The following is a 230,686-nucleotide window of genomic DNA, read 5'->3' on the forward strand; positions in this document are numbered from 1 at the left end:
GGCCGATTATCGCCGTCTGCCCGATATCGATGCCCCGGCCACGCCGGAGCGGGTCCTGGCGGCCGTGGATGCGCTGCTGGCCCCGACATTAGGTGACAATGTCACTAAAAGTGCTATTAACCCCGCCCCGGCAGCATCGGCCCAAACGATGCTGGCCGGCGGTCAAACGCCTGCGCGCCAGGGAAAGGAATCTCCCTATGACTGATAATTGGATCTCAGCGCTGGCGCAACTGCAGGCGGAAGGCACCCCGGCCGTATTGGTCACGATTATTGATGAACAGGGCTCGACGCCGCGCGACAGCGGCACCAAAATGGTGGTGACCAGCAGCCGGCAATTTTGCACGGTCGGCGGCGGTCATTTGGAATTTCAATGCACGCGGATAGCCAGGGAACTGCTGGGCGAGCCTCGCCCGGCCTGCCGCACGGAGCGTTTTTCCCTTGGCGCGCGCCTGGGGCAATGCTGCGGCGGCATGACATCAGTGCTATTCGAACCGGTGATTATGGCGCGGCCTCATATCGCGGTATTCGGCGCCGGGCACGTAGGCAAGGCGCTGGTCAGGATCCTGGCGGAGCTGCCCTGTGATATCAGTTGGGTGGACAGCCGTGCCGACCAGTTTCCACCGGCATGCGATCAACGCGTCAAGGTGATTATCGACGATCCGCTCGATGCCCTGGACGCCATGCCGGCCGACAGCTATTTTATCGTGATGACCCACGATCATCAGCTTGATTTTATGCTGGTTGAGCAGGTACTTAAACGCGGCGGCCATCGGTATTGCGGGCTTATTGGGTCTATCACCAAACGCCGGCGCTTTCTTTATCGCCTTGGCGAGCGCGGCATGGGTGCCGAGGCATTGGCGCAACTGCGCTGTCCCATCGGTTTGGAGACGGTGAAAGGAAAAATGCCGGCGGAAATCGCGGTGTCGATAGCGGGCGAGGTGATTGGTTGCTATAACCGGCAGGCAAATAGCAGCGGCGAAATATCATGATATATAAGGCGGCGGGATGGCACCCGCCGTCCTCTCACGCCAGCGTACGCACGGCTCCAAAACAGGGCCGGCCGAGCCGGCCCTGAGCTGACGGCGCGCCGCGCCGCTTAGAAATTCACTTTCACGCCTAACGTACCGGTGGTGTCGTGGTATCCCTTGCCGCCGACTTGCTGGCCGATGCTGCCCCATAGCGCCAGATGCTCATTAATTTGTCCCTCATTACCCATTTTAATCTCGCCGATATCCCTGGCGCCCTCCTGGGAGTAGGCATCCTTACCCAGGCAAACGCCGAAGTCGTGGGTATTATGGATCCAGTTTGTTTCGACATAGGGCTGGAACATGCGCTGCCTGCCTTCATCCATGCTGGCATAACCGCGCATATACAGCCGTGCGCCCAGGCGGGTCTGGATATTATCATGGCCCAGCATGGTGATGCGTTCGCCGTTCGGGTCTTTCTGATCCCGTGCGCCGACGCCCATCCAGGCGACCTGTATTTGCGGTTGTAAATAGGTGTCAAAGGCGGCAGCGGAGAACAGTCGCCAGCTATGACCGGCTTCTACTGTGCCGACAAATCCAGCGGAACGGTAGGTTGCCGTATCGGCGGATTTATTTGCCGACGATCCGTTTTTAACATGATTGCCGAACCAGTTATAGTTTAGCGAGCCATCAAGATAGGGGCCTTCGTGATTGCCGTCGTTGCGATACCAGGTACCGTATATACCGGCGCCATATCCCTCAAGTCCGCCTTGGGCGCCTTTACCGTTAATGGCATGGCTATGGCTGCGGCTTTTACCCGCGCCGAGCATCACGCCGAAATGCAGTCCGTCGATACCGTCGCGGCTGCCGCTAACGATTTCCCCGCCCAATTGCACCTTTTGGGTATTGGTGCTGGCAGATAACGCGCCGTCGCGCATACGCGCCCCGGTTTGACCGCCGGCGATACGCAGCCAGAAAGAAGATTGACCTGCGCCATCGGCGCCGTTAAAGGCGGACGGGAATTCCGTGGCGCCGACCCGATCGTGCATGCGGGTCGCAAACAGGGTATTGGCGGTTGCCATATTGGCGGCATAGATACCCGCCGCCGGCTGCAAACTGCTGCGGGCCAGCAAGCCATTGCCCGCATCAACCCCCTGATTGTCCTGATTACTATTGAACAAGGCTAAGAGTCCATCATCAACCAAATCATCATCGGGCGGCGCGGAAGCATCAAGGTTTTCATCGAGCGACTCTGGAGAGTCCATTTCTTCAGTGAATAAGAGAACGAGGCCGTAATCCTCCTCCTCATCATCGTCACGGACACCGGAGTCCGCATTTTTATCAATCGGCTTGGACGCGTCCGTTTGTTCATTGAACAAGGCCACGAGGCCGAAATCCTCCTCCTCATCGTCGCCGCCGGCAGCGGAGTCCGCGTTTTTATCAAGCGGCTTAGACACGTCCGTTTGTTCATTGAACAAGGCCGCGAGGCCGAAATCCTCCTCCTCATCATCACCACGGACTGCGGAGTCCGCATTTTTATCAAGCGGCTTGGACGCGTCCGTTTGTTCATTGAACAAGACAGCGAGGCCGAAATCCTCCTCCTCATCGTCGCCGCCGGCAACGGCGTGCGCATTTTGCACAGGCGGCCGAGAAGCGTCGCTTTGTTCGTTGAACAAGGCAGCGAGGCCGAAATCCTCCTCCTCCTTATCGCCGCGGGTAGAGTCTGCATTTGTATCAAGCGGCTGGGACGCAGCTCTTTGTTCATCAAACCGAGCAGCGGAACCGTTATCCATCCCATCATCATCGCCGCAGCCATGGGCGGGATAATCCCGCTCGTAGTCATTCTCTTCAAAGCCCTCGCCATGTAAATATTTATCGAACCTGCCAAGTTGGCTGTAGGGGGCTATGTTTGCATCTTGCGGCACGGTATTGGCAGTATTGTTAATCAGACCTTTGAAATTTTTACCCTCGCTCAGGTCTGCTTTTATGTGTGTGAGCGTATAAACGAGCGCATTAGCGTTATTCCCATCCCTTTCAGGCACGGGTCCCAAGTCACCGTAAATTTTATCAATCGCGTCATTTATAGAGGCATTGCTTTGAGTCCAGTCGTGATCATAACTGCCAACAAGGTCACTCGTACTGCTTATTATATTAAACTGGACCTTGGGGTATGGTGGTTTTTCTATTCGGTCTGGGAGAACAGTCCGATCCGTTGGTTTCGGCTGAATGGTCATGTTATTATTTTTATGCTGGAAAGTACGCGGCGGCTTAGCAGGCCCGCTTCTGTAATGGTTCGCCGTGTTATCCTGCGCATCTGCGGCAGGTATCTTTTTTTGCAGATGGATTTGATCAGAAGATGGTTTATTTACCCCATCCTTTTTTTCGGCAATGAATGCCACAAGCCGGTTATTTTCTCTTCTTACTTTGGCTTCATTTTCGCTTGAGGCGGGTGTATTTAGAAACATGAAGGCATCTTCAGAAACATTGCCATTTAACTTAATAGAGGCTATATTTTCTGGATTACTATTCAAAATATTACCTTTTACAAAAATATTGCTTTTATTTGGAGCGTTGCCTCTAATCTCCAATTGATTATTATCAGGATTATCATTTTTTTTATTTACCCTCAGAACAATGATCCCGTTATCTCTTGAGATATAATCGCCATCAATGGTAAGCGTGGTGTGCGGAAGGCTTTGACCAGGGGTAATTCCCTTCTCTGCATGTAAAGGTTTTTTGCTGAAGAAATCACCAATACTATTGAACTTGCTCGGCTTTTTAGTTTCAGGATCAACTGAAAGGGTACCTTCGTTGATGACATTTGATTGTATTATGCCATTGCCCTGGATTGTGGCGTTTTTGGAAGCACAGATCTCTTTTGCGAAAATTTGCGGAGAATTTTGCAGCAGCAGCGTTGAGTTGTCTACCATAATCGCTTCAATGTTGAGATTTTCCGGTATGCCTTCTTTAATGACAAACTCCCCCCCGCCTCTAAAAAACACGACGGTTTTTAAATCATTGGGTCTGCCTTTAGTCAACATTTTTTTATCGACTTTCTTGGTTCCCCCCTTTTTGCTATACAAATCCACAATATGGTACGTACTGTCGTTTCCCGAGTAGTACTCGAGTGATCTTTTATCAAAACTATGGATTTTCGATGAATCTAAATTTGGATTTTCAAATGTACTTTTAGAAGGTTTTATTTTTATGATATTCGAAAATGGCTTTATATTAGTACTGGCAGTGGGTGGAGAACCGTGTAAATCACTTTCATTGACTTTGCTCTCACTATCACTGGCACTATAAGCCTGCGTTATGCCACCGACTACCGTCAGGATGCCGATAAAGGTCTTTCTTGTTTTTTTCATGATCGCCTATTTATTTAGATTTTATTTAAAAATTACTCAAAAATACTATCGATAAGTTTATTGATTGTTACCCATAGCGAGGTGAGATAACGGGAAGCTATTCTAGCCAGACAAAAAACAAATACAGCTTAAAATAAACTATTGTTTAGGGAAGGTTTTACCTTCATTACGGCGGCCGTTGTTTTTTAACCTTTTTGATTAACAATTGACATATTAACCAAAGCAATAATAATCCAAACAGTAATTATTTTGTGCGCGTTTACTTTTCAATGCGATTTATGGCCCTGATTGCAGGATCAGGCAATAACGCAAGAATAATCGTCTACCTTATCCGGGATGATTGCTGGCAGAATAGGGCAACAGTGGATGCATGGCGAACCTGCGCCATCTCCTTTATCAAGCAACCCGGAGTTTGTCATATGTCTAAAGCTAAAGGTTATGCCGCGCTCAGCGCCAAGGCGCCTCTTACGCCTTACTCTTTTGAGCGACGCGCCCCCGGCCCCGATGATGTCGTGATCAAAATCGCCTACTGCGGCGTTTGCCATTCGGATATTCACCAGGCCAGGGACGAGTGGGGCGGGGCTATATTCCCCATGGTGCCCGGCCATGAAATTGTGGGTGAGGTGGTCGCCGCAGGCGACGGCGTGACAAAGTTTAACGTAGGCGATCGGGTCGGCGTCGGTTGCTTTGTGGATTCCTGCACCCATTGCGCCGAGCGCGATGTGGATTTAGAGCAATACAAGGAAGGGTTGGTATTAACCTATAACAGCGTGGAGCGCGACGGCAAAACGCCAACCATGGGCGGCTATTCCGACCATATCGTGGTCAAGCAGGGTTATGTGCTGTCGGTTCCCGATAATTTACCCTTGGACGCGGCGGCTCCCTTGCTCTGCGCCGGCATTACCCTCTACTCGCCATTGCGTCACTGGCAGGCCGGGCCGGGTAAAAAAGTGGCTATTATCGGTCTTGGCGGCTTAGGCCATATGGGTGTGAAGCTGGGCAAAGCCATGGGCGCGGAAATGACCGTGCTCAGCCAGACCCTGTCTAAGAAAGAGGACGGTCTGCGTCTGGGCGCCCAACATTATTACGCCACGCAGGATCCGGCCACCTTCGAGAAGTTAAAAAGCACCTTTGATCTGATAATCTGCACCGTCGGAACGGAAATCGACTGGGGCGCCTATCTGTCGCTGTTAAAAATCGACGGCACCATGGTCCTGGTCGGCCTGCCGGAAAAGAAGGTGCCGCTGCACGCCGCGGCCCTGATCGGCGGGCGCCGCAGTCTCGCGGGTTCCGGCATCGGTTCGATTAAGGAAACCCAGGAGATGCTTGATTTTTGCGGCGAGCACAATATCGTTTCCGATATTGAAAAGATTAATATCCAGCAAATCAATGATGCTTATGAGCGGGTGGTAAAAAGCGATGTGCGTTATCGTTTCGTCATCGATATGGCCTCCCTGTAACGGCTGTTGATGCCCACATGTATAAATGCGCTTCGGCGCATTTTTTTTTTGCCCATATTCTTCAGGACGGGGGCAAGACTGTCTTTTCACCTGGGGCGTGCTAGCATGGGATCAGGGTTTACCGACCGATTCGGCAGGAGCAGAACATGCGCGACAATCACCTTCAGCAGCAAAATCCGTTTTACCAGCCCAGCCAGCTGCCTTTCCAGGCGCCCCCCTTCGACCTGATCCGGGAAAGCGACTATACACCGGCAATCGAGGAGGGCATGCGCGCCTATCTCGCGGAGATTGATGATATTGCCGCACGGCGCGACGAGCCGACCTTCGATAATACCTATGCCGCGCTGGAGCGCTCCGGCGCGTTATTAAAGCGGGTCATGAGCGTATTCGGCGCCATGACCTCCGCGAATACCAGCGATTCGCTACAGCGCATTGATGAGGAACAATCGCCGAAACTGGCCGCGATGAACGATGCGATAAAATTCAACGCCAGGCTGTTCAGCCGCCTGAAAACTGTGTACGACCAGCGGGATTCCCTGGCGATTTCCGCCGAATCGCGCCGGCTTATCGACGTCACTTATCAGCGCTTTGTCCTGGCCGGGGCGCAATTATCCGCGGCGCAAAAACAACAGCTTTCCACACTCAATCAGGAAGCGGCGACCTTAAGCACGCAGTTTTCCCATCGGCTGCTGGATGCCACCAAACAGGGCGCATTGCTGGTTGACGATATCAGCCAACTCGACGGGCTGTCGGCGCAGGAGATTGCGGCGGCGCGGCAGGCGGCGAATGAGCGCAATCTTGGCGAACGCTGGCTCCTGGCGCTGCAAAACACCACCCAGCAACCGCAGTTGCAAACCCTGGAACGGCGCGCCACCCGCCAGGCGCTGTTCAGCGCCTCCATTTCACGGGCGGAAAAGAGCGACGGCAACGACACGCGGGCCATTCTTCTCCGGCTGGCGCAGGTGCGCGCCGAGCAGGCCGGCCTGCTGGGTTTTCCCGACTATGCCACCTGGGCGCTGCAGGATCAGATGGCGAAGACGCCGGCCGCGGCGCTGGAGTTTATGACGCGCATAGTGCCCGCCGCCACGGCGCGGGCCGGGCGGGAAGCCGCCGATATCCAGGCGCTGATCGACAGCGGCCAGGATAAATTTACCCTGGCGGCCTGGGATTGGCAGTTTTACGCCGATCGCGTGCGCAAAATGAAATATGACCTTAACGACGCGCAGATCAGACCTTATTTTGAGCTGAACCGGGTGCTGGAACAGGGCGTATTTTACGCCGCCCGTCTGCTGTACGGTATTGAACTCAAGGCGCGCACCGATCTTCCGGTTTACCATCCCGATGTCCGGGTATATGAAGTCTTCGACCAGGACGGGGCGTCCATGGCGCTGTTTTATACGGATTATTTTCAGCGCGACAATAAGGGCGGCGGGGCGTGGATGGGCAATTTTGTCGACCAATCCCTGCTTCTGGGTACCCGGCCGGTTATCTATAATGTGGCCAATTTCGCCAAGCCCGCCGAGGGGCAACCCGCCCTGTTATCCTGGGATGACGTCGTCACCTTGTTTCACGAATTTGGCCATACCCTGCACGGCCTGTTTGCCAGCCAGGAATATCCGGGTCTTTCCGGTACGTCGACGCCGCGGGACTTTGTCGAATTCCCCTCCCAATTCAATGAACACTGGGCCGATGAACCCCGGGTCTTCGCTAATTATGCCAGGCATTATCAGACCGGCGCGCCAATGCCCGACGAGTTGCTGGCAAAAATTGAAAAGGCGTCGCGTTTCAATAAAGGGTATGAAATGACCGAACTGCTGGCGGCCGCGCTCCTGGACATGCGCTGGCATACGTTGAGCGCCGGCTTGCCGGAGCAACAGGTAGCCGAGTTTGAAGCCGCCGCCCTGGCTGAGTTCAACGTCAACCTGCCTTATGTCCCGCCGCGTTATCGCTCCAGTTATTTCCAGCATATCTGGGGCGGCGGTTATGCGGCCGGCTATTATGCTTATTTGTGGACGCAAATGTTGGCGGATGACGCTTTTGCGGGCTTTACGGAGCAGGGGGGTTTAACGGCGCGCAACGGGCAGCGTTTTCGTGATGAGGTGCTGTCAAAAGGCAATAGCCAGGACCTGGCCAAGGTGTATAAGGATTGGCGTGGCAAGGAACCCGATATAACGCCCATGCTGGTTAATCGTGGTTTACAGGAGTAAAGCAGTGCCAGGGGCGGGGAAGGTCCTCGCCCTGAGTGATTGATTTAGACCTTAAACACGACGTTAACGTTTACCACGCGAATGCATATTGGCAGTCCATTCATAAGTGGCTGAAATGTCAGGCTTTAGCTTCTTCTGACGTTTCACTACCCGAACCTGTTTGGCAATGATCTCACGTTCAGCCATCAGCTGGGCGATGTAATCATCCTTGACATGGTTGGTTTCTGAGTTGGAGAGAGGAAGTCCTTTGGCTTTTTTAGCCTGGTCGAGCAGGGTCTTAAGTTGGCGTTGTTCGCTTTCCGTCATGTCTTGCTGCGTCAGCTTGGGAATGAGCATAAATGTCGGCCTGAAAAGGGAAAGGACTACCATTGTAAAGGAAAGTTGGCTCCGTCTCAGTAAAAACCTCATTTAATGTGCAAACTGCCTGGCGGTAAAGCGACAAACGCGATCAGACCTCAACATTATGTTAAATGATGGCCATTGATATGGCCATGGCCGCCCAAGTTCCGGGCTGCGGGGCCGTCGATTTGTCCGGCCTGAGATACAGGGAATAAAAGCGTGCGTGAACTGCTGTTGCGGCGTCCTGGGTCATTTGTCGAACCCTGTCGCTGCGCTATATTTGCTGTATAACCGTAGCCAGGGTTTCTCAGATTTCACGTAGCGCGATCAAAATTACGGCTTTTATGAGCACGGCATGCAGGAGAAAAGATGACATCACGGCCAGCATCCAGATTGCTGATTATCGATCCTTGCGGACGCATTTTACTGTTTAGGTTTATGCACCGCACGGATGCGCTGGCAGGAACCTCATACTGGGCAACGCCAGGCGGTGGCGTTGAACAAGGTGAGACATATGAGCAAGCAGCCGTCAGGGAATTATGGGAAGAAACCGGTATCATACGCAGCGACGTTGGCCGGTGTGTGGCAGAAAGAAATTTTGTAATGAAGTTACCGAGCGGTGAAATGGTTGCAGCCCAGGAAAAGTTTTACCTGGTGCGAGTGACTGACCATGACATAAGCATTGTGAATTGGAGCAGTAATGAAAAGAGTGCTATCAGCGGGCGCTACTGGTGGCATGCCGAAGAATTGAGCGCAATGAACGAAGCCGTTTACCCGCAGAATATTGCTGAGATGGTGAAATCGATTGGAGTGGATATTGAGAGCGGACATCCATAGTAAGACTGGATGCCGGCAAACACGCCTTAGCCTGATGAGGCAAGGCGAAATCCAGCATCCACATGAAGTCATCTTGGTGCGCATAATGTATATTATGTTAAATAAGAAGGATGAGTCTCAACGATATACGCGCGCTACGTTCGTAACCAGCCCTTTCACATCACTACGCCTATAATACCCCTACGCGTTTACCCATGAAAACATGTACATCACGGCAGGTGCGCCATTCACCGGTTGCCCGGCATAGGGCGCCACCTTATACCCGAGCCCCCCGCAGTGATAGCCGAAGGCTTGGCGTGCCACGATGTTATATCTATAAAATCAAATTTTTAACAATATCACCGCCGAACGGCAGTCAACGGATTCCAAGTCTATCCTATCGGTCAGGAAGATCTCTTTTCCGCTGAGAATATCGCGGTAGCGGCTATTGGCGAGCCGCCCGGGCAAAGCGATTTCCGCCTGGGTCAAGCGTTGCTGATGCAGTTGAGCCGGATTGTCGTACAGCATACCGAAGACAAGGCGAGGCGCGATAACGATCAGCGCATCGTCGCTTTCCGCCCGGGCGAAGGCAATGACGTTTTCTGCCTGTTTGCCGGTGGCGGTGAGCGGCAAATAGTCGCCGCGGCGAAACAGCGCCGTCTTCTGCCGGCGCAAAGGCAGGATCCTGGCGATGATATGCTGCTTCAATTGGCCGCTAAGCCAGCCCTCCTCCGTGGCGACGACAGGTTTTTCGCTCCCGGCAAGCAGACGTTCAAGGGCGGTAAAATCCGGTTCTCGCCGGTTGTCGGGATCGACGAGGCTGAAATTCAGCGCTTCGCTACCCTGGTAGATATCCGGCACGCCCGGCGCCGTCAGCTTGATGACCGTCTGGGTAAGGCTATTGACCAGGCCGGCGCGGATAAAGGGCTGCAGCGCGCCGGTGAAATCCTGTAAAAATGTTTGGTTGGCCGGCGAGAGCAGATGGCGGACATAGTCGAGCACGGCTTTTTCATAGGCGTCGTTGCTGTCATTCCAGTCAGTGCGCAGTTTTGCTTCCCGCAGCGCCTTCTCCACAAAGGCCAGAAACCGCTCTTCGAGCGCCTGCAGGCCCTTCCCGTCTTGCGGGTCGAGCGTCACCGGCCAGACACCGGCCAGCGCCTGGAAGATCATCCATTCGACCGCCGGTTTTGGCGCCGCGCCGTCGTCAAGCACGGCGACGCTGGCCTGGTTCATCCGGCGCCAGCGGGCAACGCATTCCGCCCAGCGCTCCGGCGCTTCGGTGAGCGTATATAGCCGTGCGCGGGCGTCCTCGCCACGTTTGGTATCATGGGTCGAGGTGCCTGACAGCGCATCCGGCTGCCGTTCGAGCCGCGTTTGCATTTCCGCGTGGAAGCGGTCGAGCGAGAAGGCGCGCGGCATCGGTTCGGCGCCCACTTCGTTCAGGGCCAGCTCCATGTTCTGCCGGAAGAATAGCGTGTCCTCCACCGATTTCGCCATCAGTGGGCCCGTCAACTGTTGGAAGCGGGTGCGGAAAGTGGCGGCTTCGCCGGAAGCGATATCCGAGACCTCGCCCGCGAGCAGGCGGGTCAGGAAATCGAGCGCCCCGGGGTCGGGAGCGTTCACGCTGGCTTTCACCTTTCCAGTCACCTTGCGCAGCATCTCATCGCCCGCCGGTGGCAGCCCTTGCGCCGTGCCATAGGTGCGGTAGACCGGGAAGGCGACCAACAGCTCGCGCAGAGCCGATCGGGCGGCGTTTTCATCCAGCGCCACCCTTTCCATCCCGGCGATCGCCATCACCAGCTTGAGGAGCGTGGTAAATTCACCCGCGAAATTCCTGTCCACCATCAGCAGCTTGGCCGCCCGCAGTTCGGCTTTCATATCCACAGGCCTGCCCACGACATCGTCATAGGCCTGCCGCAGCAGGTCTATCTTCTCATCGTCCACCAACACATCGGAGAGCGCGGCGATGAATTCGTAACCAGTGGTGCCGGAAATCGGCCAGTCCGGCGGGATCTGCTCGCCCTTGCCGAGAATTTTTTCCACCGTTATATAGCAGTCCGGCCCGGCTTCCTGCCGCAGGCGCTCAAGATAGGCTTTCGGATCGGCAAGCCCGTCCACATGATCCACCCGCAGCCCGTCGACCGCGCCGGTTTGGACCAGCTCGAGGATGAGCCGGTGCGTATCGTCAAACACGGCCTTGTCCTCAACCCGCACGCCCACGAGGCCGGTTATCTCGAAAAAACGCCGGTAGGACAGGTCGCGCGGCGCATCGCGCCAGGACATCAGCCGATAGGGCTGGCGCCCGTGGAGCCGGGCAATCGCCCCTTTGTCGGTGAGATTCAGCACCTCGGCCTCGCGGCCCTGCCAGGTTTCGGCGGCAAGCGGGTAGAAGGTGTCGTAATAGGCGAAAGCGGGCCTGCCGGTTTTCGGATCGGGCTTCACGGCAATCTCGTCGTTTTCCAGGGCGCGTTCGAACGTATCGCCGAGGAAAGGCAAGGTCAGGCGCTCGGACCAGTCGATGTCGAAATGCCGGGCGTAGCGGCTGTTTTTGCCCTTCTCTACCACATCGCGCCACCACGGATTTTCCAGCGAAGCGGCCATGTGGTTCGGCACGATATCAAGGATCAGGCCAAGCCCCGCGCCCTGCAATGTCTTTACCATGCGATCGAAACCTGCCCGGCCGCCGATCGAAGGATCGATCTCGTTGGCGTCGGTGACGTCATAGCCGTGGGTCGAGCCGGACGTGGCGGTAAAGACCGGCGAGGCATAGAGATGACTGATGCCGAGCCGCTTAAGATAAGGCACCAGGCCGGCGGCGCGGTCGAAGGTCATGCCGTTGCGGAACTGAATACGGTAGGTAGCGGTTGGAATCTTCACTTTGCGTCTCCCGGGGCAACACGGACAATAATGGCGTTTTGCGGCAGGTCATTTGCCGCTTTCGGCCAGGCGAATATCGTCTCGCCCGGCTGGTTGGGAAGCGGCTGGGGTGTTTTGCCGATATTGAGCGCGATGGACAGCCTGCCTTTCGGGTAGGTCCAGGTGACGGCAAGGAAACCCGGCGCGGTCTGCACCACGTGGCCGGCATCGCCGCGGGCGGTGCTGAGCAACGGCACCACCTTTTTCTGGCGCAGCGCCAATAATTCTTTGGTCAGCGCCAGCCAGCTTTTGCCCGCCCCGCTATCGCGCTTTTTCCAGTCAAGTTTCGACATCTCGAAGGTGGTCTGCGCGTTCGGATCGGGCACGCTTTCGCCCTCGTGGCCGGCATGGCCCGCGAACTCACGCGCGCGGCCCTCGCGCACGGCCCTGGCGAGGGAGCCATGAAAATCGGTGAAGAACAAAAAGGGATTCGTCTCGCCATATTCCTCGCCCATAAAAAGCAGCGGGATATGCGGCGAGAAAAGCAGCGCGGCGAGCAGAACCCGGGTACGGTCGGCGCCGGCCAGCGCAATCAGTCTTTCGCCCTGGGCGCGGTTGCCCACCTGGTCGTGGTTCTGGATGAAATCGACGAAGGCCGCCGGCGGCTGTCCCGTGCTTTTCACGCCGCGCGGCCTGCCGGTCTGCGCAGAGACCTCGCCCTGATAAGCGAAACCTTCCGCCAAAACGCGGGCGACCAGCTTTTCCGGCTCCCTGGCAAAGTCCTGGTAGTACGCATGCGTCTCGCCGGTGGCGAAGACGTGGACGGCATTGTGGAAGTCGTCGTTCCACTCGCCGGTGAAGAGCGGTACGGAGCCGTCCTCCCCGCGCGGATGCAGGAAAATGACGTTGCGGCTGTCCTCGGTCGTCAAATGGATCGGCCGGTCGGTAATGCCGGCGCGGATACGCTCGGCTATCTCGATCAGCACGTGCTTGGCGGAACTGTCCTCGATCTGGTCTATCGCGTCGAAGCGAAGGCCGTCAAGGTGAAATTCCTCCAGCCAGTAGAGCGGCGCTTCCACGATATAACGGCGGGCCGCGGCAACGTCATAGGCGATGCCGGCGCCCCAGGGCGTCTTGCGCTCCTTGTGGAAAAAATCCGGCGCCAACAGCGGCAGATAATTGCCCTGCGGCCCGAAATGATTAAGGACGATATCCAGCACCACCGAGAGACCATGGCCATGGGCGGCATCGATAAAGGCCTTGAAATCCTCCGGCGCGCCATAGACGGAATGCGGCGCGTAGAGCAGCACGCCGTCATAGCCCCAGCCGCGGCTGCCGCCGAATTGCGCGACGGGCATGACCTCGATCATGGTGATGCCGGTTTCGACCAGGTAAGGCAGCTTATCGATCGCGGCCTGGAACGTCCCTTCCGGCGTGAACGTGCCGATATGCATCTCGTAGACGACCGATTCTTCCCACGGGCGGCCGCGCCATTGCGTATTCCGCCAGCGGTAACGCGCCGGGTCGATGACGAGGGAAGGACCGTCGACATCCGCCTTCTGGGCGCGGGAGGCGGGGTCCGGCACGGCCGTGCCGTCGGCAAGGATATAATGATACTCCGCGCCGGGGGAAACGCCGGTGACCACCAGCTCAAACCAGCCGTCGCCGCTCGGGTTCATCGCCCTGTCTTCGCCGGAAAGCCTGAGCGTCACCTTGTCCTGTCCGGTCGCCCAGAGACGAAAGCGAACGACGCCGGCGGCGACGTATTCGGCGCCCCAGCTTTTAGTAAATGATTTGGATTTCATTCAATTGCCTCGTTTAACCCGGAAGTAAGCAATGGACGATACCGCCCCGTCTTATGCCGGTGATGCGAGTTTCACGTAGAACAATCATAGACGATTATGCAGGAAGTGATGTGCCGCTGCGACAGGCAGCGGTTATGGCGCGACGCCGGCTGTGGGCGCGTTAAGGGTAAGGCGCCCTTAGACCTGGGGCGCCAGCCATCGGTTTATCAGGCGGGAACCGAAAACATTGATCAACAGGCCCAGCATAATAACGGCAACGCCGATGATTTGCAGGATATTGAGCAACTCCCCCAATATCAGGGCGGCGCTGGTTAATCCCACCACCGGCACCAGCAGCGCGAAAGGGGTGACGCGCCAGGTTTCATAGCGGGAGAGCAGCGCGCCCCACAATCCATAGCCGATAATAGTGGAAATAAAGGCCAGATAAATCAGTGAAAATACCGTGGGCGCCTTAATATCCACGAGACTGTCGACGATGGTCTGCCGGCCTTCGAAGATCCACGAGCATACTAAAAAAGGAATAACGGGAATCAAGGCGCTCCAGACAACCAGCGACAGAATCGGCGTGTTGGGCGCGGCGGTCATGATGTTTTTATTGGTGATATTGCCCAGCGCCCAGCACAGGCCGGCGGTCAGCGTCAATAACATACCGAGCGGAGGAATGGCGGACAACGCGTTGCTCATGCCGCCTTCCACCAGCACCGCCATGCCCGCCGCGGCAATGAGCGTACCCAGGATTTGCATGGCCTTGATTTTTTCCCCCAGGAAAATCGTCCCCAGGATGATGGTGAAAAATACCTGTGACTGAAGGATAAGCGAAGCAATGCCGGTGGGCATGCCGATATTAATGGCGCAAAACAGGAAGGCGAACTGCAGGAAACTGATGGTCAACGCATAAAGCGCCAGCCATTTCAGGGGGATTTTAGGCACGGGGATAAAAAAAATAGCCGGAATGGCCACCAGCAGAAACCGCAGGCCGCCCAACAGGAAAGGCGGCATTCCGTGCAGGCCGACTTTGATAATGACAAAATTAACGCCCCAGATTATGACCACCAACAGTGCCAACAGCGTATCTTTTACAGACATCCCCGGTTCCTTCAATATTAATGATATTTAAGCTTATTATGCAATTTGCACCATTTACCCATTAAATTAAAGTACCTGCAAAACAACTTCATTTATACATACAGATGGCATTGAAATAAAACAGTACAGTCGGTTAGGAAAACGCGGGCGCCAAGGGTTTGGGGTTACGGCGGCCATGCCAAGTAGGGTTACCCACCGTAAAGGGATTGATTGCCGTGCCGCGCGGTGTCACTCCGGCAACTGCTGGCGACAGACCCTCAGCACCATTTGCCTTAGCCAGCGATGGGCCGGATCGACCTCTGAACGCGGATGCCACATCTGCGATACCGTAATGCCCGGGGTTTTTACAGGAAGCTCAAAAAGACAGAGCGAGCCCTGCTCGCCCATGATAGTGATAACCGGTTGATTGATGAGAAATGACGCGGGTAGCAGCGCCACGAGGTCGGACGCCTGAGCCACGGCCAGCGCGGCGGGAAAGCTCGGCACCGCGGCGGCGATCTTGCGCGTTAGGCCTAATTCGGCCAGCGCTTCGTCTACCGGTCCGGCAATCCGCCCCCGGCGGGAGGCGACCACGTGCCCGAAAGACGCATACAGGCTGGCGGTGATGTTAGGCTCCAGCGCCAGCGGGTGGTTTTTTCTCACCACGCCCACGAACCGGTCCCTGAATAACGTCTGTAACCGTATTTCCGGGCCCATGGCCTCGGCTACGCCTATCTCAAGATCGGCCAGTCCTTCTCGCAAATAGCGTGGACTCTTTTCCGGCTTGGGCGCAAAACGCAGCCGCACGTAGGGCGCCGTCGCCGCCGCGGCGATAAGCAATGCGCCAAACGCCTCGACAAAACCATCGTTGGCACGCAGGGTAAAGGTGCGGTCAAGCGTGGCTAAATTCAGTTCCGACGCCGCAGGCCGCAGTACGGCGCGCGCCTCCGCTACCGTCCGTTGCGTACGCGCCCGTATTTCCCCGGCATAGGGCGTCAATACCATGCCGCGCCCTGCCCTGACCAGTAAAGGATCGCCGGTGACCGCGCGCAGGCGGCCAAGCGTGCGGCTCATGGCCGAGGCGCTTAATCCAAGCCGGCGCGCGGCGCCGGCCACACTGGTCTCGGCCAGCAGCGCATCCAGCGCAATAAGTAAATTGAGGTCGGGTTCAGTCATGAAGCATTGTATCCCGGCCGGAAAAATGAGGGAAGGCGTTGGATGCATGTTATCAGTGCAAATGCTGCGTCTTCCGCCCTGTATTGCGCAGGGATATAGTGACTGCATCCAACGTCAATAGCTGCATTGATGGATAGCTTATCACCAGGCAGCGCACACGCAGAGGAAATAAAGCATGCCAACACCACCTTCCCAAAAGACGGTCCTTCTTATCGGCGCCTCCCGCGGCCTGGGCTTTGCGATGGCGGAAGAGTCGCTGAAACGCGGTTGTAGAGTAATAGCCACCGGGCGAGCCTCGTCTGCTGACCGTCTTTTCCATCTTGCTGAACGCTTTCCTGATTCACTTGAAGTAGAGACCGTGGATATTACGCTGCCCCAGCAGATCGATGCGTTACATGAGCGGCTCAGCGATCGGCGCATTGACCTGCTTTTTGTCAATGCCGGCGTCAAAAATAGCGATCGGGAAACGATAGCGGACGTGTCGACCGATGAGTTTATTCGCGTGATGGTAACGAACGCGCTGAGCCCGATGCGGGTTATCGAGGCGTTTGAGGACCTTGTTCCGCCGACGGGCACCCTCGGCGTCATGTCTTCCGGCCAGGGTAGCCTCGCCAATAACACCAATGGTCATTACGATGTGTACCGGGGCAGCAAAGCGGCGCTGAATATGTTTATGCGCAGCTTTGCTGCGCGCCACGAGGGCGATCCCAGAACGTTTCTACTGATGGCGCCGGGATGGGTGCGCACGGAGATGGGGGGGCCGGAAGCGCGGCTGACTATCGAAGAAAGCATCCCGGCCCTGCTTAACACCATTGAGGCCTGTGCCGGGCGCACGGGATTACATTATCTGGACTATCTGGGAAGAACCGTCCCCTGGTGAGTCAACGCCATCGCTATCACGCCGCCTTCTCCAGCGCCGGCCCTCGTTTATCGTAACCTGAATTGAGGCGATAACCCGGGGCCGGTGCCGCCGGCATTGCGTTATTGCTGTGATGTCTCGGACGTCTGCGGCGTCGCGGCAGCCTGCGATGTTTCCGTTGCCTGCGGCGTTGCTGTCGTCTGCGGCGTCGCGGTTGCCTGCGATGTTTCCGTTGCCTGCGGCGTTGCTGTCGTCTGCGGCGTCGCGGTTGCCTGCGATGTTTCCGCTGCCTGCGGCGTTGCTGTCGTCTGCGGCGTCGCGGTTGCCTGCGATGTTTCCGTTGTTTGCGGCGTTGCTGTCGTCTGCGGTGTTGCGCTAGCCTGCGATGTTTCCGTTGTTTGCGGCGTTGCTGTCGTCTGTGGCGTCGCGGTAGCCTGCGATGTTTCCGTTGCCTGCGGTGTCGCTGTTGTCTGTGGCGTCGCGGTTGCCTGCGATGTTTCCGTTGTTTGCGGTGTCGCTGTCGTCTGCGGCGTCGCGGTAGCCTGCGGTGCCGCCGCCGTCTGCGGCGTTGCGCTAGTCTGCGCCGCCGTCGTCTGCGGGACCGGATCGTCTTTCAGTTCGGTAAACACCGGTTTGCTCTTCACTACGGTATAAGCGATGTGTTTCGCGCTGGTGGTCGTGGTGGTGATCTGCACCGGCGGAATGGTGACATGGCCAACCAGCGACCGGGCGTAACCGCCGATCTGATGCTTGCCCGGCGGTACATGCAGGGCTACGCTTTCGCCAGTGGCCAGAGCGCCGGCGTCGCTGCCGTCGACGGTAACATAGATGGTCGCGCCATCCGCGGTGCGGGCGGGCACATGCGTCACGGTGACAAGCGTCGGGCCAGTGGTAAAGTCTGCCGCAGGTTTGTCAGCCGCGGGTTCGTCAAATGAGTGTTTTACGCAGCCGGTCAGCGCAAAAGCAGCCGCAATGGCGGCGAGGGTGAAACGGTTGATCATAGCGCGGTATCATCCTTTAGTGCTTTTTGTGATCTAGATCGCCAATATAACAGAAATCGATATTGAGATGAATGCGCCGGCCTGTGAACTAGGAGAAATCTGCTTATGGTTTTATGCCCGCGATGACGGGTAATTGCCCGGCCGAATGGGGATGGCGTACCGCACATGCAGTAACACCCTGCTCATCATTTAGGGTTTAGAATGAAACCAATAAATGACTGATATAGCGACAGGAAAACCTATGCCAACCTTGTATGACCCCATTAATATCGGCGCCATTGAACTGAGCAATCGTATCGTCATGGCCCCGCTTACCCGCATGCGCGCCGTCGACGAGCGCAGCCCCGGCGCCATCACCAAAGAGTACTATGTCCAGCGCGCCAGTGCCGGTCTTATCCTGACTGAAGCCACGTCGGTATCGCCCCAGGGCGTGGGTTATCCCAATACGCCGGGAATCTGGTCGGAAAAACAGGTGGCCGCCTGGCGCGAGGTGACCGACGCGGTGCACCAGGCCGGGGGCAAAATTGTCATTCAGTTATGGCATGTGGGACGGATATCCGATCCGGTGTATCTGAACGGAGAATTGCCGGTGGCGCCAAGCGCCATCGCGCCGGAAGGCCATGTTTCCGTGCTGCGGCCGCAAAAACCCTACGAGGTCCCCCGCGCACTGGAAACCGCAGAAATAGCCGGCATCGTGGCGGATTTCCGCCGTGGGGCCGAAAATGCCCGGCGCGCCGGCTTTGACGGCATTGAAATCCATGCGGCAAACGGTTATCTGTTTGATCAGTTCCTGCATGACGGTTCGAATAAACGCACCGATCAATACGGCGGCACCATCGCCAACCGGGCGCGTTTTCTGTTGGAAACCGTCGATGCCTTATTGTCGGTCTGGCCGGCGGAACGGTTTGGCGTGCATCTTAATTTAATGTCCAGCTCTTACTCAATGCATGATTCCAATCCCAAAGCCATGTTCAGCTATGTGGTCGAGGAACTGAATAAACGGCGGCTGGCGTTTATCTTCGCCCGTGAGTCATTGACTTTTCCGGACCGTTTCGGACCGGACTTAAGGAAAACTTTTTCCGGTGCCTGGATTGCCAATGAAGGCTTAACCAAAGCGTCCGCCGAAGCGTTGATAAGCCAGGGCGAGGCCGACGCGGCGGCGTTTGGCGGCCTGTATATCGCCAATCCCGACTTGGTGCGGCGCTTTAAGCAAAACGCCGCCCTTAACCCGCTTAACCCGCAGACGATCTATGCCGAAGGCGGCACCGGATATACCGATTACCCCGCCCTGGCCTGAAGGCAACGGGGATGCCGTCTCAAGCAGCCGCCACAGCATAAACCCGCCGTCCGGCGACCGGCGGCGGGCCGTGCGCAGGATCCGCAGCGCCGCCGGATAACGGCCTGGCTTTCAGAATTTATCCATCTTGACTCCACAGGAGGCAGGTGCCAGTTTTGATCTTTTGCTAGATAGCCGACATATTTATATGAGGATTATGAGATGAAAAAGATTGGTATTAATGGTTTTGGCCGTATAGGACGTTTGGTGTTGCGGCGCATCCTGGAAACCCGCAGCGAAGTAGAGATCGTCGCCATCAACGATCTTACCTCGCCTAAGGTCCTGGCCTATCTGTTAAAGCATGATTCCAGCTATCGCCATTTTGACGGTACGGTGGATTATACCGACGACGCGATTATCGTTAACGATAAAAAAATCATCGTGTATGCCGAAAAAGACGCCAAGAATATCCCTTGGGGCACCCTTGGCGTGGAAATCGTGGTGGAATCCACCGGGTTTTATGCCTCCGCCGAAAAGTCGCAGGCCCACCTGGACGCGGGAGCGAAAAAAGTACTGATTTCCGCGCCGGCCGGAGATATGAAAACCATTGTTTTTAATGTCAACTGCGACACCATCACGGCGGAAGACCGGATTCTTTCCGTCGCGTCCTGCACCACCAACTGCCTGGCGCCGATGGCTAAAGTCCTGAGCGACAGTTTCGGCATCAAAGTGGGCACCATGACCACCATCCACGCGTATACCGGCACCCAGTCGTTGGTCGACGGCCCGCGCGGTAAAGACCTGCGCGCCTCGCGCGCGGCGGCGCAAAATATTATCCCGCATACCACCGGGGCGGCGAAGGCGATTGGCCTGGTGATCCCGGAATTAAAGGGCAAACTCAAAGGCCATGCCCAGCGGGTGCCGACCATTACCGGCTCGGTTACGGAACTGGTTTCGGTGCTGGAGAAAAAAGTCACCGTCGAGCAAGTCAATGACGCCATGAAAAAAGCGGCCGAGGGGAATGAATCTTTCGGTTATACCGACGAGGAGATTGTGTCTTCCGATATCGTCGGCACCCACTTCGGCTCGGTATTCGACGCGACCCAAACGGAAATCAGCGAGGCGGGCGATGTGCAGTTGGTGAAAACCGTCGCCTGGTACGATAATGAGTACGGCTTCGTCACCCAGTTGGTGCGGGTGCTGGATAAAGTGGCGGCGTACTGATTTTCGCCCTCTCCCCGCCGTCCCCCGCAGGAGAAGGTCAAGGAGAGGGTGAATCAAGCCAGACCGTCGGTTAGCGATTGAGGCTCGCCCCGCCGCCTTTTTTCATTACCGCGCGGATTTCAGATTCGTGCACCAGATTTAAATCGCCGCTGACGGTCAGTTTTAAGACGCTGGCGGCAATCGCAAAATCAATCCATTCCTGGGCGGCGAAGTTATGCAGCAGGCTATGCATTAAGCCGGCGCCAAACGCATCGCCCGCCGCGACGCCTTCCATGACATGCATCTTATAGGCGGTGGACTCGTAAAACGCGCCGTCTTTCAGCAACAGGCCCATCCATTGACTGTCTTCCACGGAATGAATGTTGCGCAAGACGCTGGCCACGATTTTACAGTCCGGGTATTTTTGCGTTACCGCCAGCATGCCCTCTTTGAAGGACTCTTTTTGATCGATGCCACGCGACATATCGCCGTCAAAAGCATCAATCCCGAGCGTTGCGGCGAAATCTTCATCATTGGCGATGCAAATCGCGACATAGGGCATCAGCGTCGACATGACGCGCTGGGCTTTTTCAGGCGACCACATTTTACCGCGGTAATTCATATCGCAAATAACCGGGATATCATGGGCCTGGCAATACTCACAGGCGGCGGTGACAATCCGCTCTAATTCGGCTGAAATGGCCGGGGTGATGCCGGAAAAATAAAAATAATCGATATCGCTGAAAATCGCGTCCCAGTCGAATTCCGCCTGTGTGACCTCGGCGAAAGCACTGCCCGCCCGGTCATAGACCACATTGGTGGACCGCACGCTGGCGCCTTTTTCCAGGAAATAAATGCCTAAACGATTGCCGCCGCGCAGGACTTTCGTGGTATCAACGCCGTATTTGCGCAATGTCGACAGCGCGGTTTCCCCCAGCAAATTAGCCGGTAATTTGGTTAAGTAGGCCACCTCGTCGCCTAACAAGGCTAAGGACACGGCCACGTTGGCCTCGGCGCCGCCATAGGTTGCTTCCAGAACATCTGATTGCATAATGCGATTGTTGCCGACCGGCTTCAATCGCAACATCATTTCTCCCAACGTTAATACTTTCATGCTTTATTCCGTATCCTTAAATGATTTTTACAGACGACACTATGCAGATAAAAAGCGGGCGCAAGCTTGATTAAAGGTAAAAAAACGCTGTATTTGGCGAAAAATTAACCACGCCAGGGCGCCGTTCCCCTGGCCGCGGCGGCCTGAACGCCAGGGCGGGACGGCGTTGGGTGGGTAAAATGAATAAAAGCGCCGCCTGAGGTGTTAACTCCCCAGTTGCCCTCGTTGAGGATTTACCCATGCCGCGCTTTCTATCGCTATTACCGTTATTGTTAGTCTGCGCCGCCGCCGCGGCGGCCCCGCTGCACTACGACATCAATACCGTACCCACCGCCGTGGTCTTATCGTGGAAAGTCCTGGGCGCGGGCAATTCCCATGCGGATATTACCGGCATAACCGGACGGCTGGACCTTAATCCCCGGCAGGACGGCAATGCCCGGGTGGAAGTGACTATCCCCGTGGGCAATATTGATGCCCATAACGGGATACTGTCCGCTGAGCTTAAAAGTCCGCTATTTTTCGATCAGGCCCGCTACCCCAACGCGACGTTTACCAGCAGCCGCGTGGTGGCGGATGGCAAAGACCAGTATAAGGTGTTCGGCACCTTGCACATCAAGACCATTAGCCACCCGGTTATCCTGGCGGCAAAATTGGTCTCCCTTAACGACCCCCGGTCCGGCGAACGCCATTTGACCTTTTATGCCGACACCGCCATTGCGCGGTCGGCCTTTGCCATGACGCGCTTTATTCCCATGGTCAGCGATCGGATCGCCATTCATATCATGGTCACCCTGCCCGACCCCTCGGTGCCATCCGGCACGCCCGCATCGGCCCTTGCCGTTGTCAGCTGTCATCCTTTTCCTGTTTGCCCAGGCCAAGCCGGCCGATAAACGGCAGCCGCAGCGCCGGCGTCAGAATATCCACCCCCAGGTTTAATCCCAGGATATTGACTTCGACGCCCTCTTCCACGCCCAGGGTAAAGCCCAGCACGCCCAGCAACGATACCTGCAGGCCTTTGCCGGAAGGAGGCAACCCGACAGGATGAGTCAAGGAACGGAAATCCTTGCCGATGGCATTGGCCGGCAGGTCCAGCTTGAGCTCCGGCACTTCCCGGCCGATATGGGCCAGGAAGGTGTTGCTGTTTGGGCCGGGCCAGCTGCGGTAGGTGCGGCCATAGGGATAGCGTTTGATCGCCGCTTCAATACGCGGGATCATGGCCTCGGCATGGGCGCCGCGATGATCCACCAGCAGCGTCGGACGCGCGCCGAACCAGTATCCGTCGGGAAGGGTGTAATTACGGCGCACCGCGTCAATGCCGCCCCAGCCGATGACCTCGTAGCGGCTGTATTGACTGGCTCCCGCCGGCTTAAAAATAATCCAGGGATGGACGGCCACGAGTCCACGCCAGCCAAAAGTGGGCGCGGCATAGATTTGCACGATGGCGGTGTCGCGCAGCTGTACCGGATCCGGCGCCATCCCGGTGGAATCGCGCCGTGCCGTCCGCCAATCGCCGCCGGAAAAAACGTCGCCCGCCAGCGCTGCCTTGGCCAGACTCTGCCCGAAAGACAGTAATAACACGCAGAGAAACCCAATACTGAGTAGTTTTAGAGAGCCCATATATCCTTTGTCAGCCGGCCGACCCCCGGTTAGGGGTAATAAGGGGCATGTCAGGAATAATATAAGCGCTTATGCGCGCGTGTACAAAATATACGCATCAGCGGGGCGGACAGGATGGCCCCGGCAGCGAGGTGTTTTCGGCAACCGGGGCGAGAGGATAATTACGGTGGGTGTTTTCCCGGCGGCAAGGCGCCTCAGAAATGATTAAAAATCCAGTACAGCCCGGCCGAAAGCAGGATTGACGCCGGCAGGGTCAATACCCAGGCCATCAGCAGGTTGCGCAGGGTGCCCATCTGCAGGCCGGATTTGTTGGCCGCCATGGTCCCGGCGACCCCGGATGACAGAACATGCGTGGTGGACACTGGCAGCCCGAAGGCATCCGCCGCGCCGATGGTGGTCATGGCCACCAGTTCGGCGCTGGCGCCCTGGGCGTAAGTAAGGTGCGTCTTGCCGATTTTTTCTCCCACCGTGACGACGATACGCCGCCATCCCACCAGGGTGCCCAGACCCAGGGCAATGGCCACCACCACCTTGACCCAGAACGGGATATAACGCGTTGCGCCGTCCAGCTCGTGTTTTAAGGCGTCCAGGTTTTGTCGGGAGCCAGGGGATAGATTGAGCTGTTTTTCCGATTTCAGGCGCTTAATGGTTTCCGAAGCCAGGTACATATCGTTACGGGTATTGGATACCGACCGGGCCGGTATCTCGTTTACCGAACCATATTGTTTCAGTTCGGCGCCAATGGCCCCGGCCAGGCCGGCGAGCGCGGGAATGACGGCCGGCGTCAGGGTGTTGGTGCGGGCATAGCCGGTCAGGACGGCGCGGGCCGCCGGTTGGGGGCCGCCGGCGGGGAATTGGCGCAGCAGTTCGTGCTGCGTGGCCGTCGCCAGCGCGGCTACGCGCGGTATTTGTTCCGGCGGCATCGAGCGGTTTAACGCGTAGGCAATCGGCACGGTGCCGACCAGGATCAGCATAATCAGCCCCATCCCTTTCTGGCCGTCGTTGGAGCCGTGGGCAAACGACACCCCGGTGCAGGTTAAAATCAGCAGGCCGCGTATCCATAACGGCGGCGGCGAATTCCCCTGCGGCGCGGTATACAGCGCGCGATTTTTAACCAGCACTTTCATTACCAGCAGCAGCAGCGCGGCAAAGACAAAACCGATGACCGGCGATAAGAGCAGGGAATAGCCGATATTTATGGCCTGCGACCAATCCACGCCGCTGGTCCCGGTACGGCCGTGGATCAGCGCATTGGCGACCCCCACCCCGATAATGGAGCCAATCAGCGTATGGGACGAGGACGCCGGCAGGCCCAGCCACCAGGTGCCGAGATTCCAGATAATGGCCGAGAACAACAGGGCATAGACCATGGCGAAGCCGCTGCCGGTTCCCGCCTGCAGGATTAATTCCACCGGCAGCAAGGAAATGATGCCGAAGGCGACCACGCCGCTGGACAGCAACACTCCGAGGAAGTTGAAACACCCGGACCAGATCACGGCGACCATGGGCGAGAGCGAATGGGTATAAATCACGGTTGCCACGGCGTTGGCCGTGTCATGGAAGCCATTGACGAACTCGAAGCCCAGGGCGATTAACAGCGCCAGCCCCAGCAATAAGAACGGCACATAGCTGGTATAAGTGGCGCCGGCATCGGAAACATCGTTAAACAGATTGACGCCGGCAAAGGCGATGCCCAGCACCAGCAGCAAGACGAATAACACCACGGACGATCGGCTGTTTTTCTGGTAAATTTTGGGTTTGCCGCTGTCAAAGGAAAGGCTGGATCGGGCAGCGCTATTATCACTCATAATAATCCCCTGTCTCGCATTCTCGTGCTGGATGCCTGTCAACGACATGTTGAGCGTGTCGGGTCATTATTCAGGGTTAAGATGAATTTTTGATGACGGCCGATTTACCGGGCGGCCATTAAGCGCCGCGCCGCCGGCGCAACAGGCTGAACAGCCGGCGCCGGCCCCGCCTACACCAGGGTATTGGCTTTCAGGATGGGTTGTAATTCGGGTAACCGGCCTACGTGTTCGGCCATGGCGAACAGCCGCGGCGTATGCTGTTTAAACCAGGGTTTTCTCGGCCCCCAATGGACAAGCACCGGCCAGTAAGCGTCAATTAATGTTACAACGTCACCGAATAAATACGGCCCCGCCCCCAGCTGCGTTTCCAGCCACAGGTAAAGACGTTCGCGGTAGCGGTCGGTGCTGGCGACCAGTTCGCCGGGCTGCCCTGGCGCCCAGCGTTCCGGATAATCGCCATAGGTAAAGGTGGGATAGACATTCGCCACCAGCCAAACAAGCAACCGGTAGAATTGCCGGCGATCCGCGGTGCCGGCCGCCGGCGCCAGACGGGGGTGGCTATCGAGCAGCAGCAGCGCGATGGCGGCGCTTTCGGTCATGATGCCGCCGTCGTCCAGCACCAGCGTCGGCACCTGGCATAAAGGATTGAGCGCGGCCAGGGTATCCCGGGCCGCGCCCGGCCGATCATAGCCGTCGACATTTACCCATTGATAAGGCTCGCCCGCCAGGGCGAACATGATTTCAACAATTGCCGATCCCGCGCCCGGCGCGCCATACAGTGTGAACATGATCACCTCATGCCTGCTATAACGTGGTTGATGGTGATAACTGTAGCGCGAAATAAGCAAAATGGCCCGGCGCCGCGTACCCGATGGTCATCAGGCGGTGGGCACCGTCCCGCCGTCGATAACATACTCCGCGCCGGTAATCGACGCCGCCCGCGCGGAAGCCAGGAACGCAATCAGATCGGCCACTTCCCCGGGCTGCGCCGGGCGGCCCAACGGGATGCCGCCGAGCGACTTCATGATAATCTGCTTACCGCCGTCATAATCGGTTCCCGCCTGTGCGGCGAGCCTTTGCGCCATCGCCACCGCGGCCTCGGTTTCGACCCAGCCGGGGGAAACCCGCAGCACGCGTACGCCATGGGGGCTGACTTCCTTCGAGAGACTCTTGCTGTAGGTGGACAGCGCCGCCTTCGCCGCCGCGTAGGCGGTGGTGGACTCGGGCAGCGGCAGCTGGCGCTGGATAGACGTGACGTGGATAATCACCCCGCGGCCCTGGGCCAGCATACCGGGCAGCAGGGCGCGATCGAGCCGTACCGCCGGGAAAAGATTGAGATCAAGCGCCTGATGCCATTCATCATCTCCCAGTGCGGCAAAGCCGCCGCCCGGGGCCGTCGAGCCCCCCAGGACATGAACGATAATATCCACCCCGCCCAGCCTGTCGTTAACGGCGGCGGCGACGGCGCCGCAGCCCGCGGGCGTCGTCACGTCGGCGGCGACGAACATCCCGTCGGGCAGCGACGGCGGGCGGGTACGCGCCGTGGTTATCACGTTAGCGCCGCTTTGGCGGAACAGCGCGACCACGGCGGCGCCGATACCCTTGGTGCCGCCGGTAACCAGCACGCGCTGGTCTTTCAGTTCTAAATCCATAAGATGCTCTCCGGTGTATTAAGCGTGCCTCAGCGACGAAACAAATGCGCCGTTTTCATCGTGACCGCACATCACGTTGCCATAGCGCGAGTATCGCCATATACTTTCCTTACCGCAAGAACGCACGAAAAAGTAAGTGACTAACCAAATGGTAAAGCACACCTATACGCCCGTGACCGCCGCCGTCGGCGTGGAAAACGTACTGCGGCTGCTGGAAGGCCGCTGGAAGCTGGTGATCCTGTTTCATTTGTTCGGCGGACAGGTGCGACGCTATTCCGATCTGGAGAAACTGATCCCGACCATATCGCAGAAAATGCTGGCCCAGCAGTTGCGTCAGCTGGAAGGCGACGGCATCGTGCTGCGCCACGTCTATCCCCAGGTACCCCCGAAGGTGGAATACCGCCTGTCGGCATGGGGGCAGGCGCTGTGTCCCGCCCTTGACGCGCTGCTGACCTGGGCGGAGCAGCGCGAGCATTTATCAGCGCCGGCGCAGGATGCGGCGGATGTCGGTTAAGGCGGGATCCGCGGCGTTGCACGCTTATCCCGCATTGTCGCGCGCCGTTGCACCCTTATCGCGCACCGCCCGCCCGCCTGCCTCATTTTAGTACACCCCCCTTTCCCTTAATGCCACTCCGGGCCGCTTGCGCGGCGGCGGCGCCCTGCGCGCGGCGAACATAACTGGCCTCGATCTTGCTTTGCAGTTGTACATGTATAGATAAGTTCATTCACTGCCGTTTAAGGATCGCTGTCATGCCGTTGCGCACTATCAATGAAGAGAAAGGGACCGTCGACAACGCGTTGTTGCATCAGATCTGGTCGTTAATTGATGAGAAAAAGACGATATTTTGCGATCTCAGCGATCGGATATGGGCCACGCCCGAGGTGAACTACACCGAAATAAAATCCTCTCGGGCGCATCTGGAGATCCTGAAAGCGCAGGGATTTCGCGTGACCGAGGGGGTCGCCGGCCTGCCGACCGCCATGATGGGCGAAGCGGGCGCGGGCGGCCCGGTCATTGCCATTCTCGGCGAATACGATGCCCTGCCCGGCCTGAGCCAGCAGGCGGATGCCACCCAGCCGCTGCCGCTGGAAGAAGGCGGCAACGGCCACGGCTGCGGTCATAATATGCTGGGCTCCGCCGCGCTGCTGGCGGCGACGGCGGTCAAGGATTACCTGGCCGCCGAGGGCATCGCCGGCCGGGTGCGCTTTTACGGATGTCCGGCGGAGGAAGGCGGCGCGGGCAAGGGTTTTATGGTGCGCGCTGGCCTGTTTGATGACGTGGATATCGCCATCTGCTGGCATCCCGGCGCGTTTAACTGCGTCAAGGAGCCCAATTCCCTGGCCTGCAATGAAATCAACTACCATTTTCACGGCCGCGCCTCCCACGCCTCGGCCACGCCCCACCTGGGCCGCAGCGCCCTGGACGCGGTTGAGCTGATGAACGTAGGCGTCAACTACCTGCGCGAACATATGCCGAACAGCGCGCGCATCCATTATGCCATTACCGATTCAGGCGGCTTTTCGCCGAACGTGGTGCAGGCGAAGGCGACCGTGCGTTATCTGGTGCGTACCCGTACCCTGCCCGAACTGCTGGAACTCCTGGCGCGGGTCGACAAAGTGGCCGCGGGCGCGGCGCTGATGACCGAAACCACCATGAAACGCAATATCCTCAGCGGCGATGCCAATCTGGTGGCGAACCCGGTGCTGGAAGAACTGATGCAGTCGCACCTTGAACTGCTCGGCGGACCGGGCTTTGATGAGGCCGATTACGCCTATGCGGCCCGGTTTCAGCAAACCATGTCCGCCGAGGAAATCCACAGCGCGTTTCACCGCGCGGGCAAGGCCATGGCGCCTGGGGAAACGCTGTGCGATTATGTGCTGCCCCTGGATCGGCCGGCCAGCACCATGATCGGCTCCACCGACGTGGGTTCGGTCAGCTGGGTGGTCCCGACCGTGCAGGCGCAAAGCGCCACCTATACCATCGGCACCCCCGGGCACTCGTGGCAGTTGGTGGCGCAGGGCAAATCCACGCTGGCCCACAAAGGCCTGACCCATGCGGCCAAAATCATGGCCAGCACGGCCATCAGCCTCATAAAGCAGCCGGCGCTTATCGCGGCGGCGAAACAAGAGCATCTGCGCCAGTTGAACGGTACGCCGTTTATCAATCCGATCCCCGACGATGTCATGCCTCCCTTTCCCGGCAGCCACTGATGAGCGCCATTGTGGCCGGCTGCCGATTAAACGCTAAGGAGATAGCATGGCGGAGCTAGGTTTTTTCCAGACCCTGAGTTTTGGCCCTGAGGGATGGGGGCCGATGCTGTTGTCCGGCGCGCTGATGACGGTAGCCCTGGCGGTGTCGGGTTTTTTGCTGGCGGGCATTATCGGCGCGCTGTTCGCCTGGGCAAAGATTAGCGGCAACCGGCCGGTGCGCTGTGTCGCCGATATCTACACCACCGTTATCCGCGGCATCCCGGACCTGCTGATTATCTATCTGCTGTATTTTGGCGGCAGCCAGGCGCTGACATCGCTGGGCAGGCTGTTCGGCGATGGGCAGTTTATCAGTTTCCCCGGCTTTCTGGCGGGCATGCTGGCGGTAGGCATCGCCGCCGGCGCACAGCAGACCGAGGTCTTTCGCGGCGCGTTCCTGACCATTGCGCCTGGCGAGCTGGAGGCGGCCACGTCATTGGGCATGACCGCGTCCGTGCGCATGCGCCGCATTATTATCCCGCTGCTGCTGCGCCACGCCCTGCCGGGCATGGGCAACGTCTGGCAACTGGTGCTCAAGGCCGCGGCGCTGGTGTCGGTGACCGGCCTGGCCGAACTGATGAACAAAGCGCAAACCGGCGCCGGCTCCACCGGCAAGCCCTTTGATTTCTACTGTGCCGCGGCGCTGCTGTATCTGGTGATTTCCGCCTGTTCGGGCTGGTCACTAGGTAAAGCTGAAACCTACTACTCGCGCGGGGTAAGACGCTGATGGACGTGGCATTTCTTTGGGAGACCTTTTTGCAGCTGATCCCCGGCATCCCGCTGACGCTGAAATTGGCTTTTTACTCGGTGGCCATGGGCTTTTGCCTGGCTTTCCCGCTGGCGCTGGCCCGGCTCTCGCCCTTTATCTGGCTCAGCGCGCCGGCGCGGTTTTATGTTTTTTGCCTGCGGGGAACGCCGCTGCTGGTGCAGCTGTTTTTAATTTATTACGGCATGAGCCAGTTTGAGGCGGTGCGCAATAGCGTGCTGTGGCCCGTCCTGCGCGAACCTTATGGCTGCGCGCTGCTGTCGCTGTCGCTGTGTACCGCCGCCTACGGCAGCGAGATCCTGCGCGGCGGCCTGCTTTCGGTGCCCCATGGCGCGTTGGAGGCCGCGCGCGCCTGCGGCATGAGCCGCCTGCTGGTGGTACGGCGCATTCTGTTTCCAATGGCGATCCGCCAGGCGCTGCCGGCCTACGGCAACGAACTGATTTCGATGGTGCAATCCACCTCCCTCGCCTCGATCATCACCCTGATGGACATTACCGGCATCGCCGCGCAAATCATTTCCAACACCTACCGGGCGCTGGAGGTCTTCCTGGTGGCGGGGCTGATTTACCTGCTGATCAATCTGATCATTACCCGGCTGGTGATGTGGCTGGAATACCGACTGACCCCGCATCTGCGCGCGCGCGTCGCCACGGTCGATAAAAAGCCGCTGGAGAATGCGCATTGATTCATCCCGAACCTTTTTTGCGCCGCAAGGCGAATTTTTCCCCATTGATACAGGAGTTAAACAATGAAATTGGTAAACCTGGTACGCGCGTTGTGCATTACCACCACTCTGGCGACCAGCTTCGGCGGTCATGCCGAAGAGGGGAAAAAATGGACGGTGGTGAAAATCGCCACCGAAGGGGCGTTCCGGCCATATAACTTTACCAAACCCGACGGTACCCTGGATGGATTTGAAATCGATCTCTACAAAGTGCTGTGCGCAAAAATGAAAGTGGAATGCCAGATTATCGTACAGCCCTTTGCCGGCGTCATCCCGGCGCTGAACGCCGGAAAATTCGATGCCATCATGGACGGTTTGTCCGCCACCGAGGCGCGTAAAAAAATCATTGATTTCTCTGCCTCCTACAGTAATGCGGGACAAACCTTCGCGGTGCTGAAAAACAGTCCGCTGGCCGCCTTGCCGGACCTGGGAACCCGGTTTTCGCTTACCAGCGATGAAGCGGGCGCAAAAGCCGAACTGGACAAACTGACCCCGCTGCTTAAAGGCAAAATCATCGGCGTGCAAGGCTCCTCCATCGGCCAGCAGTTCCTGGAAAAATATTTAAAAGGCGTGGTGACGGTGCGCGAATATAAAACCACCGAAGAGCACGATCTTGATCTTAAATCCGGCCGGGTGGATATGGTCTTCGCCTCGGTCACCTATCTGAACGGCGCCAAGACCAAGCCCGGCAACCAGGATATCGTCCTGGCCGGCCCGCAGTTTATCGGCGGTATCCTGGGCAGCGGATCGGCGGTGGGCATCCGCAAAACCGATCCGGAACTGAAAAAGATGTTTGACGAGGCCATTGCCAGCGCCAAGCAGGACGGCACGCTGAAAACGCTGACCATGAAATGGTTCGGTATGGATACTACCCCGCAATAAAGCCCTTTCCCGGCCGCCGGGCCGGGACTCTCTTCTTTCGATACCCCGAATATTTGTCTTTTTTGCCGCCTATTCGGGCGTTTGATTTGCCTGCGTTCGATTTACAGTATCAGCTGATAGAAAAAATTTTTATTCCCCGTCGGGTGTTACTTTTCATAGGTCCCTTTTGCGTGGCAAAAACATTTTTACGTAGCGGCGGTTTGCTTGATATTTATGCGTTGGGCGAACAGGGCCGGCCGGTGTATGCATCGGCGTTGGAAATAAGGGAAACGTTGCGTCTGCGGCAACGGCCGCGGATCGCCGACTGTCTGGCGATCCCCCAGCCCAACGAGGATGGCGATCGGATCGACTGGTATTCGCCGCGCGCGGGCAAGGTGTCCTCCTGGGCCGGCGCCAGCGATGCCGAACGCGCGTCCGCCCTTGCGGAATTGGAAGGCTGCCAGGCCGCCGCAGCGGGCCTTTGCCAGCGCGCCGCCGCGGCGGAAAAACCCTCACTCAGGCTGTTTGGCGCGCTGCTGTCGAAAGCCATGCGTTTTCCCGATCAGCATTATGTCTATCTGGTGGGCGGCAAACCGGTATTGACGTTCTGGGGTTTTGTCGGCACGGATAAAAAAACCGACGCCGATGCTTTTGCCAGCCTGCGTCCGCCCGTCGATAACACCGTCCTGGACCCGGCATTGGTTACCGACCTGGCGCGGGATGTTGACCGCGCTTCGCCACGCATCGCGGCCACCGCCCCCGTGGAAAACGCGCCGGTTGCGGCTGCGGCGGCACCGGCGCTATCGTGGCGGCGCATGTGGTGGATCCCGCCGGCGCTTGCCCTGCTGGCCATATTGGCGCTGCAAATCCGCGGCTGCGTCTCCCGCCCGCCGCCTGTCCTGTCCGCCTCGGCGCTGACCGCCCTTGAGGCGGAAAAACGCGCCCTGCCCGCCGCCAGTCCCCTGACCGACGCCCCCCGGCCGCCGCTGGAAAAACAGCTTTCCAGCGCCACGAACGGCGGGCTGAGGGCGTCAGACGCGGCCAATCCCGCCGATAAGGCGCTATCCTTAGATGCCGCCGCGGCGCAGCCAAAGCCCGCCGACGGCGCGGCGGCGCAGCCGACGGCGCTGGCAATTGGCCCTGCCGACGCGGGCGATGGCCGGAACAGGGCGTCCGCCCCCGCCATAGCGCCATTGCCGGATGTGCAAGCCGCGCCGCTCCCCGCCGCCGCGGCGCCGGAGGCGCTGGTCCCGGCCGTCGCGCCGGCCGCCATCAGCAAGAACGCGCTGGTTCTGCCGCCCGAGACGGTAAAAATAGGCTCGACGGATTTTCTTAACGGCGGCTGGCGCGCCACGGTGGATATCAAGGAACCCCTGACCGGTAAGCCGCCGAGCCTTAAATACCAGCTTAACCATGGCAAAGGCACGGTGAAAATCACCCATGGCGACGGGGTGACCTGCCGCACGGCGGTTGACGCCGGGCTGATGAAATCGGGCAATCTGATCATCAACAGCCGGGCCAAGGCCCGCTGCAGCGACGGCACCCGCTATCAAATGCCGGAAATCGTCTGCAGACAAGGCGCGAAGGGCGTCGCCGAGTGCAAAGGCCGTTATGACGCCAATACGGCTTTTCCGATAACGATGAAGCGCGAGAGTGAATAATAAATGCTGGCGACGATTACGGATTACCCAAAAAACATCACGCTGATTCGCGACAGCGGTATCCAGTTTCTGGATTTCGCCCTGACGCCCGGCTATAACGCCGAACTGCCCGGCAAGTTTGTCCGCCAGACCGCCAACGGACCCTTGCTGCGCCTGGATTACCACGCGCAGACCGGCAAATATTCCGTTCCGGTACCGGCGGGCGCGCCGCCGGAGGTGGTAAAGCCCGAGTTCAGTTTCAGCCTTGAGCAATCCCTGGCATTGCTGGACAAGCTCTGGCTGCCGCTGCCCGTGTTCCGCTTTATGCCCCCGCGCACCCTGCTGGGAGGACCGGATAATTGGGCGCGGGTGCGCATTTGCGCCCTGGATGCGCCGGACCGGCACGGCTTTACCCACCGGGTCAGCGTCGCCTTTGACACCCGGGTGTATCCGGCCGGCCATGCCGACGCCCCGGTAGCCCCCAACGAAAACGATATCCATAACGGCATCGGCTTTACTCTGGCGCACCGCAGCGACGAGCTGGGCGAATTTCTCGATCTTACCTGGGTCGACGGCTGGCTGCGCGAGGTGTTTACCCAGCAGGCATCGCGCCAGGACGATCGCAGCGCCCGGGAGATGGAGGTGGCGTTCCGTTCCTTTGAATATCAGGCCCATTATCTCAATTTGCTGGCGCTGCTGGGTGAACAGCTGCCTATGCCGGAAATAAAAATCAGCGCCGGCACGCTTCAGGAGCCGGTGGTAAAAGTGGATTTGATCCTGGATGTCGGCAATTCGCATACTTGCGGCGTCCTGGTGGAAGAACATGCCGATGAGCCCAACGGCCTCAAGCTTGCCTATGAATTGCTGATCCGCGATCTGGGCGAGCCGCAGTTTTTATATAACGAACTGTTTGAAAGCCGCGTCGAGTTTGCCCAGGCGCCTTTCGGCAAACCCGGTTTCTCGCTCGAAAGCGGGCGCGACGACGCCTTTCTCTGGCCCGCTATTACCCGCGTCGGCCGGGAGGCGGCGCGCCTGGCGCTGCAGCGCCGGGGCGTCGACGGATCCACCGGTCTTTCCAGTCCGCGGCGCTATTTGTGGGATGAGGAAAGCTATGCTCCCGGCTGGCGGTTCAGCCAGGGTGCTGGCGGACCGGCGCTTGAACCGCCGGCGGTGCAAGCGCCGTTTACCCACCTGATCAATGATGAGGGCCAGCCGCTGTACCTGCTGGCGCTGGACGACCGCCTGCCGGTCTTTTCGCCGCATTACAGCCGCAGCTCGCTGATGACGCTGATGCTGTCGGAACTGCTGGCGCAGGCGATAATGCAAATCAACAGCGTGGCGCAGCGGCTGAAGATGGGCCACGACGTGGCGCCGCGTCAACTGCGCACCATCGTCCTGACCCTGCCCTCGGCGATGCCGAAACCGGAGCGGGAAATCTTCCTCAGGCGGATGAACGAAGCGATTGGCCTGGTATGGAAAACCATGGGCTGGCATCGCGCGGACGAACCCTTCTCCTCCCCCAGCGACCGGGCCGGCAGCCGGGTACCGGCGCCCGAAGTGCGGATGGACTGGGACGAGGCCACCTGCGGCCAGATGGTCTATCTGTATAACGAAACCCAGGTTAACTTCGCCGGTCATACCAACGCATTTTTTGGCGCCATGGCGCGGCCGGATAAGGCATCCGCCGCCGGCAGCGCCGGCAAGACCCTACGCATCGCCTCCATTGATATCGGCGGAGGCACCACCGATTTAGCCATCACCCAGTACAGCCTGGACGACGGCAGCGGCAAAGATGTCAAAATCACCCCGCGGCTGCTGTTCCGCGAAGGTTTTAAAGTCGCGGGCGACGATATCCTGCTGGAGGTGATCCAGCTGTTTGTCTTGCCCGCCCTGGAGGCGGCGCTGCTCAGCGCCGGCCTGGACAACCCCGGCATGCTGCTCGCCCGGCTGTTTGGCGGCGACGGGCGCATGGACGGGCACAGCACGCTGCGCCAGCAGACGACGCTGCAGCTGTTTATGCCCGTCGGCCGCGCGATCCTGGCGGCCTATGAACGATTCGATCCCCTGGAAAACCGCACGGAAATCGATGCCGTCTTCGGCGAGTTGCTGACCCAGCAGCCCACGCCTGGCGTGTTGGCGTATATCCATGGCGAGGTGCAGCGCGGCCTGCCGGCGGATGCCTCTCCGTTCGATATTCTACGCGTCCCCCTCCAGATAAGGCTGGGCAAACTGCATGATGAGTTCCTGGCCAACCGCATGACGATTACCCAACACCTGCGCTCGTTGTCTGAAGTCGTCTCGCTCCACGATTGCGACGTGCTGCTGCTTACCGGGCGGCCGGCGCGTTTCCCGGGCATCCAGGCCTTGTTCCGCCACCTGCAGCCGCTGCCCAATAACCGGATTCTGTCGCTGGACGGCTACCATACCAGCGCGTGGTATCCCTTTAACCAGCGGGGACGCATCGATAATCCCAAATCCACCGCGGCGGTTGGCGCGATGCTGTGCCTGCTGGCGCTTAGCCTGCGTTTGCCGGGGTTCTATTTCAAAGCCGGTGACTTCCAGCCCTACTCCACCCTGCGCTATCTGGGCATGCTGGACGGCAACCACACCCTGGCCGACGAGAATGTTTTTTACCGCGATATCGATCTTGACGCGCCGGATTGCGCGCTGGACGCCACCGTCAGCTTTCGCATGCGCGGCGCGTTATGCCTGGGCTTTCGCCAGCTGGATAATGAACGCTGGCCGGCCTCCGCGCTGTATACGCTGTCGATAGCCGATCCTGCGCTCGCCCGGCGCGTGGCCGGGGAAAGCGAACTGCGCATCAGGCTGGCGGTGGCGCAGGACACTTCCCGGGCGGGACCTGAGCGTTTCGAGATAGCGGAGGCGGTGCTGGAAGACGGTACGCCCGTGCCGCGGCACCATGTGCGCCTGACGTTAAATACCCTGGCCGACAGTGGTTCAGGCGCGACCGAATATTGGATCGATAGCGGGAGCATAGTGAAAAAATGAGTCAATTAATCTCTTCCCCGATACCGGCGCGGCGTAAATTGAACCCGGTTGCCAACCCGCTGGCTCCCCAATTGCAAAACCAGTTGCATAACCAGCTGCGCCAGGTACTGCAAGGCATCGACCAGGCGATCGACTGGATTGCGGCCACGCGCCGGCATGCGCCGCGCCTGGATATGGAAGCCGGCCGGCTGGGCATAAAACTGCGCCGCTGCCGCCTGCAGGCCAGCCATTTGTACAACGCGTCGCACACCGCCGGCGCCATTGGTTTTTTTGGGCAATCGGCGCGGGGAAAACTGCATCTGATCACGGCGCTGACCGTGGGGCAGGACGACCGGCTGTCCACCACGCTTGGCGGCAAACGGCTGGATGTACTGTCCCTTATCGAGCCGCAGAGCCGGGCGTCAGGCCTGGTGCTGCGTTTCGCCCAGCGCGTACAGGCGGAAAACGCCGCCTATCCGGTCCAGCTGTCGCTGCTCAGTGAAGCGGATATCGCCATGCTGCTGTTTACCCTCTCCCTGCGTGAAGCCGGGGGCGAAAACACCGCCCGGGACCTGGACGATCGCGCGCTGGACGACCGCCTGGACCGGCTGCTCGCGCGGCGGCAGGGGGAACCGGTCGCCGGCATGAGCGGGGATGCCGTGGTGGCGATTTGGGATTATGTTTCCCGCCACGATCGGCGGCGGCAGAAACAGCTGGAGACGCGGTTCTGGCCGGCGGCGGTCGAGCTGGCGCCCTGCCTGAGCGTCGAGGATCGCGCCGAGCTGTTCTCGGTGCTGTGGCGAGGGCGCGCGGATTTGAGCGACGCCTACCGCCATTTTGCCGCTATCGCGCAGCATCTGGGCGGCGCGCAGCACGTGCTGGCGCCGCTTGGCGCGCTGGTGGACGATACGATGCGCCAGGCGGACGGCATCCTGGATATCGCGTCGCTGTCGCGCCTGCATAGCGCCGCCGACCCGCTGCTGCAGGTGATCCCCATGCTGAACGGCCGCGCGGGAAAGCCGGTTGAACTGACGATGGCCGAGCTGGCGATGCTGGCCGTTGAACTGTTGATGCCGCTGGATGCCGGCGTGAGCGCAAGCGGCGGCGCGCAGGTGGATTTTATCGATTTCGCCGGTATCGACGGCAGCCTTGAAACCACGGCGGCCACCGGCGCGGGCGGCGAGCCCGCCTACCCGCTGGCGCCGGCCCTGCTGCGCGCCCGCTGTGCTTATCTGCCCGAACGTTATACCGATGCCCAGACGGTGAATGTGCTGATGGTCTGTACCGCGGCGCAGGACCGCGCGGCGGTCGCCGAAGTCGGCAGGCTGCTGGATTATTGGGTCAGGCGCAGCCAGGGAGAAAACGCCGGGGTGCGCGGCCGGCGCAAACCCGCCCTGATCTGGGCGCTGACCCGCTTCGATCAACGTGTGGTCCACGGCACTAATTACGATGCCGCCGTGCAGCGCTATGTTGGCAATCCGGGCGATACCTGGGGCACGTTGCTGGCGATGGATTCGCGGGGCGTCAACGCCCTGGCGGCCTACCTCGCCCCTGCGGCGCAGCGCGAGGCGGGCCTGGAGCGCCTGGGCGAACAGACGAAGGCGCTGCAGGCGGAACTGGCCGAAAACCTGCTCGGCGAATGGCAGCAGGCCGCGGCGGAGGACGCGGAGACATTACCCAAACAACACGTCGCGCACACACTGCTTAAAGCGCTGCAGGCGCGCGCCGGCATGCACGGAGAACTGCTCGAGCACCTGCTGCCCACGCGTGACGAAATGCGCCGCCTCTACCTGCAGCTACCACCGGACGCCGCCGGCCATACCGAACCGGCCGCGGACGGCGCCGGCCCCTTTGGCGTCGGCATCGCCTTCGATCTGCTCAGCGCGCCCGAGGCGCCGACCGGCCAGGTCATCAACACCGCAGACTTCACCGGCGCGACGGACGACAAAATGTTTGCCCGCAATGTGCAACGCTATTGGATAAATCATTTGCGCAACCTGCCGGAAAACGCGCCGCTGCTGGCCTTGCTCGGTATCGCCAGGCCGACCATGGCCATGTTGATGGCGGAATTGATTACCGCCGCCATCCGGCTCGATATCCTGGGGTCGCTTGAGCACATGCTGATGGATATGGCGCCGGCGGGCCTGCCGCCTGAGAGCAAGGCCGATCGGCAGGTGGCGCGGGCCTTGGCCGTATTGGGTGATTTCGTCGCCTGGCTGGGGTTTACGCGGCTAAGCGACGCGCAACGGCCCGACAGCCGCATCAATCCCGGCCATAAAATTTTTGCGCGCCCGGCGGCGCCCGCGCACGACATCGACGCGTCCCACCGTTTGACCCGGCTGAATGCCGCCCCGGTGAACAATACCGCCTTCTATGTCTACGACTGGCTGGTGGGCCTGAATATACTGATACGGCAAAATGCGGGATATGCGGGTGGAGCGGAAATCAGCCTTGAACAGCGCCAGCGCCTGGGCGCCATCATCAACCTGATCACAGCGGCCGAAGCCTAGAGCCGCTACCGGCTTGCCGGAGGCAATATCGGCCGCCGGCGGCCGGGTTGGTATTTCCGGGCGGCTAGCCGCGTCGTCGCCGGATTGTCAAATCTGCTTACTTAAAATACCGGCTGCGACGCATGAGCCGCGCGCTTAGCCGGGATATACTTATCCTCCATGGACTCTTCCGGATGGTAAGGATAAGCCATCCGCGAACGATAGGCCCCGGGCGTCTGGCTGAACTGGCGCTTGAACGCCCGGCTGAAGGACTGTTGCGAATCGAAGCCGCTTTGCAGGGCGATATCAAGGATGCTTTGGTCCTTAAGACACAGTTCCGACGCGGCGCGTGACAGCCGGCGGGTGCGAATATAGGTGCCCAGCGCATCGCCGGTCACATTGCGGAACATCCGCTGTAAATGCCATTTTGAATACCCGGATTTGGCGGCTACGTGATCCAGAGACAATGACTTATCCAGATTGTTTTCCAACCATTCCATCAAATCCTGAATAATGACCTTCTGATTCATATAGACATTCCCCGTAATTGATAACCTTGCACTTACAATATGACCGGTCGTATTTTTAGTCAACCTCTTTTTATTAACGAACGATAATTTTATCATAAGCCGTTTGCCGGCGGCACGTCAATGACAGGCGGGCGCGGGAGAAAGTGCCGATAGGACGGGGTTTGCCGCCTGCCAGCGCGGCAGGCGTGTTAACAGCCGGGGATGGATTATTGTGACGTTGTCACTGATTTTTTTCCACGCACCGTACCGCGAGGTGGGCGGCTTTCGGTACGGTCATAAAGACGGCAATCACGCCGGTGATAAGACACAGCGAGGCAATCACCACCGCGCCCTGGTCGATGGCGAAGCCCAGCCCCCAACGACTGGCGCTGGCGCCCAGCAGCAGCGCAAACGCCCCCTGGATCAGGTAGGCCACCAAATACAGCGCGGACAGCGTGCCGCCGCGAAGACGGGCGGGCGCATACATATTGATAAGCCCCAGCCCGCCCATAAACAACAGGCTATAACCGCACCCGGCGGCGATTAAAAAGGCCAGGAACAGCAGCAGCGAATGCCAGGATACCGACATCACCAGGCATGCCATGCCCGCCACCGTGCACAGACCGCCCAGGGCAATCGCGGTACGCGACGGCATACTTTTGCAGGCCAGTCCCACCACGCCAAGCACGATGGCGAACACCGACATGGTGGCGCCGTTAAGCAGCACGTTGGCGGAACCGATCAGATCCCGCGCTATCTTGGCGCCCAGCGATAACCCCACGGTGCCGATAGAATAGGCGCATACCACCGCCGCCACCGCCGTCAGCACCACGCCGCCCAGGCCCGAGGGAACCGACGGCGTACGCGGACGCCAGCGTCCCTGCCCCGGCACCGCGCTATGGCGCGGCAAAAACCAGGCGGCGGCAAAAATAGCCAGGATGATAACCAGCAGCAGCCAGAAGTTCAGCCGCGTGGGAAAAGGCGCGTACTCTATCAGCGCGCCGCCCACCAACGTCGCCAGCGCCAGGCCCACCGCCTGCGACACCGTGGTAATGGCGCTGGCTTTTTTGGCCTGGCCCTCGGCGCTAAACTCAATCATGGCGGCGGTGGACGGCCCCGCCGACAACCCCACCCCGATGCCCATGAAGACCCGCCCGAGATAAATCCACCACAAACCCGGCGCGACCGCGAACAGCAATACCCCGATAAGCGACGCCGCCAATCCCAACAACATGGTGGTGCGCCGCCCGATATAATCGGAAATATCGCCGAAACACACCAGGATGGCCACCACCACGATGGGATAGATGGCAAAGATAGTCGACGTTTGGGTGGTGGTCAGGCCCCATTCCGAGGCATACAGCGGATAGGTCATGGCGGGCGCGGCGCTGGTCCAGATAGTATGGCCGACAACGGCGGCGGCCACCCAAAAACTGGCCCGGCGTCCGAGGGTCAAGGTCCTTCCGGTCATGATAGGCTCGCAGTCAGGAAAAGAAACGGGCGTCAGGCAAATAGCTGTGGCGATTATTCCGGCGTCGGACGGTTTAATAACGGAAAGGCCACGGCGAAAAAATCATCCAGCGGCTGCCGACAACGGGCTATTTTCATGCGCACAACCGCGCCTTCCCAGCTATTGATAACAAAACGGGCCACTTTTTCCGCATCCAGGCTGGCGATAATGGTGCCGTCCTTTTGCCCTTCGCGCAGGGTCGCGGTCACGGCGGCGGTCCATTTTTCCAGCGACTGGCAAATGGCCTGACGCAGCAGCGGCGTGTTATCCGTCATCTCGGCGGCCAGGTTGCCGATCAGGCACCCTTTTTCATAACCGAAGTCGGCGTAATAGGCGGCCATGTACTCGAAATGCGCGCGCAGACGCTCAATGGGCGGCAGGCTGGCGTCTTCAAGGATTTCACGGTTCGAGTCCTGGCCGTAAATGGAGAGCACTTCCAGCGCCAGTAATTCTTTAGCTTTGAAATAGTTATAAAAAGACCCTTTCGGCACGCCGGCGGTATCCACAATATCCTGCACGCTGCACGCGCTAAAACCGAGCGTATGAAAACGTTCCAGCGCGGCGTCGACAATTTTATCGCGTACGCTTGGTTTTGCCATAAAAAACAGAGCCTCCAGATAACGAATACCGCATGATTATATAGACGACCGGTCGTATTTTGCAAGCAAAGCGTCCCGGCGCCCCGCCCTTTACCGCCAGGGCGGCCCACGGCGCGGCGCGCTTTTCAGCCGCTGAAAAGCGCTCCTGTCATCATAGCCTATCCTGTCAGCCATCTTTGCCCGTTGGTGCGGCGGCCGCGTCCGTCCCTGGCGCGTCCTGTCCGCCCTTGAGCGTGCCGCCGGTGATGCGGCGAATCGTCCAGTAGAAGACCGGGGTAAGGATAAAACCGAACAACGTCACGCCCAGCATGCCGGCGAATACCGCGATGCCGATGGCATTGCGCATCTCCGCCCCCGCGCCCACCGACACCGCCAGCGGGGCCACCCCCATGATAAACGCCAGCGACGTCATCAGGATCGGCCGCAGCCGCAGCCGGCAGGCGCTCAGCACCGCCTGCAGCAGGCTGTCGTTTTCCAGCTCGCGGTCGCGGGCGAATTCGACGATTAAGATGGCGTTCTTGCATGCCAGCCCCACCAGCACCACCAGGCCAATCTGGGTAAAGACGTTGTTGTCGCCATGGGTCAACTGCACGCCGATCAGCGCGCACAGCAGGCACATGGGCACGGTCAGGATCACCACCAGCGGCAGCGTCCAGCTTTCGTATTGGGCCACCAGCACCAGAAACGCCAGCAGCACGCAGATGGGAAAGACATAAATGGCGGTATTGCCGGCCAGAATTTGCTGATAGGTCAGTTCCGTCCATTCAAAACTCATCCCATTAGGTAATTCCTGTTGCGCCAGGGCCTCAAGCCTGGCCTGGGCCTGGTCCGAACTGAAGCCCGGCGCCGGCGCGCCGTTGATTTCCGCCGTCAGGCTGCCGTTATAGTGGCTGATGCGATCCGGACCCGTGGTGTCGTAGGTGGTGACAAACGCGCCGATGGGAATCATCTGCCCGGCGGCGTTACGGGTCTGCAAATGGCCAATATCCTCGGCATGCATGCGAAAACGCTGGTCCGCCTGCACATTCACCTGGTAAGTGCGGCCGAAGCGGTTGAAATCATTGACATAGACCGAGCCGAGATACACCTGCATGGTCTCAAACAGATCGGTAAGCGAGACCCCTTGCGCCTTGGCCTTTTCCCGATCGACGTCGGCATGGATTTTCGGCACGCCAATCTGATAGGACGTGAACAATCCGGTCAGCGCGGGATCTTTGGCGGCGGCGGCGATGAGCCGTTGCGTTGCCTGGAACAAGGCGTCCGGCCCCCGATCGGCCTGATCCTCGATTTGCAGGCGAAAACCGCCGAGCGAGCCCAGCCCCAGGATCGGCGGCGGCGGGAACACCGCCACATTGGCTTCGGTTATGCCGGAAAGCTTTTGGTTAAGCGTCATGGCGATGGCCCCGGCCGAAAGCGACGGGTCGCGGCGGGCGCTAAAATCATCCAGCGGCAAAAAGACCACCGCCGAATTGGTGCTGCGCACAAATCCGTTAATCGACAGACCGGGAAACGCGACCGCGTGGCTGACGCCCGGCGTATGCAGCGCAATATCGCTGACCTGGCGCACCACCGCCTCGGTACGATCGAGCGTGGCGGCGTCCGGCAATTGGATCACCGACACCAGGTAAAGCTTGTCCTGCTGGGGCACAAATCCGCCAGGCGTGCGCATAAACAGCAGGACGGTCAGCGCCAGCAGCCCGCCGTAGATCAGCAGCGCCACCGACGACCGGTGCAGTACGCGCGACACCACCCCGACATAGCCATGGGACAAGCGCACAAACCCCAGGTTGAACGGCCGGAACAGCCAGCCGAACACCCGGTCGATAAAGCGCTGGAAGTTATCCCGGGCGGCGTGATGCGGGCGCAGCAGCAGCGCCGCCAGCGCCGGCGACAGCGTCAGGGAATTGAAGGCGGAGATCACCGTGGAAATGGCAATGGTCAGGGCAAACTGGCGATAAAATTCGCCGGTCAGACCGCTGAGGAAGGCGGTGGGGATAAAGACCGAACACAGCACCAGCGCGGTGGAGATAATGGGGCCGCTGACCTCGCTCATCGCCTTATGGGTGGCCTGCACCGGCGCTAATCCCAGGGCGATATTGCGCTCGACGTTCTCCACCACCACGATGGCGTCGTCGACCACGATGCCGATGGCCAGCACCAGGCCGAACATGGTCAGGGCATTCAGGCCAAAGCCCATCAGCAGCATGACCGCAAACGTGCCCACCAGGCTTACCGGCACGGCGACCAGCGGAATAATCGAGGCGCGCCAGCTTTGCAGGAATAAAATCACCACCAGCACCACCAGGATGACGGCCTCGAACAGGGTATGCACGACTTCATTGATGGACTGATGCACAAAGCCGGTGGTGTTGTAGACGATATGGTATTTAACGCCCTGGGGGAAATCCTTCGCCAGCCGGTCCATGGTGGACTGGACGTTATCCGCCATCTGCAGGGCGTTGGTGCCGGGACGCTGGAAAACGCCCAGCGCCACCGCGGGCTGGTTGTCGAGCAGGGTACGCAACGAATAGTTGTCCGAGCCCAGTTCCAGGCGCGCCACATCGCGCAAGTGGATAATCTTGCCCTGCCCGTCGGCGCGCAGGATGATATCGCCGAACTGCTCTTCGGTTTCCAGCCGTCCCTGGGTCACCACGGAAATCTGGAACTGCGCCTGGCTGGCGGCGGGCGACCCGCCTACCTGCCCCGCCGCCACCTGGATATTTTGCTCGCGCAGCGCCGCCACCACGTCGCCGGCGGTAAGGGAGCGCGCCGCCAGCTGTTCCGGATCGAGCCAGACGCGCATGGAATAGGGCCCGAGGCCGAAGACGCTGACATCACCCACGCCATACGCGCGCACCAGCGCATCCTTGACATGCAGTTGCGCATAGCTTGCCAGGTAAAGCATGTCATAACGGTTATCGTCCGAGGTCAGGTGCACCACTTCAATCAGCGTGGGCGAGGATTTATTGGTGGTCACGCCGACCCGCTGCACTTCGGGCGGCAACCTCGACAGCACCTGCGCCACGCGGTTTTGCACCAGCACCTGGGCCTTGTCGCCGTCGGTGCCCAGCGCAAAGGTGACCGTCACGGTCAGGGCGCCGTCGCTGGTGGCCTGCGAGGATTGATACAGCATGCCCTCGACGCCGTTAATCGCCTGTTCGATAGGCGAGGCCACCGTTTCGGCGATAACGGACGGATCCGCCCCGGCAAAGGTGGTATTGACCACAATGGTGGTCGGCACCACTTCCGGATATTCGGCAATGGGCAACAGCGGCAGCGCCACTAAGCCGGCGGCGAAAATCACCAGCGACAGCACCACCGCGAACCGGGGCCGGCTGACAAAAAACCGTGAAATATTCATAATAATCTCATAGATAGGTAACAGGCCATGGCGCCGCTGCCGCGGACGCCTTTAATCAGGTCACCGCTAATCATGGGGAAGCAAGGCGGCCAGCGCGGCCGGCGACGTATCCGCAGTGGCGGCGTGCGGCGCCACCACGTCTCCCGGCCGCACTTTTTGCAGCCCGTCCACCACCACCTGTTCGCCCTCGTTCAGCCCGCTTTTCACGATGCGCCACTCGCCCACCGCCTGTCCCAGGGTAATGGCCCGATATTGCACCCGCCGGTCCTTATCCAGCACCAGCACATAACGTTTGCCCAGATCGGTGCCCAGCGCCTGTTCCGGCAGCAGGGCGACCCGCTGCACCTCGGAGGACACCAGGCGCACCCGGCTGAACAGGCCCGGCGTCAGGCTGCCGTCGGCATTATCCAAGACCGCCCTGGCCGCCAGGGTGCCGCTGCGGGGATCCACCACGTTATCCAGGAAACGCAGGCGCGCGCGGTGGGGAAAACCGTTTTCGCCCATCAGGCCGATAAAGACCGCGTTATCCTTGCCGCGCTGGGCGGCGGCATATTTCAGGTAGGCCTGCTCGTCCACATTGAACGCCGCGTATATCGGGCTATCGGAGACAATGGTGGTCAGCAGGCTGTCGGTGGTCACCAGATTGCCCCGGGTGATCAGCGCCTTGGAAATGCGCCCGTCGATGGGCGCGCTCACCTGGGTAAACGACAGGTTAAGCCGCGCCGTGGCCAGCGCCGCCTGCGCGGCGGCCACATTGGCCACCGTGACTTTGGCGTTGGCCTCCTGGGCATCCAGCTCGCTGCTGGAAATCGCGTTCACCACGATCAGCCGCCGGCTGCGCTCGCGGTTGGTCCTGGCGAGCGCCGCGTTAGCCACCGCCTGCTGGAGCCCGGCCTCCAGCCGGTCCACCTCCGCCTGATAGGGCCTGGGATCAATTTGGTACAGCACCTGGCCCTTATGGACACGCGCGCCGTCGTCAAACGCGATAGCATCGATAAAACCCCCGACCCGCGGCCTGACGTCCACGCTTTGGATGGCTTCCAGCCGGCCGGTAAAATCGTCCCATTGGCGTACCGGCTGGAACATCACGGTGGTCACCGCCACCGGGATCGCCTGCTGTGTTTGCTGCGCCGGGGCGGCGGGCTTACAGCCGGCGGCCATCAGGGCAGCCAGCGCCGGCAGCAATAATAGCGGCGCAAGGCGCGCGCCGTACTTGGGTGTGCTCATGGAACATCCTCTGCCTGAAAAGATAAAAGACGATAAAAGAGAAAAAATAATACGACCGGTCGTATTGCAGAGCATGCAGGGTAAGCGCGGGAGGGTCAATAGAGGGCGGCGGCAAAAGGCACGATATTGCCGCTGGCGCGGGTCAGCGCGGGTTAATGGCCGCCGGGGCGGGCGGCAACCGCCGGATAGGCACGTTGCCGCCCGCGGTGGCGTTTAATGGGCGGGCAGGACGATAGCGCTGTCCGCCAGCGTGCCCATGTCGTTATAAACGGCGCAGGCGGCGTCCACCAGATTCATGGCAAGCGCGGCGCCGCTGCCCTCGCCCAGGCGCATCTCCAGATCAAAATAAGGCCGCAGATCCAGATGGGCCAGGGCGATCTTCGCCCCTTTTTCCGCGGAAAGGTGCGAGGGGATGAAATAAGGCCGCGCCTGCGGGGCGATGCGGCAGGCGACCAGGGCGGCGGCGTAGGACAGAAAACCGTCCAGTATCACCGGGACCCCCTCGGCGGCGGCGCCCAGCAAGACGCCGGCCATGCCGCCGAGATCATAACCGCCCACTTTCGCCAGCACGTCGAGGCCATCCCGCGCATCCGGGCGGTTTACGGCGATGGCGCGCTCCACCACCTCGATTTTATGCGCCAGCATGGACTGCGGCAGGTTGGCGCCGCGGCCGACGACGTCCTGCGCCGGCGCGCCGGTTAACACGCTCACCAGCGCGGCGGCGGGCGTGGTGTTCGCCATGCCCAGCTCGCCGACGCCGAATAAGGTGATGCCCCGGCCAACCGCGTCGGCGACCAGCGCCGCGCCGGTTTCAAGTACGGTGCGCGCCTGGCCGGCGGTCATCGCCGGACCGGTGGCGATATTGCCGCAGCCGCGGCCCATGCGCCGGTCCAGCAGTCCGGGCAAAGGCTGCTCGCAGTCAATGCCCAGATCCACCACGGTGACGGCCGCGCCGGCGTTGGCCGCCAGCACGCAGATCCCGGTGGTGCCCTTGACCATATTCGCCGCCTGGATGGCGGTAACGATGCGCGGCGATACCGCCACCCCTTCTTCGTATACCCCGTGATCGGCCACCATCACCATCATCTCTTTACCCGCAAACGCCAGCGGCCGGTCGCCCATAATGCCCGACAGCTGGACGGCAAGCGTCTCCAGGCGGCCAAGACTTCCCGGCGGCTTAAGCAAGCCGTCGAGACGCTGTTCCGCCCGCGCCATGGCCTTCTCGTCCAAAGGCCGGATGGCGTCGATGACCTGTTGCAGTGTTTTCATTACCTTCTCCTGGAAAATGGGTTACGGTTTCAGCGTGCGGGCATCATGGCCCGGCCGCTGTCGTTTAACTGGTTGAGTACACAAAATCCGTCGTTAAGCGTGACCTGGGTAAAGGCGTCCTGGCGGAAGGGAAAATGCCACATGGCGGCGGGCGGCATTCCCAGCAGCGTGGCCAGCAGTACGCCGAGCACGCCCTGATGGGCCACCAGCAAGATGGCGTCCGCGCCGTCCTGTTCGCGCAGGCGCGCGGCCGCAAGCCCCACCCGCTGCGCAAACGCCTGGAACCCTTCGCCGCCGGGCGGGGCCACATGCTGCCAATCGTCGCACCAGGCCGCATAGCGCTGCGGATCCTGCGTAGCGAGATCGCGATGATGGCGTAGCTCCCAGGCGCCGAAATTCATTTCGTCCCATTCCTGCCAGGCCTCAGGCGGCATGCCGGGACGGATGATATCGGCCGTCTCCCGGCTGCGCCTGAGCCGGGAGGTCAGGACCCGCCCGAAGGGAATCTCCGCCAGTTGCCAGGCCACCCGGTGCGCCTGGAAGCGTCCCTTCGGCGTCAGGACCACATCGCTGACGCCGCAGTAAACGCCGTCGCGGTTGGCCTGGGTTTCGCCGTGACGCACTAAATAGAGTCTCATAGCGGAACGGCCAGGGCCGCGAGCAAAAACAGCCATTCGAATACCTCCACGCCGCAGCCCAGGGTATCGCCGGTCTGGCCGCCCAGCACCGCGTTAATCCTGGCGCGGTAGCCGTAGGCCAGCGCCAGGACGATAAGCGCCGCAGCAAGGCCGCGCAGGCCGGCAATCGCCAGGGTCAGCAGCATGCCGGCGAGCAGCGTCACGGCAAAATGATGGCCGCTGATTTTGCCGATATAGACGTTGCCGAGCCCCGTTTCGCGGGCATAGCGCTGGTGATACATCAGAATGCTTATCAGGGCGCGGCTGACCACCGGAGCGGCGATGATATAGGGCAGCGCGCCGCCGGGATGCAGGCTTAGCGCCGCCATGGCCGCCAGCCGCAGGCCGATGGCGAATACCATGGCCAGCGCGCCGTTGGTGCCGATGCGGCTGTCGCGCATGATCTCCAGCATCTGCTCGCGCTTGCGCGCCGAGAAAATACCGTCGCAGGTATCCGCCAACCCGTCGAGATGAAAGGCCCCGGTGACCATGGCATTGGCCAGCACCGCCAGCAGGGCGGCCAGCGGCGTGCCGAACGCCGGCTGCGCCAGGGCGAAGACCAGCGCGCAGCACCCGCCCACCACCAATCCCACCACCGGCATCCAGATCACGCCGCGCGCATAGGCGTCCAGCGGCAAATCTTGCGTCCAGCGCGCGGGCACAGGCAGGCGGGTCATAAATTGCAGGGTGGCCAGAAAAGACGTCATTGTGTTGCTCCGCCGTGGCGATGGTGAGTATTTGCGCAGGGATTGCCGGCAGGCTGGTCCCTCTGGTCGGCGGCGGCGCCGGGACGGTCGCCGCCTTTGATCGGCACCGGAATGCCGGATACCACCAGCCAGACGTCGGTAGCGGCGGCGGCCAGCCGCTGGTTGACCCTGCCCGCGATATCGCGAAACCGCCGGGCCAGCAGATTTTCCGGTACGATGCCCATGCCAAGTTCGTTGGTGACCAGCACCACCCGGCAGCGCGCGTCGGCGCAGGCGTCGATCAGCGCGTCGATATGCCCGGCGATATGGCGCTCGATGGCGTCGAAATCCATCGCATCGGGCGGCGTGGCGCCCGCCTGGTCAAACAGCAGGTTGGTGATAAGCGTGGTGACGCACTCCAGCAGTACCGCCTCGACCCGGCCGGCATGGGCGCGGATCACCCGGTCAAGATCGCGATGGCCCTCCCAGGTCAGCCAGTGCGCGGGACGATCGCGGCGATGTTTTTCCACCCGCTGCGCCATTTCTTCGTCGGTCACCACCGAGGTGGCGATATACAGCACCGCGCCGCCGTCGCGGGCGGCAAGGCTTTCGGCCAGGCGGCTTTTGCCGCTGCGCGCGCCGCCGGTCACCAGTATCATGCCGGTTCTCCCGTCGCCGCCTGCTCACGCATAATACGGTACAGCAGCGGGATATCGATATGGGCGCGCATCTGGCCTGCCAGCGCATCAAACGACAGCTCCTTGCGCTCGCGCCAGCCGGTCACCGGCGTATCCAGCGCATCAAGGCCGCGCCGCGCGCGCAGCGCGTCAAGCAGCGCCCGGGTAAACAACGGGCTGTCGAACAGCCCGTGAATATAGCTGCCGGCCACGTCGCCCGCGGCGTTAACCGCGCCGTCGTCCTGCCGGCAGGGGCGGCCGTTTTGCCGTAATAACGTGGCGAAGGGACGCGCGCCGGCGCCAAGAGTGGTCTGGCCCATATGGATTTCATAGCCGCTCAGCGCCAGGCCGCCCGCGGCGGCGAAGATGCCCGCCGGCAAGGCCTGTACGCCGGCCTCCACCTGGGTGGTGATTTTACGCGGCTCGAAGCGGGTGTCGCAATCAAGCAGCCCCAGGCCGTCGGTTTCGGCGATGCCCGACTCGATGCCGTCGGTGACCCGCCTGCCCAGCATCTGGAAACCGCCGCAGATGCCCAGAACCGGCACGCTCTGTCCATGGGCGCGATGGATAGCGGCATCGATGCCGTTTTCCCGCAGGTAGGCAAGATCGCCCAAGGTGTTTTTACTGCCGGGAATAATCAGCAGGTCCGGCACGCCCAGCGCTTCGCCGCGCTTTACATAACGCAGCCGTACATCCGGCTGCACCGCCAGCGCGTTAAAATCGGAAAAGTTGGCGATATGCGGCAACTGCACCACGGCGATATCCAGTTCACGGGCGCCGCCCAGGCGGTATTTATCCCCTTGCAGGGCGACGCCGTCCTCATCTTCCAGCGGCTCGTCGAACCACGGCATCACGCCCACCACCGGCACGCCGGTCAGCGCCTCGATTTGCGCGATCCCGGGCTTGAGCAGCGCCAGGTCGCCGCGGAATTTATTGATAATCACCCCCTTGACCCGCGCTTTTTCATCCGGGCGCAGCAGCGCCAGGGTGCCGTAAATGGCGGCGAACACCCCGCCCTTGTCGATATCGGCCACCAGCAGCACCGGCGCGTTCGCCTGTTGCGCCATGCCCATATTGACGATATCGCGATCGCGCAGGTTGATCTCCGCCGGACTGCCGGCGCCCTCGAGCACGATAATGTCGAAATCCGCCGCCAGGCTGCGGAACACTTCGCCGACCCGCGCGCGCAGCTGCGGCTTGTAGCGATGGTAATCCATGGCGTCCATGTGGCATAGCGCCTCGCCCATGACGATCACCTGCGATTTCCGATCGCTGGTCGGCTTGAGCAAGACCGGGTTCATGCGCACGTCCGGCTCGATGCCCGCCGCCTCGGCCTGGAACACCTGCGCCCGGCCCATTTCAGCGCCATCGCGGGTGATCCAGGAATTCAGCGCCATATTCTGCGCCTTAAACGGCGCCGCGCGGTGGCCGTCCTGGGCAAAAATACGGCACAGCCCGGCCACCAGGACGCTTTTACCCACGTCGGACGCGGTGCCCTGTACCATGATTGACATCGTCATACTTTTGCCTCCCGGGATTGTTCGTAAAAAGCGAACAGTTCATCTTCCGTCTTCACCAGCGGCATGCCGAGCCGGGTATGCGCCTTGATGAGCCAAGGCTGGCTCAGCCCCGCGCGCGCCAGCATCGCCGCTTGCTGGAACACCTCCCGCTCGCTGCCCTCGGCCAGCAGGCGTCCCTGCGCCATGACATAGATGTAATCGCAGATATGATAAATCAGGTCGATATCATGGCTGGCGATGATGACGTGCCGGCCCTGGGCCGCGATGCGCTGGATAATGCCGATCATCGCCTCGCGGCCCTGCGGATCCAGCCCGGCGGTGGGTTCGTCCAGCAACAGGTAATCCGATTGCATCACCAGCGCCCCGGCGATGGCCACGCGTTTTTTCTGGCCATGGCTGAGGTACTGGATCGGCCGGTGGCGAAAGCCGTTGGCCCCCACCAGCGTCAACGCCTGCGCCAGGCGCGCCTGGATGACCGCTTCATCCACGCCGAGGTTGCGCAGGGCAAACGCGATATCGCTGTCGATATCGGTATAGAACAGTTGGTGATCCGGTTCCTGGAACACCATGACCACCTGCTGGCGCAGCGCCAGCAGGCTGCGTTTATCATAGTCCAGCGGCTTGCCCCGCCACAGCACCCTGCCGCTTTGCGGCTTTTGCAAACCCAGCAGGTTCATGAACAGCGTGGACTTGCCGCAGCCGTTGGCGCCAATCAAGCCGGTGACCCGGCCGCGGCTGAAATCCAGCGTTAAATCGCACAGCGCCGGCTGATCCTGCTGCCAGGAAAAACTGAGTGCTTCGGTCGCTAACATCGTCGATCCTTATAAATGGAATTCGCCCTGGTACAATTTCACCTCCAGCGCGACGGACATTTCCCGGTAGCGGGTGATGACCCGCAGCATCAGCATGCCCACCAGCATCGCCAGCGAATGATAGCCGGTACGCAGCGAACAGTAACCGAAGCGCAGCGACTGCGCCTGGCGGATGGCGTTGGCCTCGTCAAGAAAGATAAAAATAAAGCGATAGCTTAGCAGGGTATGCTCGATCAAGAGCCGCGGCAGGCGGCAGCGTTTGAGGATCTGGATAATCTGGGTAAAAGGCGTGGTCAGCACGAATAAATAGGTGGCCGCCAGGGCGGTCATGCTGCGCCACATGGCCAGATTGGCCAACGCCAGGCCCTGTTTATCCAGCCCCAGGTACAGGCTTCCCAACCGCACGCTGTAGATCATACTACCGCCGGACCAGGCAAAAGATACCGCGATGCTCAGCAGGCTGACCGCCAGAAATCCCAGCGGCACGCTGAGCCAGCGCAGATAGCGCGCCAGGTTCACACGCGCCACATAGCAGGTCAAGGGGATCAGCAGCAGCAGGGTGGCGCATTGATACAGCGGCGATGTCAGCAGCGCAATGCCCAGCAAGGCCGCATAGAGAACGAACTTGCGCATCGGATCCCGCGCCTGCCAGCGGTTTTGCCAGGACAGGCGATCGATTTCAAGCATGACGTCCGTCCCGGCCGGCGTCGTCTTCATCTTCGGGCTGGCGGCCGTCGCCGCGGCCTTCCCCACCGCGCTTGTTTTTGCCGCGGCTCTCCCTGCCGCGATAAAAACCGAGAATATAAAATACCACCCCGGTGCCGATCGAGCCTTGCAGGGTAAACAGCAGGCTTTCGATTTCACTGCTGGCGGGTTCATAGAGCGACGAAAACCAGGGTTTATAATTGGGCGCCAGGGTGCCTATCAGACCTTCCGCCTCGTTGTCCGATCCGCCGTAGCTGCCGCCATGGTTGATAAAAAACGGCATCACCATCAGCGCCACCACCAGGGAAAGCAATATCAGCATTTTTTTCATTTTAATGACTCCCGACGGTTAACAACTGCCGTTTGGTCAGTTGGTCGTAAATCATAACGGTTAACAGTCCTTCCGCGATGGCGATGGGGATTTGCGTCAGGCAGAACACGCCCATAAATTTCAGCGCCGAGCCGGTAAACCCAAACACCGGGTCGGGGAACGCCAGTCCCAGTTGCAGCGACGTCACCATATAGGTGGACAGATCGGCGAGCATGGCGCACAGGAACACCGCCACATCGCGCCGCAGGCCTAAGCGCAGCGACAGCCGCCAGACCACATACCCCACCATCGGGCCGACCACCGCCATGGAAATGGCATTGGCGCCCAGGGTGGTCAGGCCGCCGTGGGCCAGCAGCAGCGCCTGGAACAGCAGCACCACCGCCCCCAGCACCGACAGCACCCACGGCCCGAACATAATCACCGCCAGGCCCACCCCGGTGGGATGGGAACAGCTGCCGGTCACCGACGGGATTTTCAGCGCCGACAGCACAAAGATAAACGCGCCGCACAGCGCCAGCAGCACCTTGCGGTTGCTGTCCTCGGCCACAATCCGCCGCATGCGCGTCAGTCCGATCGCCAGACAGGGTAAAAACAGCAGCCACCAGGCCAGCGCCCACATCGGCGGCAGGAAACCCTCCATGATATGCATGGCGTACGCATCCTGCGGCACCACCAGCAATAACAGCGTCATGCCGGCGCCGAACGCGGACATCCCCTTGCCAATCTGTAGGTTCATCGGTTAACTCCTCGGTTATCCATTAAAATGCGCTGTTGCGGCGGCGGGCCAGCCTTTATTGACCACCACCGTGGAAAAATAAGGTAACGCCTGATCCGGCGGCAGGTCGCCCAGCGCGCGGAAGCACCTCTCCTGCGGCAACGATGCGTCCGCCATCAGCAGGGCGTGTTCCAGCAGGCCAAGGCGGCCCAGCAGCGCCTGGATGCGGGCAAAACGGCCATACACCTTCATCAGCACCACGCAGTCATGGGACAGCAGCGCCTGTTCCAGCGCGCTTTCATCATCGGTGCAGGCCATCACCGCCAGCGACTGGCTTTCCATCGCCAGCGGCATTTGCGCCCGGGCGGCGATGCAGGCGAACGAGGTGACGCCGGGAATAATGTCGATGGGTATGCGCCCCTGCAGCCGCGCCAGTAAAAATACCCAGGTGCTGTACAGCATGGCGTCTCCCAGGGTAATAAAACCCACCTGCAGCCCCTGCTCCACATCAGCGGCCATTTCGCGGGCCACCGCGTCCCACACGGCATCCTTTTCCCCGGCGTCCAGGCTCATGGGAAAATGGCGCGTCCTGATATCGACCCGCGCGGCGAGATATTCGCGCACAATACTCAGCGACAGGCTGTCGCCGCCCTTGCGTCCCGCCGGCGCGTACAGCACATCCAGTTGGCCGAGCACGCGGGCGCCGCGCACCGTAATCAAATCGGCGGCGCCCGGCCCGGTGCCGATGGCATACAGCCGGCCGGTCATGGCATCACCTCTTCGGTGACGCGATCCAGGAGATGATCGACAAACAGCTGCTGGACCAGCGGGTTTTCCCCCAACCCCTGTACCCAGCACCGGCATGCGTAGCCGGCACGCTGTAGTTGGCTTTTCCAGGAATCGGGCTCCCCGGACGCCATATCGTTGATGGCGTGATCGCCCGCCACCAGCATCAGCGGCATTAAATGCACCTTGCGTACCTTCTGGGCGTTCAGCCGCGCGATGACCAGTTGCAGATCGGGATAACTTTCCACCGCGCCGATAAGCGCGGGGATACCGCGCGCGGCCAGCATATGATCCAGGCATGCGTAGGCGGCGAACGCATGATGGCGGGTGCCGTGCCCCATAAACACCACCCGCTCGTCGTCGGCCAGCGCGGGCATTTGCGCCTGTAGCGCCGCCATCAGCCGCCCGTAATCGCGCTCGTCGTTAAGCAATGGCGCGCCGATATGCAGCCGGTCGAAACGTCCGCGCCAGGCCGCGGCGTGATGCAGGATTTTTTCGTACTCATCGCCGTTGATGATATGCAGCGACTGGATCGCCACATCCCGATAGCCCTGTTGCCAGAGTTTTTCCAGCGCCTGCTGCGGCGAATCGATAAACAGGCCGTCCCGCTGCGCCAGCTTGCGCATGACCATGCCGGAGGTGAAGGCGCGAAACGGGACGCGATCGGCGAATGCGGCGGCCAGCCGCCGTTCGCAGGCGTCGATATTGCGCTCGCGCGCCTCGGTGTAGGTGGTGCCGAAACTGATGGTCAACAGCGCTTTTTTCATGATGATTCCTTATTCGCCGTGCCGGCGGCGTTCAGCCACTGGTCCAGCCGGTGTGCAAACGCGTCCGGCGTGCTTATCACGTCATCCCACCGCATCGGCGGCCGGCGGATGACCACGCAGGGGATATTCAGCGCCAGGCAAGGCAAGACCTTTTCGGCGTAGCCTCCTTCCCGGCCGGATTCCTTGGTGATCATGACCTCTGGCCGGTACTGGCGGTACAGGGCCAGGTTCAGCTCGCGGCTGAAGGGACCGGTCATGGCGATCACCTGGCTGACGCCCAGGCCCAGCTCCGCGCACTGGGCCAGGATCGCGGCGGTGGGCAGCACGCGGGCTATCAGGGTTTTGCCCGGCAGCAGCCTGACGTAATCAGCCAGCTGTTTGCTGCCGGTGGTCAGCAGGATGCGCTGTCCCAGCGCCGCCGCCGTCCGGCACGCCTGCTCTATCGAATCCACCGGTAATAAACGGGGATGCGTGATGGCGTCGATATCGCTGGGACGTTCATAACGCGTCAACGGCAGCGCCAGCGCCCGGCACGCCGCCGCCAGATGTTGCGACGCCAGCTCGGCATAGGGATGGGACGCGTCGATAACCCAGCGCGCCCCCGAAAGCCACCCGGCCATGCCGGCGGCGTCCATGCGGCCCACCTGCCTGGCGCCGCCCACGCCCGCCGCCAGCGCCTCGCCGGTGGCGGTGGCCACCGACAGGCTATAGGACACCCCGCGCCGGGCCATCACCCGGCATAACGCCAGCGCGTCGGACGTGCCGCCGAGGATATGCACCTGGGGCGCCGGCGCGCGGACGGCATCCTGCGCGCAGCCCCTCCCGCCGCCGCCGTCAACCGGCTCCCGGGCTGCTGCAGGTGGGCATATCCGGCCCGCCGTCACTGCGCGTCCGCCTGGATTTGATAGCCGCGCGGCGTGATCATCAGGCCGTCACGGCAATAGGTCGCCTGGTTGCCGACAATCACCAGACAGGTCATGTCCACCGGCGCGAAGTCCATATCCCCGAGCGTCGTCAGCCATTTTTCCTGTTTTTTACGCCCGGCGGCGCGTACCACGCCCACCGGCGTGTGCGCCGATTTATAACGGCCCATCAGGGCAAAGGCGTTGGCCAGGTGATCCGGCCGGCCGTGGCTGCGCGGATTGTAAAAGCAGATCACGAAATCCGCCTGCGCCGCGCACAGGATGCGCCGTTCAATCACCGGCCAGGGGGTCATCAGATCGCTCAGGCTGATATGGCAAAAATCATGCATCAGCGGCGCGCCCAGCAGCGAGGCGGCGGCGGTGCTGGACGTGACGCCGGGGATAAGCTTCAGCGGCACGTCCAGCCCCTGCGCCGTCACCAGTTCCAGGATCAAGCCCGCCATGCCGTAGATGCCGGCGTCCCCGCTGCTGATCAGCGCCACCTTTTGGCCGGTGACCGCCAGATCGATCGCGGCCTGGCAGCGTTCGATTTCCTTGCACATGCCGGTCTTGATCACCTGTTTGTCGCCGGTCAGGTGCTTGACCAAGTGGGTATAGGTTTTGTAGCCGACGATAATGTCGGCGTCGCGGATGGCGTCAAGCGCCTCCAGGGTCATCGCGGCCTGGCTGCCCGGGCCGATACCAATCACATACAGCATCAGCAGGAAACTCCTAAGGTTATGGTCACGCCCTGGGTACGCAGCGTATCGCCCACCAGCCGGCCGTTGCTCATCAGCCAGGCGACGGGTTGGGAGACGCTGCCGATGCCCACCACGCGCTTCACGAAGTCCGAGCCGGGAAATCGGGCGGCGGCCGGTTTCAGGGCATCGACGGAAAAAATCTCGAACGGCACGCAGCATTGATTGGCCAGATGGCGCAGCGCGGGTTCGTCGCGTTTAATCGCCACGCTGCCGATGGCGCGCAGCGCCAGCGGGTCGATATGCAGTCCCGCCAGTTGCCGCGCCAGCAGGTTCGCCACGGTGGACGGCGGCGTGTCGCGCCGGCAGCCGATACCCGCCACCACACAGCGCGGCACCAGTTTGTACACCGGCACCGGCACCTCCGGCACGCTGTCGTGCAAACTGACGTACAGCAGCGCGTCCAGTTCGGGCAAATCGTCCAGATCGGTGACCAGCACCAGGCCGCGGGTATCGCAATACTCTTCCGGCCAGCGCATTTTTATCGTCGCCAGCGACGTCTGGTCCCAATACAGCCCGACGCGCCCGCCGCACACCAGCAACTGGTTAAGCTTTTTCACCGTCTGGCGAAAATCCGTCATGGTGGCGTTCAACTGCTGCGCCAGGATATCCACCGCGGCCAGCTGGTTGACATCGGTCGCGGTGGTGACCACCGGCGTGGCGCCGATTAGTCCGGCGATATAGCCGGTCAGCGCGTTGGCGCCCCCCATATGACCGGACAGCAGGCTGATGGCATGGTGGCCGCGATCGTCGATCACCACCACCGCCGGATCGCTGAACTTATCTTTAATCAGCGGCGCGATAACCCGCACCGTGAGACCGGTGGCGCAGATAAATATCAGCGCCGAATACGTATTGAACACTTCCGCCACCGTATGGGACAGCGTGCCGTGAAACGCATCAAATCCCGGCTCCAGCAAACTCTGGCTGGTAAAACAGGTCATCGGGATCAGCGCCGACAGCCGTTTGGCCAACTGAACGCCGCCGGGGGTCAGGCAAAACAGGGCGACCGACTCAGGCTTGACGATATTCATGGGTGAATTCCGCGTGATACAGTTTGGAGTAGTGGTATTCGTCGCCCAGGAAGGCGCCCACCAGGATAAGCGCCGTCTTGCCGATGCCTGCCGCGCGGACCTTGCCGGCGATATCCGCCAGCGTGCCGCGTACGGTTTTTTCCTCCGGCCAGGTGGCCTTGAAAATCACCGCCGCCGGCGTGTCGCTGGGATAACCGCCGTCCACCAGCCGCTGCGCCACGCGCTCTATAGCCTGTACCGACAGGAAAATGGCCATCGACGTGCGGTGCGCGGCAAACGCTTCCAGCGCTTCCAGCGCCGGCGTCGGCGTGCGCCCCTCCATACGGGTGATAATCAGGCTTTGCGCCACTTCCGGCACGGTATACTCCACGCCAAGCTGCGCCGCGGCGCCGAGAAACGCGCTGACGCCGGGCACGGTGCTAAAACCGATATTCAGCAACGCCAGTTCTTCAATCTGTTCGCGGATCGAGCCGTACAGGGATAAATCGCCGGTTTGCAGGCGCACCACCAGCTTGCCGGCGGCGATACCCTCGCTCATATGGCCGATAATCTGCCGCAGGTTGAGACCGGCGCTGTCATAGCAGGCCGCGCCCGGCTTGCAATAGTCCAGCAGCGCGGGATTAATCAGCGATCCGGCGTAGATCACCACGTCCGCCGCGCATAACAGCCGGTAGCCTTTCAGGGTGATCAGTTCCCGGTCGCCCGGTCCTGCGCCGACAAACCAGATCAGCCGGCGGTCAAAGGGCTCTGTCATGAGTGTTCTCCTTGAGACAGGAAATAATAAAAGCGGGATTGTTCGGTTTAAAAAAGTGTCCGCTGCCCAGCGGGGCCAGGCTGGCAACCTGCATCTGGACGCAGTCCGCGCGAACGAAGGGCGCCTGGCGCAGCGCGCCCAGCGCCTCGCCGAGGTTCTCCTGCAAAATCAGGTTAATCACCAGGCGTCCGCCCGGCACCAGCAGTTCACCGGCCCAGCCGAAAATCGCCGCCAGGTTGCCGCCGCTGCCGCCGATAAAAACAGCATCGGCGCTTACCGCCAGTGGCAGCGGCGCGTCGCCGGCCACGATGTCCATACGCTCGTCCAGGGCGAATTTGGCGCTGTTGGCGCGAATCAGCGCCAGCGCGTCGGGATTGCGCTCCACCGCCATCACCCGCAGCTGGGGGTAGCGGCTGGCCGCCTCGATGCCGACGCTGCCGGTACCGGCGCCGACGTCAATCAGCAGCCGGGCCTGCGCCAGCTCCAGCCGGTCCACCGACGCCAGCCGGATTTCGCGTTTGGTCATCGGCACCGGGCCGCGGATAAATTCTTCATCTCTCATCGAGGATCACCACCACGTTCATTGCATAATGCCGCGCCACCTGCGCGGGCGGCAGCCGGTGGATACGTTCATCGGGGTAGGACAGGTTTTCGCCGATAATCATGACCCGCGGCCGCTCGCGCGCCAGGATCTCGCGGGCGATTTCATAAGGACCGATGCGTTCGTCGGTGACCATCGCCACCCTGGGGTGCAGCAGCAAAAAATCAAAATCAGGCGCGCGGCCATGGCTGCTGGTGAGATAGACATCGTTCATCGCCATGCGCAGGCGTGAAAACAGGTATTGCACCGCGCTGATCCCCGGCTCGATATGCAGGTTTTCCGCCCCCATGCGCCGGCTCAGGTAATCGCCGATGCCGTACAATAGCGGGTCGCCGGAAGCCAGCACCACCGTGTCCACGTCGGGATGGGCGTCCAGCCAGGCCGCAAGCGCCGCCAGGGACGGGCCGAACGACCGCTTTTCGCCCTGGAATCCAGGAAAACACGCCAGCTGGCGCGGGCTGCCGATCAGCACCGAACACTGATCGATCAGCCGCCGGGCGCCGGGCGTCAGGTAGCGGCCATCCCCCGGCCCCAGCCCGACCACGCTTAACCGGGGCGCGTGCCGGTGGCCGTTATCGTCAACCCTCCTGTTCATCGGAAGGCCTCTCTCAATTCCGCCGTCGGCCGGCTGCTGCCGAGGATCTGCTGATCGAAGGAGAACAGCAGCGCATCGCAGCGGGGCGGCGCAGAGGAAAAACGCAACAGCTCGGCCATGCGGGCGGCGACGCGCGCGGCAATGGCCGGGTATACCCGCTGCCAGCCGGCGGCGTCGATTAACGCCATCGCCTCCTCGGTGGTCACGCACGCCGCCACCTGATGCATCAGCGCGTGGGGGGCGTCGCACAAGGCCAGCCAGGCAATCAGCGTTTCCATGCGTCCGTCGGCGATATGGCTATGGGTATGGAAGATCCCCGCCGCCACCTTCACCAGTTTGCCGAAATGGCCGACCATCAGGATCTGGCGAAACCCCAGGCGCTCCGCCTCCTTAAGCATATAGCCGACAAAATTGCTCATAGTGACAACGTAACGTTTATCGATACCCAGCCGTTCGCCGACGAAACGCTCGCCGTGGTTGCCCGGCACCAGGATCACCCGGTCCATGCCGTCGGCGCGCTTCATGCCCAGCTCAAGCGACAGGGATTTCTTCCAGCTTTCCTCCGACATCGGCGTCACGATGCCGCTGGTGCCGATAATGGAAATACCTCCCAAGATGCCCAGGCGCGCGTTATAGGTTTTCCGCGCCCGCGCTTCCCCTTCCGGGGCGAAAATCTCCACATCCGCGCCGCGATCCGGCCCGATGACCTCGCGCACCGCCGTCTCGATGGTATGACGGGGAGTGTTGTTAATCGCCGCCTGGCCGATAGCCAGGCCGATGCCGTTGCGGGTTACCCGGCCCACGCCGGCGCCGCCCTCAATGATAATGGCGGCATCGGCGCGCAGTCTTAAGCGGGCAAAAATCAGCATGCCGTCGGTGGCGTCCACGTCATCGCCGCCGTCCTTGCGAATGGCGGCGGTGGCCTCGCCGGGGCTTATCAACGGCAGCTCGACGTTCAGGCACAGCGTGACGCCGGACGGCGTCACGATGGAAACGGTATCTATCACCTGCTGGCGCAAGAGCATCTCGGCGGCGACTTTAGCCGCCGCGGTGGCGCAGGATCCGGTGGTATACCCCTTGCGCAGCGCCCGGCCGTTGTGCCAGACCACGTCGTCCATCATGCCTCCCGCAGTTGATAAAGGAGGGCGTTGACGATGGCCGCGGCGATATTGCTGCCGCCTTTGCGGCCCAGCGCGGCGATGCAGGTCAACGGACTGTCGGCCAGCGCCTGCTTGGATTCGCTGGCGCCGACAAACCCCACCGGCACGCCTATCACTCCCTGCGGCCGGTAATCCGACCGACCGACATGCTCCAGCAGGCGAAACAGCGCGGTGGGCGCGTTGCCGAACACAAACAGGCTGTTGTCCGGCTCCCGGCCGGCGCGCGCCACCACATAGTCCACCGCCGCCATTGAGCGCGTCATGCCCTGCGCCCGCGCCTGCTCGGCGATACCGGCATCGCCGATATAACAAGCCGCTTTACCGCCCAGCTGCGCCAGCGCGGTCTTATTGATGCCGGACAGCGCCATGGTGGTATCGGTATATATCGTGCAGCCCCGGCTCAGGGCGTCGGCCATGCGTTCAGCCGCGCCGGCCGAGAAATGCAGAATATCCAGCCAGTCGAAGTCGGCGCTGGTGTGGATGGCGCGCAGGATGATTTTTTCCTGCCAGATATCCTGGAAATGGAAATCGGGACGCTCGCGGGCAATGATCTCCCGGATAATGGCAAAACTGGTGCGCTCGATTTGTTGCGGTTGTTTGATATAACTCATTCGCGTTACAGCTCCGGGCCTGCGCCCTGTTATACAGCCCTGTTAAGTCTCACCACCACCCTAATCCCGCGCCGCCGGCGCGGAGCAGGCACATCGTCGCCAGCATCAGCGCGGAGGCGACATACATCAAGCGGATGCTGTGGATGATGTCGCCAAGGGCAATCTCGCGCCGCGCCTCGCCAATCCAGGGTTTTTCCACCCGGATGCTGAAATAATCATTGGGTCCGCCCAGCCGCACCCCCAGCGCGCCCGCCACCGTCGCCTCCGACCAGGCGCAGTTCGGGCTTTTATGCTGATAGCGATCGCGCCAGCCAATGCGCCAGGCGCCGCGCCCGTCCAGACGCAACAGGCCGGCGGCCAGCGCCAGCAGCAGCCAGCCCAATCGCGCCGGCAGCCAGTTGGCCGCGTCGTCCATTCGCGCCGATACGCAGCCGATGGCTTCGTACTGCGGCGTGCGGTACCCCACCATGGAATCCAGGGTATTGACCGCCTTATAGGCCATCGCCAGCGGCACGCCGCCGATAAACAGCCAGAACAGCGGCGCTATTACGCCGTCAACGCTGTTTTCCGCCACCGTTTCCACCACCGCGCGCATCATTTGCGGCCGCGTCAGGTGCTGGGTATCGCGGCCGACAATGTAGGACAGCTGCCGGCGCGACGCCGCCAGGTCGTCCGCGCGCAGCACGTAATAAACCGCCATGGCGGCATCGCGCAGGCAGCGGGTCGCCAGCAGGGTGTAGGTGAGCCAGGCGGTGGCCAGCCACTCCAGCGCGGGCGAAAAGGACAGCAGGCGCAGCAAGGCCCAGGTCAATCCCCCACTGCCGCCCACCACCAGCAGCCACAGCGCGCCGCCGCCGATATACAGCGCCCGGCGGCTACGGCAGCAACGGCGGATAACGCGTTGCAGGCCCGTGACGGCATGGCCTATCCAGCGCACCGGATGCGGCCAGTGCGGCGGATCCCCAAGCCACAGATCCAGCAGGTAGCCGGCGAGGTAGGCGCTCAAGGTCATAGCAGCTCGCATCCTTTATCCAGCCAGCGCCGCAGCAAGGCCGGGCGCTGGTAAAAATGCACATGCAGGTAGCTGGCGAGAAGCGTGGCGTCGCCATAACCGCCCGGCCACTGTTTTACCTCGCCGCCGGCGGCGCGTTTGGTGAGGGTAAACAGCGGCGGCTCATCGGTGATAAATTCGGAATGGTGAAATTCGTGACCGCGTAACGTTTCTCCCCTGGCGGTCAGCAGATTATCGGCCAGCGCCCGCCCCTCGCAATAGCCGAAACGCTTGAGTCCCTCGCTCATGCGGCTGACGCCGCGCAACAGGCCGACCATGGGGAAGACGCGGCCCTGCTGATCCTCCAGGGAAGTCCCCAGGTACATCAGCCCCCCGCATTCGGCGTAGATGGCCGTGCCCTGCAGACCGGCCCGCAGCAGCGCTGCCCGCATCGCGCCGTTGGCCGTCAGCCGGTCGGCGAAGAGTTCCGGAAAACCGCCGCCGAGGTAAATCATCTGGCACGCCGGCAGTTCCCGATCGTTTAGCGGGCTGAACAGCACGATACGCACGCCGATATCGCGCAGGAGCTGCAGATTATCCGGATAATAGAAATGAAACGCCTCGTCCTCGGCCAGCGCCAGCGTCAGCTGCGCATAACGCGGCGCGGCGGGCGGCGTGGGCAGGCGGCCCGGCGCGGACTGGCAGTCGGCAAGACGCAGAAGACAATCGATATCGATATGCTGTTCCACCGCGTCCGCCAGTTGGTCCCATTGCGCCTCCAGGCGCCGGTTTTCCTGCGCCGGCACCAGGCCCAGATGCCGGGAGGGCAATGCCCAGTCGCTGAGCGGCGGCAGATACCCCAGCACCGGCAGATCGCAGTAGCGGGTAATGGCGGTTTTAATCAGGTTGAAATGATTGGCGGAGGATACCCGGTTTACGATAATGCCGGCGATGTTGACGGCGGGATCAAACAGTTGAAAGCCCAGTACGGTGGCGGCGGCCGAGGTGGATACCGCCTTGCCGTCGATAATAAGCACCACCGGCACGCCCAGCTGCTTGGCCAGCGCGGCGCTGCTGCAGTCGCCGCCGTCGCTGCCCAGGCCGTCGTAGAGTCCCATGACGCCTTCGATAACGCCCACGTCGGCAGTTTGCATATGCCGGTTAAACAGGCCGTTAAGCGTGTCAGCCCCCAGCATATAGGCGTCCAAGTTATGCGAGGCGATGCCGCTGACCGCTTCATGCCAGCCGGTATCGATATAATCCGGCCCGCACTTGAACGGCTGCGCTCTGAGGCCGCGCCTGGCCAGCACCCGCAGCAGGCCGAGCGTCAGCAATGTTTTCCCGGTCCCGCTTTGCGCGCCGCCAATCAGTATCGCTTTCATCCGTATCCCGTAATGCCAGGGCGGGCCGAACGGGATTGTCGTAAGCAACGGCGGCGGAAAGGCGCTATCCCGACGCAGTCGTTAGGACAACCCGCTTCCCACCGAAGGAGTTGTTACCGAGCCGGTACGGCTCTTGTTATCAGGCAGGTCTTCTGGCTTTGCGTCATCCTCCTCCGGCCCTTCCCAATCATTTTCGATCAGTGGTGACGCCGGATTCGTCGGCATTACAGCAGCGGGGGCTGCGGAGGATTCACACCTCCTTCCCTGACGGCCTTGCGGCGCGTGCAACCTGGTAACATTGGCATTGGCGCCGCGCGGAAATGGCAAATCGTTGCCGGCGGCGCCCCTGTCATCGTTAATCTAAAGTATCTGGGGAAAATATACCCCGGATTGGATCAAAAAAAATGTTCGCCGGCGGTGATTTGATTAAAATTTATTGTCTGGGGATAACACTTTTTAGCTATCGGCAATTAGCCATGCCACGGCATGGCGCGATGAGCGGCCATTTTCAGCGGCGAAAGCCATAGCATTAAATAGCGTTGGTTAAATTTAAAAAATGAGATCACGATCGGCTGGAAATAATAACGTCACAATAATTAAAGCGACAAAAGGGAAAAAGGATTAATTACGCGGCATGGCGATATTTTTTGCCGGGCTGTTATTCAGCGCGGATAAACGCTGCTCACGATACGCCTGGGGGGTAATGCGATAGGCCTGGCGAAACACTTTGCAAAAATAGCTGGCCTGGGAAAAACCGAGGTTGCGCGCAATGACGGCGATGGACCAGTCGCTTTGCTCCAGCATCTGGCGCGCGCTTTCCATACGCTGCTGGTTCACGTAGGCGTTAAAACCCACGCCTTGGTATTTTTTGAATAATTTGCTGAAATAATAAGGGCTGAGATAGACCATCGCCGCCACGTCCTCAAGACGCAGGTCCTCTGAGTAATGACTGTCGATATAACGCAGCACCTTTTTCATTTTGCCGTCATGCGCGCTTGGGATCGCCGCCCGGTGCCCGGCGCTCGCCGGCGCGTGTTCTTTAATCACCACGAAATCAAGCTGTTGCTTAAGGTAATTATCAACGATGATTTTCAGCAGATCGGCGGAAGACAGCAGCCGGTCGTAATCGATAACCGGAATGTTCTCGAAATGCTCGGCCAGCACGCCGTTCTGGCGCCAGGTGAAGGAACTGCTCTCCTGCACTTCGGGCAGCTTGACGGTATCATTGATGCGCACCTGGCCGCACAGCACAAATCCCACCAAATGGCCGCCGATGACCAGGGGAATGGAAAAATCGGTCAACCCGGCGTGACAGCGGTAGATACAGGGCTGATTGGATTTAGAGGCTTCAAGTCCGCCGCAGCGGTCGCTCATGCGGCAGCGGCGGCCCATTTCCGGATCCTGGCGCAATGATTGGCAAAACGGGGTGAAATGATATAAATCCGAAACTTCCTCGCCGTGGATATTGACTACCACTACAGCCAAATTGGTGGCATTAGCGAAATCATGCGCGATTTTATTTATCAGTTCTGAATCCATAAAACTACCGGAATTCATATTATGCCCTCTCGCGCTTTACTTATTTTTAATAAACCAGTAACAAAAAAGATATATTTCGCCTGATTGTTACGTTTTAATGAAAGATGCAGCGATTACGACGCAATATCTTAAAGCCGTTTGGGATTTAATCATTTTTTCCTTATTCAAAACCGTGCTCTATCACACAATTATAGGATTGCGCCGGCACCCGGTCCTGAAGCCGGGTGCCGGCCGGGTTGCCCGGGGTTTAAGATTGCAGCGGCGGTTGTCCCGCCGCGTCCTGTTTAATATTGCCGGGCAAATGGGGCGCTATCAGGAAGCGGTATACCGCGGCGCCCAGGATCGCCCCGACGATGGGGGCGGCGATGGGCACGATAAAGTAGGGAATCTCGCGGCCTCCGGTCATCGCCACCTCGCCCCAGCCGGCAAAAAAGGTGAACAGCTTGGGGCCGAAGTCACGCGCCGGATTCATGGCGAAACCGGTCAACGGCGCGGTGGACGCGCCGATCACCGCCACCAGGATACCGATCAGCAACGGCGCCAGCGGACCTTTGGGCACGCCGTTGCCGTCATCGGTCAGCGCCATGATAAGCCCCATCAGGATGGAGGTGATGACGGTTTCCACCAGCGCGGCCAGCCCGACGCTGATGGCGCTTGCCGGATAAGTGGAAAAGATGCTGGCCAGGAACAGGCTCTCCTGGCTGCCGCGCACCATCTGGTGGGCCTGCTCGTAGAGGCCGAACATATTATGGTACAGCAGATAGGTCAGCGCCGCGCCAAAGAAGGCCCCCGCCACCTGGGCCAGGATATAGGGCAGCACTTTCCTGCCCTCGAAATTAGCCAGCAGCCACAGGGCAATGGTTATCGCCGGATTCAGATGGGCGCCGGAAATACCCGCGGTCAGATACACCGCCAGCGCAATGCCCAGCCCCCACACCACGCAAATCTCCCACAGGCCGAAGCTGGCGCCGGCAAGCTTGGCCGCGCACAGCACGCTGGTGCCGAAAAACATAAACAGCCCGGTACCGAGCAATTCGGCAACACATTGCCCTTTTACCGTTCGTAGAGTGTCGCTCATCGTAATTTTCCTGTATGAGGTCGAAATGAAATAATTATTAGCGTGAAATCGCATTGCTTCCGACTGACATTTTGTCTATTTTTAAAAAATCTTTTTAATGAACATAAGACCTTCAAGGCACTACGCTATATGCCCACATGGCGTTTAGCAAAGTTATTTATCAATCAAATGAGATCTCGCCTGCAATTATCTTTTTACGTAACAAAAACAAGACATAAAATTTCGTTTTTTAAAATATAAAATAATCGCCACAGTCGATAATTTTTATGGGCCATAGGCGCTGCAATCCTTGCCGCGCAAGGCATTGCCGTTTTTTCGCCATACTACATTATTGCTATGAGATTATTTTTTACCGTTAACGGGTCGCCGGTAAAATCACAGCCAGACCTGAATTTCAAGATCTATTATTGAATTATGGAAGGTAAAAAATTAATTGGTGTTATTGCACAAGTCGATAAAATCCAGCCAGGGCGCCGCATTTTCAAGTTGAAATGACAATTTTTTGCTATGCCATCGCCAATCATTTCTTCTATTTTCACCGTAATCAAGCCACTATTTTTTATCGCTTATGCGTATATTTTACCTCGGACATCCTCAGAATTTTAATGATTGGTCGAGGTAATAAAAATGCAACAAGAAGCCCTGGGCATGGTGGAAACCAAAGGTCTGACCGCCGCGATTGAGGCGGCCGATACCATGGTGAAATCGGCCAATGTGTTATTGGTCGGTTATGAAAAAATCGGTTCCGGTCTGGTGACGGTTATCGTGCGCGGCGACGTCGGCGCGGTGAAAGCCGCCACCGATGCCGGCGCCATGGCGGCGGCCAACGTCGGTGAAGTGATCGCCACCCATGTCATCCCACGTCCCCACGCGGATGTGGAGAAATTTTTGCCTAAAGGTACCCGCGAATGAACACCGATAAGGTCATCGAGGCGATCCTGGCCCAGGTGATGGCGAAAATCGGTGACGACGCCCCCGCGGCGCCCCCTTCTCTCTCCCCATTGGAACGAGGTCCGGATATGTCGGAAAACACCTGTAACCTGACGGAATTCGTCGGCACGGCCATGGGCGACACCATCGGTTTGGTGATCGCCAATGTCGACAGCGCAGTGCTGACGGCGATGAAACTGGAAAAACGCTACCGCTCGATCGGTATTCTCGGCACGCGCATCGGCGCGGGTCCGCACATTATGGCGGCGGACGAGGCGGTCAAGGCGACCAATACCGAAGTGGTCAGCATCGAATTACCCCGCGACACCAAAGGCGGCGCGGGACACGGCTCGCTGATCATTTTCGGCGGCGAGGACGTGTCCGATGTGAAACGGGCGGTGGAAGTGGCGCTCAAGGAACTGGACCGGACGTTCGGCGACGTCTACAGCAATGAGGCGGGCCATATCGAGCTGCAGTATAGCGCCCGCGCCAGCTACGCGCTGGAGAAAGCCTTCGGCGCGCCGATCGGCAAAGCCTGCGGCGTGATAGTCGGCGCCCCCGCCGCCATCGGCGTGGTGATGGCCGATACGGCGGTGAAATCCGCCAACGTCGATGTGGTTTCCTACAGCTCCCCGTCCAACGGCACCAGCTTTAGCAACGAAGTGATCCTGGTGGTCTCCGGCGATTCCGGCGCGGTGCGCCAGGCGGTGACCTCCGCCCGTGAAATCGGCAAGACCCTGCTCGGCACGCTCGGCGCGGTGCCGCATAACGATCGTCCGTCTTATATTTAACTCCTTGTGGGGGATGGCATGAAATCCAAGCGATTTGAAGCGCTGGCGAAACGGCCGGTTAACCAGGACGGTTTCGTCAAAGAGTGGGTCGAGGAAGGCTTTATAGCCATGGAAAGTCCCAACGACCCCAAGCCGTCGATCAAAATTGTCGACGGCAAGGTTACCGAACTCGACGGCAAGGCCCGCGCCGACTTCGATCTGATCGATCACTTTATCGCCAACTACGGCATTAACCTGGCGCGGTCGGAAGAAGTCATGGCGATGGATTCGGTACAACTGGCAAAAATGCTGTGCGACCCCAACGTGTCGCGCGCCGATATCATCCCGCTGACCACCGCCATGACGCCGGCGAAAATCGTCGAAGTGATGTCGCAGATGAACGTGGTGGAAATGATGATGTCGATGCAGAAGATGCGCGCCCGGCGCACTCCCTCGCAGCAGGCGCACGTCACCAATATCCAGGACAATCCGGTGCAGATTGCCGCCGACGCCGCCGAAGGCGCCTTCCGCGGCTTTGACGAACAGGAAACCACCGTGGCGGTGGCGCGCTACGCGCCGTTTAACGCCATCGCGTTGCTTATCGGCTCGCAGGTCGGCCGGCCGGGCGTGCTGACGCAATGTTCGCTGGAGGAAGCCACCGAACTGAAACTCGGCATGCTGGGCCATACCTGCTATGCCGAAACCATTTCGGTTTACGGCACGGAACCGGTGTTTACCGACGGCGACGATACGCCCTGGTCGAAAGGATTTCTCGCCTCCTCCTACGCCTCGCGCGGCCTGAAGATGCGCTTTACCTCCGGTTCCGGCTCGGAAGTGCAGATGGGCTACGCCGAAGGCAAATCCATGCTGTACCTGGAAGCCCGCTGTATTTTTATTACCCGCGCCGCCGGGGTGCAGGGGCTGCAAAACGGGTCGGTAAGCTGTATCGGCATCCCGTCGGCGGTTCCCTCGGGCATCCGCGCGGTGCTGGCGGAAAACCTGATCTGCTCGTCACTGGATCTGGAGTGCGCCTCCAGCAACGACCAGACCTTCACCCATTCAGATATGCGCCGTACCGCGCGTTTGCTGATGCAGTTCCTGCCCGGCACCGACTTTATCTCCTCCGGTTATTCGGCGGTGCCGAACTACGACAATATGTTCGCCGGCTCCAATGAAGACGCCGAGGACTTCGACGACTACAACATCCTGCAACGGGATTTAAAAGTGGACGGCGGGCTGCGTCCGGTGCGCGAGGAACAGGTGGTGGCCATTCGCAATAAAGCGGCGCGCGCGCTGCAGGCCACGTTCGCCGGCATGGGCCTGCCGCCCATTAGCGACGAGGAGGTCACCGCCGCCACCTATGCCCACGGTTCGAAGGATATGCCGGCGCGCAATAAGGTGGAGGACATGAAGTTCGCCCAGGAGATTATCGAGAAGAACCGTACCGGACTGGAAGTGGTCAAGGCATTGGCCGAAGGCGGTTTCACGGACGTGGCGCAAAGCGTGCTGGATATCCAGAAAGCCAAGATTGCCGGCGATTACCTGCATACCTCGGCCATTATCGTTGGCAACGGCCAGGTCCTGTCGGCGGTGAACGACGTGAATGATTACGCGGGTCCGGCCACCGGATACCGTTTGCAGGGCGCACGCTGGGAAGAAATCAAAAACATTCCCAACGCGCTCGATCCCAGTGAGTTGGGTTAACCAAGGCGGCCATGATGGAAATTAACGAAACACTATTACGGCAAATCATCGGCGACGTGCTCAGCCAGATGCAGCCGCTGGATAACCAGGTCTCCTTCGCCCCCGCGCAGGCGGCCAAACCCGCCGCCGCGGCGCCCACCGGCGACGGCAAGACCTGCGATTTTCTCAAGGTGGTGGGCGACGCCCGGCCCGGCACCCATAAAGACGAGGTGATTATCGCGGTCGGCCCCGCGTTCGGCCTGTCGCAGACCGTCAATATCATCGGCCTGCCCCATAAGCAGATCCTGCGCGAACTGATTGCCGGCATCGAGGAGGAAGGCGTGCGCGCCCGGGTGATCCGCTGCTTTAAATCCTCCGACGTGGCGTTTGTGGCGGTGGAAGGCAACCGGCTGAGCGGGTCGGGCATTTCCATCGGCATCCAGTCCAAAGGAACGACGGTTATCCACCAGCGCGGCCTGCCGCCGCTGTCCAACCTGGAGCTGTTCCCCCAGGCGCCGCTGCTGACGCTGGAGACCTACCGGCATATTGGTAAAAACGCCGCGCGCTACGCCAAGGGCGAATCGCCGGATCCTGTGCCGACGCTCAACGATCAGATGGCCCGGCCGAAATACCAGGCCAAATCCGCGGTGCTGCATATCAAGGAAACCAAGTATGTGGTGACCGGCAAGCAGCCGCAGGAACTGAGCGTCGCCCTCTGAACGCCACGACTTTAACCTCTACGCGCCCGCCGCGGGCGATGCGCGAATTAAGGTAACGACGATGAATGCTGAAGCAATTGAAACCATGGTGCGTGACGTGCTGGCACGCATGAACAATCCGGACGCGGTGCAAACGCCGGCCCCGGCGTCCAGCGCGCCCAAGGCCTTCACGGCCGGCGTGGCGGATTATCCGCTGACCAATAAGCACCCGGACTGGGTCAAGACCGCCACCGGCAAAACCCTGGACGACCTGACGCTGGCCAACGTGCTTAACGGCCGCGTCACCGCCCAGGACGTGCGGATCACTCCGGAAATCCTGCGCATCCAGGCGGATATCGCCCGCTCCGCCGGACGATCCCTGCTGGCGATGAACTTCGAGCGCGCCGCCGAGCTGACGGCGGTGCCGGATGAGCGGGTCCTGGAAATCTATAACGCCCTGCGTCCGTTCCGCTCAAGCCAGGAAGAATTACTGGCGATAGCCGGTGAGCTTGAGTCGCGCTACAAAGCGACGATTTGCGCCGGTTTTGTCCGCGAGGCCGCGGGGTATTACCTGCAGCGTAAAAAGCTCAAGGGCGATGATTAACACCGGGGAACCGGCGGGCGGGAGCAACAGATGGGTTATATCGTAGGGGTGGATATCGGTAATGCCTCCACCGAGGCGGCGCTGGCGCAGGCCTCCGCCAGCGGGGCATTGACATTTATCGCCAGTTCGCTGGCGGAAACCACCGGTATCAAAGGCACCAAACGCAACGTGTTCGGGATTATGCAGGCCCTGAACGCGGTGGTGGCGCGGGCCGGCATCAGCATTGCCGACCTGACGCTGATACGGCTCAACGAAGCAACGCCGGTCATCGGCGACGTGGCGATGGAAACCATCACCGAAACCGTGATTACCGAGTCCACCATGATCGGCCATAACCCCAAAACGCCGGGCGGTCTGGGGCTGGGAGCCGGTATTACCATCGGCTTCGACGAACTGCTGACGCGCTCGGTGGAGGAACCCTATATCGTCATTGCCCCCGCCGCGCTCGATTTTGCCGATATCGCCGCGATGATCAACGCGGCGGTCAAGGCCGGTTTTCGTATTACGGCGGCTATTTTGCAGCGCGACGACGGCGTGCTGGTCAGCAACCGGCTGGACCAGCCCATCCCCATCGTCGACGAGGTGCGTCATATCGAGCGCATCCCGCTCGGCATGCCCGCGGCGGTGGAAGTGGCCGCCCCCGGCAAGGTGATTACCCAGTTGGCCAATCCTTACGGCATCGCCACCGTGTTCAAGCTGAACGCCGACGAAACCCGCGCCATCGTGCCGGTGGCCCGTTCGCTTATCGGCACCCGCTCCGCGGTGGTGGTGAAAACGCCCAAAGGCGACGTCAAGGCGCGCACCATCCCGGCCGGACATCTGGAGCTGTATGCCGGTAACCGGGTAACGCGCATCGATGTGCACCAGGGAGCGGAAAAAATCATGGCGGCGGTGTCCGCCCTCGGCCGGCTCGACAACGCCGGCGGCGAATCCGGCACCCATATCGGCGGCATGCTGGAGCAGGTGCGCCAGACCATGGCGGAACTGACCAATAAGGATCCGTCCGCCATCGCCATCCAGGATCTGCTGGCGGTGGATACCTTCGTGCCGGTAAACGTTAAAGGCGGCCTGGCCGGGGAATTCTTTATGGAACAGGCGGTGGGCATCGCCGCGATGGTGAAATCCGATCGGCTGCAGATGATGGACATCGCCGACGCGCTGCAACAGCAGACCGGGGTCAGGGTCGCCATCGGCGGCGCCGAGGCGGAGGCCGCCATCCTCGGCGCGCTGACCACGCCGGGCACGCAGCGGCCGCTGGCGATCCTCGATCTGGGCGCCGGCTCCACCGACGCCTCGATCATCGACGGCAACGGCCGCATCGTCGCCACGCACCTGGCGGGCGCCGGCGATATGGTGACGCTGCTGATCAATTCCGAACTGGGGCTTGAACAGCGCCAACTGGCGGAGGACATCAAAAAGTATCCCCTGGCCAAGGTGGAGAGCCTGTTCCATATCCGCCATGAGGACGGCAGCGTGCAGTTTTTCGACCACCCCCTGCCGGCCGACGTGTTTGCCCGGGTGGTGGTGGTCAAGGAGGACGGCATGGTGCCCCTGCCGGCCGATCTGGCGCTGGAAAAAGTGCGCGTGGTGCGGCGCAGCGCCAAGCAACGGGTGTTTGTCGCCAATGCCCTGCGCGCGCTGACCCAGGTCAGCCCGACCGGCAGCATTCGCGATATTCCCTTCGTCGTGCTGGTGGGCGGCTCCGCGCTGGACTTTGAAATACCGCAGCTGGTGACGGACGCGCTGGCCCATTTCCACCTGGTGGCCGGCCAGGGCAACGTGCGCGGCTGCGAAGGCCCGCGCAACGCCGTCGCCACGGGACTGGTGCTGTCATGGATCGGGGAGGCGGCGCATGAGCCTGCCTGATATCAGCCATCCGGCCATCATCGTCATCCTGTGCGGCGGCGGGCGTCCCGGCTGGCAACAGCTGCTGCTGGGCATGGAAGAGGAAGGCATCCCGTATGCGCTGCATGACGCCGGCGATGACGCCACCCCGCTGGCCCTCCTGGCGCACCAGGCCTCGAACGCATCGCCGCTGGCGGTGGGCGTGGCGGTCGGCGCGCAGGATATCGCGGTGCACGATCCGCATTTACCCGCCGACCGCCCGCTGTTTGTCCTCAGGGACTATACGCGGCTGCCGGCGCAAGAAATCCGCCGGCTGGGCTGCAACGCGGCACGGCTGGTGAAAGGGTTACCGTTTAAATAATGCCGGGCAATAAACCACATCACGTCGCCCACAACAGGAGAGAAAGCATGAACAACGCATTGGGATTAATTGAAACTAAAGGGCTGGTCGGCGCCATTATCGCCGCGGACGCCATGGTCAAATCGGCCAACGTCCAACTGGTGGGCTATGAAAAAATAGGCTCGGGTCTGGTAACGGTCATGGTGCGCGGCGACGTCGGGGCGGTCAAGGCGGCGGTGGATGCCGGCGCGGCGGCGGCCCAGGGCATCGGCAACGTGGTCTCCACGCACGTTATTCCCCGTCCGCATTCGGATGTCGAGGGCTTTTTGCCCACCGCCACCCCGGTACTGGGTGAATAACCTGAAGGTGACCGCGTGAAAACCTCACTGGGTTTGCTTGAAGTCGCCGGTCTGGCGCTGGCCGTCAAGGCGGCCGACACCATGGCCAAGGCGGCGAACGTTGCCCTGACCGGCATCAAAAGGACCAACGGCTCGGGCTGGATGCTGATCACCATTACCGGTGACGTGGCGGCGGTCAATTCGGCCATTGCCAACGGCGCGGCGCTGGCGCGCCGGGAAAACGGCTGGGTGGCGCAACGGGTTATCGCCCGTCCCGCGGACGGTCTGGACTGCTGGCTGGACGGCGCGATAAAAACCCGGCCCGCCGACGGCGGCAACAATGCCCTGGACCGGCATGACGATATCGCGTCCGGCGCGCCGGCGGAATCAGGCGCGGTTGCGCTCGCAAGCCGCGCGGCGCCACCCGCGGCCAGTATCCCGGCAGCGGCGGATATCGCCCCGGCCGGCGCGATCGCGGCGGGAGAGGAACCCGCCGCACCGCCGGCGGCGATCCTCACCGCACCGCCGGTAAAACCGGCGGCGGAAGTACGCGGCGAACCGGCAATGTTGCCGGACCTGCCTGGGCGGGTGCCGGGCGAATGTAATTTATGTCACGACCCGGCATGTCCGCGCCGCAAAGGCGACCCCCGCGCGACATGTATTCATGACGGAGAAAGAGGCTAAGTCAGATGGAAACATTGGAGTTGCAGTCCCTGGTGGAAAACGTACTGCTCGATATGCGGCGGCGCCCCGTGCCGCTTGGCGTATCGAACCGGCATTTGCATCTGTCCCTTGAGGATTATGAACATCTGTTTCCCGGCCGGCCGCTGATCTTCAAAAAGGATTTGTATCAGCCCGGACAGTTCGCCTCCGAGCAGGTGGTCAACCTCGTCGGTCCGAAAGGCACGCTGAAAAACGTGCGCATCCTCGGCCCGCTGCGCGGCCGGTCCCAGGTGGAAATTTCCAGGACCGACGCCCGGCTGCTGGGCATTGCCGCGCCGCTGCGCCTGTCGGGCAACCTGGACGCCACGCCGGGCATCCGGCTGGTCAGCGCCAGCGGCGAGCTGGAATTACCCCATGGCGTGATCGTGGCGCAACGGCATATCCATATGTCGCCCCTTGATGCGTTGCTGTTCGGCGTTAAGCCGGGCGATGTGGTGCGCGTAGCCCTGAACGGCACCGGCCGCCGGCTGATCTTTGACGATGTGGTGATCCGGGTGGGCGAGCATATGCGCCTGGAAATGCATATTGATACCGACGAGGCCAACGCGGCCGACGCCGGTGACAAAGGCGCCACCGCGGTTTTGCTGGGGCGCTGAGGATGGTTTGGGAAGGCGGGCGCGAACAATGGCTGGCGGAATGCGTCGTCCGGGTACTGCAGCGACTACAACAGCGCCAGCGGGCTGAGCTGGTGCTGCCGCTGCCGCGCTTAATCCGCGACTGGCCCGCGAACGCCGCGCTGAACCATGCGCGTCTGCGGGTGACGCACACCACGCCGGCTTTTTGGCAACGGCTGGCCAGCGGCGGGGACGAAGATGCGGCGTTTGACGCGCTGAGGCGGGCCTGGCGCGACGGCATGCAGGTATGGCTTGAAATCGATAACGCCTGCTTCGGCCTGCTGCCGGTCGCCGGGCTGCTACGGCTGCCGCTGCGTTTTTGCGCGCCGGACGGCAGGCCGGTTCACCTGCTGGCGCGCCGGGTGGCGGGCTACGCCGATGTGCGACCGCTGCCGCCGGGATATCTCGTCGTGGCGCGCCATGTCCTGCTGACCGCATTGGCCAGGGATGAAATTGTTAAACGTCGACTTCAACTTTACAGGCAGGACTAGAACATGCAACTGGCTCGCGTAATCGGTTCGGTGGTGTCGACGCAGAAAGCGCCTTCGCTGCTGGGTAAAAAATTGATGGTGGTGGAACCGGTCAATGTCGACGGTTCGGCCCCCAGCGGCTTCACGCAGCAGGAGGTGGCGGTGGATTCCGTCGGCGCGGGCGAAGGCGAAATCGTGCTGCTGGCGCGGGGGGCGTCGGCGCGCTGGGTATTCGCCGAGCCCAACCAGGCCATCGACCTGGCGATTGTCGGCATCGTCGACACCATTGTTCCTTAACAGAGGCCGGATCGGGAGCGGGTTATGAGCATCTATACCAAAACCGGCGATAAAGGCACCACCTCGCTTATCGGCGGCCAACGCATTAAAAAATACCACCCGCGCGTCGACGCCTACGGCACGGTGGATGAACTGAACGCCTGCCTGGCGGTGGCCGCCCATCAGGTGCGCGACGCGCAAAACCGACGTCTGCTGCGCGCCATCCAACAGCAGTTGTTCTGGCTGGGCGCGGAATTGGCCGACGAACGGCCCGGCCTGCGATCCGATAGCGTCCAGCGCCTGGGCGCCGAACAGATAACGCAGCTGGAGCAGGCCATCGATCGCTGCATGGCGGCGCTGCCGCCGGTCACGGGCTTTGTACTGCCCGGCGACAGCCCGGCCGGCAGTCAACTGCATTTGGCGCGCACCGTGGCCAGGCGCGCCGAGCGGCTGCTGGTGCATTTGGCGGACGAGACGCCGGTGCGCGGCGAGGTGCTCGGTTTTATCAACCGGTTATCGGACTGCCTGTATGCGCTGGCCCGCTTTGAGGATCGCTGTGCCGAAACCGACGCCGTGGTCGGCGAGGTGCTACGGCGCTATCAGGCAAGCGCGGGGTCCACCGCCGGCCAGGCCGGGGCGGACCCCGCCCCGCCTGACGGCGAAACGTCCGGCGCGCCGGAGGACCTTGACTTTCTGCTGGTCCATGGCCTGTTGCGCGCGGCGATGGCGGCGGCCGGCGAACTGGCGGTGGCGGTGGTGATGGCCGTTGTGGATCGGCACGGCAATCCGGTCATCACCTATCGCATGAGCGGCGCGCTGCTGGCCGCCATCGATCTGGCGCCGAAAAAGGCCTGGTCCGCCGTGGCGCTGAAAACCGCCACCCATGAACTTGGCCCGGACATCCAGCCCGGCGCCGCACTGTATCAATTAGAAGCCTCATCGGGCGGCAGGATTGTCACCTTTGGCGGCGGATATCCGCTTTACCGCGCGGGCCTTCTTATCGGCGGGCTGGGCATCAGCGGCGGCACCGTCGACCAGGACCGGCACATCGCCCAATGGGCTATCACTCAATGTCATGTGGGGAAAGAGTCATGAATACAAATGAACTGGAAACGCTGATCCGCACCATAGTGCGCGAAAAACTCGAGCCGGCGCGGCGGGAAAAAACCACCTCGGCCCTGTTCGACCACGTCGATCAGGCGATCGATGCGGCACACGCGGCGTTCCTGGCCTATCAACAGTGCCCGCTGAAAACGCGCAACGCCGTGATCGCCGCCATTCGCCATGACCTGGTGCCGCATCTGCAGGTGCTGGCCGAACGCGGCGCCGAGGAAACCGGCATGGGGCGCGTAGAGGATAAGCTGCTGAAAAACCGCGTGGCGCTGGAAAAAACGCCCGGCGTGGAAGACCTGGTCACCGAGGCCATCACCGGCGACGAAGGCATGGTCTTGTTCGAGTACTCGCCGTTCGGCGTGATCGGATCGGTGGCGCCCAGCACCAATCCCACCGAGACCATTATCAATAACTGTATCAGCATGCTGGCCGCCGGCAACGCCATCTTCTTCAGCCCGCATCCCGGGGCCAAAAATGTGTCGCTGTGGCTTATCGAGCAGATCGAAGCCATTATTTTCACCGCCTGCGGCATCCATAACCTGGTGACCTGCCTGCGCGAGCCAAGCTTCGAGTCCACGCAACAGATGATGAAACACCCCCTGATTGCCCTGCTGGCCATCACCGGCGGTCCCGGTATTGTCAACATGGCGCTGAAAAGCGGCAAAAAAACCATCGGCGCCGGCGCCGGCAACCCGCCGAGCCTGGTGGATGAAACCGCCGTGCTGGATAAAGCGGCGCAGGATATCGTCAGCGGCGCCTCCTTTGACTACAACCTGCCCTGCACCGCCGAAAAAAGCCTGATCGTGGTGGAAAGCGTGGCCGACGCCCTGCTGTCCGAAATGCAAAAATGCGGCGCGCTGATGGTCGCCGGCGGCGATATCGACAAGCTGCGCAACGTCGCCATTATCGACGGCCACGCCAATAAGGCGCTGGTGGGCAAAAGCCCGCTGGCGCTGCTGCAGGCCGCCGGCCTGCCGCGGCCCGATAAGGCGCCGCGCCTGCTGCTGGTCGAGGTCGGCGCCGGCGACCTGTTTGTCTCGGTGGAACAGCTGATGCCAATCCTCCCGGTGGTGCGCGTACGTGATTTCGACAGCGGCCTGCAGCTGGCGCTCAAGGTCGAAGGCGGCCTGCACCACACCGCCACCATGCATTCGCAAAATGTCTCGCGGCTCAATAAGGCGGCCAGGCTGCTGCAAACCTCCATTTTTGTCAAAAACGGCCCGTCCTATGCCGGGATCGGCGTGGGTGCCGAAGGGTTTGCCACCTTCACCATCGCCACCCCCACCGGCGAAGGCACAACGTCGGCGCGCACCTTCGCCCGCCACCGCCGCTGTGTGTTGACGAATGCGTTCTCCATCCGTTAAACAAATTGCGTTGAGGTAAAGGAAAGACGATGAAACGTTTTGTCATCCCGACCCGCGTCTACAGCGGCATCGACAGCCTGGAGCGCCTGGAGCGCTACCGCGGCAAGAAAATCTGGGTGGTCTGCGACGGCTTCCTGGCCAAGGGCGGTGCCATCGCGCGCCTGCTGGCGCATCTGGACGCCGACCGGGTCAGCCTGTTCAGCGAGATCATGCCGGATCCGCCCATCGCCACCGTGGTGGCCGGTATCGCACAGCTGCAATCGGTCAGGCCGGACGTGGTAATAGGGTTCGGCGGCGGGTCCGCCATCGACGCCGCCAAGGCCATGGTGTTTTTCGGCCGCCGGGTGGGCATCGCCATCGACACCTTTATCGCCATTCCCACCACCAGCGGCACCGGCTCGGAAGTGACCAGCGCCAGCGTGATAAGCGATCCGGCGCAGGGCATCAAATATCCCCTGTTCGACGATGCCATTTATCCCGATATCGCCCTGCTCGATCCGCAGCTGGTGGTATCGGTGCCGCCGGCGGTCACGGCCAATACCGGGATGGACGTATTGACCCATGCCATTGAGGCGTATGTGTCCACCGGCGCCAGCGATTTCAGCGACGCGCTGGCGGAGAAGGCCGCGCAGCTGGTGTTCCGCTACCTGCCGGCCGCGTATGCCACGGGAGACTGCCTGCGCACGCGGGAAAAAATGCACAACGCCGCGACCCTGGCCGGCATGGCCTTCAGCCAGGCCGGGCTGGGTTTAAACCACGCCATCGCCCATCAGTTCGGCGGGCAGCTGCATGTGGCGCACGGACTGGCCAACGCGCTGCTGCTCACCGAAGTGATCCGCTTTAACAGCGCGGACGCGCGGGCGACGAAAAAATATGCCCGCCTGGCAAGGCTCTGTGGCCTGGCCGCCCGGCAAAACGACGATCGGGCCGGGCTAAATCAGTTGCTCAACCATATCAGCCAGTTAAAACGCACCGTCGGCATCCCCGCCGGCCTGGGCGCGCTTGGCCTTGGCGCGGAAAAAATACGCCTCGCCACGCCCCCTATGATCCGGGCGGCGTTAAGCGACGCCACGTTAACCACCAATCCGCGCCCGGCGTCGGATAACGATATCGGGGCGATTATCGGCGCCGTGATATAGCGAAAAACAGGACATTATGAATAGCGAGATAAAAACCGAGCGGGTCATTCAGGAATATGTTCCCGGCAAACAAATTACGCTGGCGCATTTAATTGCCAATCCCAATAAGGATATTTATAAAAAACTGGGGCTGAATGAGGATGACAATGCCATCGGCATTCTCACCATCACGCCCAGCGAAGCCTCGATTATCGCCAGCGATATCGCCACGAAATCCGGCGCGATAAAGATTGGCTTTATCGACCGTTTTACCGGCGCGGTAATTATTTGCGGCGATGTGTCCTCGGTGGAATATGCCCTGAAACAGGTACTGTATACCCTGGGTGAGATGATGAAATTCACCCCCTGCGCGCTGACCCGGACCTGAGCCATGAAACGGTTGATGCTGCTCGGCCCCAGTCAGTCGGGGAAAACCACGCTGTTGCAATGCCTGCGGGGCGATCCCCTGGTCTACCGCAAAACGCAGTCCATGGTTTACCTGGCCGACGCCATTGACAGCCCGGGGGAATATATCGAGAACCGCCATTTTTACAGCGCGCTGCTCTCAAGTTCCTATGAAGCGGATATCGTTGCTTTGGTACAAAGCCTCGACAGTGAAAACAGCTATTTTTCACCCATGTTCGCCACCCTGTTTAATAAACCGGTTATCGGCATTATCACCAAGGGCGACATTGCGGTCGATGAAAGACAAAAAGCCTTCGTTATTCATCAATTAAAGCAGGCCGGCGCGGATCCGCTGTTTCTGGTATCGGCCACCCGGCGGGAAGGTATTGCGCCACTGCTGACGTATCTGGAATAACAGTTTCGGAGTAACAGATGACACACCTTATTATGGCGGTGAATGCCGGCAGCTCGTCCCTTAAGTTCGAATTATTTGCCATGCCGGAGGAAATCACCCTGGCCAAGGGGCTGTTTGAAAGGCTGGGCAGCGGCAGCGCGCGCTTTACCCTGCGCGCGGACGGGGGCAAACATCAGGCCGACGTAGCGCTTAACGATCACCAGCAGGCGGCGGAGTATTTACTGGATACCCTGCTGCAACGCGGCATCGTCGACTCCCTGGCGCATATCGACGGCGTCGGCCACCGGGTGGCCCACGGCGGCGAATATTTCAAGGATTCCGCGCCTATCGACGCCGCCGCGCTGGAGGAAATCGACGCACTCGGCGCCCTGGCGCCTATCCATAACCCGGTTAACGCCAAGGGTATCCGCGCGTTCCAGCGGCGTCTGCCGCACGCGGTCTGCGTGGGGGTGTTCGATACTTCTTTTCACCAGACCATCAGCGAGGCCGGCTATCTTTATCCGCTGCCCTACCGTTATTACCATGATTACGGCATCCGCCGCTACGGTTTTCACGGCACCAGCCATAAATACATCGCCGAAACCTGCGCCGGTTTGCTGGGGCGGAGGGACCTGCGCATCATTTCCTGCCATCTGGGCAACGGGGCCAGCATCTGCGCCATTAACGGCGGCCGGTCGGTCGCCACCTCCATGGGATTTACGCCGCTGGCCGGACTGATGATGGGCACGCGCTGCGGCGATATCGATCCGTCGATAGTGCCGTTTATCGCCTTACGCGAAAATAAATCTGCACAACAATTGCTTGAGATCATGAATAACGCGTCCGGGCTGCTGGGCGTCTCTGGGATCTCCAATGACTGTCGTGATATCGTAAGCGCCGCCGAGTCGGGCAATCATCGCGCGACGCTGGCGCTGGCCATGTTCACCGATCGCATCCGCAGCGCTATCGGCGCGTACGCAACCGAAATGGACGGCGTGGATGTGGTGATTTTTACCGCCGGCATCGGCGAGAACGCCGCCGGTATCCGCCGGCAAATCTGCCGTAATCTCGCATTTCTGGGCATCCGCGTGGACGAAAACAAAAACGAGCGTCACGCCACGTTTATCCAGCAGGACGGCGCGCCGGTTATCGTCGCGGTGATCCCCACCAATGAAGAATTGATGATCGCCCGCGATGTCATGCGTGTCGGTCTGGCGCAACCAAAAGAGGTGCAACATGTCGGGTAAGGTATGGCTGGTGGGCGCCGGTCCGGGCGATCCCGGGCTGATAACCGTGATGGGGCTGGACTGCCTGAAGCGCGCCGACGCGGTGGTCTACGATCGCCTGGTCAATCCCCTGCTGCTGAAAGAAGCCGCCGCGCACTGCGTGCTGATCGACGTGGGCAAACGCGCCGATCACCACCCGATCCCGCAGGATCGGATTAACGCCATTCTGATCGAACAGGCGAATATGGGCCGCGAGGTGGTGCGGCTGAAAGGCGGCGATCCTTTTGTCTTCGGCCGAGGCGGCGAAGAGGCCGAGGCGCTGGTGCGCGCCGGCGTTACCTGCGAGGTGGTGCCGGGTATTACCTCGGCCATCGGCGGGCTGGCGCGCGCCGGCATCCCGGTGACCCATCGTGACTTCGCCTCCTCGTTTCATGTTATCACCGGGCACCTGCGCGACGGCAAGGATCCGCATAACTGGCGGGTGCTGGCGCAGCTGGACGGCACGCTGATTATCCTGATGGGTATGTCGCGGCTGGCGGATATCTGCCGGCAGCTTATCCTCCATGGCCGGGACGCGGATACGCCGGCGGCGGTGGTAATGAACGCCAGCCATCCGGAACAGCGCACCGTGCTGGCCACCCTCGGCACGCTTGCGCAAGAAAGCGCGCGGGCGGGAATGGCGGCGCCGTCGCTGATTGTCATCGGCGACGTGGCCGCGCTGACCTTGCTGCAATCGTTATGATGACGGCGGCGCGGCCGCCTGTTATATAATATTGGCGATATCATTGGCTGCGCGGCGTCCATGGCCTTGCCGCCAACCCGATAGATCTGCAGGGAGTTATTTATGGCGCAAGCCAATCAGCACGGCGGCAACGTACTGGACATGGCGTTAGCCTCGGGGGTGGATGAAGCCTCGATCGTGGATTTCAGCGCCAATATCAATCCGCTCGGCATGCCGCCTAGCCTCAGGCGGGCGCTGGCCGAAACGTGGGCGCTGGCGGAGCGCTATCCCGATCCGCTTTATCGCCGGCTGCACGCCAGGCTTGCCGCGCACCATGGCTGCCCGGCATCCTGGATCCTGGCGGGCAACGGCGCCACCGAGCTGATTTATGATCTTGCGTTCCTGCTGCGCGGCAAAACCGTGCTGCTGTTAAGCCCGGGTTTCGCCGAATATCGGCTCGCCCTGGAGGGCATGGACTGCCGCATCAGGGAATATCGGCTGGCGGAGCACGATGATTTTCTCCCCGACCCGCGCCTGTTGGCGGCGCTCGGCCCCGGCATCGACTGCCTGTTTCTCTGCACGCCCAATAATCCCACCGGCCAGCTGATTGAACCTGATCTTATGCAGGCCATCACCCTGCGCTGCCGCGAACTGGCGATTACGCTGGTGGTGGATGAGGCTTTTATGGATTTCATCCCCGGCGGCGTCAGTATGATTGATAGCCTGTCCGGTTTGCCTGCGGTATTTGTTCTGCGTTCGCTGACCAAATTTTACGCCATCCCCGGCCTGAGGCTGGGCTATATGGTCAGCAGCGACGGGCAGGCGGTGGCGCGGTTGCGCGAACGCCGCCCTCCCTGGACCATAAACGCCTTCGCCGCGCTGGCCGGTGAAGTGGTACTGGACGATGCGGATTATCAGCGTGATTCAAGGCAATGGCTGCAAGAGCAGCAGGCATACCTGTTTACAGGACTTCACGCCCTGCCCGCGCTCAAGGTCTGGCGGCCGGCGGCCAATTTTATCTTTTTTCGCTGCCTGCGCCCCGGCCTTGATTTACAGGGTCTGCTGCTGCGAAAGGGCTTGCTTATCCGCAGTTGCGCCAACTATGCCGGCCTGTCCGGCGAGTATTATCGTGTGGCTATCAAGGATAAGGCGGATAATCGCCGCCTGCTCGACGCCTTGCGCAAGGTGTTTGCCCATGATTAAACAATGCTGTCATTCCAGCGGCCCGTGGTATACCCATGGCTGAGGCACGCTGCCCCGCTTCCTGCGGCGAGCTGCTGCAGGGCTGGATTAACGGCGGCGAAAAGCTGGTGTCCTGCCCTATCGACTGGTTTAGCGAGGTGGAAGTGCGCGCGGGGCCGCCTATGGCGGATGAACGCCCGCTCAGCCGGCGCATGCTCGATCAGGTTATCAAGCATTTTGGTGTCAATCCCGGTGACGTGCCGCCGCTGCGCATCGAGCGCCGGTCCACCATTCCCATCGCCAAGGGGCTGGCGAGCAGCACCGCCGATATTGCCGCCACGGCAGTGGCCACCGCGCGCTGGCTTGGGCGGGAGCTTGATGAAATGACCCTGGCGCGGCTTTGCCTGCGGCTGGAGCCCACCGACAGCACGGTATTTAAAGCGCTGACGCTGTTTGACCACCGCCGGGGCACCTGCCATATTTCCCATCACTGGTTGCCCCAGCTCGATATCCTTATCCTGGAAAGCCCGCATACGCTTACCACCGCCGCGTCACATCAGCAAATTCACGATGATCAGCTTCGCGCGCAGGCGCAGCCGCTGCAAAATGCCTGGCTATTGTTCCAGCAAAGCTGCGTCGCGCACTCTCCCGGCCAGCTGGGCGCCGCCGCCACCCTCAGCGCCCGGGCGCGTAATGCGCTGTTGCCGAAACCCGGGTTCGAGACGCTGCTGCGCTTTGTGGAACAGCAGGATCTCTACGGCCTGAACGTCGCCCACAGCGGCACCGTGGTGGGCCTGCTGCTCAATGCGAGGACACATGACACCGACAGGCTTATGGCCGCCCTGGCGGAAACCGGCCTCCTGCGCCACTACACCCGCCAGCATATTACGCGCCTGGTAGCGGGCGGCGTGCGTTAGCCCTATCAAAAAACAACATGCCCTATTAGGCAATTGACTACTTCATACCAGGCAATATACTTAGTATTACTTCCTATGTGATTATATTTTACTGGCTTTGATAAAATGTTTATTAATTTTATTTTTCAACCTATAACGAAGGGCTGACCTGCCGATATTTCTTGAAAGATATAAGTTCATCGCCCTCATTTATAAGATTCAAATATAATTTGAGATAGCAATATAAGGAAGTGATTATTCCCGTTGCAGTTAATAAGCCAGAATATGACAGGGACACCGGGCAGCATCCCTGGAGGCGACGCCAGTGAAATAAATTTTTTTCAGGTTTTTTTACTATCGCAATTTTTATATTGATAAATTGATTATCCCATCCATTTCAACAACGACGAGATATTAATTGAAAAATACTCATATTTTATGAAATCGCACATATTATAACGAGGAATTATACATGAAAAATTCATTTGTAAGTAATTGCAATCAACCCACTCTAGCCCCCCCATCAACAGCGGTAAATATACATTTAGAAAACGTTACGTCAACTACCGTCACGATACTCTGGGATATTAGCGAAGGCGCGCCAGTTCAATATTGGCAGATTTTCGACAGTGAGAGAAATGTGGTCATAAAATACATTCCGGGATTTCCCCATAGACTTTTTCTTACCGATTTATACCCCTATACCTTCTATACTATATTTATTGTTGGCATAGGCTACGACGGCACACCGAGCAGGCTCAACCGGCCTTTTCACTTTTTCACGAATGCGTTACCGGGTTCGTCGCGCCCGGGATGCGACCCGCACCGACATTGCCAGCCGCCGCGCCCGCCCTATAATCCGCCGCATCAGCACTGCGAGCCGCCGCGTCCGCCCTATTATCCGCCGCATCAGCATTGCCAGCCGCCGCGTCCGCCTTATTATCCGCCGCATCAGCATTGCGAGCCGCCGCGCCCGCCCTATTATCCGCCGCATCAGCATTGCGAGCCGCCGCGCCCGCCCTATTATCCGCCGCATCAGCATTGCGAGCCGCCGCGCCCGCCCTATTATCCACAGTATCAGCCTTGCAAGCCGCCGCGCCCGCCCTATTATCCGCCGCATCAGCATTGCGAGCCGCCGCGCCCGCCCTATTATCCACAGTATCAGCCTTGCAAGCCGCCGCGCCCGCCCTATTATCCGCCGCATCAGCCTTGCAAGCCGCCACGCCCGCCTTATTATCCGCCGCATCAGCATTGCGAGCCGCCGCGTCCGCCTTATTATCCGCCGCATCAGCATTGCGAGCCGCCGCGTCCGCCTTATTATCCGCCGCATCAGCATTGCGAGCCGCCGCGCCCGCCTTATTATCCGCCGCATCAGCCTTGCGAGCCGCCGCGCCCGCCCTATTATCCGCCGCATCAGCCCTGCGAGCCGCCGCGCCCGCCTTATTATCCGCCGCATCAGCCTTGCGAGCCGCCGCGCCCGCCTTATTATCCGCCGCGTCCCTCTGGTGAACATCAACGATATTAATTTACTACTAAATAACACCCTCCCAGCTGCCCGTTTAACGGGCAGCAAAAACAGGCAAACCAATAATGGGTTTGTTTTATTAATTTTATACTTTATCAATAAATAAAGATCATTAATTGAAATTGATGACAGGGGGAAAAACTCAATCCAGCATTTTAGCTATAATCATAATGATAAGCCAACATTTAAATAGTGAACATTGAGGGTATTATAATGCAAAATCAATTTTCCCTAGACCGCAATGCCCCTGTATTTTTGCGCCCGGCGGTTCCCGTAAACCTGAATCTCGCCATACTTACCGCGACCACCGCTATTTTAACCTGGGACGCTGGCCAGGGCGGCGCGCCCACCGCCTATTACCGCGCATTGCACGCGGGGTTTCCCGGGGGTTGGATAGCACAAACCCGCGGCGATGAGACATCCGTGTCAATTTGTTATCTTTCCCCGAACACACGCCATGATTTTTATATTTTTGCCGTGGGCTTTGACAATATATTAAGCGTAGCATCGGAACCGCTTAACTGTTTTACGCCGGAACAGGTTTATTCGTGGCCATCTGACGCCTGCGGCGCGGATTAATGTTACCCGCCAACGATGCCTTTACACCCACGCCGTTACCTCAGCGCCTGGGTGGACACAATGCGATCTATTTTAGCGATCCGTTTACCGTCCCAGATAAACTCATAATGCGCGCTTTGCTGGACGCTTTTCACTCCTTTCGGGGTAAACAGTCCCCAGCAGACCGCTCCCGGCCGGCGGACCGAACGATAGCGCAGCGCAGCACATCCATTGGCTTTCAAAGAGCGCCCCAGCTCCCTGGCGGCGGTATAGCTAAGCGGATCATAGACCACGTTGGCAAGCGGCAGCACCAGCGCGTCGTAAGCCGGCGCCGGATCGAAAATAAACACCAGGCCGCGCATCACCAGGCGATCATATTTCAGTCCATCGATAAACTGCCAGTAGCGCTCCTGGTGATAGGCCACCTCCGCCAGGGCGGTGGCCATCTCATCGGCAAGATACAACATGCCGAACGTGCCGTCGGAAAAACGGCTGCCCAGCGGATTAACATGGGTAAACGGCGCTACCGCGTAGGAACAGCCCGCAATGCCGAACGGAATTTCCCCGGCGGCCAAAAACGCCAGGTCGCCGGTTTCATTTTGCAGCCTGGGGTTGGTCAATGCCTGTAGCGCATAAAGGATGTCGAACTCTGCCTCGTCGGCCACATCCTCAAATAACGCGATCGGCGGATATTTAGAAGTAATCAGCCGGTAGCCGCGCTGTTGCGCGATCTCCAGGGCGGGCAGTCTGGGTGGGGCCGTGACTACCATTGCCCCCCCCGCAGCGCGTCCAGCTGTTTATGGACTTCGTATAACGTGCCGAAATGGCCGGTGCTGAGCATATCCAGCGGCCTGCGCCCGCTAAAATAAGGATTATGGTTGTTCAGCGCCATAAAACCATACACGTTTTCGGGGTTTTCAAATAACGTGCGCAGCGAGGCGTGGATATTGAGCAGGTAGCTCAAACGCTCCAATTGATCGTTGGTCAGCTGGGCTGCGGCCGGATCTTTCCTGAATTTATAAAAGGACGCTTTTGAGATCTGCAAAATGGCCTGCGCCTGTTCAGGGGTGCACCCCCATTTATCAAGGATAGCCATCACCGTTTTAAGCCCAACGGCGGCGACATGACGTTTCTCGTCGTTAAACGGTAATTTGTGCGGCAATACCATTACTGAGCCCTCCGCTGTCGTCTTGGTATTATTATGGACCAATTATCAATATTAGTCTACCTAAAGACTATGACGGGCGCTGAAACCACAGATCGGGCAGGATATCCAGCGATAGGGTTAAGCTATGAGGAAATACCTCTTTATCGCGGTACATAAACCTGATGGTGCCAAGCGAGGCGGTATAGGTTAATTCATTTCTGGCGGCCACATTCAGTAAGGTACAAGGCACGGTGCCGACACGCGATGCCAGCGTATTCTGCCTGACCAATTGGATATCATTAAGCTGGAAGAGCGGATTGGTCCCCGCGTTCTGCAGGCTGCAGCTATCGGCAAGATGCTCCAGCCGCTTGAGGGCCGGATCGTAGCTTTTATCGGCCGCCAGCGCCGACATCATCTGATTGAGCGCAATGATAAATTCATCATAAATCTGCCGGAGCACCTTCTTTTGGATTGTATAAGTCGCGATTGCCCTCACCGCGGAACGTTTATCTAAACTGTCGATGTTGCTTCGGGCGGCATAGTCCTCGACGGCGTGAATAATATCGTATAGATGGAGTTGTTGTCCCTGCCCTTGGCCCGCATTGCAGCCCGGGTCTTTCTTTTTAACGAGCAAATATTCGCCAAGCGTGGTATTCATGGTCCAAGGTCGCAAGGACTTTTTCAGCCGCAGGTAAAAGGGCTTTTGCGCAGGGGGATAGATAATAACTTCCGCGGTTTTTTGCTGATTAAATAACCGCAGATTCTGTTTATAGTCCCCCGGGGATACAATAAACGTACTGATCTCCTCCCCCGCTTTTATCCTTTGATAACCGTGGAAGCGATCGACGGCATTCTTGAGGATTTTGCTTAGCGATTCCACTTGGTCGCCGACGTGTTTCGGCAATCGTTTCAAAAAGCCGGCAATCACGTAGTTAAGCTCGTTGGCTATCAGGTTAAACGCCGGCTCCGCTTCCTGCTCCCGCCCTGTTTCAGCGTTGCCTGCGGGCAATGTAATCAGGGGGGACGACTCAATTTTCAACGTCGCCCCGTCCAGGCGATAATGTCTGGCCGCGGCATTGCGGGTGACGGGCAGCGTCTGCTTGAGCTCCTCGGTTAACGGCAAGGGAAAACACAGCAGGGTATTACCCGGTGCCGGTGTCATGGCAATGGGCATAATTTTGCTCTCCTGATAAGAAAATAAGGAGAAGCCGAGGTATTTTTGCTGCAGGTTAACCTGCCTGTCGTTGACGGGTTGCCCGGAAAAATACGTGGTGACCTCATCCGTTTGCTTATTGATATCAAAAATATTTACCGCGCCGCCTGCCCCCAAGGCGGTGCGCGGCAGCACCATAAAGGTGTTTGGATCGGCCATAAAACCCACCTGTGCCCGCAGCTCGCTTTTGGCTTCCAGCAGCAGGGTTGCCCCCTGGCCGCGGCAGGTTTTGGTTATCGCTTGCCGGATCAATTTCGCGAAATAAGGTGCGAGATGCTCTTCGCGATGCAGGGCTGCGCTTTGCGGAATAAAAATAGCGTCAAGCAGCAGGCCGATTTCCTGTTCGCAGACATCGATACTAAAATTAAATTGCGCGTTTTTGTTAGCCACCAGTATGGCATTCGCTTCTAAGGGCAATACCGTAGAGAAATCAATATTATTATAATTTAATAATTTACCATTCTCTTCTAAACCTTGGCCGGTTCCTAGAATAGCAATTAATGTCTTATAATTAATTTTGTTATAATTTAATTTGATACTTCCGTTGTCATTTTTGGTCAACGTTAACGATTGCCCCCGGCTATACCGGACCATGGCGCCGGTAAACCAGCCGGGCATAAAAGGCAGTCCGGCCGCGGCGATACCGAGAAAAAAAGAAGCATCGAACAATTTGTTCAGGGAAATCGATTCATTTTTTCCCAGCAAGGATAAGGTGTATCTTATTTTGTCGGTGATATCCTCCTTAGCGCTGAGATAAGAGGAAGCAGAAGCAAATAATTTGTTCATTCCTTTATTATTTACGAACTTATTTATTTCGCCGAACTCACGGGTGAAGGCATGAGTCCCGGTTTGTGGCGCGGCGACGCGTGGGGGCTGGGCGATTTTTCTGGTCAGGGTTTGCGCCAGGCATCGTACCCCGGGGTCCACCGCTTGCGCCAGTGCGATACCGGCACGTCTGCGATCGCCACGGTAGTTCAATGCTCTGGCGCGCTTTAGTCTCACCCTGAAATTATCAATGGTTTTAGCCAATAACGGGATCCGCCGGCTGCTGAATTTTCCCCAGCGGTAGTTGGTAAAAGGCTGGCCTGAAAATACCTTATCATAGGGGTTGTTTCCGGAGCCTGACGAAAAATTCTGCGGCGGTTTTTGGCTTAAATGCCTGATAGTGGCCTTCACGGCATCCACATGGTCGGCATCCAGGTAAAAAACGTTTAATTTCCCGTTGTGATTCACCGTTAGCTTAACCCTATTGAGTATTTGGCAAGCGGATAAAATGTTAACTGCCCCGGATAGGGGTAACCGGAGTTTTATCTCCCGGCGGCCCCGGGTGTGATCGTAACCCTGTGCCGGGATCGCCAGAAAAAGGCTGCCCTCTTTAAAGACCAATTCAACCGTCTTCCGATCATGGCTGTGTAAGCATAGATCATCCGGCATCCGTCCCGCTTGCGGCAATTTTTTCAGTAAAATGCTGATATTGAAACAGGCATCGAATCCGGCATTGACGTCGAGGGTAGTCGTGGTGCTGTCAGTACTCAGCGTTAATTTATAATAATCGGCCGCGCCTTTTTTTTTCCCTATCAGGCTGCCCTTATCATTGACGATTAATCGATCAAAGCGCAGGTCGTCATGGTCTTTAAAATCAACCGTGGCAATATAAAATTTTTTCGTCCCCTTGACCTTCTGCCAGGCGCCTTTGAAAAAATCCTTTTGCTTGCCTTTTACCAGTACTATCCTCCCTTCCTGGTCAAGGGTTATGCCTTGCTGCAAAAAGAAACCATCGCGCAGGGAACCGCTATAAACATACTGGGCGGCATCAAGCGCATAATCCGCGCCGGCGAGATCATAACGCAACGTGCTTTTTATAAGCACAAGATCAGACTCACTGTTTATATCAGGTAACGCTTTCGTACGACGTAGCATAAATGTCGCTAAGGGGGGATCGTTCTCCTTTGTTCCGCTTACGGCATTTAAAGCATCAGGAATCGATGCATATTGCAATGATAATTTTTCACCGTCATTTCTCGCGGTTTGAAAATTACGCCGCAACGTAGAATTTTTAGACAGGCAGAATTTTATGGCAAATGATTCAGATATATCATCCACATTATCCTTATAACAAGGATATGTATTATCTACATATTTCATAACCCTCCCTATGTTAGAGATTATTATTAACCGACTCTATTATTAGCGCAAGGAAACTGCATATTGACTGCGCCAGAATTCGCGCCGGTAATTATCAGCGTTAGCATTGGCAAGTGCTAATGAAATAATTTGATCAATATCTCAATTTTTTGCTAATTTCTGTATTTATCGGTCTCGATGCGCATATAACAGACAATAAATAGGCGCTGCGGAATAGGAGGAAGAGACGGATACCAGGAGCGGGAATGCCGCCGGCAACGGCAACGGCCATGTTGCGGCGCGGGAAGGGCCGCCGCACGTCCGGTTTGCAGGGGCTTAAACCCGCTTCATGGCGACGATAAACAGGCGCGGGAACGCCAGCAATACCTTGCCGTCGGCGCGCGCCGGATAAGCGTTAACCAGCGCCTGTTGATAGCGTGCGATAAACGACGCCTGCAGCGCATCGTCCAGCCGCTCCAAGAACGGGCGCAGGCCGGTGGCGCGCAGCCATTCCACGATCGCCCCCGCCGACGGCATGACATGGAAATAGGTGGTGCGCCAGATATCCACCGATAGCGCATCGGGCGCCAGCAGATCATAATAATCCCGCGCGCTTACTATCTTTACCCGGATACCCGCCGCATCGCCGATATGCTGCCGCCAGGGCGCTTCCTGAGCGATACGCCGCATTTCGCTGTGACTGGGCTCCTCACGGTTATCCGGCATTTGCACCGCCAGGCAGCCGCCCGGTGCCGTCAGGGAAAACAGCCGGGGAAACAGGGTCTCATGGTCCGGCACCCATTGCAGCGAAGCGTTGGCGTAAATAATGTCCTGAGCGGCGTCCGGCCGCCAGGCGGTGATATCCTCCTGGCTGAACCGGCACTGCGGCAGGCGCGCGCGCGCGTTGCCCAGCATGGCGGCCGAACTGTCGATACCGGTTATCACCGCCTGCGGAAAGCGCTCATGCAGCCCCTGGGTGGAGTTGCCGGGGCCGCAGCCGAGATCCGTTATCCGCGCAGGCGACGTCAGCGGAATGCGCGACAGCAGTTCAAGCGCCGGGCGGGTTCTCTCCGCCTCGAATTGTCGGTAAAGGGTGGGATTCCAATCTGTCATGGCGCGGTCCTCATCAATTAACGCCCCCGGCGGGCAAAACGCTCACGGTTCTCGCTACGGGCAATGTCGGATTTTTTCAGCGCTACGTAGCAGGCGCCGGCGCCGCCGTGGCAGGCCTGCGCGCTGCAAAACGCCTGTACTTGGTCAAACTGCGCCAGCCAGCGCGCCACGAAGCTGCGCACAATATTGGCATGACTGTCGTGATTACGCCCTTTCCCGTGAATAATCAATACCGTGCGCACGCCCGCGCGTTGCAGGCGCAGCATAAAGGCAAACAGATTCAGCCGGCAGGTCTCCACGGGCGCGCGGGTCAGGTTCAGGGTGGCCTCGATGGGATAGCGGCCGCCGCGCAGCTTATCAAGCACACCTTGCTGAATGCCGTCCCGCTTATAACTCAGGGGAAGATCGAGCGGGATGACGTCATGCAGGGCGGTGACAAGGAAATTATCGACAGCGTCGTCTGGCCGGCGCCTCGCCACCGGGGGTTTATGCCGCAGGAAAACCACGTTGGCCGGATCCTTTAGCGGTTTGACATCGTCCATGGCCTCTTTAAACAGATCTTCATCATTACAGGTCATTGTTGTCACTCGCGCTTACCGGGGCGACCGGTTTCGCCCTGGTGTTAATCAGTCACACATCACTTGCAGTACCGGTTTACTATAGACCGGCGGCGGCGTAATTTCACGGCCGGTCTATTTTCCTCCCCGACGGCGGCGGCCGCTCAGAGAGACGCGAAGGCGCGGCCGATCACCCTGGCCGACGCGGTGTAGGCCCGCTGTTCCTCAGGCGCCAGCGTCACCGGCAGCGTGCGCTCAATGCCCCCGGCCCCGACGATGGCCGGTTGGCCGATATACACCCCTTCCCGCTCATCCCACGCCGACACCGGGAATACGGTCTGCCCGTCGGACAGCACCGCGTCCACCAGCCGCGCCGTGGCGGTGCCGATGCCGAAACTGGTCCAGCCCTTGCCCTGCAGAATTTCCCAGCCACCCGCGCGCACCTGATCTTTCATTGCCGCCAGATCGGGCTGTTTATCGCCGGCCCATTCGCTGACCGGCAGCCCGCCGATGCGCACGGTGCTCCAGGCGACAAATTGGGATTCGCCGTGTTCGCCCATCACGTAGCCGCTGACGCTTTTGGGATCCACCGCGAAAAACTCGCCGACCACCCTTTTCATACGCGCGGTATCCAGCGACGTGCCGGTGCCGAACACCCGTGATGCCGGCAGGCCGCTTTCCCGCTGGATGACGGCGGCAATCACGTCGCAGGGATTGGTGATGCTGATAATGACGCCGCTAAAACCGCTCGCCATGATGCGCGGCACCACCTGCGAGACCGTGGCGCTGGTTTCCACCAGCTCTTCCATCCGGTCTTCACGCAAAAGGGTCGTCGGCCCGATCGCCATGACCACCACCCGCGCCCGCTGCAGAGCGGCATAATCATTAACGACGATATGCACCCTGGACGCGACCAGGGACGCCATATCGCGCAGTTCCAGCCCCTGGCTGCGCGCCTTGGCCTCATTAATGTCGATTAAGACGATTTCATCGCACAGTCCCTGGGTCACCAGGGAAAATGCCGTATCGGCCCCCACATGGCCCGCGCCGATAATGCCCACTGTCCGCCCCATAGCTGTTATCCCCTGATGTTAAAGGTGTTTCATCCCCGTGTTTTTTTTACCTTACACCTTTTAAAACGCAAAACCCACCGGCAAAATGTCCCCCGCGCCCGGGATATTTTAGCTAAATGTGCACCAGGGTCGCTGGACACTTTATCATCGACACCAAATGATGGTAAAATTGACCCAAATCAAGTAATGCATGAGCGGCGAGATATGATCATCCAGGAAAAGCGTATTATCAGACGAATCCAGTCTGGCGGTTGTGCGATCCACTGTCAGGATTGTAGTATCAGCCAATTATGTATTCCTTTTACCCTCAATGAGCACGAGCTGGACCAGCTCGACAATATCATCGAGCGCAAAAAACCCATTCAGAAGGGCCAGGCGCTGTTCAAGGCCGGCGACGAGCTTAAATCGCTCTACGCCATCCGTTCCGGCACCATCAAAAGCTACACCATCACCGAGCAGGGCGACGAGCAGATTACCGGCTTTCATCTGGCGGGCGATCTGGTGGGCTTCGACGCCATCGGCGCCGGCCAGCATCCCAGCTTCGCCCAGGCGCTGGAAACCTCGATGGTATGCGAGATCCCCTTTGAAACCCTCGACGACCTGTCCGGCAAGATGCCCAACCTGCGCCAGCAGATGATGCGGCTCATGAGCGGCGAAATTAAGGGCGATCAGGATATGATCCTGCTGCTGTCTAAAAAGAACGCCGAGGAACGGCTGGCGGCTTTTGTCTATAATCTGTCGCGGCGTTTTGCCCAGCGCGGCTTCTCACCCCGTGAATTTCGCCTGACCATGACCCGGGGCGATATCGGCAACTATCTCGGCCTGACCGTCGAGACCATCAGCCGCCTGCTGGGCCGGTTCCAGAAAAGCGGCATGCTGGCGGTGAAAGGTAAATACATCACCATTGAAGACGGCGAAGCGTTGTCGGAGCTGGCCGGCACGCCGCAAAAGGTAAGTTGATAACAAGCATTTAGCCTCCGGCCGGGGACATAATTTTCTATTTTATTGATCCGGCTTCACTTCTCTTCTGTCCGTGATTGTTCCAATGAGTTACTCTTATTTTAACATTCTGTGGCATTACAGAAATGAAGGAGTCTCTTAATGGCCAAGTATCGCAATTTATTAGTCGCAATCGATCCTAACCAGGATGATCAGCCCGCCCTGCGCCGGGCCGTGTATCTGGTGCATCAATTGGGCGGTTCCATCAAAGCCTTCCTGCCCATCTATGATTTTTCCTACGAAATGACCACGCTGCTCTCCCCCGACGAACGCACCGCGATGCGCCAGGGCGTCATCAGCCAGCGTACCGCCTGGATAGAGGAGCAGTGCCAGCACTACTTGAGCAGCGGCGTGCCCATCGAAATCAAGGTGGTGTGGCATAACCGTCCGTTCGAAGCCATTATCCAGGAAGTCATCGCCCATAAACACGACCTGGTGCTGAAAATGGCCCATCAGCACGACAGGTTTGAATCAGTGATATTTACCCCGACAGACTGGCATTTGCTGCGCAAATGCCCCTGCCCGGTCTGGATGGTGAAGGATCAGCCGTGGCCGGAAGGCGGCAAGGCGCTGGTGGCGGTCAATCTCTCCGGCGAGGAGCCGTATCACGATCCCCTGAACATCAAGCTGGTCACCGAAACCCTGGCCCTGGCGAAACAGGTGAACCAGACCGAGGTTCATTTGGTGGGCGCCTACCCGGTCACGCCCATTAATATCGCCATTGAACTGCCGGATTTTGATCCCAGCGTCTATAACGACGCCATTCGCGGCCAGCATTTGATCGCGATGAAAAGCCTGCGCCAGAAATTCCAGCTGGATGAAAAATTCACCCATGTGGAAAAAGGCCTGCCGGAGGAAGTCATTCCCGATCTGGCCGAGCATCTGGATGCCGGTGTGGTGGTGCTGGGCAGCATCGGCCGCACCGGGTTTTCCGCCGCGTTCATCGGCAATACCACCGAATTGGTGATCGATCATCTGAAATGCGATTTGCTGGCTATCAAGCCGGACGACTATGTCTCGCCGGTGACGCTGGAAGGCGGCGATAAGTACGAATAAAGATCGGCGTGGGTTATTGGCTTATGCCGCCAATGCTCCCGTTATGCACCGGCCCGGTTATGCGCTCCAGGCGCAACCGGGCCTCGATCCGCTCCCGGCGGCTCGTGCCGGGGTCATTGGCGCCGTCAGCGCGCTTTATGCCGGGTTAAATGTCGCTTTACGCATTGCATTTATGCAGAAATTGCGTTGCTGTTGCCTTGGTGGACGGGACGTTGCATCAAGATACCGACAGTCGATAGTTTCCCCGAAACATGCCTGCTTCCATAAATAAAAAACACCATGTCATGCAGACTATGGTGTTGACGTTGATCCGGCATAGAGTGCGCTGGCTTTGCAAATCACGGCTGGATGAGCCGCCGGGAGCGGCGAAAGGACGGGCTGCGCCTGGAGCGCATCCCGTACGGTCCAAAGCTGTGATGCAGTGAAGCCAGGGACCGCGCAGCGGCGCGCGATCTGCCGGACGCACGGAGGTTAAGGAGGGCCAGGCGTATGGCCCTCCTTATCGCTTGCCTGCGCCCGGCTAAGCATATAGTCACCCAACGGATGGCAAGCGAAACCTTCACTGGCGCACCATAAAACACCGAGCAAGCGAAACCTTCGCGGCACTATCCCATCACATCATAACGCGCGCAAGATCGCCTCGACGCTGGCCTTGGCATCGCCAAACAGCATCTGGGTGTTTTCCTTGAAGAACAGCGGATTCTGCACCCCGGCGTAGCCGGTGTTCATGGAGCGCTTAAACACGATCACATTCTGCGCTTTCCACACTTCCAGTACCGGCATCCCCGCAATCGGGCTGCGCGGATCTTCCTGCGCCGCCGGGTTAACGGTATCGTTGGCGCCGATCACCAGCACGGTGTCGGTGCTGCTGAAATCCTCGTTGATCTCATCCATTTCCAGCACCACATCGTAAGGCACCTTGGCTTCCGCCAGCAGCACATTCATATGTCCGGGCAAACGCCCCGCCACCGGATGGATGCCGAAGCGGACCTTGATGCCGCGGGCAATCAGCTTGGCGGTGATATCATGCACCGGATACTGGGCCTGCGCTACCGCCATGCCGTAGCCGGGGGTGATAATGACGGTACTCGAGCCTTTTAACAACTCGGCCACTTCTTCCGCCGTGGTTTCGCGATATTCGCCCATCTCGGTTTCTTCGCCGCCGCCGGAGCCGTCGGTGCCGAACCCGCCGGCAATCACGCTCAGGAACGAGCGGTTCATGGCTTTACACATGATATAGGACAGTATCGCCCCCGATGACCCTACCAGGGCGCCGGTCACGATCAGCAAGTCGTTGCTGAGCATAAAACCCGCCGCCGCCGCCGCCCACCCCGAATAGGAGTTCAGCATCGACACGACCACCGGCATATCGGCCCCGCCGATGGAAGCCACCAGGTGCCAGCCGAACACCAGCGCGATAATGGTCATCAGCAGCAGCGCGATGGATTGCAGGGCGACGCTTTCGGTCCTGACAAACAGCACCAGCAGCAGGAACGACACGACCAATGCCGCCAGGTTCATATGATGGCGGTACGGCAACATCAGCGGGCGCGAGGAAATTTTACCGCGCAGTTTGCCAAACGCCACAATCGAACCGGTAAAGGTGACCGCACCGATAAAGATGCCTAAAAACACTTCGGTCAGATGGATATTTTCCATCACCGCATTGATGATATCGCCATGATCGAGATAGCTGTTAAAGCCCACCAGGACGGCGGCCAGGCCGACAAAGCTGTGGAGGATGGCCACCAGTTCGGGCATTTCGGTCATTTCGACCTTACGCGCCAGGTAAACCCCGATGCTGCCGCCTATCACCATGGCGACGATGATCCAGCCGACATTGCCGGCGTGGGGGCCAAAAATGGTGGCGATAAGCGCAATCGCCATCCCGCTGACACCAAACAGATTGCCCTGCCGTGAGCTTTCGTGTTTGGACAACCCCGCCAGGCTGAAAATAAATAAAATAGCGGCAACTATATACGCCGCCGTCACTAATCCTTCAGACATGGGTTTACCCCTTAATTTTTACGGAACATTTTCAGCATGCGCTGAGTCACGGTGAAGCCACCGAAAATATTGATACTGGCAATCAGCACGGCGATAAAGGAAAGGAAAGACACCCATCCGCCATGGCCGATTTGCAGCAGCGCACCAACAACAATTATCCCGGAAATAGCGTTGGTTACCGACATCAGCGGCGTGTGCAACGCGTGACTCACGTTCCAAACAACGTAATAACCCACGATACAGGCCAGGGCAAACACGGTGAAATGCGACAGGAAATCACGCGGCGCCACGTTGGCCAGCCAGCCGAATAAAATAATCGCCAGCGCAATCAGGCCATATTTCAGGGCCGGCGAACTGGGTTTGGCAACCGGTTTCGGCAGCGGAGCGGCGGTCGGCTTCTGCGGCTGGGCGGAAACCTGGATCGGTGGAGCCGGCCAGGTCAGTTCGCCGTCTTTGACTACCGTGACGCCGCGAATGACCGTATCGTCGAAGTCCACCAGGATCTCGCCGTTTTTTTCTTTGCACAGCAGTTTCAGCAGGTTGACCAGGTTGGTGCCGTAGAGCTGGGAGGACTGGGTCGGCAAACGGCTCGGCAGATCGGTATAACCGATAATCCGCACGCCGTTATCGGTAAAGGTAATGGTATCGGCCACGGTCAGCTCGCAGTTGCCGCCGGTTTGCGCGGCCAGGTCGACAATCACGCTGCCCGGTTTCATCGAGGCGACCATCTCTTTGGTGATAAGCTTCGGCGCCGGCCGGCCGGGGATTAGCGCGGTGGTGACAATGATATCCACATCCTGCGCCTGGGCGGCGAACAACGCCATTTCGGCCTTGATAAACGCCTCAGACATCACTTTGGCATAACCGTCGCCGCTGCCCGCCTCTTCTTCAAAATCCAGCTCAAGGAATTCCGCACCCATGCTCTGGACCTGCTCCTTGACTTCGGGACGGGTATCGAAGGCGCGCACTATGGCGCCCATGCTGCCCGCCGCGCCGATGGCGGCAAGCCCGGCGACGCCCGCGCCGATAATCATCACTTTGGCCGGCGGTACTTTACCCGCCGCCGTAATCTGGCCGGTGAAGAAACGGCCGAATTCATGGGCGGCTTCCACTATGGCGCGGTAACCGGCGATATTGGCCATGGAGCTCAGGGCGTCCAGGGACTGCGCGCGGGAAATGCGCGGCACCGAATCCATCGCCATTGCGGTGATCTTGCTGGCGCTGAGTTTTTCCAGCAGCGCAGGATTCTGCGCCGGCCAGATAAAACTGACCAGTGTGCTGCCCGGTTTGATGAGCGGGATTTCATCATCCAGCGGCGCATTGACCTTGAGGATGATATCGGATTGCCAGACATCGGCGGTATCTGTAACAGAGGCGCCGGCCGCCAGAAAGGCCGCGTCTTCAAAACTGGCCAGTTTGCCTGCGCCGCTTTCAATCGCCACGGTAAAGCCGAGTTTGAGCAACTGCTCTACCGTTTTGGGCGTTGCGGCAACGCGGGCCTCATTGGCCAGGCGTTCTTTTGGTACACCAATACGCATAGCTTTCCCTTTTTTAACCGTTTTTTTTGAAGATAACCGTCATCCTGACCCAAAAGTCAAATGTGTCATACGGTAGACCCTGGGATCACCCTACAAGAGCCACACAATAACCTACTGAAAATAGTTTCAGCGGTCTATATTTTGTGCGGACAAACAGCATTTTCCCCTAAAATTGGCGTACTGTTTGCCCCTGCTCAAGCAATTGTTATTCACAGTGACATAAATTGCTGAGACACTCACCATTATTACATGCCATAATCGCCAGCTAATCTGTTATACATCAACAGTTCAGCATGTTTAGCCTGAAAGCGTTTGTCGAAAGGATTTTTTATGAAGCTGAAGAACACATTTTTGGTCTCTGCGTTACTCACTTTGACGGCGTTATCCGCGCAGGCAGCCCAAGAGCTGACGCCGGAAAAAGCCGCCAGTCTGCAGCCGTTTGACCGGATTACGATTACCGGGCGGTTTAACGCCATTGGCGACGCCAACGATGAGATTTCGCGCCGCGCCGATGCCAAAGGCGCCTACGCCTATTATATCCAGGGCATTAACGACGCCAACAACAGCGGCAACTGGCGCGTCACCGCGGACCTGTATCATAAGGACGCCCCCGCCGCCTCGCAGGAAACCCAATACCGCTATTTTAACGGCGTAAAAGAACTGCCGCGCCAGGAAGCCAACCTGCTGGAACCGTATGACACCGTCAGCGTAAAAGGCTTTTTCCATAGCCAGCCTGATATCAACGACGCCATTTCCAAAGCCGCCCAGGCCAAGGGCGCGGCCTCATTCTTTATCGTGCGCCAAATTGACGCCAACGAAGGCGGCAATCAGTTTGTTACCGCCTACGTGTACAAAGCCGACGCCGCCAAGCGCGTAGTGCAAAGCCCGGACGCCATCCCCGCCGATTCGCAGGCGGGTAAAGCCGCGCTGGCCGCCGGCGGCGCCGCCGCCGCCAAGGTCGAAATTCCCGGGGTGGCTTCCTCCGAGTCACCGAGTCGTACCGTCGGCCGGTTCTATGAAACGCAATCCACCACCGGCGGTCGTTACACTGTAACGCTACCCGACGGCACCAAAGTGCAGGAAGTCAATAAAATCACCGCGGCGCAGATGGTGCCTTTCGATTCCGTGACCTTCACCGGCCATTACAACAGTTCAACCGACGTGGCGCATGAAGTCGCCCGGCTCGGCGCGAAAAAAGGCGCCAAATATTATCATATTACCCGGCAATGGGAACAAAACCAGAGCGGCGGCAACCTGACCGTCAGCGCCGATTTGTTTAAATAGCGAATCTGCTTGCGGCATGTCGTTGGCAGGCCGTAATGCAGGACAATAAGAATGACGCGCAGCGCGATGGGCAAGGAAACTTGCCCATTTTTTTTGGCCGCCCTCAGGCGGCGGGATTTTCGCTTAACAGCGGCAGCACCACGGACAAACGCTCGTCATGCTGGTTAAGCAACAGCTGCTCGCCAAATTCCTGCTGGATTGCGCCGAGCTGCGCGCTATCCAAGGAATACGGCAGCTTGATATCAAAGCGACCGATACCCTGCTGCTGCGCCAGGGCAATCAGCCTGATGACATTGGTTTCATCATTGACCTGGGTGGACAGGACTTGCAGCGCCAGGGCCTTCAACTGCTCCTGCCGGGTTTGGACATGTTTCTGCGGGGTTTTAGTGACAATGCCGAAGATGGGCATTACGCCATAAATCGCGTCGATGAAACTCCAGCGTTTTTTGCAACTAGCCGAAAGATAATTCGTATAATCAAAGCAGAGTTTTTCGCCTTGACCGGCCGTCGCACGCAGATGATTAGCCATCTAGCCCGTTCCTCTCGTGACCAACCGAAGTTGAATGCCCGTGTTCGAAAAAGTGGCGATTATTATAGCATATCGCGATCAATAATAGGCGAATCAGCGCCAGATGCGCCCATCACTTAATGGTAAAATTTTGTGCCGCCGGTCCTCCCTTATCGCCGCCGCGGTTCGGCCGCCGGTAAATCGCACCGGTAAAAACCATTAACGCTTATCCGATGGCGCAACATCAATACAGGCGGTATGCTCATGGCGGCTACCGATAACCTTCACCTATTTTAAGCAGATTACTGGCGTTATGAACACGATCGTTTTTGTTGAAGATGATACCGAGGTCGGCAACCTGATTGCCGCGTGGCTAGGCAAACATGACTTCGAGGTAACCATAGAACCCCGCGGCGACCGGGCGCAGGAGGTGATAACCCGGCTTAACCCCGACCTGGTGCTACTGGATATCCTGTTGCCGGGCAAGGACGGCATGACCATCTGCCGCGATCTACGCCCGGTATACGAAGGTCCGATCGTGCTGCTGACCTCCCTGGACAGCGATATGAATCATATTCTGGCGCTGGAGATGGGCGCCAACGATTATATCCTTAAAACGACGCCGCCGGCGGTACTGCTGGCGCGCCTGCGCCTGCACCTGCGGCAGAATACGCTTATCCCGCGCCCCGCCGCGCAGACGCCGGCCACGACCGGCAGCGTGCTGCACTTCGGCCAGTTGAGCATCGATCTGATTAATCGCGAGGTGATTTTAGGGACCGAAACCATCCTGCTCTCGACCTCGGATTTCGAGTTGCTATGGGAGTTGGCCACCCACGCCGGCCATATTATGGACCGCGAGGCTTTGCTCAAAAACCTGCGCGGCGTCAGCTATGACGGTTTGGACCGCAGCATCGACGTGGCTATTTCCCGATTGCGGAAAAAACTTCATGACAACGCGCTGGAGCCGTTCCGGATTAAAACCGTGCGTAATAAAGGCTACCTGTTCGCACCGAATGCGTGGGAGAACGCCGGGTCATGAGGAAACTGTTCATTCAATTTTATCTGCTGCTGTTCGTCTGTTTTCTGGTCATGACCTTACTGGTCGGGCTGGTGTATAAGGTGACGGCCGAACGCGCCGGCAGGAAATCAATGGACGACCTGATGAAAAGCTCGATTTATCTGCTGCGCAACGAGCTGCGCGCCACGCCGCCGCGCGATTGGAATAAAACCATCAATAAGCTGGATCTTAACCTGTCGTTTCAATTGCATATTGAACCGCTGAAAAAGTACCAGTTGAATCCCCATGACGATCTGCGCCTTAGACGTGGCGAAATCGTCGCCCTGGACGATGAATACACTTTTATCCAGCGCATACCGCGCAGTAATTATGTGCTGGCGGTCGGCCCCATACCCTATCTGTTTTTTATTCATGAAATGCGGTTACTGGATTTGGCGCTGCTGGTCTTTATCGGACTCTCCCTGGCGTTTCCGGTATTTATCTGGATGCGGCCGCACTGGCAGGACATGCTGCGGTTGGAAACGGCGGCGCAGCGCCTGGGCGCAGGGTTCCTGGAAGAACGCATCCATTTCGACAGCGCATCAAGCCTGCTGCGTCTCGGCGTAGCCTTCAACCAGATGGCGGATAATGTTAATACCCTGATCGCCAGTAAAAAACAGCTTATCGATAATATCGCCCACGAGTTGCGCACTCCGCTGGTGCGGCTACGCTATCGATTGGCCATGAGCGAAGGGCTGTCCACCGCGGAACAGGAACGGCTGAATCATGATGTCAGCCAGCTGGAAGGCTTGATTGATGAGCTGTTAACCTTCGCCCGGCTCGACCGGCCCCAGGTCACGCTTAACCTGGCTCCCATGAACCTGCCCGCCTGGCTTACGGAAAAACTCAAGGACATCAGGTTATTGCATCCGGAACGTATTATCGGCCAGGAAATCACCGCCTCCGGCGATTTCGGCCAGGTCGATGCGCGGCTAATGGAACGGGTGTTGGATAATCTGGTGAATAATGCGCTGCGCTACAGCCGGGAAGCCGTTATGGTCCGGCTCGGCATCGAGCGAGGTTACGGCTTCCTGCAGGTTGACGACGACGGGCCGGGCATTCCCCAGGATGAGCGCCTGCGCGTGTTCGAGCCTTTCGTCCGTCTCGACCCCAGCCGCGACCGCAGCACCGGCGGCTGCGGGCTGGGTCTGGCGATCGTACGCTCCATCGCCCTGGCGCATGAAGGCCAGGTGGCGGTGAACGAGAGCCCGCTCGGCGGGGCCAGCTTTTTATACCGCTGGCCGGTAAACCAGGGCGCGCGCGACCCGCTGGCGCTGAAAAGCCCGCTGTAACCTGCGTGGCCGCGGGATGTCAGAAGATATCCGTGGCTGAGTTGGTGGATGGATACACGTAATTGTATGTTGTAACTAAAATACAGCGGCGAGAGTGGTACCTCTTTGTTTCTCCGCCTGTACATTCGGTTACACGCCGAAACCAAACACTCACGGACAACGCGGCGTTAAATCCTTATTGTGTCTTCACCGGCCCCGAATCGGGGTTGTAAATAGAAACCGCAATTCTGAGGATTTGACAATGAAGAAAGTACTTGCACTGGTTATTGCTGCCGCCATGGGATTGTCCACCGCTGCGTTTGCCGCCGATACCACTACGACTACCGCTCCTGCCGCGACGACCACCACCACGACTACCGCTGCACCGGCTAAAACCACCACGACTACTCACAAGAAACACGTGAAGAAAGTGAAAAAAGCAGCCCCTGCGCAAACTGCCCAGGCCGCTAAAAAACACGTGAAGAAAGTGAAGAAAGCCGCTCCGGCGCAGACTGCCCAGGCCGCTAAAAAACACGTGAAAAAAGTGCAGCATAAGAAAGCCGCTCCGGCCGCTGCCGCTGCCACCACGACCCCTGCATCATAAGATGCGCCGCGCCTGAACCTGGTTTAACGCCGTTCAGGCCGGAGTCGGAATATCATGGCTGTCAGAGCTGATGAAATAGTCATTTTAGCGCATTATTATTGACTCACCGACACCCGGTTCGCCGGGTGTCGGTTTCTTAAGGCTTCGTCTATGCTGCGCCGATATAGGTATGAAATCATCCTGGGTTGCCTGATTATTTGCGCCGTTGTCAGCACCTTCTTTTTTATTTAAGTCCCTTCCCTTGCCCAGCGCCTGCGTATTTTCCGCCTTAACGGCGATCTGTTTTAGCGTGCTGAAACACAACGATTTTTCTCTGTATTCCCCTATTTATAAGCTATATTGAGATAATATTTTTTCATGGATGATATCAGCACTTATCATAAGGCAAGCTTGTATATGCGTATTGTTCCGCTGTTGCTGTGGTGTTTGTTGCCTCTCGCTACCTTTAACGCCGCATCGGCCGGACTGAGTAAAGAACAGAAGGCGCTGTTTTTCGGCCATGACCACCGCCAGGCCATCACCCAGCCGGATGAATGGCCGTGGCAGGCCATCGGACAGGTGGAAACCGCCAGCGGCAATCTCTGCACCGCCACTCTGATTTCGCCGCACCTGGCGCTGACAGCCGGTCATTGCGTGCTGACCGCGGGCGGCGTTATTGATAAAGCGGTGATGTTGCGTTTCGTGGCGGAAAACCAGCTCTGGCGTTATCAGACCAGCGCCATTGATACATTGGTCGACAAACAGCTGGGTCAACGCCTGAAACCCTCCGGCGACGGCTGGATCGTGCCGCCCGATGCGGCCGCATTGGATTTCGCCCTTATCCGCCTGACCAAAACATTTAAAAAAATCAAACCACTGCCGCTGTGGCAGGGCGACCATCAGGAACTGACCCTGCAGCTAAAGCAGGCCAATCACCAGGTCACCCAGGCCGGATATCCCGAGGATCACCTGGATACGCTCTATCGTCATCAGGATTGCCTGGTGACCGGCTGGGCGCAGTCGGAGGTGTTATCCCATCGCTGCAACACCCTGCCGGGCGACAGCGGTTCGCCGTTAATGCTGTATACCCTTACCGGCTGGCGTTTAATCGCAATCCAGAGTTCCGCCCCGCTGGGCAAGGACCGTTATCGGGCGGATAACCGCGCGCTGGCGGTGACCGCCATTCAGGATGGCCTGTCGGCATTGGCCGACAAACCGGGGAAAGCCTTGGCGAAGTGAAGGATTTTCAGCGTAGCCCGTTACATTTCCCGATTAACCCGCTATCTGTTCCATCGCCTGCAAGATGCGTTTTTCCGAGACGGGATAAGGCGTGCCGAGCTGCTGGGCAAAATAGCTGACCCGCAGTTCCTCAATCATCCAGCGGATTTCCCTGACATCCTCATCTTCGCGCCGCAGCGGCGGCAGCTTGTCCAGCCACTGGCGCCAGGCTTGCTGCACCTGCTCGACTTTCAACATCTGGGCGCGATCGCGATGCACATCGTTGGGCAGTTTTTCCAGGCGGCGTTCCAGGGCCTGCAGATAACGCAGCGTATCGGGCAGCCGTCGCCAGCCGTTGCCGGTGACAAAACCGCGATAAACCAGGCCGCCCAGCTGCGCCTTGATGTCCGACAGCGCCAGGGCCAGACTGATATCCACCCGTCCTTTCAGGCGTTTATTGATGGCGAACACCGCCGTCAGGATTTGCTCCACCTGCCCGGCAATCTCCACCACCGTCGGGTTCAGGTTGGCGCGCACGTATTCCTGCAGTTCGGCAAACTGCTCCTCGCGCCAGACCAGGCCGCCGCGCTGCTCGATAAGCTTGTCGACGCCGCAGGTAATGCAGTCGTCAATCAGCTCCATCACCTTGCCGAATGGATTGAAATACAGCCCCAGCTTGGCTTTGTTAGGCAATTTTTCATGCAGGTATTTTATCGGCGAGGGGATATTAATCAGCAACAGGCGCCGGATGCCCTGCCACATCGCGCGGCGCTGATCGTGCTCGGTTTCAAACAGGCGGATAGCCACGCTGTCTTTTTCATCCACCAGCGCCGGATAAGCCTTGAGCGAATAGCCGCCTCTTTTTTGCTCATAGCGCTCGGGTAAATCGCCAAAGCTCCACAGATGTAAATCACGCTGCTCCAGGCCGTCGTCGGCCACGGCGGAAAGGGTTTGCTGCACATTGTCTTTTAGCTGCAGCTTCAGCGCGTCGAGATCCCGGCTTTCTGCCAGCGTCTTATGTTTATCATCCACCACCCGGAACGAGATTTTCAGATGATCCGGCACCTGATCCCACTGCCAGGCGTCGCGATCGATGCCCACCCCGGTCATGCGCTTGAGCTCGCGCTCCAGCGTATCGAGCAGCGGCCCGTCGGCGGGCGTGGCCCTGCCGAGAAAGGCTTCGGCGTAATTGGGCGCCGGCACAAAGTTACGCCGTAACGGCTTAGGCAGCGATTTAATCAGCGCAATGATAAGCTCCCGCCGCACGCCCGGGATCTGCCAGTCAAAACCGGCGGCGGTGACCTGGTTAAGTACCGGCAGCGGGATATGCACAGTGACGCCGTCCGCGTCCGCGCCGGGTTCGAACTGATAGCTGAGTTTTAATTTAAGATTGCCCTGGTGCCAAACGTTGGGGTAATCCAGGGCGCTTATCGCATCCGCGCCCGGATTGATCAGCATGCTTTTTTCAAAGTTAAGCAGATCGGGGTCCTGTTTGGCCGCGTCTCGCCACCAGCTGTCAAAATGCCGCGCCGAGACCACCTCCGCGCCGATGCGCCGATCGTAAAAGGCAAACAGCGTCTCGTCATCCACCAGGATATCGCGGCGGCGTGATTTATGCTCCAGCTCCTCCACCTCCGTTAACAGCTTGCGGTTGGCATGGAAAAACGCGTGCCGGGTCTGCCACTCGCCGGCCACCAGCGCGAAACGGATAAACAGTTCACGGCACAGCGCCGGATCGATAGCGCTGTAATTGACCTTGCGGCCGGCCACGATGGGCAGCCCCAGCAAGGTGACTTTCTCCACCGCCATCACCGACCCGGCCGCCTTTTCCCAATGCGGCTCGCTGTAGCTGCTTTTAACCAGATGCGGGGCCAGCGGCTCTATCCATTCCGGATCGATGCGCGCGGCAATGCGCCCCCACAGCCGGGTGGTCTCCACCAGTTCGGCCACCATGGTCCATTTAGGCGGTTTTTTAAACAGCCCCGAACCGGGGTAAATGGCAAAACGGGCGTTGCGCGCGCCGGTGTATTCTTGTTTTTCAGCGTCCTTTTGCCCGATATGGGACAGCAGGCCCGACAACAGGGCGCAGTGCAGGCCGCGATAATCCGCGGGCTGGGTATTCACCGGCAGCCCGAGGGTTTTTACCGTCTGTCGCAGCTGGGTATAGACATCCTGCCATTCGCGTACCCGCAGGTAGCTGAGGAAATCGACCCGGCACTGACGGCGGAACTGGCTGGAGGACAGCATCTTCTGCTGTTCCTGCACATAATCCCACAATTTGACGAAGGCGATAAAATCCGATTCTTTATCGGCGAAACGGCGGTGTTTTTCGTCGGCGGCCTGTTTTTTATCCATCGGCCGCTCGCGCGGATCCTGGATGGACAACGCGGCGGCGATCACCATCACCTCGCGCACGCAGGCATTATTACGCGCTTCAAGCACCATCCTGGCCAGCCTGGGGTCGAGCGGCAGCTGCGCCAGCTGGCGGCCCAGCGGGCTAAGCCGGTAGCCGCGCGCGGATTCTGCCTCCAGCGCCCCCAGCTCCTCCAATAACCGCACGCCGTCCTGGATTTGCCGCTTGTCCGGCGCTTCCACAAACGGGAAGGCGGCGATATCGCCAAGGCCGAGCGCGGTCATCTGCAGGATGACCGAGGCCAGATGGGTGCGCAGGATTTCAGGATCGGTAAATTCCGGCCGGGAGAGAAAATCCTGTTCTGAATACAACCGGATGCAGATACCGTCGGATATGCGGCCGCAGCGCCCTTTGCGCTGGTTGGCGGAGGCCTGCGACACCGCCTCGATGGGCAGCCGTTGCACCTTGGTGCGGAAACTGTAGCGGCTGATGCGCGCGGTGCCGGGGTCAATAACATATTTAATGCCGGGCACGGTCAACGAGGTTTCCGCCACATTGGTCGCCAGCACGATACGCCGGCCGCTGTGGGACTGGAATACCCGGTTCTGTTCGCTATTGGACAGGCGGGCGTACAGCGGCAGCACCTCGGTATGGGGCAGGTTGAGCTTGTTCAGGCCATCGGCGGTGTCGCGGATTTCACGCTCGCCGCTCATAAAGATCAGAATATCCCCCGGCGCCTCGTGGCTAAGTTCATCCACCGCGTCGAAAATGGCCTGGGACACATCACGGTCGCCGTCCTCCTCGCTCTCCACCACCGGACGATAGCGCACCTCCACCGGATAAGTGCGTCCGGAAACCTCGATAATCGGCGCGTTGTTAAAATGGCGCGAAAAGCGCTGCGGGTCGATGGTCGCGGATGTGATAATCACCTTTAAGTCCGGACGTTTCGGCAATAGCTGATGCAGATACCCGAGGATAAAATCGATATTCAGGCTGCGTTCATGCGCTTCGTCGATAATCAGGGTGTCGTACTGCAGCAGTTGCCGATCCTGCTGTATTTCCGCCAGCAGGATACCGTCGGTCATCAGCTTGACCAGCGTGTTGTCGCTTATCTGATCGTTAAAACGCACCTTATACCCCACCGCCCCGCCCAACGGCACCGCCAGCTCCTGGGCGATGCGATCGGCCACGCTGCGCGCCGCCAGGCGCCGGGGCTGGGTGTGGCCGATAAGACCGGTGATGCCGCGCCCCAGCTCCAGGCAGATCTTGGGGATCTGGGTGGTCTTGCCGGAGCCGGTTTCACCGGCGACAATCACCACCTGGTTATCGCGGATGGCCTGGAGAATATCCTGGCGTTTCTGGCTGACCGGCAGATTTTCCGGATAGGTTATGGCCGGGCGGGCGGCCTGGCGGTTTGCCGCGCGTTGCGCGGACGCCTGGATATCGGCGGCGATTTGCTCGGCGATAGCGGTCTGCGCCTCGGGCCGGGTGACTTTTTGCGCCCCCTGCAGACGGCGACGTAAAACTGTTTTATCGCGGAGCATAACCGACTCCAGCGAAGCGGACAGTGCCGCCAGCGATGACTTCACGATACCTTTCCTTATACTGCGACCGGATACAGGCGCTGTTCCGGCCCGAATAGAATGTGCTTATGCCGTTAGTTTACCATATCCCCGGCGCCGGCTTTAGCCGCCTTTCCCATCGTTCAGGAAATTCGAACAAACAGCTCGAAATATTGCGCTATCACTGCGGGAGGATAATCAATAGAGTGTTTCTCAACGCCTAAGGGTTAATGACCTATTGAATTATAAGGAACATCTGATGAGCAAAGTATTAATTCTTAAATCGAGTATTCTTGCCACGTTTTCCCAGTCCAACCAGCTGGCTGACTTCTTTATCGAACAATGGCAAAAAAACCACAGCGGCGACGAGATTACGGTACGCGACCTGGCCGCGCAGCCGGTACCCGTACTGGACGGCGAGCTGGTCGGCGCCCTGCGCCCGGCCGACGCAACCCTGACGCCCCGCCAGCAGGAAGCGTTGGATTTATCCGATGAATTGATCAATGAGCTGCAGGCCAACGACGTGATCGTCATTGCCGCGCCGATGTACAACTTCAACATCCCTACCCAGTTAAAGAATTATATTGACCTGATTGCGCGCGCCGGCGTGACCTTTCGCTACAGCGAACAAGGCCCTGAAGGCCTGGTAAAAAACAAAAAAGCGGTGGTGCTGACCACCCGCGGCGGTATCCATAAAGACACCCCCAGCGATCTGGTGACGTCCTATCTGCGCCTGATGCTGGGCTTCCTCGGCATCACCGACGTGGAATTCGTGTTTGCCGAAGGCGTGGCCTACGGTCCGGAAGTGGCGGGCAAAGCCCAGGAAGACGCTAAAGCCGCCATCAGCCAGTTTATCGCCGCCTGATGCCGTGACGGCGGCCATGATGGGTAAGGTCTTCAAGACACCCTGCATCCCGACGTCCCTGGAATACAATCCGCGCGCGGCGCCCTGGCCATCAGTGCCGCTGCACGCTTACAGATTGCAAAAGCGCATCCCGGATGCGCTTTTTTATTTGGCCGGCACGCAAGGCTGCGTCTGCGAGTCCTGGCACAGCGTCGGCTGCAGCAGCGCCACGCTCTGTTTGTCCGCCTTGATGGTAATGTCGTGTTCGATTTTCACGTTCATGTTAATGGTAATCGGTTCGCTGGGCATCGCCAGCTCAATGCGCGGCACGCAGGCGGCGGCGCCCAGCGTCAACAGCAGGCCGGCCAGCTTATATCCTGTGTTCATCTCTCTCTCCTTGCTGCCCCGGCGGGGACGGTGCCGGCCTGTTTTTCCAGGGCCTGCTCCACGTTGGTGCCAAAGCGCAGGCTGCGCCACAGCATGAAAATATTTTCCTGATGATGGTAATTCAACCTGACCTCGCGCTGGGCATTGATTTGCGGATTGGTGCCGATAAAATGCGCCAGTAAATCCAGCTCGCCGTCGCGGTTCACGTTGACATCCGCCCGCAGACGGCTGATTTCCATATAACGCAGCCAGTTGATGGCCGCGCCTGTGGCCAGGTTGCGGCTGCCGATGGCGTCGGCGAATTGTTTATCCAGTCGCAAAGCCATCCGGTTGTCGCCGGCGACCCAGCCGCCGCGGATATACCCCGCCCGATCGCTAAAATGCAGCGGCAGCTCGCCGCTGACACGGCCGGAGAGGGCAAACTGCTTAGGTTTAAGCGCGGTAATCAGTTCGCTCATCTCAATGGATTTGACGCTGAGCACCGCGGCGTCGCGCTGAGGCAGGCTTAGCGGCGTAAGGTGGATCTTGCCGCCCAGCGCGTCCACATCCACGCCGGTGAGCGTCAGCGGACGACGTTCATCATAAGGGTAATACCCCTGTAGTCCTATCGCCAGGTTATTCAGCGTCACCGGGGTGATAATCGTCGCGACACGCAGGCTGACCGGCTGTTTTACGCCCAGTTGCCAGCGCTGGTCCTGCAAACGATAAGAAAGCCCGAGCGCAACGCCCGACAGATGATTTTCGCCCACCCACACCTCTCCCTGGCCGACGGTGGCATGTCCGCCGGCCAGGAAGCCTTGGCCGATAGCGGCGGAAAACGCGCTTTGCGCGTTGAATTGCCCGTCGCGCAGGGTAATGCGCAAATCCGGCGCCAGTAAGGTCTGAAAGACCTTCAGCGGCTGTTTCGGCCACCAGGCCTGCCCGCGCAGTCGGTTGCCGTCCCAGCGGCCGTTCAGGCGCACCGGCCCGGTAACGCCGGCCTGAAGCTGGCCTTGCCACAGAAAATCCTGCGGCGTGGTGCCGGTGAAACGCAGCGTCATCACCGGCCGGGGCAAATAGCCGCCGCGGGCAATATCGATCCGGCGGGCATTGACCCGCAGCGCGCCGCTGAAGGCCGGATTATGCTCCCCACGGCGCCAGCGCAGCGGCGCCGTAAGCGCCAGGCGCGGGACGGCAACGCTGACCAGACCGTAGTGGATTTGATCGAGGCCGCTGGACAACTCCGTCAGTTCAATCTGGTCCGCCAGCCAGGATCCGCGTCCCGCGATATCCCACCGCGCCTCGAACGGCGTCAGGTTGCCCCCGCCCCAATAACGCCAGCGCCACTCGCCCTTATCGGGCAGGAAATCCAGCGCGCGGCCGTCCATATGCAGGGTGAAGTGCCCGTAATCCGGCACGTTAGCCTGTAAGATGGCCTGCAATCGCCCGCTGAGGCCCCGGGATGACACCTGCACGCCGGCCAGGGGCAGACGCGCGCTGTTAATGCTCAGCGCCTCGGAAATCAGTCCGGTGACGCGCAATAACGCCCCGGGCAGCAGCGCCAGGGTCGGATCGGTCAGCAATCCGCGCAACTGGCCGGGAATCGACGCGCTTAACGAAAGGCCCCCCTGGTTGGCCGTGCCGGTAAAACGGAAATCCAGCGCATTGTCACTCAGGCGCAGCGGGCCGGGGCCGACGGTCAATACGGCATTGGCCCTGCCGCGCAGGCCCTGGGTCAGCATATTCATGCGCGCCGTTAATCCCAGCGCGTCGGGACCGTCCAGCCAATGCGCCAGAGTCAGGGCGATATTGCCCGACAGGGGCTGGGTGGCATAGGGCCAGCGCCACTCGCCGTCGGTAATCTGCAGGTCATCGCCGGCGATGCGCCAGGGCAAGCGCGCCAGCCTGATATCGGTTTGACCGTCGGTCACCAATAACGCCCCCTGCCGCTGCCGCCAGATGATATCGGCGTTCACCGGCCTGCCGTCGGGCAAAACCAGGCCGGCGGTCAGTTCGCCCTGTTCCGGCGGCATCATCACCTGGGGCGACAACGTCATATCCCCGGTTAACCCGATGCGCAGCGCCCCGGATAATACCGCCGGTCGCGCGGGAAATAGCGGCGCCGGCTGGGGCGGCGCGGCTAACGACGCCGGCGCGGGGTTCTGTAAGCCGAAGGGCGCGTTAAAGACCGGCAGCGCCGGTAAGGCCCGCGGGGGCTGCGGCTGCGCGCCGGTAAACGTCAAGTCGCTTATCGACAGTTGACGGTCGCGCAACGACAAGGCCAGGCGCAGATGATCATTGTGGTAATATGCCCGGGTGCCGGCGGCAAGATGCTCCAGTTCCAGTCCGCCGGCATAGGCCTGCCAGGGCGCCACCGTCAGGCGGCCGATGCCGAGCGTAAAGCGCGGCAGAACCTGCTCGACGGCCGCCCAGGTCAGCGGCTCGCCGCTTTCTTCACGCGCGCGGGGCGCATTACAGGTGCTGTCCACCGTTACCTGGCCGGCGAGGATGCGCCATGCGCCGTCCTGGCGCCGGGCGCTGATATTCTGGCCGGTTATCCAGACGCAGGACGGACGGTTTAACGCAAAGCCGGGCAGGATCACCGTCCCCTGATGCCAGCGCGGCCGGCCGGTCAGGGTAATATCGACATCGGCGGGCAGCACCAACCGCGCCGCCACCGGCAGCCAGAGCGGTAACAAAAACCACCCCACTGCCACCGACAGCCCAAGAAGCGCCAGCAGCAACAGGGCAACCGCTCCGGAACGGCGTAGAAAAAGGCCTGCGCGCCTGTATGCGCCTGATGCGTCGGTCATGACATTCCTTATTGTCCCTAAGCCTGCAAGATACCATAATTATATTCCACGCAACATTTTAGGTGATACGGCACAAACGCGTACTTTTATCCGTCTGAGAAGGATACATTGAATGATACCGCGCCACCTGCCGGCCGATCTTATGGAGTAGGACTGATGAAACTAGCCGTCTACAGCACTAAAAATTACGATCATAAATTTTTGTCACAGGTAAATGAACATGTTGGCTTTGAAATAGAATTTTTTGAATTTCAATTAACGCCGCGTACGGCCAAGACCGCTGAAGGTTGCGATGCGGTGTGTATTTTTGTCAATGACGACGGCGGGCGCGACGTACTGGAGGCCTTGGCCGAAATGGGCGTAAAGCTGCTGGCGCTGCGCTGCGCCGGCTTCGACAATGTCGATCTGGCGGCGGCCAAAGAGCTTGGCATTCAGGTGGTGCGGGTACCCGCCTATTCGCCCGAAGCGGTGGCGGAACATGCCATCGGCCTGATGATGTGCCTGAACCGGCGCATTCACCGCGCCTACCAGCGCACCCGCGACGCCAATTTTTCCCTTGAGGGCTTAATCGGCTTTAATATGCACAACCGCACCGCCGGGGTGATCGGCACCGGTAAAATCGGTGTCGCCACCATGCGCATCCTGAAAGGCTTCGGCATGCGCCTGCTGGCGTTTGATCCCTACCCCAGCGCCCAGGCCCTGGCGCTGGGCGCCGAATATGTGGATTTAAAGACCCTGTTCGCGCAATCGGATGTGATCACCCTGCACTGCCCGCTGACGCCGGAAAACCACCATCTGCTTGACCGGGAAGCCTTCGCGCAAATGAAGGACGGCGTGATGATTATCAACACCAGCCGCGGCGGCCTGATCGATTCGCAGGCGGCCATAGAAGCGCTGAAGCTGCAGAAAATCGGCGCGTTGGGCATGGACGTTTATGAAAATGAGCGCGATCTGTTTTTTGAGGATAACTCCAACGACGTAATCCAGGATGATGTGTTCCGCCGCCTCTCCGCCTGTCACAACGTGCTGTTCACCGGCCACCAGGCGTTCCTGACCGAAGAAGCGCTGACCAGCATCGGCGAGGTTACGCTGGAAAACCTGCGCCAGCTAAGCCAGGGCGAGCACTGCCCGAACCTGGTTACCGCCTGATACCCGGCCGGCCCCGCCTGATGATACGCGGGGCCGGCCTAAACGCGGCTGGGGGTTACCTGGCGTCAGTGATTAAGCCCATTCTCTCGATTAGCAGGCTCATTTTATCGATATAAGGACCCAGCCGGGTCAAATTCTCCTGTACCTCGGCTCTTATTGCCTCCAGCGGATAAGCGTCATTATTCAGTTCCCGCAGCCATTGCACATATCGGTCCATTACGTCCATCAGACGGTCGAACTGCCTCGGGCAGTTGATCTGTGTCGCGCCCCCATCCTCCCTCGCGCCGGCATTGATATCCTGTAGCAGGGCCTGCACATCCCGGCATAGCGCCTCGATACTTTCGCCAAACGCGCCGCATGCGGCAAGAAAATGGCTGGCAGACCATGAGCTCCCGGCAGCCAAGGCGGCGCCCGGTTCGCAGCACCTGATTTTTACCGGCACGACAGCGCCGGCGTCTTGCCCGGCGACAGCGGCGTCGCGCTTGCGCTGCCGGCCGATGCCGGCAGGCGCGAGGCTGATGTCGGCGGGCGCGTGGCTGACGGCCCGCGGCCAAGGCGCCCGCTGCCGGGCAGCATCATCTCCCGCCGGGGATAAACCGGCGGCATCAGGCATGGCGGGAGGGGAGAGTTTATTCAGAAATGGGTTCATAATAGCGTTTTATCCTTGATGGACGGGTAGCGATCCTGGCCCCTGTCAACGGCAGTTGCCAGCAGGACCACGATGTTATGCCATCAGGGGGCTCCCCGTAACGTTATCGGACCGGCGTTGCCCGAGGGTTCAGGCAAGAACGTATTGCCTGGCTGGGGATGGGAGCGGGATGCTTAAAAACGCTTGCCGTTGGCCAGTTGGCACATGCCCACCGTGGTGCCGTCAAGCTGGCGCGCCAGGGTCATTGTGCCGCCCGCGTTCATGCAGCGGGGGGTATTGGGCACGTCCACGCGCTGCGGCAGGCTGGCGGTGGTAGCCTGCTGGCCCATCTGCTCGGGCTCGTCATTATTGGAACTGCTGCAGGCGACTAATAATAGCGCGGATGTTGCCATCAACCACCGTGAAAACGTCATTAATCAGCTCCGTAATAATTGTACTAGGAATAGTCTGAAGCTTGCATTCTAGTCGCACAGCGTCTTGACGTCGAGTCTTGCGGGGCCGGTTTTACAATTATCCGCGCGCTTCATCGCACAAAAGCAAAAATCCCCTAGGGTTGCTACTGGTATACTGGCGCCCATAAGGGGTAACCCAATGATTTATGGGTTATCAACCGTGAACAGAAAAGGTACAGCATGATCACCACAGACGGGAATAACGCAGTCGCTTCGGTGGCCTATCGCATTAATGAAGTTATCGCCATTTATCCGATTACGCCCAGTTCCACCATGGCGGAGCAAGCCGACGCCTGGTCCGAGGCGGGCACCGCCAATATCTGGGGCGATGTTCCCCGCGTCGTGGAGATGCAGTCCGAAGGCGGCGCCATCGCCACGGTGCACGGCGCGCTGCAGACCGGCGCATTATCCACGTCCTTTACCTCGTCGCAGGGTTTGCTGCTGATGATCCCGACGCTGTATAAACTGGCGGGTCAGTTGACGCCGTTTGTCCTGCATGTGGCGGCCCGTACCGTGGCCACCCACGCGCTGTCGATTTTCGGCGACCATTCGGACGTGATGGCGGTACGCCAGACCGGCTGCGCGATGCTGTGCGCCGCCAGCGTACAGGAAGCGCAGGATTTCGCCCTGATATCACAGATCGCCAGTCTCAATAGCCGGCTGCCGTTTATCCATTTCTTCGACGGTTTCCGCACCTCGCATGAAATCAATAAAATCGCGCCGCTGGCGGACGCGACGCTGAAAAGCCTGCTGCCGCAGGAGGCCATCGACGCCCATCGCGCCCGCGCGCTGACGCCGGATCGCCCGGTGATTCGCGGCACTTCGGCCAATCCGGATACCTATTTCCAGTCGCGCGAAGCCACCAACCCCTGGTACCACCAGGCTTACGACCATGTGCGCCAGGCCATGGACGCCTTCGCCGGCGCCACCGGCCGCCAGTATCGTCCTTTTGAATATTACGGCCATCCCGAGGCCGAGCGCGTGATTATCCTGATGGGGTCGGCCATCGGCACCTGTGAAGAAGTTATTGATACCCTGCTCGCCCGGGGTGAAAAGGTCGGCATCGTCAAGGTGCGGCTCTATCGCCCGTTTCGCGCCGATGCGTTGCTGGCCGAGATCCCGCCGGGCGTCAAGGCCGTCGCGGTACTCGACCGCACCAAGGAACCGGGGGCGCTGGCCGAACCGCTTTACCTGGACGTGATGACCGCGCTGGCGGAAGCCTACAGCCAGGGACAGCGGGATAGCCTGCCGCGTACCATAGGCGGTCGCTACGGCCTGTCGTCGAAAGAGTTCGATCCGGCCTGCGTGCTGGCGATTTTCAACGAGCTGTCCCTGCCGCGGCCCAAGCCGCGCTTTACCGTGGGCATCTATGACGACGTCACCAACCTGTCCCTCCCCCTGCCGCAAGCGGATTTGCCGCGCCTGGCAAAGCTGGAGGCGCTGTTCTACGGACTCGGCAGCGACGGCACGGTGTCCGCCACCAAAAATAATATTAAAATTATCGGCAACAGCACCCCGCTGTTCGCCCAGGGCTATTTTGTGTATGACTCGAAAAAAGCGGGCGGCCTGACGGTTTCCCACCTGCGGGTCAGCGAAAAACCGATTAACTCCGCCTACCTTATCAGCCACGCCGACTTTATCGGCTGCCACCAGTCGCAGTTTATCGATAAATACCAGATGGTGGAGCGGCTGCGCCCCGGCGGTATCTTCCTGCTGAATACCCCCTATGGCGCCGATGAGATCTGGGCGCGCCTGCCGCAAGAAGTGCAGGCGCTGCTGAAGGCGCGCCAGGCGCGGTTTTATATCATCAACGCGGCGCAGATTGCCCGCGAATGCCAACTGGGCGCGCGCATCAATACCGTAATGCAAATGGCGTTCTTCCAGCTGGCCGCGATTCTACCTGCGGACAGCGCGCTGGCGGAGCTGCAGTCGGCCATTGCCCGCAGCTACCGCAGCAAAGGCCAGGAACTGGTGGAGCGTAACTGGCAGGCGCTGGCCGCCACGCGCGAAGCCCTGTTCGCCGTGCCGCTGGAAGACGTTAACGATCGCAGCCCCATGCGTCCGCCGGTGGTCTCCGACGCCGCGCCGGACTTTGTCAAAACCGTGACCGCCGCCATGCTGGCGGGCCTGGGGGACGCCTTGCCGGTCTCCGCGCTGCCTCCCGACGGCACCTGGCCGGTCGGCACCACCCGCTGGGAGAAACGCAATATCGCCGAACAAATCCCGCTCTGGAAGCCGGATTTGTGTACCCAGTGCAACCATTGCGTCGCCGCCTGTCCCCATGCCGCCATCCGCGCCAAGGTCGTGGCGCCGCAGGCCATGGCCGCCGCCCCCGCCGGCCTGGCTTCGCTGGACGTGAAATCCCGTGATATGCGCGGCCAGAAATATGTGCTGCAGGTGGCGCCCGAGGACTGTACCGGCTGTAACCTGTGCGTCGAGGTGTGCCCGGCCAAGGATCGGCAGGATCCCGCCATCAAGGCCATTAACATGGCCTCGCGGCTGGAGCATGTGGAGGAGGAAAAAATCCATTATGACTTTTTCCTGGATCTGCCCGAGATGGCCGTGTCCCAGCTGGAACGCATCGATATCCGCACCTCGCAGCTGATTACACCGCTGTTCGAATACTCCGGCGCCTGTTCCGGATGCGGCGAAACCCCCTATATCAAGCTGCTGACCCAACTGTACGGCGACCGGCTGTTAATCGCCAACGCCACCGGCTGTTCCTCCATTTACGGCGGCAACCTGCCGTCCACCCCCTACACCACCAATGCGGAAGGCCGCGGTCCGGCGTGGGCTAATTCGTTATTCGAGGATAACGCCGAGTTCGGCCTGGGCTTTCGCCTGACGGTGGATCACCATCGCCGGCGCGTGCTGCGTTTGCTTGAAGAGCACGCGTCGCTGTTGCCGGCGGATCTGGTCGGCGAACTGCGGGCGGACGGCGTGGCGGTGGAAACGCGGCGCGGGCAGATAACGCGGCTTCGCGCCGAACTGCGCCCGCTGCTGCAAACGCAGAGCGTCGACGCCGGCCTGCGCCAGTTGGCGCAAGACGCCGATTACCTGGTGGATAAATCCATCTGGCTTATCGGCGGCGACGGCTGGGCCTATGATATTGGTTTCGGCGGGCTGGATCACGTTATGAGCCTGACGGAAAACGTCAATATACTGGTGCTGGATACCCAATGTTATTCCAATACCGGCGGCCAGCAGTCAAAGGCCACGCCGCTGGGCGCGGTGACCAAATTCGCTGAACAGGGCAAACGCAAAACCCGCAAGGATCTGGGCGTCAGCATGATGATGTACGGCCATATCTACGTGGCGCAGATTTCACTCGGCGCCCAGCTTAACCAGACGGTGAAAGCCATCCAGGAAGCGGAAGCCTATCCGGGCCCGTCGCTGATCATCGCCTATAGCCCGTGCGAGGAGCATGGGTATGATCTGGCGCTAAGCCACGATCAGATGCGCCAGCTCACCGCCACCGGCTTTTGGCCGCTGTACCGGTTCGACCCCCGCCGCGGCGACGAAGGCAAATTGCCGCTGGCGCTGGACTCGCGCCCGCCCAGCAGCGATTTGAGCGCCACACTGCTTAACGAGCAGCGCTTCCGGCGGCTGAATACCCAGCAGCCGGAGGTGGCCGCGGCCCTCTACCAGGCGGCGGAAAAAGACCTGAAGGCGAAATATGACTTCCTGGCCCGCATGGCGGGTAAAACCGACGCGGCGGAATAACCCGCCCGCCGGCGCTACGTTATCAACGCTGCGGGCCGGCAGGCGGCGAATACGACGCCATGAGGCGGCATGGACTTTCCAGTCGCCGCCCCAGGGGTTATTATTAAGCATAATTTAGCGATTATTCAGGTACGCAATGGATCAGGGCGACGTGACCTTCGCGGTGCAACAGCCGGCGCAGGACGTTTTTTATCTCTCATGGGTGGCCTATATTCGCCCCGTGGTGCTGTTTCTGGTAATGGGCGCCATCGGCCTTATCGTGTCGCAGTCTGCGCGCGACGCCAATTTCATCCTGGTGGGCTACGGCATCCTGTTTGTGGCTATTATCAAGGTAATCTACGATTTTACCTGGCGCAGGCGTTTCGTATTTTATTATGATGATGACGGCGTCTGGGTGTTCCGCGGCCTATTGCCGTGGAAAAAAGGCGTCGGCGGCGTCAAATGGCGCGATATTGACGAGGCCACGTTTGACACCGGGTTTTTTAGCTGGCTGACCAAGTCGTACCGGGTCCGCGTCGGCCACCGCTTTACCCAATCGAACGAAATCCTGGTAACCCACATCAAGCGCGGCAACCAGGCGGCGGCGGTCATCAACCAAAAGCTGATGCAGGATTTCCCCAACTGAAAGTGTTCAACGTCGCCGCCATAATCGCGTACAATCCCCGACAAGAGTCCTCACATCGCGGCCCCGCGGGCTTGGCGGCGCGCCGGTAACAGTCAAAGGCATAACCACCGTGGTCGACCAAAAAGAGCAGTACAACCTGAACAAATTACAAAAACGCCTGCGCCGCAACGTCGGGCAGGCCATTGCCGATTTTAATATGATCGAAGACGGCGATCGCATCATGGTATGCCTCTCCGGCGGCAAGGACAGCTACACCATGCTGGAAATCCTGCGCAATCTACAGCAAAGCGCGCCGGTCAGCTTCTCGCTGGTGGCGGTCAACCTGGATCAAAAGCAGCCGGGCTTTCCCGCCGATATCCTGCCCGCCTATCTCGATGCCTTGGGCGCCGAGTATAAAATCGTCGAGGAAAATACCTACGGTATCGTCAAAGATAAGATCCCCGAGGGTAAAACCACCTGCTCACTGTGCTCGCGCCTGCGGCGCGGCATTTTATATCGTACCGCCACCGAGCTTGGCGCCAATAAAATTGCCCTGGGGCATCATCGCGACGATATCCTGCAGACACTCTTCCTGAATATGTTCTACGGCGGCAAGTTAAAAGGCATGCCGCCGAAATTGATGAGCGACGACGGTAAACATATCGTCATCCGCCCGCTGGCCTATTGCCGCGAAAAGGATATCGAGCGCTTTGCCGAGGCGCGCGCCTTTCCCATTATCCCCTGCAACCTGTGCGGTTCGCAGCCAAACCTGCAGCGGCAGGTGATAGGCAATATGCTCAGGGACTGGGATAAACACTACCCGGGGCGCCTGGAGACCATGTTCCGCGCGATGCAAAACGTGGTGCCGTCCCATCTCGCCGACGGCGGGTTGTTTGATTTCAGGCAATTGCATGCCGGCGGCGACATCATCGACGGCGGCGATATGGCGTTTGACCCGCTGGAACTGCCGGCGCAGCCCGCGGGCTGGCTGGCGGATGATGACGTTGATGCCCTGCCGCCTGCCGGCGCGCGCCTCGACGTCGTGGAAATAAAATAGCGCGGCTACCACATATGCGGCGGCGGGTCCTGTATCGGCTTGGGGTCGGGATTATAGGGCGGCTCCAGGGGCGGATCCGGCAGTGGGTTCGGGATCGGCGGCGGATCGGTCGGGATGGGTTCTTCCGGTATCGGATCGCCTGGAATGCTCATTCGATACGGAACCGGTGCCTGGCGCACCCGGGGTGTCATAGTCATAGGCATACTGTCCACCTCTTTAAAGGGTCTTATCAAAGCAGCGCGTTTGCTGCGGACTCACTTTAAGGATAGTGGGCAATTGGGGTAAGGACAAATCCCCGCCCTGCCGCCCGGTTAATATGCCCGCCGGGGAAAAACCAAAAAAAAAATGCCAGGTTAATAAACCCGGCATCGTATGAATTAAATATGCTATGCAATAATTCAAAAAAGGAAGTAAGACAATATGGAGCGCAACGCCCATCGCTTGACGTTGCATTCACCTGCGGGATCGATAGTGCCCCATCCCGCGCCCCTGCTTTTTGATATTGCTCAATATTAGCCGGCTTTTTTGCGTTTTTTGCGTAAATTTTGCCGCGCATCGCCGCCACGCTATGCATATGGCTATAACCATTTACGCCGTTTTAACCATAGCGCCACACAAAGCACCAAGATAATTAACGCCAGGCAGAAGATACTGAAACCATAACGCATATTGCCGCCGGGGATGCCGCCCAGGTTGACGCCAAACAAACCGGTAAGAAAGGTGGTCGGCAGGAAAACCATGGCCATCAGCGACATGGTATAACCGCGGCGGTTTATCGACTCGGCGGTAATCCAGTTAATTTCATCGGCAATCACCGCCGTGCGGGCAATGCCGCCGTCGATATCGTCGATGCCGCGCCCCAGGCGATCGGCGATATCCTGCATGCGCCTGCGGTCGTCATCCCCCATCCAGGGCAAATGCTCGCTGGCCAGGCGGGCGAAGACATCGCGCTGCGGCGCCATATAGCGCCGCAGGACAATCAGCTGCTTGCGCAGTTTCGACAGCTGGCCGCGCGGCGGGATCTGCTGGTCCAGCAGATCGTTTTCCAATACGATGATGCGGTCATGCATATCTTCAATAAACTCGCTGGTGTGATCGGTCAGGGTATCGCACATATCCACCAGCCAGTTGCCGCTGTCCACCGGCCCCTGTTTTTTCTGCAATTCGTCAAGCATCTCCTCCACCGCCTGGATCGGCTGGTTACGGGTGGTGACGATCAGTTTTTCCGTGATATAGATACGCAGGACAATCAGCTCTTCCGGGTATTCCTCGGTATTGAAGTTAATGCTGCGCAAAATTATCAGCGCGCCTTCGGGAATGCGGTTAACCCGCGGCCGCGTGCTGTTGCCGGCCAGCGATTCGCGCACCGGATCGGGTATCAGCGGCGATGTGGCCAGCCATTCCATGCTGGCCTGATGTTCCGTATCCAGGTGCAGCCAACAGGGATGGAGGCAATGCGCAATGTCCGAGGCCTCGATAGGCGTAATGCCGCCCTGGCCGTCTAATTGTCCGGCGTAGACCACGCCGTTGATATGCAAGGCTTCACGATCGAGTACTTCCAACTTTTTTTCCTTATTCGGCACGATTCGGCACGGATTGATGTCAAGTCTAGCGCCAAACGGGAAGATATAAAGAATTATAAAACCTCGAGGTTACAGCACGTGATGCCGGCACCCCCGCTATGCGCGCGGACGGACGTCGCATACGCGGTTTTTGCCCCGGCTTTTGGCCGCGTACAGCGCGGCATCGGCGCTGCGGATAAATGCGGCGGGCGTATCTTCCGGTCTCACCGGCATGGCGGCGTGGGCGCCGGCGCTGATTGTCACCACGCCAAAGGGGCTGGCGTCATGGGGGATTTGCAATTCATGCACCGCCCTGACCACCGTCTCGGCAAACGTACGCGCGCCGGCGAGATCCGTGCCGGGCAGAATAACGGCGAACTCTTCCCCGCCGTAACGCGCCACCAGATCGTTCACCCGGCGCGGCAGCGCCAGCAGCGTTTGTCCTACCCGCTGCAAACATTCATCCCCCGAGACATGGCCGTAGATATCGTTATATTTTTTAAATAAGTCGATATCGAGCAGGATCAGCCCCAACGGCGTCAGGTCGCGACAGGCGCGCTGCATCTCATTTTGCAGCACGATATCAAACTGGCGCCTATTGGCGAGGCCGGTAAGACCGTCATGCAGGGCCTGGACAGCCAGCTTTTGATTTAATTCCGTCAATAAGTCCCGGGCGATAAGCAGGTCTTTTTCCGAGCGCAGGCTGAAGTTAATTTGCCGCAGCAGCGCCCATGCCAGCAGGGTTAAAATGATCAGGATCCCCGCCCCGCCCGCCGCAAAAATAATACTGTCGGTACGCCAGCCGCGCAAAACTTCCTTTTTAGACAAACCCGCCGCGATGACCAGCGGATACTGATCCAGCTTGGAATAGCCGAAGATGCGTTCCACCTTATCGTAATAAGAAATAATCGTTGCATTGCCGGATTTGGCCCGCGGCAACACATCGGTAAACAGCGTGCTTTTGGCCATGCTCCGGCCGATGGCGCTTTCCTCATAAGGCCGGCGATATAAAATGGTGCCATCGGCCAGCATTAATACCAGGGCGGTGTCATTGTCGATGGCGAAATGATTGTAATACTCCTGGAAATAGCTGACATAGACCGTCGCCAGCGCCACGCCGCCGAAGCTTCCGTCCTGGTTATTTATCCGGTGCGACACCGGAATGACCAGATCGCCGGTGGATCGGCTGCGGATCACCTTGCCTATATATAAGCGATTGTCATTATGGGCTTGGTGATATTTGAAATATTCGCGATCCGCATTATTGGCATGAGGCGGAATAATACCCGAAGCCGTCACCAGCCAGTGCCCCTGTGAGTCATAAATAAACCCGCCGTGCAGCTGCGGCAGGTGTTTAAGCTGCTCACTCATGACTTTTTGCAGGCGCGGCAGCCGCGCCTGCGACAGGCCGTCCGTGTCCAGGCGTTCCATCAAATCCTGCAGCGTAATATCCACCTGCAAAAAGGTGTCTTCCGCATGCTGGGAAAGGGCGCGCGACAGATTGGCGGAATCTTGTTCGGCATTCACCAGATCGCGCCCATGCGCATTCCAGATTTGCCAGGTATCAAGGAAGATAATGGCGCAGGCCACCACCACAATAAAAATAGCGGCGTGGATCAGCAGCGAAGCATGGTTGACGACCTTATGCAGCAGGCGTAAGGCACCATTCGGCGAATAATCCATCTATTCCTTGATTTTACAGGTTTTACATCAGCTGCGACGGCGTGCTGCTATGCGCAGGAGGCAGGGAATTTCAGTTAAGTATTAAACTAATTAATGTAATTTGCAATTAATAACCCCACCCGGACAAGCCGCAGGGATAGACCGCGGAATTTCCAGGCCATGCACGGCAAGCGGAGTCCGCAAAACCCGTCAGAAACGCCGCTCGCGTCTTTGCCCTCAGAAAGGCGTTGACGGCGACGGCAGATGCCGTCCAGCAAAATAATATAGCGCGACGAAGAGCAATAACCCGCAGAACTTCAGCGGGTTAACAGGGTTATGCGCCAAGCGGCGGACAGTGATAAAGCAACGGCGCGGACTTAGTGCCTGAGGATATACATCGTCTGGCTATAAGCCACATCTTCCGGATTGGTTATCGGATACCCCTGCACCCAGGGTTTGATCAAACGGCCGTTGGTATATTGGTAAATAGGCGCAATCGGCGCTTGCTCGGCTATCATATCTTCCGCTTTATTGTAATCCGCGCTGAGGCGCTGCGGATTGGTTTGCCGGCTGGCCTCGGCGAGCAGGCGATCATAGGCGGGATCATTAAACTTGGCGATATTGCCGCTATGGGTGGCGGTCAATAATGACAGGAAGGTGGAAGGCTCGTTGTAATCCCCTACCCAGGAAGCGCGCACCACGTCAAAGTTACCGGTATTGCGGCTGTCGATATAGGTTTTCCATTCCTGGTTCTCCAGCTTGACGTTTACCCCCAGCTTTTTCTTCCACATCGAGGCCACGGCGATAGCGATTTTTTCGTGACTTTCCGACGTGTTATACAGCAGGCTCAGGGTCAGCGGTTTCTCAGGGCCGTAGCCCGCCGCTTTCATCAGCACTTTTGCCTCGGCGTCCAGCTCTTCCTGGGAATGCCGCTGCAGGAAATTCTGCTGCGGCGTGAAACCCGCGGTGACATCCGGGGTAAAATGCCAGGCGGGTTTTTCGCCGGTGCCGACCACTTTTTCGGCGATAATTTTACGATCAATGGCATAGGACAGCGCCTTGCGCACCCGCACATCGTCGGTGGGCGCGCGCCGGGTGTTGAACGCGTAATAGTAGGTGCCCAACTGGTCCGGGGTATAAACCTGGCCGGGAATATCCTTTAGCAACTGCTGGTAGCGGTTTTTGGGGAAGGATTCGGTGATATCAATATCGTTGGCCAGGTAGCGATTCAGGGCGGACGATTCCTGATTGAGCGGAATAAAGGTTACCTGGGTCAATACCGTATGCTGATGATCCCAGTAATGTTCATTGGGCGTGAGGACGATTTTTTCATTTACGACCCTCTCGTGCAGGGCGAAGGCGCCGTTGCCCACCAGGTTGCCGACCTTGGTCCAGTCGTTGCCGTATTTTTCCACCGTGGCGCGATGCACCGGGAACAGGCTGAAATTGGCAGTCAGGCTGGCAAAATACGGCACCGGTTTGCTGAGTTGCACCTTCAGGGTGTAATCATCCGGCGCGCTGACCCCAAGCCGTTCTGCGGGAAGTTTCCCGGCGGTGATGTCTGCTGCGTTTTCCAGGCCGGCCAGTTCGGCGAACCAGGCGAAGGAGGACAGGTTTTTCGGGTCGGCGAGACGCCGCCAGCTGTAGACAAAATCATTTGCCGTGACAGGGTCACCGTTTGACCAGCGCGCGTCGTGGCGCAGCTGGAAAATAAAGGTGCGGTTATCGTTGGTTTCCCAGCGGGTCGCCACCCCCGGGATAAGATTGCCCTTGGCGTCCTCATTGACCAGTCCTTCAAACAGATCGCGCACCACTTGGGCTTCGGGCAGGCCGACCACTTTGATCGGATCGAGGGAAGCCGGTTCATCTTTGATATGGCGCACGATGTGCTGCTGTTCGGCCAGCTGCGTGCCTTCGGGTACCGTGGCGGCCCAGAGATTGCCGCTCAGGGCGATAATAAACGACGCACATAAGGTAGGGTTGAAACGCGGCATGGCATTATCCTTGTTATCGTAACCGGTGCAGAGCGGCCCGGCGCTTTCCCGGTGTTTTTCCTGCCAGGGATAATAACGCCGGACGTTTTGCGCTAAAGTAGATGAATCAATGTAACGTATTATTTTCGGTCAGGAAACAGTATGGAGTTATTTCAACCACGCGCGCGGCGGGGAAAGCTGCCTTCCCTGGGCGAGCCCTACGGCCGGTCGGTGCTGGGCGCGCCGTTGCTTTTTTTCCCGGCCGCCGCCCCGGCCCCGGATACCGGGTTGATTATCGCCGGTACCCATGGCGACGAAACCGCAAGCGTGGTGGCGCTGTCGTGCGCGCTGCGCACGCTTGGCCATCCTGCGCGTCATCATGTGATCCTGGCGGTAAATCCGGACGGCTGCCAATTGGGATTGCGGGCTAATGCTAACGGCGTGGACCTGAACCGCAATTTTCCCGCCGCCAACTGGCGGCCGGAGGAGACGGTGTACCGTTGGACCAGCAGCGCGGCGGAGCGGGATGTCTTGCTGTCCACCGGCGCCGGACCGGGCTCGGAGCCGGAAACGGCGGCGTTATGCCGGTTGGTGGCGCGACTCGCCCCCGCCTGGGTGGCGTCTTTTCATGAGCCGCTGGCCTGCGTGGAAGAGGCCGTGCCATCGCCTTTGGGCGCCTGGCTGGCGGCGCGGCTGGCGCTGCCCTTGGTGACAAGCGTGGGCTACGAGACGCCGGGTTCGTTCGGGAGTTGGTGCTCAGATCGTGGTCTGCCCTGTATTACCGCCGAGCTTCCCGCCGTGTCGGCCGACGCCGCCACCGATCGTTACCTGGCGGCGCTGGTTGAGCTGCTGATCTACGATGGGAATGCCGGGTGAGAGACGCTCATACTTTAACCAGCCGGTTTTAAGTCCGGTATCGGCGGCCATACCCTGCCATGGGTGTTCGGGCGGACGGGAAAACCACGCCCGATTCGACCCCATCGGCACGGTGTCCCTTTAACACGTCTTGTGTAGGTTTGGCGATCGCCGTCCTGGTAATATTGGGCTTACGTGAAGATGAATGTCGCCATGGTGATGTCGCTGCGGCGGGGGTTTCGCTTGCCGTGCGTGAGGGTGCGCTAGGGCATATGTCGCTTTGGCGAAGGTTTCGCTTGCCGTGCGTGAGGGTGCCAGCGTCAGGGCGCGCCAGGGCATATGTCGCCTTGGCGAAGGTTTCGCTTGCCGTGCGTGAGGGTGCCAGCGTTAGGGCGCGCCAGGGCATATGTCGCCTTGGCGAAGGTTTCGCTTGCCGTGCGTGAGGGTGCCAGCGTCAGGGCGCGCCAGGGCATATGTCGCCTTGGCGAAGGTTTCGCTTGCCGTGCGTGAGGGTGCCAGCGTTAGGGCGCGCCAGGGCATATGTCGCTTTGGCGAAAGTTTCGCTTGCCGTGCGTGAGGGTGCCAGCGTTAGGTCGCGCCAGGGCATATGTCGCCTTGGCGAAGGTTTCGCTTGCTGTGCGTGAGGTGTTCATATGTATTGCCGGGCGCCTGCAAGCGACAAAGAGGCCGTACCGCGACGGCCTCCTTGACCTCCGCGCGCCCGGCAGGTCGCGCGTCGCTGCGCGATGCCTTCCGCCGCCCATGTCCCCGTTATGCACCGGCCCGGTTAGCGCTCCCGGCGCAACCGGACCTTTCGCCGCTCCCGGCGGCTCATGCCGGGGTCACAGGCGCCGTCAGCGCGCTTTATGCCGGTCCCCATGTCGCGGTTCGCACGGCATATTATGAAGCGATTGCGGCGCTGTTGTTTTGGATGGGGGCTGGCGTCAGCATAGGATTGACTGTTATGGAATGCAACACGTATGGAAAACCGTTGGCACAGCGAACATCAGGCATGCAGTAAGGCATTCATCATTCAGTTTTGAGTTTTGAGTTTTGAGTTTTGAGTTTTGAGTTTTGAGTTTTGAGTTTTAACATTAAGCATTAGCTATTAGCCACCAGAGTGTAAACATTAGCGCAAAATGAATACTGAGACCTTTCCCGGTAAGCACATACCGCTAAGAACCCCAAAAAGCGGTTTTACTCACAGGCGATGGTGTTGACGTGGTGCCGGCATAGAGTGCGCCGGCAGCGCGCATCACGGCTGGATGAGCCGCCGGGAGCGGCGAAAGTCCGGTTTGCGCCGGGAGCGCATACCGGGCGGTCCACAAGCCGGGATGGGTGATGCCGGGCACCGCGCAGCGGCGCACGATCTGCCGGACGCGCGGAGGTCAAGGAGGCCGTCGCGGTACGGCCTCTTTGTCGCTTGCCGGCGCCCGGCACTACATATGAACACCTCACGCACGGCAAGCGAAACCCCCACTGGTGCAACATAAGCCATTTTGCCATCCGCAAATGCGCCCCCGCCGCGACAAAATAAGCCTCCCCGCCAGCCGCCAGCGCCCCCGCCACGATTGGCGAGGTCACTTACAAATTATGGCGAAAAGAGCGGCGGACGGCAGACGAAGCCATTTTAGTCCAGGGTGATGGAGCCGCAGCCGAAATTGAGGTGCGGTTCGGCATCCAGCGCCAGCCAGGTCGGACCGTCGAGATCGATAAACCGCGCCCCGGGCGTCAGCGGCAGCGCGGCGGCGATAGCGCGCGAGGTACACAGCATGCAGCCGAGCATAATGCCGAAACCCTGTTCCCGCGCCTGTTGCGCCAACAGCAGGGCTTCGGTAAGGCCGCCGGTTTTATCCAGCTTGATATTGATCATCTCGTAATTATCCCGTAATGCGGGCAACTGCTGGCGGGTGTGGCAGCTTTCGTCGGCGCAGATGGGCAGCGGATGGATAAAATGCTGCAGCGCGGCATCCTGCTCTGCGGGCAGCGGCTGTTCAAGCATGGCCACGCCCAAATCCGCCAGCAGTTGGCATCGGGACGCCAGCCCTTCCGGTTGCCAGGCCTCGTTGGCGTCGACAATCAGCGTGGCGTCCGGCACAGCGGCGCGGATGGCCACCATGCGCTCGGTGATAAGCCGGTCATCAAGTTTGATTTTCAGCAGCCGCGCCCCCGCCTGCCAGTAACCCAGCGCCGCCTCGGCCATGCGCTCCGGATCGTTGATGCTCAGCGTTTGCGCCATGGCGATGGTTGCCGGCAGCGCCACGCCCGCCCTTTGCGCCAGGGTTTGGCCGGCCAGCTGGCGTTCCAGGTCCCAGAGCGCGCAATCGACGGCGTTGCGCGCCGCGCCGGCCGGTAACAGCTGCTGTAATACGTCGCGGGTGATATCCTGTTCCACCGGATGAACCACGGCGGCGAGCTGTTCCATGACCGACTGCTCAGTTTCGCCATAGCGGGGATAAGGCGTGCATTCGCCAATGCCCCGGACGCCGTCCTGTTCTATCTCCACCACCACTACCCGGGCTTCGGTACGGCTGCCGCGCGCAATAACAAACGGCGTATGCAGCGGCCATGCCTCCGGATAGAAACGCATTACTCTCATTGTGACCCCTTAGATAAGCAATAATAAATCAAAACTAAACAACCCTGCCGGCAAACACAAGGTCATGAAGATATTTACGCGGCGCGGCGCGGGCGTCAGCTTTCGCCCTCTTCGCCGGATTTTTTGGCGCTAAGGCCGTATTCGCGCAGCTTATTGGCAATGGCGGTATGGGAAACGCCCAGGCGTTTGGCCAGTTTGCGCGTGCTGGGATAGGTTCGGTAAAGGCGGGTCAGCACGGAACGTTCGAAGCGTTTGCTGATCTCATCCAGGGACCCGTCGAGGATTTCCTCCGCCATGGGCTGCGTCAGGTCGAAATCCGGCAGATCAATATCGGCGACGCGCAGTTCGTCCCCGTCCAGCTGGGCCATGGCGCGGGTTAAAACATTTTTCAGCTGGCGTACATTGCCCGGCCAGGCGTAGCGGTTAAGCATAGCGGCCAGGTCGGGCGCGACCCGCGGGCGGGGGATGCCCTGCTCATCGCAGAACTGGGCGATAAACAGCGCGGCCAGCGGCATGATATCGTCCGGCCGGTCGCGCAGCGGCGGCAGGCTGAGCGTCAGCACGTTCAGGCGATAATAAAGATCTTCGCGAAACTGTCCTTTATGGACCAGTTCCAGCAGGTTTTTCTGGGTGGCGCAGTAGACGCGCACATCCACGTGCATTTCACGATCCTCGCCCACGCGGCGGAACGTGCCGTCATTAAGAAAGCGCAGCAGTTTGTTTTGCATGCTCGGCGACATCTCGCCAATTTCGTCGAGCAAGACCGAGCCGCCGCCGGCCTGTTCAAAAAAGCCTTTTTTGCCCTCAAGGGCGTTGGGATAGGCGCCGGCGGCGTGGCCGAACAATTCGCTCTCCGCCACATCATCCGGCAACGCGGCGCAGTTCAGCGCCAGGAACGGGTGTTTGCCGCGCCGGCTGCGCAGGTGGCAGGCATGGGCCAGCAAATCCTTGCCGGTGCCGGTCTCGCCGGTAATCAACAGCGGCGCATCCAGCATCGCCAGCCGTCTGGCGCGATCGAGGGTTTGGCGCATGGCCTGGCTGACGGCGATGATATGGCTGAATTCGCTATCATCGTTCGGCGCGTGTTCCTGCAGCTGACGTCCCATGCGCACGGCGGATTTCAGCAATATCACCCCGCCCACCGTGGCGGGCTGTCCGTCTTCGCCGGTCAGCTGAACGGGGGTGATTTCCAGCAGATAGTCCTGGCCCTGGATCACCACCCGCAGGCTTTCGGCGGCCTGCCGGCCGCTCTCAAGCCAGCGCACGACGTTAAAACCGCCGATCAGCTGGTTTACCGGCTGTTGGTGCAGTTGATCGGCGCGTTGGCCGAACAGGGCCAGCGTGGCCGGGTTAGCCAGTTCCACCCGGCCTTTGAGGTCGATGGACAACACCGGCTCCGGCATGGCGGCCAGGATGGCTTCCAGCGCGCGGTGCTCGCGCTCGGAGGGCATAAACGCGACGGTATGCACGTCGCAGACGCCGGGGATGCGGCGGATTTCCGCCATCAGCGCCCGAAAGGTGTCGATTTCAAGCGTAGTCAGATTAAGATGGATCCGCCCGCTGGGGTCGATTTCAATACCGCGCAAATCGATACCGCGCGCTACCAGTAAATCCAGCAATTCCCTGGCCAGACCGAGGCGGTCCTGACAAATAACTTCCAAACGCATGTACGCCTCTTACCCGTGATGACAATATTGGCTACATAATACGTGGCGACGCGTCCGGGATGAAGTCATCTGTCACAAAAAGTTGCCAGGATGGGAAATTTTCCGCCCGGCGCGGGCCACGGCGCAGCGGACGGGAGCATCAGGGGGCGGGTTTACGCTCCATCAGGCTTTTCAACTGGCCGATAATTTCCCGCCTATAGTCCCCCAGGCGCGGTTTGTCGCCCTCTATCCAGGGCAGCGGACGACACAGTTCCATGGCCTTGATGCCCAGGCGCGCGGTCAGCAGGCCCGCGCCCATGCCCTGGGCAACACGGGCTGAGAGGCGCGCGGTCAGGTCCTGCGACATCCAGTCCAGTCCCACTTCGCGCACCCATTCGCTGACGCCGGCAAAGGCGATGTTCAGCAATACCAGCCGGAATAACCGGATGCGGCTGAAATACCCCACTTCAATGCCATACAGCGCCGCCACCCGGTTGATAAGCCGCAGATTGCGCCAGGCGATAAACCCCATGTCTACGATGGCCAGCGGACTGACCGCGATCATCAGCGCGGACTCGGCCGCGGAACGGCTGATTTCCGCCCGCACCCGGCCATCGATGACCGGCTGCACTATTTTGGCGTACAGCATAACCACTTCACGATCGCTGTGGGTATCGTGCAGCATCGCCTGCCAGCGCCGCAATGCAGGATGGGCATCGTCAATTCCGGCCTGGCTGGCCAGGCGCAGACAGAACGCGCGACCCTGGCCCAGCGCGTGGCTGCGCAGCAGCTCCCCAGCCCGGTCGCGTTCCCCGGCCCGTTGGCGCAGGCGATATAACCGCCGCCATTCGGTGGCCAGCGACCCGGCGCCCGCCAGGACAAACAGGGCGCCGGCGCCCAGCCCGCCCAGCGCCAGCCAGTCGTGCTGCTGCCAGGCGCGCGCGGCCCACAGCGCCCCCTGCGCCCCCGCGCTGACGACCAGCAGCCCGGTGCCGGCAATGACCATGCGGCGCCAGATACTGCGTTTCGGCCGCAGGGCGTTGACAAGCAATTGCTCCGCCCGCCCTTCCTCATCCTGCTCCTGCTCCGGCGGCGTCAGCGGATGAAACTGCGCATCCTGTAACTGCTCAAAGGTGAGCTTCGCGCGCAGCGCGGCCTCCGCCGGCGGCGCCAGCGGCTTGTCCGGCTGTGGTGGAAAATCGATACGGGGCTTTACGGGATCGTTCATCGTAGTTTATCTCCCAATAAAAACTCCATCACCGCATCCAGGCGGATGTGCGGCAGCGGCCGGTCGGGGTCCATGGCGCGCGGACGGAAATTTTCGAAGGCGAATCCCTGTTCGCGCCAGAAGGCGGCGCCCGGCAAACGGGCCGGCACGTCGCCCGGATAAAAGGTCAGCGGCTGGTTGTCTTCCAGACGATGTCCGTTCAGGGCGGGAATGGCGCCGCCCTGATGATCGACCAGGCCGTTTTGCGTGGCCTGCACCGAGGCCAGGCCCGCACAGTCCATGGTGATGCCTTCGAACGCGGCATTTTGCCAGGCGTCCTGTACCAGTTGCTGCAATAGCGACACCAGGTTGGCCTGCTGATCGGTGGTGACGTGATCGGCCTTGCTGGCGGCAAACATCAGCCTGTCGATACAAGGCGAAAACAGACGGCGGTACAGGCTGCGCTTGCCGTAATGAAAGCTTCTCATCAATTGGGTCAGGGCCAGGCGCATATCGTTAAAGGCATGGGGGCCGCTGTTTAGCGGCTGCAGGCAGTCGACCAGCACGATTTGCCGATCGAACCCGGTAAAGTGCTGCTTATAAAAGCCCTTGACCACTTCCTGGCAGTAATAGTGATATCGCGCGCGCAGCATGCCGAGATTGGACGTTTTTGCCGCCTGTGCCAGCCGTGCCTCGCCGTCGTCCGTCACATCGGGCCAGGGGAAAAACTGCAGCGCCGGCGCGCCGGCCATATCGCCCGGCAGGACAAAACGCCCGGGCTGGATAAAGTGCAGGCCCTGGCGCTTGCAGTGCAGCAGGTAATCGGTATAGGCGCCGGCGATATCCGCCAGCGCGCGCTCATCGGCCGGCGCCAGTGGGTCAAGCGCGGCGCACTTCGCCAGCCACGGCGCCGCCCATTGCGCCCTATCGCCCTGCAGCAGGCCGTGCATCTGCCGCGACCAGGACAGGAAGTCCTGCTCCAGCATCGGCAAATCCAGCAGCCATTCGCCGGGGTAATCGACAATTTCCAGATACAGCGTGCCGGTATCCTTGATATGGCGCCAGAGGGAATCGCGTGAACGATAGCGCAGCGCCAGGCGCATTTCGCTTACGCCGCGCGTCGGCACCGGCCAGGCGGGCGGCGTGCCGTACAACGCGGCGATGCCCTCGTCATAGGCAAAGCGCGAAATGCCCAAATGGCGCTGGGGCACCCGCTTGGCCCCGAGCAAACGGCCGTCGCGCACGGCCGAAAACATCGGCAGGCGCGCGCCGTTATTGACCATCAGCAATTGATTGACAAAGGAGGTGATAAACGCGGTTTTGCCGCTGCGGCTCAGTCCGGTAACCGCCAGGCGCAAATGGCGGTCCATGCCGCGGTTCAGCAACGCGCCGAGATCGTTTTGCAGCCGGCTCATAACGCTTTCAATGGGTAAGGGGCATAAAAAAAGCAAAAAAACCGCACCGTGGCCTGAGCGAACATATATTCCTCCTGGTTGAAAGAAGTCTATTATGTCGCCCAATGGCCTAACAAACAAATTTCCGCCGCCGATGCCGGACGGGCGAGCTCACCCCCGGGCCGGCGCCGCGCCAACCGAGTAGTCCATGTGCTGCAAATCCGCCATAAGCGACGGGCCGGTCGGCTCCCACCCGAGCTGCCGGCGCGTCCAAACGCCTGAAGCCCGCAGATCCATGCCGGCGAACATGGCGAACCAGCCGAAATGCGGTGCCGCGTCCCCGCCCGACAGCGAAACCACCGGCACGCCAAGCCCCGCGCCGACGCATTGCGCGATGTCGCGCGCCGGTATCCCTTCCTCGGCCACGGCATGATAACGCGCGCCCCTGCTGCCCTTGTCCAGGACGAGCACATAGAGCTTCGCCACATCAAGCACATGGGCCGCCGGCCAGCAGTTGGCGCCGTCGCCGACATAGGCCGCCACGCCCTTTTCACGCGAGATGGCGATAAAGGGCGTAATCAGCCCCTGTTTAACGGTGTCGTGGACCTGAGGAAGCCGCACCACGCGCACGTCTATCCCATCCTCGAGCAGCGCATGGCCCGCCAGCTCGGACGCCACGCGCGGATTGGGATGGTTGGCGTTAAAGACATCCTCCGTCGCGGGCTGGCCGTGGCCGGCATCGCCCATGCCGGTACCGGAGGTAATGATAAGGGGGCGATCGGTGCCTTTAAGCGCGGAGCCCAAGGCGGCGATGGCACGCCGGTCCTTTTCGCAGTTCGCCGCGAAGTGGGCGAAATCATGATCGAATGCGGTATGGATAACGGCGTCGGCCGCGGCTGCCCCGGCGCGCAGGCTGTCGAGATCTTCCAGGGCGCCGCGATGGGCCTGCGCGCCGGCCGCCTCCAGGGCTTGGGCGCCGGCGTCGGATCTTGTCAAGCCGAGGACATGATGTCCGGCCGCCAGCAGTTCGGGTACAATGCGCGCGCCGATAAAGCCGGTCGCGCCAGTGAGAAATACGCGCATGAAATACCTCCTGTGTGGTCGTGCAGCAAGTATTCTCCTAAAACCGGGGCGATAAAAGTAGTGGCTTTATCCTAGTATAAAGAGTAACAGGATCGCGGTATCCCCCGGCACGCCATCCCTTACGCGCCTTGGCATGACATACAGTGCCGGCAAGGCGTTACAGCTGGCGAAAGCGATTGCGCACGCCGAAGGTGTCGGAGGTGACGTAACGCTCTACCTCGCGCAGTTGCTGCTCGCTGTCCTGCAACTGCAATTCCAGCAGTTCGATCTGCTGGGCCGGCGGCATGCGCGAGCGGCCGGCCGGCGCTTCGTCAGCCGGCGCCGGCTCGAGCCAGTAGGCCAGGATGGCATAGGCGGCGAGGGTCAGCAAAAACAGGCCGAAGAACATCGACAGCACCACGATAATACGCACCAGTTTCACCGGTACGTCCAGATAATGCGCCACCCCGGCGCAGACGCCTTTGAACATGCCTTCTTCCGGCCTGAGGTAAAGCGGCTGTTTAAAAGGTTGAGCCATATCATTGCCTCCAGTTGGGGTGTTCGGCATCCAGTATATCTTCCAGCGCCCGGATGCGCGCCTGCATGCGCGCCGCCTGTGCGTTGAGTTCGGCCAGGCGGCGGCTGTCCTGCGCCTGCAATGCCGAACCCTGCCTGCGGCGGCTGTTGTAATGCAGCCACAGCCATATCGGCGCCACGAACAGGATGAAAATGGTCAGCGGAATGGCAAGCACAATCGACACGGCTTCCATGATGGCTCCTTTAAGTGGCTTTTATTATTCGCTTTGGTTCATTTTGGCCTTCAGCGCCGCCAGCTGGGCGCTGATTTCATCATCCGCCCGCAATTCGGCGAACTGTTGGTCCAGCGATTTCTGCTTGCCGAAACCGACGCTTTCCGCTTCCGCTTCCATATGATCGATGCGCCGCTCAAACTGCTCGAAGCGGGCCATGGCCTCATCAATCTTGCCGCTGTCCAGCTGGCGGCGGATATCGCGCGACGAGGCCGCGGCCTGGTGGCGCAGGGTCAGGGTTTTCTGGCGGGCGCGGGTTTCCGCGAGCTTATTTTCCAGCTCGCCGATTTCGCGTTTCATGCGATCGAGGGTTTCCTCGATAACCGCAACATCCTGGCGCAGGGTGGCGATAATGGTCGTCAGGCGCTGTTTTTCCATCAGCGCGGCGCGCGCCAGATCTTCTTTGTCTTTGGCCAGCGCAAGCTCGGCTTTGCCCTGCCAGTCGGCCTGCTGGGTTTCAGCCTGGTCGATGCGCCGCAGCAATTGTTTCTTTTCCGCCAGCGCCTGAGCGGAAGTGGTGCGTACCTCGACCAGGGTGTCTTCCATTTCCTGGATCATCAGGCGCACCAGTTTTTCCGGATCTTCCGCTTTATCCAACAGTGCGTTGATGTTGGCATTCACAATATCGGTAAAACGAGAAAAAATACCCATAGCTTGATCCTCTATAAACAGTCATGGCCGAAAGATGTCGTCATCCTTCACCACCCTATCATTACAATTACCGTGCCAAGAGCGCTGATAATTTAATTTATTGATTTAAAATAACTTTTAAAATTGACGGCGCCGATGCGTCAGTTATAGTGAATATTATTACCAATTATTGGCGAAATTAACCATGACCGAGACCCATGATAATCTGCTGGGGCAATCCAATAATTTCCTCGAGGTGCTGGAGCAGGTGTCCCGCTTGGCGCGCCTGACCAAGCCGGTGCTGGTGATAGGCGAACGGGGCACCGGCAAAGAGCTGATTGCCCGGCGGCTGCACTACCTGTCGCCGCGCTGGCAAGGCCCGTTTATCTCCCTGAACTGCGCCGCGCTCAATGAAAACCTGCTGGATTCGGAATTATTCGGCCATGAAGCCGGGGCGTTTACCGGCGCGCAAAAACGTCACCAGGGGCGTTTTGAACGCGCCGACGGCGGTACCCTGTTTCTTGATGAACTGGCCACCGCGCCCATGATGGTGCAGGAAAAATTGCTGCGGGTGATTGAATACGGCGAGCTGGAACGCGTCGGCGGCAGCCGGCCGCTGCAGGTGGATGTGCGGCTGGTCTGCGCCACCAACGCCGACCTGCCCCGCCTGGCGAAAACGGGCGGCTTTCGCGCCGATCTGCTGGACAGGCTGGCGTTCGACGTGGTGGCGCTGCCCCCGCTGCGCGAACGGCCGCAGGATATCATGGTGATGGCCGAGCATTTCGCCATCCAGATGTGCCGGGAAATAGGGCTGCCCCTGTTCCCCGGCTTTACCGCCCGTGCGCGCCGCACCCTGCTGGATTATGGCTGGCCGGGCAATGTGCGCGAACTGAAAAACGTCGTCGAGCGATCTATTTACCGCCATGACACCACCGAACGGCCGCTGGACGCCATCCTGCTGGATCCGTTTGCGTCGGTAACGCCGCCGGCGGAGACGGCCGTCCCGGCGGCGGACGAACCGGCGTCCCTGCCGCTGGATTTGAAGCGCACCCTGGATCAGCAGGAGCGACTATGGGTGGAGCGCGCCCTGGCGCAAGCCCGTTATAACCAGCGCCAGGCGGCGGACCTGCTGGCGCTGACCTATCACCAGCTGCGCGGCATGATGAAAAAACACAGTATCAGGGTGGGCGGCGGGGAGTAACGATCAGGCAAAAAAAAAGCCAGCACCCAAGCTGGCTAAAATAATACTGGAAGCAATGTGAGCAATGTCGTGCTGACAACCGGCAAACGAGGCCTGTCGGTTGACAGCAAAACGATGATAATAGTTATCACTATCGTCTGTAAAGCATTTTGTTGATAATTATTCTCATTACCATACTATTATTGGGGTTCTTTTCGCCGCCTTGGCGCTTTTTAACCCGTTGCGTCAGCTATATTCGCGCCATGAATTGGGTGTCAAGGCAGAGTAAGGTAAACTGGGATCATTGCCCCATGAGATGTAAGTCGTATATGCGAATTAAATGGTTTTCCTGGCAGGCGTGTTTTGTGCCGGCATGGCGGCGCGCGTGGCGCCGGCATAGGGTGTCCCTGCGGTTGCTGCCGTGGGCGCTCTTATTGACGCTGGGCGGCCAGTTCGCCGCGGCGGCGCCGCCGGATATACGTCAGAGCGGTTTTGTTTATTGCGTCAACGGACTGCTGAACACCTTTAATCCCCAGATGGCCAGCAGCGGATTAACGGTGGATACCCTTTCCGCCCAGCTCTACGATCGCCTGCTGGCCGTGGACCCCTACACCTACCGGCTGATACCGGAGCTGGCGCAAAGCTGGGAAGTGCTGGATAACGGCGCCACCTATCGCTTCCACCTGCGCAAAAACGTGCCCTTCCAGCATACCGCCTGGTTTACCCCGACCCGCGTGCTGAACGCCGACGACGTGGTATTCAGCTTTGCGCGCATGTTCGACCAGCGCCATCCTTATCATGACATCAACGGCGGCGCTTATCCCTACTTCGACAGCCTGCAGTTCCCCGACTCGGTGCACAGCGTGGTGAAGCTGGATAACGATACGGTGGAGTTCCGCCTGAACGCGCCGGACGCCTCGTTCCTGTGGCATATCGCCACCCACTACGCCCCGGTGCTGTCACAGGAGTACGCCGAACAGCTGAGCAAAGCCGGCCGCCAGGAGCAAATCGACCGCCAGCCGGTGGGCACCGGTCCTTTTATGCTGAACGAATACCGGGCGGGCCAGTATATTCGCCTGGTACGCAACGACCATTACTGGAAAGGGCTGCCGCGCATGGCGCAGGTGGTCATCGACCTGGGGGCCGGCGGCATCGGCCGGTTGTCTAAACTGTTAACCGGCGAATGCGACGTGCTGGCGTATCCGGCCGCCAGCCAGCTGACCATCCTGCGCGACGATCCGCGCCTGCGCCTGACGCTGCGCCCGGGGATGAATATCGCCTACCTGGCGTTCAACACCGCCAAACCGCCGCTGGACGATGCGCGGGTGCGCCATGCCATCGCGCTGTCCATCAACAACCAGCGCCTGATGCAATCGATTTATTACGGCACCGCGGAGACCGCGGCCTCGATTTTGCCCCGCGCCTCCTGGGCTTACGACAACGATGCCAAGGTGACTGAATATGACCCGGATAAGGCGCGCGCGATCCTGCGCTCCCTGGGCAAAGAGCGCCTGGAGATGAGTTTATGGGTGCCGACCGCCTCGCAGTCCTATAACCCCAGTCCGCTGAAAACCGCCGAGCTGATCCAGGCCGATTTGGCGCAGGTAGGCATTACGCTTACCATCGTGCCGGTGGAGGGCCGGTTCCAGGAAGCGCGGCTGATGGCCAACAATCATGACCTGACCCTGGCCGGCTGGTCTACCGACAGTAACGATCCGGACAGTTTCTTCCGGCCGCTGCTCAGTTGCGCCGCCATTCGCTCCCAAACCAACTACGCGCACTGGTGCCAGCCGCAGTTTGATAATTTGCTGCGCGCGGCGCTGCTGTCGCAGCAACTGTCGGGACGGATGGACACCTATCGCAACGTGCAGAAAATGCTGGAGCAGGAGCTGCCGGTGCTGCCGCTGGCGTCTTCACTGCGCCTGCAGGCTTATCGCTATGATATCAAGGGACTGGTGCTCAGCCCCTTCGGCAACGCTTCCTTTGCCGGGGTATACCGGGAAGATAACGAGGAAAAGAAACCATGATTATCTTTACCCTGCGCCGGCTGGTGCTGCTGCTGATCACCCTGATCCTGCTGACGCTGGTCGCCTTCAGCCTGAGCTATTTTACCCCGCACGCGCCGCTTGGCGGCGCGGCGCTGACCGACGCCTATCTCTATTATTTCAACAGCCTGCTGCACGGGAATTTCGGCGTGTCGAGCATTAACGGCCAGCCCATCGGCGAACAGCTGCGCGACGTGTTCCCGGCGACGCTTGAGCTGTGCATCCTGGCGTTTATCCTGGCGCTGATGGTGGGTATTCCGCTCGGCATTATCGCCGGCGTAACGCGTAATAAATGGCAGGATGCGGGCATCAGCGTTTTCGCGCTCCTGGGTCTGTCGATGCCGGTGTTCTGGCTGGCCCTGCTGCTGACGCTGTTTTTTGCCCTGCACCTTGGCTGGCTGCCGGTTTCCGGGCGTTACGACCTGCTTTACCAGGTCAGGCCGGTCACCGGTTTCGCCCTGCTCGACGCGTGGCTGTCCGATTCCCCCTACCGCCATGAAATGCTGACCAGCGCCCTGCGGCACATGGTCTTGCCTATCACCGCCCTGGCGGTGGCGCCCACCACCGAGGTCATCCGGCTGATGCGGGTCAGCACCGCCGACGTGTTCGGCAGCAATTATGTCAAAGCGGCGGCGACCCGCGGGCTGACCCTGTTCACCATTATTCGCCGCCACGTCCTGCATAACGCGCTGCCGCCGATTATTCCCAAGCTGGGCCTGCAGTTTTCCACCATGCTGACCCTGGCGATGATAACCGAGGTGGTATTCAGCTGGCCGGGTCTTGGGCGCTGGCTGGTCAACGCCATCCGCCAGCAGGATTACGCCGCCATCTCGGCCGGGGTGATGGTGGTGGGGACGCTGGTTATCTGCGTCAATGTGCTGGCCGACGTGGTAGGCGCGCTGGCGAACCCGCTGCGCCATAAGGAATGGTATGCTCTCAGATAATATTTACCGCGAAAAACGCATGCCCAGCCCGCTGCGCCATATCTGGCGCATATTTTATCATGACGCCCTGTCGATGATCGGCTTCTATGGGTTTCTCGCCCTGCTGTTATTATGCCTGTTTGGTACGGTGGCGGCGCCCTACGCGCTCGATCAGCAGTTTCTCGGCTACCAACTGCTGCCGCCGTCCTGGTCGCGTTATGGCGATGTGTCGTTTTTCCTCGGCACCGATGACCTGGGGCGCGACGTGTTAAGCCGTCTGCTGACCGGCACCGCGCCCACCTTCGGCTCGGCGCTGGTGGTGACCATCGCCGCCTCGGTATTTGGCGTCACGCTCGGCGTGCTGGCGGGCATCACCCGCGGCCTGCGCTCGGCGGTGCTCAATCATGTGCTGGACACCTTGCTGTCGATTCCTTCGCTGCTGCTGGCCATCGTGGTGGTGGCGTTTCTCGGCCCCAGGCTGGAGCATGCGATGCTGGCGGTATGGCTGGCCCTGTTGCCGCGCGTCGTGCGCACGGTCTATGACGCGGTGCATGACGAACTGGACAAGGAGTACGTGCTGGCGGTGCGCATCGACGGCGCGTCGATGATGCATATCCTGCGCTACGCGGTGCTGCCGAATATCGCCAGCGTCCTGGTATCTGAATTTACCCGCTGCCTGTCGATGGCGATACTCGATATCGCCGCGCTGGGATTTCTCGACCTCGGCGCCCAACTGCCCTCCCCGGAATGGGGCGCGATGATGGGCGATACCCTGGAACTGGTCTATGTCGCCCCCTGGACGGTGATGCTGCCGGGCGGCGCCATCATGGCCAGCGTGCTGATCGTCAATATCGTGGGCGACGGTCTGCGCCGCGCCATGATCTCGGGGGTGGAATAATGCCGTTACTGGATATCCGTAATTTAACCATTGAATTCATGACCGCCGAAGGGCCTGTCAAAGCCGTCGACCGGGTGAGTTTTACCCTGACGGAGGGCGAGGTGCGCGGCCTGGTGGGCGAGTCCGGCTCCGGCAAGAGCCTGATTGCCAAAGCCATCTGCGGCGTCACCAAGGATAACTGGCGCGTCACGGCGGACCGGTTCCGTTTTGACGATATCGACCTGTTGCAGTTGACGCCGCGCCAGCGCCGGCGGCTGGTCGGACATAACGTCTCGATGATTTTCCAGGAGCCGCAGTCCTGCCTCGACCCCTCGGAAACCATTGGCCGCCAGCTGAGCCAGGCCGTACCGGGCTGGACCTATAAAGGCACCTGGTGGCGACGGCCCGGCTGGCGCAAACGCCGCGCCATCGAGCTGCTGCACCGGGTCGGCATCAAGGATCACAAGGATATCATGGGCAGCTACCCCTACGAGCTGACGGAGGGGGAATGCCAGAAGGTCATGATCGCCATCGCCCTGGCCAACCAGCCCAGGCTGCTGATTGCCGACGAGCCGACCAACGCCATGGAGCCCACCACCCAGGCGCAGATATTCCGCCTGCTGGCGGGGCTGAACCAGAATAACAACACCACCATCCTGCTGATAAGCCATGATATTCAGATGATGAGCAAATGGGCCAACCGGATCAACGTGCTGTACTGCGGCCAGACGGTGGAAAGCGCCACCTGCGAGGAGCTGATCGCCGCGCCGCATCATCCCTATACCCAGGCGCTGATGCGCGCCATCCCCGATTTCGGCCGCTCCATGCCGCCTAAAAGCCGGCTGAACACCCTGCCCGGCGGCATACCGTCCCTGGAAAACCTGCCCATCGGCTGCCGCCTGGGGCCGCGCTGTCCCTACGCCCAGAAAACCTGTATCCAAATGCCGCCCCTGGTGCCGGTGAAAAACCATTGGTTCGCCTGCCATTTTCCGCTCAACATGGAGGGGCAATAAGCATGGAAACCCTGCTGGAAGCGCGCAACCTGACTAAAACCTTCCGCTATCGCACCGGACTCTTTACCCGCCATCAGGTCGAGGCGGTTAAACCCATCAGCTTTATCCTGCGCGAGGGCCAGACGCTGGCGATTATCGGCGAAAACGGCTCCGGAAAATCGACGCTTGCCAAAATGCTGGCCGGCACGCTGGCGCCCACCGCCGGCGAGCTGTTTATCGACGATCACCCCCTGACCTTCGGCGATTACCGCTACCGCAGCCAACGCATCCGTATGATTTTCCAGGACGCCAGCAACGCCCTCAACCCCCGGCAGCGTATCGGGCAACTGCTTGACGTGCCGCTGCGGCTGAATACCGATCTTCCCGCGTCCGAGCGCGAGCGCGCCATAGACAAAACCCTGCGCCAGGTTGGTCTGCGTCCCGATCACGCGTTTTATTACCCGCATATGCTGGCGCCGGGGCAAAAACAGCGCGTTGGCCTGGCGCGGGCGCTGATCCTGCAGCCTAAGGTTATCGTGGCGGACGAGGCCCTGGCTTCGCTTGATATGTCGATGCGCTCGCAAATCATCAACCTGATGCTGGAACTGCAGGCCAAACACGGCATCGCCTATATTTATGTTACCCAGCATCTGGGTATGATGAAGCATATCAGCGACCAGATTATGGTGATGCAAAACGGCGAGGTGGTGGAACGCGGCAATACCGCCGATGTTTTGGCCGCGCCGCTCCATGACCTGACCAAACGCCTGATAACCAGCCATTTCGGCGAAGCGCTGACCGCCGACGCCTGGCGGCGCGACGGGGTTATCGCCTGATCGCGCACCTGGCCTGCGCACGCCGGGGCGCGTCACGTCACGCAGGCACCGGCGGGGTCTACACCTCCCCCGGCGATATATGGTACACTTCGCCGGTTTATCAACGTCGAAACGCAGCGTCGCCGGCGTCATGCCATACAGACGCGGCGCGCGCATGTAATAATGATCACAAGGATTAATGCTATGGGTTTTCTTACCGGTAAGCGCATTCTGGTCACTGGCGTGGCCAGCACCCGTTCTATCGCATTCGGTATCGCTCAAGCGATGCACCGTGAAGGCGCCGAACTGGCGTTCACTTACCAGAACGACAAACTGAAGTCACGGGTGGAAGGTTTTGCCGCCGAACTCGGCTCCAGCATCGTACTGCCCTGCGACGTGGCCGAAGACGCCAGCATCGAGGCGCTGTTTGCCGAGCTGGCCAACGTATGGCCAAATTTTGACGGTTTTGTGCACGCCATCGCCTTTGCCCCCGGCGACCAGCTGGACGGCGACTATGTCAACGCCGTCACCCGCGAAGGCTTCGCCATTGCCCACGATATCAGTTCCTACAGCTTTGTCGCCATGGCGAAAGCCTGCCGCCCTATGCTGAACCCGAATTCCGCGCTGGTGACCCTCACCTACCTGGGTGCCGAACGCGCCATTCCTAACTATAACGTCATGGGACTGGCCAAGGCATCCCTGGAAGCCAACACCCGCTATATGGCCAATGCCATGGGCCCGCAGGGCATCCGCGTCAATGCCATATCCGCCGGCCCCATCCGCACCCTCGCGGCATCCGGCATTAAAAACTTCAAGAAAATGCTGGCCCACTGCGAATCGGTCACGCCGATCCGCCGCGTGGTCACCATTGAGGACGTGGGCAATACCGCCGCGTTCCTGTGCTCCGATCTCTCCTCAGGCATTACCGGTGAAGTGATCCACGTGGACGGCGGTTTCAGCATCGCCGCCATGGGCGAACTCGACGCCGAATAAAACCAGGCCCATTCTATGGCATGGCATGCCGTAAGGTTTGTGTCGCCTCGTGCGAGGGGTCGCTGGCGGCGTGCTTGTAAGGTTTATGTCGCCCCGGCGAGGGTTTCGCGGGCGGCGTGCTTGTAAGGTTTATGTCGCCCCGGCGAGGGTTTCGCTTGCCATGCGTTGAGCTGTATATGTAACGCCGGGTGCCGGCAAGCGACAAGGCGGCCGTTTCGCGACGGCCTCCTTGACCTCCGCGCGCCCGGCAGGTCGCGCGTCGCTGCGCGATGCCTTCCGTCACCCATGCCCCCGTTATGCACCGGCCCGGTTTGCGCTCCCAGCGCAACCGGGCCTTTCGCCGCTCCCGGCGGCTCATGCCGGGGTCACAGGCAACGTCAGCGCGCTTTATGCCGGGACCTGCGTCGCTGTTGGCAATGCACATTAAGAAGCGATAGCAGCGCTGTTGCTTAGGATCGGATCGGGCGTCAAGATACGGTTAACTATTATGAAAGGCCATTGGCATAGCGAAATATCAGGCCCACAAGTGAGACATAAATATTCACCTCATAGCACTCAGCACCCACCTCTTAGTTCTTAGTTCTTAGTCCTTAGTTCTTAGTTCTTAGTTCTTAGCTATTGGATATTGGCATTTAGCCGTTGGGAATTAATATCCTGCCCATGGCGATTGGGTAAAATCAGAACTGTTTTTTCCCGGTAGGTGCATAACCCATATAACCTCAAAGCGCTATTTTGCCAACAGGCGATGGTGTTGACGTTGTGCCGGCATAGAGTGCGCCGGCAGCGCACATCTCGGCTGGATAAGCCGCCGGGAGCGGCGAAAGCCCGGTTGCGCCGGGAGCGCTACCGGGCGGTCCAATAGCCGGGATACGGCGCTGCCGGGGACCGCGCAGCGGCGCACGATCTGCCGGACGCGGGGAAATCAAAAAGGGTGGCGCGCACCACCCTTTTTGTCGCTTGCCGGCACCCGGCGATATATAGATCAACCGAACGCATGGCAAGCGAAATCCTCACCTGACTACCATAAAGCCCGGCCGCAAGCCGCCAGCGACACCCCCACCACCGTGCCCTAATTGCGTTGCGCCAGCCACTCCCGCGCAAATTCAAACAACGTCCTCGCCAGCGGCGTCGCCCGCCCGGCCTCCGTAATCACAATCGCGCTCTGGCGCTTCATCGCCGGCAGGCTTATCAGGGCCGAACGCAACTCAGGCGTCATCCCCGGCAACAAATGCCCGCGCGGCATCATCCCGCAGCCCAAGCCGGCGAACACCCCCTGCAACAACTGGAAAATCGACGCGCTCTCCAGCCGGATATGCGGACGCAGCCCGCCGGCGCGAAAATGCTCGTCAAGATAACGCCGGAAATAACGACTCGGCTCGGCCAAACACAATGGCAACGCCGCCACCTCCGCAAGGGTCAGGGTATGCCCCGCGGCCAACTGCGGAAAATGCCGTGGATGGAATACCAGCTCAACGCCGCGATCGGCAATGGCGGCCACCTGATAATGCAGCTCGGCCAGCAGCCCCAGTTCAAAAAAACCGATCCCAATATCCACGCTATGATTGGTCAGCGCCTCCAGCAACGGATCGGCGCTCAGCACCGTTACCTGGAACTCCAGCGCGGGATACTTCAGACGCGCATCATACAGCAGCTGCGCCAGCGGAATACCGCACTGCGGCACGATACCGATACGCAACGTCCCCTCCAGCCCCTGCTTAAGAGACTCCACGTCCAGCTTCAGCCCCTGGTAAACCGACACGATTTCCCGCGCCCATGTCAGCACCCGCTCCCCCTCGGCGGTAAAGCCCTGAAAACTGTTGCCGCGGTGGATCAGGGCCACGCCCAATTCACGCTCCAGATTTTTCAGACGGGCGGACAGCGTGGGCTGGCTGACAAAACTGGCCTCGGCGGCGCGGCCGAAATGGCGTTCACGCTCAAGGTTACATAAATAGATAAGCTGTTTAATATCCATAGATTCTGACTGGCGGGGGCGCAGGAAAACAGTATAACATCATCGCGCCCGATGCCATGCCGGAACAGGCCGCGCCGGCGGCCCGCCTCCGGCAATAGCACCGGACGGCCCTCAGGTATTCACGCCCAGCGAGGTCTTGACGTCCTGGGCGATTTTTTCCACCTGCGGCCCATAAATAACCTGGACATCGTTAGCGCTGACGCGCTTCACGCCGCTGGCGCCGGTCAGCATCAGCGTGCGGTCGATCACCAGGCGCATATCCTTCACCCGCACCCGCAGACGGGTAAAACAACAATCGACGTCAGCGATGTTCGGCTGGCCGCCCAAGCCGGTGATAATATTCCCGGCGCGCTCATCGGCGCTCACCGCCTTACGCGCCGGTTCCTCCACTTCCTCGGCCTCGCGTCCCGGCGTTTCCACCCGCATGCGGATGATGACCAGCCGGAAAATATAATAATAAAGAGGAAAGTAGATTACCCCCAGCATCACCGGATACCACCAGTGGGTTTTCGCCCCGCCCAGAATGCCGAAAACCACCAGATCGATGGCGCCGCCCTGCACGTTGCCGATCATCACCTGCAGTATATCCATCAGCATAAACGACAGGCCGCTCAGCGCGGCGTGCAGCAAGTACAGCACCGGCGACACGAAGATAAAGCAAAACTCCAGCGGTTCGGTAATGCCGGTGGTGAACGACGCCAGCATGCCCGCCATCATCAGCGCCTTGACGCGTTTTTTATGTTCGGGACGTGCGCAGTGATACATCGCCAGGGCCGCGCCGGGCAGGCCGAACATCATTACCGGGATCTTGCCCTGCGCCAGGAAACGGGTGGCGTCGCGCACCACCTGATCGCTCAGCAGCCCGGGATGGGTCAGCGCGGTATTAAAGATATTCAGCGCGCCGACGATGGTCTGGTTATCCACCGTCGTCATGCCGCCGATGGGGGTAAAACGTACGGTCTCGTTAAGAATATGATGCAGGCCGGTCGGGATCAGCAGGCGTTCGCCGAAGCCATATAAAAACATACCGTACTGGCCGCTTTTGCCAATCAGCTGGCCGACCCAGGCAATGCCCGCGCCTACGGTGGGCCAGATAAACGACAGGCCGAGCCCCACCAGCGGCAACACCACCACCGTCACGATAGGTACAAACCGTCGGCCGCCGAAAAAACCGATCGCCGTCGGCAATACCTGGGTATAAAAACGATTATGCAGCGCCACGGTGATAAGCCCGGCGATCACCCCGCCCAACACGCTCATGTTATAGGTAAAAATACCCAGCATCGGAATAAATTCGGCGGAATAGACCAACGCCGCATTCTGGGCCATGCCGTGCGCGGTCAAGGCCGGCACCGTTGTGGTGGCGGCGGTCAGGCCCTGCGCCGCCAGGCTGGCGCTGACGCCGACATGCATGGCGATAAACCCGATCACGGCGGCGAACGCCGCGGTGGGTTTTTCCGCCTTGGCAAGGCCAATGGCGCTGGCCACGGCGAAAAACAGCGGCAGATTGGCGAACACGGCGCCCGCCACCTGGCGGATAAACCCGATAACCAGTTGCGGATAATGCAGATTGGCGAACGCCTCGCCGGTAACCGCCGGATTCTGCATCGCCGCCGCCAGCCCGAGGAAAATACCGGCGGCGGCGATAACCGAAATCGGCATCATTAACGCTTTGCCAAATCCGTGGATTTGGCTGGCTAGGTCTTTCATACGGGGTAATCTCGTTGTGTCATCAAGAGGTTAATTATGCGTCAACCTGCGCCGCCGTCAGCCCGCAACGCGGCCCGATGAGCGGAATTTAGAGCGGGATCACAAATAACCACCCCCTGACCGCCCCCGCGATCGCCATAGTTCCGCTCTATGCTGCGATAACCGCATTCGATTAGACGCACCATACCGAACCGCTTAAACTTAACTTCATAAGAGCAAGGCGTTAAAGATTATTTAACATTCAGCCCGTATCATTCACCTGCGAATACCCATAATGAAATTTAAACCTGCGATAAAACCCTATACCGGCGCCGCGGGCGGCTGGGGCTCCCTGGAAGCCACCACCCGTTATGTCTTCGACAGTAAACAAGCCTTTAAAAATATCCGTAACCTGTTGCGGGTCAATAAATCCAAAGGGTTCGACTGTCCCGGCTGCGCCTGGGGCGACGACAATACCAGTACCTTCAGTTTTTGTGAAAACGGCGCCAAGGCGGTCAGTTGGGAAGCCACGCGCAAAGGGCTGGACGCGGCTTTTTTTGCCCAACACAGTGTCAGCGCCCTGTATCGGCAAAGCGATTATTTCCTCGAATACCAGGGCCGGCTGACCCAGCCGCTGCGTTACGATGCCCAGACCGATCGTTACGCGCCGGTAAGCTGGGAAGACGCGTTTGCCCTGATAGCGCAGCATCTGCGCGCACTGGACCATCCCAATCAGCTGGAGCTTTACACCTCCGGGCGCGCCAGTAATGAAGCCTCCTATCTTTACCAGCTGTTCGGCCGCATGTTCGGCACCAACAATTTTCCCGACTGCTCCAATATGTGCCACGAGGCCAGCGGCACCGGCCTGAAACACAGTATCGGCGTCGGCAAGGGCACCATCCACCTCAATGACTTCGAGCAGGCGGACGCCATTTTTGTCTTTGGCCAGAATCCGGGCACCAACCATCCGCGCATGCTGCACAGCCTGCGCCACGCCGCCGACCGCGGCGCCAGTATCGTCACGTTCAATACCCTGCGCGAACGCGGCCTGGAACGCTTTGCCGACCCGCAAAACCCGTTGGAACTGCTGACGCCCAAATCAGGACGCATCAGCTCGCGCTATTTCCAGCCCAACCTGGGCGGTGATATGGCGGCGGTGCGCGGCATGGTCAAGGCATTGCTGGAAACCCATCGCCGGCGCCTGGCGGACAACCAGCCGGGGCTGTTTGCCGCTGACTTTATCCAGGCGCATACCCAGGGTGTAGAAGCCTACCTGGCGGCGGTGGACGCCACCACGTGGGAGCACATTACCCGCCAGTCCGGCCTGAGTGAACAGCAGTTGCGGGAAGCGGCGGACATCTACCGCCGGGCCGAACGTGTGATCTGCACCTGGGCGATGGGCGTGACCCAGCATAAACATTCGGTGGCCACCGTACGGGAAATCGTCAACCTGCAGCTGTTGTTCGGCCAGTTGGGCAAGCCGGGCGCCGGCCTGTGCCCGGTACGCGGCCACAGCAATGTGCAGGGCAACCGCACCATGGGCATTGATGAAAAGCCCTCCGCCGCCATGCTCGACAGCCTGGCGGCGCATTTTGACTTCACGCCGCCGCGCGCGCCCGGCCACAGCACCGTCGAGGCGCTGGAAGCCATGCTGCGCGGCGAAATTAGGGTGCTGATTGCGCTCGGCGGCAACCTGGCGGCGGCGGCGCCCGATACCGCGCGCACCGAGCAGGCGATCCGGCGCTGCGCCCTGACGGTGCATATCGCCACCAAACTCAACCGCAGCCATCTGATTACCGGCGCCGACGCGCTGATCCTGCCGACCCTGGGCCGTACCGAACGGGATATGCAGGCCACCGGCAGCCAGTACGTCACGGTGGAAGATTCCTTTAGCATGGTGCATGCCTCGGAAGGGGTAAACCCGCCGATCTCCGGGCTGCAGCGCTCGGAAACCGCCATTGTCGCCGGCATCGCCCACGCGGTGCTCGGCGGCGAAAAACTCGACTGGCCGCGGCTGGCGGGCGATTATAATCTGATCCGCGATCATATCGAGGCCACCCTGCCCGGGTTTGCCGATTTTAACCGCCGCTGCGAACAACCGGGGGGCTTTTACCTGGGCAACGCCGCCGCCGAACTGCGTTTCAACACTCCCGACGGCAAGGCGCATTTCAGCGCCGCCGCACTGCCGGACACGCTGTTCCCGCACATCGGCGCACGGACGGCGCCTTTTACCTTACAGACCCTGCGTTCGCACGACCAGTACAACACCACCATTTACGGTATGGACGATCGTTATCGCGGCGTTTACGGCCAGCGGGACGTGGTGTTTGTCAATCCGGAGGATCTGGCGACGCTGGGACTGGCCGACGGCGACCGGGTGGATATCGAAACGCTATGGCACGACGGCGTCGACCGTAAAGTCTGCGGATTCAAGGCGATAAGCTACGATATCCCGCGCGGCAACCTCGCCGCCTATTATCCCGAAACCAATCCGCTGGTGCCGCTGTCGAGTTTTGGCGACGGCACCCATACCCCGACCTCCAAATCGGTGCCGGTGCGTTTGGTACGCAGCCCGGTGGCCGCCGACGCGCGCATTATTTAATCCCGTTTTCGCCGCTCAACCCGCCCGCCGTCCGCGCGGGCGGCTTTTTTCATCGGCAAGCGGGTGGTTATACTTGCCGCCGCCGGCCGATTCGCGTAAAACTGTCTGCCGTTATTGAAGCCTTTTTACCTTCTTATTTCTGGACATTATGTTTCAAGATAACCCGCTGCTCGCACAGCTAAAACAGCAACTTCACTCTCAGACGCCGCGTGTCGAAGGCGTGGTCAAAGGCACTGAGAAAGGGTTTGGCTTCCTTGAAGTCGATGCTCAAAAAAGCTATTTCATTCCGCCGCCGTTCATGAAAAAAGTCATGCACGGCGATCGGATCACCGCCACTGTGCGCTCTGAAAAAGACCGGGAAATTGTCGAGCCGGAAGAACTGGTGGAGCCGTTCCTGTCGCGCTTTGTCGGCCGCGTCCAGCTCAAGGACGACCGCCTGTCCATCGTGCCGAACCATCCGCTGATCCGTGAAGTCATCCCCTGCCGACCGGTGCGCGGCGTGGAGCATGCGTTCCAGACCGGCGATTGGGCGGTGGCGGAAATGCGCCGCCACCCGCTTAAGGGCGACCGGCAATTTTATGCCGAGATCACCCAACTGGTGACCGTCGGCGACGACCATTTCGCCCCCTGGTGGGTCACCCTCGCCCGGCATAACCTGGAGCGCGAGGCGCCGCCGATGCCCGCAGGGCTGGTGCTGGACGACGACAACCTGCCGCGCGAAGATTTAACCGCGCTGGATTTTATCACCATCGACAGCGCCAGCACCGAAGATATGGATGACGCGCTGTACGTCGAGGCGGGCGAAGGCGACGCGCTGGTGATGACTATCGCCATCGCCGATCCGACGGCCTATGTCAAGGCCGATAGCAAGCTTGACCTGATTGCCCGGGAACGCGCGTTCACCAATTATCTGCCGGGATTCAATATCCCGATGCTGCCGCGCGATCTGTCCGATAATGTCTGTTCGCTGCGTCCCAACGAACGCCGTCCCGTGCTGGCCTGCCGCGTGGTCATTAACGGCGATGGCTCGCTTGGCGACGAACCGCGCTTTTTTGCCGCCTGGATCGAATCCAAGGGCAAGCTGGCCTATGACGATGTCTCCGACTGGCTGGAAGCGGAAGGCAACAGCGCATGGCAGCCCGGCAATCCGGCCATCGCCGGACAGCTCCGGTTGCTGCAGCGCGCCTGTCTGGCCCGCGCCGCCTGGCGCCAGGCCCATGCGCTGGTCTTCAAGGATCGTCCCGATTATCGTTTTATCCTTGATGGTAAAGGCGACGTATTGTCCATACAGATTGAACCGCGGCGCATCGCCAACCGCATGGTCGAGGAAGCGATGATCGCGGCCAACGTCTGCGCCGCGCGCGTGCTGCGCGACGGCCTGGGTTATGGCGTGTACAACGTGCATAACGGCTTTGACGAGACCCTGGTGGAGCAGGCGGTGGCGATCCTCGCCGCCAATGATGTCGAGGCCGACGCCGCCACCCTGCTGACGCTGCCGGGCTTTTGCGCCCTGCGCCGCCGGCTGGACGCCATGCCGACCTCCTACCTTGACAGCCGCGTGCGCCGTTTCCAGACCTACGCGGAAATCAGCACCGAACCCGGCCCGCATTTCGGCCTGGGGCTGGACGCCTATGCCACCTGGACATCGCCTATCCGTAAATACGGCGATATGATCAACCACCGCCTGCTAAAGGCGTTGATAAGCCAGGGCAGCGCCGTGCGGCCGTCGGAAGAGATTACCGTGCAGATGTCCGAACGCCGCCGCCTAAACCGCATGGCGGAACGTGATGTGGGCGACTGGCTCTATGCCCGTTACCTGGCGGGTAAAGCCGGCAGCGATACCCGCTACAGCGCTGAAATCATCGATGTCTCGCGCGGCGGCATGCGCGTGCGGCTTATTGAGAACGGCGCGGTGGCGTTTATCCCGGCGCCCTTTATCCACAGCGTGCGCGATGAACTGGTGTGCAGCCAGGAAACCGGCACCGTGCAGGTGAAGGGCGAGGAGCGCTACCGCCAGGGAGACACCATTGAGGTGACCGTGGCGGAAGTGCGCCAGGAAACCCGTTCGGTGATAGCCCGCCCGGTTTGATGGCGTAATAATTCAGGGAGGCTTACGCCTCCCCGGTTGGTTTGATAAACAGATGGGACGGGCAGTATTTGCCGTTAGATGTCAGTGATCCAGCCATGCATGGCGGGAGCGATCCAGTCACCCGTGTCGTTATTTTTTTGCGTCCATCTACCCATAGGATGTTCCACGCGGCCACCCTTACCATTTTCATCTGCAATCCATTTACCAAACGGGTCCTCTATTTTCCCAAAAATATCAGTCTTAATGAATTTCCTAACACTGTGAAAACCATTTTTGGGGTCTTGCTGTAAATTAGCAGGTATAAGATCACCCGGTTTTTCATTGTTCAGATATAAGAAAAGTAATAGGGGTCCCGTAAAAATTAAAGTACCTGTATATCTCACCAGCGCTCGTTCCCGCTTAAGGCCCCATGTGATATTCGCAAAATCGGCATCATCGCTGAATAAATTTCTATTATAATTACTCAATGCTTCCAGTCGTTTATTTTTCTCTGTTTCATCTAACAGATTTAATGCTTCTAACTTGGCTGATCCATTCAATTTTTCTTGCGTACGTAAAATTTCCCTAACTTTTATTTGTGCGGTTAGACTGTTGTCGCCAGAATAACCACTCCAAAAATGCTTAAAAAAATCCATGAATTTTGTTTTATTAGGTCCCAATGTAAACTCTTTGCCTGTGTAAACAGCTTTTATTGCTTCCAAGAGAAAATTGATATCCTTGGCGTCTTTAAGGGCAGCAATAACACCGTTGATTACACCCACCTTAAAATCGTCATCAGACGTAGTCACACTATCATATTTGAAGAGTGAATCTACCGCAGGTTGCCCAAACTGATTATCAATTAATATGTCGCCCAAAGATTCGCTCAAAGCAATGTCAACATCCATATAGATACCGCCAAAATCCCTGAGTACGGACAAGCGCAAAACATCAGACGCCGCTGCGTAATTCTTATAGGGGGTATCCGCGCATTCTCTTAAAATTATAGCTTCAAGTTCATAGGGTGCCGAGTACCTCAAAATCTCAACACGAGCAAAGATCGCTGATGTTAATCCGACGGTCATCAGTTCCGAGTGCGTGCGCTTAGGATTATCAACCCATAGCTTAATGACATAATCAGGATTTAAGTCTACATTTCGTACAAGATTTATCATCGCTTCATAAGGAAAAGGTGCGTCACCCAACCAAATATGATGGATAATTTTTGGGATAACAAAACAGAGTGGATTGTTGCTAAGGTCAAGATGTTGCAGCGAACCTGCGGATTGTGGTTTTATTTTAATGAAGTTATCCGCTAAATATAACTCTTCCAATGATGATCCCGACGCAGTTGCGGGAAACGTCATAAGCCTGTTATGGCTGGCTTTAAGTATCTTCAATGTATCTGGAAAAGAAGGCAATGTTTTCAGTACATTATTACCGACATTGAGCTCTTCGATATGCAGTGGTAAAACCGGCAGACTGGTTAAGTTAAGACCGCTTAAATTCAACGTCACGCTGCCCGTCTCGATGCAGTTTTTTATTATGTCAGCCGCTATATCGCGACGTTCCCCAAAGCCGTTCCGGGCTTCACTTTTCCACAGGTTCAGTGCCTGATAATAATCGCCCTTCTCGCCAAAATCAGTGCTTTCATGCCGTAATGGAAATAATTCATTGGAGATATATGATAAGGTAATCAACTTTTTTATCCATAAAAAAATAAAAAGAAAAAAGTCCATTAAAAATCGGCTTTCTGTTTATGATAAAAGAATGCAGGTAATAAATAATGTTACTCTTACTATACTTGCGCAGTAGATTTAAAATCCGGCAGATAATAACAAAATCCATCACGAATATTTCAATATAATATAAACAAGGTGGATTTAAGTACCTGGGTTTTATTCTCAAACCGACACTCGCACCACCCGGCTAAACGGAATGTGGGCGACTCGCCTGCGCCTGTATACGGCTAACACCGGAAAAAACGTTGTCGTATCTCCGGCATTTTATTTTGCCCCATAAGCAAAAACCCCTACTCGTTGGGTGTCCAACTTTCGGGGTTCACTTCACCTGCGGGGATTTTTATTTGCTACTGCTCATCGTCAGCGTTATCTTTCGGCGGCATTGGATTTCAGCGCGGCCTGCGCGGCCAGTTCTTCATCCATCAGGCTGACATGGCCTTTTCTCACGCGTTTGGAATACAGCGCGGTGATAATCGGCACGAGTATTGAGGTAACAATCACCGAGGTGGCCACCAGCGCGGTTGCCGCCGGCGCCATCGGCTTAAAGGCCGGCACCATTTCGGCAATCAGCACCGGCGTGGCCACCGCGGCCCCGGCGGAACTGGAGGCGGCAATACCCGCGGTACCGTCGCCGCCGCCGATAAACTTATCGGCCAGGATCAGCGGAATACCGGTGATGATGATAACCGAAACGCCCAGCAGCACGCCCAGCAGGCCGGTTTGCGCGATGACGTTCAGGTTAATGGTATTGCCGAGTGCGAAGGCGAAGAACGGGATCAGCGTCTGCACCGCTTTGCTGAAGAAATCCCGCAGCTCCGGGTCCAGGTTGCCCAGGGCAAACCCAATCAGGAACGGCAGCACCGCGCCGACGAACACATGCGGCTCGAAAGAAGCGATACCGGCGGTGCCCAAAATAATCATGGTCATCAACGGGCCGGATTCCAGCGACATCAGGACAAATGCCCCCGACTCTTCCTTAGTGCCGTATTGCTGCATTATGGAGGCGTACAGCCCGCCATTGGTCATATCCATGGAGGCGACCAGCGCCAGGGTGGATAAGCCGGCAAAGAAGCCGATTTCCACGCCGTTGGCCGGCAGTAAACGTGACGCTACCGCGGCGACCACCCAGGCAACGGCGATTTTGGTTACCACCAGCGTACCGGATTTACGCAACACGGTGCCGGTGGCGCTGAGTTTAATTGACGCTCCCATGCAGAAAAACCACACCGCCAGAATAGGCACGGTGCCGGAGATCAGGCCGTTGGTAAATGATCCGAAATATTTACCCGCGTCCGGGGCAAAAGTATGACATAACGCGCCGATAAATAACGGCACGAGCATCATACCACCAGGGATTTTGTCAATTGCACGTTTGATTTGCATCGTGATTCCACCTAAGTTCGAAGTATTCCCATGAGTCGTAGGGCGCCGTTCCGTGGCCATGCCCCATTCATTGACGGGGTCAGTTGAGCGTTAAAGTAACCGGTTACATCCTGTAATACAGTGATCTGGAGCATAAAATGAAACAATGTTTCTTTTTTAAAAGAAGATCATTTTAATTGAATGGATATAAGGTTTCAAAATGAGATGAAGATCACGTTTCCGCCATCGTTCTGGTAAAGATAACTATCTGCCAGCCGGCGCGGCAAGGCGTCGCGCCGGCTGGCGCGGGTTTTCCGGGCTAAGTGTAGACAACGGCGCGGCGCATCAATAACACCAGGGAGGGGAAAGCATGGCGCTTGACAAAAAGCCTGAGGAGAGCATTTAGCCGAAGTGAAAAATAATGCGGATTATATACGTATATAAAACAATAATTATTATATTAATTAATTTAAATACAATAATGATAACACCCACTCCGCCAATGGTTAATTAATCACCAGGGACCAAGCGGGTGTCGTAAAGCAGGGCTATTGACCGTAATAGGCATTCTTGCCATGTTTACGCAGATAATGCTTATCCAGTAATTCCGGCTGCATGGCCGGCAGTTGCGGCGTCAACTGACGCGAGAAAATACCCATATAGGCCACCTCCTCCAACACCACGGCGTTATGCACCGCCGTATCAGCATCTTTGCCCCAGGCGAACGGACCGTGGGAGTTGACCAGCACGGCCGGGATGGCGGTGGGTTCGATGGCGCGCGTTTTAAACGTTTCGACAATCACGCGGCCGGTTTCCCATTCATAACGTCCCTGGATTTCCGCCTCCGTCATCAAACGGGTGCAGGGGATGGCGCCATAAAAATAATCCGCATGGGTGGTGCCCCAGGCGGGGATATCCAGGCCGGACTGGGCCCAGATGGTGGCATGGCGGGAGTGGGTATGGACAATGCCGCCGATGCCGGCGAACTCAAGATAAAGCACCCGGTGGGTATCGGTGTCCGATGACGGCTTTTTGCCGCCTTCGACCACGCGCCCGGTCTCCAGCTCCACCACCACCATATCGTCGCGGGTCATGGCTTCATAACCGACGCCGGAGGGTTTGATCACCATTAGCCCCTGCCCGCGATCGACCGCGCTGACATTGCCCCAGGTGAAGGTCACCAGATGATGGCGCGGCAAAGCCAGATTGGCCGCCAGAACCTGTTCTTTTAATTCGTTAAGCATTGTGTTGTCCTCAGAAACGCCATGAGGACATTGTCCCGGCAGCCGGACGCCACCGGTATGGTCAAAACGGCTGAAGATCCGGTTGTCTTCTGCTATTGCCCCGTTTTAGCGTGCCCTGACCGGTCCGCTTTCGGCCCCGTCATAGCGAATGACTTTATTTATAGCAATACAAGCTAAACAACCGAGTCGGTACTATAATAAATACTTATTATTGACACCTATGGAGAAGTTGACGATGACGAATAATTCAACAAAACGTATTGCCGCCGCAGTGTTAGCGGTCACCCTCGCCTTGTCGCTAAGTTCCTGCTCAAACTGGTCAAAACGTGACCGTAACACCGCCATCGGCGCGGGCGCCGGCGCCCTGGGCGGCGCGGTGCTCACCAATGGCAGCGGACTGGGCACGGTAGGCGGCGCCGCGGTCGGCGGTATTATCGGCCATCAGGTTCATTAATACCCTCACGGACGGGTAAAGCTTCATCCCCCATTGAGGGACGCGTTCCCGGCGCCGTCGGCGCCGGTATGACCGCCGTAGTCAGGCGCGCGTTTTTGGCGTAATCCTCGCCAGCCGCCGGCATAGCCTGCCGCCGCGCATCACCGTCATCCGCCGATGCTAGCCTCCGGCCAGTTTTACCTTCAGTCCCTTCGCTTCCAGCAATTGTTTTAATAACTCCCGTTTATCGCCCTGGATTTCGATAACCCCTTGTTTAACCGCGCCGCCGCAGCCGCATTTTTTCTTCAGCTCGGCGGCAAGCAGGGCCAGGGCGTTATCGTCCCCCGCAAGCCCGGTGATCAGGCATACCCCCTTGCCTTTCCTGCCGCTGGTCTGGCGCTGGATACGTACGATACCGTCCCCGGCGGGGCGCGGAGCGGTCTGTGGCGGGTCGTCGATGCGCCCGCGGTCGGTGGAATAAACCAACCGGCTGTTGTCGTCCATCAGGCTTCTCCCGTTTGCAATTGGCGTAAAATGGCCTGCAGCGCGGCGGCCGGATCGGCGGCTTGGGTTATGGGGCGGCCGATGACCATATAATCCACCCCGGCGCGCCGGGCCTGCAGTGGCGTCATGATGCGCCGCTGATCGGAGGCGTCGCTGCCCTGCGGGCGTATGCCCGGCGTCACCAGGCGAAAATCGCGGCCGAAACGGGCTTTAAACGCCGCCGCCTCCATGGCCGAACAGACCACGCCGTCCAGATGGCAGCGTTGCGTCAGCTCGGCCAGGCGCCCGGCATAGTCGGCGGCGGTATAAGGAATGCCCAGGCCGGCCAGATCCGCATCGGCCATGCTGGTCAGCACGGTGACGGCGATAAGCAGCGGCGCCTGGTCGCCATAGGGCGCAAGCGCCTCTTTGGCCGCGCTCATCATACGCTCGCCGCCGCAGGCATGGACATTTACCATCCACACGCCGAGCTCCGCCGCCGCCGCCACTGCCTTGGCCACGGTATTGGGGATGTCATGGAATTTCAGGTCGAGAAAAACATCAAATCCCCGGCGCCGCAGTTCGCGCACCAGCTCGGGGCCAAACCGGGTAAACATTTCCTTGCCGATTTTCAGGCGGCACTCGCGGGGGGAAACCTGGTCGGCAAAGGAGAGCGCCTGCCCGCGGTCGGCATAATCCAGGGCGACGATCACCGGCGAGGGGGTTGATATAAGATCGCTTGTCATGACGAGAACCTTTAATAATGTAATGCCTTAGCGGGGCAGCCTTGATTTATGGCGATATGTTACCTGCCGCCGGGGCAAATGCCTAGCCGTCAAGGCCGGCTTATTGCTCGTCGAGGCCGCGAATCGGCTTGATGGAGGCCCAGGATTTACAGGAAGGGCAATGCCAGTAAAGGCTGTGGGAGGTAAAACCGCATTTTATGCAGCGATAGCGGGGTTTGGTGCGGATTTGCTCGCCGACCATATCGCGCAGCACCTGCAGGCTCTCCTTGGCCCGGCCGTCTTCCGCCTCGTTAAGATGGAAAACCATCAAGCGGTGGAACATGCGCATGGTGGGATGCTGGCGCAGCTGTTGGTTGATATAGATCTGGGTGACCTCGGTGCCATCGTTTTGCTCAATGACGTCGGCCAGCAGCAGCTCAGCCGCCGCGCCGGTATTGAGCTCGACGCAGCGCCGCAGGTAATCGGCCCAGGCCTGCGGCTGATCCAGATGCTGGTAGCAGGTCTGGAGGATCGGCAGGGTTTCGCTGACCATCTCTTTATCCTGATCCAGCACCCGTTGCAATACGGCCACCGCCGCCGGGTAATCCTCCCGCGCCATAAAAATACGCGCCATCATGATGGACACCCGCGCGCAGTTTTTATCGGCCGCCGCGCCTTTTTTCAGCAACGCCATGGCTTTATCCAGATCGTCGCTGCCCATGGCCTGCAGGGCCAGTTCGCAATAAAAATGGGCAACTTCGATGCGCCGGTGATCCTTACCCAGCTTGACCAGCTTTTCGGCCGTTTCTATGGCTTTGGTCCATTCGCTGGTGGCCTGGTAGATTTGCAGTAGTTGCTGCAAGGCGCCGGTGCGGAAATCTTCTTCCTCGATAAGCTGGTTGAACATTTCCTCGGCGCGATCGTAAAAACCCGCCGCCATGTAATCCCGGCCCAGTTGCTGGATGGCCAGCAGGCGCTGTTCAAAACTCAGGGCGGTGCTTTCCATCAACGCCTGGTGAATACGGATGGCGCGATCCACTTCGCCGCGCGAGCGGAAGAGATTGCCCAGCGTCAGATGGGCCTCCACGGCGTTACTGTCTTCCTTGAGCATATCCAGGAACAGGTCCACCGCCTTATCCTGCTGGTTGGACAGCAGGAAATTGACCCCGGCGACATATTCGCGCGACAGGCGGTTGGCATCCTGTTGTTTATCCTGCTGCGCGCTCCTGCGCCCCATGTACCAGCCGTATGCGGCCGCCACGGGCAACAACAGAAACAGCAGCTCTAGCATAACCGGTTATTCCTTCGCGGCTGTGGGTACGGTCGTGGCGATGTCGGCGCCGGCCGCCGGCCGCTGCTCCAGACGCTTGATTTTGCGATCGGCGCGCAACAAGGCCAGACGCACGCGCAGGTAAAACAGGCCGCAGATCACCCAGCCGAGGATAAATCCCATCGCAAACAGGACCGTCAGCAACGTAGATACCCGGTATTGCCCCTGGGCCAGTAAATAATTAAAGGTAACGACCTGATCGTTATGGGCTCCAAAGGTGAAAGAAATAATAAAAATCACCAGAACCAGCAAAAATATCAGAGCATATTTCACATTTTTTCCCGCAAACCACGTTATTCGGATGGGCCGCGTCCATAAACCGGCGCCAAGATGGTATAAATTAGCATTTCCCGCGTTACGAAGGAAATGCTGTAGACAACATAACGGCATTATCTGTTGCCGACCTTCCTGGAAACCGTCTGCGCCTGCCCGATTCATGAAGCCGGTCTTAAAACTATAGGTGCCGCCGGCAGAAAACCCAACCGCAAGATCATGCACAGCTTGTTATTTATTCAGTTATGCATAAAAATGTAAGCATGAAAGGGACCCGTTGGAGAACGCCGCATGTCCAGACAAGACGAACAGCGTTTATTGGTTAAAATTGCGACGTTATATTACACGGAAAATAAAAAACAGGCGGATATCGCCGCCGCCCTGCATTTGTCGCAATCCTTCGTTTCCCGCGCCATCACCCGCTGCATCAAGGACGGCGTGGTGAAAATCAGCGTGGTGCAACCGCCGAATATGTTTATGGGCCTGGAGTCGGCCATCCAGCAGCGCTACGGCATCGACCAGGCCATCGTGGTGGATGTGCCCGATAACGCCGGGGCGCAGCAAATCAAGCAGGCCATCGGTTCCGCCGCGGCGCATTATATGCAGACCAGCATCCGGCCGGACGACCTGGTGGGCATTTCGTCGTGGAGCAGCACGCTGCGGGAAATGGTGGACAACCTTCATCCTCTGGCGGTCAAGGCGAGCGGCGTTATCCAACTGTTGGGCGGTGTCGGCCCCAACGGCAACGTTCAGGCCACCCTGCTCACCCAGCTGTTGGCCGATCAGCTCAACTGCAAGGCCTATCTTTTGCCGGCGCAAAGTATCGAGCGTTCGGTGGAGGACCGTATGCGGCTGGTCAACAGTAGCGAGGTGGCGGATGTGGTGGCCAAGTTCGGCGAGGTGGACGTGGCGCTGGTCGGCATCGGCGCCCTGGAGCCGTCGCAGCTGTTGATGAATTCCGGCAACTACTATCACGAAAAGATGCTGCGCCTGCTGGCGGAGCGCGGCGCGGTGGGCGATATCTGCCTGCATTATTTCAACGCCCGGGGCGAGGCGGTGCTCGAGGACGACGAGGATCCTGTCATCGGCATGCCGCTGCCGCAGGTGCGGCAATGCTCGCGGGTGGTGGCGCTGGCCGGCGGACAGGAAAAGGTCGCCGCGATTAAGGGCGCGCTGGAAGGACGGTATATCGATGTGCTGATAACGGATCGCCTGGTGGCGGAACAGCTGGTATAGCCCGCGGGCGCGTCATTGCCCCGTGGCCCGATGTGTGTAAATATTCCCGGTAACTTTCTGTTGTGGTGCCGCTGCCATGCTTTCTATTCCCTTTCCCGTCATTACTGTATCCGCGCTGCTTTTCTTACTGGCACTGGCGCTGTTTCCTAAAAAACAACGCCACGGCGGTACGCTACGTTTCCTGGTTGCCTGCATAGTCCTCCTGTCTGTAAGTACGCTGCGCTGGGAATATCATTCCGCCATGCTGAGGAATATCCAGTCGGGGCTGGCGCTGCTTTTGCCGCCTGTCGCCTGGCACAGCTTCATCTCAATGACTGAAATCAACAGGCAACGTCATTGGCTACTGCTGTTCGTCCCTGCTACCCTCGCCTTTTTTATCAGGATATTCTGGCCGGCAGCGACAGATTTTATCTTGTTTATGCTATTTGCCGGCTACGGATGCAGCTTGTTGCGTATGGCATGGCAGGGAGAGCATAACTTCACGCTGAGCCGACTGGGCGAGTCATCGCATACCACAAGGATGGCTTTTTTCGCCGGCTGCTTCCTGTGCCTATCCGCGCTGACAGATCTTGCGGTGTCATTTGACTTCAGCATCACCGGCGGCAAACAGGCTCCTGTTATGGTTGTTATTTTTCAGGTCATGCTGCTGCCGCTTATCGGGGCTGCCATTGTCAGTGCGAGAAGTACGGCGGCGCTATCCGGATCGGCTGCCCGGGAAGCAACGCCACCTGCACGCGCCGTGTTACCCGCGGGAGAACTGGCGGGACTATATCGCCTGCTGGAGAAACAGGTGCGTGAATCGCAAATCTACCTCAATCCCGATCTCACACTCAGTCTTCTGGCCAGGAAAACAGGTGTGCCCGCGCGGCAACTTTCAGGTGCGGTAAATGCGATAAGTCAGTGCAACGTATCGCAGTGGATCAACGGTTTCAGGGTTGAACGGGCAAAGGAACTGCTGCTAAGCACCCCGATGCCCGTTACGGATATCATGCTGGAGTCAGGATTTATGACTAAATCTAATTTTAACCGCGAATTTCAGCGGGTTTCCGGCGTGTCTCCTACGGTGTTTCGCCAGCGGGCGCATGATAATCAAGCGACGCATTGAGAAATGCACTGATCTTACCCACCAGCGCCTGATGAATACCAGACCTGCTTGCTCCGCTACCGTCCCGGCAGACGATGCCATCGCCAGGGGATTCTTCATTGATAAGCGTTTCAGCGCCGGGCTTGCACAACGACATAAAACTGAAATGGGTAGCCCCATCAATGATGTCGAATTGTCTCCATTGCGGACGCATTGCGGCGGCAAGGTACCCTGATTCCTCTTCGGCTGGCAACGCCGCCAGCTGGTCCATCCGGGCCGCGAGGATCAGGACAGGCAGGCTAATATCATGCAGACTGCGGGGGGTAAACCCGGGGGCCAGCCCGAGATCGAGAGACACGACGGCTCTGATTCTTGCATCCCGGTGATCTGCAGATAATTTTTCCTGCGACAACGCTTCATCGATGCCCAGCTTGTCCGTTAACCGGCAGTCGCCCCGTTGTGGGTGTTGCCGGCAGTCGTGCAAAAACCGGGCAGGGTCAAAGCGTGCCCCCGCCAGCGACATGACGGTCCATCCTCCCAGGGAATGCCCCAACGCGGCAATCCGGTCTTTGTCCGTTGCCCCGAACAGTCCGGGAGAGTGAATGACTAGGTCGATAACCGCACTAAGATCGCGCGGACGCCGCCACAGCTGTTTAGCGTCTGCAGGATTTTGATTAAAGGTGGTGGTCCCCGGATGATCCGGGGCGGCGACAATATATCCCTGCGCCGCCATGGCCGCGGCAATCCAGGACAAATTCCGCCAGTTGCCATTGTAACCGTGTGAAATAACCAGGAGAGGGTGTGCGCCTGGCGCGGGCGGCGCATTGCGGATGACGGCAACGCCGATGAAAGCGGGATTATCCCCGGCCGATTCCGTTATTCCCGCGGAAGAAACCGGATACCACACCGCCACATTCAGCGCGTCCCCCTTCTGGTCCGACAACGGTAGCTGACGAAAGCCCGGGGCTGCTTGCACCTGTATACACAACAGCAAAGCAGACAATAAAAGAAACCCTCTGATGAACATCATTAATGACCCTGCGGTGATGAATTGTGCCGCAGTTATATTATGAAGTTCGGTATCAGGGCGCCCCGGAACACGATCGAGGTCGTGAATTCTGATTATTTTATTACCCTTTCCTAACGTCCGGCCATCGCCGGGCCTCCCTGCCCAGCCGGTGGTGAGTTAGGGTCTGGCATGCCAGTAACACTCTATGCCCAAATACTTGGTAAAGGCTTCATGCAGCACCGCCGCGGTGGCCGAATGGTTCATGGCCACATGGTGCTCGAAGCCCTGCTCGCAAATATGGCGCAGCAACGGTTCCATGGCCGGAATTTGTACCACCGCGCGACAGCCGACGGTATCAAGCGGATCGTTCACCACCGAGCCTTCACCGACGTAAGCCCGGACCTTACCGGTAAAATCATCCGACGACAGACGGAAGTAGGTCAAGGGGCCGGCCTTCATGCGCCCATGCACCGCGCCGCAGGTATTTTCGCAGCCGACGGTGGTGCCGATAATGTCCGCCGTGCCCATGGCCGGGTTTTCCAGGCTTTCACTGGGGAAGTTGCCGCAGTGGAACAGCACGCATTTGTCCTGCTCATCGCCGAAGTTATTATTCCAGTCGGCGATGGAGGCGGGCGACAGCGAACAGCTGGCCAGCGCGTACATCGACAGCGCCCCCATCACGTCCACTTCGCAGGCGCTGGGCATCAACTGCCCCGACATGACGCTCATGATGGAGCACACGTTGATGCCGAGATTTTCCTGCAACGACGTCCAGCACTGGATGGCGGTGGTGTCGATATCATTCGCCTGCACCCATTCGCTTATCACCACGAACAGCTTCGCCATGGTATGCAGTTTTTCCGGGGGAATGGCGCCGGTATCCGCGTTGTCTTTTAACAGCGCCAGCTTTTCTCCCACCCGCAGGTCGTTATCGGCCAGGTTGCCGACGCGGGTAAAAATTTCGGATAAATCCAGCGTTTCCACCGAGACGTTCATGCGCTCCAGCAATTTTTCACTGTAGCGCACGGTGTTGAAGGCGGCGGGACGCGCGCCGATGGCGCCGATACGCACGCCTTTCATGGCGTGTACCAGCCGGCAAAGCTGGGTAAACTGACGCAGGTCCTGGGCAAACGCGTCGCCCGCCACGGTACAGACATGGCGTTGGGTCAGGGTAAACGGAATGCCGCACTGGCGCAGATTGTTGCACAGCGAAATCTTGCCGCAGAAACTGTCGCGCCGGGTTGCCAGCCCCATTTTATCCAGACTGTCCTGCTCGGCCTGGATCAGCACCGGCACGGTCAGCCCCGACAGGCGAATCGCGTCCGCCACCGCTTTTTCGTCGCCGAAGTTGGGCAACAGCACCACCACGCCGTGAATGTCGTCGCGTCGCTGGCGAAACAGCTGCGCGCAGGCCTTGGCGTCCTGCCAGGTTTCCACCCCGCCCAGTTTGCTTTGGGTTTCGTCCAGCCAGACGATATTGATGCCCAAGCGCTCGAATACCGCCGCCGCGTCGCGACGCGCCTCCGTCACAAGATAGCTGGGAAAAAATCCCCGATTGCCGACGATCACGGCCAGGGTCAGATTTTCAATTATTTTAGTCGACATTGCTTTACTCCAGATAGGGTTAGTCCGGCTGATAACGGGCGCGCGCGACGGCCGTTTGCCAGAGGATATAGTTCTCGCGCATCTCCGCGGTCTCGGCGCGCGGTTCGATGTATTCCACTTCACGGGGCAACGCCGCGATATGTTGGTTATCAGGCCACCAGCCCAGCGTCCTGCCCGCCAGATAGGCGGCGCCCAGCGCCGATACCTCGGCGTTCAGATTGCGGATCAGCCGGCGCTGCAATAAATCGGCCTGGAACTGCATCAGCCAGCGGTTTTGCGTGGCGCCGCCGTCCACCCGCAAGGCCGGCAGCCGTCTTCCGGCGGCCCGTTCCATGGCAAAAAACACATCGGCGACCTGATAGGCGATGGATTCCAGCCCGGCCCGCGCCAGGACGTCCGGCGTGGCGGCATCGGTCAGCCCGCAGATCAGGCCGCGCGCCCGGCTGTCCCAGTAGGGCGCGCCCAGGCCGGACAGCGCCGGGACAAAAAACACGCCCTGGTTGCCCGCCGGGCTTAAGGCCATCTCGGACAGCCGCGTCAGCGACGTCACGCCGAGCAGTTGCGCCACCCAGGAAAGCCCGGCGCCGGTGTGGGTAATATTGCCTTCGAGCGCATACCGGATTTCGCCGTCATGCCAGGCCACGGTGGCGCTTAACCCTTCCCCACCGGCGCCGACGGCGTCCACCGCCAGCATCAGGGATGAGCCGGTGCCATAGGTGGCCTTGACGTCGCCGGCCTGGTTGCCGCCCTGGCCATAGAGCGCGGCGTGGGAATCGCCGATCAGGGCGGCGACGGGAATGCCTTGCGCCAGTCCGGGTACCTGTCCGGCGCGGGTATGGCCGTGCACCGCCGCCGAAGGTTTAACCGCCGGCAGGCAGGCGGCGGGTATCGAAAAAATCGCCAGCAGCCTTTCATCCCAGCGGCGCTCGTGGATATTGAATAATTGGGTGCGGGAAGCGTTGGCGTAATCAGTGCTGAACGCCAGGCCGCCGGTCAGTTGCCAGTTCAGCCAGGCATCCACCGTGCCGACGCACAGTTCGCCGCGGGCGGCGCGTTCCACGCCTTGCGGCAGCGCGGCCAGCATGCCGCGGATTTTCGCGGCGGGGAACAGCGGGTCGATGGGCAACCCGGTGAGCTGGTAAATCAGCGATGCGTGTTCGCTTGCGGCCAGCTCGCGGCAAAAATCCTGCGAGCGCCGGCACTGCCAGCTGACGACCGGCGTCAGGGGCTCGCCGGAGGCCCGCTCCCAAATCATCACCGACTCGCGCTGATTGCTGACGGCCACCGCGCTTACCAGCGCGTCGGGGACCTGCGCCAGGCAAGCGGCCACCGCCTGGCAGACCGCCTGCCAGATGGCCATGGGATCCTGTTCGGCCCAGCCCGGCCGGGGATGGTAAAGAACCAGGGGAACCGCCGCCTTAGCCAGGATCGCCCCCGTGCGATCGACGGCAATCGCCTTGGCGTTGGTGGTGCCCTCGTCAATGGCGAGGATGATGGGCGTCGTCATCGTCAGGCCCCCCGGCACACGCGCAGGGCGGTGCGCACCACGCCCGCGGCGTCAAAACCGTGATGGGCGCGCATCGCCGCCCGGTCCGCCGCGATGGCGTACTCGCCGTCGCCAATGCCCAGGCGCACCAGCGGAATGGCGCAGCCCGCCTCGGCCAGCACCTCTGCCACCAGGCTGCCGAGGCCGCCGTTGATATTGTGCTCTTCAAGCGTAATCACCCGTTGACTCTCTTTTAACAGCGCCAGGAGTTGGCGAGTATCGCACGGGCGAATAGAGGATACGTTGACGACCGCGGCAGAAATGCCCTGCTCCGCCAGCAGACCGGCGGCCTCCACCGCCTCGTGCACCGTCGAGCCCATGGCCACCAGCGCCACGTCGCCGCCGTGTTGCAGCATGTCGATTTGTCCCGGTTTAAAACGGTAACCGGCATCGTGCAGCGCGGGCAGCGCTTTGCCGTCAAGACGGATATAGACCGGCCCGACGTAAGACAGGGCATAATCGATAATCTGGCGGCATTCCTCAGGGGAAGACGGCGCAAAGATCTGGATATTGCCGAAACCGCGCAGCACCGCGATATCATCGATACTATGATGGGTGCTGGCCAGCGGCCCATAGCTGGCGCCGGCGTTAAGCCCGAACAGCTTGACGTTGCAGTTGTTATAACAGACATCGATTTTGACCTGCTCGTTGGCGCGGGAAATCAGGAACGGCGCGGCGTTGCAGGTCACGGCAATCTTGCCGCCGATGGACAGCCCCACTGCGGTGCCCACCATGGTTTGCTCGGCGATGCCGACGTTGACGATGCGATCCGGGAACCGCGCGATAAACGGGCCGATCTTGGCCGTGGAGGTGGAATCCGCCAGCACCGGCACCACGTCCATGCCATTGTCTACCGCCTTGATTAGCTGCTCCACCATCACGCTTGCCAAATGTTCTGCATTACTCATCTTTTAATTCCTCCAACGCCTGAGTGATTTCATCCCCTTTGAATACGCGGTGATGCCATTCGGCCCGTCCCTGCGTAAAAGAGATACCCGCGCCCTTTTCGGTATTGGCGATCACCACGTTAGGCTTGCCGTTGGCCGGCAGGTTTTCCAACGTATCCACGACTGATTGCATATCGTTGCCGGCGCATTCGGTCACGTTCAGGCCGAAGGCCAGCCACTTGTCGGCCAGGGGATCGGTATTCATGATCGAGCACGTCAGGCCCGCCAGCTGCAGTTTATTTTTATCGTTGATAATGACCAGGTTATCCAGGCCGTAATGGGCGGCCACCAGCGCCGCTTCCCAGTTGCTGCCCTCGGCCAGTTCGCCGTCGCCGGTCAGCGCGAACACTTTCCTGGCGCTATGGTCGCGTTTGGCCGCCAGGGCGATGCCCACGGCCACCGGCAGGCCGTGGCCGAGCGCGCCGGTATTGAGTTCGATGCCGGGCGTCTTATGGCGCACCGGGTGGCCGGGCAAATGGGAATTGGCATGCTGGTAGGTCGGCAGCCAATCGATGGGGAAATAGCCGGCTTCGGCCAACGTGCAGTAATAACCGCCGACGCCGTGGCCCTTTGACTGGATATAGATATCCCGCGCGGGATCGTCCAGCCTGTCGGGCGCGCAGTTCAGCACGCGGAAATAAAGCGCCGTCAGGATTTCCACCTCGGAGAGGTCGGCGCCGGTATGGCCGCCGGCCGGGCTTCCGGCGTTCAACGCTACGATGCGGCGGCGAATCCGACGCGCCTTCTTGACCAGTTCATCGACTGATAATGAATAAGGGTTCATCACGTTACCTCTCTTTCGCTTAAAGCGAATTTTTACGCATAAAAGAATATTTATTCGAATAAGCCAAAAAAAACGCTACCCGCCGCGATGCGGGCGTAGCGTTATTCAGGCGCGCCCTCTTTAATGATTTTTTGCGAGACAATGGCCGCCTTGCGCTGCATGCGGTTTTGCATCTGATCGATAATCACCGCCACGATAATGACCATGCCCTTGATGACCATTTGCCAGAATTCACTGACGCCCATCATCACCAGGCCGTCCGCCAGGATGCCGATGACAAAGGCGCCGATCAGGGTGCCCACGATGGTGCCGCGCCCGCCGGCCAGGGATGTGCCGCCCAGGACCACCGCCGCGATGGCGTTCATTTCAAACGCGGTGCCGGTGGCGGGATGGCTGGCCACCAGCTGCGAGGACACCACGATCCCCGCCACGGCGGCGCACAGCCCCGAGATGGTGTACACCCAGACCTTGACCTGCTTGACCTTGATGCCGGACAGCTCGGCGGCGCGCTCGTTATCGCCGATGGCGTACACATGGCGGCCGAACGGCAGGCGGCGGGCGATATAGGCAATCGCCAGCGCCAGCACAAACATCATCCAGATGCTGTAGGGCACGCCGAACAGCGTTCCCGCGCCGATAAGATCAAATCCGGTGTTGCCCAGGCGCGGGTTGCCGTCAAGTCCCGGAAAGGTTTCGCCGTTGGAGAGCAGCATCGCCGCGCCGCGCACGATGTACATGGTGCCCAGGGTGCAGATAAAGGGCGCGACGTTATAGCGGGTGATAATCCAGCCGTTAATGGCGCCGATAAGGCCCCCCAGGAGCAGTACCGCCGGGACGATCACCCAGACGCTGGGAAATATGGCGATGCCGAACATCGGCAATACGATGCCCTGGGTCAGCATCCAGCCGGCGAACATGCCGCACAGGCCGAGGGTGGCGCCGATGGACAGATCAATGCCGGCGGTGATGATGACAAACGTGATGCCGAGCGCCAAAAAGGCGTTAATCGAGATGTGTTTCATCATGATGATGATGCTGCCGGTCTCGAGAAATCCGGGCACCGTGGTGGTAAAAAACCCCAGGATCAGGAATAACGCGATAAAAGTGCGCAATTTAAGCAGCAGCAGCAGCATATTTTCGCGCGAGCGAAAACGCCGGGTGCCCGTCAGGGGCGCTAATGTCGCGGTGTTGGTTGCTTTCATATCAAAACCCTTTTGCACTCGCCGAGACCAATGCCGATTCCTGGGCCGATTGACGCTCGACATTGGCCGTCAATTTACCGTTCGACATCACCAGAATACGGTCGGAGACCGCCATGATTTCTTTCAAATCCGAGGTGGAGAACAAAATGCCGATGCCCTTCTCCGACAACGCCACCATCATCTCGAACACATCCGCCTTGGCGCCCACGTCGATGCCGCGGGTGGGTTCGTCCAGCAGCAGCAGTTTCGGGTTGGTCAAAAGCGAGCGTCCGATCACCACCTTTTGCTGATTGCCGCCGCTCAGCGCCTGGATCTCCACATCCGGCGACGAGACCTTGATCGACAGATTGCCGATGGTGGTGGCCACCGCCTGCTGCTCCTGCTGGCGCATGATGCTGAAACCGTGCTGCAAGCGGCGCCACAGGCTGGCAATGGTCAGGTTGACCGCGACGCTCGAGGCCGGGAAAATGCCGGTTTTTTTGCGATCTTCCGGCACCAGGCTCATGCCGAGCTTGATACGGTTGGCGGTGGGCATACGCGTCGACACCGGCAAATCCCCCAGCCAGATTTTGCCCAGATAGTTCTTTTCCGTGCCGAGCAGGCATTCAAACAGCTCGGTGCGGCCGGCGCCCATCAGACCGTAAATGCCGACGATTTCGCCGGCGCGCACGCTAAAGGACACGTCGTTGACCACGGGATGCCCGGCATCGTTAACGCTGGTAATATGATCGACCTGCAACACCGGCAGGCCAAAAGTGCGGCCCGGCTTGAGAAATGTTGTGACAGGGTCACCTCCCAGCATTTCCCGCACGATCCAGGGCACGTCGATTTCGCTGACCCGCGCCTCGGCCTGGAAACGCCCGTCGCGCAGAATGGTGATGTAATCGCCGATGGTCATCAGCTCTTCCAGGCGGTGGGAGATATAGATAATCGTCACCCCCTGGCGCGTCAGCTCGCGGATCACCCGGAACAGCACGTTGACTTCGGTTTTGCTTAACGCCGAAGTGGGTTCGTCAAGGATCAGAATATCCGCCTGTTCCGCCAGCGCCTTGGCAATCTCCACCATTTGCTGCTGGCCGACCTTCAGGTTGGCCACCAGTTCGCGCGGCGAGATAGGTTGATCCAGGCGATTCATCAGCTCGGCGGCAATGCGCTCCTGCCCGGCCTGATCGATGGGCCATAATCCCTTCTGATGCTCGCGTCCGAGAAAAATATTCTCCGCCACGTTCAGGTTTTCCGAGAGGTTCAGCTCCTGATGCACCATGCCGATCCCCTTGGCCGCCGCGTCCCGGGTATTACCGAAGCTTACCGGCTCGCCGTTAAGCAGCATCTGGCCGGAGGTAGGCTGCTGCACGCCGGCCAGTACGTTCATCAGGGTTGATTTACCGGCGCCGTTTTCGCCGATAATCACATTCACCTTGCCGCGATAGACGTTGTAGTCCACGTTATCCAGCGCCAGCGTGCCGGGATAAAGCATGGTGATGCCCTTGGCGCGCAGGATAATGTCCGGTGTCTCGCTCATTGTGCCGTCCCCCGTTTAAGCTCCAGCGCCACGGCGTCATCAATACTGTCCGCGCGCAGTGTCACCGCCGCCAGCACGTCCACCTGCTGCCCCACCCAGCCGCCATCCACCGCCGGCAGGCCGCTTAACGCCTGCTTATTGAGCGCCTTGGCCACCTGGGCAAACTGCACCTGGTTTTTAAAATCCTCAAAACGAAGAAAACCGGCGGCATCGCGCACGGCGTTGCCCCTGATAATCGGTCCCAACTGCAGGGTAACCGGCTCGTTGTTAACGCTAAGCGTCAGCTTGCGTTCCAGGCCGTCGGCATCCACCGCGGTCACCTTGCCGCTGAACCGGGTATAGACGCTCTTGCCGTCGACGCCCTTCACCTGCCCCTGGGCCTGCTTGAGCGCCGTCCAGTCAAGTGCCTGGGCGTGCGCGGCCGGCAGCACCTTCGGCGCCCAGAAGGCCTGCGCGATTTGCGCCGGCGTCTGGTTGGAATAATCCGGCCCGGCCGACGGATCGGCGGGGATAACAGGTTTGCCGTTACTGTCCAGACCGACCACGTCACAGGCCGTCAGCAGCAGCAGGATCACACATCCTATTCCCGTCTTGCGTAATGCGTTGAGCTGCATGTCGTCTCCCAATCAAGGGGCCGTCCGGCCCCTTGCCACAGGTGATTAGTTTTTCAGGCTAAAGGTCTTCAGGTTTTTGGCGTTGGTCTCGTCGATCAGCACGCAATCCATCAGTTGCTTCTCTTCTTTACCGGCTTTGCCGGTCTTCAGGTACACATCCGCCTGTTCCACCGCCATTTCGGCCTGCGCCGCGGCCGGCTGCAGCACCGTGGCCTTGATATTGCCCTTGGCGATTATCGAGTCGCGTACATAATCGCTGCCGTCAAAACCCACCAGGATCACGTCCTTGCGCCCGGCGGCCTTCAGCGCGGCTTCGGCGCCCAATGCCATGGTATCGTTGCCGGAGATCACGCCGGTAATATCCGGATTGGCCTGCAAAATGGATTCCATCCGGCTGAAAGCCTCGGTCTGGCTCCAGTTGGCGGTTTGCTGCGCCACCATCTTCAGCCCGGTATATTCGTCAATCACATCGTGGTAGCCCTGCGAACGCACGTGGGCATTGGTATCGGATTCCTTGCCCAGCAGTTCCACATACTTGCCTTTGCCGTTCATCAGCTTGACGAACTTCTCCGCGCCCAGCTGCGCGCCCTGGTAGTTATTGGACACGATCTGCGCCACCGCCACGCCGGTGGCATTGATTTCACGATCGATCAGGAAGGCGGGAATACCGGCCGCCTTGGCCTTTTTCAACGGCCCGATAGTGGCGTCGGACCCGGCGTTATCCAGCACGATTGCCTTGGCCTTACGGGCGATGGCGGTTTCAATCAGCTGGTTCTGCTTGCTGACGTCATCGTCATGGGACGCCACCAGCGTGGTATATCCCAGCTCGGTGGCCTTGGCCGAGGCGGCATCGGCTTCCGCCTTGAAGAACGGGTTATCATGGGACGGGGTAATGATGGCAATCAGGCCTTTATCCGCGGCGAAGGACGCCATGGATAATGACAAGAGGACGGCGGCAACGCAGGGTTTCAGTAGGAAGGTGTTCATTGTTGTTCTCCTGGATGAATACACGTGAATATATATTCACTTTTGATTTTATATTCAACTGGAGTGTGGCAAGTCCCCGCGATAATGTCCATTACGATTGTTGGGAATAGCGAGTGCTGTCACAAAAAGCAACAAGATGATTACATCGGATGCGGGGAAATGAAAACATGCCGCTGGGGTCGAATCGGGCGTGGTTCCCCCGCCCGCCCGCGACCTCGTGGCGCGCCAGGCTGGCCGGCACGGGACGGCATGCGATGAGGCTTATGTTTTTCCCGGTAGGGGTGCGTTTGCGAGAACGCGCCGCTGGGGCGGAAGCCGGCTACGCGCGGGATTTAATATCCCGCGCCTCGTCGATTTTCGGCGTCAGCGGGCCAATCCAGCGCTGCACCAGCCAGCAGGCTAGCGTTATCATCAGCCAGCTCAGCACGGTTCCCATGACCAAATCCCGCGGCCAATGCATCCCCAGGATCAGCCGGCTGCACATGACCGCCACCGCCCAGATCATGATAATCGCCACCGAGGCGAAATGCCGGCGCGGCCACAGCAGCCCCAGCGCCAGCAGCGCCCAGCTGGCGGCGAAAATCGTATGCCCGGAAGGGAAGGCAAAACCGGTATCATGCTGCCAGTGCTTACGCAGCCACGGCGGGATCTGCTCCTCGTTCTGCAGCTCCTTTTTCACCCATTGCGCGCGCGCTTTAGGCGGGAGCGAATAAAACGCCCGATCGTCGATGGCGAAGGCGTTCTCCAGCCACAGCACATAGGGCCGCGGCTCCTGCACCCGCTCCTTGATAACCGTTTTCAGGCCCTGGCCCGCTAAAATCGTCACGCCCAGGATACAGGCCAGTGCGAGGGCGGGCTTTAAGCGAAAGCGCAGGCACCAGAGAAACCAGCCCAGCAGCAGCGCGCTGGTAACCATGCCCCACGGCGCGCTGACGGTTTGGGTTATCCAGAACATACCCCGCCACCAGCCGGCCTCATCGCCGGGATGCCACTGCCAGCCACTGACCCAGACCAAAAGTGGTATTATCATAAGTATTACCGCGCCCAGGCCGGTGCGTTTCGCTATTTCAAACATAAAGATAATTTTCCGTTAAATGTCTTACCGCTGAACAGTTTAACGTCAGGGCGGCGGCAATTTTCCTAATAAGAACGATCGGTCGGTAAGCAATTGTGACAATCTAATGACTATTTTGCCAGCAAACAGGATTTTCAACCGTCAGTTTTCGGTAAATTTATGGCAAAATGCACTATTAATGAATCTTCGCGCACTCGACCGCACCATGCTTGGTCAGACGGCATCATCGAGAGTGAGATGAGCGACGATAAAGAAGTTTTGGAGAGCAACATGCAGCTTAAACGTGTGGCAGAAGCCAAACTGCCGACACCCTGGGGCGATTTCCTGATGGTGGGATTCGAGGAATTAGCGACCGGACACGATCACCTGGCATTGGTTTTCGGTGATATTACCGGCGTGGAACCGGTGCTGGCGCGGGTGCACTCCGAGTGCCTCACCGGCGACGCCTTGTTTAGCCTGCGCTGCGACTGCGGCTTTCAGCTTGAGGCCGCGTTAACCCACATTGCCGAGGAAGGCCGCGGCATTTTGCTCTATCACCGCCAGGAAGGCCGTAACATCGGCTTACTGAATAAAATACGCGCCTATGCGCTCCAGGATAAAGGCGCCGATACCGTTGAGGCCAATCACCAGTTGGGCTTTGCCGCCGACGAGCGGGATTTCACCCTGTGCGCCGATATGTTCAAACTGCTGGGCGTGGAATCGGTACGTTTGCTGACCAACAATCCGCAAAAGGTGGAAATCCTTACGGAGGCGGGCATTAACATTACCGAGCGCGTGCCGCTTATCGTCGGGCGCAACCCGGAAAATGAACGCTACCTGAACACCAAAGCGACCAAAATGGGTCATTTGCTGGATATTAAATAACGCCCCGCGGATGATGGGGCCGCGCCATCCGGCGCGCCCCTGGAGCCTGATTATGAGATCGGCCACCCGAATCCGGGCCCATGATTAAGGTATATTACTCTCTTTAAATACAGGGTTATAAACCATGAAGTTCAGTACCATGAACGACAGCGAAATCATTGCCGATCTCTGCTGCCGGATTAAGGATGCGCGCATTGAGCAGCGCCTGTCGCAAATTGAGCTGGCGGAGCGTTCCGGGTTGGGCATCGCCACCATTAAGCGCGCCGAAATGGGCGGTTCGGTCACGCTCAGCACGCTTATCTGCATTCTGCGCGGCCTCAATCGCCTGCATCAGTTGGAAGGGGTGCTGTTCGACACCGAAGTGCGCGCCTTTAACGCCCAGGTCAGCGGCGAAAAAGCGAACACGCCGCTGCGGATCCGCAAAAAAGCCGCAACCGTGGATGAGGCGGACAAACCCCTGGTGGAAAAAAGCGCGGATGCCTCTGCCGTCGACTGGTATATCTCCGCCGCCGAAAACAATATCCTGTGGTGAACCCCGGCCCTCCCGGCGGCGGGAGCACCTATCGCGGCGGTCATCGCCGCCTTCCCCGGCCCTGAGGCCGCAATGCCCGTGGCGGACCCGGACGCGGCCATCCTTGCCGCCGGGTTCAGCTGATTTCATGCCCCGCGCTATTCACATAACACAACCTTGATCGCCAGTCCGCCGCGCGATGTTTCGCGGTATTTGGCGTTCATGTCCTTGCCGGTTTCATACATGGTCTCGATAACCTTATCCAGCGACACGCGCGGTTCCGTGGTGCGCCGCACCGCCATGCGCGCGGCGTTAATCGCCTTCATCGCCACAATGGCGTTACGCTCGATACAGGGTACCTGCACCTGGCCCGCCACCGGATCGCACGTCAGGCCGAGGTTATGCTCCATGCCGATTTCCGCCGCGATGCACACCTGTTCCGGACTGCCGCCCAGCAGCTCCGCCAGCCCCGCCGCCGCCATCGAGCAGGCCACCCCGATTTCACCCTGGCACCCTACTTCGGCGCCGGAAATGGACGCGTTCATTTTATACAGCGCGCCGACCACGCCGGAGGCCAGGAAATAGCGCAGGTACGCCTCCGGGGTCACCGGCTGGATAAAATGATCATAATAGGCCAGCACCGCTGGGATAATGCCGCAGGCGCCATTGGTCGGCGCGGTAACCACCCGCCCGCCGGCGGCGTTTTCCTCGGCCACCGCCATGGCGAACATATTGACCCAGTCCATGGCGTTCATCGGATCGCTGGAGAAACGATCATTGGTAAACAGCAGCCGGTGCAGGCTGGAGGCGCGGCGCGGCACCCGGATCGGCCCCGGCAGCACGCCCTCGGTATTCATGCCGCGCTGCATGGCGTTTTGCATGGTGAGCCATACCGCGCCGAAATAGTGTTCGATCTCCTCCCGGGTATGTAGGGCCAGTTCGTTCTTCATCACCACCGCCGAGAGCGACAGGCAATTATCGCGACAGTGGCGCAACAGGTTCTGCGCCGAAAAGAAAGGAAACGGCACCGCCTGCTCGGATGGGATCTTTTTGCCGAAGTTTTCCCGATCGACCACAAACCCGCCGCCGATGGAATAATAGGTTTTGCTGTAAACCAGCGCATTTTGCCGGTAGGCATTGAACATCATGCCGTTTTCATGCAACGGCAGGTTCTCATCGCGAAACACAATGGCCGAGGCCACGGCAAAATCCACTTCGTGGCCGTCCGCCAGGGGCAGCCGCCCACGCTGCCGCACTTGCTGGATAAACTGCGGGATGGCATCCACGTCAACCGTATCGGGCGCCTTGCCGGCCAGGCCCATGATGATGGCGATATCAGTATGATGTCCCCGGCCGGTTAATGACAGGGAACCATAGACGTCCGCGCCGAGGCGGTCGATCGAGGAAAGCAGCCCCTGCGCCTGCAAATCATCGGTAAACATTTTCCCGGCTTTCATCGGGCCGACGGTGTGCGAACTGGAAGGACCGATGCCTATCTTGAAAATATCAAAAATGCTAACCATAACCCTGTCCTTATTATGCGGCGCCGAAGGTTTTCCATCGACATCCTCGGCGCGAAAAGCGGACCGGGCCCGAAGGACCCGGCTTGGCCATCAGCCCATCAGGCTATAGATAATCGCCGACATGGCGATCAGGCCCATAAACACCACAAATACGTTGCTGAAGTGGCCGCTGTATTTTTTCATCGCCGGTACTTTCTGGATGGCGTACATCGGCATCAAGAACAACAGCATGGCGATAACCGGACCGCCAAGGGTTTCAATCATGCCGAGGATGCTGGGGTTAAGCGTCGCCACCAGCCAGGTGGTCAGCAGCATAAAGATGCCGGTGATGCGGTTAAGCTTTTCTTCGGAGGCGGTTTTGCCACGGCTGCGTAATGCTTTGATCATCATGCCGTTGAAGCCTTCGCGGGCGCCGAGGTAGTGGCCAAGAAAGGATTTGCTGATAGCGACCGTGGCGATAATCGGCGCCATCCATGCAATCAGCGGGTTGTTAAAATGATTGGCCAGGTAGGACAGGATGGAAATATTCTGCGCCTTGGCTTCCATCAGATCGGCGGTGGACAGGCTGAGCGCGCAGCTAAACACAAAAAACATCACCGTTACTACCATCATCACATGGCTGCAGGCCAGGATGCGGGAACATTTTTTCTCCGCGCCCACGCCATATTCCTGACGCTTGGCTACCGCAAACGAGGAGATAATCGGCGAATGGTTAAACGAGAAGACCATGACCGGGATCGCCAGCCATAGCGTGGTCATCAGACCATGGCCGGTGGCGGCGCCGGCAACGAACGCGTTATCGAATATGGCGGCGCTCCAGTTGGGAATAAGATAAAGCGCCAGCAACATCAATGCCGCGACAAAAGGGAAAACCAGGATACTCATCGCTTTGACGATCATGTCTTTGCCGAAGCGCACAATGGTCATCAGCCCGACAATTAATATCAGCGATAATATCGCCCGCGGCGGCGCCACCAAATGGAGCTGGTGGGTAATAAAGCTGTTAACGGTATTGGTGATGGCGACGCCATACACCAGACAAATAGGATATATTGCAAAAAAATACAGCAAGGTGATTAATTTACCCGCACCCACGCCAAAATGTTCTTCAACAACTTCAGTTATATCCTCGCCGCCATTTTTACCTGATAATACAAAGCGGCATAATCCGCGATGGGCATAAAAGGTCATGGGAAAGGCGAGAATCGCCATAATAATGAGCGGCAACAGCCCGCCGATGCCCGCATTAATAGGTAAAAACAGCACGCCCGCGCCGATGGCCGTGCCGTACAGGCCCAACATCCACATGGTGTCGCTTCTGCGCCAGCTGGAGGCGGAGGACGCCTCCAGCACCGATGCGCTTTCCGTGATGCTATTCATTATAGTGTTCTCCTCAGGGAACGATGAAATAAAAATGCCGCGAATATGTTAAAGATATTGCGCTAAGGTTAAAAATAACCACTCATGAAAATAGATTTTTAATTTCATCCGCAGGCGCTATCTTTCAGTGGCGGCATTCTATATCAAATGGAATTAATAATAACCCTGTAGGGATCACAAAATTGCAGGTATTAATTGAGAGGATAAAAAACGGTATTTAAATTAAAATGTCAATATTAATACTTTATCACCGGCGCGCTGTAAGGGTGCTAATTTGATACTTTATATGCCAACATAATAACAGAATAACCTTGTCAGGCCAATAAATAAAATAATTAAGTCTGGCGAGAAAAATAAATATGCCGGGGAAATAATATACCCGGCATCGCCAATGTCACGCAGATTCTGTCGTTTATTCGCATCGCGTCCTGTCCAGCGCGCTTCCCGCCGCCCTGGCGAGTGGCGGGAAGCGCCGGGAGATTACAACATTTTGCGGATCACGTAGTTTAAAATGCCGTCATGGCGGAAGTAGGTCAGCTCATTGCCGGTATCGATGCGGCAACGTGCCGGCACCACGTCAATACGCCCGTCGGCATAGGTAATGCGCACCGGTACCGTTTGGCCCGGCGCGAGTTCGTCCAGTCCGCTGATGCTGATGCTTTCGTCGCCGGTCAGGCCCAGCGTTTTCCGGGTGACCCCCGCCGGGAATTCAAGCGGCAAAATGCCCATGCCGATCAGGTTGGAGCGGTGGATTCGCTCGAACGACTCGGCAAGCACCACCCGTATACCCAGCAGCCGGGGCCCCTTGGCGGCCCAGTCGCGGCTGGAGCCGGAGCCGTACTCTTTCCCGGCGATAATTGCCAGCGGCACCTGTTCCTGCTGGTAACGCATGGCGGCATCGTAAATCGCCAGCTCCTCGCCTGACGGGATATGGCGGGTAATCCCCCCTTCCACGCCCGGCACCATCTCATTGCGGATGCGGATATTGGCGAAGGTGCCGCGCGCCATCACTTCGTAATTACCACGCCTAGAGCCGTAGGAATTAAAGTTACCGGCTTCGACGCCGTTCTCGCGCAGGTACAGGCCGGCCGGGCTGTCCACCTTGATATTGCCCGCGGGCGATATATGATCGGTGGTCACGGAATCGCCCAGCATGGCCAAGATTCTGGCATGGGTGATATTTTCCACGGGCTTCGGCTGATGCTGCATATCGTCAAAAAACGGCGTCAGGCGGATATAGGTGGAATCCGGCTGCCAGTCGTAGGTCGGCGTGCGGTTGACCTCGATATTTTGCCATTGCGCGTTGCCGTTAAAGACCGCGCTGTATTCCTTGTGGAACATGGCGCTGTTGACCAGCGCCACCGCATCGGCGATTTCCGCCGAGCTGGGCCAGATATCCTTGAGATATACCGGTTGTCCCTGCGGGTCGGTGCCGAGCGGATCTTCGCTCAGGTTCACCTGCATGTTGCCGGCCAGGGCATAGGCCACCACCAGCGGCGGTGAAGCCAGCCAGTTGGTTTTCACCAGCGGATGGATGCGCCCCTCGAAGTTGCGGTTGCCGGAAAGCACCGCTCCCACCGTCAGGTCGCCGGATTTAATCGCCGCCTCGATGGATTCCTTTAACGGGCCGGAATTGCCGATACAGGTGGTGCACCCGTAGCCCACCAAGTTGAAGCCCAGGCGATCCAGATAAGGCGTCAGGCCGGCGGCGGCGAGGTAATCGGTCACCACTTTGGAACCGGGGGCCAGGGACGTCTTGACCCAGGGCTTGGTCCGCAATCCCTTGTTGACCGCGTTGCGGGCCAGCAGGCCGGCGGCCATCAGGATATTGGCGTTGGACGTATTGGTACAGGAGGTAATGGCGGCAATCACCACCGCGCCCTGGTGCAGTTCATGCTGTTGTCCATCCAGTTCAAAGGTCTGGAAATCAGGATGGTGGGTGCGCCGGGTAAAATCCAGTTCGTCGCTGGCGCGAAACGCGGCGGGCACGCCCGGCAGCGCCACCCGGTCCTGCGGACGCTTCGGTCCGGCAAGGCTTGCCACTACGCTTCCCATATCAAGCGTCAGAGTACTGGTAAAGCGGGGTTCGTCGCCGTGGTGGCGCCATAATCCCTGCTGCTTGCTGTAGGCTTCCACCAGGGCGATTTGCTCCTCGGAGCGGCCGGTCAGGCGCAGGTAATCCAGAGTAATGGCATCCACAGGGAAGAAGCCGCAGGTGGCGCCGTATTCCGGCGCCATGTTGGCGATGGTGGCCCGGTCCGCCAGCGGCAGTACGTCCAGTCCGTCGCCGTAGAATTCGACGAATTTGCCCACCACGCCGTGTTTGCGCAGCATTTGGGTGACGGTAAGCACCAGGTCGGTGGCGGTAATGCCTTCATTGAGTTTGCCGATAAGTTTAAACCCGACCACATCGGGGATCAGCATCGAGACCGGCTGGCCCAGCATGGCCGCCTCCGCCTCAATGCCGCCTACGCCCCAGCCCAGCACGCCCAGGCCGTTGACCATGGTGGTGTGCGAGTCGGTGCCGACCAGGGTGTCGGGAAACGCCACCGCCTCGCCATCCTGCTCTTCATGCCAGACGGTGAGCGCCAAATATTCCAGGTTGACCTGGTGGCAGATGCCGTTTTCAGGCGGCACCACGCGAAAACGGCTGAACGCCTGTTGTCCCCAGCGCAGGAATTTATAGCGCTCGAGGTTGCGTTCCATTTCCAATTGGTTATTTTCGGCAAAGGCGCGATCGTCGCCATAGCTGTCGACGGTGACCGAGTGGTCGATAACCAGATCCACCGGCGAGAGCGGATTGACCTTATCGACGTCGCCGCCAAGGCGCTTTACCGCTTCGCGCATAGCCGCGAGGTCTACCACCGCCGGAACGCCGGTAAAATCCTGCATCAGCACCCGCGCCGGGCGGTAGGCGATTTCACCGTCCGCGTGCGCGTGCTCAAGCCAGCCCGCCAGGGCGCGCAGATCCGCTTCGGTGACGATGTCGTCATCCTGGTTGCGCAGCAGGTTTTCCAGCAGGACCTTCATGGATTTGGGCAGCCGGTCGAGGTTGCCCAGCTGTTGGGCGGCGCGCGGCAGGCTGTAATAGCGGTAGGTTTTATCACGTATGACCAGTTGATCCTTACTGGCTTCTCGAATCGTTGTCGACATAGCTCTCCTCCAGACTTTTACTTCATTATAGTCATAACCCTATCCAGGTTGAGGCATTGCAGTAAACAATTTACAAGAATTACGCAACTTTTTCATAACATAAAGTGTGTTCACCGATGCGGTCATGCCGGTGCCGGCACCGGCGCGTCACTTTACCGGTAATTTAATATCCTTGAACATCGCTTCGATTTCTTCATTGGAGCGCAGGGCCACCGCCGTATCCACGACGTCGCGGGTGAGATGCGGCGCGAAGCGCTGGATAAAATCATACATGTAGCTGCGCAGGAAGGTGCTGCGGCGAAAGCCGATTTTGGTGGTGCTGAGGGCAAACATGGCGTCGGCGTTGATTTTTACCAGATCGGGGTCGGCCTCGCTGCTGACCGCCATGTTGGCGATGACGCCGACGCCCAGGCCCATGCGGACGTAGGTTTTAATCACGTCGGCATCGGTGGCGGTAAAGACGATGCGCGGCGTGAGCCCGGCGCGGTTGAAGGCGGTATCCAGTTCCGAGCGGCCGGTAAACCCAAAGGTGTAGGTGACCAGGGGGAACGCGGCCAGTTCTTCAATGGTGATCTGGTCTTTGCCCGCCAGCGGATGGGTGGGCAGTACCACGATGGCGCGGTTCCAGTGGTAGCAAGGCAGCATGACCAGGTCGTCGTAGAGGTGGAGCGCTTCGGTGGCGATGGCGAAATCCGCGATGCCTTTGGAGACCGCTTCGGCGATTTGCGTCGGCGAGCCTTGATGCATGTGCAGGGAAACGCGGGGGTAGCGTTCGATGAACCCTTTGATCACATCCGGAAGCGCGTAGCGCGCCTGCGTGTGGGTGGTGGCGACATAGAGCGAGCCTTTATCCGGATACGTATGTTCGCCCGCCACCGCCTTGATGGCGTCGACCTTGGAGAGGACTTCGCGGGCAATGCGGATGATTTCCTGTCCGGCCGGCGTAACCTGGGTGAGGTGTTTGCCGCTGCGGGCGAAGATCTGTACCCCGAGTTCGTCTTCCAGCATCCGTACCTGTTTGCTGATGCCGGGCTGGGAGGTGTACAGCCCCTCGGCGGTGGAGGAGACATTAAGGTTGTGGTTCACGACTTCAACAATATAGCGAAGTTGCTGCAATTTCATTTTTGTCATCCTGGCATAAATTTGGCGCAAGAGTTACTTGTCAGCGGCGCGGCCTGGGGGCGTTTTTTTTCCCCGGCGTCAGCGGGAAAGCTAATCTTGCAATTAATACTATTTAATCATAAAAAATCGCTATATATAACTTATTTATAAGACATAAAAAAACCAACCCGTAGGTTGGTTGATGATTGCCGGCCCGATTCGGCCCCATTGGCACGCTCTCCCCTGAACACGTCTGCATTAAGCGCAGTGTTGGCGGGCCTACCGCGCCATGGGGCGTTCGGTCGGGCGGGAACACCACGCCCGATTCGACCCCACTGGCACGGTCTCCCTTTAACACGTCTGCTTTGAGTTCGGCGTTGGCGGGCCTAGCGCGCCGTGGGGCGCTCGGTCGGGCGGGAACACCACGCCCGATTCGACCCCATCGGCACGCTCTCCCTTGAACACGTCTGCATTAAGCTCTGTGTTGGCGGGCCTGGCGCGCCGCGGGGCGCTCGGTCGGGCGGGAACACCACGCCCGATTCGACCCCATTGGCTAGGTCTGCCTTGAACACATCTGCTTTAAACTCGGTGTTGGCGGGCCTGGCGCATGGCTACTTTTTGGTGACCTGCCATTTGCCGTCGATGTAGAACGCCGTCCAGCCGGTGGCCTTGCCGTCTTTTTCGGAAGAAACGTACTGTTGTTTGGTCTTGCGGCTAAAGCGCACCATGGCTTTGTTGCCCTCGGGGTCTTTTGCCGGCGCGTCGGCCAGGTAGCGCAGTTTTTCCGGCAGGCGATCTTTGAAGCGCGCCAGTTCCTCCACCAGCGGTGCCCGGGTTTCACGTGATTTCGGGAACGTGTTGGCCGCAAGGAATACGCCAGCCGCGCCGTCACGCAGGACAAAATAAGCGTCCGATTTTTCACACTGCAGCTCAGGCAGCGGCACTGGATCTTCTTTTGGCGGCGCAACATCGCCGTTGCGCAGGATTTTGCGGGTGTTTTTGCATTCCTCGTTGGTACAGGCCATGTATTTGCCGAAGCGTCCCAGTTTTAAATGCATATCGGAGCCGCATTTTTCACACTCGACCACCGGGCCGTCGTAGCCCTTGATCCTGAATTCGCCTTGCTCGATTTCATAGCCGTCGCAAAGCGGATTGTTGCCGCAGACGTGCAGCTTGCGGCCGTTGTCAATCAGGTAGCTGTCCATGGCCATGCCGCATTTAGGGCAGCGGCGACGGGCGCGCAGAGCGTTGGTTTCGGCATCCTCGCCTTCCAGCAGATTGAGGGTTTCCGATTCCGGGATCAGATTAATGGTAGTCTTGCAGCGTTCTTTCGGCGGCAGTGAATACCCCGAACATCCCAAGAACACGCCGGTACTGGCGGTGCGGATGCCCATTTTGCGCCCGCAGGTGGGACAATCGATGCTGGTCATCACCATTTGGTTGAGGCGCATGCCGCCCTCTTCCGGATCTTTTTCCGCCTTTTCGAGCTGTTCGCTGAACTCCCTGAAGAATGAGTCCAGCACGGCTTTCCACTCGGCTTCGTTATTGGCCACCTGGTCGAGTTTGTCTTCCATGCGGGCGGTAAAGTCGTAGTTCATCAGTTCCCGGAAATTTTCTTCCAGGCGGTCGGTGACGATTTCGCCCATTTTTTCGGCGTAGAAACGGCGGTTTTCTACCTGTACATACCCGCGATCCTGGATGGTGGAGATGATGGACACATAGGTCGACGGCCGGCCGATGCCGCGTTTTTCCAGTTCCTTGACCAGGGACGCTTCGCTGTAGCGCGCGGGCGGCTTGGTGAAGTGCTGGCTGGGCAGTAATTTTTCCAGCCCGAGCGTCTGGCCCACGCTAACCGGCGGCAGGGTGCGATCTTCATCCCCTTTGCGCAGCGCGGGCATGACCTTGGTCCAGCCGTCGAAGCGCAGGATGCGGCCCTTGGCGCGCAGTTGGTAATCCGCCGCTTTGACCGTCAGGGTGGTGGAATCGTACTGCGCCGGCATCATCTGGCAGGCGACAAATTGGCGCCAGATCAGCTGATACAGCTTTTGCGCGTCCACTTCCATATCTTTTAGCTGTTCGGCCAGATTATTGACATCGGAAGGACGGATCGCTTCATGCGCTTCCTGGGAATTTTCCTTGCTGGCGTATTCATTGGCCTGCTTAGGCAGATATTTGGCGCCGAACTGTGCGCCGATGTAATCGCGCGCCATGGCCAGCGCGTCCTGGCTCAGGTTGGTGGAGTCGGTACGCATATAGGTAATATGCCCCGCTTCGTACAGGCGCTGGGCCAGCATCATGGTTTTTTTGACGCCGTAACCCAGGCGGGTGCTGGCGGCTTGTTGCAATGTCGAGGTGGTAAAGGGCGCGCCGGCCTTGCTGCTGGTGGGCTTGTCCTCACGGTCGGCGATAACATACTGCGCGTTTTCCAACTGCTTGACGGCGGCTTGGGTCTGCGCCTGGTTGACCGGCTTAAAGGGCTTGTCGCCATGATGGGTGACCTGCATCTGCAGTTGCGCCTTGTCCGATACCTTGAGGTCGGCGTGCAGTTCCCAATACTCTTCCGGCACGAAGGCTTTTATCTCGCGTTCGCGTTCGACCACCAGGCGTACCGCGACCGACTGCACGCGTCCGGCGGACAGGCCGCGGGCCAGTTTTTTCCACAGCAGCGGCGAGACCATGTAGCCCACCACGCGGTCCATAAAACGCCTGGCCTGCTGGGCGTTGACCCGGTCGATATTCAGCTCGCCTGGTTTTTTAAACGCCGCCGTAATGGCATTGCGGGTGATTTCATTAAAAACCACCCGGCTAAAACGCTTGTCATCGCCGCCGATCACTTCCCGCAGGTGCCAGGCGATGGCTTCCCCTTCGCGGTCAAGGTCGGTTGCGAGATAGATATGGTCGGCGTTTTGCGCCAGCGCTTTGAGCTCGTTGACCACTTTTTCTTTGCCGGGGAGGATCTCGTAATGCGCTTTCCAACCGTGGTAAGGATCAATACCCATGCGATTGACCAGTGCGGTTTGCGCGTCGCTTTTCACTTTTTTCGTTTTGGTGGCGTCGGCGCTTTTTTTAGTGGCGGAACCGCTGGTGGGCAAATCACGGATGTGACCGACGCTCGATTTAACAACGTAGTCATTGCCTAAATATTTATTAATCGTTTTGGCTTTAGCCGGTGATTCAACGATAACGAGAGCTTTACCCATGTTTACCTTTACCTGAATGATTTCTTCTGTAATTAAGAAGCATTTTGTGCGCCAGACCCTGGCTGGGCATTTACTAATTTTATATTGCGGCAGCGCCGTCAAAAATCAACCTCTGTTCAGCCAGTCTGCTTTTTCGCCTTTGCCATGAGATTAACCTATTGAAAAATAAAATTAATTTATCAATACTTTCATTGAATATTGATAAATCAACTATTGATTGGGATGCGGTTATCCCCGCCAGTTGATGAAGGCCCACACTCTACATGATAAAAAAGTTGGTGCAACTTATTAGCGGCGCAAAAAATTTCCCGGGCGGCAAAAGCGTTTAAAAAGCCCGTTCGACGAATAAACCTTAGTCTGTTTGCAGCCAAACACAACCGGGGATTACAATAGGCCGGAAGACATCTAAGGAGTAATAGGTATGTACGCTAACACCACCCCCATTGATCGCAACAGCCTGCTTATTGAGGCTAACCGGATTATTCGCGCGCATGATGAATATATGCACGGCATGGAGGCCACCGAGGTAGAACAGAAAGGCGGCGTGCTGATTTTCCGCGGTGAATTCTTTTTCGATCAGGATGGATTACCCACCCGTAAAACCACGGCAGTGTTCAATATGTTTAAACATCTCGCCGTGGTGTTGTCAGAAAAGTATCACCTGGAGGAATAAATGACCCACGCCCGGGCCGGTTTCCCGTTCCCGGGCGGGCGCAAACCGCCGGACATGCCCGCCCTCGGGGCGGGGAGCCGTCACAGCAGGGGTTTTTGGCCCCGTTGCCATAAATGCAACAGGCGCTGCTCGATACTTAACGCCGCACTGTCGGTAAAACGCGCAAGCAAACGTTTACGCCGCGTGAAACGCACGCTAATGACCTCATGGTTGGCCATTTCGGCAATCAGCAGATCATCGCTGGTGCCGATGCCGTCAACCAGACCATTTTCCCGCGCCTGGGTGCCGTACCAGTGCTCGCCGGTCGCCACCGCTTCAATATCAAGCGTGGGGCGCATGTCATGGACAAACTGCTTGAAGAGCTGATGCGTTTCGTTCAGATCCTGCTGGAACTTTTCCCGTCCTTCCGGCGAGTTTTCACCAAACAGGGTCAGGGTCCGCTTATAGGCTCCGGCGGTGTGCAGTTCCATGTCGATATCATTGCGCTTGAGCAGCCGGTTGAAGTTAGGAATCTGGGCCACGACGCCGATGGAACCGACAATGGCGAAAGGCGCGGCGATAATGCGATCGGCGACGCAGGCCATCATATAACCGCCGCTGGCGGCCACCTTATCCACCGCTACCGTCAGGCGGATGCCGCGATCGCGCAGGCGCTGCAGCTGCGAGGCGGCCAGGCCGTAGCCATGCACCACCCCGCCGGGGCTTTCGAGGCGCAGCAGCACCTCATCTTCCGGTTTCGCCACCGCCAGCACCGCGGACACTTCCTCGCGCAGCGAAGCGACCTCGCCGGCATCCATGCTGCCTTTGAAATCCAGTACGTACAAACAGGATTTCTGCGGCGTTTTTTCGCCATGCTTTGCGCGCGCGCGCGCCAGTTTCGCCTCGCCTTTTTCCTGCTTCTTATGCCGCTTGTGCCAGATACGCTGTTCGGCCTCGCCCATGCGCGCCAGCTGCATTTCGCGCTGCATCTCACGATACTGTTTACCCAGATCCGTTATCTGGATTTCGCCCTTGCGCCGGCGCTGCCGCTGACGCAATCCCATGACCAGCAGCAAAATCGCGCCGAAGGCCAGCACCACGGTGATGGTTTTTGCCAGGAAGAGTCCATAAAGAGTAATAAATTCCACGCTGTCGCCTTGCTGAATGTGTTTTCCGTTGCGGTCTATTCTAGCTAAGGCGCGGGTATACGTCGCCGGGAAAATCAGAATATTACGTAGGTTTACGTATATTAAGTCGGTAAACCGTTAACGATTGAAATGAGGTCAGGTTTCAGGCATAAAATGAGAGACCGTCGGGTAAAAAGAGCGCTAATATCACCTCCAGGGTGACGGGTTAGCAAAGGAGCGTCCCTTGTACTACCAGCCCAAACATGACTTATTGGCCGGCCGCATCATTATGGTGACCGGGGCCGGCGACGGCATCGGCCGCGAGGCGGCGCTGACTTACGCCCGCCACGGCGCCAGGCTATTGCTGCTGGGGCGCACCGAAGCCAAGCTGGCGGCGGTGGCGGGATTGATTGCCGGTGAAGGCGGCCAGCCGGCGCGGGTTATCCCCTTTGACCTGGCGGTGGCCGGAGCGGAGGATTACGCCTTGCTGGGCCAGCGGCTCGCGGCCGACTTTCCGCGCCTGGACGGCCTGCTGAACAATGCCGGCCTGTTAGGCGAAATCGTGCCGATGGCGCAGCAGTCCCCCGCCAGCTGGCAGCAGGTGATGGCGGTCAACGTGAACGCCGCCTTTATGCTGACCCAGGCGATGCTGCCGCTGTTATTGCAGGCGTCCCGGCCTTCCCTGATATTCAGCAGTTCCAGCGTCGGGCGCCAGGGACGGGCCAACTGGGGAGCGTACGCTGTCTCCAAATTCGCCACCGAAGGCATGATGCAGGTGCTGGCGGACGAATATCCCGCGGCTACCCTGCGGGTTAACTGCATCAACCCCGGCGGCACCCGTACCGGTATGCGCGCCAGCGCCTTTCCGGATGAAAATGCCGATCGCCTCAAGACCCCCGCCGAGATTATGCCCATCTACCTTTATTTAATGGGGGATGACAGCCGCCGCAAAACCGGGATCAGTTTCGATGCCCAGCCGGACCGTACACCGGGCCCGGCGTAATCATACAGGACCAGCGAATGAGTGAAGATAGGCACCAGCAGCGCCAGCAGCGTTTAAAAGAACAGGTGGATGCCCGTATTGCCGCGGCCACGGAGCAGCGCGGCATCGTCATTGTGTTTACCGGCAACGGCAAAGGCAAGACCACCGCCGGCTTCGGCACCGTGACCCGGGCGATAGGCCACGGCATGCGCGCCGGCGTGATCCAGTTTATCAAGGGGCAATGGCCGAACGGCGAAAGAAACCTGCTGGAGCAGCATGGGGTTGAATTCCAGGTAATGGCCACCGGTTTTACCTGGAATACCCAGAACCGGGTCACCGATCGGGCCGCGGCCCAAGACGTCTGGCGCCACGGCCTGCGCATGCTGGCGGACGACAGCCTGGATCTGGTGCTGCTCGACGAGCTGACCTATATGATCACGTACGATTATGTGGATTTACCCGAAGTGATAGCGGCGCTGAACCATCGCCCGCCGCGGCAGACGGTGATCATCACCGGCCGCGCCTGCCACCGCGAACTGCTGGAGCTGGCGGATACGGTCAGCGAGCTGCGCCCGGTGAAACATGCGTTCGACGCGGGCATCAAGGCGCAACAGGGCGTGGACTGGTGAGGCGGCTGCGGGACTGGCCCGGTCAATCAGACGGGGCCAGGCCGCGGCGGGATGGCGACCGGGAAGACGCATTGCGCGCCGCGGCCGGCCAAGCCGGCGTTTGGCGCGGGCGCCTGGACGGGCTTATTTGGTGCCGGAGTTGCGCTTGCTGCTTTGGCCGCCGCGCCGGGTAGGCGTGACCGTGCTGTGGCGTTTCACCGCCCGGCGGATTTGGTTGGCCTTCATACGGCGTCGCTCTTTCTCCACCGGCACTTTGGTGACGGTTTCCGGCGCCAGTTCCACCAGTTCGCGCAGATAGTTGATTTCACCCAGCGGCAGTTCAGTCCAGCCGCCGCGCGGCAAGCCTTTGGGCAGGGGAATGGCGCCGTAGCGGGTGCGAATCAGCCGGCTGACCTGCACGCCCACCGCTTCCCATAAACGCCGCACTTCGCGGTTGCGCCCTTCGGTCAGGGTCACGTTGTACCACTGGTTCAGCCCTTCCCCGCCCTGGAAGCTCAGGGTACGGAACGCGCCCGTGCCGTCTTCCAGGGTGACGCCTTTGGTCAGCAGCCGCAGTTTTTCGTCGTCCACCTGGCCGAAGACCCGTACCGCGTATTCGCGCTCCACTTCCCGGCTCGGGTGCATCAGGCGATTGGCCAGCTCCCCGTCGGTGGTGAATAACAGCAGGCCGGAAGTATTGATATCCAGACGCCCAACCGCTATCCAGCGCGAGCCGTTGAGTTTAGGCAAACGGTCGAATACCGTCGGCCGGCCGTCGGGATCCCGCCGGGTGCAAAGTTCGCCTTCGGGTTTGTAATAGGCCAGAATCCGGCACACCGCCTCTTCTGACGCGGTGATGGAAACCACCCGGCCATCGACGCGGATTTTCATGGAACTCACGGCGTCGACCCGATCGCCCAGCGTGGCGATTTTGCCGTCAACGCTGACGCGGCCTTGTTCAATCAGGGATTCAACTTCACGGCGGGAACCATGCCCGGCGCGGGCCAGGACTTTTTGCAGCTTTTCGCTCATTGAGCAACCTCGGCTGTCGCCTTCACAGGCGTCGAATGGTGGCTTTCGCCATAATTTAGTAAGCTTATCAGTAACTTAACTGAAAGATAGGGGGCTATTTTACACTATGGTCCCGCGGATCACAATCCATAGTTTACGGTGACGGGGGCGGCGGTGTAAAAACGCCGCCGGCCGGCCGTTAAAGGAAGGGGGAAACATCCCCGACGCCTTCGCGCACCACCACCGGCGTGTCGTCGGTCAAATCGATTACCGTCGTCGGCTGCTGGCCGAGAAAACCGCCGTGAATCACCAGATCCACCTGTTTGCCCAGATGATCCTTGATCATTTCCGGGTCCGATTCCGCAAAATCGTTGCCGGGCAGCATCAGGGTGGTGGACATCATCGGCTCGTCCATGGTTTCGAGCAACGCCAGGGCAATGGGGTTGCTCGGCACGCGCAGACCGATGGTCTTGCGCTTGTCGTTCATCAGCCGCCGGGGGACTTCCTTGGTGGCTTTGAGAATAAAGGTATATTTGCCCGGCGTATTGTTTTTCATCAGACGGAACGCCTGGTTATCCACATGGGCATAGGTGGACAGTTCGGACAGGTCGCGGCAGACCAGGGTAAAATTATGGTTGCCGTCCAGCTGCCGGATGCGGCAGATGCGCTCCATGGCGGTTTTATCCTCCAGACGGCAGCCGAGGGCGTAGCCGGAATCGGTGGGGTAGACAATAACCGCGCCCTTGCGCAGCAGATCGACGGTTTGGTTAATTAACCGCGGCTGCGGGTTTTCCGGATGAATGGTAAAAAACTGACTCATTGTGACTCCTTATATAGTCTGGCGGGAGAACACCCCCGGCATACCGCGATTATCCTTCTGACAAGCCTTCTGCTACCGCCGACCGGCCGACCGGCCGACCGGCCAATCGCGCCATATCGGCTCCACGCCGCCCGGCAGCCAAAGTTTACGGCCAAGCTCGATCCAGGCGCAGGGCTGGTGAAAATCGGATCCCTGGGAGGCCAGCAGCCCGCGCTCGCGCGCATACCCCGCCAGCGCGGTTTTTTCCTGCGGCGACTGCTGGCACATGGCCACTTCGATACCGTCGCCGCCCGCGTCGGTAACATGGTCCAGCAGGCGTTTAAGCCATTTGGTCGACAGCTGGTAGCGGCCGGGATGGGCCAGCACCGCCTGTCCGCCCGCCTGGTGGATGGCGCCGACCGCTTCCTCGATTGTACACCACTGCGGCGGCACATAGCCGGTTTTACCCTTGGACAGGTATTTTTTGAATACCTTGGTCACGTTATCGGCGGCGCCGATGCTGACCAGGTAACGGGCGAAATGGCCGCGCGTGACCAGTTCATCCTGGGCCAAACGGCTGGCGCCCAGCCAGGCGTCGTGAATACCGGCGCGTTCCAGCCGCTCGGCGATGGCATGGGCCCGGGCCAGGCGCCTTTCCCGCTGGGCGCGCAGCAGCCCGTCCATGGCCGGATGCGCGTCATCGATACCGAGGCCGACAATATGGATCTCATGGTTTTGCCACTGGGTGGAGACTTCCACTCCGGCCACCAGCGTGAGGGGCAGCGCGCCGTCGTCGATCGCCTGCCGCGCCCCGGCGAGGCCGGCCACGGTATCGTGATCGGTCACGGCCAGCACGTCGACGCCCATGGCCACGGCGCGCGCCACCAGATCCGCCGGCGAAAGCTGGCCGTCGGAGGCGGTGGTATGGCTGTGCAGATCGTATAGGGTCAGCAACGATGATTTAACGTAGATCTCAGTCAACGATAGGCTACCTTCCAAAATGAATGTTCCTATCATAACGTCAAATGCCCGTGAATCGAACCTGTTAAATATTTAACTGTTTTTAAGCGGTGACTGTTGACATTTCATTGCTGAACTAGTTTACTAGTACACATTAAGACAACCAATGAGAATCTGACGATGATAACCTTAACCGTGGTAACGCTTCGCTGGTGGCGCACTTCCCTTTAGCGGGTGGTGTTATCATGCGTCGCTGTCGTCGGACAGAGCAAGATCCCTACTAACCCGCCTTTCAAGCGGGTTTTTTTATGGGCGATAATCAGGGAACACACTATGCAAGCCACACAACCTCAATTAGAACTGCTGCAGGCCACCGCCACTTATCGCGACGATCCTACCGCGATGTTCAACCAGCTTTGCGGCGCCCGACCGGCCACCTTGCTGCTGGAATCGGCCGAAATCGATAATAAGCAAAACCTGCAAAGCCTGATGGTGCTTGACAGCGCCATGCGCATTACCGCCCTCGGCCAGCGGGTTACGCTGCAGGCGCTGACCGCCAACGGCGCGGCGCTGCTGCCGCTGCTGGACGCCGCGCTGCCGGCCGGGGTTGAGGTGAACGCCCATCCCAGCGGCCGCGAGCTGGTGTTTCCGTCCGTCGGCAACGACATGGATGAGGATGCGCGGCTGCGCGGCCTGTCGGTATTCGATTGCCTGCGCCTGCTGCTGACCCTGGTGCCGGCGCCGGCGGATCAGCCGGATGCCCTGTTCCTCGGCGGCCTGTTCGCCTATGACCTGGTGGCGGGTTTTGAAACGCTGCCCGCGCTCAGCCAGGGGCAGCGCTGTCCGGATTTTTGCTTCTACCTGGCGGAAACCCTGCTGGTACTTGATCATCAGCAGCGCACCTGCCGGCTGCAGGGCAGCCTGTTCACTCCTCTGGCCGGCGAAAAACGCCGTCTACAGGCGCGCATCGAGCAGTTGCAGCATCAGTTGCAGCAGGCGCCGGGGCCGATCCCCCACCAGGTGATCGACAGCATGACCCTGGAAACCGATCGCAGCGACGAGGAGTTCGGCCGCATCGTGACCAGCATGCAGCAGGCGATCCGCGCGGGGGAAATCTTCCAGGTGGTGCCTTCACGGCGTTTTTCGCTGCCCTGCCCGTCGCCGCTGGCCGCCTACCATACTCTGAAAGAGAGCAATCCCAGTCCCTATATGTTCTTTATGCAGGATAACGATTTTACCCTGTTCGGCGCCTCGCCGGAAAGTTCGCTGAAATACGATGCCGCCAACCGGCAGATAGAAATTTATCCCATTGCAGGTTCCCGTCCGCGCGGGCGCAGGCCGGACGGCACGCTGGATCGCGATCTGGACAGCCGTATCGAGCTTGAAATGCGCACCGATCATAAAGAACTGGCCGAACACCTGATGCTGGTCGACCTGGCGCGCAATGATCTGGCGCGCATCTGCGAACCCGGCAGCCGCTATGTCGCCGATTTGACCAAGGTCGATCGCTACTCCTTTATCATGCACCTGGTTTCGCGGGTGGTCGGCACCCTGCGCGCCGATCTTGACGCGCTGCACGCCTACCGCGCCTGTATGAACATGGGCACGCTGAGCGGCGCGCCCAAAGTGCGCGCCATGCAGTTGATTGCCAAGGCCGAAGGCACGCGGCGCGGCAGCTACGGCGGCGCCATCGGCTATTTTACCGGCAGCGGCCTGCTGGATACCTGTATCGTTATCCGTTCGGCCTATGTCGAGGACGGCATCGCCACCGTACAGGCCGGCGCCGGCGTGGTGCTGGACTCGGTGCCGCAGGCGGAAGCCGACGAAAGCCGCAATAAAGCGCGCGCGGTGCTGCGCGCCATCGCCACCGCACATCATGCCAGGGAGGTGTTCTGATGGCTGATATCCTGTTACTCGATAATATCGACTCCTTTACCTACAACCTGGTGGATCAGCTGCGCGCCACCGGCCACCGGGTGATGGTGTACCGCAACCAACTGCCGGCGCAGACCATCATCGGCCATCTGATGGCCATGGATAATCCCATACTGATGCTTTCCCCCGGTCCCGGCACCCCCGCCGCCGCCGGCTGCATGCCGCAGTTGCTTACGCGGCTGCGCGGGCAGATGCCGATTATCGGCATCTGCCTCGGCCACCAAGCGATTGTGGAAGCCTACGGCGGCTACGTCGGCCAGGCCGGGGAAATCCTGCACGGCAAGGCGTCCCTTATCACCCATGATGGCGCCGGCATGTTCGCCGGCATGCCGAACCCGCTGCCGGTGGCGCGCTACCACTCGCTGGTGGGCAGCGAAATCCCGGCGGGACTGACGGTCAATGCGCACTTTAACGAGATGGTGATGGCGGTGCGTCATGACGCCGATCGCGTCTGCGGTTTTCAATTTCATCCCGAATCCATCCTGACCACCCAGGGCGCGCGGTTGCTTAACCAAACCCTGGACTGGGCGCTGGCCTGAACGATAGGAACCTGATCATGCAACAGATATTGGAAAAACTTTACCGCGCCGAGCGCATCAGCCGCCAGGAAAGTGAACAGCTTTTTAGCCAGATTATCCAGGGCGGGCTGGAACCGTCGCAGCTGGCGGCGGCGCTGATCAGCATGAAAATCCGCGGCGAGCATCCGGATGAAATTGCCGGCGCGGCCACCGCCCTGCTGGCGGACGCCCTGCCGTTCCCGCGCCCTGATTATCCTTTTGCCGATATCGTCGGCACCGGCGGCGACGGCAGCAACAGCATCAATATTTCCACCGCCAGCGCCTTTGTCGCCGCCGCTTGCGGCGCACGGGTGGCCAAGCACGGCAACCGCAGCGTGTCCAGCCGTTCGGGTTCCTCGGACCTGCTGGCGGCCTTCGGCATCCGGCTGGATATGCCGGCGCAAGCGTCGCGCCAGGCGCTTGACGAGCTGGGAGTATGCTTTTTGTACGCGCCCCAGTACCACACCGGTTTTCGCCATGCCATGCCGGTGCGCCAGCAGTTGAAAACCCGCACGCTGTTTAACGTGCTCGGGCCGTTGATTAACCCCGCCCGTCCCCCGCTGGCGCTGATCGGGGTCTACAGCCCGGAGCTGGTGCTGCCCATCGCCCAAACGCTGCGGGTGCTGGGCTATCAGCGCGCAGCGGTAGTCCATGGCGGCGGCATGGATGAAGTGGCGCTGCACGCGCCGACGCAGGTGGCCGAACTCAATGAGGGCGAGATCGACAGCTATCAATTGACGCCGGAGGATTTCGGCCTGCGGGAACAGTCAATGGACGCCCTGCTGGGCGGCTCGCCGGAAGAAAATCGTGACATTTTGGCGCGGTTGTTACAAGGTAAAGGCGAACATGCCCATGAATTCGCCGTTGCCGCCAATGTCGCCTTGTTATTAAAACTATTCGGCCAGGAGAATCTGCGCGAAAATACCCAACAGGCGCTGGCGGCCATCCGCGGCGGCGGCGCCTATGAACGTGTTGTCGCGTTGGCGGCCAGAGGATAAGACATGCAGGATACGGTACTGACAAACATTGTCGCTGATAAAAAAGTATGGCTGGCCGAGCGTAAGCAACGCCAGCCGCTGGACGGGTTCATCGACGACGTGCGCCCCAGCACGCGCAGCTTCTATCATGCCCTCCAGGGTTCGCGCACCGTGTTTATCCTCGAGTGCAAAAAAGCATCGCCGTCCAAGGGCCTGATCCGCGAGGATTTTGACCCGGCCGCCATCGCCGGCGTGTACAAACACTACGCCGCCGCCATCTCGTGCCTGACCGACGAAAAATACTTCCAGGGCAGCTTTGATTTCCTGCGCCAGATTAGCCAAGTAGTACCCCAGCCGGTGCTGTGCAAGGATTTCATCATCGATCCCTACCAGGTTTACCTGGCGCGTCATCATCAGGCGGACGCTATTCTGCTGATGCTGTCGGTGCTGGACGACGACACCTACCGTCAGTTGGCCGCCCTGGCGCACAGCCTGGAAATGGGCGTGCTCACCGAGGCGATAACCGAAGAGGAGTGCCGGCGCGCCCAGGCGCTCGGCGCCCGGGTGGTGGGCATTAACAATCGCGATCTGCGCGATTTATCCATCGATTTAAACCGTACCCGCCGCCTGGCGCCCCTGCTGCCGGGAGTGACGGTGATAAGCGAATCCGGCATTACCGCCTATCGCCACGTCAGGGAACTGAGCCATTTCGCCAACGGCTTCCTGATCGGCAGCGCGTTGATGGCGGAACCGGATCTGGACGGCGCGGTGCGCCGGGTATTGCTCGGCGAGAATAAGGTCTGCGGACTGACGCGTCCCGAGGATGCCAGGGCGGCATATGACGCCGGCGCGCTCTATGGCGGCCTGATTTTTGCCGCCTCGTCGCCAAGGCGTGTGGATATCCCGCGCGCCCGCGCGGTGATGGCCGGCGCGCCGCTGCGCTACGTCGGCGTATTCCGCGACGCCGCCATCGAGGAGGTGGCAGGCAGCGCCGCCGCGCTGGCGCTGCATGCCGTACAGCTGCACGGCGACGAGGACCAGGCCTATATAAGCGCCCTGCGTCTGGCGCTGCCTTCCGCCTGCCGTATCTGGAAAGCCCTGGATATGCGGACCCATGCGCCGGCGCGGGATTTTAGCGCGGTGGATCGTTATCTGTTCGATAATGGCGGCGGCAGCGGTAAACCCTTTGACTGGTCGCTGCTGGACGGACTGCGTCTGGATAACGTCATGCTCGCCGGCGGGCTGGCGGCGGATAACTGCGTGGCCGCCGCGCAATTAGGCTGCGTTGGGCTGGACTTCAACTCCGGCGTTGAAAGCGCCCCGGGTATTAAAGATCACCATAAACTGGCTACGGTATTTCAGACGCTGCGCGCCTATTAATCGATTGCCCAGATCAACAAGAGACAGGAACGCATGACACTATTAAATCCCTATTTCGGCGAATTCGGCGGCATGTATGTGCCGCAGATCCTGGTACCGGCGCTGCTGCAACTGGAGGACGCCTTTGTCAGCGCGCAAAGCGACCCGGCATTCCAGGCGGAATTCAGCGATTTGTTAACCAATTATGCCGGCCGCCCCACGCCGTTGACCCTGTGCCGTAACCTGACCGCGGGCACCAAGACCAAACTGTATCTTAAGCGCGAGGATCTGCTGCACGGCGGCGCGCACAAAACCAACCAGGTGCTCGGCCAGGCCCTGCTTGCCAAGCGCATGGGAAAAACCGAAATCATCGCCGAAACCGGCGCCGGTCAGCATGGCGTGGCTTCGGCGCTGGCCTCCGCGCTGCTGGGGCTGAAATGCCGCATTTATATGGGCGCCAAGGATATTCAGCGCCAGGAGCCCAACGTGTTCCGCATGCGTCTGATGGGCGCGGAAGTGATCCCGGTGCACAGCGGCTCCTCGACGCTAAAGGACGCCTGCAACGAAGCGCTGCGCGACTGGTCCGGCAGCTATGAGCGCGCCCACTATATGCTGGGCACCGCCGCCGGTCCGCATCCGTTCCCCACCATCGTGCGCGAATTCCAGCGCATGATTGGCGAGGAAACCAAGGCGCAGATGCAGGAACGGGAGCATTGCCTGCCTGACGCGGTGCTGGCCTGCGTCGGCGGCGGGTCCAACGCCATCGGCATGTTCGCCGATTTTATCGATGAGCCGTCGGTACGTCTGATCGGCGTCGAGCCGGGCGGCCTGGGCATCGAGACCGGCCAGCACGGCGCGTCGCTCAAACACGGCCGCATCGGCATCTATTTCGGCATGAAGTCGCCGATGATGCAATCCTCCGACGGGCAGATAGAGGAATCCTATTCCATTTCCGCCGGCCTGGATTTCCCTTCCGTGGGTCCGCAGCATGCCTATCTGGACAGTATCGGCCGCGCGGAATACGTCTCGGCGACCGATGAGGAGGCCCTGGATGCGTTCAAGGCCCTGTCGCGCCATGAAGGCATCATCCCGGCGCTGGAATCCTCGCACGCGCTGGCGCACGCGCTGAAAATGATCAAGGCGGAGCCGGACAAGGAGCAGATCCTGGTGGTCAATCTCTCGGGCCGCGGCGATAAGGATATTTTTACCGTGTACGATATATTAAAAGCGCGAGGAGAAATGTAATGGAACGCTATCAGCAACTGTTTACCACGCTGCACAGCCGTAAAGAAGGCGCCTTCGTGCCCTTCGTCACGCTGGGCGATCCTAATCCCGGCCTGTCGCTGAAAATTATCGATACCTTAATCGAGGCTGGGGCCGACGCCCTGGAACTGGGCATCCCGTTTTCCGACCCGCTGGCGGACGGCCCGACCATCCAGAACGCCACCCTGCGGGCATTTGCCGCCGGGGTGACGCCGGATCAGTGTTTCGAACTGCTGGCCACTGTCCGGCAGAAATACCCCGCCATACCCATCGGCCTGCTGATGTACGCCAACCTGGTGTTTAACAAAGGTATCGATGCGTTTTATGCCCGCTGCGCCGAGGTTGGCGTGGATTCGGTGCTGGTGGCCGACGTGCCGCTGGAAGAGAGCCTGCCGTTTCGTACCGCCGCCATGCGCCACGGCGTGGCGCCTATCTTTATCTGCCCGCCCAACGCCGATAAAGACCTGCTGCGTGAAATCGCCTCCCACGGCCGTGCTTACACCTATTTATTATCCCGCGCAGGCGTAACCGGCAGTGAAAACCAGGGCCATGTGCCGCTGGCCCATCTGGTGACGACGCTTACCGAGTTCCATGCCGCGCCCGCGCTGCAGGGTTTCGGTATTTCCGAGCCGTCGCAGGTGCGCGACGCGCTGGCGGCGGGCGCGGCCGGGGCCATTTCCGGCTCGGCCATCGTCAAGATTATCGAGCGCAACCTGGAAGACCCGGCGGCCATGCTGACGCAGTTAAGCACCTTCGTCAGTAAAATGAAGGCCGCCACGCGCGGTTGATTTGAAAAAAATCATTTTATCCACAACACTCTAATGGCGGCGTATCAATTACGCCGCCATCCTGTAAGATGCGGGTGATATATTATAATAAATAATTCAAATCCAAGGAGAAAAAATGAAAAACTGGAAATCCCTTACGACACTTGCAGCAACCGCAATCGTCGCGGCCGTGCTGGCCGGCTGCGCGCCGACCGCCAAGACCGAAGGCACCGGCGGGTATATTGACGACACCGTGATCACGACCAAAGTGAAAACGCAGTTGCTTGCCGATGACCATTTAAAGGGCACCGAAATCAACGTCGAAACCTTTAAGGGCCGGGTGCAGTTAAGCGGTTTCGCCAGCTCGATGGCCGACGCCAACCGCGCCGTGACCATTACCCGCGGCGTCAAGGGCGTGCGTTCGGTGGAAAACGACATCAGTATCAAATAATCCCGTTGCCGGCGGCGCGCACGCGTCGCCGGCACGGTTTCAGATCCGCACCCTCGTTTTAGAAGCGATAGCCGACGCCGAACATAAATACCCAGGGATCGATTTGCGTATGCACTGATTGCTGCTGGCCGCCGGCCTTGAAACGCACGTCGGTGTCGATATCCATATACCATACCGACATATTCACCAGCCAGTTTTCATTGACGTTATAATCCAGCCCCGCCTGGCCGGCGATGCCCCAGGAGTGCTTGACGCTTAAATCGCTCAGTCCGGCGTCCTGCCCGGTTTGGTTAAAGTGCGCGTCGTAGAAGGTAGTATAGTTGATGCCCACCCCGAGGTATGGCCGCAGTTTATCCGGGGCGTCGCCAAAATAATACTGCGCCATCAGGCTTGGCGGCAGTTGTTTAACCGAGGCGATGTCGCCGGTGCTTTTCAGCCCGACATGGTGCTTGAAGGGCGTTGCCGCCAGCAGCTCCACGCCGATATTGTCGGTGACCAGATAACTGAACGTCAGGCCGAGCTGGGTGTTGTTATCCACGTTAAACTCGCCCATCCCCAGCACGTTATCCGAACTTTCACTCGGCCGTACCGTGGCGCTGCCCGCGCGAACAATAATATCACCCGCCTGATGCGCCTGCGCCGTTGCCGACAGCAGCGCGGCCGCCGCCAAGCCCATAACACACTTGTTCATGTCCCGCTCCTTGTTGAGATAATGCCTTTGCCACGCAAAGTTGATTCAGTTCACAAATGTTACTTTGGCACATCGTAGGGTAAATTTGAGCTGAACCTTGTTTATCATGTTTTATACCAAGGGATTGACTTGATTGAGATTGATCCAAATCAACCAGGACCGAAACAGGACAAAAAAAATACTTTGGCCCGGGCAGTTGCTTTCCCGCGCACCGGGCGTAAGTTAACAGACAGGCAAATCTGATTCGGCGCCGTGGAGTCGGCGGGTGACACGATGAGCGATAACAGTAATCCCTGCATGAGCTGCGGCGCGTGTTGCGCGTGGTTCCGCGTATCCTTTTATTGGGCCGAGGGCGATGACGGCGGCGGCCCGGTGCCCCATGCCTTAACTGAACCCCTTACCCCTTTCTTACGTTGCATGCGCGGCACCAACGAGCGGACGCCGCGTTGCCATGCCCTGGCGGGCGAGGTGGGTAAAGCGGTCCGTTGCACCATTTATGCCGGTCGTCCCTCGCCCTGCCGGGAGTTTGCCATGGCCGGCGACGGCGAGCGGCCCAACGACGCCTGCGATCGCGCCAGGGCGCATTACGGCCTGCCGCCGCTCGCAGCGCCCGCGCAGACGCTTATTAGGGTGGAAAATCAGCATCATCATGTCGCGGGGTGCCCTCCGGGGCATTAACAGGGTAGAATACCGGGCTGATAATTTAGAACGTTCTGCCAAGGAGCTCTACATGCCAATTATGGCAAGTACCCTGTATCGCGACATGTTGAATTTTACCCGTAACCAGTTTACCAGCATCATCCTGCTGGCCCTGCTGGCGGCGCTGATTAGCGTGGTGCTCGGCCATGCCTTATCGCCCAGTAGCGATCAGCTGGTCATCCTGAGCGCCGACGGTCCCGACATGGCCGACTCATCCAGCCTCAGCCTGCAGGAACTGGTGCAGCAAATGACGCCTGAACAGCAAAAAGTGCTGCTGAAAGCCTCTGCGGCGGGCACTTTCGCCGGTCTGGTGGGCAACGTCATCCTGGCCGGGGCGCTGTTGACCATGATTCGCCTGGTATCCGACCGGCAGCCGGTCAGCGTGCTGCGCGCCATCGGGCTGTCCGCGCCCATCCTGCCCCGCCTGCTGTTATTGGTATTTATTACCACGCTGCTGGTGCAACTCGGGCTATTATTGATTGTGATACCGGGGATCCTGATTGCCATAGCGTTCAGCATGGCGCCGGTGATTGCCGCCAGCGACAATCTGGGCGTATTCAAGTCGATGCGCCTGAGTAGTAAACTGGCTTTCGCCAATGTACGGCTGGTTGCCCCGGCGGTGCTGGTATGGCTGCTGGCCAAGGCGGCGGTATTATTGCTGGCGGCACAGTTTACCCAGGTGTCGTCGCTGGTGGCCGCGGTGCTGCTTAACGGCTTAAGTAATATTATTTCCGCACTGTTGCTGATTTACCTGTATCGCCTGTATATGTTGCTGCGCCAGGCCTGAAACCAAGCCGGCGTCACTTAACCAACCACGGATTTTTTTATGAAGCAGTTTCTGGATTTTCTGCCGTTAGTGGTGTTCTTTGTCTTTTATAAGCTGTACGACATTTATATTGCCTCCGGCGCGCTGATTGCCGCGTCGGCGCTGGTGCTGATTTATACCTGGATCCGCTACCGGAAAGTGGAAAAAGTCACCTTGCTGACGTTTATCATGGTTGCCATCTTCGGCTCACTGACGATGTATTACCATAACGCCGAATTCATCAAATGGAAGGTCACGGTCATTTACGGCCTGTTCGCCATTGCGCTGCTGGTCAGCCAGTTTATGCTCGGCAAGCCGCTGATTCAGCGCATGCTTGGCAAGGAACTGACCCTGCCCGAGCGCGTCTGGAACAATCTTAATATTGCCTGGGCGCTGTTTTTCCTGGGCTGCGGCGCGGCGAATATCTATATCGCCTTCTGGCTGCCGCAAAACGTTTGGGTGAATTTCAAGGTGTTCGGCCTGACCGGCCTGACGCTGGTATTCACCCTGTTAAGCGGAGTGTATGTCTATCGTCATATGACGGAAGACCAGAAAAACTCCCGTTGATCCCCCGGTCCGCCGCGGGGCGGACCGATGTCAAACCAAGCGGAACCCCTGATGAGCGACAATCCTTTTTTACCTTCCGGCGAGCTGGTGCTGCGCACGCTGGCCATGCCCGCCGACACCAATGCCAACGGTGATATTTTTGGCGGCTGGCTGATGTCGCAAATGGATATGGGCGGCGCTATCCTCGCCAAGGAAATAGCCGAGGGCCGAGTGGTCACGGTGCGCGTCGACGGCATGACGTTTTTGAAACCGGTGGCGGTGGGGGACGTGGTCTGTTGTTACGCCCGCTGTACCGGCACGGGCAACAGTTCGCTGAGCATTAACGTGGAAGTCTGGATCAAAAAAGTCTCTTCCGCCCCCATCGGCCAGCGCTACCGCGCCACCGAAGCGGCTTTCACCTATGTCGCGGTGGACGACGAAGGCAAGGCGCGTCCCCTGCCCGACGGCAAGCGCCACTTCGCCCCCGGCGGCGCTTAGCCGCCCGTTTTGCCCCAGGCGGCGGCCCGTGCTGGGCCTTGCGCGTACACCGCGGCCCGGCCTAGCTGCTGCTGACGCCCGACAGCTTAAACTCGATGGTCGTGGTCTGGTTTTTGCCCGGTTTGCCGCTCTGGTAGCGCCAGCGCCGGATCACCTGGCGAATTTCGCGCTCGAACATATTGCGCGGCGTGGCGGAAATGATACGCAGGTTTTCCACCTGGCCGCTATCATCGACATCAAACTGGATCTTCACCGTTCCCTCGATGCCCAATGCCCTGGCGCGCTCAGGGTAGCCCGGTTCCGGGCGGCTGATGGCTTTCGGGCCGGTATCGGCCACCGGTGCGGACGGCGCCGGCGCGGGCGCCGGAGCGGCACGTACGGGCGCCTCACGGGGTGGAGCGGCGAGCGGTGTCGGTTCGGCGCGCGGCTCGGTCACCTTGGGCCTGGGTTTAGCCGCTTCTTTATGCACCGGCTTGGGCTTGGGCAGGGGTTTCGGCTGCTGTACCGGCGCGGGAGGCTCAGGCGCGGGGATGGGATCCGGTTCGCGCACAGGCTCCGGGGCGGGTTCGGGCGCAGCCGTCGGCTCAACCTCGGGCGGTTCCACCGGCGGCTGCGGCGGCGCGGCCACCGGCTCAGGCTCCGGCGCCACCAGCGTAACGCTCATCGGCTGCTCAACCGCGGTCGGCGCGGTTATCTGGTTTACCGACGTATACAGCAATCCCGCCACCAGCGAGGTATGCAGCCCTGCGGACAAGACAAACGGCCACGAAAATCGACGGGTCGGTTTCAAAATTATCAACGCCATATCAACAAAAGTTTCAGTAAAGGTGAAGTTTAAATGCAAATAGCAATCATATTCAATAACTCAAAACAAACTCTTGCCAGGTTAACAGGATAAACCGGCAATTATCCCTGTCTGAACAACCGTCAGCGGCCAGGAAAATTTTTTCATTGCGCCGCGGGGTTCAATGTCTTAACGTAAATTACTTGAAATGAATCCATTCCTTTGGGAGTAATGCCCTTGCTCTATGTTATCTATGCTGAAGACGTGCCCGGATCCCTGGAAAAACGCCAATCCGTACGCGCCACTCATGTCGCCCGGCTGCAACTGCTACGCGATGAGGGTCGTTTACTGACGGCGGGCGCGCTGCCGGCGATAGACAGTAACGAACCCGGGGCGGCGGGATTCAGCGGCTCCACCATTATTGCTGAATTCGATTCCCTCGAAGCGGCGCAGGCATGGGCGGATGCCGACCCGTATGTCGCCGCGGGTGTTTATAAGCAGGTGCAGGTTAAACCCTACCGTAAAACCTTCTGATTATTACCCTATTGCATCCCGGCGCCGCCACGCGGCCCGGGCGTGAAATAACGCTGATTGCCCGCTAGGTTAATTTACCCGGCGGCAAAACCCATCAATCATTATCCATGCTTATCATTTATCCTCTCTATTAAGGAGGCTGCGCCAACGGATTTACCGGCAAACAACGCCATTATTTTCTCTGTTGGCCAGACCTGGATATCGCCGGGGCTATATATAATGCGTGCCAACCCCTGCCGTCGGTGAATTTGCTTTTCCCTTAATGCTATTTTTTTTCTGCCGCCTATTTTGGTCGCCTCTTTATTATTTCGCTTGTTACTTAACGCCGACTAATACTTAACGGCAATTAATGAGCGTAACGGCTATTAACCCCTTAAAATTGATAGAAATTACCGTGATCGTCCCGGCATATCATTATCATTTAGGAATTATCTTAGTATAAAAAATAACCAACATTTAATCAGACTCTTACCGGCCAAGACAGCATAAATATTCAGTTAATACGCGCCAGGGCGCCAATATCCGGTTTGTAGGCGCCGGCAATTTCTAATACTTTGGAATTGCTGTACTCCCCGTTAAGAAGTTAACAACCGGAGGTAAGTATGTTGAAGAAAATCTTTATGGCACTACTTGTTATGTCCGCCGCCGGCACCGGTACTGCTTTTGCAGCCGGCGCCGCGGGAACCACGGAAGCGGCTACGCAAAGCGCTTCCGGTGCCGCGACGGTCACCGATCCGGGATTGGTTTCCGGCTCGGTGGCCGCCATGGCATCCGCCAGCGACCCGGAAGGCACTGGGACGTCTACGTCGACGTCGACATCAACGACCACCGCCACACAGTGACAGAGACATCATAAGGAAAGGGATAATCCTGATTAAAACCGTAATAAGGAACTCAAATACGGTAAACCGGCCAAAAGCCGGTTTTTTTATCGCTGTTATTTAGCGCGGATCACAGACCATAAGACGTTACGGAAAAGAGCAACGAACGGCGCTGCTGTTTCAACTGAAGATGCCGCAAACGCGTCAGATGCCGATAGGTGCGGGACTGTGCTTCCACCCACTGGCTACGCCGGCGCTGCGCCTGCCTTAACATGCGCCAGCGGCTGACTTCATTTCTGCTTCTTTTCATGGCACGAACGGACTCTTACCGGATAATAAGGGCGCCATTATAAACCATTTTCCCGGACTGCCAAGGCTGTAACGCCGGCGCGGCGGACTGGTAAAGGGCGCGCGCGGGGCGAAAAAATTTCCTCTTTTCGCCCCGTATGCGTACACTCATGCTTAACGCCTTGCGAACAGGATTTTTCGCCTCTATGACAACTTTTTATACTGTAATCAACTGGCTAATAGTATTCGGCTATTGGTTGCTGATCGCAGGTGTCACCCTGCGGGTGTTAATGAAGCGGCGCGCGGTCCCCTCCGCAATGGCCTGGTTATTGGTTATCTATATCCTTCCCTTGGTGGGCATCATCACCTACCTGCTGTTCGGTGAACTCAACCTGGGCAAGCGCCGCGCGGAACGGGCCAAGGCCATGTGGCCGTCCACGGCCAAGTGGATGCATGACCTCAAGCAGTGCACGCGGATTTTCGCCACCGAAAACAGCGAAGTCGCCCGCTCCCTGTTCAAGCTGTGCGAGTTACGCCAGGGTATGGGCGGACTGAAAGGCAACCAGCTGCAGCTGCTTACCGGTACCGACGCCACCCTTAAAGCCTTGATCAGGGATATCGGACTGGCGCAGACTAATATCGAGATGGTGTTTTATATCTGGCAGGCCGGCGGCCAGGTGGACCAGGTGGCGGAGGCGCTGATGGCGGCCGCCAGGCGCGGCGTGCGCTGCCGTGTGATGCTCGATTCCGCCGGCAGCGTCGCGTTTTTCCGCACCCCCTACCCGGCCATGATGCGTAACGCCGGCGTCGAGGTGGTGGAAACGCTGCACGTCAGCCTGCTGCGTGTCTTTCTGCGGCGCATGGATTTGCGTCAACACCGCAAGATGGTGCTGATTGATAATTATATTTCGTACACCGGCAGCATGAACATGGTCGATCCGCGCTATTTCAAGCAGGATGCCGGCGTCGGGCAATGGATCGACCTGATGGCCAGGATGGAAGGCCCGGTGACGACCGCCATGGGCATTATCTATTCCTGCGACTGGGAAATCGAGACCGGTGAGCGGGTGCTCCCACCGCCGCCCGATGTCAATATCATGCCGTTTGAACAGGCGACGGGACATACTATCCAGGTCATTGCCTCCGGCCCCGGTTTCCCGGAAGGCATGATCCACCAGGCCCTGCTGACCTCAATTTATTCCTCGCGGCAGCAGTTAATCATGACCACGCCCTATCTGGTGCCGAGCGACGATCTGCTGCACGCCATTTGCACCGCGGCCCAGCGCGGCGTGGACGTGCATATCGTGGTGCCGCGCGATAACGACTCCCTGCTGGTCGGCTGGGCCAGCCGGGCCTTTTTCGCCGAACTGCTGGAAGCGGGCGTCAATATCCATCAGTTCGAGGGTGGCCTGCTGCATACCAAAAGCGTACTGGTGGACGGCCAGCTCAGCCTGGTCGGCACCGTCAATCTCGACATGCGCAGCCTGTGGCTCAATTTTGAAATTACCCTGGTGATTGACGATGATGACTTCGGCAGCGACCTGGCGCGGGTCCAGGAGGATTATATCGCCCGCTCCCGGCTTATCGACCCGCAGGTCTGGGCCAAACGCCCCTACTGGCAACGCATTGTCGAGCGCCTGTTCTACTTTTTCAGTCCATTGCTGTAAATTTAGCGAAGGCCATGATGTAATAGCGCCATGCAACGCCCTTGATGCCTCCGTGATACCCACACAGGACCCCGGTTATGGATTTGGACAATCGCCTGACAGATGATGAAACGCTGGAGCAGGCTTATGATATTTTTCTTGAACTGGCGCCGGATAACCTTGATCAGGCCGATCTGATTCTTTTTAATCTGCAGTTTGAACAACGCGGCGCGGCTGAGCTGTTTGACCCGTCGGAAGAATGGCACGAGCAGGTGGATTTTGACCTCAATCCGGATTTTTTCGCTGAAGTGGTTATCGGCCTGGCGGATGAAGACGGACAGGAGGTCAACGACGTTTTTGCGCGCATGCTGATCTGCCGCGATAAAGCGGAAAAAATCTGCCATATCCTCTGGAAAGAATAACTTCACAAGTGCCGCATGACATGCCAGGCCCGTTCTAGGCTGGGGGATTTCTGTTGCCGTGGCGGGGGTTATGCCGCTGCGATAGGGTTTATGTTGCCGTGGCGGAGGTTATGCCGCCGCGATAGGGTTTATGTTGCCGTGGCGGAGGTTATGCCGCTGCGATAAGGTTTATGTTGCCGTGGCGGAGGTTTCGCTTGCCGTGCGTTCGGTGGTTATATGCAGTGCCGGGTGCCGGCAAGCGACAAAGAGGCCGTACCGCGACGGCCTCCTTGACCTCCGCGCGCCCGGCAGGTCGCGCGTCGCTGCGCGATGCCTTCCGCCGCCCATGCCCCCGTGATGCACCGGCCCGGTTAGCGCTCCCGGCGCCACCGGGCCTTTCGCCGCTCCCGGCGGCTCATGCCGGGGGCACTGGCGCCGTCAGCGCGCTTTATGCCGGGACATATGTCGCTGTTGGCAATGTATTTTCTGAAGCGATAGCGGCGCTTTTGCTTGGATAGAGTTTGGCGTCGGGATAGGATTGACGGTTATGGGATGCAACGCGTATGGAAAAAAGCAGCTGGCACAGCGAAAAGCAGGTCATACAGACATGGAGTCATGCAGTAAGGCGTGAGAGCCGTCATGTAATAAGGCAGTAAGGCATTCATCATTCAGTTTTAAGTTTTAATAGTAAGCATTAGCCATTAGCCATTAGCCATTAGCCATTAGCCATTAGCCATTAGCCATTAGCCATTAGCCATTAGCCATTAGATTGTAGACTTTAGCCCAAATTGGATGCTGATATTTTTCCCGGTAAACGCATACCGCTGAGAACCCTAAAACATTAATTTACTCACAGACGATGGTGTTGACGTGGTGCCGGCATAGAGTGCGCCGGCGGCGCGCATCGCGGCTGGATGAGCCGCCGGGAGCGGCGAAAGCAAAGGGCGCGCCGGGAGCGCGTCCCGTGCGGTCCAAAAGACGGGATGGGTGATGCCGGGAACCGCGCAGCGGCGCACGGTCTGCCGGACGCGCGGAAGTCAAGAAGGGTGGCGCGAACCACCCTTCTTGTCGCTTGCCGGCACCGGGCAAGACATAAAACAACCTAACGCACGGCAAGCGAAACCCTCGCCGCAGCGGTATAAGTCTCCCCCAACCACCAGCGAAACCCTCGCCGCAGCGGCATAAGTCTCCCCCAACCACCAGCGAAACCCTCGCCGCAGCGGCATAAGTCTCCCCCAACCACCAGCGAAACCCTCGCCGCAGCGGCATAAGTCTCCCCCCAACCACCAGCGAAACCCTCGCCGCAGCGGCATAAGTCTCTCCCACAAACGCCAGCAAAACCTCCGCCAAGGCGACGCAAACCGCCGGCGAAATCCTCTCCGCGGCGACATAAACGTGGCGACATCCATCCGGCGCTCCAAAATCACCAGACCATATCATTGGTACGCCCGCTGGCACCCTGCTGGCGAAAAGTGGGTTTTATTCCCGATTATTGCGCCAGTTGGCTCACATCCACCTTAATGCAGGAGCACGCATGCCGAAAACTGCCCTGCAGTATCGGCCGCGTCACCGCGCACGCCTCGCCGGCAATCGGGCACCGGGTACGGAACACACACCCCGACGGCGGATTGATCGGCGACGGCAAATCCCCTTCCAGCAGTTGAATGGCCTTATTACGTTCCTTATCCGGATCCGGTATCGGCACCGCCGACATCAACGCCTTGGTGTAGGGATGCTGAGGATTATGATACACCTGATCATACGTACCCAACTCCACCGCGTGGCCCAGGTACATCACCAGCACCCGATCGGAAATATGCTTCACCACCGCCAGATCGTGGGCGATAAAGATCAGCGACAGCCCCATCTCACGCTGCAGCTGCTGCAATAAATTCACCACCTGCGCCTGGATCGACACGTCCAGCGCCGACACCGGCTCGTCGCAAATCACCAGCTTGGGTTCAAGTATCAGCGCGCGGGCGATGCCGATACGCTGACACTGCCCGCCGGAAAACTCATGCGGATACCGATTGATAAGATTCGGCAACAGCCCCACCTTCAGCATCATGTTGCGCACCTTGTCTTTCACCAACTGGCGCGGCATCTTCGGATGATAGGTATGCAACGGCTCGGCGATGATATCGCCGATGGTCATGCGCGGATTAAGCGAGGCCAGCGGGTCCTGGAAAATCATCTGGATATCGTTACGCGTCTCGCGCCACTCATCGCTGCTCATCCCCTGCAATTCCTTGCCCAGCCAGGCGATACGCCCGCTGGTGGATTTCACCAGGCCAATCAGCGCCCGGGCAAAGGTCGATTTGCCACAGCCCGACTCGCCCACCACCCCCAGCGTTTCTCCCTCGTACAGCCGCAGGGACACGCCGTCGACCGCCTTTAGGCTCTTGGCCGGTTGCCAGAACCACTGTTTATCGCCTTTCACCTCGAAATACACTTTCAGGTTTTCGACATCCAGCAGCACCTTTTTATGTTCGTCCATGGCATTCATACCAATTCCTCCAGGGGCTTATAGCAGGCGCGCAGACGCTCCGTGGCGAACCGCTCAAGGGGCGGCATGTTGACGCAGATATCCATGGCGTAAGGACAGCGCGGCTGGAACGGACAGCCCTCCGGCAAACGCAGCAGATTGGGCGGATTGCCGGGAATGGTCACCATCATGGTGGAACCGTCGGCATCCAGCCGTGGCACCGCCGACAGCAGGCCGATGGAATAAGGATGGCTGGGCTGGTAAAAAATATCGCGCGCCGTACCGTATTCCATGGTACGGCCCGCGTACATCACCAGCACGCGATCGCAGATGCCGGCCACCACACCCAAATCGTGGGTAATCATAATGATGGCGGTGTTAAACTCGCGTTTCAGATCGTTTAGCAAGGTCATGATCTGCGCCTGGACGGTGACATCCAGCGCGGTGGTGGGCTCATCGGCTATCAGCAGTTTCGGCCGGCACAGCAGCGCCATGGCGATCATCACCCGCTGACGCATGCCGCCGGAAAACTCATGGGGATACATCCGCATCCGCTTGCGCGCCTCGGGCATTTTTACCGCGTCGAGCATACGCACCGACTCTTCAAACGCCTCATGCTTGCTGATTTTTTTATGCATCAACAGTACTTCAATCAGCTGTTCGCCCACCCGCATATAAGGATTAAGCGACGTCATCGGATCCTGGAAAATCATCGAGATTTCCGAGGCGCGTAGTTTGTTCAGCTGCTTCTCCGGCAGGTTGAGAATTTCACGGCCATTAAAGGCGGCGGAGCCCTCAATACGCCCGTTGGCGGCCAGCAGTCCCATCAGGGCAAACGCGGTCTGAGACTTACCCGAGCCGGACTCGCCGACAATACCCAGCGTTTCCCCGGCCCGCAGGGTAAAGTTCAGGTCGTTAACCGCGGTCACATCGCCGTCGGCGGTGGCGAAGGTCACGCGCAAATCCTTAACGGTCAGCAATGCCGGCGCGGACGCTGCCGACGCCAGGGAGGGCGTCGGCGTTTTTGGGTCGATTATGCTCATCACGGCACTCCTTAACGATCTTTCGGGTCGAGGGCATCACGCAGGCCATCGCCGATAAAATTAAAACAAAACAGCGTCACCACCAGGAAAAAGGCGGGAAACATCAGCAGCCAGGGCGACACTTCCATGGAATTGGCGCCGTCGCTTAACAAGGCGCCCCAGCTGCTCAGCGGCTCCTGCGTGCCCAGCCCCAGGAAACTGAGGAACGACTCGAACAGGATCATGCTCGGCACCAGCAGGGACGCATAAACCACCACCACGCCCAGCACGTTGGGGACGATATGGCGCAGGATAATATTGCGGGTACGCACCCCGCTGACCACCGCGGCCTCGATAAACTCCTTGCGTTTCAGCCCCAGGGTCTGGCCGCGCACGATACGCGCCATATCCAGCCAGGACACCATGCCGATGGCGATAAAGATCAAAAAGATATTGCGGCCGAAAAAAGTCACCAGCAGGATAACGAAAAACATAAACGGAAAAGAGTTGAGGATTTCCAGCAGGCGCATCATCACCGAGTCGGTTTTACCGCCGAGATAGCCGGACAGCGCACCGTAAAGCGTGCCCAGGATCACCGCCACCAGCGCGGCGGCGACGCCGACCATCAAGGAAATCCGTCCGCCGATGGCCACGCGCACCAGCAGATCGCGGCCGGAGGAATCGGTGCCGAAATAATGCGCGGATTCCATACTCGGCGCGGCCGACATCATGGCAAAGTCGGTATCGTCGTAACTGAATTGCGCCAGGGAAGGCGCCAGGGCGACAAACACCACGATCAGCGCCAGAACGATAAGGCTGGTTAGCGCGGCCTTGTTATGGATAAAACGCCGGCGGGCGTCCTGCCAAAGGCTACGGCCTTCCACTTGCAGCGTTTCGCTGAGTTTCTCCAGAGCCTCGCTATTTTTGTTACCAATCATCATGTGCGTGCTCCAGCTTAATAACGTATTTTCGGGTCGATAACCGCGTACAGCACATCGACAATCGCATTAAATAAAATCGTCAGCGCCCCGACCAGGATGGTCAGGCTTAACACCAGCGAATAATCACGGTTCAGCGCGCCGTTGACAAACAGCTGGCCGATCCCCGGCAGTCCGAAGATGGTTTCTATTACCATGGAGCCGGTAATGATACCGACAAACGCCGGTCCCATATAAGAAATGACCGGCAGCAGCGCGGGTTTGAGGGCGTGGCTGAAAATAATGCGCCGCATGGGCAGTCCCTTGGCCCGGGCGGTGCGGATAAAGTTGGAGTGCAGCACCTCAATCATCGAGCCACGGGTGATACGGGCGATGCTGGCGATATAGGCCAGCGACAGGGCAATCATCGGCAGCAGCACAAACCTGGGCGCGCCGCCGTTCCAGCCGCCGCCCGGCAGCCATTTAAGCGTAATGGCGAAGATAAGCACCAGCAGCGGCGCCACCACAAAGCTGGGTATGACGACGCCGGTCATGGCAAAACCCATGGCCAGGTAATCCCATTTGGTATTTTGCCGCAGCGCCGCCATGACGCCGGCGAATACCCCCACCACCATCGCCAGTATAAACGCCGCCAGGCCTAGCTTGGCCGAGACGGGAAAAGAATTGGCCACCAAATCGTTAACCGAATAGTCTTTATATTTGAACGACGGGCCGAAATCACCGTGCGCCAGTTGGACCAGATACGCGCCGTACTGCTTTATCATCGGATCGTTGAGATGGTACCTGGCTTCGATGTTGGCCATCACTTCCGGCGGCAGGCCGCGCTCGCCGGTAAACGGACTCCCGGGCGCCAGCCGCATCATGAAAAATGAAATGGTGATCAATATGAATAGCGTCGGAATCGCTTCAAGCAACCGGCGGATAATAAACTTTAACATGCCCAATACCTATAACGTGCATTTATTCAAATCGTTCACTTGAACAGGAAAAACAGGGCACGGCCCGTGAAGACCCTGCCCTGTTGTCATCCATTACGCCTGGTTAATGTTTGATGATGTAAAGGTCTTTTACATACACATTATCCAGCGGATCTTTACCGGTATATCCACCAACATAAGGTTTCACCAGCCGGGCGTTCACATAGTAATACACCGGAACGATGGCGGAATCCTTATCCAGTTGCTGTTCAGCCTGCTGATACAAGGTTGTGCGCGCATCATCGCTCTTGGCGTCGACGGCGTCGGCAATCAGTTTATCAAAGGCCGGGCTGGAGTAATGGGCGGTATTGCTCGAACCATTGGTCAGCATAATGTTCAGGAAGGTGGTGGGTTCGTTGTAATCGGCACACCAGCCGGCGCGGGATACATCAAAGGTCCCCTGGTGACGGGTATCGAGGAAGGTTTTCCATTCCTGGTTTACCAACTTGACTTCCACGCCCAGGTTCTTTTTCCATATCGACGCAACGGCAATCGCCAGTTTCTTATGCAGATCGGAGGTATTGTACAATAAATCGAAGGTCAGCGGCTTATCCTTGGTGTAGCCGGCCTGCTCCAGCAGCTTACGCGCTTCGGCATTACGTTTGTCCTGGCTCCAGCCAAACCACTCCGGCGGGGTCAGCTTGGCGCCGTCGGTATACGGAGGCGTAAAACCAAAGGCGGGCAAGTCGCCCTGGGCTTTGACCTTGTTAACGATAATATCGCGATCCAGCGCCAGTTTCAGCGCGGTGCGCACGCGCACATCGGTAAAGGGCGCCTTTTGGTTATTGATTTCATAATAATAGGTACACAGATACGGATCGACATGCACTTCTTTCGGGATTTCGCGTTTCAGCTTCTGGAATAATTCGATCGGCAGATTGTTATAGGTCATATCGGATTCGCCGGCGCGATAGCGGTTCACGTCGGTTACTTCCGAGGAAATCGGCAGGTAGGTCACCTGGTTGATCACCGTCTTGGCATTATTCCAATAGGACGGGCTACGCTCCAGCACCAGACGCTCGTTGACGACCCAATCCTTTACTTTATACGCGCCGTTGCCGACCCAATTGGCGGGCTGGGTCCATTTTTCACCAAACTGCTCCACCACCTTTTGCGGCACCGGCGACATGGCGGGGTTGCTCAGTAATTTAGGAAAATAAGGCACCGGCTGGCTCAGGGTCACTTCCAGCGTCTTATCGTCCACGGCCTTAACGCCCAGGGTATCGGGTTTCATTTTGCCGGCAATGATTTCATCGATATTCACGATATGGGCGTACTGCGGATAGCTTTCATACGGCGACGCGGTCTGCGGGTCGGCCAGGCGACGCCAGCTATAGACAAAATCCTGCGCCGTCACCGGATCGCCGTTGGACCATTTGGCGTCTTTGCGCAGATGGAAGATCCAGACTTTCGAGTCCTTGGTCTCCCAGCTTTCGGCGGCGCCCGGCTGCGTATGGCCGTACAGGTCGTTAATGGTCAGCCCTTCCAGCACATCGCGGTTGATATTGGATTCCGGCACCCCTTCTATCTTATGGGGATCGAGGGACTGTATTTCGGCGCCGTTGCCGCGCACCAATTCCTGTTTGTCGCTAAGCTGCACGCCGGCGGGAACGTCCGCGGCGAAAGAGGATCCTACCGACACGACGCCCAGTGCGGCAATGATGCCCGCCGCCAGCAGTGTCTTTTTCGTGATGTTGGTCATTATCAGTGCACTCCAGTTTTTTATTATTGCGTGGCCCCGGCTTTGCGGCACGCAGGTTCCCGTTAAACGGGTATGACAACTCCCACGCCAATTATGGTGAACGAAACCACAAGGCAAAGAAGCGGTATTCCTTATTGGTGAAGGCTATAAAGGAAACAAGCCGGCGCGGCGCCGGCAAAAACAGCAATCGGGTGGGACACAGGCCTGGCAAGAAGTTATTTACAGTTATCATGGCATCAAAAAATATCAGCCTTACATGGAAAAATAATTATTATTTAATCATTTGTTACATAAAAACACATAAGGTCAATTTATGGCCTGTAAAGAGAATAAACGCCTAATGATGCGTGAATAAACACTAATAACATCTGAGTAGCATTGTGACAAGACCCTTTGCCGCTTAGGCTGAAAAAAAATCCGGAAAATTCCGATAAAACCCGCTATCGTTTTGAAATAAAGCACGATTAATTTCCCATTATGCCGACAAAATCCCATTGCGCAGTTAATATACGCTGATGCTTTATGGTGCATTTTGGCCAATTCCGTGCATGTTTTGTCCTATTTTGATGCTGACCGTTATGAGCATCGCTGCGCGGGGTTAGGCAGGCAATGTTAAGGTGGATTTTTCTGGCGGCCTGCCGTTTTGCTTTCTCCCCCGGCGGTAAATCGCTATTTGGGGCGAATTTTGCAGCCAGTTTGTTAATTAATTGTAATCGTATTTATCCCGACATTTCATCGGTTAACGTAATTAAGGCACCTGTGTAACTTTTGCGGCTACCCCTCCCTGCTGAATGGAGTCAGCATGCATAATTTGTGATATGTATCACATATAACTGCGGTAATACTCTTTAAGATCCCTTTAACGCAAAGCCGGGTAAGCATAAAAAAGCGGCAATTTAACTGAATTTTTTGTTAAAGTAGGTGATTGAAGAAACTCATTAAGTAAAAAGCTCATTGTGCCAATGCATATCCCTGATTGGGCAGATAGACTAACTGATATAATATTAGTCATATATATCTTTGTGGGCGAGGCGGGCAGGCTTTTTACTTAAAGAGTTTAACAATCTAACCCAAAATTTTAACATTTATTAGGAGAGCATTATGGCTGTTACTAATGTCGCTGAACTTAATACGCTGGTAGAACGCGTCAAAAAAGCCCAGCGCGAATATGCCAATTTTACCCAGGAGCAGGTGGATAAAATTTTCCGCGCCGCCGCCCTGGCCGCCGCCGATGCGCGCATCCCCCTCGCCAAGATGGCCGTAGCCGAATCCGGTATGGGCATCGTCGAAGATAAAGTGATTAAAAACCATTTTGCCTCCGAATATATTTACAACGCCTATAAAGATGAAAAAACCTGCGGCATCCTGGCCCAGGACGATACGTTCGGCACTATCACCATCGCCGAACCCATCGGTATCATCTGCGGTATCGTGCCTACCACCAACCCGACATCGACGGCTATCTTCAAGGCGTTAATCTGTCTGAAGACCCGCAACGGCATCATTTTCTCGCCGCATCCGCGCGCCAAGAACGCCACCAACCGCGCGGCGGAAATCGTGCTTAAGGCCGCTGTCGCCGCCGGTGCGCCGAAAGACATCATCGGCTGGATAGACGAGCCGACCGTGGAATTATCCAACCAGCTTATGCATCATCCGCTGGTCAACCTGATCCTCGCCACCGGTGGTCCGGGCATGGTCAAGGCCGCCTACAGCTCCGGCAAGCCTGCCATCGGCGTCGGCGCCGGCAACACCCCGGTCGTGGTGGATGAAACCGCGGACATCAAACGCGTGGTAGCCTCCATCCTGATGTCGAAGACCTTCGATAACGGCGTCATCTGCGCCTCCGAACAGTCGGTTATCGTGGTCGACGAAATCTATGACGCCGTACGCGAACGTTTCGCCAGCCATGGCGGCTATATGCTGCGCGGCGAGGAACTGAAAGCCGTTCAGGGCATCATCCTGAAAAACGGCGCGCTTAACGCGGCCATTGTCGGCCAGGCGGCATCGAAGATTGCCGATATGGCCGGCATCAAAGTGCCGGGCAACACCAAGGTGCTGATCGGTGAAGTGACCGTCGTGGACGACTCAGAACCCTTCGCCCATGAAAAACTGTCGCCGATGCTGGCCATGTACCGCGCCAAGAATTTCGAAGACGCCGTGATCAAAGCGGAAAAATTGGTGGAGATGGGCGGCATCGGCCATACCTCTTGTCTGTACACCGACCAGGATAACCAGCCTGAACGCGTGAATTTTTTCGGCGACAAGATGAAGACCGCGCGTATCCTGATCAACACCCCGGCCTCCCAAGGGGGTATCGGCGACCTCTATAACTTCAAGCTGGCGCCGTCCCTGACGCTGGGTTGTGGTTCCTGGGGCGGGAACTCGATCTCCGAGAACGTCGGGGTCAAGCATCTCATCAACAAGAAAACCGTGGCCAAGCGAGCTGAAAATATGATGTGGCATAAGCTTCCTAAATCCATCTATTTCCGTCGTGGTTCATTGCCGATCGCCCTGGACGAAGTGGCCAGCGACGGCGCAAAACGCGCCTTTATCGTCACCGACCGCTATCTGTTCAACAACGGCTATGCCGACCAGATTACCTCGGTGCTGAAAAACCACGGCATTGAAACCGAAGTGTTCTTCGAGGTTGAGGCCGATCCGACCCTGAGCATCGTGCGCAAGGGCGCCGAGCAGATGATGTCGTTTAAACCCGATGTCATCATTGCCCTCGGCGGCGGCTCGCCGATGGATGCCGCCAAGATCATGTGGGTGATGTACGAACATCCGGGCACCCCGTTCGAAGAGCTGGCGCTGCGCTTTATGGATATCCGTAAACGTATCTACAAGTTCCCGAAAATGGGCGTAAAAGCCAGGATGATTGCGGTTACCACCACCTCGGGCACCGGTTCGGAAGTTACACCGTTCGCCGTGGTCACCGATGACGCCACCGGCCAGAAATACCCGCTGGCGGATTATGCCCTGGTGCCGGATATGGCGATTGTCGACGCCAACCTGGTGATGAACATGCCTAAATCCCTGTGCGCCTTCGGCGGCCTGGATGCGGTAACCCATGCGCTGGAAGCCTATGTGTCCATTATGGCCACCGAGTTTTCCGATGGCCAGGCGCTGCAGGCCATTAAGCTGCTTAAAGAATACCTGCCGGCCAGCTATCATGAAGGCGCCAAGAACCCGGTGGCCCGTGAACGCGTGCATAACGCCGCCACCATCGCCGGTATTGCGTTTGCCAACGCCTTCCTCGGCGTATGTCACTCCATGGCCCATAAACTGGGGTCGGAATTCCACATTCCCCATGGCCTGGCCAATGCTATGCTGATCTCCAACGTGATCCGCTACAACGCCAACGACAACCCGACCAAGCAGGCCGCGTTCAGTCAGTACGACCGTCCGCAGGCACGCCGTCGCTACGCCGAAGTGGCGGACCATCTGGGCCTGAGCAAACCGGGCGACCGTACCGCGCAGAAGATCGAGAATCTGCTCGCCTGGCTTGACGAAATCAAGGCAGACCTGGGCATCCCGACCTCTATTCGCGAAGCCGGCGTGCTGGAAGCAGACTTCCTGGCAAAAGTCGACAAGCTGTCGGAAGATGCGTTCGATGACCAATGTACCGGCGCCAACCCGCGTTATCCGCTGATTGCCGAACTTAAGCAAATCCTGATGGATACCTACTATGGCCGTAAATTCGTCGAACCCTTTGAAAACGCCGTCGCGGCGGCCAATGCGCCCGCCCCTGTCGGTAATATCAAAGCGACGATAAATGACGTCGTGAAATCCGAGAAGAAAGGCAAGAAAGTCACCAGCTGATACTGCTGATGCCTGTTAGTCCCCCGTTCCGGCGGGGGAAACGCCAAAAAGCCCCGTAAGGGGCTTTTTTGTGTCCGCAGCGCTATCACTACGCCCCCGCCTGGGGATGCGCGCTACGGCCCGCCTGGGCCGTTTAACGCGCTATCGCAACGCCAGCGCCGTACGGGGTATTCATAACTCCGGGTGCCCTTGCCTGCCTTTAGCCGTCCCCGGCGCGTCCCACCGCCCAGTCCTCAATACCGTTCCCGGCTTTCGCCGGCAACGCCGCCACTCGTAGACAAAGACCGCTGAAGGCCCCTAAAGGCCCCGACACGGGATTCCCGGGCCTGGGCGCGGCCGACGCCCAGGCCCGGTCATTGGCAGCCGCTGCGCGCCGCCTGGGCGGTTTAAGCGCGCGGGCTGCCTGCCTGGCGGATTCGCCGCCGGTCGGGACCGGCGCGAACCTAAGCCGACGGCGTCAGGCGCGTGTAACCTGGCACGGACACATCCTGTTCCAGCGCCTGTTTGTAATGTTTGCGGCAAACGGAGACATAACGCTCATCCCCGCCGATAACCACTTGTTGCCCATCATGCACGGGCTTGCCCTCGTCATTTAGCCGCAATACCCGGTTCGCCTTGCGACCGCAATAACAGATAGTTTTCAGTTCAATCAATTTATCCGCCCAGGCAAGAAGATATTGACTGCCGGGAAACAATTCCGCGCGAAAATCCGTTCTTAAGCCGTAGCAGAGCACCGGAATATCGAGCTGGTCCACGACATCGGACAACCCGTTAACCTGTTCCCGGGTTAAAAACTGGCTTTCGTCGACTAACACGCAGTGCAACGGCTCAAGCTGATGCGCCTGCGTGATGACGGCCAGTAAATCGGTATCGGGGCGGTATAGCTCGGCCGGCGAGGAAAGGCCGATACGGGAACGGACCTGCCCGCGCGCGAAGCGATTATCTATTTCCGCGGTAAATACCAGCGTACGCATGCCCCGTTCCTGATAATTATAGGAAGATTGCAGCAGCGCCGTCGATTTACCCGCATTCATCGCAGAATAATAAAAATATAGTTGAGCCATCAGCCCCATACCCCGGTGAAAAATCATGACATAATTAATATGACCATAAGTGTATCATATTCTTTAACACAAAGGCCCACCCCGCCCCGCGTCGGATTCACTCCCCCCGCCCTGCGCGGCGGTTGGCCGGGCCGGGTCTAATAAGGCGCCCCCGCCGCGATGAATAAAAATAGTGTAATTTTATTGAATCATTTACAGGCTACTTTACCATTCACCCTCCGGTCATTTGCCAGGCGCGCTTACCCCGGCGCCAGGTCGGACCTTCATTAACCGGCGGAGGTTAATGGGGGGCTTATAACCCTGCTATTTCCCCCTGATATAAACATGGCTCATAATGAAACGTCTTGTGCAATATGCGCTCCATAAAGTGCAGTAGGGGAAAAACGCAACATGGCGAATCAATTTGTCGTTACTCGCCCCAAGCCTTATATTTACTGTCGTTTGGCTGCGGTGGTTTAAAAAAAAGATTATTTTTTACTTTACTTACAAACTAGCTATTGCAGAAAAGAAACTACCGCTCTATTATTACCCCGACGCCCCATTTATATTATTCGAGATTAGGACAATGAGCGAAGCACTTAAAATTCTTAACAACATCCGAACTCTGCGTGCGCAAGCGAGAGAATGTACCCTGGAGACTCTGGAAGAAATGCTGGAGAAACTTGAGGTCGTTGTCAACGAACGCCGTGAGGAAGACAGCCAAGCACAGGCTGAAATCGAAGAACGCACCCGCAAATTACAGCAATATCGTGAAATGCTGATTGCCGACGGTATCGATCCGAATGAATTGCTGCAAACCATGAGCGCTTCTAAAGCAACGGGTAAAACCAAGCGTGCGGCACGTCCGGCTAAATATCAGTACACCGATGAAAACGGTGAAATCAAAACCTGGACCGGCCAAGGCCGTACGCCTGCCGTCATCAAGAAGTCTATTGAAGATGAAGGCAAGACGCTGGACGATTTCCTGCTTTAATCCAAATTACCGCTATTATAAATACCCGTTTGAATACTCAGCGGGTGTTTTTTTTACCGGTAAGCAAACCTCAGCTCATAATGTGCATAAATTATGAGCAGCATTATTAGCATAAGAAACATTTGGCGTTCGATCCGGGTGCCAGGCAATTTGTCCTTTACTGCCGCCGCCGGTGGAGTGATTAACCGTTAGCGGGCAGCGCTCACAAAAAGGCGACCTGAAGGTCGCCTTTTTGACATTAATCGCAACATCCCCCTAAAGTCATTGGTGATAATAATCACGATACCAATTGACAAAATGTTGTATTCCTTCCGCTACCTCCGTCTGCGGTTTAAAACCAATGGCTGCGTACAACGCCGCGGTATCCGCGCTGGTTTCAAGCACATCGCCGGGCTGCATCGGCAATAAATTCATCTCGGCCTTAATGCCCAGCGCATTTTCCAGCGCCTTGATGTATTCCATCAATTGGACCGGTTGACTATTGCCGATATTATATACGCGATACGGCGCGGAACTGGTGGCGGGAGACCCGGTTTCCACCGTCCATTGGCTGTCCGCCGTGGGAATGACATCCTGCAAACGGATAATGGCTTCCGCGATATCGTCTATATAAGTGAAATCACGCCGCATCTCGCCGCGGTTATACACATCGATAGGTCTGCCGGCAAGCATGGCTTCGGTAAATTTAAACAATGCCATATCCGGCCGGCCCCAGGGGCCGTATACGGTAAAAAAACGCAGACCCGTGGTTGGCAGTTGATAAAGATGTGAATAAGTATGAGACATTAACTCATTGGCTTTTTTCGTCGCCGCGTACAATGACACCGGATGATCCACCGTATCGTCGGTGGAAAACGGCATTTTACGATTGAGGCCATATACCGAGCTGGATGAGGCATAAAGCAAATGCCCGACGCCATTGTGACGGCACCCTTCCAGTATATTCAGATGGCCGATAAGGTTGGAGTCCGCGTACGCCAGGGGGTTTTCCAGCGAATAACGCACTCCCGCCTGCGCGCCCAAATGGATCACGCGTTCGAACCCTTCCCCGGCGAATAGGGACGCCATTCCCTGGCGGTCGGCTAAATCCAGCCGATGAAAGGTAAAGGCGGTGTCGCCCTGCAATTGCAGCAGCCGCGATTGCTTAAGGCGGACGTCGTAATAGTCGTTCAGGTTATCAATGCCGATGACCTGATGGCCGTCAGCAAGCAGGCGCCTGCTGACGTGATAACCAATAAAACCCGCGGCGCCGGTGACCAAAAATTTCATGGGGCCCCTCTTACTTATAAGACGCGAGCGAAGCCCCACGACCTATGGCGTAATACGTGAAACCACGGCTGGCCAGGCGTTCCGGATCGTACAGGTTGCGTCCGTCGAAAATGACCGGCTGCTTTAACGCCGATTTCAGCATATCAAAGTCAGGCGCGCGGAAATTTTGCCATTCGGTACAGATAACCAGGGCATCAGCTCCCTGCAGCGCGGCTTCCTTGGTGCCCATTAGCTTCAGGTCGGCACGGTGGCCGTAGATGCGCTGGGTTTCATCCATCGCTTCCGGGTCAAAAGCCTGTACCTGCGCCCCGGCCTGCCATAGCGCTTCCATTAATACCCGGCTGGAGGCTTCGCGCATATCGTCGGTGTTGGGCTTGAAGGAGAGGCCCCACAAGGCAAACGTTTTGCCCGCGAGATTGTCGCCGAAATGACGCTTGATAAACTGCGGCAGCTTATCCTTTTGCTGGTAGTTAACGTCTTCCACCGCCTGCAGCAGTTTGGGCTGGTAGCCGATATGCTCGGCGGTGCGGATCAGCGCCTGCACGTCTTTAGGGAAGCACGAACCGCCGTAGCCGCATCCAGGGTAGATAAAGTGATAGCCGATACGCGGATCCGAACCAATGCCCTGGCGCACTTTCTCGATATCCGCGCCCAGCAGCTCCGCCAGGTTGGAGATCTCGTTCATAAAGCTGATCTTGGTGGCCAGCATGCAGTTAGCCGCATATTTGGTTAATTCCGCACTGCGGATATCCATCAGGATCATACGGTCATGATTGCGGTTGAACGGTTCGTAAAGTTCACGCAGCAGTTCAACCACGTCATCGTTATCGGTACCGACCACGATACGCTCGGGACGCATACAGTCGGCCACCGCGGCGCCTTCCTTAAGGAACTCGGGATTGGAGACCACGTCGAAAGTCAGCTTGCTGCCGCGCGCCTGTAGGGTTTCCTGCATAACGGCGCGAACTTTATCCGCCGTGCCGACAGGTACGGTGGACTTGTCCAGCACCACTTTATGATCGTCCATATACTGGGCAATGGTCCGGGCCACCGCGGTGACGTATTGCAGATCCGCCGAGCCGTCCTCGTCGGGAGGGGTGCCCACCGCGATAAACTGCATGATGCCGTGGCTAACGCCGGCCTTGGCGTCGGTGGTGAACTGCAGCCGGCCTGATTCGTAGTTCTGCTGCACCAGCGGGGTCAGCCCTGGTTCATAGATGGGGATGTTGCCGTTTTTCAGATTCTCGACTCTACGCGCGTCGACATCGACGCAAAGCACGTCGTGACCCACTTCAGCCAGTACCGCCGCTTGCACCAAACCAACATAACCGATACCAAACACAGTCACTTTCATGTTGAAATTCCTGGTAAAAAAATGCGCTCAAAAAAAAAATCAATCCACGATGGTTTCTTTTAGCCATTGGGTAAATTCTTTGCCCAGGCTTTCATGACGAATGCCATATTCGACGAAGGCTTCCATGTAACCCAGTTTATTGCCGCAGTCGTGGCTCAGCCCCTTCAGGTGATAGGCTTCCACCGTTTCTTTTTCCATCAGCATGGCGATGGCGTCGGTGAGCTGGATTTCATTGCCGGCTCCCGGAGGCGTTTTAGCCAGCAGCGGCCAGATATCGGCGGACAACACATAACGGCCCACCACCGACAGGTTGGACGGCGCGTCCTCGGCGGCGGGTTTTTCCACCACGTTGACCATCGGCGCGCTTTCGCCGGGTTTCAATTCTTTGCCCTGGATATCCACCACGCCGTAGTTGGTTACGTCTTCCACCGGTTCAACCATGATCTGGCTGCGGCCCGTTTCGGCGAAGCGCGCCAGCATTTCGCTGAGATTTTCGGTTTTCAGGTTGGATTCGTATTCGTCGATAATGACGTCCGGCAGGATAACCGCCACCGGTTCGTCGCCCACCAGCGGATGGGCGCACATAACCGCATGTCCCAGCCCTTTCGCCAGGCCCTGGCGCACTTGCATGATGGTGACGTGGGGCGGGCAGATGGCCTGGATTTCAGCCAGCAGCTGGCGCTTAACGCGTTTTTCCAGCATGGCTTCCAGCTCAAAGCTGGTATCAAAATGGTTTTCGATGGAATTTTTAGAAGAATGGGTGACCAGGATAATTTCGTTAATGCCGGCAGCGATACATTCGTTGACAACATATTGAATCAGGGGCTTATCGACTAAAGGTAGCATTTCTTTCGGTATAGCCTTGGTCGCCGGCAACATACGCGTTCCCAAACCGGCCACAGGAATCACCGCTTTTCTTACTTTGGTATTAATTGCAGACATCAACCACCTCTCTCTTATCATCAAGATAATAAATTTTTTTATCTAATTTTAAACCTATCAAGTATATCAGTTTACGAAGAAGGTGCCTGATGAAAGGAGGGGTTTGTGAAGAAATTAGGACAATTACCCATTTTAGAACGGGTTATAAATTAATAACTTGGCTGGTCAAATAAACGGCAACCTGCAACGCATGCCGCAGGATGCGATTATTCCGTGGACAGCATTAACCGTAATCTGCCGCCCGCGCCCCAGACCTGGCACTGCCAGGCGTCGCAATGCTGGCTCACCTGGTTTAAATAGGCGCCGCTCATCGTGCCCAGCGGCACCCCGCTATTGAGCTGGATTTGCTGCTCATTGGCGCTGAGCGTGGCGTTCAACCCCGCCGATACCAGAATCAGGTTATTCAGGCCGCGGTGGTAGTACCCCACCAGCAGGGGAAACTGGCCGTCCAGGTTGGCCTTGCGCAGCAGTTGGTTCACCTGTTTCAACAGGGTGGTAAGCTCCGGCAGGCGATGGGCGCGATTGGCCAGATGCGCCTGCAGCAGCCCGTTAAACAAGGCGCGCAACAGCAAGGCGGCCAAAACGCCTTTTTCCTCCGCCCGGGTCACATCCAGGCAATAGAAGGCCAAATCGTGCTCGGATAAGGCGGCGATATCCAGCACCAGTCCAGGCTGCTCGGCCATGGTAAGCTGCCGGTAGGTCACCCGGCAGCGGGCAATATTCTGCTGCACCGGCGGCTGCAATTGCTTGAGCAGCTTAGCGGCGGCGCCGGGGTGCTGGCTTAAGGCGTCCCAATCCTGGAACAGTTGCTCTTCTTCGTCCACCTGCGAGGTAAACATATCGGGGTAAAGGCAGCCAAGCACGGTTTCCCGCAGACGGACAAAATCATCAAGGGGCTTGAGCAGCACATCCTGCACCCCAAGCCGCAGGACCTTGGCGATATCGGTCATCTGATCGGTACCGGAAACCACCAATACCGGCGTGGCGGCATCCACCGAGCGGAAACGCTCCACAAACGTCAGGCCGTTCATTTCGGCCATTTCAAGATCGCAGATTACCAGGTCCGGTTTAGTGATAGGCAGCATGCTCAGCGCTTCGCCGCCATGGGATGCTTCATGAACAACGGCCCCCAGCGATTGAAGAAATTGCGTCAGTACGGAGCGAAAAACAGCCTCGTCCTCAACAACTAAAATTTGTTTGTTTACTAACGGCTTCGCCATCAAAAACCTCTTTTTCCAATCAGCTTAACAGCGGCTCAAGCAGACCACTTTTACTTTTAAGAAATCTCAGGGGCTGATTAGTGTGTTGCTTATAATTTATGCGTTCCTGCGTTTGAACAGCAATCGGCTACATTGGTTACCGACCTATCCCCTGATACCCCATTCAACAAGCCGGATAACCTTCTCGACGGCGTTAAAATGATGTTGCTTAAGTAAGGAGCGTAGTAGTCATTAGGTAAAAATGCACCCTTTCCGGGCAAAATGATGGCGGTTTCGGCATATTTTGACAAGGATAAATAGCCTTTTCGTTGTAAAACCATATGCTTTTTTGTTCAAAATCATTGATTTTTTGCCTTGGCTTGAGGTATGGCATAAAATAGCGTCTTTACAGTCCGCGCGCCGTACCCGGCGCCGGATCTGACCGGTAGCAATGGTAATACAAGGCGGCTTTGCCGTCGTGACAAGAGGTGTTGTGGATATTCTTTGCCCATGCGATAGCGGCCTGCCTCCGGACCAGTGTTGCGCTGCGTTTATCAGCGGCGCCCGCCCGCCCCGGACGCCGGGCCAGTTAATGCGATCGCGTTATACCGCGTTCACGCAACGTAACGTCGATTACCTGATTGCCACCTGGCATCCGGACTGCGAAGCGGCGCGCTGGCGCGCTGAATTAACCGCCCAATGCGCGGTAACGCAATGGCGCGGGCTTGTGGTCAAGGCGGAATCCGCCGGCCGGGACGCGCAGGAAGGCTATGTTGAATTCATCGCCCGCTTTTTTGATGAGCAGCGGCAGCGGCCGGGCTTTATCCATGAACGTTCACGCTTTGTCCGCATGGACGATCGCTGGTATTATGTCGACGGCCTGCATAAGCAGCCCGCCAGAAACGAGCCCTGCCCCTGCGGCTCGGGTAACAAATACAAGAAGTGTTGTGGACGCTGACCCGGCCGGTTCGTTCCGGTATGCTTTTCATGACATATCATCGGCTTCGACAGGATCAGCAAGTTAATGCAGTCGCAAACTATACAAAGAAAAATTTTACGCACCATTTGCCCGGATGAAAAAGGCCTGATCGCGCAAATCACCAGTATTTGTTTCAGCCATCATTTAAACATCGTGCAAAATAACGAATACGTTGATCATCGCAGCGGGCGTTTTTTTATGCGCACCGAGCTGGAAGGCGTATTTGACGACGCGCGGCTGCTGGCCGACCTAGATCGGGTTTTACCGGCCGGCACGGTGCGCGAGCTGAACCAGGCCGGGCGGCGCCGCATCGTGGTCCTGGTGACCAAGGAGGCGCACTGCCTGGGCGATTTGCTGATGAAAAGCACCTACGGCGGGCTGGATGTGGACATCGCCGCGGTGATCGGTAATCACGAGACGCTGCGCACGCTGGTGGAGCGGTTTGAAATTCCCTTTCATCTGGTCAGCCACGAAGGGTTTACCCGCGAAGAGCACGATGCGCGCATGGCGGAGCAGATCGATGGCTACCACCCTGATTATGTGGTCCTGGCCAAGTATATGCGCGTGCTGACGCCTACGTTTGTGCGCCGCTATCCCAACCAGCTTATCAATATTCACCATTCGTTCCTGCCCGCCTTTATCGGCGCGCGGCCCTATCACCAGGCTTACGAGCGCGGCGTAAAGATCATTGGCGCCACCGCCCATTACGTGAACGATAATCTGGACGAGGGGCCTATTATCAGCCAGGACGTGATTAACGTCGATCATACCTATACCGCGGAGGATATGATGCGCGCCGGCCGCGACGTCGAGAAAAACGTCCTGAGCCGGGCATTGTACCGGGTGTTGGCGCAGCGGGTCTTTGTTTACGGTAACCGCACCATTATCTTGTGAGGGGTTCCAGGGCGGTTTTGCCGCCTTGTGCCGAAAAAAACGGCAAGTGAATCATTTAACGCAAGTTTGTTCTTTACAGTGCCGTCTTATTTGATATGATGCGCCCCGCTTGACCAGATATTCATTTCTGAGCCAGGTGGGGTTCCCGAGCGGCCAAAGGGAGCAGACTGTAAATCTGCCGTCACTGACTTCGAAGGTTCGAATCCTTCCCCCACCACCATCTGCATACGCCGCATACATTCCCACAGCACCCAGGATTACCGACTTCCCGTTGGGGAAGGATGAGAACCTTCGGCCAAGGTTCGAGCCGAGCGCAGCGAGACAACGATGCGCCAGCATCGGCCCGCAGGGTGAGGAGCGCAGCGACGAATATTCCTTCCCCCACCACCATCTGCATACGCCGCATACATTCCCACAGCACCCAGGATTACAGACTTCCCGTTGGGGGGAGGATGAGAACCTTCGACCAAGGTTCGAGCCGAGCGCAGCGAGACAACGATGCGCCAGCATCGGCCCGCAGGGTGAGGAGCGCAGCGACGAATCATCCTTCCCCCACCACCATCTGCATACGCCTCATTATTTCCCACAGCACCCAGGATTACAGACTTCCCGTTGGGGGGAGGATGAGAACCTTCGACCAAGGTTCGAGCCGAGCGCAGCGAGACAACGATGCGCCAGCATCGGCCCGCAGGGTGAGGAGCGCAGCGACGAATATTCCTTCCCCCACCACCATCTTGTATACGCCTCGTTATTTCCCAAAGCACCCAGGATTACCGACTTCCCGTTGGGGGGAGGATGAAACCTTCGCCAGGTTCGCCATCGTTTATAACCGTTTTTTTTTCTGCTACCATCACGTATCACTTCCTTGATGGCGCACAAAATGAAGTTTGTCTCCTTTAACATCAACGGGCTACGGGCCAGGCCCCATCAGCTCGAGGCCATTATCGAGCAGCATCAGCCCGACGTTATCGGCTTGCAGGAAACCAAAGTGCATGACGATATGTTCCCGCTGGAAGAGGTCTCCCGCCACGGCTACCACGTCTATTACCATGGCCAAAAAGGCCACTACGGCGTGGCGCTGCTGTGCCGCGAACAGCCGCTGGCGCTGCGCCGCGGGTTCGCGACGGACGAGGCCGACGCCCAGCGCCGCATTATCATGGCCGATTTCGCTACCCCGAAAGGCATCCTGACGCTGGTCAACGGCTACTTCCCCCAAGGGGAAAGCCGCGATCATCCGGTTAAGTTTCCCGCCAAGCAGCGTTTCTACCAGGATCTGCAACACTACGTTGAACAACACCACAATGCGCAATCCCTGTTGCTGATCATGGGCGATCTGAATATCAGTCCCACCGACCTGGATATCGGCATCGGCGAGGAAAGCCGTAAACGCTGGCTGCGCACCGGCAAATGCTCCTTTTTGCCCGAAGAGCGGGAATGGCTGGGACGTCTGCAGACCTGGGGCCTGGTTGATACCTTCCGCCAGCAATTTCCCGACAGCGCCGACCGGTTCTCCTGGTTCGATTACCGCTCGCGCGGCTTTGATGAAAATCGCGGGCTGCGCATCGACCTGCTGCTGGCGTCGCCGTTGCTGGCGCAGACCTGCACGGCCACCGGCATCGACTATGCTATCCGCGCCATGGAAAAACCGTCCGATCATGCGCCGGTCTGGGCGGATTTCACGCTGTGATTGCGCCGTCCCCGGTCATTGAGGTGGTGGCGGCCATTATCGAGCGCGACGGCCGCATTTTGGTGGCGCGGCGGGATGCCCGACGCGATCAGCCGGGCCTGTGGGAATTTCCCGGCGGCAAACAGGAGGCGGGGGAAAGCCAGCAGCAGGCGCTGCGGCGCGAGTTACAAGAGGAGTTGTCTATCGACGCCCTAATCGGCGCGTATATCGGCAGCGAACGCCTTACGCTGCCCGACCGCCATATCCAGCTGCACGCCTGGCACGTGACGGCTTTTAGCGGCAGGATATCGTTACACTGTCACAGTGAAATTGCCTGGCTTCCACCGGCGGTTGCCGCCACCTATGCGCTGGCGCCCGCGGATGGGCCGCTGTTACAGGCTTTTATACGTATACGCAGGCAATAAGGCGCGCGGCCAACGCCGGGCACAGGTATTTTTATGGCCATGCCGGCAGAAAAAATGTGACGGCGTCACAAAATGCCTCAGGCGGCGCCCGCCTGGGGTTTTGGCGTACCGCGGGGCGCGCGCCGGAAGGTTTTTTTGCCTGTCGCGCCGGTATTTCCCTTAGCAGCGGCAGGCGGCAGGCCGCGCAGTGACGGCGGCGCCGGCTGCTGTCGCGCCTGCTGGATAAGACTTTGCAGGGTAGCGGTCAGGGGCTGCATAAAATCCTCATAGCGGCACTGTTTTTCGCTGATTTTGGTCAGGGTCGCCTCCCAATGCGCGGTCATATCCGGGCTGGCGGCGCTGGGCGGCAGGGCATGGATCAGGCCGCGTCCCGTGGGGGTCGAGAGGATATTTCGCCCTTTTTTCACTAAAAACCCGCGGGTAAACAGCAGCTCGATAATGCCGGCGCGGGTGGCCTCGGTGCCCAGCCCGTCGGTGGCCCGCAGGATTTTTTTCAATTCCTTATCCTGCACAAACCGCGCGATACCGGTCATGGCGGACAACAGCGTCGCATCGTTGAACGGCCTCGGCGGCTGGGTCTCGCGGGACACCACTTCCCCCGACTCGCACAGCAGTTCATCCCCTTTCGCCACCACCGGCAGCGGCGTGCCGTCATTTTCCTCGTCGCGCTCCTTGCCGCCCAGCAGCGTGCGCCATCCTGCTTCCGCCAGAAAGCGCGCTTTGGCGACAAACTTGCCGCCGGCAATATCCAGATTGATCACGCAGCGGCGAAACATCGCATCGGCGCAAAACTGCATCAAATATTGCCGGGCCACCAGCGCATACACCTTATGCTCGTTCTCGGTGAGCGTCGTTTTGCCACCGCGGGCGGTGGGAATGATGGCATGATGCGCGTCCACCTTTTTATCATCCCAGGCGCGGTTTTTCTGGTCTTTATCCAGTGTTGCCTGCGTCATGAGGTCCGGCTGGTGGGCCTGGATGGCGTTAAGCACCGCCTGGCGCCCGGCAAAATGTTCTTCCGGCAGGTAACGGCAGTCCGAACGGGGATAGGTAATCAGCTTATGGGTCTCGTACAGGCGCTGGCAGACATCCAACACCTGCTGGGCGCTAAGTCCATAGCGCCTGGCCGCCTCGATTTGCAGGGTTGACAACGAGAACGGCAGCGGCGGCGCCTCGGCTTCCCGCTTATCCTGATACAGGGTTACGCGCGCCGGCTGGCCGGCGATACGGGTAACCACATGATCGGCCAGTGCGCGATGCAGCAGGCGTCCTTCCTCGTCCTGATAGGATTCGCAGGCCTCGCTGGGCACCCACAGGGCGACAAAGCGTTCTTGTGACGGTGTCACAATATGCGCCTTAACCTCAAAAAAGGTTTTCGGCACAAAGTTCTCGATTTCCTCATCGCGCTTGACCACCAGCCCCAGCACCGGCGTCTGCACGCGACCCACGGATAATACGCCTTGATAGCCGGCGTTGCGGCCCAGGAGGGTATAAGCGCGGGTCATATTGATGCCGTAAAGCCAATCGGCGCGCGCACGCGCCAGCGCGGAAACGCACAGCGGAATAAATTCGCGGTTTTCGCGCAGACGGGAAATAGCCTTGCTGACCGCCTGCGGATTGAGATCGTTGACCAGACAGCGTTTGGCATTGCGACGTTTATCCCCGCTCAGCGCCAGATAATCCAGCACCTCATCCACCAGCAGTTGGCCCTCGCGGTCCGGATCGCCGGCGTGGATCACTTCCGCGGCGTCGGCCAGCAGCTTTTTCACCACATTTAGCTGTTTTTGCACCGATGGCCGCGGCTGCAGCCGCCATTTTTGCGGCACGATAGGTAAATCGGTCAGCGACCAGCGGGCATAGCGGCTGTCATACGCGTCGGGCTGCGCCTGCTCAAGCAGATGACCGATACACCAGGTCACCACATGGTCCGGTCCGCAGGCTATATAGCCGTCTCCCCGGCGGTGGGGCTGCGGCAGGACATCGGCAATCGCCCGGGCCAGGCTGGGTTTTTCAGCAATAAAAAGCTGCATCGCGCACCCTCTATTTTACTCTTACACAGGCCGCCAGGGCCGGATCTACGGGCATCAGGATACCACTGTTGGCCAGGCCGCGCCACGCGCCGCCGGCGCGCGGCGCGGGCACATCGCGCAACGCCGGCCCGCCGGGAACGGCTAGAAGTGACGCACGAACGGCTCCGTATCCGGCGCCAGGATAGTGGTGGAGGCTTTCAACTGCGGGGTACCCAAATACAAAAAGCCGACGATCTCATCCTGTTCACGGCAGCCGAACGCCTGTTTCACAGCCGGCGCCGTCGCCCACAGGCCGGTGCGCCAGATGCCGTTGAAGCCTTGCGCCAGGGCGGCCATCTGCATCGCCTGCACTGCGCATCCCGCCGAAATGACCTGCTCCCATCGTGGAACTTTGGTCTGGGTATCGCACCAGGCCAGTACGGCGATAATCATCGGCGCCCTGAACGGCGCCTGCCGGGCTTTTTCAACGCCCTTTTCGTCCAGCCCGGCCTCAAGTGCCGACTGGTGCAGCAGTTCGCTAAAACGCGTACGCCCTTCCCCGTCGATGATGACAAAGCGCCACGGCTGCAGCGCGCCATGATCCGGGGCGCGCATGCCGGCGCGGATAATATTATCCAGGACGTCGCCGGCGGGCGCCGGCTCGGCAAGTCGTGACGCCGAACGCCGGTTTAACAAAAGTTCTAATGCATCCATTACCTTACTCCTGATGGTGGGCACGACCGCTACGGTAACATATGCCCTTGGTTGGAAACAGTATGACGCTTTTTAAGCGGATTTTTTCTTATCTTTAATGCTGACTTTTAGCGGGGGGATCTTTAGGATACCTGACAACACACTCTCATCGGCATCGTGACGACTATTCAGCCATCGTAACGTTGATGGTTAAACGTTGCTGAGTTGATTTTAGATTATGATTCCTGCACACGTAGTTTTTATGGAGCACACATGCGCACATTGTGGCGAATAATATCCGGCCCCTTCAGATGGTGCTGGCGTTTGTTAAATTTCATCCGCGAATTTATCCTGAACCTGTTTCTTATTTTCATTATTGTCGTCTGCGTAGGTATTTACCTGCAATTGCACCGGTCGGCGCCGGAGCCGGGCAAAGGCGCCTTACTGGTGGATCTTACCGGGGTGGTGGTCGAAAAGCCGTCGGTCAATAATAAATTACGGCAAATCGGCCGTGAATTACTGGGCGCATCCAGTAACCGTTTGCAGGAAAACTCATTGTTTGACGTGGTGGATATGCTGCGCCAGGCAAAATCCGATGGCAACATTACCGGCCTGGTGCTTTCGCTGAAGGATTTCGCCGGCGCGGACCA

At 59.0% G+C, this 230,686-nt stretch carries 196 protein-coding genes, 1 tRNA gene, 3 other RNA genes, 4 pseudogenes, 1 riboswitch and 1 other annotated feature (2 of these 206 only partly in view); of the genes and pseudogenes, 93 read left to right on the plus strand and 111 right to left on the minus strand.

What is annotated here, in order from left to right; translation table 11 throughout:
* On the plus strand, positions 1-205 hold the 3' portion of the coding sequence (gene xdhB / locus ACL2XQ_RS13630) for a xanthine dehydrogenase molybdopterin binding subunit (protein WP_413730428.1). Its footprint begins 2,264 nt before the window's first position; 205 of the gene's 2,469 nt are visible here — the last part of the coding sequence; its start codon lies beyond the left edge, outside the window; the stop codon is at positions 203-205.
* Positions 198-989 (plus strand): xanthine dehydrogenase accessory protein XdhC, encoded by a 792-nt coding sequence (gene xdhC / locus ACL2XQ_RS13635; protein WP_413722870.1) that lies wholly within the window; start codon positions 198-200, stop codon positions 987-989. The genes xdhB and xdhC overlap by 8 nt, the downstream gene beginning before the upstream one ends.
* A 107-nt stretch (positions 990-1,096) precedes the next feature.
* Here the strand turns inward: xdhC and ACL2XQ_RS13640 are convergent, their stop codons facing one another.
* On the minus strand, positions 1,097-4,333 hold the full coding sequence (locus ACL2XQ_RS13640) for an autotransporter outer membrane beta-barrel domain-containing protein (RefSeq protein ID WP_413740490.1): 3,237 nt from the start codon (positions 4,331-4,333) through the stop codon (positions 1,097-1,099).
* Positions 4,334-4,752: 419 nt separating this feature from the next.
* Between ACL2XQ_RS13640 and ACL2XQ_RS13645 the strand changes: the two genes are divergently transcribed.
* Both ACL2XQ_RS13645 and dcp read left to right on the plus strand, forming a co-directional pair.
* Positions 4,753-5,793, plus strand: a complete 1,041-nt coding sequence (locus tag ACL2XQ_RS13645; protein ID WP_413722868.1) for an NAD(P)-dependent alcohol dehydrogenase — start codon at positions 4,753-4,755, stop codon at positions 5,791-5,793.
* A 146-nt stretch (positions 5,794-5,939) separates the two neighbouring features.
* The gene (gene dcp, locus ACL2XQ_RS13650) at positions 5,940-8,000 is read left to right on the plus strand and encodes a peptidyl-dipeptidase Dcp (protein WP_413739316.1); all 2,061 of its coding nucleotides are present in this window, start codon (positions 5,940-5,942) and stop codon (positions 7,998-8,000) included.
* A 63-nt stretch (positions 8,001-8,063) separates the two neighbouring features.
* Here dcp and ACL2XQ_RS13655 read toward each other — a convergent pair whose 3' ends face one another.
* Positions 8,064-8,336 carry a DUF3811 domain-containing protein gene (locus tag ACL2XQ_RS13655; protein ID WP_410015082.1) on the minus strand — a complete coding sequence of 91 codons (273 nt, stop codon included), beginning with the start codon at positions 8,334-8,336 and terminating at the stop codon, positions 8,064-8,066.
* A 372-nt stretch (positions 8,337-8,708) separates the two neighbouring features.
* Here ACL2XQ_RS13655 and ACL2XQ_RS13660 point away from each other — a divergent pair, with 372 nt between their 5' ends.
* The gene (locus tag ACL2XQ_RS13660) at positions 8,709-9,176 is read left to right on the plus strand and encodes an NUDIX hydrolase (RefSeq protein ID WP_413739317.1); all 468 of its coding nucleotides are present in this window, start codon (positions 8,709-8,711) and stop codon (positions 9,174-9,176) included.
* Positions 9,177-9,497: 321 nt separating this feature from the next.
* On the opposite strand, the gene treY is transcribed toward ACL2XQ_RS13660, so the two are convergent.
* The 4 genes from treY to ACL2XQ_RS13680 form a co-directional block, all read right to left on the minus strand.
* Complete coding sequence (treY, locus tag ACL2XQ_RS13665; protein WP_413722866.1) at positions 9,498-12,032, minus strand: malto-oligosyltrehalose synthase; 2,535 nt, start codon at positions 12,030-12,032, stop codon at positions 9,498-9,500.
* Positions 12,029-13,816 (minus strand): malto-oligosyltrehalose trehalohydrolase, encoded by a 1,788-nt coding sequence (treZ, locus tag ACL2XQ_RS13670; RefSeq protein ID WP_413739318.1) that lies wholly within the window; start codon positions 13,814-13,816, stop codon positions 12,029-12,031. The genes treY and treZ overlap by 4 nt, the downstream gene beginning before the upstream one ends.
* Positions 13,817-13,993: 177 nt before the next feature.
* Positions 13,994-14,902, minus strand: coding sequence for an EamA family transporter (locus ACL2XQ_RS13675; RefSeq protein WP_413722864.1), 909 nt, complete (start codon positions 14,900-14,902; stop codon positions 13,994-13,996).
* Positions 14,903-15,130: 228 nt separating this feature from the next.
* A complete protein-coding gene (locus ACL2XQ_RS13680; protein ID WP_413739319.1) occupies positions 15,131-16,057 on the minus strand; it encodes a LysR family transcriptional regulator in 927 nt (308 codons plus the stop codon).
* A gap of 175 nt (positions 16,058-16,232) precedes the next feature.
* Here ACL2XQ_RS13680 and ACL2XQ_RS13685 point away from each other — a divergent pair, with 175 nt between their 5' ends.
* Positions 16,233-16,937: an SDR family NAD(P)-dependent oxidoreductase gene (locus ACL2XQ_RS13685; protein WP_413739320.1), complete on the plus strand. Its 705-nt coding sequence runs from the start codon at positions 16,233-16,235 to the stop codon at positions 16,935-16,937.
* A 101-nt stretch (positions 16,938-17,038) separates the two neighbouring features.
* Here ACL2XQ_RS13685 and ACL2XQ_RS13690 read toward each other — a convergent pair whose 3' ends face one another.
* On the minus strand, positions 17,039-17,917 hold the full coding sequence (locus tag ACL2XQ_RS13690; RefSeq protein ID WP_413739321.1) for a hypothetical protein: 879 nt from the start codon (positions 17,915-17,917) through the stop codon (positions 17,039-17,041).
* A gap of 241 nt (positions 17,918-18,158) precedes the next feature.
* Between ACL2XQ_RS13690 and ACL2XQ_RS13695 the strand changes: the two genes are divergently transcribed.
* Positions 18,159-19,214 carry an alkene reductase gene (locus tag ACL2XQ_RS13695; RefSeq protein ID WP_413730436.1) on the plus strand — a complete coding sequence of 352 codons (1,056 nt, stop codon included), beginning with the start codon at positions 18,159-18,161 and terminating at the stop codon, positions 19,212-19,214.
* 201 nt (positions 19,215-19,415) lie between these two features.
* Positions 19,416-20,417 carry a type I glyceraldehyde-3-phosphate dehydrogenase gene (gene gap / locus ACL2XQ_RS13700; protein WP_413722859.1) on the plus strand — a complete coding sequence of 334 codons (1,002 nt, stop codon included), beginning with the start codon at positions 19,416-19,418 and terminating at the stop codon, positions 20,415-20,417.
* 70 nt (positions 20,418-20,487) lie between these two features.
* On the opposite strand, the gene ACL2XQ_RS13705 is transcribed toward gap, so the two are convergent.
* Positions 20,488-21,510: a PfkB family carbohydrate kinase gene (locus ACL2XQ_RS13705; protein WP_410015093.1), complete on the minus strand. Its 1,023-nt coding sequence runs from the start codon at positions 21,508-21,510 to the stop codon at positions 20,488-20,490.
* Positions 21,511-21,749: 239 nt separating this feature from the next.
* Here ACL2XQ_RS13705 and ACL2XQ_RS13710 point away from each other — a divergent pair, with 239 nt between their 5' ends.
* The gene (locus tag ACL2XQ_RS13710; RefSeq protein WP_413739322.1) at positions 21,750-22,400 is read left to right on the plus strand and encodes a YceI family protein; all 651 of its coding nucleotides are present in this window, start codon (positions 21,750-21,752) and stop codon (positions 22,398-22,400) included.
* Here the strand turns inward: ACL2XQ_RS13710 and ACL2XQ_RS13715 are convergent.
* The 4 genes from ACL2XQ_RS13715 to ACL2XQ_RS13730 all read right to left on the minus strand — a co-directional run bounded on the left by ACL2XQ_RS13715 (position 22,354) and on the right by ACL2XQ_RS13730 (position 26,587).
* On the minus strand, positions 22,354-23,127 hold the full coding sequence (locus tag ACL2XQ_RS13715) for a DUF3750 domain-containing protein (RefSeq protein ID WP_410015095.1): 774 nt from the start codon (positions 23,125-23,127) through the stop codon (positions 22,354-22,356). The two genes, ACL2XQ_RS13710 and ACL2XQ_RS13715, sit on opposite strands and share 47 nt — an antisense overlap.
* A gap of 194 nt (positions 23,128-23,321) precedes the next feature.
* Positions 23,322-24,935: an inorganic phosphate transporter gene (locus tag ACL2XQ_RS13720; RefSeq protein ID WP_410015096.1), complete on the minus strand. Its 1,614-nt coding sequence runs from the start codon at positions 24,933-24,935 to the stop codon at positions 23,322-23,324.
* 170 nt (positions 24,936-25,105) lie between these two features.
* On the minus strand, positions 25,106-25,723 hold the full coding sequence (locus tag ACL2XQ_RS13725; RefSeq protein ID WP_413739323.1) for a glutathione S-transferase family protein: 618 nt from the start codon (positions 25,721-25,723) through the stop codon (positions 25,106-25,108).
* A 90-nt stretch (positions 25,724-25,813) separates the two neighbouring features.
* Entirely contained in the window at positions 25,814-26,587 is a 774-nt protein-coding gene (locus tag ACL2XQ_RS13730; protein WP_413728422.1) for an SDR family oxidoreductase, read from the minus strand.
* Between the two features lie 148 nt (positions 26,588-26,735).
* On the opposite strand from ACL2XQ_RS13730, the gene ACL2XQ_RS13735 reads away from it, so the two are divergent.
* From ACL2XQ_RS13735 to ACL2XQ_RS13770, 8 genes are all read left to right on the plus strand, one after another.
* Positions 26,736-27,101, plus strand: a complete 366-nt coding sequence (locus ACL2XQ_RS13735; protein ID WP_413740523.1) for a winged helix-turn-helix transcriptional regulator — start codon at positions 26,736-26,738, stop codon at positions 27,099-27,101.
* A gap of 236 nt (positions 27,102-27,337) precedes the next feature.
* A complete protein-coding gene (locus tag ACL2XQ_RS13740; RefSeq protein WP_410015099.1) occupies positions 27,338-28,798 on the plus strand; it encodes a M20 family metallopeptidase in 1,461 nt (486 codons plus the stop codon).
* Positions 28,799-28,844: 46 nt separating this feature from the next.
* Positions 28,845-29,561 (plus strand): ABC transporter permease, encoded by a 717-nt coding sequence (locus ACL2XQ_RS13745; protein ID WP_413739324.1) that lies wholly within the window; start codon positions 28,845-28,847, stop codon positions 29,559-29,561.
* The gene (locus ACL2XQ_RS13750) at positions 29,561-30,286 is read left to right on the plus strand and encodes an ABC transporter permease (RefSeq protein WP_410015101.1); all 726 of its coding nucleotides are present in this window, start codon (positions 29,561-29,563) and stop codon (positions 30,284-30,286) included. The genes ACL2XQ_RS13745 and ACL2XQ_RS13750 overlap by 1 nt, the downstream gene beginning before the upstream one ends.
* A 63-nt stretch (positions 30,287-30,349) precedes the next feature.
* Complete coding sequence (locus tag ACL2XQ_RS13755; RefSeq protein WP_410015102.1) at positions 30,350-31,207, plus strand: transporter substrate-binding domain-containing protein; 858 nt, start codon at positions 30,350-30,352, stop codon at positions 31,205-31,207.
* Positions 31,208-31,377: 170 nt separating this feature from the next.
* Entirely contained in the window at positions 31,378-32,847 is a 1,470-nt protein-coding gene (locus ACL2XQ_RS13760) for an SrfA family protein (RefSeq protein ID WP_413739325.1), read from the plus strand.
* Between the two features lie 3 nt (positions 32,848-32,850).
* Positions 32,851-35,835, plus strand: coding sequence for a virulence factor SrfB (locus ACL2XQ_RS13765; RefSeq protein ID WP_413739326.1), 2,985 nt, complete (start codon positions 32,851-32,853; stop codon positions 35,833-35,835).
* The gene (locus ACL2XQ_RS13770) at positions 35,832-38,324 is read left to right on the plus strand and encodes a virulence factor SrfC family protein (RefSeq protein WP_413739327.1); all 2,493 of its coding nucleotides are present in this window, start codon (positions 35,832-35,834) and stop codon (positions 38,322-38,324) included. Before ACL2XQ_RS13765 ends, ACL2XQ_RS13770 begins: the two co-directional genes overlap by 4 nt.
* 197 nt (positions 38,325-38,521) lie before the next feature.
* Here ACL2XQ_RS13770 and ACL2XQ_RS13775 read toward each other — a convergent pair.
* The 28 genes and pseudogenes from ACL2XQ_RS13775 to ACL2XQ_RS13910 form a co-directional block, all read right to left on the minus strand.
* Positions 38,522-38,833 (minus strand): annotated as a pseudogene (locus tag ACL2XQ_RS13775) (helix-turn-helix domain-containing protein); the annotation flags it as partial.
* Between the two features lie 220 nt (positions 38,834-39,053).
* Positions 39,054-40,283: an MFS transporter gene (locus tag ACL2XQ_RS13780; protein WP_413739328.1), complete on the minus strand. Its 1,230-nt coding sequence runs from the start codon at positions 40,281-40,283 to the stop codon at positions 39,054-39,056.
* 53 nt (positions 40,284-40,336) lie between these two features.
* Complete coding sequence (locus ACL2XQ_RS13785; RefSeq protein WP_410015107.1) at positions 40,337-40,921, minus strand: TetR family transcriptional regulator C-terminal domain-containing protein; 585 nt, start codon at positions 40,919-40,921, stop codon at positions 40,337-40,339.
* A 166-nt stretch (positions 40,922-41,087) separates the two neighbouring features.
* Positions 41,088-44,282, minus strand: coding sequence for an efflux RND transporter permease subunit (locus tag ACL2XQ_RS13790; RefSeq protein ID WP_413732779.1), 3,195 nt, complete (start codon positions 44,280-44,282; stop codon positions 41,088-41,090).
* 66 nt (positions 44,283-44,348) lie between these two features.
* Positions 44,349-45,509 carry an efflux RND transporter periplasmic adaptor subunit gene (locus ACL2XQ_RS13795; RefSeq protein WP_413722848.1) on the minus strand — a complete coding sequence of 387 codons (1,161 nt, stop codon included), beginning with the start codon at positions 45,507-45,509 and terminating at the stop codon, positions 44,349-44,351.
* A gap of 213 nt (positions 45,510-45,722) precedes the next feature.
* Positions 45,723-46,778, minus strand: coding sequence for a nicotinate-nucleotide--dimethylbenzimidazole phosphoribosyltransferase (gene cobT, locus ACL2XQ_RS13800; protein WP_413739329.1), 1,056 nt, complete (start codon positions 46,776-46,778; stop codon positions 45,723-45,725).
* A 29-nt stretch (positions 46,779-46,807) separates the two neighbouring features.
* Positions 46,808-47,416 (minus strand): adenosylcobalamin/alpha-ribazole phosphatase, encoded by a 609-nt coding sequence (locus tag ACL2XQ_RS13805; RefSeq protein WP_413722846.1) that lies wholly within the window; start codon positions 47,414-47,416, stop codon positions 46,808-46,810.
* Positions 47,413-48,162 (minus strand): adenosylcobinamide-GDP ribazoletransferase, encoded by a 750-nt coding sequence (cobS, locus tag ACL2XQ_RS13810; protein WP_413739330.1) that lies wholly within the window; start codon positions 48,160-48,162, stop codon positions 47,413-47,415. The genes ACL2XQ_RS13805 and cobS overlap by 4 nt, the downstream gene beginning before the upstream one ends.
* A gap of 95 nt (positions 48,163-48,257) precedes the next feature.
* Positions 48,258-48,800, minus strand: a pseudogene (gene cobU / locus ACL2XQ_RS13815) (bifunctional adenosylcobinamide kinase/adenosylcobinamide-phosphate guanylyltransferase); the annotation flags it as partial.
* Positions 48,797-50,338 carry a cobyric acid synthase gene (locus ACL2XQ_RS13820; protein ID WP_413728430.1) on the minus strand — a complete coding sequence of 514 codons (1,542 nt, stop codon included), beginning with the start codon at positions 50,336-50,338 and terminating at the stop codon, positions 48,797-48,799. The gene ACL2XQ_RS13820 and the pseudogene cobU, both read right to left, overlap by 4 nt.
* On the minus strand, positions 50,335-51,150 hold the full coding sequence (locus ACL2XQ_RS13825) for an ATP-binding cassette domain-containing protein (RefSeq protein WP_413730450.1): 816 nt from the start codon (positions 51,148-51,150) through the stop codon (positions 50,335-50,337). Before ACL2XQ_RS13825 ends, ACL2XQ_RS13820 begins: the two co-directional genes overlap by 4 nt.
* Positions 51,151-51,159: 9 nt before the next feature.
* Entirely contained in the window at positions 51,160-51,837 is a 678-nt protein-coding gene (locus ACL2XQ_RS13830; protein WP_413722843.1) for an energy-coupling factor ABC transporter transmembrane protein, read from the minus strand.
* Positions 51,830-52,186 carry an energy-coupling factor ABC transporter substrate-binding protein gene (locus tag ACL2XQ_RS13835; RefSeq protein WP_413728432.1) on the minus strand — a complete coding sequence of 119 codons (357 nt, stop codon included), beginning with the start codon at positions 52,184-52,186 and terminating at the stop codon, positions 51,830-51,832. Before ACL2XQ_RS13835 ends, ACL2XQ_RS13830 begins: the two co-directional genes overlap by 8 nt.
* Before the next feature lies 1 nt (position 52,187).
* Positions 52,188-52,922, minus strand: a complete 735-nt coding sequence (gene cbiM / locus ACL2XQ_RS13840) for a cobalt ECF transporter S component CbiM (protein WP_413722842.1) — start codon at positions 52,920-52,922, stop codon at positions 52,188-52,190.
* Between the two features lie 15 nt (positions 52,923-52,937).
* Positions 52,938-53,669, minus strand: coding sequence for a cobalt-factor II C(20)-methyltransferase (locus tag ACL2XQ_RS13845; protein ID WP_413722841.1), 732 nt, complete (start codon positions 53,667-53,669; stop codon positions 52,938-52,940).
* Positions 53,666-54,454: a sirohydrochlorin cobaltochelatase gene (cbiK, locus tag ACL2XQ_RS13850; RefSeq protein ID WP_410015119.1), complete on the minus strand. Its 789-nt coding sequence runs from the start codon at positions 54,452-54,454 to the stop codon at positions 53,666-53,668. The genes ACL2XQ_RS13845 and cbiK overlap by 4 nt, the downstream gene beginning before the upstream one ends.
* Positions 54,451-55,233 (minus strand): precorrin-6A reductase, encoded by a 783-nt coding sequence (gene cobK, locus ACL2XQ_RS13855; protein WP_413740524.1) that lies wholly within the window; start codon positions 55,231-55,233, stop codon positions 54,451-54,453. The genes cbiK and cobK overlap by 4 nt, the downstream gene beginning before the upstream one ends.
* Positions 55,234-55,334: 101 nt before the next feature.
* Positions 55,335-56,075: a precorrin-3B C(17)-methyltransferase gene (locus ACL2XQ_RS13860; protein ID WP_410015121.1), complete on the minus strand. Its 741-nt coding sequence runs from the start codon at positions 56,073-56,075 to the stop codon at positions 55,335-55,337.
* Positions 56,075-57,148, minus strand: coding sequence for a cobalt-precorrin 5A hydrolase (cbiG, locus tag ACL2XQ_RS13865; protein WP_410015122.1), 1,074 nt, complete (start codon positions 57,146-57,148; stop codon positions 56,075-56,077). The genes ACL2XQ_RS13860 and cbiG overlap by 1 nt, the downstream gene beginning before the upstream one ends.
* The gene (locus tag ACL2XQ_RS13870) at positions 57,129-57,902 is read right to left on the minus strand and encodes a cobalt-precorrin-4 methyltransferase (protein ID WP_410015123.1); all 774 of its coding nucleotides are present in this window, start codon (positions 57,900-57,902) and stop codon (positions 57,129-57,131) included. Before ACL2XQ_RS13870 ends, cbiG begins: the two co-directional genes overlap by 20 nt.
* Positions 57,886-58,464 carry a decarboxylating cobalt-precorrin-6B (C(15))-methyltransferase gene (locus ACL2XQ_RS13875; RefSeq protein ID WP_413739331.1) on the minus strand — a complete coding sequence of 193 codons (579 nt, stop codon included), beginning with the start codon at positions 58,462-58,464 and terminating at the stop codon, positions 57,886-57,888. Before ACL2XQ_RS13875 ends, ACL2XQ_RS13870 begins: the two co-directional genes overlap by 17 nt.
* Positions 58,454-59,098, minus strand: coding sequence for a cobalt-precorrin-7 (C(5))-methyltransferase (locus ACL2XQ_RS13880; RefSeq protein WP_413739332.1), 645 nt, complete (start codon positions 59,096-59,098; stop codon positions 58,454-58,456). The genes ACL2XQ_RS13875 and ACL2XQ_RS13880 overlap by 11 nt, the downstream gene beginning before the upstream one ends.
* Positions 59,095-60,219, minus strand: a complete 1,125-nt coding sequence (cbiD, locus tag ACL2XQ_RS13885; RefSeq protein WP_413739333.1) for a cobalt-precorrin-5B (C(1))-methyltransferase CbiD — start codon at positions 60,217-60,219, stop codon at positions 59,095-59,097. The genes ACL2XQ_RS13880 and cbiD overlap by 4 nt, the downstream gene beginning before the upstream one ends.
* Positions 60,216-60,869 carry a cobalt-precorrin-8 methylmutase gene (locus tag ACL2XQ_RS13890; RefSeq protein ID WP_413728436.1) on the minus strand — a complete coding sequence of 218 codons (654 nt, stop codon included), beginning with the start codon at positions 60,867-60,869 and terminating at the stop codon, positions 60,216-60,218. The genes cbiD and ACL2XQ_RS13890 overlap by 4 nt, the downstream gene beginning before the upstream one ends.
* A 49-nt stretch (positions 60,870-60,918) precedes the next feature.
* Entirely contained in the window at positions 60,919-61,881 is a 963-nt protein-coding gene (cbiB, locus tag ACL2XQ_RS13895) for an adenosylcobinamide-phosphate synthase CbiB (RefSeq protein WP_413722835.1), read from the minus strand.
* Complete coding sequence (locus tag ACL2XQ_RS13900; RefSeq protein ID WP_413739334.1) at positions 61,878-63,242, minus strand: cobyrinate a,c-diamide synthase; 1,365 nt, start codon at positions 63,240-63,242, stop codon at positions 61,878-61,880. The genes cbiB and ACL2XQ_RS13900 overlap by 4 nt, the downstream gene beginning before the upstream one ends.
* A 124-nt stretch (positions 63,243-63,366) precedes the next feature.
* Positions 63,367-63,550, minus strand: a riboswitch (cobalamin riboswitch).
* Positions 63,551-63,863: 313 nt separating this feature from the next.
* A complete protein-coding gene (pocR, locus tag ACL2XQ_RS13905; RefSeq protein WP_410015130.1) occupies positions 63,864-64,799 on the minus strand; it encodes a transcriptional regulator PocR in 936 nt (311 codons plus the stop codon).
* A gap of 229 nt (positions 64,800-65,028) precedes the next feature.
* Entirely contained in the window at positions 65,029-65,859 is an 831-nt protein-coding gene (locus ACL2XQ_RS13910; RefSeq protein WP_413722833.1) for an MIP/aquaporin family protein, read from the minus strand.
* Positions 65,860-66,486: 627 nt separating this feature from the next.
* Here ACL2XQ_RS13910 and pduA point away from each other — a divergent pair.
* The 21 genes and pseudogenes from pduA (at position 66,487) to ACL2XQ_RS14015 (ending at position 83,590) form a co-directional block, all read left to right on the plus strand.
* Entirely contained in the window at positions 66,487-66,771 is a 285-nt protein-coding gene (pduA, locus tag ACL2XQ_RS13915; RefSeq protein ID WP_331119187.1) for a propanediol utilization microcompartment protein PduA, read from the plus strand.
* A complete protein-coding gene (pduB, locus tag ACL2XQ_RS13920) occupies positions 66,768-67,580 on the plus strand; it encodes a propanediol utilization microcompartment protein PduB (RefSeq protein WP_410015132.1) in 813 nt (270 codons plus the stop codon). Before pduA ends, pduB begins: the two co-directional genes overlap by 4 nt.
* 18 nt (positions 67,581-67,598) lie before the next feature.
* The gene (pduC, locus tag ACL2XQ_RS13925) at positions 67,599-69,263 is read left to right on the plus strand and encodes a propanediol dehydratase large subunit PduC (protein ID WP_413728437.1); all 1,665 of its coding nucleotides are present in this window, start codon (positions 67,599-67,601) and stop codon (positions 69,261-69,263) included.
* 14 nt (positions 69,264-69,277) lie between these two features.
* The gene (locus ACL2XQ_RS13930; protein WP_410016549.1) at positions 69,278-69,961 is read left to right on the plus strand and encodes a propanediol/glycerol family dehydratase medium subunit; all 684 of its coding nucleotides are present in this window, start codon (positions 69,278-69,280) and stop codon (positions 69,959-69,961) included.
* Positions 69,962-70,022: 61 nt separating this feature from the next.
* A complete protein-coding gene (gene pduE / locus ACL2XQ_RS13935) occupies positions 70,023-70,544 on the plus strand; it encodes a propanediol dehydratase small subunit PduE (RefSeq protein WP_413730452.1) in 522 nt (173 codons plus the stop codon).
* Positions 70,545-70,574: 30 nt separating this feature from the next.
* Entirely contained in the window at positions 70,575-72,410 is a 1,836-nt protein-coding gene (locus ACL2XQ_RS13940; protein WP_413739335.1) for a diol dehydratase reactivase subunit alpha, read from the plus strand.
* Positions 72,397-72,750, plus strand: a complete 354-nt coding sequence (locus ACL2XQ_RS13945) for a glycerol dehydratase reactivase beta/small subunit family protein (RefSeq protein WP_413728439.1) — start codon at positions 72,397-72,399, stop codon at positions 72,748-72,750. The genes ACL2XQ_RS13940 and ACL2XQ_RS13945 overlap by 14 nt, the downstream gene beginning before the upstream one ends.
* Positions 72,751-72,797: 47 nt before the next feature.
* Positions 72,798-73,088: a BMC domain-containing protein gene (locus tag ACL2XQ_RS13950; RefSeq protein ID WP_331119175.1), complete on the plus strand. Its 291-nt coding sequence runs from the start codon at positions 72,798-72,800 to the stop codon at positions 73,086-73,088.
* A gap of 15 nt (positions 73,089-73,103) precedes the next feature.
* Positions 73,104-73,355: pseudogene (locus ACL2XQ_RS13955) on the plus strand (BMC domain-containing protein); the annotation flags it as partial.
* 401 nt (positions 73,356-73,756) lie between these two features.
* The gene (locus tag ACL2XQ_RS13960; protein ID WP_410015137.1) at positions 73,757-74,386 is read left to right on the plus strand and encodes a phosphate propanoyltransferase; all 630 of its coding nucleotides are present in this window, start codon (positions 73,757-73,759) and stop codon (positions 74,384-74,386) included.
* Between the two features lie 2 nt (positions 74,387-74,388).
* Positions 74,389-74,895: a PduM family microcompartment protein gene (pduM, locus tag ACL2XQ_RS13965; RefSeq protein ID WP_413728440.1), complete on the plus strand. Its 507-nt coding sequence runs from the start codon at positions 74,389-74,391 to the stop codon at positions 74,893-74,895.
* Between the two features lie 3 nt (positions 74,896-74,898).
* Positions 74,899-75,171, plus strand: coding sequence for a EutN/CcmL family microcompartment protein (locus ACL2XQ_RS13970; protein WP_410015139.1), 273 nt, complete (start codon positions 74,899-74,901; stop codon positions 75,169-75,171).
* A gap of 24 nt (positions 75,172-75,195) precedes the next feature.
* Positions 75,196-76,245 carry a cob(I)yrinic acid a,c-diamide adenosyltransferase gene (locus ACL2XQ_RS13975; RefSeq protein WP_413739336.1) on the plus strand — a complete coding sequence of 350 codons (1,050 nt, stop codon included), beginning with the start codon at positions 75,196-75,198 and terminating at the stop codon, positions 76,243-76,245.
* Positions 76,242-77,627, plus strand: a complete 1,386-nt coding sequence (locus ACL2XQ_RS13980; protein ID WP_413728442.1) for an aldehyde dehydrogenase family protein — start codon at positions 76,242-76,244, stop codon at positions 77,625-77,627. The genes ACL2XQ_RS13975 and ACL2XQ_RS13980 overlap by 4 nt, the downstream gene beginning before the upstream one ends.
* 29 nt (positions 77,628-77,656) lie before the next feature.
* Positions 77,657-78,766: a 1-propanol dehydrogenase PduQ gene (locus ACL2XQ_RS13985; protein WP_413739337.1), complete on the plus strand. Its 1,110-nt coding sequence runs from the start codon at positions 77,657-77,659 to the stop codon at positions 78,764-78,766.
* Between the two features lie 16 nt (positions 78,767-78,782).
* Complete coding sequence (locus ACL2XQ_RS13990) at positions 78,783-79,133, plus strand: BMC domain-containing protein (protein ID WP_331119159.1); 351 nt, start codon at positions 78,783-78,785, stop codon at positions 79,131-79,133.
* Positions 79,134-79,136: 3 nt separating this feature from the next.
* Complete coding sequence (locus ACL2XQ_RS13995) at positions 79,137-79,565, plus strand: EutP/PduV family microcompartment system protein (RefSeq protein WP_413722827.1); 429 nt, start codon at positions 79,137-79,139, stop codon at positions 79,563-79,565.
* A 17-nt stretch (positions 79,566-79,582) separates the two neighbouring features.
* The gene (locus ACL2XQ_RS14000; RefSeq protein ID WP_413739338.1) at positions 79,583-80,791 is read left to right on the plus strand and encodes an acetate/propionate family kinase; all 1,209 of its coding nucleotides are present in this window, start codon (positions 79,583-79,585) and stop codon (positions 80,789-80,791) included.
* Positions 80,781-81,512 carry a uroporphyrinogen-III C-methyltransferase gene (gene cobA / locus ACL2XQ_RS14005; protein WP_413722825.1) on the plus strand — a complete coding sequence of 244 codons (732 nt, stop codon included), beginning with the start codon at positions 80,781-80,783 and terminating at the stop codon, positions 81,510-81,512. The genes ACL2XQ_RS14000 and cobA overlap by 11 nt, the downstream gene beginning before the upstream one ends.
* A 102-nt stretch (positions 81,513-81,614) precedes the next feature.
* Positions 81,615-82,694 carry a threonine-phosphate decarboxylase CobD gene (gene cobD, locus ACL2XQ_RS14010; RefSeq protein WP_413739339.1) on the plus strand — a complete coding sequence of 360 codons (1,080 nt, stop codon included), beginning with the start codon at positions 81,615-81,617 and terminating at the stop codon, positions 82,692-82,694.
* A gap of 35 nt (positions 82,695-82,729) precedes the next feature.
* Positions 82,730-83,590: a GHMP kinase gene (locus ACL2XQ_RS14015; protein WP_413739340.1), complete on the plus strand. Its 861-nt coding sequence runs from the start codon at positions 82,730-82,732 to the stop codon at positions 83,588-83,590.
* 769 nt (positions 83,591-84,359) lie between these two features.
* Here ACL2XQ_RS14015 and ACL2XQ_RS14020 read toward each other — a convergent pair.
* The 7 genes from ACL2XQ_RS14020 to ACL2XQ_RS14050 all read right to left on the minus strand — a co-directional run bounded on the left by ACL2XQ_RS14020 (position 84,360) and on the right by ACL2XQ_RS14050 (position 92,879).
* Positions 84,360-85,082, minus strand: coding sequence for a hypothetical protein (locus ACL2XQ_RS14020; protein WP_413739341.1), 723 nt, complete (start codon positions 85,080-85,082; stop codon positions 84,360-84,362).
* A 626-nt stretch (positions 85,083-85,708) separates the two neighbouring features.
* A complete protein-coding gene (locus ACL2XQ_RS14025) occupies positions 85,709-86,422 on the minus strand; it encodes an RES family NAD+ phosphorylase (RefSeq protein WP_413722821.1) in 714 nt (237 codons plus the stop codon).
* Positions 86,416-86,820 carry an antitoxin Xre-like helix-turn-helix domain-containing protein gene (locus ACL2XQ_RS14030; protein ID WP_410015150.1) on the minus strand — a complete coding sequence of 135 codons (405 nt, stop codon included), beginning with the start codon at positions 86,818-86,820 and terminating at the stop codon, positions 86,416-86,418. Before ACL2XQ_RS14030 ends, ACL2XQ_RS14025 begins: the two co-directional genes overlap by 7 nt.
* Before the next feature lie 67 nt (positions 86,821-86,887).
* Positions 86,888-90,157, minus strand: coding sequence for a hypothetical protein (locus tag ACL2XQ_RS14035; protein WP_413739342.1), 3,270 nt, complete (start codon positions 90,155-90,157; stop codon positions 86,888-86,890).
* A 315-nt stretch (positions 90,158-90,472) separates the two neighbouring features.
* Positions 90,473-91,249 carry a trans-aconitate 2-methyltransferase gene (gene tam, locus ACL2XQ_RS14040; protein WP_410015152.1) on the minus strand — a complete coding sequence of 259 codons (777 nt, stop codon included), beginning with the start codon at positions 91,247-91,249 and terminating at the stop codon, positions 90,473-90,475.
* Positions 91,250-91,266: 17 nt separating this feature from the next.
* Positions 91,267-91,827 carry a DNA endonuclease SmrA gene (gene smrA, locus ACL2XQ_RS14045; protein WP_410015153.1) on the minus strand — a complete coding sequence of 187 codons (561 nt, stop codon included), beginning with the start codon at positions 91,825-91,827 and terminating at the stop codon, positions 91,267-91,269.
* A 143-nt stretch (positions 91,828-91,970) separates the two neighbouring features.
* Positions 91,971-92,879: an L-lactate dehydrogenase gene (locus tag ACL2XQ_RS14050; RefSeq protein WP_413739343.1), complete on the minus strand. Its 909-nt coding sequence runs from the start codon at positions 92,877-92,879 to the stop codon at positions 91,971-91,973.
* 207 nt (positions 92,880-93,086) lie between these two features.
* On the opposite strand from ACL2XQ_RS14050, the gene fnr reads away from it, so the two are divergent.
* Both fnr and uspE read left to right on the plus strand, forming a co-directional pair.
* Positions 93,087-93,839 (plus strand): fumarate/nitrate reduction transcriptional regulator Fnr, encoded by a 753-nt coding sequence (gene fnr / locus ACL2XQ_RS14055; RefSeq protein WP_331119250.1) that lies wholly within the window; start codon positions 93,087-93,089, stop codon positions 93,837-93,839.
* A gap of 141 nt (positions 93,840-93,980) precedes the next feature.
* Positions 93,981-94,934 (plus strand): universal stress protein UspE, encoded by a 954-nt coding sequence (gene uspE, locus ACL2XQ_RS14060; protein ID WP_410015155.1) that lies wholly within the window; start codon positions 93,981-93,983, stop codon positions 94,932-94,934.
* A gap of 618 nt (positions 94,935-95,552) precedes the next feature.
* Here uspE and pntB read toward each other — a convergent pair.
* Positions 95,553-96,941: a Re/Si-specific NAD(P)(+) transhydrogenase subunit beta gene (gene pntB / locus ACL2XQ_RS14065; RefSeq protein ID WP_410015156.1), complete on the minus strand. Its 1,389-nt coding sequence runs from the start codon at positions 96,939-96,941 to the stop codon at positions 95,553-95,555.
* A gap of 11 nt (positions 96,942-96,952) precedes the next feature.
* On the minus strand, positions 96,953-98,479 hold the full coding sequence (pntA, locus tag ACL2XQ_RS14070) for a Re/Si-specific NAD(P)(+) transhydrogenase subunit alpha (protein ID WP_413739344.1): 1,527 nt from the start codon (positions 98,477-98,479) through the stop codon (positions 96,953-96,955).
* Positions 98,480-98,809: 330 nt separating this feature from the next.
* On the opposite strand from pntA, the gene ydgH reads away from it, so the two are divergent.
* Complete coding sequence (gene ydgH / locus ACL2XQ_RS14075; protein WP_410015158.1) at positions 98,810-99,763, plus strand: DUF1471 family protein YdgH; 954 nt, start codon at positions 98,810-98,812, stop codon at positions 99,761-99,763.
* A gap of 103 nt (positions 99,764-99,866) precedes the next feature.
* Here ydgH and ACL2XQ_RS14080 read toward each other — a convergent pair whose 3' ends face one another.
* On the minus strand, positions 99,867-100,292 hold the full coding sequence (locus tag ACL2XQ_RS14080) for a hypothetical protein (RefSeq protein ID WP_413739345.1): 426 nt from the start codon (positions 100,290-100,292) through the stop codon (positions 99,867-99,869).
* A gap of 292 nt (positions 100,293-100,584) precedes the next feature.
* Between ACL2XQ_RS14080 and rstA the strand changes: the two genes are divergently transcribed.
* From rstA to ACL2XQ_RS14100, 4 genes are all read left to right on the plus strand, one after another.
* Complete coding sequence (gene rstA, locus ACL2XQ_RS14085) at positions 100,585-101,310, plus strand: two-component system response regulator RstA (RefSeq protein WP_410015160.1); 726 nt, start codon at positions 100,585-100,587, stop codon at positions 101,308-101,310.
* Entirely contained in the window at positions 101,307-102,620 is a 1,314-nt protein-coding gene (rstB, locus tag ACL2XQ_RS14090) for a two-component system sensor histidine kinase RstB (RefSeq protein WP_410015161.1), read from the plus strand. The genes rstA and rstB overlap by 4 nt, the downstream gene beginning before the upstream one ends.
* A gap of 241 nt (positions 102,621-102,861) precedes the next feature.
* The gene (gene asr, locus ACL2XQ_RS14095; protein WP_413722817.1) at positions 102,862-103,203 is read left to right on the plus strand and encodes an acid resistance repetitive basic protein Asr; all 342 of its coding nucleotides are present in this window, start codon (positions 102,862-102,864) and stop codon (positions 103,201-103,203) included.
* A 396-nt stretch (positions 103,204-103,599) separates the two neighbouring features.
* A complete protein-coding gene (locus ACL2XQ_RS14100) occupies positions 103,600-104,421 on the plus strand; it encodes a trypsin-like serine peptidase (RefSeq protein WP_410015163.1) in 822 nt (273 codons plus the stop codon).
* A gap of 33 nt (positions 104,422-104,454) precedes the next feature.
* Here ACL2XQ_RS14100 and hrpA read toward each other — a convergent pair whose 3' ends face one another.
* A complete protein-coding gene (gene hrpA / locus ACL2XQ_RS14105; RefSeq protein ID WP_413739346.1) occupies positions 104,455-108,342 on the minus strand; it encodes an ATP-dependent RNA helicase HrpA in 3,888 nt (1,295 codons plus the stop codon).
* Between the two features lie 232 nt (positions 108,343-108,574).
* Between hrpA and ACL2XQ_RS14110 the strand changes: the two genes are divergently transcribed.
* On the plus strand, positions 108,575-109,180 hold the full coding sequence (locus tag ACL2XQ_RS14110; RefSeq protein ID WP_410015165.1) for an FMN-dependent NADH-azoreductase: 606 nt from the start codon (positions 108,575-108,577) through the stop codon (positions 109,178-109,180).
* A gap of 144 nt (positions 109,181-109,324) precedes the next feature.
* On the opposite strand, the gene ACL2XQ_RS14115 is transcribed toward ACL2XQ_RS14110, so the two are convergent.
* Both ACL2XQ_RS14115 and ACL2XQ_RS14120 read right to left on the minus strand, forming a co-directional pair.
* Positions 109,325-109,546, minus strand: coding sequence for a YnbE family lipoprotein (locus ACL2XQ_RS14115; protein WP_410015166.1), 222 nt, complete (start codon positions 109,544-109,546; stop codon positions 109,325-109,327).
* The gene (locus ACL2XQ_RS14120) at positions 109,543-112,338 is read right to left on the minus strand and encodes a YdbH family protein (RefSeq protein ID WP_413739347.1); all 2,796 of its coding nucleotides are present in this window, start codon (positions 112,336-112,338) and stop codon (positions 109,543-109,545) included. Before ACL2XQ_RS14120 ends, ACL2XQ_RS14115 begins: the two co-directional genes overlap by 4 nt.
* A 156-nt stretch (positions 112,339-112,494) precedes the next feature.
* Here ACL2XQ_RS14120 and ACL2XQ_RS14125 point away from each other — a divergent pair, with 156 nt between their 5' ends.
* A complete protein-coding gene (locus ACL2XQ_RS14125; RefSeq protein ID WP_413730459.1) occupies positions 112,495-113,487 on the plus strand; it encodes a 2-hydroxyacid dehydrogenase in 993 nt (330 codons plus the stop codon).
* A gap of 55 nt (positions 113,488-113,542) precedes the next feature.
* Here ACL2XQ_RS14125 and ACL2XQ_RS14130 read toward each other — a convergent pair whose 3' ends face one another.
* Both ACL2XQ_RS14130 and ACL2XQ_RS14135 read right to left on the minus strand, forming a co-directional pair.
* On the minus strand, positions 113,543-114,136 hold the full coding sequence (locus ACL2XQ_RS14130; protein ID WP_413739348.1) for a hypothetical protein: 594 nt from the start codon (positions 114,134-114,136) through the stop codon (positions 113,543-113,545).
* Positions 114,137-114,309: 173 nt separating this feature from the next.
* On the minus strand, positions 114,310-114,528 hold the full coding sequence (locus ACL2XQ_RS14135) for a DUF333 domain-containing protein (protein ID WP_410015170.1): 219 nt from the start codon (positions 114,526-114,528) through the stop codon (positions 114,310-114,312).
* A gap of 240 nt (positions 114,529-114,768) precedes the next feature.
* Between ACL2XQ_RS14135 and nifJ the strand changes: the two genes are divergently transcribed.
* The 3 genes from nifJ (at position 114,769) to ttcA (ending at position 119,972) form a co-directional block, all read left to right on the plus strand.
* Complete coding sequence (gene nifJ, locus ACL2XQ_RS14140) at positions 114,769-118,311, plus strand: pyruvate:ferredoxin (flavodoxin) oxidoreductase (RefSeq protein WP_413739349.1); 3,543 nt, start codon at positions 114,769-114,771, stop codon at positions 118,309-118,311.
* A gap of 136 nt (positions 118,312-118,447) precedes the next feature.
* Positions 118,448-118,936 (plus strand): hypothetical protein, encoded by a 489-nt coding sequence (locus tag ACL2XQ_RS14145; RefSeq protein WP_413739350.1) that lies wholly within the window; start codon positions 118,448-118,450, stop codon positions 118,934-118,936.
* 100 nt (positions 118,937-119,036) lie between these two features.
* Positions 119,037-119,972, plus strand: a complete 936-nt coding sequence (gene ttcA, locus ACL2XQ_RS14150) for a tRNA 2-thiocytidine(32) synthetase TtcA (protein WP_413740525.1) — start codon at positions 119,037-119,039, stop codon at positions 119,970-119,972.
* A 5-nt stretch (positions 119,973-119,977) separates the two neighbouring features.
* Here the strand turns inward: ttcA and ACL2XQ_RS14155 are convergent, their stop codons facing one another.
* The 5 genes from ACL2XQ_RS14155 to ACL2XQ_RS14175 form a co-directional block, all read right to left on the minus strand.
* Entirely contained in the window at positions 119,978-120,124 is a 147-nt protein-coding gene (locus ACL2XQ_RS14155) for a hypothetical protein (RefSeq protein WP_413722810.1), read from the minus strand.
* A 107-nt stretch (positions 120,125-120,231) separates the two neighbouring features.
* A complete protein-coding gene (locus ACL2XQ_RS14160; protein WP_413739351.1) occupies positions 120,232-120,546 on the minus strand; it encodes a hypothetical protein in 315 nt (104 codons plus the stop codon).
* Positions 120,547-120,550: 4 nt separating this feature from the next.
* Positions 120,551-121,534, minus strand: coding sequence for a zinc transporter ZntB (gene zntB, locus ACL2XQ_RS14165; RefSeq protein ID WP_410015175.1), 984 nt, complete (start codon positions 121,532-121,534; stop codon positions 120,551-120,553).
* 117 nt (positions 121,535-121,651) lie between these two features.
* Positions 121,652-123,217 (minus strand): diguanylate cyclase, encoded by a 1,566-nt coding sequence (locus ACL2XQ_RS14170; RefSeq protein WP_413739352.1) that lies wholly within the window; start codon positions 123,215-123,217, stop codon positions 121,652-121,654.
* A 356-nt stretch (positions 123,218-123,573) separates the two neighbouring features.
* Positions 123,574-125,190, minus strand: a complete 1,617-nt coding sequence (locus ACL2XQ_RS14175) for a peptide ABC transporter substrate-binding protein (RefSeq protein WP_413739353.1) — start codon at positions 125,188-125,190, stop codon at positions 123,574-123,576.
* Positions 125,191-125,331: 141 nt separating this feature from the next.
* Here ACL2XQ_RS14175 and mpaA point away from each other — a divergent pair, with 141 nt between their 5' ends.
* Positions 125,332-126,045, plus strand: a complete 714-nt coding sequence (mpaA, locus tag ACL2XQ_RS14180; protein ID WP_413739354.1) for a murein tripeptide amidase MpaA — start codon at positions 125,332-125,334, stop codon at positions 126,043-126,045.
* Between the two features lie 1,609 nt (positions 126,046-127,654).
* On the opposite strand, the gene ycjG is transcribed toward mpaA, so the two are convergent.
* The 8 genes from ycjG to pspA all read right to left on the minus strand — a co-directional run bounded on the left by ycjG (position 127,655) and on the right by pspA (position 135,392).
* A complete protein-coding gene (gene ycjG, locus ACL2XQ_RS14185) occupies positions 127,655-128,623 on the minus strand; it encodes an L-Ala-D/L-Glu epimerase (RefSeq protein WP_410015179.1) in 969 nt (322 codons plus the stop codon).
* A gap of 95 nt (positions 128,624-128,718) precedes the next feature.
* Positions 128,719-130,290 carry a transcriptional regulator TyrR gene (tyrR, locus tag ACL2XQ_RS14190; RefSeq protein WP_413722805.1) on the minus strand — a complete coding sequence of 524 codons (1,572 nt, stop codon included), beginning with the start codon at positions 130,288-130,290 and terminating at the stop codon, positions 128,719-128,721.
* Between the two features lie 139 nt (positions 130,291-130,429).
* Entirely contained in the window at positions 130,430-131,497 is a 1,068-nt protein-coding gene (locus ACL2XQ_RS14195; protein ID WP_413728455.1) for a YcjF family protein, read from the minus strand.
* Entirely contained in the window at positions 131,494-132,891 is a 1,398-nt protein-coding gene (locus ACL2XQ_RS14200; RefSeq protein WP_413739355.1) for a YcjX family protein, read from the minus strand. The genes ACL2XQ_RS14195 and ACL2XQ_RS14200 overlap by 4 nt, the downstream gene beginning before the upstream one ends.
* Before the next feature lie 150 nt (positions 132,892-133,041).
* On the minus strand, positions 133,042-133,953 hold the full coding sequence (locus ACL2XQ_RS14205; protein ID WP_410015183.1) for an SDR family oxidoreductase: 912 nt from the start codon (positions 133,951-133,953) through the stop codon (positions 133,042-133,044).
* 157 nt (positions 133,954-134,110) lie between these two features.
* Positions 134,111-134,470, minus strand: a complete 360-nt coding sequence (pspC, locus tag ACL2XQ_RS14210) for an envelope stress response membrane protein PspC (RefSeq protein WP_410015184.1) — start codon at positions 134,468-134,470, stop codon at positions 134,111-134,113.
* A 1-nt stretch (position 134,471) separates the two neighbouring features.
* Positions 134,472-134,693: an envelope stress response membrane protein PspB gene (pspB, locus tag ACL2XQ_RS14215; protein WP_410016551.1), complete on the minus strand. Its 222-nt coding sequence runs from the start codon at positions 134,691-134,693 to the stop codon at positions 134,472-134,474.
* Between the two features lie 33 nt (positions 134,694-134,726).
* Positions 134,727-135,392 carry a phage shock protein PspA gene (gene pspA / locus ACL2XQ_RS14220; RefSeq protein WP_413722801.1) on the minus strand — a complete coding sequence of 222 codons (666 nt, stop codon included), beginning with the start codon at positions 135,390-135,392 and terminating at the stop codon, positions 134,727-134,729.
* Between the two features lie 184 nt (positions 135,393-135,576).
* Between pspA and pspF the strand changes: the two genes are divergently transcribed.
* The 7 genes from pspF (at position 135,577) to fabI (ending at position 143,196) form a co-directional block, all read left to right on the plus strand.
* The gene (gene pspF, locus ACL2XQ_RS14225) at positions 135,577-136,572 is read left to right on the plus strand and encodes a phage shock protein operon transcriptional activator (RefSeq protein ID WP_413739356.1); all 996 of its coding nucleotides are present in this window, start codon (positions 135,577-135,579) and stop codon (positions 136,570-136,572) included.
* A gap of 386 nt (positions 136,573-136,958) precedes the next feature.
* Entirely contained in the window at positions 136,959-138,578 is a 1,620-nt protein-coding gene (sapA, locus tag ACL2XQ_RS14230; protein ID WP_410016552.1) for an ABC transporter substrate-binding protein SapA, read from the plus strand.
* Positions 138,575-139,540 carry a putrescine export ABC transporter permease SapB gene (gene sapB, locus ACL2XQ_RS14235; RefSeq protein ID WP_410015187.1) on the plus strand — a complete coding sequence of 322 codons (966 nt, stop codon included), beginning with the start codon at positions 138,575-138,577 and terminating at the stop codon, positions 139,538-139,540. The genes sapA and sapB overlap by 4 nt, the downstream gene beginning before the upstream one ends.
* A complete protein-coding gene (gene sapC, locus ACL2XQ_RS14240) occupies positions 139,527-140,417 on the plus strand; it encodes a putrescine export ABC transporter permease SapC (protein ID WP_410015188.1) in 891 nt (296 codons plus the stop codon). Before sapB ends, sapC begins: the two co-directional genes overlap by 14 nt.
* Complete coding sequence (sapD, locus tag ACL2XQ_RS14245; RefSeq protein WP_410015189.1) at positions 140,417-141,409, plus strand: putrescine export ABC transporter ATP-binding protein SapD; 993 nt, start codon at positions 140,417-140,419, stop codon at positions 141,407-141,409. The genes sapC and sapD overlap by 1 nt, the downstream gene beginning before the upstream one ends.
* A 2-nt stretch (positions 141,410-141,411) precedes the next feature.
* Positions 141,412-142,224, plus strand: coding sequence for a putrescine export ABC transporter ATP-binding protein SapF (gene sapF, locus ACL2XQ_RS14250; RefSeq protein ID WP_410015190.1), 813 nt, complete (start codon positions 141,412-141,414; stop codon positions 142,222-142,224).
* 183 nt (positions 142,225-142,407) lie between these two features.
* Positions 142,408-143,196 (plus strand): enoyl-ACP reductase FabI, encoded by a 789-nt coding sequence (gene fabI, locus ACL2XQ_RS14255; RefSeq protein ID WP_410015191.1) that lies wholly within the window; start codon positions 142,408-142,410, stop codon positions 143,194-143,196.
* A 1,069-nt stretch (positions 143,197-144,265) separates the two neighbouring features.
* Here fabI and ACL2XQ_RS14260 read toward each other — a convergent pair.
* Entirely contained in the window at positions 144,266-145,168 is a 903-nt protein-coding gene (locus ACL2XQ_RS14260; protein WP_413739357.1) for a LysR family transcriptional regulator, read from the minus strand.
* A gap of 111 nt (positions 145,169-145,279) precedes the next feature.
* Positions 145,280-146,878: a PTS transporter subunit EIIC gene (locus ACL2XQ_RS14265; RefSeq protein ID WP_410015193.1), complete on the minus strand. Its 1,599-nt coding sequence runs from the start codon at positions 146,876-146,878 to the stop codon at positions 145,280-145,282.
* Positions 146,879-147,152: 274 nt separating this feature from the next.
* Here ACL2XQ_RS14265 and ACL2XQ_RS14270 point away from each other — a divergent pair, with 274 nt between their 5' ends.
* Both ACL2XQ_RS14270 and ACL2XQ_RS14275 read left to right on the plus strand, forming a co-directional pair.
* Positions 147,153-149,459, plus strand: coding sequence for an FdhF/YdeP family oxidoreductase (locus ACL2XQ_RS14270; protein ID WP_413739358.1), 2,307 nt, complete (start codon positions 147,153-147,155; stop codon positions 149,457-149,459).
* A 148-nt stretch (positions 149,460-149,607) separates the two neighbouring features.
* Positions 149,608-151,548: an exoribonuclease II gene (locus tag ACL2XQ_RS14275; RefSeq protein WP_413739359.1), complete on the plus strand. Its 1,941-nt coding sequence runs from the start codon at positions 149,608-149,610 to the stop codon at positions 151,546-151,548.
* A 74-nt stretch (positions 151,549-151,622) separates the two neighbouring features.
* Here ACL2XQ_RS14275 and ACL2XQ_RS14280 read toward each other — a convergent pair whose 3' ends face one another.
* The 3 genes from ACL2XQ_RS14280 to araD all read right to left on the minus strand — a co-directional run bounded on the left by ACL2XQ_RS14280 (position 151,623) and on the right by araD (position 155,875).
* Positions 151,623-153,227 carry a TcdA/TcdB catalytic glycosyltransferase domain-containing protein gene (locus ACL2XQ_RS14280; RefSeq protein ID WP_413739360.1) on the minus strand — a complete coding sequence of 535 codons (1,605 nt, stop codon included), beginning with the start codon at positions 153,225-153,227 and terminating at the stop codon, positions 151,623-151,625.
* A gap of 408 nt (positions 153,228-153,635) precedes the next feature.
* On the minus strand, positions 153,636-154,652 hold the full coding sequence (gene kdgT / locus ACL2XQ_RS14285) for a 2-keto-3-deoxygluconate transporter (protein WP_410015197.1): 1,017 nt from the start codon (positions 154,650-154,652) through the stop codon (positions 153,636-153,638).
* Between the two features lie 527 nt (positions 154,653-155,179).
* A complete protein-coding gene (gene araD / locus ACL2XQ_RS14290) occupies positions 155,180-155,875 on the minus strand; it encodes an L-ribulose-5-phosphate 4-epimerase (protein WP_410015198.1) in 696 nt (231 codons plus the stop codon).
* Between the two features lie 235 nt (positions 155,876-156,110).
* Between araD and osmB the strand changes: the two genes are divergently transcribed.
* Complete coding sequence (gene osmB / locus ACL2XQ_RS14295) at positions 156,111-156,329, plus strand: osmotically-inducible lipoprotein OsmB (protein ID WP_410015199.1); 219 nt, start codon at positions 156,111-156,113, stop codon at positions 156,327-156,329.
* A gap of 159 nt (positions 156,330-156,488) precedes the next feature.
* Here the strand turns inward: osmB and yciH are convergent, their stop codons facing one another.
* The 4 genes from yciH to ACL2XQ_RS14315 form a co-directional block, all read right to left on the minus strand.
* Positions 156,489-156,815 carry a stress response translation initiation inhibitor YciH gene (gene yciH / locus ACL2XQ_RS14300; protein WP_410016553.1) on the minus strand — a complete coding sequence of 109 codons (327 nt, stop codon included), beginning with the start codon at positions 156,813-156,815 and terminating at the stop codon, positions 156,489-156,491.
* A complete protein-coding gene (pyrF, locus tag ACL2XQ_RS14305; RefSeq protein ID WP_410015200.1) occupies positions 156,812-157,537 on the minus strand; it encodes an orotidine-5'-phosphate decarboxylase in 726 nt (241 codons plus the stop codon). The genes yciH and pyrF overlap by 4 nt, the downstream gene beginning before the upstream one ends.
* Before the next feature lie 100 nt (positions 157,538-157,637).
* The gene (gene lapB, locus ACL2XQ_RS14310) at positions 157,638-158,807 is read right to left on the minus strand and encodes a lipopolysaccharide assembly protein LapB (protein ID WP_413739361.1); all 1,170 of its coding nucleotides are present in this window, start codon (positions 158,805-158,807) and stop codon (positions 157,638-157,640) included.
* Positions 158,808-158,813: 6 nt separating this feature from the next.
* Complete coding sequence (locus ACL2XQ_RS14315) at positions 158,814-159,119, minus strand: LapA family protein (protein ID WP_410015202.1); 306 nt, start codon at positions 159,117-159,119, stop codon at positions 158,814-158,816.
* Positions 159,120-159,410: 291 nt separating this feature from the next.
* Here ACL2XQ_RS14315 and ACL2XQ_RS14320 point away from each other — a divergent pair, with 291 nt between their 5' ends.
* The gene (locus ACL2XQ_RS14320; RefSeq protein WP_410015203.1) at positions 159,411-160,355 is read left to right on the plus strand and encodes a sugar-binding transcriptional regulator; all 945 of its coding nucleotides are present in this window, start codon (positions 159,411-159,413) and stop codon (positions 160,353-160,355) included.
* Between the two features lie 76 nt (positions 160,356-160,431).
* Positions 160,432-161,460 carry a helix-turn-helix domain-containing protein gene (locus ACL2XQ_RS14325; RefSeq protein ID WP_410015204.1) on the plus strand — a complete coding sequence of 343 codons (1,029 nt, stop codon included), beginning with the start codon at positions 160,432-160,434 and terminating at the stop codon, positions 161,458-161,460.
* Here the strand turns inward: ACL2XQ_RS14325 and ACL2XQ_RS14330 are convergent.
* The 10 genes from ACL2XQ_RS14330 to pgpB all read right to left on the minus strand — a co-directional run bounded on the left by ACL2XQ_RS14330 (position 161,414) and on the right by pgpB (position 172,730).
* Positions 161,414-162,469: an alpha/beta hydrolase family protein gene (locus ACL2XQ_RS14330; RefSeq protein ID WP_413722795.1), complete on the minus strand. Its 1,056-nt coding sequence runs from the start codon at positions 162,467-162,469 to the stop codon at positions 161,414-161,416. The genes ACL2XQ_RS14325 and ACL2XQ_RS14330 overlap by 47 nt on opposite strands.
* Before the next feature lie 156 nt (positions 162,470-162,625).
* Positions 162,626-164,053: an L-fucose/L-arabinose isomerase family protein gene (locus tag ACL2XQ_RS14335; RefSeq protein WP_410015205.1), complete on the minus strand. Its 1,428-nt coding sequence runs from the start codon at positions 164,051-164,053 to the stop codon at positions 162,626-162,628.
* 19 nt (positions 164,054-164,072) lie between these two features.
* The gene (locus ACL2XQ_RS14340) at positions 164,073-165,560 is read right to left on the minus strand and encodes an FGGY family carbohydrate kinase (RefSeq protein ID WP_413739362.1); all 1,488 of its coding nucleotides are present in this window, start codon (positions 165,558-165,560) and stop codon (positions 164,073-164,075) included.
* Positions 165,561-165,562: 2 nt separating this feature from the next.
* Positions 165,563-166,507: a transketolase family protein gene (locus tag ACL2XQ_RS14345; RefSeq protein WP_410015207.1), complete on the minus strand. Its 945-nt coding sequence runs from the start codon at positions 166,505-166,507 to the stop codon at positions 165,563-165,565.
* The gene (locus tag ACL2XQ_RS14350; protein ID WP_413739363.1) at positions 166,500-167,330 is read right to left on the minus strand and encodes a transketolase; all 831 of its coding nucleotides are present in this window, start codon (positions 167,328-167,330) and stop codon (positions 166,500-166,502) included. Before ACL2XQ_RS14350 ends, ACL2XQ_RS14345 begins: the two co-directional genes overlap by 8 nt.
* Positions 167,331-167,431: 101 nt before the next feature.
* Positions 167,432-168,532 (minus strand): ABC transporter permease, encoded by a 1,101-nt coding sequence (locus tag ACL2XQ_RS14355; RefSeq protein ID WP_410015209.1) that lies wholly within the window; start codon positions 168,530-168,532, stop codon positions 167,432-167,434.
* A 1-nt stretch (position 168,533) separates the two neighbouring features.
* Positions 168,534-170,054, minus strand: coding sequence for a sugar ABC transporter ATP-binding protein (locus tag ACL2XQ_RS14360; RefSeq protein ID WP_413722793.1), 1,521 nt, complete (start codon positions 170,052-170,054; stop codon positions 168,534-168,536).
* Positions 170,051-170,668, minus strand: coding sequence for a DUF2291 family protein (locus ACL2XQ_RS14365; protein WP_410015211.1), 618 nt, complete (start codon positions 170,666-170,668; stop codon positions 170,051-170,053). The genes ACL2XQ_RS14360 and ACL2XQ_RS14365 overlap by 4 nt, the downstream gene beginning before the upstream one ends.
* Positions 170,669-170,713: 45 nt before the next feature.
* A complete protein-coding gene (locus tag ACL2XQ_RS14370; protein ID WP_410015212.1) occupies positions 170,714-171,655 on the minus strand; it encodes a D-ribose ABC transporter substrate-binding protein in 942 nt (313 codons plus the stop codon).
* 319 nt (positions 171,656-171,974) lie between these two features.
* Positions 171,975-172,730 carry a phosphatidylglycerophosphatase B gene (pgpB, locus tag ACL2XQ_RS14375; protein ID WP_413732836.1) on the minus strand — a complete coding sequence of 252 codons (756 nt, stop codon included), beginning with the start codon at positions 172,728-172,730 and terminating at the stop codon, positions 171,975-171,977.
* A 270-nt stretch (positions 172,731-173,000) separates the two neighbouring features.
* On the opposite strand from pgpB, the gene ribA reads away from it, so the two are divergent.
* Both ribA and ACL2XQ_RS14385 read left to right on the plus strand, forming a co-directional pair.
* The gene (gene ribA / locus ACL2XQ_RS14380) at positions 173,001-173,594 is read left to right on the plus strand and encodes a GTP cyclohydrolase II (protein ID WP_410015214.1); all 594 of its coding nucleotides are present in this window, start codon (positions 173,001-173,003) and stop codon (positions 173,592-173,594) included.
* 124 nt (positions 173,595-173,718) lie between these two features.
* Positions 173,719-174,126 carry a helix-turn-helix domain-containing protein gene (locus ACL2XQ_RS14385; RefSeq protein ID WP_413739364.1) on the plus strand — a complete coding sequence of 136 codons (408 nt, stop codon included), beginning with the start codon at positions 173,719-173,721 and terminating at the stop codon, positions 174,124-174,126.
* A gap of 137 nt (positions 174,127-174,263) precedes the next feature.
* Here the strand turns inward: ACL2XQ_RS14385 and ACL2XQ_RS14390 are convergent, their stop codons facing one another.
* The 5 genes from ACL2XQ_RS14390 to topA all read right to left on the minus strand — a co-directional run bounded on the left by ACL2XQ_RS14390 (position 174,264) and on the right by topA (position 184,462).
* The gene (locus ACL2XQ_RS14390) at positions 174,264-175,628 is read right to left on the minus strand and encodes an L-serine ammonia-lyase (protein ID WP_410015216.1); all 1,365 of its coding nucleotides are present in this window, start codon (positions 175,626-175,628) and stop codon (positions 174,264-174,266) included.
* Positions 175,629-175,718: 90 nt separating this feature from the next.
* On the minus strand, positions 175,719-177,008 hold the full coding sequence (locus ACL2XQ_RS14395; protein WP_410015217.1) for an HAAAP family serine/threonine permease: 1,290 nt from the start codon (positions 177,006-177,008) through the stop codon (positions 175,719-175,721).
* Between the two features lie 480 nt (positions 177,009-177,488).
* The gene (gene acnA, locus ACL2XQ_RS14400; RefSeq protein ID WP_413722791.1) at positions 177,489-180,161 is read right to left on the minus strand and encodes an aconitate hydratase AcnA; all 2,673 of its coding nucleotides are present in this window, start codon (positions 180,159-180,161) and stop codon (positions 177,489-177,491) included.
* 147 nt (positions 180,162-180,308) lie between these two features.
* A complete protein-coding gene (cysB, locus tag ACL2XQ_RS14405; protein WP_410015219.1) occupies positions 180,309-181,283 on the minus strand; it encodes an HTH-type transcriptional regulator CysB in 975 nt (324 codons plus the stop codon).
* Between the two features lie 590 nt (positions 181,284-181,873).
* Positions 181,874-184,462 (minus strand): type I DNA topoisomerase, encoded by a 2,589-nt coding sequence (gene topA / locus ACL2XQ_RS14410; protein WP_410015220.1) that lies wholly within the window; start codon positions 184,460-184,462, stop codon positions 181,874-181,876.
* A gap of 421 nt (positions 184,463-184,883) precedes the next feature.
* Between topA and ACL2XQ_RS14415 the strand changes: the two genes are divergently transcribed.
* Positions 184,884-185,135, plus strand: a complete 252-nt coding sequence (locus ACL2XQ_RS14415) for a YciN family protein (RefSeq protein ID WP_410015221.1) — start codon at positions 184,884-184,886, stop codon at positions 185,133-185,135.
* A gap of 80 nt (positions 185,136-185,215) precedes the next feature.
* Here the strand turns inward: ACL2XQ_RS14415 and sohB are convergent, their stop codons facing one another.
* Entirely contained in the window at positions 185,216-186,262 is a 1,047-nt protein-coding gene (gene sohB, locus ACL2XQ_RS14420) for a protease SohB (protein WP_413722790.1), read from the minus strand.
* A gap of 223 nt (positions 186,263-186,485) precedes the next feature.
* Here sohB and ACL2XQ_RS14425 point away from each other — a divergent pair, with 223 nt between their 5' ends.
* Both ACL2XQ_RS14425 and cobO read left to right on the plus strand, forming a co-directional pair.
* Entirely contained in the window at positions 186,486-187,244 is a 759-nt protein-coding gene (locus tag ACL2XQ_RS14425; protein ID WP_413722789.1) for a YciK family oxidoreductase, read from the plus strand.
* 17 nt (positions 187,245-187,261) lie between these two features.
* Positions 187,262-187,852, plus strand: coding sequence for a cob(I)yrinic acid a,c-diamide adenosyltransferase (gene cobO / locus ACL2XQ_RS14430; RefSeq protein WP_413722788.1), 591 nt, complete (start codon positions 187,262-187,264; stop codon positions 187,850-187,852).
* Between the two features lie 123 nt (positions 187,853-187,975).
* Here cobO and rluB read toward each other — a convergent pair whose 3' ends face one another.
* The 3 genes from rluB to rnm form a co-directional block, all read right to left on the minus strand.
* Positions 187,976-188,863, minus strand: coding sequence for a 23S rRNA pseudouridine(2605) synthase RluB (gene rluB / locus ACL2XQ_RS14435; protein WP_410015225.1), 888 nt, complete (start codon positions 188,861-188,863; stop codon positions 187,976-187,978).
* A 178-nt stretch (positions 188,864-189,041) separates the two neighbouring features.
* Positions 189,042-189,662, minus strand: a complete 621-nt coding sequence (locus tag ACL2XQ_RS14440) for an L-threonylcarbamoyladenylate synthase (protein WP_410015226.1) — start codon at positions 189,660-189,662, stop codon at positions 189,042-189,044.
* 72 nt (positions 189,663-189,734) lie between these two features.
* Complete coding sequence (gene rnm / locus ACL2XQ_RS14445) at positions 189,735-190,658, minus strand: RNase RNM (protein WP_413722786.1); 924 nt, start codon at positions 190,656-190,658, stop codon at positions 189,735-189,737.
* A 147-nt stretch (positions 190,659-190,805) separates the two neighbouring features.
* Positions 190,806-190,911 (plus strand) — a sequence feature (Trp leader region).
* A 23-nt stretch (positions 190,912-190,934) separates the two neighbouring features.
* Here rnm and ACL2XQ_RS14450 point away from each other — a divergent pair.
* The 6 genes and pseudogenes from ACL2XQ_RS14450 (at position 190,935) to ACL2XQ_RS14475 (ending at position 197,910) form a co-directional block, all read left to right on the plus strand.
* The gene (locus tag ACL2XQ_RS14450) at positions 190,935-192,497 is read left to right on the plus strand and encodes an anthranilate synthase component 1 (RefSeq protein ID WP_413728489.1); all 1,563 of its coding nucleotides are present in this window, start codon (positions 190,935-190,937) and stop codon (positions 192,495-192,497) included.
* Positions 192,497-194,091: pseudogene (gene trpD / locus ACL2XQ_RS14455) on the plus strand (bifunctional anthranilate synthase glutamate amidotransferase component TrpG/anthranilate phosphoribosyltransferase TrpD). Before ACL2XQ_RS14450 ends, trpD begins: the two are co-directional and overlap by 1 nt.
* 3 nt (positions 194,092-194,094) lie before the next feature.
* Entirely contained in the window at positions 194,095-195,450 is a 1,356-nt protein-coding gene (gene trpCF / locus ACL2XQ_RS14460; RefSeq protein ID WP_413722784.1) for a bifunctional indole-3-glycerol-phosphate synthase TrpC/phosphoribosylanthranilate isomerase TrpF, read from the plus strand.
* A 33-nt stretch (positions 195,451-195,483) separates the two neighbouring features.
* Positions 195,484-196,674 carry a tryptophan synthase subunit beta gene (gene trpB / locus ACL2XQ_RS14465; RefSeq protein WP_410015230.1) on the plus strand — a complete coding sequence of 397 codons (1,191 nt, stop codon included), beginning with the start codon at positions 195,484-195,486 and terminating at the stop codon, positions 196,672-196,674.
* Positions 196,674-197,480, plus strand: a complete 807-nt coding sequence (gene trpA, locus ACL2XQ_RS14470; protein WP_413722783.1) for a tryptophan synthase subunit alpha — start codon at positions 196,674-196,676, stop codon at positions 197,478-197,480. The genes trpB and trpA overlap by 1 nt, the downstream gene beginning before the upstream one ends.
* Positions 197,481-197,595: 115 nt before the next feature.
* A complete protein-coding gene (locus ACL2XQ_RS14475; RefSeq protein WP_410015232.1) occupies positions 197,596-197,910 on the plus strand; it encodes a BON domain-containing protein in 315 nt (104 codons plus the stop codon).
* 58 nt (positions 197,911-197,968) lie between these two features.
* Here the strand turns inward: ACL2XQ_RS14475 and ompW are convergent, their stop codons facing one another.
* Positions 197,969-198,601: an outer membrane protein OmpW gene (ompW, locus tag ACL2XQ_RS14480; RefSeq protein WP_413722782.1), complete on the minus strand. Its 633-nt coding sequence runs from the start codon at positions 198,599-198,601 to the stop codon at positions 197,969-197,971.
* Positions 198,602-198,874: 273 nt separating this feature from the next.
* On the opposite strand from ompW, the gene ACL2XQ_RS14485 reads away from it, so the two are divergent.
* From ACL2XQ_RS14485 to yciA, 4 genes are read left to right on the plus strand one after another with little or no spacing between them, the layout of a single operon-like run.
* The gene (locus ACL2XQ_RS14485) at positions 198,875-199,279 is read left to right on the plus strand and encodes a YkgJ family cysteine cluster protein (RefSeq protein WP_413739365.1); all 405 of its coding nucleotides are present in this window, start codon (positions 198,875-198,877) and stop codon (positions 199,277-199,279) included.
* A gap of 52 nt (positions 199,280-199,331) precedes the next feature.
* Positions 199,332-200,087: a YciC family protein gene (locus tag ACL2XQ_RS14490; protein ID WP_410015235.1), complete on the plus strand. Its 756-nt coding sequence runs from the start codon at positions 199,332-199,334 to the stop codon at positions 200,085-200,087.
* A 39-nt stretch (positions 200,088-200,126) separates the two neighbouring features.
* Positions 200,127-200,672, plus strand: coding sequence for a septation protein A (locus tag ACL2XQ_RS14495; protein ID WP_410015236.1), 546 nt, complete (start codon positions 200,127-200,129; stop codon positions 200,670-200,672).
* A 51-nt stretch (positions 200,673-200,723) separates the two neighbouring features.
* Entirely contained in the window at positions 200,724-201,149 is a 426-nt protein-coding gene (yciA, locus tag ACL2XQ_RS14500) for an acyl-CoA thioester hydrolase YciA (RefSeq protein ID WP_413722781.1), read from the plus strand.
* A 61-nt stretch (positions 201,150-201,210) separates the two neighbouring features.
* Here yciA and ACL2XQ_RS14505 read toward each other — a convergent pair whose 3' ends face one another.
* Positions 201,211-201,954, minus strand: coding sequence for an energy transducer TonB (locus ACL2XQ_RS14505; protein ID WP_413722780.1), 744 nt, complete (start codon positions 201,952-201,954; stop codon positions 201,211-201,213).
* A 216-nt stretch (positions 201,955-202,170) separates the two neighbouring features.
* On the opposite strand from ACL2XQ_RS14505, the gene ACL2XQ_RS14510 reads away from it, so the two are divergent.
* Together ACL2XQ_RS14510 and ACL2XQ_RS14515 are read left to right on the plus strand one after the other, a co-directional pair.
* Positions 202,171-202,467 (plus strand): YciI family protein, encoded by a 297-nt coding sequence (locus ACL2XQ_RS14510; protein ID WP_410016555.1) that lies wholly within the window; start codon positions 202,171-202,173, stop codon positions 202,465-202,467.
* Positions 202,468-203,087: 620 nt separating this feature from the next.
* Positions 203,088-203,309, plus strand: a complete 222-nt coding sequence (locus tag ACL2XQ_RS14515) for a hypothetical protein (protein WP_410015239.1) — start codon at positions 203,088-203,090, stop codon at positions 203,307-203,309.
* A 109-nt stretch (positions 203,310-203,418) separates the two neighbouring features.
* Here the strand turns inward: ACL2XQ_RS14515 and ACL2XQ_RS14520 are convergent, their stop codons facing one another.
* Positions 203,419-203,598 carry a YciY family protein gene (locus ACL2XQ_RS14520; protein WP_410015240.1) on the minus strand — a complete coding sequence of 60 codons (180 nt, stop codon included), beginning with the start codon at positions 203,596-203,598 and terminating at the stop codon, positions 203,419-203,421.
* A gap of 184 nt (positions 203,599-203,782) precedes the next feature.
* Here ACL2XQ_RS14520 and cls point away from each other — a divergent pair, with 184 nt between their 5' ends.
* Both cls and ACL2XQ_RS14530 read left to right on the plus strand, forming a co-directional pair.
* On the plus strand, positions 203,783-205,243 hold the full coding sequence (cls, locus tag ACL2XQ_RS14525; protein WP_410015241.1) for a cardiolipin synthase: 1,461 nt from the start codon (positions 203,783-203,785) through the stop codon (positions 205,241-205,243).
* A 77-nt stretch (positions 205,244-205,320) separates the two neighbouring features.
* A complete protein-coding gene (locus ACL2XQ_RS14530) occupies positions 205,321-205,644 on the plus strand; it encodes an HI1450 family dsDNA-mimic protein (protein ID WP_410015242.1) in 324 nt (107 codons plus the stop codon).
* A gap of 1,468 nt (positions 205,645-207,112) precedes the next feature.
* Here ACL2XQ_RS14530 and oppF read toward each other — a convergent pair.
* From oppF to oppA, 5 genes are all read right to left on the minus strand, one after another.
* On the minus strand, positions 207,113-208,129 hold the full coding sequence (gene oppF, locus ACL2XQ_RS14535) for a murein tripeptide/oligopeptide ABC transporter ATP binding protein OppF (RefSeq protein WP_410015243.1): 1,017 nt from the start codon (positions 208,127-208,129) through the stop codon (positions 207,113-207,115).
* A complete protein-coding gene (locus ACL2XQ_RS14540; protein WP_410015244.1) occupies positions 208,126-209,151 on the minus strand; it encodes an ABC transporter ATP-binding protein in 1,026 nt (341 codons plus the stop codon). Before ACL2XQ_RS14540 ends, oppF begins: the two co-directional genes overlap by 4 nt.
* 11 nt (positions 209,152-209,162) lie before the next feature.
* A complete protein-coding gene (gene oppC, locus ACL2XQ_RS14545) occupies positions 209,163-210,071 on the minus strand; it encodes an oligopeptide ABC transporter permease OppC (RefSeq protein WP_410015245.1) in 909 nt (302 codons plus the stop codon).
* A 14-nt stretch (positions 210,072-210,085) separates the two neighbouring features.
* Positions 210,086-211,006, minus strand: a complete 921-nt coding sequence (oppB, locus tag ACL2XQ_RS14550; protein WP_410015246.1) for an oligopeptide ABC transporter permease OppB — start codon at positions 211,004-211,006, stop codon at positions 210,086-210,088.
* Positions 211,007-211,109: 103 nt separating this feature from the next.
* Positions 211,110-212,747, minus strand: a complete 1,638-nt coding sequence (gene oppA, locus ACL2XQ_RS14555) for an oligopeptide ABC transporter substrate-binding protein OppA (protein ID WP_410015247.1) — start codon at positions 212,745-212,747, stop codon at positions 211,110-211,112.
* A gap of 1,101 nt (positions 212,748-213,848) precedes the next feature.
* Here oppA and adhE point away from each other — a divergent pair.
* Positions 213,849-216,569 (plus strand): bifunctional acetaldehyde-CoA/alcohol dehydrogenase, encoded by a 2,721-nt coding sequence (adhE, locus tag ACL2XQ_RS14560; RefSeq protein ID WP_410015248.1) that lies wholly within the window; start codon positions 213,849-213,851, stop codon positions 216,567-216,569.
* Between the two features lie 443 nt (positions 216,570-217,012).
* Here the strand turns inward: adhE and ACL2XQ_RS14565 are convergent, their stop codons facing one another.
* Positions 217,013-217,633: a thymidine kinase gene (locus tag ACL2XQ_RS14565; protein WP_410015249.1), complete on the minus strand. Its 621-nt coding sequence runs from the start codon at positions 217,631-217,633 to the stop codon at positions 217,013-217,015.
* A 565-nt stretch (positions 217,634-218,198) separates the two neighbouring features.
* On the opposite strand from ACL2XQ_RS14565, the gene hns reads away from it, so the two are divergent.
* Positions 218,199-218,606, plus strand: a complete 408-nt coding sequence (gene hns, locus ACL2XQ_RS14570) for a histone-like nucleoid-structuring protein H-NS (RefSeq protein WP_410015250.1) — start codon at positions 218,199-218,201, stop codon at positions 218,604-218,606.
* A gap of 261 nt (positions 218,607-218,867) precedes the next feature.
* On the opposite strand, the gene ACL2XQ_RS14575 is transcribed toward hns, so the two are convergent.
* The 4 genes from ACL2XQ_RS14575 to rssB form a co-directional block, all read right to left on the minus strand.
* A complete protein-coding gene (locus tag ACL2XQ_RS14575; protein WP_410015251.1) occupies positions 218,868-219,875 on the minus strand; it encodes an NAD-dependent epimerase in 1,008 nt (335 codons plus the stop codon).
* A gap of 10 nt (positions 219,876-219,885) precedes the next feature.
* The gene (locus ACL2XQ_RS14580; protein WP_413722779.1) at positions 219,886-221,229 is read right to left on the minus strand and encodes a UDP-glucose dehydrogenase family protein; all 1,344 of its coding nucleotides are present in this window, start codon (positions 221,227-221,229) and stop codon (positions 219,886-219,888) included.
* A gap of 39 nt (positions 221,230-221,268) precedes the next feature.
* Positions 221,269-222,171 carry a UTP--glucose-1-phosphate uridylyltransferase GalU gene (galU, locus tag ACL2XQ_RS14585; protein WP_410015253.1) on the minus strand — a complete coding sequence of 301 codons (903 nt, stop codon included), beginning with the start codon at positions 222,169-222,171 and terminating at the stop codon, positions 221,269-221,271.
* Between the two features lie 206 nt (positions 222,172-222,377).
* Complete coding sequence (gene rssB, locus ACL2XQ_RS14590) at positions 222,378-223,391, minus strand: two-component system response regulator RssB (RefSeq protein WP_410015254.1); 1,014 nt, start codon at positions 223,389-223,391, stop codon at positions 222,378-222,380.
* A 430-nt stretch (positions 223,392-223,821) separates the two neighbouring features.
* On the opposite strand from rssB, the gene ACL2XQ_RS14595 reads away from it, so the two are divergent.
* The 8 genes from ACL2XQ_RS14595 to ACL2XQ_RS14630 all read left to right on the plus strand — a co-directional run bounded on the left by ACL2XQ_RS14595 (position 223,822) and on the right by ACL2XQ_RS14630 (position 227,334).
* The gene (locus tag ACL2XQ_RS14595; protein WP_413722777.1) at positions 223,822-224,328 is read left to right on the plus strand and encodes a YchJ family protein; all 507 of its coding nucleotides are present in this window, start codon (positions 223,822-223,824) and stop codon (positions 224,326-224,328) included.
* Positions 224,329-224,394: 66 nt separating this feature from the next.
* Positions 224,395-225,243, plus strand: a complete 849-nt coding sequence (gene purU / locus ACL2XQ_RS14600; protein WP_410015256.1) for a formyltetrahydrofolate deformylase — start codon at positions 224,395-224,397, stop codon at positions 225,241-225,243.
* Between the two features lie 135 nt (positions 225,244-225,378).
* A tRNA-Tyr gene (locus tag ACL2XQ_RS14605) sits at positions 225,379-225,463 on the plus strand.
* A gap of 40 nt (positions 225,464-225,503) precedes the next feature.
* Positions 225,504-225,633, plus strand: a non-coding RNA gene (locus ACL2XQ_RS14610) — RtT sRNA.
* Positions 225,634-225,674: 41 nt separating this feature from the next.
* A non-coding RNA gene (locus tag ACL2XQ_RS14615) (RtT sRNA) lies at positions 225,675-225,804 on the plus strand.
* Positions 225,805-225,845: 41 nt separating this feature from the next.
* A non-coding RNA gene (locus ACL2XQ_RS14620) (RtT sRNA) lies at positions 225,846-225,975 on the plus strand.
* Between the two features lie 148 nt (positions 225,976-226,123).
* Complete coding sequence (gene xthA / locus ACL2XQ_RS14625; protein ID WP_410015257.1) at positions 226,124-226,930, plus strand: exodeoxyribonuclease III; 807 nt, start codon at positions 226,124-226,126, stop codon at positions 226,928-226,930.
* A complete protein-coding gene (locus ACL2XQ_RS14630; protein WP_410016556.1) occupies positions 226,930-227,334 on the plus strand; it encodes a pyrimidine (deoxy)nucleoside triphosphate diphosphatase in 405 nt (134 codons plus the stop codon). The genes xthA and ACL2XQ_RS14630 overlap by 1 nt, the downstream gene beginning before the upstream one ends.
* A gap of 77 nt (positions 227,335-227,411) precedes the next feature.
* On the opposite strand, the gene ACL2XQ_RS14635 is transcribed toward ACL2XQ_RS14630, so the two are convergent.
* Both ACL2XQ_RS14635 and ACL2XQ_RS14640 read right to left on the minus strand, forming a co-directional pair.
* The gene (locus ACL2XQ_RS14635) at positions 227,412-229,364 is read right to left on the minus strand and encodes a DNA topoisomerase III (protein WP_413739366.1); all 1,953 of its coding nucleotides are present in this window, start codon (positions 229,362-229,364) and stop codon (positions 227,412-227,414) included.
* A gap of 141 nt (positions 229,365-229,505) precedes the next feature.
* Positions 229,506-230,057 carry an NAD(P)H nitroreductase gene (locus ACL2XQ_RS14640; protein ID WP_410015259.1) on the minus strand — a complete coding sequence of 184 codons (552 nt, stop codon included), beginning with the start codon at positions 230,055-230,057 and terminating at the stop codon, positions 229,506-229,508.
* Positions 230,058-230,309: 252 nt separating this feature from the next.
* Between ACL2XQ_RS14640 and sppA the strand changes: the two genes are divergently transcribed.
* Positions 230,310-230,686, plus strand: the 5' end (the start) of a protein-coding gene (gene sppA / locus ACL2XQ_RS14645) for a signal peptide peptidase SppA (RefSeq protein ID WP_413739367.1). Its footprint extends 1,474 nt past the window's final position; 377 of the gene's 1,851 nt are visible here — the first part of the coding sequence; the start codon lies at positions 230,310-230,312; its stop codon lies beyond the right edge, outside the window.

The sequence above is a fragment of the Sodalis sp. RH14 genome (genome assembly GCF_047324285.1).
Lineage (GTDB): Bacteria > Pseudomonadota > Gammaproteobacteria > Enterobacterales > Enterobacteriaceae > Acerihabitans.

Bases quoted from the DNA above. Each gene is read 5' to 3' on its own strand.
- xdhC (WP_413722870.1), top strand. From the start codon at position 198: ATGACTGATAATTGGATCTCAGCGCTGGCGCAACTGCAGGCGGAAGGC.
- ACL2XQ_RS13640 (WP_413740490.1), bottom strand. From the start codon at position 4,333: ATGAAAAAAACAAGAAAGACCTTTATCGGCATCCTGACGGTAGTCGGT.
- ACL2XQ_RS13645 (WP_413722868.1), top strand. From the start codon at position 4,753: ATGTCTAAAGCTAAAGGTTATGCCGCGCTCAGCGCCAAGGCGCCTCTT.
- dcp (WP_413739316.1), top strand. From the start codon at position 5,940: ATGCGCGACAATCACCTTCAGCAGCAAAATCCGTTTTACCAGCCCAGC.
- ACL2XQ_RS13655 (WP_410015082.1), bottom strand. From the start codon at position 8,336: ATGCTCATTCCCAAGCTGACGCAGCAAGACATGACGGAAAGCGAACAA.
- ACL2XQ_RS13660 (WP_413739317.1), top strand. From the start codon at position 8,709: ATGACATCACGGCCAGCATCCAGATTGCTGATTATCGATCCTTGCGGA.
- treZ (WP_413739318.1), bottom strand. From the start codon at position 13,816: ATGAAATCCAAATCATTTACTAAAAGCTGGGGCGCCGAATACGTCGCC.
- ACL2XQ_RS13675 (WP_413722864.1), bottom strand. From the start codon at position 14,902: ATGTCTGTAAAAGATACGCTGTTGGCACTGTTGGTGGTCATAATCTGG.
- ACL2XQ_RS13680 (WP_413739319.1), bottom strand. From the start codon at position 16,057: ATGACTGAACCCGACCTCAATTTACTTATTGCGCTGGATGCGCTGCTG.
- ACL2XQ_RS13685 (WP_413739320.1), top strand. From the start codon at position 16,233: ATGCCAACACCACCTTCCCAAAAGACGGTCCTTCTTATCGGCGCCTCC.
- ACL2XQ_RS13690 (WP_413739321.1), bottom strand. From the start codon at position 17,917: ATGATCAACCGTTTCACCCTCGCCGCCATTGCGGCTGCTTTTGCGCTG.
- ACL2XQ_RS13695 (WP_413730436.1), top strand. From the start codon at position 18,159: ATGCCAACCTTGTATGACCCCATTAATATCGGCGCCATTGAACTGAGC.
- gap (WP_413722859.1), top strand. From the start codon at position 19,416: ATGAAAAAGATTGGTATTAATGGTTTTGGCCGTATAGGACGTTTGGTG.
- ACL2XQ_RS13705 (WP_410015093.1), bottom strand. From the start codon at position 21,510: ATGAAAGTATTAACGTTGGGAGAAATGATGTTGCGATTGAAGCCGGTC.
- ACL2XQ_RS13710 (WP_413739322.1), top strand. From the start codon at position 21,750: ATGCCGCGCTTTCTATCGCTATTACCGTTATTGTTAGTCTGCGCCGCC.
- ACL2XQ_RS13715 (WP_410015095.1), bottom strand. From the start codon at position 23,127: ATGGGCTCTCTAAAACTACTCAGTATTGGGTTTCTCTGCGTGTTATTA.
- ACL2XQ_RS13720 (WP_410015096.1), bottom strand. From the start codon at position 24,935: ATGAGTGATAATAGCGCTGCCCGATCCAGCCTTTCCTTTGACAGCGGC.
- ACL2XQ_RS13725 (WP_413739323.1), bottom strand. From the start codon at position 25,723: ATGTTCACACTGTATGGCGCGCCGGGCGCGGGATCGGCAATTGTTGAA.
- ACL2XQ_RS13730 (WP_413728422.1), bottom strand. From the start codon at position 26,587: ATGGATTTAGAACTGAAAGACCAGCGCGTGCTGGTTACCGGCGGCACC.
- ACL2XQ_RS13735 (WP_413740523.1), top strand. From the start codon at position 26,736: ATGGTAAAGCACACCTATACGCCCGTGACCGCCGCCGTCGGCGTGGAA.
- ACL2XQ_RS13740 (WP_410015099.1), top strand. From the start codon at position 27,338: ATGCCGTTGCGCACTATCAATGAAGAGAAAGGGACCGTCGACAACGCG.
- ACL2XQ_RS13745 (WP_413739324.1), top strand. From the start codon at position 28,845: ATGGCGGAGCTAGGTTTTTTCCAGACCCTGAGTTTTGGCCCTGAGGGA.
- ACL2XQ_RS13750 (WP_410015101.1), top strand. From the start codon at position 29,561: ATGGACGTGGCATTTCTTTGGGAGACCTTTTTGCAGCTGATCCCCGGC.
- ACL2XQ_RS13755 (WP_410015102.1), top strand. From the start codon at position 30,350: ATGAAATTGGTAAACCTGGTACGCGCGTTGTGCATTACCACCACTCTG.
- ACL2XQ_RS13765 (WP_413739326.1), top strand. From the start codon at position 32,851: ATGCTGGCGACGATTACGGATTACCCAAAAAACATCACGCTGATTCGC.
- ACL2XQ_RS13770 (WP_413739327.1), top strand. From the start codon at position 35,832: ATGAGTCAATTAATCTCTTCCCCGATACCGGCGCGGCGTAAATTGAAC.
- ACL2XQ_RS13780 (WP_413739328.1), bottom strand. From the start codon at position 40,283: ATGACCGGAAGGACCTTGACCCTCGGACGCCGGGCCAGTTTTTGGGTG.
- ACL2XQ_RS13785 (WP_410015107.1), bottom strand. From the start codon at position 40,921: ATGGCAAAACCAAGCGTACGCGATAAAATTGTCGACGCCGCGCTGGAA.
- ACL2XQ_RS13790 (WP_413732779.1), bottom strand. From the start codon at position 44,282: ATGAATATTTCACGGTTTTTTGTCAGCCGGCCCCGGTTCGCGGTGGTG.
- ACL2XQ_RS13795 (WP_413722848.1), bottom strand. From the start codon at position 45,509: ATGAGCACACCCAAGTACGGCGCGCGCCTTGCGCCGCTATTATTGCTG.
- cobT (WP_413739329.1), bottom strand. From the start codon at position 46,778: ATGAAAACACTGCAACAGGTCATCGACGCCATCCGGCCTTTGGACGAG.
- ACL2XQ_RS13805 (WP_413722846.1), bottom strand. From the start codon at position 47,416: ATGAGACTCTATTTAGTGCGTCACGGCGAAACCCAGGCCAACCGCGAC.
- cobS (WP_413739330.1), bottom strand. From the start codon at position 48,162: ATGACGTCTTTTCTGGCCACCCTGCAATTTATGACCCGCCTGCCTGTG.
- ACL2XQ_RS13820 (WP_413728430.1), bottom strand. From the start codon at position 50,338: ATGACGATGTCAATCATGGTACAGGGCACCGCGTCCGACGTGGGTAAA.
- ACL2XQ_RS13825 (WP_413730450.1), bottom strand. From the start codon at position 51,150: ATGTTAGCGACCGAAGCACTCAGTTTTTCCTGGCAGCAGGATCAGCCG.
- ACL2XQ_RS13830 (WP_413722843.1), bottom strand. From the start codon at position 51,837: ATGCTTGAAATCGATCGCCTGTCCTGGCAAAACCGCTGGCAGGCGCGG.
- ACL2XQ_RS13835 (WP_413728432.1), bottom strand. From the start codon at position 52,186: ATGAAAAAAATGCTGATATTGCTTTCCCTGGTGGTGGCGCTGATGGTG.
- cbiM (WP_413722842.1), bottom strand. From the start codon at position 52,922: ATGAACCTACAGATTGGCAAGGGGATGTCCGCGTTCGGCGCCGGCATG.
- ACL2XQ_RS13845 (WP_413722841.1), bottom strand. From the start codon at position 53,669: ATGACCGGCCGGCTGTATGCCATCGGCACCGGGCCGGGCGCCGCCGAT.
- cbiK (WP_410015119.1), bottom strand. From the start codon at position 54,454: ATGAAAAAAGCGCTGTTGACCATCAGTTTCGGCACCACCTACACCGAG.
- ACL2XQ_RS13860 (WP_410015121.1), bottom strand. From the start codon at position 56,075: ATGCTGTATGTGATTGGTATCGGCCCGGGCAGCCAGGCCGCGATGACC.
- cbiG (WP_410015122.1), bottom strand. From the start codon at position 57,148: ATGAATATCGTCAAGCCTGAGTCGGTCGCCCTGTTTTGCCTGACCCCC.
- ACL2XQ_RS13870 (WP_410015123.1), bottom strand. From the start codon at position 57,902: ATGACAGAGCCCTTTGACCGCCGGCTGATCTGGTTTGTCGGCGCAGGA.
- ACL2XQ_RS13875 (WP_413739331.1), bottom strand. From the start codon at position 58,464: ATGAGAGATGAAGAATTTATCCGCGGCCCGGTGCCGATGACCAAACGC.
- ACL2XQ_RS13880 (WP_413739332.1), bottom strand. From the start codon at position 59,098: ATGAACAGGAGGGTTGACGATAACGGCCACCGGCACGCGCCCCGGTTA.
- cbiD (WP_413739333.1), bottom strand. From the start codon at position 60,219: ATGATGGACGACGTGGTCTGGCACAACGGCCGGGCGCTGCGCAAGGGG.
- ACL2XQ_RS13890 (WP_413728436.1), bottom strand. From the start codon at position 60,869: ATGAGTTATATCAAACAACCGCAACAAATCGAGCGCACCAGTTTTGCC.
- cbiB (WP_413722835.1), bottom strand. From the start codon at position 61,881: ATGACCTTGAGCGCCTACCTCGCCGGCTACCTGCTGGATCTGTGGCTT.
- ACL2XQ_RS13900 (WP_413739334.1), bottom strand. From the start codon at position 63,242: ATGAAAGCGATACTGATTGGCGGCGCGCAAAGCGGGACCGGGAAAACA.
- pocR (WP_410015130.1), bottom strand. From the start codon at position 64,799: ATGAATTCCGGTAGTTTTATGGATTCAGAACTGATAAATAAAATCGCG.
- ACL2XQ_RS13910 (WP_413722833.1), bottom strand. From the start codon at position 65,859: ATGAGCGACACTCTACGAACGGTAAAAGGGCAATGTGTTGCCGAATTG.
- pduA (WP_331119187.1), top strand. From the start codon at position 66,487: ATGCAACAAGAAGCCCTGGGCATGGTGGAAACCAAAGGTCTGACCGCC.
- pduB (WP_410015132.1), top strand. From the start codon at position 66,768: ATGAACACCGATAAGGTCATCGAGGCGATCCTGGCCCAGGTGATGGCG.
- pduC (WP_413728437.1), top strand. From the start codon at position 67,599: ATGAAATCCAAGCGATTTGAAGCGCTGGCGAAACGGCCGGTTAACCAG.
- ACL2XQ_RS13930 (WP_410016549.1), top strand. From the start codon at position 69,278: ATGGAAATTAACGAAACACTATTACGGCAAATCATCGGCGACGTGCTC.
- pduE (WP_413730452.1), top strand. From the start codon at position 70,023: ATGAATGCTGAAGCAATTGAAACCATGGTGCGTGACGTGCTGGCACGC.
- ACL2XQ_RS13940 (WP_413739335.1), top strand. From the start codon at position 70,575: ATGGGTTATATCGTAGGGGTGGATATCGGTAATGCCTCCACCGAGGCG.
- ACL2XQ_RS13945 (WP_413728439.1), top strand. From the start codon at position 72,397: ATGAGCCTGCCTGATATCAGCCATCCGGCCATCATCGTCATCCTGTGC.
- ACL2XQ_RS13950 (WP_331119175.1), top strand. From the start codon at position 72,798: ATGAACAACGCATTGGGATTAATTGAAACTAAAGGGCTGGTCGGCGCC.
- ACL2XQ_RS13960 (WP_410015137.1), top strand. From the start codon at position 73,757: ATGGAAACATTGGAGTTGCAGTCCCTGGTGGAAAACGTACTGCTCGAT.
- pduM (WP_413728440.1), top strand. From the start codon at position 74,389: ATGGTTTGGGAAGGCGGGCGCGAACAATGGCTGGCGGAATGCGTCGTC.
- ACL2XQ_RS13970 (WP_410015139.1), top strand. From the start codon at position 74,899: ATGCAACTGGCTCGCGTAATCGGTTCGGTGGTGTCGACGCAGAAAGCG.
- ACL2XQ_RS13975 (WP_413739336.1), top strand. From the start codon at position 75,196: ATGAGCATCTATACCAAAACCGGCGATAAAGGCACCACCTCGCTTATC.
- ACL2XQ_RS13980 (WP_413728442.1), top strand. From the start codon at position 76,242: ATGAATACAAATGAACTGGAAACGCTGATCCGCACCATAGTGCGCGAA.
- ACL2XQ_RS13985 (WP_413739337.1), top strand. From the start codon at position 77,657: ATGAAACGTTTTGTCATCCCGACCCGCGTCTACAGCGGCATCGACAGC.
- ACL2XQ_RS13990 (WP_331119159.1), top strand. From the start codon at position 78,783: ATGAATAGCGAGATAAAAACCGAGCGGGTCATTCAGGAATATGTTCCC.
- ACL2XQ_RS13995 (WP_413722827.1), top strand. From the start codon at position 79,137: ATGAAACGGTTGATGCTGCTCGGCCCCAGTCAGTCGGGGAAAACCACG.
- ACL2XQ_RS14000 (WP_413739338.1), top strand. From the start codon at position 79,583: ATGACACACCTTATTATGGCGGTGAATGCCGGCAGCTCGTCCCTTAAG.
- cobA (WP_413722825.1), top strand. From the start codon at position 80,781: ATGTCGGGTAAGGTATGGCTGGTGGGCGCCGGTCCGGGCGATCCCGGG.
- cobD (WP_413739339.1), top strand. From the start codon at position 81,615: ATGGCGCAAGCCAATCAGCACGGCGGCAACGTACTGGACATGGCGTTA.
- ACL2XQ_RS14015 (WP_413739340.1), top strand. From the start codon at position 82,730: ATGGCTGAGGCACGCTGCCCCGCTTCCTGCGGCGAGCTGCTGCAGGGC.
- ACL2XQ_RS14020 (WP_413739341.1), bottom strand. From the start codon at position 85,082: ATGTTCACCAGAGGGACGCGGCGGATAATAAGGCGGGCGCGGCGGCTC.
- ACL2XQ_RS14025 (WP_413722821.1), bottom strand. From the start codon at position 86,422: ATGGTAGTCACGGCCCCACCCAGACTGCCCGCCCTGGAGATCGCGCAA.
- ACL2XQ_RS14030 (WP_410015150.1), bottom strand. From the start codon at position 86,820: ATGGTATTGCCGCACAAATTACCGTTTAACGACGAGAAACGTCATGTC.
- ACL2XQ_RS14035 (WP_413739342.1), bottom strand. From the start codon at position 90,157: ATGAAATATGTAGATAATACATATCCTTGTTATAAGGATAATGTGGAT.
- tam (WP_410015152.1), bottom strand. From the start codon at position 91,249: ATGACAGATTGGAATCCCACCCTTTACCGACAATTCGAGGCGGAGAGA.
- smrA (WP_410015153.1), bottom strand. From the start codon at position 91,827: ATGACCTGTAATGATGAAGATCTGTTTAAAGAGGCCATGGACGATGTC.
- ACL2XQ_RS14050 (WP_413739343.1), bottom strand. From the start codon at position 92,879: ATGGGGCGGACAGTGGGCATTATCGGCGCGGGCCATGTGGGGGCCGAT.
- uspE (WP_410015155.1), top strand. From the start codon at position 93,981: ATGGCCAAGTATCGCAATTTATTAGTCGCAATCGATCCTAACCAGGAT.
- pntB (WP_410015156.1), bottom strand. From the start codon at position 96,941: ATGTCTGAAGGATTAGTGACGGCGGCGTATATAGTTGCCGCTATTTTA.
- pntA (WP_413739344.1), bottom strand. From the start codon at position 98,479: ATGCGTATTGGTGTACCAAAAGAACGCCTGGCCAATGAGGCCCGCGTT.
- ydgH (WP_410015158.1), top strand. From the start codon at position 98,810: ATGAAGCTGAAGAACACATTTTTGGTCTCTGCGTTACTCACTTTGACG.
- ACL2XQ_RS14080 (WP_413739345.1), bottom strand. From the start codon at position 100,292: ATGGCTAATCATCTGCGTGCGACGGCCGGTCAAGGCGAAAAACTCTGC.
- rstA (WP_410015160.1), top strand. From the start codon at position 100,585: ATGAACACGATCGTTTTTGTTGAAGATGATACCGAGGTCGGCAACCTG.
- rstB (WP_410015161.1), top strand. From the start codon at position 101,307: ATGAGGAAACTGTTCATTCAATTTTATCTGCTGCTGTTCGTCTGTTTT.
- asr (WP_413722817.1), top strand. From the start codon at position 102,862: ATGAAGAAAGTACTTGCACTGGTTATTGCTGCCGCCATGGGATTGTCC.
- ACL2XQ_RS14100 (WP_410015163.1), top strand. From the start codon at position 103,600: ATGCGTATTGTTCCGCTGTTGCTGTGGTGTTTGTTGCCTCTCGCTACC.
- ACL2XQ_RS14110 (WP_410015165.1), top strand. From the start codon at position 108,575: ATGAGCAAAGTATTAATTCTTAAATCGAGTATTCTTGCCACGTTTTCC.
- ACL2XQ_RS14115 (WP_410015166.1), bottom strand. From the start codon at position 109,546: ATGAACACAGGATATAAGCTGGCCGGCCTGCTGTTGACGCTGGGCGCC.
- ACL2XQ_RS14120 (WP_413739347.1), bottom strand. From the start codon at position 112,338: ATGACCGACGCATCAGGCGCATACAGGCGCGCAGGCCTTTTTCTACGC.
- ACL2XQ_RS14125 (WP_413730459.1), top strand. From the start codon at position 112,495: ATGAAACTAGCCGTCTACAGCACTAAAAATTACGATCATAAATTTTTG.
- ACL2XQ_RS14130 (WP_413739348.1), bottom strand. From the start codon at position 114,136: ATGAACCCATTTCTGAATAAACTCTCCCCTCCCGCCATGCCTGATGCC.
- ACL2XQ_RS14135 (WP_410015170.1), bottom strand. From the start codon at position 114,528: ATGGCAACATCCGCGCTATTATTAGTCGCCTGCAGCAGTTCCAATAAT.
- nifJ (WP_413739349.1), top strand. From the start codon at position 114,769: ATGATCACCACAGACGGGAATAACGCAGTCGCTTCGGTGGCCTATCGC.
- ACL2XQ_RS14145 (WP_413739350.1), top strand. From the start codon at position 118,448: ATGGATCAGGGCGACGTGACCTTCGCGGTGCAACAGCCGGCGCAGGAC.
- ACL2XQ_RS14155 (WP_413722810.1), bottom strand. From the start codon at position 120,124: ATGAGCATTCCAGGCGATCCGATACCGGAAGAACCCATCCCGACCGAT.
- ACL2XQ_RS14160 (WP_413739351.1), bottom strand. From the start codon at position 120,546: ATGCATAGCGTGGCGGCGATGCGCGGCAAAATTTACGCAAAAAACGCA.
- ACL2XQ_RS14170 (WP_413739352.1), bottom strand. From the start codon at position 123,217: ATGGATTATTCGCCGAATGGTGCCTTACGCCTGCTGCATAAGGTCGTC.
- ACL2XQ_RS14175 (WP_413739353.1), bottom strand. From the start codon at position 125,190: ATGCCGCGTTTCAACCCTACCTTATGTGCGTCGTTTATTATCGCCCTG.
- mpaA (WP_413739354.1), top strand. From the start codon at position 125,332: ATGGAGTTATTTCAACCACGCGCGCGGCGGGGAAAGCTGCCTTCCCTG.
- ycjG (WP_410015179.1), bottom strand. From the start codon at position 128,623: ATGAGAGTAATGCGTTTCTATCCGGAGGCATGGCCGCTGCATACGCCG.
- tyrR (WP_413722805.1), bottom strand. From the start codon at position 130,290: ATGCGTTTGGAAGTTATTTGTCAGGACCGCCTCGGTCTGGCCAGGGAA.
- ACL2XQ_RS14195 (WP_413728455.1), bottom strand. From the start codon at position 131,497: ATGAACGATCCCGTAAAGCCCCGTATCGATTTTCCACCACAGCCGGAC.
- ACL2XQ_RS14200 (WP_413739355.1), bottom strand. From the start codon at position 132,891: ATGAGCCGGCTGCAAAACGATCTCGGCGCGTTGCTGAACCGCGGCATG.
- ACL2XQ_RS14205 (WP_410015183.1), bottom strand. From the start codon at position 133,953: ATGCGCGTATTTCTCACTGGCGCGACCGGCTTTATCGGCGCGCGCATT.
- pspC (WP_410015184.1), bottom strand. From the start codon at position 134,470: ATGGCTCAACCTTTTAAACAGCCGCTTTACCTCAGGCCGGAAGAAGGC.
- pspA (WP_413722801.1), bottom strand. From the start codon at position 135,392: ATGGGTATTTTTTCTCGTTTTACCGATATTGTGAATGCCAACATCAAC.
- pspF (WP_413739356.1), top strand. From the start codon at position 135,577: ATGACCGAGACCCATGATAATCTGCTGGGGCAATCCAATAATTTCCTC.
- sapB (WP_410015187.1), top strand. From the start codon at position 138,575: ATGATTATCTTTACCCTGCGCCGGCTGGTGCTGCTGCTGATCACCCTG.
- sapC (WP_410015188.1), top strand. From the start codon at position 139,527: ATGCTCTCAGATAATATTTACCGCGAAAAACGCATGCCCAGCCCGCTG.
- sapD (WP_410015189.1), top strand. From the start codon at position 140,417: ATGCCGTTACTGGATATCCGTAATTTAACCATTGAATTCATGACCGCC.
- sapF (WP_410015190.1), top strand. From the start codon at position 141,412: ATGGAAACCCTGCTGGAAGCGCGCAACCTGACTAAAACCTTCCGCTAT.
- fabI (WP_410015191.1), top strand. From the start codon at position 142,408: ATGGGTTTTCTTACCGGTAAGCGCATTCTGGTCACTGGCGTGGCCAGC.
- ACL2XQ_RS14260 (WP_413739357.1), bottom strand. From the start codon at position 145,168: ATGGATATTAAACAGCTTATCTATTTATGTAACCTTGAGCGTGAACGC.
- ACL2XQ_RS14265 (WP_410015193.1), bottom strand. From the start codon at position 146,878: ATGAAAGACCTAGCCAGCCAAATCCACGGATTTGGCAAAGCGTTAATG.
- ACL2XQ_RS14270 (WP_413739358.1), top strand. From the start codon at position 147,153: ATGAAATTTAAACCTGCGATAAAACCCTATACCGGCGCCGCGGGCGGC.
- ACL2XQ_RS14275 (WP_413739359.1), top strand. From the start codon at position 149,608: ATGTTTCAAGATAACCCGCTGCTCGCACAGCTAAAACAGCAACTTCAC.
- kdgT (WP_410015197.1), bottom strand. From the start codon at position 154,652: ATGCAAATCAAACGTGCAATTGACAAAATCCCTGGTGGTATGATGCTC.
- araD (WP_410015198.1), bottom strand. From the start codon at position 155,875: ATGCTTAACGAATTAAAAGAACAGGTTCTGGCGGCCAATCTGGCTTTG.
- osmB (WP_410015199.1), top strand. From the start codon at position 156,111: ATGACGAATAATTCAACAAAACGTATTGCCGCCGCAGTGTTAGCGGTC.
- pyrF (WP_410015200.1), bottom strand. From the start codon at position 157,537: ATGACAAGCGATCTTATATCAACCCCCTCGCCGGTGATCGTCGCCCTG.
- lapB (WP_413739361.1), bottom strand. From the start codon at position 158,807: ATGCTAGAGCTGCTGTTTCTGTTGTTGCCCGTGGCGGCCGCATACGGC.
- ACL2XQ_RS14320 (WP_410015203.1), top strand. From the start codon at position 159,411: ATGTCCAGACAAGACGAACAGCGTTTATTGGTTAAAATTGCGACGTTA.
- ACL2XQ_RS14325 (WP_410015204.1), top strand. From the start codon at position 160,432: ATGCTTTCTATTCCCTTTCCCGTCATTACTGTATCCGCGCTGCTTTTC.
- ACL2XQ_RS14330 (WP_413722795.1), bottom strand. From the start codon at position 162,469: ATGATGTTCATCAGAGGGTTTCTTTTATTGTCTGCTTTGCTGTTGTGT.
- ACL2XQ_RS14335 (WP_410015205.1), bottom strand. From the start codon at position 164,053: ATGTCGACTAAAATAATTGAAAATCTGACCCTGGCCGTGATCGTCGGC.
- ACL2XQ_RS14340 (WP_413739362.1), bottom strand. From the start codon at position 165,560: ATGACGACGCCCATCATCCTCGCCATTGACGAGGGCACCACCAACGCC.
- ACL2XQ_RS14345 (WP_410015207.1), bottom strand. From the start codon at position 166,507: ATGAGTAATGCAGAACATTTGGCAAGCGTGATGGTGGAGCAGCTAATC.
- ACL2XQ_RS14350 (WP_413739363.1), bottom strand. From the start codon at position 167,330: ATGAACCCTTATTCATTATCAGTCGATGAACTGGTCAAGAAGGCGCGT.
- ACL2XQ_RS14355 (WP_410015209.1), bottom strand. From the start codon at position 168,532: ATGAAAGCAACCAACACCGCGACATTAGCGCCCCTGACGGGCACCCGG.
- ACL2XQ_RS14360 (WP_413722793.1), bottom strand. From the start codon at position 170,054: ATGAGCGAGACACCGGACATTATCCTGCGCGCCAAGGGCATCACCATG.
- ACL2XQ_RS14365 (WP_410015211.1), bottom strand. From the start codon at position 170,668: ATGCAGCTCAACGCATTACGCAAGACGGGAATAGGATGTGTGATCCTG.
- ACL2XQ_RS14370 (WP_410015212.1), bottom strand. From the start codon at position 171,655: ATGAACACCTTCCTACTGAAACCCTGCGTTGCCGCCGTCCTCTTGTCA.
- pgpB (WP_413732836.1), bottom strand. From the start codon at position 172,730: ATGTTTGAAATAGCGAAACGCACCGGCCTGGGCGCGGTAATACTTATG.
- ribA (WP_410015214.1), top strand. From the start codon at position 173,001: ATGCAGCTTAAACGTGTGGCAGAAGCCAAACTGCCGACACCCTGGGGC.
- ACL2XQ_RS14385 (WP_413739364.1), top strand. From the start codon at position 173,719: ATGAAGTTCAGTACCATGAACGACAGCGAAATCATTGCCGATCTCTGC.
- ACL2XQ_RS14390 (WP_410015216.1), bottom strand. From the start codon at position 175,628: ATGGTTAGCATTTTTGATATTTTCAAGATAGGCATCGGTCCTTCCAGT.
- ACL2XQ_RS14395 (WP_410015217.1), bottom strand. From the start codon at position 177,008: ATGAATAGCATCACGGAAAGCGCATCGGTGCTGGAGGCGTCCTCCGCC.
- acnA (WP_413722791.1), bottom strand. From the start codon at position 180,161: ATGTCGACAACGATTCGAGAAGCCAGTAAGGATCAACTGGTCATACGT.
- cysB (WP_410015219.1), bottom strand. From the start codon at position 181,283: ATGAAATTGCAGCAACTTCGCTATATTGTTGAAGTCGTGAACCACAAC.
- topA (WP_410015220.1), bottom strand. From the start codon at position 184,462: ATGGGTAAAGCTCTCGTTATCGTTGAATCACCGGCTAAAGCCAAAACG.
- ACL2XQ_RS14415 (WP_410015221.1), top strand. From the start codon at position 184,884: ATGTACGCTAACACCACCCCCATTGATCGCAACAGCCTGCTTATTGAG.
- cobO (WP_413722788.1), top strand. From the start codon at position 187,262: ATGAGTGAAGATAGGCACCAGCAGCGCCAGCAGCGTTTAAAAGAACAG.
- rluB (WP_410015225.1), bottom strand. From the start codon at position 188,863: ATGAGCGAAAAGCTGCAAAAAGTCCTGGCCCGCGCCGGGCATGGTTCC.
- ACL2XQ_RS14440 (WP_410015226.1), bottom strand. From the start codon at position 189,662: ATGAGTCAGTTTTTTACCATTCATCCGGAAAACCCGCAGCCGCGGTTA.
- rnm (WP_413722786.1), bottom strand. From the start codon at position 190,658: ATGATAGGAACATTCATTTTGGAAGGTAGCCTATCGTTGACTGAGATC.
- ACL2XQ_RS14450 (WP_413728489.1), top strand. From the start codon at position 190,935: ATGCAAGCCACACAACCTCAATTAGAACTGCTGCAGGCCACCGCCACT.
- trpCF (WP_413722784.1), top strand. From the start codon at position 194,095: ATGCAGGATACGGTACTGACAAACATTGTCGCTGATAAAAAAGTATGG.
- trpB (WP_410015230.1), top strand. From the start codon at position 195,484: ATGACACTATTAAATCCCTATTTCGGCGAATTCGGCGGCATGTATGTG.
- trpA (WP_413722783.1), top strand. From the start codon at position 196,674: ATGGAACGCTATCAGCAACTGTTTACCACGCTGCACAGCCGTAAAGAA.
- ACL2XQ_RS14475 (WP_410015232.1), top strand. From the start codon at position 197,596: ATGAAAAACTGGAAATCCCTTACGACACTTGCAGCAACCGCAATCGTC.
- ompW (WP_413722782.1), bottom strand. From the start codon at position 198,601: ATGAACAAGTGTGTTATGGGCTTGGCGGCGGCCGCGCTGCTGTCGGCA.
- ACL2XQ_RS14485 (WP_413739365.1), top strand. From the start codon at position 198,875: ATGAGCGATAACAGTAATCCCTGCATGAGCTGCGGCGCGTGTTGCGCG.
- ACL2XQ_RS14490 (WP_410015235.1), top strand. From the start codon at position 199,332: ATGCCAATTATGGCAAGTACCCTGTATCGCGACATGTTGAATTTTACC.
- ACL2XQ_RS14495 (WP_410015236.1), top strand. From the start codon at position 200,127: ATGAAGCAGTTTCTGGATTTTCTGCCGTTAGTGGTGTTCTTTGTCTTT.
- yciA (WP_413722781.1), top strand. From the start codon at position 200,724: ATGAGCGACAATCCTTTTTTACCTTCCGGCGAGCTGGTGCTGCGCACG.
- ACL2XQ_RS14505 (WP_413722780.1), bottom strand. From the start codon at position 201,954: ATGGCGTTGATAATTTTGAAACCGACCCGTCGATTTTCGTGGCCGTTT.
- ACL2XQ_RS14515 (WP_410015239.1), top strand. From the start codon at position 203,088: ATGGCACTACTTGTTATGTCCGCCGCCGGCACCGGTACTGCTTTTGCA.
- ACL2XQ_RS14520 (WP_410015240.1), bottom strand. From the start codon at position 203,598: ATGAAAAGAAGCAGAAATGAAGTCAGCCGCTGGCGCATGTTAAGGCAG.
- cls (WP_410015241.1), top strand. From the start codon at position 203,783: ATGACAACTTTTTATACTGTAATCAACTGGCTAATAGTATTCGGCTAT.
- ACL2XQ_RS14530 (WP_410015242.1), top strand. From the start codon at position 205,321: ATGGATTTGGACAATCGCCTGACAGATGATGAAACGCTGGAGCAGGCT.
- oppF (WP_410015243.1), bottom strand. From the start codon at position 208,129: ATGAATGCCATGGACGAACATAAAAAGGTGCTGCTGGATGTCGAAAAC.
- ACL2XQ_RS14540 (WP_410015244.1), bottom strand. From the start codon at position 209,151: ATGAGCATAATCGACCCAAAAACGCCGACGCCCTCCCTGGCGTCGGCA.
- oppC (WP_410015245.1), bottom strand. From the start codon at position 210,071: ATGATGATTGGTAACAAAAATAGCGAGGCTCTGGAGAAACTCAGCGAA.
- oppB (WP_410015246.1), bottom strand. From the start codon at position 211,006: ATGTTAAAGTTTATTATCCGCCGGTTGCTTGAAGCGATTCCGACGCTA.
- oppA (WP_410015247.1), bottom strand. From the start codon at position 212,747: ATGACCAACATCACGAAAAAGACACTGCTGGCGGCGGGCATCATTGCC.
- adhE (WP_410015248.1), top strand. From the start codon at position 213,849: ATGGCTGTTACTAATGTCGCTGAACTTAATACGCTGGTAGAACGCGTC.
- ACL2XQ_RS14565 (WP_410015249.1), bottom strand. From the start codon at position 217,633: ATGGCTCAACTATATTTTTATTATTCTGCGATGAATGCGGGTAAATCG.
- hns (WP_410015250.1), top strand. From the start codon at position 218,199: ATGAGCGAAGCACTTAAAATTCTTAACAACATCCGAACTCTGCGTGCG.
- ACL2XQ_RS14575 (WP_410015251.1), bottom strand. From the start codon at position 219,875: ATGAAATTTTTGGTCACCGGCGCCGCGGGTTTTATTGGTTATCACGTC.
- ACL2XQ_RS14580 (WP_413722779.1), bottom strand. From the start codon at position 221,229: ATGAAAGTGACTGTGTTTGGTATCGGTTATGTTGGTTTGGTGCAAGCG.
- galU (WP_410015253.1), bottom strand. From the start codon at position 222,171: ATGTCTGCAATTAATACCAAAGTAAGAAAAGCGGTGATTCCTGTGGCC.
- rssB (WP_410015254.1), bottom strand. From the start codon at position 223,391: ATGGCGAAGCCGTTAGTAAACAAACAAATTTTAGTTGTTGAGGACGAG.
- ACL2XQ_RS14595 (WP_413722777.1), top strand. From the start codon at position 223,822: ATGGTAATACAAGGCGGCTTTGCCGTCGTGACAAGAGGTGTTGTGGAT.
- purU (WP_410015256.1), top strand. From the start codon at position 224,395: ATGCAGTCGCAAACTATACAAAGAAAAATTTTACGCACCATTTGCCCG.
- xthA (WP_410015257.1), top strand. From the start codon at position 226,124: ATGAAGTTTGTCTCCTTTAACATCAACGGGCTACGGGCCAGGCCCCAT.
- ACL2XQ_RS14635 (WP_413739366.1), bottom strand. From the start codon at position 229,364: ATGCAGCTTTTTATTGCTGAAAAACCCAGCCTGGCCCGGGCGATTGCC.
- ACL2XQ_RS14640 (WP_410015259.1), bottom strand. From the start codon at position 230,057: ATGGATGCATTAGAACTTTTGTTAAACCGGCGTTCGGCGTCACGACTT.